Raw genomic sequence first — 230,686 nt, 5'->3', positions numbered from 1 at the left:
TAATGCCCTGCATGGGCTGAGCCTACTCACTGGAGACCGCAAAATTGCGAAGCTTGACGAACTGAAAGCCCGGTACTCCGGCACACAAACCGGGAATTTATTGAAGCGATTATTTGGCTTAAGCACTCGCAAATGACGCGACGATCCACCCATGTAGCTCCCCAGGCTGTAGGAATACGTGGAATCATGAGGTGAAATAGAACCAGCGTTGACTGAAAAACGGCCCTCAGATCATCAATGCGGAAACAGACGTATTAGAGAGCGCCTGGGTTGCAAAGCGATTACCGGTTCTGAAAAGGTTGGTAGCCCAGAAACTTATAAGAAGTTGTAATGTTGACGACGTATTAGCAAGCATTCAACCACCAATGTCTTTATTCGACCTGTATAAACACTCAGTACGCACTATACAAACGCGCTAGGTAGAACACAAAAAAACCCTTGATTATGCTGGGCAATTAATCCATCAGCGTCAGAACTTTGCACTCCGACCGGCGCGGGGTTTTACAGACGTATACTGCAATTGCCAAGCAATTTAATTTCAGGAATGCTCCTTGATTTTCCTGACCACTGTGTAAAAATCTCAGCATCAGTCTCGATATGCAAATGAAAAGGCGAAAAATGGACTATTACGTGCACTACATGAGTATTGATATCACTGTCGATGACAGCCTCCTTGATCATCCCGACAATCTTTGCGGAGTCTCAAGGGCAACGGTAGATACCAAAAAAAACCCACTTTACTGGCATTGCAAAAATATCAGAGAAATTGAGCAAGCTTATGAACGTCATCACAACTTCCCGACAAATGATGACGCGGTGCTGTGGCCGAAACATAAGATTAAGGTGCTCAAGGTCGAGCCCGCATAGGCCTGCTAGGCGCCAGGGCGATGTGTTACGTAGCTATTCGAACTTGGATAGGTGCGACACCAATGACGACACTTATACAGCGCATGATGCCGACTTTATGCTGGATAATTATAAACAGGCATTTATGAAATTCATCATCAGCTTCGTCACTTTTGATACTACCGTCGGCGATACTTTATTGGGTAATAGCTCCACACTGAACTGGGTTAGACATAAAGTTGTCAGCACACTTGAGCCCGGATATACCGCTTGTGAATCAATCCGAGATGTCGAGGCTGCGTTTGAGGGTGAGCACAATTATGCAAACAGCAACGACTATGTGACGCGACCACAGCGCAAAGTAAAAGTGCTCAAAGTCGATGAGCTTCCAGTATAATCGTAAGGAGTTTTTACGAATCTGGAATGCACTCATTCGTGAAAGACGCCAAGTAACTCTACTCGAGAAGTATTAAGTAAAAATGTCTTCCTCTTCGCCAATTTCAAATTCGCCCATCGCACCAAGATAGATATTTCGACAAGGCGTCCTAGTAACAAGGCCATGTTCTAGGAGCAGCTTTTGGATCTCATACATAAAACTGGATATCTCCCATGGCTCCATATCTGATGCCCTAACCGTTTCGATGAAAGCAACGAGGTCAAAATCTCGGGTGGCTACAAAAGGGCCGGCTCTGTTGTAGCCTTCAAATACTCCAGAGGCTATGCAAATCACTTCTCCTTTTTTGATAATCATGCTGGCCCTACCCTCACCTTGAAATGGACGCTAAGCACAAGGCCATACTCCTAATTATGGCCCCTGTGCATATCACTGCAGTGTGTGCGGAGAAAGGTGGTGCTGCCCCTTAAATAGTCGCAGGAAATCTCGGAGGCTCGAACGTCCAGTCTCGCGCTGGAAGGTAGCAAGTACATACCGGGAATTTTCTGTAGTCAAAACCCAGAAGCGCCCTTCTCGCTCAGCTTTTACAACATCAGAAGTACGGATGAGGTGCCCATCTTCAAAACGTCCGTACTCGTCTTGTCGCTTGTGGCCAAAGACAACTCCGACGCCGGCGCGCGCGTTGATAAACGCCCCGGTGAGGTAGGCAGTTACCGGCCTAGGAAAGCCCTGAGCTTCGGCTTTGAAAACCCGGCGCAGGTCAAAATCAGTGTGGCGCTTGCTGTGAAATTCGAGCTCAATTGAGGTCGTCATACGTAGTCCCTTTTACTGTCTAATCGGGCCAAATCAGGATTCCACCACGCTATCAAAGCTCCTGATACCGTGGCGGATTCTTGTTAGTGGGCTGCAACACCTAGCATGCTCCATTGAAAAACTAGACTGAGGTTTACCAGGGAAGACTCGTCGAAATTTTCAATGTGGGAAGTGTTATAGGTAGCACCACCCTCAACAGTGATTATGCTTACGAAGCATTCGTGAGCATCTTGGCCCACAGTTGCGCTGATAAGCTTTTCCATTTTCCAGCTGGGCGAACCGTTCATATATGGCGGTGTGTTTACCTGAACATCCCTCACGACCATCTCCGGGCCTTGCGCTATGAGTTTCCGCTGGAGTCGGCCCTCATCACCGATCATCTCGACACTTTGCCACCACCGGCCTTCCTCAAACCTCTCGAGAGCGACATGAAACCAGTGGGTCGCTAAAAGGCGCGTCACTGCATGCCACTGTGTGACGCCCTCACCGAAGAGACCGGGGATACCAAGGATGTCATCGTCGTCTGTTTTGAACATTAATTTTCCTGCCCATCAGCCCTCGCTTTGAACAACGCGATGGCCTTACTAAAAGAAAGAGAAGATCGTCTTGAGGCTCGCGGTTTGCTCATGACCTGGGCCCATCAGGACGTACACAGAATTTTTCGTTTCAAACATCACGCTGTCGTCGAATGAGGTGCACATACTCGAGCGAACCCAATCACCAGGTTGGAAGCGGCCTCTGGAGTCCTCGATGAATTTGTGGGCAAACAGGAAAAGCGGGAGGTGGCCGGCAGCGTCGATCTTGGCGAGCTCGTCAGGGGTGACGTCGGCTCGGAAGATCGTCCACTGTTCAACCAGGCAATAGGGCTTATGCGGGAAATGCCTGGCTGCAAATCCAATAGCTTCTACTCTCGAGGACGTGCTGCCCTCTAACGCTAGGCTGTTCCCTTGAAGGAGCTCGCTATCGGCCGGACACACCATGAGTCGCCCCTCCTGTTTAGTAATGCATGAATTGACGGCTGGGCAGTCGAGCCGCCGCTAAAAGCCAAACCAAAATCAACACTCGAATAATTATATATATTTGAGTGTTTACTGGCAAACACGGCATACCGTCTCCTTTTGATGAGGCGATAGAATGTCATTGCGTCGCCCGTACGGGGCCGTGCTGCAACTGCTACGCAAATCCAAGGACTTGCACCAGCAAGCTATCTCTGGAGAGGTTGCGCAGCCATATGTCAGCTTGCTAGAAGCGTCAAAAGCTAACGCTACAGTGGACGTAACTAAGGCACTGGCGGACGCTTTAGGCGTAAATCCTGCAACGTTCTTTGGACTTGTGATTGCTGCCAGCCAACAGGAAACCCCGCGAAACGTGATGCTCGCAGCCATTGCTGAAATGGAAGAGTTGGGACTTGCGGACGCAGTCTTGCCAGCGAAACCGGACAAACTTGAGCCCCCGAGAGTGATTGAGGGCAGGCAGAGGATGCAGCAGGTTCAGGAATTAAAGGCTCAGGGCTATAGCCGTGCTGCGGTTGCGCGGGAGCTCGGTTGCACGTGGACAACTGTCAATCGCCTCTGGGGAGAGAAGCCTGACAACTGACGGTCTTTGATTCCTCAGACAATCACCACGTGGCCAGCGATCTGCACACGCGGGACAAACGCGCATAGCATCGCAGATCTAAAGCGACATTGTGACGGCATGGGTTAGGTGAAGCCGCTCATCAGTGGTCAAATGGCGCATTGAATAGTATAGGCAACTACTCAGCGACCCACTCACTCAGTCACTCACAGACGAGTAGTTGAATTTTGGGGGCCATAACGGTCGGCTGCATCCAGTCCCAAAGCTGCCACACCAACCAATGCCCGACGGGCGTCGCCACTCAGGACCCTTTGCGCCAGAGCGCACTGGTGGTCGAGGACAAAGCCGCCCGGGTCTACAACTTCCACCGCAACACCCTGCTGACACTGGCCGAAATGCTCGCCTCGGCGGGTCTCGAACACCCCTCGCAATTAACCCCCGAGCACCTGGTACGACGCATCAGCGACACGCAGATCCGTTTATTTTCCCAGACTCACACCTCCTCAAACCGGGCGAACTGCTTGATGACCGCTGCACCAGCGAATTCTATTTGCGCATGTGGCACAGCGCCCGTGCCGATAAATTCGAACGCAATGGCTCTATCGAGACCGTTGGCGACAGGACGGTCATCGAGACCCGCGAAGCCGCTAATGCGTGAGTATTACCGTTAGCGACCAGGAAAATCAGCGCAATTGAACGATCCACCGATACCGCCAGTCAACATTCATCGACTACTCATACGGATCCCTGACGCTCAATTGCAGTGAATTCTGTCCGGCGTCGCGCACGTCGGACAGCCGCTTTCCGAGCTCACTGATTCGAACGACCTCTTTTTTAACTACCCGGCACCCCCGAGGGAACCATCATGAAATTCCAAGTTGTAGATCGCTCTACCCATGGCACCACGATGTATTCGGTCGATACCGAGTGCGGAAAGAACATCGATTCATACTCGACCATTGAGGAGGCTCAGGTCCGTGCAGAATGGCTGGAATCCGAATATGAGCGGATCAGCGAGGCCCTCTGACCGCGCTCTTAGTAGATGATCCCGTGAGTGAAACTGGCTTCAGCGGCCCCCAGCAGCAGGCGTATCACGTACAGCTGGTTGGCGCTCTGCATCAACCTCTTGCCGCAACGGCGGTTAAAAAAACCAGCGTATGGGGAAAGCAGGGGAATAATGAACGGTCGTCAATGCGGCTTACCGATGGTGGGCGGCCCCATCAGCTGCCGTACACTTTCGCGGCTGGCACCGCCCGGGCCATCAATTGCTCTACCGCCTGACCCACCTCGCCCACCGCCCAGCGCCCGTGCCTGTCCAGTTCCGGACCTTTACGCCAGCCGTCGGCAATCGACAACTTGCCGCCCTCGACTTCGAACATCTGCCCGTTGACCGCACTGGACGCTTGCGAGCCGAGCCAGACCACCAACGGCGCAACGTTTTCCGGCGCGAAGTAGTCGAAGCCCGCTTCGGGTTTTTTCATGGTATCGGCGAACACCTGTTCGGTCATGCCGGTGCGCGCGGCCGGGGCCAGGGCGTTGACGGTAATGCCATAGCGACCGAGTTCGGCCGCCTGCACCAGTGTCAACGCAGCGATACCGGCCTTGGCCGCAGCATAGTTGGATTGCCCGATGGAACCCTGCAAGCCGGCCCCGGAACTGGTGTTGATGATCCGTGCACTCAGCTGCGCACCACCCTTGGCCTGTTCGCGCCAGTAGCGCGCGGCGTGGCTGGCGATACAGAAATGGCCTTTGAGGTGCACGGCCACTACCGCATCCCAGTCGGCCTCTGTGAGGCTGGCAAACATACGGTCACGGCAGATGCCGGCGTTGTTGACCACCACGTCCAGGCCGCCGAAGGTTTCGATGGCCTGACGCACGATCAAGGCCGCATCGTCGTAGCGGGTGATGTCGTTGCTGTTCGCCACGGCGCTTGCACCCTGCCCGAGAATTTCGCCGACCACCGCCAGTGCCGCTTCACGATTGATATCATTGACCACCACTTTCGCCCCATCGGCAGCGAAAGCATGCGCGTAGGCGCGGCCCAAGCCACCGCCAGCGCCGGTGATGATTACGACGCGGTTTTCACAGATTTTCATGGTGCTATCCTTCAAATTCATAACCAGTCGAATAATCCCCTGTGGGAGCGAGCCTGCTCGCGAAAGCGGTGGGTCAGTCATCATCATTGTTGAATTTGATGCCCCTTCGCGAGCAGGCTCGCTCCCACAGGATCAGTGTGCATCTTTGAATCTGCTCAGCTTACAAGCGCTCGATAATCGTCACGTTGGCCTGGCCACCGCCTTCACACATGGTCTGCAACCCGTAACGTCCCCCGCTGCGCTCCAGTTCATGCAATAGCGTGCACATCAACCGGGTGCCGGTGGCGCCCAATGGATGGCCGAGGGCAATTGCGCCGCCGTTGACGTTGGTCTGTTCGTGGGGATAACCGGTCTCTTTGAGCCAGGCCATCGCGACCGAGGCGAAGGCTTCATTGATCTCCACCCGGTCAATGTCCTCAAGCTTCATCCCGGCTCGCTTGAGCGCATAAACGGTGGCCGGGATGGGTGCGGTGAGCATCCAGATCGGGTCTTCGGCGCGCACGCTGAGGTGGTGGATACGCGCGCGCGGTGTCAGCCCGTAGCGTTTGAGTGCCGCTTCAGAAACGATCAGCATCGCGCTGGCCGCGTCGCAGGTCTGGCTGGACACTGCCGCGGTCACCCGGTCGCAGCCAAACAGCACGTCCAGCTCGGCCATTTTTGCCAGGCTGGTCTGGCGCGGCGTTTCGTCGTGCACGACCCCGGCCAGCGGCACGATTTCCCGGTTGAACCGCCCTTGCTCGATGGCCCGCAATGCCCGCTGATGGGACTCCAGTGAATAGGCTTCCAGTTGTTCGCGGGACAGCCCCCACGTCTCGGCAATCATCTGCGCCGAACGGAATTGAGTCGGCGGTTGTGCGCCATAGCGCCGGACCCAACCTTCGGAGCCGCTGAACGGATCACTGAAGCCCAGCGGTTCGCCAGCGATCATGGCTGAGGAAATAGGAATTCGGGTCATGGTTTGCACGCCGCCGGCGACGACCACATCCTGGGTGCCGCTCATCACCGCTTGAGCGGCAAAGTGCACCGCTTGCTGGGACGAACCGCACTGGCGATCGATGGTGGTGCCGGGTACCGCCTCCGACAGGCCGGCGGCCAGCCAACTGGTCCGGGCAATGTCCCCGGCCAGAGGACCGATGGTGTCGACACAGCCGAAGATCACGTCGTCGTAATCGTCATCGGGAATGTCGTTGCGCTCGACCAGCGCACGCAAGACGTGGGCGCCCAGATCGGCTGCGTGAATCTGGCTCAAACCACCCTTGCGCCGCCCGGTGGGCGTGCGAAGGGCGTCGACGATATAGGCTTCAGGCATGGTGTACCTCGGAGTAAGTTGAAGTCGGGCACAGTCGCCGTCAGAAAGTTTTGCCGGCACCCAGTGCTGGATTGCCGTCGAACAGCGCTGTGCGGATCCGCCCCTTGTGAAGGCCACGATCACCCCAGACTTTGTCCAGCGCCCAGGCGCGCTTCATGAACAAATGCAGGTCGACTTCCCAGGTGTAACCCATGGCGCCATGGGCCTGAATGGTGTTTTTTGCGGCAAGCATCGCCGCTTCCGCCGTCGCCAGTTTGGCGTGGGACACCAGCACGTCTTGCCCCGGTTGCTGCTCGGCCACTGCGTAGGCAGCGCGATACAGCGGCCCTTTGGCGAACTCGATCTGCACCGCGACGTTGGCCATCAAATGCTTGACCGCCTGGAACGAACCCACCGGTTTGCCGAACTGTTTGCGCTCAAACGTGTAATCCACCGCGAGGTCGACCATGCGCTTGGCCAGCCCCAACATTTGCGCGGCACTGCCCAAGGCGCCACGATTGAACGCGGCGGCCCACAAGCGCCGGCCCTGTTCGCCAGCGGCCACGCAGGTGGCGGGCGTTGGCATCCAGTCGACCTGAAACAGCTGACGACTGGGATCGACCGACACATTGCGGGTCAGGCGTACTGCACCAGGTTCAACCGCATGCACCTCATCGCCATGAGCCAGCAACAGCAAATCGGCGACGTGAGCATCACAGACCAGCGGGTTACCCGGTTCGGCAATCGCCAACCGTGCGCGGCCTTCCGCGACGCGCGCCAGCCAGTGCTGTTTGAGCACCGCGTGGCTTTCACCAAGGGCGGCGAGCAACGGCACGCCGATCAGCATCGTCTCCACCAGCGGCTCGGGCATACCGGCATAACCACACTCCTGAGCGAGCAGAATGAAGTCCAGCTCATTCATGCCCATCCCGTCTTGCTCTTCGGGAACCGTCAGCGCGGTCAGGCCCAACTCCACCAATTGGGCCCAGAGCTGATCACTGCGCCCGCTATCGCTGAGCCACAGTTCACGAATGCGCTCCGGGGTGACCTCGTTGATCAGAAAACTTCTGACGTTGTCCTGGAACAGCAATTGGTCGCGGCTGAAACTAAAGTCCATGGTCTATTCCTCAGGCTCGCGGCATGCCGAGCATGCGTTCGGCAATGATGTTGCGCTGGATCTCGTTGGTGCCGGCGTAGATCGGCCCGGCCTGGGCAAACAGAAAACCTTCCAGCCAGTGGCCGACGTCGCCCGCAGCAGGGGCTTCGGGCAGCAGCTCGCCACGCAGACCGAGAATGCTCATGGCGGTGTCGTGCATGCGTTGATCGAGTTCCGACCAGAAGATTTTGTTGGTCGAAGACTCTGGCCCGATCTTGCCGCCCTGCACCAGTTGCGAGGCGGTCATGTAGGTGCTCAGGGTGTAAGCCTCGGCGTCCAGCCAGGCGCGCATCACCGACTCGCAAATGGCCGGGTCACGGTCAGCCTGCTCACGGTTGGCCTGGTACAGCTGCACCAGTCGCCGCGCGGTTTCCTGAAAACGTGCGGGTGAACGCAGCAGCAAACCGCGTTCGAACCCGGCGGTGGACATCGCCACATGCCAACCCATGCCCTCGCCGCCCAGCGCGTTTTCCACCGGAACCTTGACGTCATCGAAGAAAATCTCGGCGAACCCGGGCAAGCCATTGAGCTGAGGAATCGGCCGTACCGTGATCCCCGGACTGTCGAGCGGAAGCAGAATAAACGTCAGGCCCTGATGGCGCTGCGAGTGAGGGTCGGTGCGGAAGATACCGAACACCCAGTCGGCCCACACGGCGCGAGTCGACCAGGTTTTCTGGCCGTTGATCACATAGTGGTCACCGACCCGTTCGGCGCGCGAGCGGATCGCCGCCATGTCGGAGCCGGCGCCTGGCTCGGACCAGGCCTGCGCCCAGATATCTTCACCGGTGGCCATACGCGGCAGAAAGCGCGCTTTTTGTTCCTCGCTGCCATATTCCATCAGCGTCGGGCCGAGCAGGAAGATGCCGTTCTGGTTAACCCGTGCGGGCGCGCCAGAGCGGTAGTATTCCTCCTCGAAGATCAACCACTCGATCAAGTCGCAACCGCGCCCGCCGAGATCGATCGGCCAGGTGACCATGCCCCAGCGACCGTCGTTAAGCCGGTTTTCCCAGGCACGATGCTCGGCAAAGCCTTGCTCGGTGTCGAACGATTGCAGCGGTTTATCGGGTACATTGGCCGCCAGCCAGGTCCGCGCCTCGGCGCGAAAAGCCTGTTGGGCCGGAGTATAGGTCAGGTCCATGAGAGTGCCTTCAGCCGTTGAAGTGGGCATCGCGCTTCTCGACGAACGAGTCGCGTGCTTCTTGTGAGTCCAGTGAGCGATAGGCCTCGAGCGTGAAGCCCTGCTCCCAGCGATATTTGTCTTCCAGATTGCCGTCTTCGATACCGCTCAGCGCTTCCTTGGCGAGGCTGATCATGGCCGAACTCTTGGCGGCGATGGTGCGAGCGATCTGCAACGCAGCCTCACGCAAGTCCTCGCGCTTGACCACACGCTCCACCGCGCCCAGGCGCCAGGCCTCGGCGGCGTCGATCATCTCGCCGGTGAAGTACATGTGACGGACCTTCTGCACCGGGAACAGCCGCTGCAAATGCGCGCCTCCGCCCATGGCACCGCGGTCCACTTCCGGCACGCCGAAGGTGGCGCACTCGGACGCCACCAGAATGTCGGCAGCGCCGCAAATGCCAATGCCGCCACCGAGCACAAAGCCGTGCACGGCGACGATTACCGGTTTCGAGTTGCGGTGGATCGCCTTGAAGCTGTCGTAGTTGCCTTTGTTCACCGCCCCGATCAAATTGCCGTCGGCGGCCAGTTCCTTGATGTCGACCCCGGCACAGAAGCCGCGCCCTTCGGCCCGAATCACGATCACCCGCACGCTGGCGTCCCGACCGAGGCCTTCGATCTCGCTGGCGATATCGGCCCAGCCCTGACAATTGAAGGCATTGACCGGCGGCTGGTTGAACACCAGTTCGGCAATGCCGTTATCGATGCTGACGCTAAATGGTTTCATGCCTTTCCCCTTCACGACACACGGCGGCACAGCTCGCCCAGACGCGCTTCGGCGTCGCGGACGATCTGCTCAATCAATTGGGCGCAACTGGGCAAGCTGTCGATGGACGCGGCGATCTGGCCGGCGGGCAGTACACCTTCAGCGGGTAACCCATCGACCATGGCTTTCTGAATCACCATCGGCGCGTTGGCGGCCATGATGCTTTGCGCGGCCGTCAGCTCACCGCTGCCGCGCATTTTCAGTGCGCTGACGAGCAGCTGGGTCAGGCTCATGCCACTATGGCGGCGGTAGGCCAGGCCACTCTGAAATGCCAGCAACAAACGCTTGAGGCCGCCGCTGGCTTCCAGCTGGTTGAGCAATTCGTTGCGGATCATCCGTTGCGGCATGCCGTCGATGGCGCGGCTGATGACGATCGCTGCCGGGTCCTTGACCGCCAGGTACCGCGCCAGCGTCGCCTGTGGCACCGGGCTGTCGGCGCACATCAAAAAGCGCGTGCCCATGGCGATGCCCTCGGCACCGTAGGCCAGCGCCGAGACCAGGCCTTTTCCGTCCTTGAAACCACCCGCCGCGACAACCGGTACCGAGACCGCGTTGACCACTTGATCGAGCAGCAACGACGTGGGTATCGACCCGGTGTGCCCACCGCCCTCGCCGCCCTGTACGGTCACCGCATCGGCGCCCATTTCCACGGCTTTCTGCGCGTGCTTCAGGGCACCGACTGTGGGAATGCACACCACGCCGGCGTCTTTCAGACGGCTGATCATCTGCTTGCCGGGCGAACGGCTGTAACTGACCGCCCGGACCTTGTGGCGCAGCACCAGTTCGACGATCTCTGCGGCGTTGGCCTGGTACATATGAAAATTGACCCCGAACGGCTGATCGGTCAGACGTCTGGTTTCGAGGATTGCCGCCTCCATCCGTTGCGGTTCGATGGTCGCTCCGGCGAGAAAACCGAAACCGCCGGCATTGCCCGTGGCCGCCACCAGTTTCGGGTCGGCGACCCAGCCCATGGCGGTCTGGATGATCGGGTAGCGGCAACCGAGCAATTCGGTCAGACGAGTATTCCACGAGATCGCCATGCTCACGCCTCACCCGAATTGCGTTGCGAACTGGCCATGGCCTTGGCGTCATACCCGCCGAGTCGGTCACCCGACACCAGCTCATTGTGGGCATGGGCGAAGTGATGCAAACCGAACACCATGTCCATGGTCGCGCGCTTGCCCATCAGGTCTTCGGCGTTGTTGACCGCCTGCTTGCTCAGTTGCAGACCAAGGCGCGGCATCTGCGCGATGCGTCCGGCGATGTCGAGGGTTTGCTGTTCCAGTTCATCGCGGGCCACTACCCGGTTGAGCATGCCCATCTGGTAGGCGCGCGCCGCCGGCATGCGCTCGCCGAGGAACAGAAACTCCTTGGCAATGCGCGCGTTCAGCTCATGCACATGGGCGAAATACTCGACCCCGGGAATGCCCATGCGCACCACCGGATCCGCGAAGTAAGAATCCTCACTGGCGACGATCAGGTCACAGACCCAGGCCAGCATCAGCCCACCCGCTATGCACGCCCCCTGGACCATGGCGATGGTCGGCTTGGGCATTTCGCGCCAGCGGCGGCACATGCCCAGATAGACTTCCTGCTCTCGGGCGTAGAGAAACTCGCCGCCCGGCTTGTTCACATGGTCGTACCACAGGCTGGCGCGGTCGAAGGTCTGATCGACGTCGCGACCCGGCGTGCCGATGTCATGCCCGGCGGAAAAATGCTTGCCGGCGCCGCGCAGCACGATGACTTTCACCTCATCGTCATCGCAGGCCTGGCGAAACGCCGCGTCCAGCGCGTAGGTCATCTGCGAGTTCTGCGCGTTGTGGTACTCGGGGCGATTCATGGTGACCAGGGCCACCGCGCCGCGCACCTCGTAAAGCACCACGTCGGCCTCGTTCTTGTCGTTATGTTCAGCCATCACTTTTCTCCGAAACGGGGGCGCTCAGCGTTGGCCTGGCGGGTTGTCTTTGAGCTGGCTGGCACGCAGGTTGTGCGGGTCCAGGCGCTCGATCAGCTGCAATTGCTCGACGGTCGGGGCAGCCGTGGTCGGGCAGTCTTGCGGTACATGCAGGGCAAATCCGGTGTTGTCCTGAACCTCGGCCACTGTCACGCCGGGGTGCAGCGAGCGAATGCGCATTTGTCGGTGCGGGCCCTGGAAATCCAGCACGCAGAGGTCGGTGATGATCAGGCGGATATCGATCTCCTCCAGCGACCAGCCCCGCGCCAGACGCGCCGGGTTGTAACCGACCGAGGCGACCATATCGACCTCGCCTTCGACGAACACCCGACGGTTGTGGCTGGGTACGCAAAAAGAGTTGGCGTGGCTGATCGAGTTGCCAGGAAAACCGCGCACACCGAGCATCTGCGCTTTGGGCTTGGCGTAGTCACCAATGCAGGAAATGTTGGCCTGGCCGAAGCGGTCAATCTGGGTCGGGCCCACCAGCGCATGGCGCTTGCCGCCCCAGACGTTATCGAAAATCCGCGAAAAACCCATCCAGCTATCGCGCTTGGGCTGGTAGTCGTTGCGCGCGCCCAGCGGCACCGGTTCGGCGACCATGTAGGCTTCGGAGTCGGTCATCAGCAGCTGCGGATTGCTGCTGAGCATGGCCAGTGAAGCGGCGAGGCGCGGGATCACACCGATGCCGCTGGCCAGGACCTCACCATCGTCGCGCCAGGCTTCGGAAGCGGCGCAGATCATCAATTCGGCGAGGCTGTAAGTGGTAGTGCTCATCGCAAGGCTCCCTTAAAAAATCGGCAACGGCAGTTGGCGGATCGCAGCCAGGCCGCCGACCTTGTCCAGGTACTGTTCGTGGGTGCAGTCGACGTAGTCGCGGACATAGTCCTGCCAGCCATCGACGGCTTGGGCCGAAGCGTTGTAAGCCTTGAAATGCGCGACATCGAAACCGTACAGCGGCGCGCAGGAAGACGGATGCGCGCCGCCCGGCACGTGGGCCACGGCGGCGGTCAGGTTGCGTTCCCAGAACACTTGATGCGCGTGCCCGGCGTCGGCGTGGAAATACTCGCTGTCCACCAGCTCATCGCAGGTCACGTAGCTGTGAGTCGCGGCACGTACGAACAAGTCGTCCATGTAGTGATCGGGGCCGCTGATCTGGCACACGCCGCGCACATCGGCACGGTCGACGTGAATCAACGCAGCATCGAGCTTGAGCGCCGGCATGGCGACCCAGTCCTTGCCGTCGGCATAAGGCGAGGTGATCAATTTGATCTGCCGGTTGTAGCGCAATACATCGGTGCCGAGGCCCACCGCCGTCGGAATAAACGGCACGTTCATCGCCGCTGCGCGCAGGCCGAGCAGGAGCATGCCTTCGTCGATCTCCATCACCTCCAGCGCCGCCTCTTGGCGTGCCTTGCGGAAGTACGGTTCCAGTGGAATGAAATCCAGGGACACGAAGGCGAACACCAGTTTTTTAATCTTGCCAGCGGCGCAGAGCATTCCGACATCGGCGCCACCGTAGGCGACCACGGTGAGATCTTTGAGGTCCGAGCGCAGAATCTCCCGCACCAAAGCCATGGGCTTGCGTCGCGGGCCCCAGCCACCGATGCCGATGGTCATGCCGTCACGCAGTTGGCCGACCATTTCGGCCGTGGTCATTTGCTTGTCCATCGTCATGTTCCTCATGGGCGACCGACACTGAAGTCGTGGCCCCAGTGGCTGACCACGGTGCTTTCGAACGGTGTGTGGCGATTCCAGTCGACCACCAGGCCATCACAGCCGTATTCCAGATCAAACCCGGACGGCGTCTTGATGTAGAACGAGATCATCTGGTCGTTGGTGTGCTGGCCGAGGGTGGCCGAGAGTTTCACGCCATTGGCGTGCACCCGGTCCAGGGCTCGACCAACTTCGTCCAGCGCGCCGACCTCGACCATCATGTGTACGCAGCCGTGGGGCATCGGGCACTCGAAAATCGCCAGCGAGTGGTGCCGGCCGTTGTTGCAGTGCAGAAAGTGAATGCGTTTTTGCGGCTCGGCAGGGTCCGCAGTGAAGCGGACTTTCATCAGATCGGACAGGCCAAAACCAAGGACCTGCTCGTAGAAATCCCGGCAACGCTCGAAGCTCGGCGCAGGCAGGACCACGTGGCCCATGCCCAATTCGTTGGTGACGAAATCCTTGACCCCGACCGGCGAGACGAAACGGGCGAAATCCTGCAACGGGCCCCAGAACAGTTCGTGACGATTGCCATCCGGGTCGCTGAAGTACACCAGTTCCTGGACTTTACGCAGCTCGGCTTCAGCCGCTGTACCGCGGGTGACTTGCACATCGGCCTGCTGCAGATCGCTGATCGCCTGTTCGAGTGCGGCTTTGCCCGCCACTTCCCAGCCGCAGGCGCCGAAACCGTTCTCGGCGCTTTTCTGCACCAGAATGCGGTAATGGCGCTCGTCCATTTTCAAGTACAGGCGCTCATCGTCAGCGCTGCCGGCAACCATCATGCCCAGCACCTGGCTTGCGTAGTGACGCCATTGCGCCAGGTCACTGGATAACAGGGTGACGTAACCCAGACCACGTATATCCATGGATGCACTCCTCGTTTTACTCAGGTCGAGCCACCCCCGGCGGTGGCCGGGGGAGACTTTATGTAGGGCTATTCAAACGGGTTCGGGGAGGGGCAACATCGTCCAATGGGACTAGCGGAAAAAACTGTGGGAGCGAGCTTGCTCGCGATGGGGCCATAACAGTCAACATTGAAGTTGATGCAGAAGCGCTATCGCGAGCAAGCTCGCTCCCACAGGGGGGATGGGGATTTAGATGCCTAAGTGGCGTGTCTCAAGCCTCGCGGAAATGTGGAATCACTTTTTCGCCAATGTTGCGCAAGGTCTCCAGCTGCGCCCACTGCGGCACCGTGCCCATCTGGCAGATGAACAGGATTTCGTCGGCGCCGGCATCGATCAACCGCTGTACGTAGTCGATGCAATCCTCGACGGTGCCGTAGGCGTGGTTGGGATTCATCATCGCCATGGTCGGGTCGGAAAAATCAACGCTGACTTCTTCGGACGCGAAGCGCGACTTGATCACGCTCTGGCCATTACCATCGACGAAGGTGTCGTCTTTCCACTTCTCCGGGTCCGGGCGCTCGCCACCGCCGTACCAGTAACCCAACGATTCCATGAAATAACGCTGGCCACGAATGCCGATGCGGCGTGCCTCTTCGTTGTCATCCAGAACGATGGCAGGGCACAGCGCGGCGATGTGACGGTTAGGACGGAAGCCCACCTGTTTCTTCTCGTCGCGGTTGTCCCAGGCCTCGTGGTAAACCTCGACCTTCTTGGCGATTTCTTCCGGGCCACCGAAGCCCAGCACCAGGGCGCCCATGCCGCGACCGCCGGCATTTTTCAGCGATTCGGTGTTGGTGCAGGCCAGGTACATCGGCGGGTGCGGGTCCTGATAAGGCTTGGGATGGATCGGTCGTTTGGGGATCTGCACAAAGTCGCCGTTATGCTCGATTTCGTCTTGCACGAACATTTTCGGAATCAGGTACATCATCTCGTCGATCTGCGGCTGCAACGTGGCCAGGTCGTAGCCAAAGGTGCCGGCCTCTTGCTGGGTGCCGCCCTTGCCGACACCGAAGTGCACCCGGCCCTTGGACAGCAAATCGAGGGTGGCAATGCGTTCCGCGACTTTCACCGGGTGGTTCATCGCGGGTGGCAGGCAGACCACACCGTGGCCAATGCCGATGCGTTCGGTTTTACCGGCGACAAAAGCCAGCATGGTTTCCGGTGCGGACATGTGCGAGTAGTTGCTCAGCGCCGTGTGCTCCACGCACCAGAAGGTGTCGAAGCCGAGCTTGTCGGCCAGCACCGCCTGCTCGACGGTGTCTTCGAAAATCTTGCGGTCGCCTTCGCGGCTGGAGTCCACCGTCTGGGCTTCGTAAATCAGTGAAAACTTCATGGATTGATCCTTGTGTTTATCTGGATGCGCAGTCGGCGCCTGAGACCTGCGCCTTGCCCCATGCTCGGGCATCAAAGGGGCGCTCGAATCACGCAAACGGACTAGCTGAGTCAGAGGAAAAAGTCGTTGCTGTCCGAGCCCATGCTGACGCCACCAAGATTCCAGGCGTACTTGGCCGGGTTGTTGGCAACGTGGGCGCGACCGGTGTGAATGTCGCGGAATGCCCGGTTGATCGCGTGGCTGCGGAAGATGGTCGAGGCGCCGCTGTTGAACATCAGGTCGGCAACGGCTTTGGCGCACTTGTCGGCCACCAGCGCAGAGTCGTAACGCATCTTCACCCGCTCCGGCATGCTCAACGGTTCCGCGCTTTGCGCCCGTTGCAGCATCAGGGCGAAGTTGCGAAACAGCACGGTCTTGCACTCGTCGACACAGACCATGGCGTTGGCCAGTGCAGACTGCGCGGCCGGGTCCTGGACCATCTTGCGACCGTCATTGACCCCGACCCGCGCGCGGTTGTGCTCGACAAATTGATCGACCGCACCTTGCAGGGCACCAATGGCCGAGGACGACACCGCGCGCACAAATATCTGCCCGAATGGCAGGCGGAACAACGGCGCGGTGTTTACCGCATTGCCCGGACTGTCCTGCATGAAACCGTCGAAGGCCCGGTGAGTGCGGTACTCCGGCACGAAAGCGTTCTCCACCAGAATGTCGTGGGAACCGGTGGCCTCCAAGCCCATGACATTCCAGTTGTCGAGAATCTGATAGTCGCTGCGCGGTAGCAGGAAGGTCCGGTAATCCGGCGCTCCACCGGCTTCTTCCGGTGGCACCAGCGCACCGAGGAACACCCAGTCGCAATGCTTGCTCCCCGAAGAAAAGCCCCAGCGTCCGCTCAGCTTGAAACCACCCTCGACCCGCTCGACCTTGCCCACCGGCATATAGGAAGAAGAGATCAACACGCTGGAGTCAGCGCCCCAGACATCCTGCGCGGCGCGGTCATCGAACAGCGCCAATTGCCAGTTGTGGATCGCTACCACGCCCAATACCCACGCCGAGGACATGCAGCCCTCGGCGAGGATCATCTGCACGTCGAAGAAATCCTTGGGTTCGAGTTCGTAGCCTTCCCAGCGCGATGGTTGGAGGATGCGAAAGAAGCCGGCGTCGTGGAAATTCTTCAGCGTTGCTTCAGGCAGCTGGCCGGCTTGCGCGGCGTTCAGGGCGCGTTCACGCAGGATCGGCACCATTTCGCGGGCACGTTGGCTCAGACGCTGGCGAATCAGGTCTTGGTTGAGCATTTTTATTGTTCTCCTCTGTTCACCCCATCCGCCGGGGCGCGCGTGCAGCGGGGTGGATGCGGCACCGGTGGTGCTCGCCTCCACTGCGGCATTCAAGCAATGCGCGCGGCGGGGGACATCCCTCAAACGGACCATGTGCCTGAAGTACGCGGGTGATCGATCCCACGCTCCGCGTGGGAATGCAGCCCGTGACGCTCCGCGTCACAGTGATTGCTGCGCGTCCATGGAGGCGTTACCACGCAGAGCGTGGGAACGATCATCCTTGCCCAACTAGTCCCCTCGGACGATGTTCCAGCGGGGCGTCAGAGCAAGAATCCACCGCACTCCATGCACAACAAAAGGGCCAGTGCGATGAACAACGTCAATCTCAAAGCCGACATGCTCCAGGCCATGCGCCGCCTGGCCAAGTCAGTCACCATAATCACCACCAGCAACGGCTCCGAGCGTTTCGCCATGGCCGCCACGGCAGTCGATTCCCTCAGCACCGAACCCCCTTCGCTACTCATCTGCATCAACAAAACCGCCTCCCCCCACGCAGCGTTGGCCACAGGTGCAGATTTCTGCGTCAACATCCTCGGCGTCGAACAACAAGACCTGGCACATCTGTGCAGCGGCGCAATCAAAGGCGAGGCACGATTCGACCGAGGCAACTGGCTGACCAGCGCCGGCGGCATTCCCTATCTGGGTGACGCCCAGTCGGCAATCCTCTGCCGCCAGGACGGCCACTTCAGCTACGGCACCCACACCGTCTTCATCGGGCGCATCCTGCAGATTCACACCAGCGACTCGATCACCCCGCTGGTCTACCTCGACGGCAGCTACACCACCACCGCAAAACCCTCAACCACCTTCGCTGTCGCCGGCTGAGGCCCGAACATGGAAGGCCAACAAGGGTTGACGGCGTTGAGAGTGAGCAGCGCCGACCAGCTGAACTGGGATGATCGCTGCGACTTGCTGGTGGTCGGTTTTGGCGGCGCCGGCGCCTGTGCCGCCATCGAAGCAGCCAGTCGCGGATTGACGGTACTGGCGCTGGACCGCTTTGAAGGAGGCGGCGCCACCGCGCTCAGTGGCGGAGTGGTGTATGCCGGCGGCGGCACGCCGTATCAGCGTCAGGCAGGCTACGAGGATACTGACGAGGCCATGTTCAATTACCTTCGCCGGGAAGTCGGTGAAGCCGTCAGCAGCCAAACGCTAAAAGACTTCTGCGCCGGCAGTTGCGAGCAACTGGCCTGGCTTGAGCGTCAGGGTGTAGCGTTCGAATCCCGCGTGCCGCCGCATAAAACCTCGTACCCCAGCGACCAGTACTACCTCTATTACTCCGGCAACGAAGCCGTCCCGGCCTATGCCGCCAGCGCCAAACCTGCTCCTCGCGGTCACCGCACCAAAGGTCCCGGCATGTCTGGCGCCAGCCTTTTCGCCGCGCTCAAGGCCAGCGCCTTGCGTCACGGTGCACAGCTGCGCAGCCAGTGCGAAGTCAGGCGCCTGGTGCTCGATGCCAGTGATCACGTGCTCGGAGTCGAAGCCTGGCACCTGCCGCCCGGTAGTCCCGCAGCCCGTCAACATGCCCGCCTTTCGCGCTGGGCCAGCGCTATTCATATGTACGCCCCGGCATTGGCCGACCGATTGCGCGCTCGCTTGCGACGCATCGAACAAACCAGTGCCGAACGCCAGCTGATCCGCGCCGAACAGGGTGTGTTGCTCAGCAGCGGTGGTTTTATCTTCAATCGCGGGCTGGTCCGCCAGCATGCGCCGCAATATCTGGCCGGTTTGCCACTGGGCACCACCGGTTGCAACGGCAGCGGCATCGCCCTGGGCCAGAGCGCCGGCGGCAGCGTGGCGCGGATGGACAAGATCAGCGCCTGGCGTTTTATCAATCCACCGCTGGCCTGGGCCCGAGGGCTGATCGTCAATGCTCTGGGTCAGCGTTACACCAACGAAGAAATCTACGGTGCGACCCTCGGCCACGCGATGGTCGAAGAGCAAAACGGCCGCGCCATTCTGATTCTCAATCGGGCGTTGGTACGCGAAGCATTACGTCAGGTCGGCCCGGGCAAAGTCTGGCAATTCCAGCGCCTGCCGGTGCTGCTCAATTTACTGTTCAATGCCCGGCGCAGCAACAGCCTCGCAGATCTGGCAAAGCGTTGCGGGTTGCCTGCCGAGGCCCTGCAACAGAGCGTGGAAACCTACAGTCGCGCAGCGCGGGGTGAAGTCGCTGATGCCTTTGGCAAGTCGCAGGCCATGCTCGCCAACATGGGCCAAGGACCTTGGTACGCCCTCGACCTGTCCTTCGCCAGCCGCCTGTTCCCCTGCCCGGTCATCACCCTCGGCGGGCTGAAGGTCTGCGAGCGCAGCGGCCAGGTGCTGGACCACGCCGGTCAGCCAATCCGCGGTCTGTACAGCGCCGGCCGCAATGCCGTCGGGGTCGCCTCAAACCTGTATGTCTCCGGCCTGTCGCTGGCCGACTGCATCTATTCCGGTCGCCGTGCCGCTGCCCATGTGGCCGACCAGGTCGTACTAAAAACCCCACGCTCAGGAGAACAACAATGCAACGTGTAGAAGGCAAAGTCTGCATCATTACCGGCGCCGCCAGCGGCATCGGTCGCGAAGACGCCCTGCTGCTGGCCCGCGAAGGCGCCAAGGTCGTATTGACCGATCTCAACGAAGAAGCCGGCCGTCAGGTCGCCGCCGAAATCGGCAGCAACGCGTTGTTCATTCGTCACGACATCGCCAGTGAAAGTGACTGGCAACAAGTGATCAAAACCACCCTGGAACACTTCGGCCGTCTCGACGTGCTGGTGAACAACGCAGCGATCCTGGCCTTGGGCAGCATCGAAGACACCACCCTGGAACTATGGCAGAGGGTGCAGAAGATCAATGGCGACGGTTACTTCCTGGGCTGCAAGTATGCGATCCAGGCCATGAAAGAAACCGGCGGTGGCTCGATCATCAACATGTCGTCGGTGGCGGCCCTCGGTGCCATGCCGATGTTCTGTGCCTACTCGGCTTCCAAAGGCGCAGTAGCGGCGATGACCCGCTCCATCGCCCTGCATTGCAAACAGCAGGGCTACCGCATCCGCTGCAACAGCGTGCACCCGGACGGCGTCAACACGCCGATGACCCAGGCGTTGACCGGCGGCCAGCCGATCCCCCAGGAAGCACTCGATCAAGACCCGATGAACCGCATGTGCGCGCCTCGGGACATTGCCAACGTAGTGCTGTTCCTCGCCACCGACGAATCGCGTTTCGTCAACGGCGCCGAGGTCCGCGTCGACAACGCCCAATTGATCAGCGCGCTCTGAGACCGAGGTGAACATGGGCACGCAACAGCAGAACCTGACACCGGCCGAACCGACGACGGCAAGCGTTTCATTGCAAGTGTGCGCGGTGATCGACGAGACCTTTGATGCGCGCTCGCTGGTGCTGGATATACCGCCAACCTTGCGTGAGCGCTTTCGCTACAAACCGGGCCAGTTCCTGACTTTTCGCGTGCCCTGCGCCGGCAAGCTGTTGACCCGCTGCTATTCCATGGCCAGCTCGCCGCACGCGGATGCACTGCCCAAGGTCACGGTCAAACGGGTCGAGGGCGGCCGGGTGTCGAACTGGATGAACGAGGTGCAGGTCGGTGACTGGCTGGAGGTGCTGCCGCCAGCCGGACATTTCGTCCTGGACGCGCATCAGCCGGATATCGATGCGAGACCCTTAGTTTTGTTCGGTGGTGGTTCGGGAATCACCCCGGTGTTTTCCATTCTCAAATCGGTGCTGCACAGCAGTCAGCGGCCGATCAAATTGATCTACGCCAACCGCGATGAAGCTTCAGTGATTTTCAAGGATGAGCTGCATCAGTTGATCAAGGCGCATCCTGATCAACTGCACGTGGTTCACGTACTGGACTCGGTGCAGGGTTACCTCACCGATGCCCAAGTGCGGCACCTGCTGCGCGGTTCGGCTGGTGGTGATTACTTCATCTGCGGGCCGGGACCGTTCATGGACACCGTGGAGCGTACGCTGCTGCAATTGGGCGAACCCGCCGAGCGCATCCACGTCGAACGCTTTGTCTCACCACCCGACCCCGACGAACTGCTGGCCGAAGCAACCCTGGCCCAGGCTGCGGCGCTCGACTCGCCGTGCGAGGCATTGATCGTCGAACTTGACGGCCAGCACCACGAGATTGCCTGCCGCCCCGGTGACACCTTGCTGCAAAGCTGCAAGGCGGCCGGCCTGGACGTGCCCTCCTCCTGCGAAGAAGGGTTTTGCGGGGCTTGCATGTGCGTGGTGCAGGAAGGTGAAACGCAACTGGCGCGCAACGATGTGCTGAGCGCCAAGGAGTTGGCCGAGGGCTGGACGCTGGCGTGCCAGAGCCGCCCGACCGGGGCAAGGGTACGCCTGAAATTCCCTGATTGATGCTCATTGTGGGAGCGAGGCTGCTCGCGAGGAGGCCGGCACATTCAGCATGGAAGTTGACTGACACACCGCATTCGCGAGCAGGCTCGCTCCCACAGTTGAACTGTGGAGGCATTGTCGCCTTAGTCTCATTGGACGATCACTCGGGCCGGGTCTGCAGTTAGACTCGGCCACAGCATTAGCCCACAACAATAAAAGAGGTGCAGTTATGGCTCGTTTGCAGAACAAGGTCGCGGTGGTAACCGGCGGCGCTTCGGGTATCGGCCTGGCCTGTGTGCGCCGCTTCGCCGCTGAAGGCGCGCAAGTGGTGGGGCTGGACATCGGCACCGCACCGGAAGATTTCCCTGGCCTGTTCATGACCCTCGATGTGCGCGATGAAGCACAGGTCCAGCAAGTCATGCAAGAAGTCATCGGCCACTTCGGGCGCATCGACGTGCTGGTCAACGCGGCCGGCGTCGCCGACCAGGGCAGCGTGACCCAGACCACCACCGCCAACTGGCAACGGGTGATGGACATCAACCTGACGGGCAGCATGCTCACCAGCAAATACGCGCTCGAATCGATGGTGTCGCAACGCAGCGGCTCGATCATCAATGTCGGCTCGATCTTCGGCCTGCAAGGCTGCGACGGCAACGTGGCCTATAACGTCTCCAAGGGGGGTATCAACCAGCTGACGCGCTCGATGGCTATCGACTACGGCTACGCCAATATCCGCGTCAACGGCTTGTGCCCCGGCCTGATCGAAACGCCGATGACCAGCATGGTCCGCGAGCAGGAAGCCTTTCATGCGTTCTTCGCCTCGCAACATATGCTCAATCGCTCCGGGCAACCGGAAGAAGTGGCCAACGTCGCGCTGTTCCTGGCCTCGGACGAAGCGTCCTTTGTCAGCGGCCAAATGATCGCCGTGGACGGTGGTTTCTCCGCCGGCCGCCGCTTCGCCCCGCCCGCCGCGTAAACCTGCATCACGCCGGGCGCCCTGCCCGGCCCATCCCCTTTTCGCACTTGTCCTCTAGCCGAGGAGGCCCCATGCCGCCTGTCGCAAACGCACTGACCATCGCCCAACTGTTCGCCAACGCTGCCCAAGCCTACGGCGACCGCCCGGCCATCGAGGATGACGGGCGCTCGATCAGCTACCGAGAACTCGACCAGCTGCGCCGCCAAGCCGCCCGCGCACTGCTGGCGCTGGACGTGCAGTTCGGGGATCGGGTGGCAATCTGGGCTCCAAATGTGTGGGAATGGATCGTCGCCGCTGGCGCGTTGCAAAGCGTCGGTGCCGCGCTGGTGCCGCTCAACACCCGCATGAAGGGCAGCGAAGCTGGTTTTATCCTGCGCCAAAGCGGGGCCTGCGTGCTGTTTGCCATCGGTGAATTTCTTGGTGCCGATTACCCGCGCATGCTGGCGTCTGAAGAACTGCCGGCGCTACGCCAGATCGTCACCTTGCGCGGCACCGGCTCGCTGGGTTGGGAAGATTTTCTCGACCTGGCAATTGAGGTGCCGCGACTGGTCCTGCGCACCCGCGAACAGTCCGTTGGCCCTCAAGCGCTGTCCGACCTGTTGTTCACCTCGGGCACTACCGGCAAGCCCAAAGGAGTGATGACCAGCCACGGACAAAACCTGCGAATCGTGCGTGACTGGAGCGATATCGTCGGTTTGCGCGAAGGTGATCGCTACTTGATCGTCAATCCATTCTTCCATTCCTTCGGCTACAAGGCCGGGTGGCTGGCGGCGCTGATGCGTGGTTGCACGATCCTGCCGCAGCAGGTGTTCGATGTGCAGGCGGTACTCGAATGCGTCCAGCGCGAGCGCATCACCGTGCTGCCGGGGCCGCCGACGTTGTATCAGTCGTTGCTGGCCCATCCGCAGCACCACGATTTCGATTTGACCTCGTTGCGGGTCGCGGTGACTGGTGCGGCGGCGATTCCGGTGGAGATGATCCACCGCATGCGCGACGAACTGGGTTTTGCCACCATCGTCACCGCCTATGGCCTCACCGAAGTCTGCGGCTTTGCGACGATCTGCCGGTCCGACGACAGCGCGGAACTGGTCGCCAACACCAGCGGTCGGGCGATGCCAGGTGTGGAAGTCCGCTGTGTCGGCAACACCGGTTACAGTCATCCAGCCAATGTCCCCGGTGAAATCCAGATCCGCGGCTATAACCTGATGCAGGGCTATTTCAATGATCCACAGGCCAGCCAGGAGATTGTTGACGCCGACGGTTGGCTGAATACCGGGGACATCGGCGTGCTGGATGAACAGGGCTATTTGCGCATCACCGATCGCCTCAAGGACATGTTCATCACCGGGGGCTTCAATGTGTACCCGGCGGAAATCGAGCAATGCTTGCTGACCTATCCGGGCGTGGCCCAGGCCGCGGTCATTGGCATCCCCGACGAACGCCTGGGTGAAGTCGCCATGGCTTTCTTGCTGCCGGCTCCAGGCATCGAGATCGAGCACGCCCGACTCCTCGCCTGGTGCCGCGAGCAGATGGCCAACTACAAAGTCCCGCGCCGGGTGCGAGTGCTTGAGAGTATGCCGCTCAACGCAGCGGGCAAAGTGACCAAGAATGTGTTACGCGAGTGGGCATTGCAGCCAGTCAATTAAACGCAATCCCTGTGGGAGCGAGCTTGCTCGCGATAGCGGTCTGACATTCAAAATAGATGTTGAATGTAATGGCCTGATCGCGAGCAAGCTCGCTCCCACAGGGTTTTGTGTTTGACCTGCCGAATGTGGACTAGATCACCCGTGCCGGATGCTGCTGGCGCGGGTCGCCGAGCATGGCGCGGTGGGAAGGTGGCTGGCGGCCGCCGGCTTCGCTGATGCCGTAACCGGCGGCTATTTCGGCGGTGATTAATGTCTGCCCGGAGAACGTCATCAACTGCTGGTCATTGAGCAATGCGTGAATCACCTGGCCGTTGAATTGCGGGGTTTCGGCATCCGCCAGAAATGCCTTGTATTGCTCACCGTGCTGCTCGCCGGCAATCCGGGTACGCTCGGTCAGTTGCGGGCCGAGCCAAAGCGATAACGCCGCCACACCCTGCCCCTCGAAATCGATCGCCATATCGGCCGCGAACTTATCGATTCCCGCCTTTTGCGCGCCGTACGCCGGCCCATGCATGTAACACCCGGCACCGAATGACGAGGTGAAACAGATCAACCCTCGACCGCTGCGCAGCAACAACGGCGCAGCAAAGTAGCTGGCGGTATATGCCGAACGCAGGCCGACGTCGAGGATGCGCATCAGGTCCAGCGGTTTCTCCCAGAAAGGTCCCGGTTCGATCAATTGGTCATGGATAAACGCGGCATTGTTCACCAGCAGATCCAGGTGCCCACATTCGTTTTCGACCCGAGCGAACAGGGCCTTAACCTGATCATCCTCGGCATGATCACAAACCACCGCGATACCGCGCCCACCCGCAGCAGTTATCGCCGCAGCCGTGTTCTCCAGCGAGCCGCGCAACGCATGACCGTATAAGTTCGATCCTCCCTGCTCCGGGGCGCGTCCGGTGACAAACACGGTCATGCCCGCAGCGCCAAGCGCCAGGGCAATCCCCTGACCGACCCCGCGACTGGCGCCCGTCACGACAGCTACCTGCTCGCGTTGGTTGTTCATTCGACGCTCCCGATCACGCTTTTGGCCGAGCTGGTCTGGCTCTGGCACTTAATGTGATTGGCCGCCAGGTAACCGAAGGTCATTGCCGGGCCGATGGTCGAACCGGCACCCGGATAGGTGCGGCCCATCATCGATGCAGCGCTGTTGCCAATGGCATACAGGCCGTTGATGGGTTGCCCGTCCTCATGCAACACGCGAGCGTGAATATCCGTCAGCAAACCTCCTTTGGTACCGATGTCCCCGGCGTCGATGCGCACGGCGTAAAACGGACCTTTTAGCAACGGCGCCAGGCAAGGATTGGGCTGCACATTCGGATCGCCGTAGTAGCGATCAAACAGCGATTCACCTTTATGGAAATCTTCGTCGACACCCTGCACGGCCATGCCGTTGAAACGTTGCACGGTGCGGATCAGTCCAGCCCCATCGATGCCGATTTTTTCTGCCAGCTCCTCCAAACTCATCGCCTTGTGAAAGTACTCGCGCAAGTGCACGGGCAACTGCCAATCGCGCTGGGCATAACCCGGCAACAACGCGCCGCAGGGGTACTTGCGACGGAACTCGGCGTCGAACACCATCCAGCACGGCACGCTCGTTGCGCCTTCGCGATTGTTGGCGTACATCGCGTAAACGATGTCGGTATAGGGTGCCGCTTCGTTGACGAAACGCTCGCCGGCAGAATCGACCAGCACGCAGCCCGGCAAGGTCCGTTCGACAAACAGTGCGCGCTGCTTTTCTTCTCCCTGGACATGGGTGGTCGGCGCCCACCAACTGTGATCCATCAACGCGGTGCGCGCGCCAATCGCCTGACCGGCGCGGATGCCGTCGCCGGTATTGTGTGGCGGTGTGGCACTCCAGCCGGCCAGCGTCGGCTGCGGCAGATACTGCGTACGCATTGCCTGATTACGCTCGAAACCACCGGCGGCAATGATCACGCCGTAGCGCGCCTTGACGTTGAGTAACTGCCCATCGCGACAGACGCGAGCACCGCCCACCCGATCGCCAACGATCATCAGTTCTTCCAGCGCACAGTTCAGCCACAGAGACTTGCCGCGGTCCTGCAACGAACAGCGCAAGGCGCCGATCAAGGCATTACCCAAGGTCAGGAAGCGGTCGCGGCGCGACAACCGCCGCCCTTCGCGATCACGCCAATATCGCCACATCACCCGCAGGGTCAGCCGCAACCAGCCGGGCCCCCGGCACAGCAAAACCTGCGCCTCTTTCATGGTCATCGCCATGCGTCCCATCATCAGTGTTCCGGGGGATGGCGCACGCATGCGCAGAAATTCCTCACCCAGTTCGGCGGCGTCAAACGGTTGCGGGTCCATGGATCGATAACCCGGTTTTCCGCCTTCGACTTCCGGGTAGTAATCGGCATAGCGAGGCTGCGCCTCGAAACGCACGCGGGTCTGTTGTTCAAGGTATTCGACCATCTCGCGACCGTGTTCGACATAGGCTTCGATTCGCCCGTCATCGATCTCGCCATGGGTCACCGCACGGATATAGGCGATCGCTTCTTCCGCTGAATCACTGCCGCCCAGGGCTTTGATCCGGTGGTTGTCCGGTATCCAGATGCCGCCGCCGGACACCGCCGAGGTGCCGCCGTATTCGCCGCTCTTCTCGATCAACAAGGCATTGAGCCCCAGATCGTGGGCGCGCAATGCAGCGGTCATGCCCCCTGCACCGGAGCCAATCACCAGTACATCGCAGCACTCATCCCATTTGATCTCGGCAGTTTTCATGCGATCACCCTTGCTCAGCGCCCATCAGGCAGAAACCGCCGCCAGATCTTCGTCCGGTGCAGTCGGTCTCGGGATTGTTCGCCGCGTGCCCTGAACGGTCATCGTCCGATGGGACTAAGACGATGGCCGCCTCGACCCTGTGCAAATCGCTTAGTCCGCTTGGACGATGTTACGCCCCAACGCTGACTCCATAGTCGCCCACAGCACCAATCACCCCCCTGAAATGCAGGTCGGGCAGGTCTGACCTGGGCATGAGGACGACATGATAAAAACAATAATCGCCCCACAATCGCTGCACCCTCGCGTACAGCTGGCCATGCTCTTGCTGGCTGGTGGACTGGGCAGTCAAGCCAGCGCCATGAGTTTCCAGCCGAACGAGGATTTGAGCGTCGACTGGGATACCACACTGACTTACAGCCTGGCCTGGCGGACCGACTCTCGCGATCACAAGCTGACGGCCAATGCCAACGGCAACGATGGCGACAACGCGTTCGACAAAGGCAGCCTGATCAACAACCGCAGCGGTTTTCTCACCGAGGCCAACATCAAATGGCGTGAGGACTACGGCGTGTTCCTCCGTGGGACGGGCTTCTACGACAACGTTTACGATCAGGGCAACGACAACGACACAGGCACCTCGAACTGCTTCGCCGGCGGTCATTGCAACCGTCCTGACCGGTTTTCCCAGGACACCATCGACCAACACCGCAATGAACTGCGCATGCTCGATTACTACGCGTATGGCACCTGGGACATCGGCGGCCACAACTTCAACGCGCGGCTCGGCAATCAGGTGGTGAGCTGGGGTGAAAGCCTGTTCTACCCCGGCATTTCCGCCGCCCAGAGCCCGGTGGATGCGACCAAGTCGACCACTCCGGGGGTTGAGGTCAAGGAGATCCTGCTGCCCGTCGGCCAATTGTTTACCCAGTTCAGCCTGACCGACAGCCTCGATCTGCAGGCCTACTACCAATACAAATGGGAAAAGACCCAGTTGTTCGGCGTCGGGAGTTACTTTTCCACCACCGACTTCATCGACGAGGGTGGCTTCAACGACGCCAGCGGTTTCCTGACACGCCTGGGTGACGACAAACCGAGCGACAGCGGCCAATACGGTGTGGCCCTGACCTATGCGGCAGAGTCGCTGAACAACACCGAGTTCGGCCTCTACTACTCGCGCTACCACGACAAGACCCCGTCGCTGGATTTCCAGACCGACCTGGGGCACTACCGAGTGCGCTACTTCGACAACATCGATCTTTACGGCGCGAGTTTCTCCACGGTGCTGGGCAGCGTGAGCTGGGCCGGTGAAGTCAGCTACCGCGACGGTCAGCCAGTGATGGTCGACAACGGTTTCTCAAGCCCGGTGCGCGGCAAAACCCTGCAGGCGCAGACGTCGATGATCTACGTGCTCGGCCCGACATCATGGGCCGACAACACCACCCTGACCGGTGAGCTGGTCTACAACACCGTGCTCAGCAACGACAAGTCGGAACCTGTGACATTGGCCCCCGGATTCTCGCTGCCGGGCACCGACAGTCTGGTCTATGACCGCGACGCCTTCGGTTACACGGTTCAGGCGAACTTCGATTACAACAACGTATTCAGCGGCTGGGACATGTCGGTGCCCGTCACCTACAGCACCGCCGCCCAGCATGACAGCGCATTGGTGGGCTCGATCAACTCAGGCCAGGGCGACGACCGCGCGAGCATCGGCAGCTCGTGGCGCTATCTGGGCAACTTCACCGTCGAGGCCCGTTACAACGCCTACCTGGGCAACGCCAACAACGCCCCGTTGGCCGACCGCGACAACGTCGCCCTCAACTTCAAATACCGGTTCTGAATCCCCTGATGGAGGAGCACAGCATGTCTAGATTTACCCACACATTGTTGGGCACGGCATTGGCCGTCAGCCTGCTCGGTAGTGGCCTGGTTCAGGCCAAAATCAGCAATGAAGAAGCCGCACGCCTGGGTCAGGACCTGACCCCGATGGGTGCCGAGAAAGCGGGCAACGCCGACGGCAGCATCCCGGCCTGGACCGGAAAATGGCGCGGCTTGCCGCCACAGCTCAAATACGCTGGCCCCGGCACGCCGTACCCGGACCCGTACGCGGCAGAAAAGCCGCTGTTCGTGATCAATGCGCAGAACATGGACAAGTACGCCGACAACCTCACCGATGGCCAAAAAGCGTTGCTTAAACGCTACCCCGCGACTTTCAACATTCCGGTGTACCCGAGCCATCGCGACTTCCGTTTCGATCAGCGCCTGGAAGACCTCGTCAAGAAAAACGCGGTCAGTGCCGAACTGGCCAACGACAACAACGACACGCAAAACGCCTGGGGCGCCTCGCCGTTCCCGATTCCAAAGAACGGTAGCGAATTGATGTTCAACCATACGCTGGCCGGACGCGCCAATACCGAAGAGGCCAACTACGGTCAGGCGGTGGTCTATTCCAACAAGGAACGTGTGCTCGAAGAGGTCAATTACAAGATCTTCTCGATCTGGTCCAGCCCGGATAAAACCCTGGAGAGCGCCAACGGCATTCTTACCAACTTCCTGATCACCACCCTGGAGCCGGTGCGCAAGAAAGGCGAGATTGTCGTCGGTCACGAGTTCATCAACCCGACCGCCTCCCCTCGCCAGGCCTGGCAGTACAGCCCGGGGCAACGTCGGGTACGTCGTGCGCCAACCGTAGGCTATGACTCACCGAGCGGCGCCGGCGGTTTTCGGGTGTATGACGAAGACCGTTTGTTCAACGGTGCACCGGATCGCTACAACTGGACCATCGTCGGCAAGAAAGAAATCTACATCCCGTACCACAACTACAAGATCGACGACCCGAGCGTGACCACTGACCAGATTCTGGCCACCACCGGCCACATCGATCCGCAGTACATGCGCTATGAAAAGCACCGTGTCTGGGTCTTGCAGGCCACCCTCAAGGAAGGCGCCCGACATGTTTACGCCAAGCGTGTGTTGTACCTGGACGAGGATTCCTGGGCCGCAACCCTGGCCGACAACTACGACAGCCGCGGCGAGCTTTGGCGCACCAACATGCAAACTTCGATCTACGCTTACGAACTGCAGCGCTACCACGCTCGCCTCGGGATCTACCATGACCTGATCGCCGGTTCCTATCTGGTTGACCGTATGTTGATCGATCAAAAGCCCGCCAAGCTCAACGCCACCGCCTTCACTGAAGACGAATTCACCCCCGGCAACCTGCGCAAACTCGGCACTCGCTAAGCCCTCTGCGCCCTGACCGATTTACTCGGTCGGGGCGTTGTGCTTTTTTGAACTCGCTCATTTCACGGAAAACTCCCCATGAATAAATTGCTCACTGGCGTCATCGCCATGGCCAGCGTCAGCCTGTCAATGCAGGCCAATGCCCTGAACATCCTGTTGACCAACGACGACGGTTGTCGGGCGCCCGGCATCGATGCGATGTACCGGGCGCTGACAGCCGCCGGGCATCAGGTGACACTCGTTGGTCCGTTGAACGACAGCAGTGGCATCAGCGCGGCCAGCGTGGTCGTGCCCGGACAGGCGTTGGCAGTGACCGAGTTGGCGCCAGGCAAATTTTGCGTCGGCCCACCCGAGGGCTACACCCCGCCCCCGGGCAAGACTTCCGCCATCGGCACCCCGGTGGACGCGGTCAATGTTGGCCTGGACGTGCTGCTCAAAGACAATCCGCCAGACCTGGTGGTGTCGGGCAGTAATTTTGGTGAGAACGTCGGCCCGCTGACGCAAATGTCCGGCACCTTGAATGCAGCGATCCGCGCGATGTTCAAGGGCATTCCGGCGGTGGCGGTGTCGACGGCCATCGACATGGACCTGATCATCCGCGACCAGCAGGCCGGCTACCGCAAAACCCTCGGCGCCATGGATGACACTGCCCGGTTTGCGGTGAAGGTTATCAAGCAGGCGAGTCTCGCGGGTGCTCAAGCCAAACAGGCCTGCGGAAAAAGCAACCTCGGCTGCGAATTGAATGTCCTCGGTTTGCCGGGTGTCAGCGGGTTGAATATCAATTACCCGGCGCTGGCGGCCAGTGACGTCAAAGGCGTGAGTTTTGCCCCGATCGGCAATTGGGACCGGGTGAACTTCACCTCCCAGCGCGGCGCCGACGGCGTGGTTCACGTCAACCTGGTGGCCCCGCCGACACCAACGCCCGCCCAGCAACAGGCCGATGCGTATCAGTTGTGGCAGGGGCACGCGGTGATTACGGTGATCGACGGCAACATGAGTGCACCGGGTGCGGTGCAGGATCAGGCGAAGGAAATGTTGCGGGGAATAAAACCTTAATCCAACGCAGAACCTGTGGGAGCGAGCTTGCTCGCGATGACGGCGCCACTTTCAACATCAATGTTGACTGACAGTCTGCAATCGTCAGAACGCCGCCCGGAGCAAGCTCACTCCCACAGGTTATGTGTTCGCTTCAGATAGCGCCCTGCGCAGGTCTGCCGCGGCATCGGACAAGGCTTGCGCAGCTCGCTCGACAAACGGCGCCATGCTGATAAATCCGTGAATCATGCCCTCGCAGCGCTGCACGCGCACCGGCACGCCGGCTTCCCGCAGACGCAAGGCAAACGCCTCGCCCTCATCCCGCAAAGGATCAAACCCGGCGCTGATCAGGGTGGTCGGCGGCAAGTCAACCAACCGGTCGGCGCGCAACGGCGAGGCCAAGGGGTCATCCCCCTGATCGGCATCCTGCAGGTACTGCTGCCAAAACCAGTACATCATCGCACCGGTGAGGAAATAGCCCTCGGCAAAATCCTCATAAGACTTGCTGTCGCAGCGTGCATCGGTGACCGGGTAAAACAGGCACTGGTAACTGATTTTCGGCCCCTGGCGTTGTGCGGCGAGGCGACTGACAGCGAGCGCCAGATTGCCCCCTGCACTGTCCCCGGCCAGCGCCAGGCGACCGCCATCAACGCCAAGTTCGGCAGCGTGCTCGACCAGCCAGCACGTGGCCGCATAACAATCGAGTGGTGCCGCCGGGAAATGGTTTTCCGGCGCCAGTCGGTAGGCGACCGACACCACCACCGCCTCCGTCAGACTGGCGATTGAACGGCAGAGGTTGTCATGGGTGTCGAGGTTGCCCATGACAAAACCGCCTCCGTGGAAGAACACCAGCAGCGGCAGGTTGTCCTGCTCCAGTGGCCGATACAGCCGCGCATCCAGCTCGCCCGCCGCGCCCGCGACCCGCAGGTGACGCACTTCGATCATCGGGTCGCCGGGGATGGCGGGCAGCAGGTTGTCGGAAAACTGCCGATATTGCTTGGCATCGAGCTGGCTGAAGTCGGGCTCCGGCAGGTCGCGAAACTGCTGGAGCACGGCGGCGATCTGCTTATCGAGCGGCATCGGCATTTCCCTCTACATCGGTCATTTGAAACTGCGGATTGGTTTCTTCCAGGATGCTTTGCACCCTTCGTTCCAGCGCCGGTTTGAAACCTTTGTGAGGGAAGACCCAGAAGCGTTTTTCGGCGATGGCGGCGAACACCTGCTCCGCCAGCTCGCTCGGCGTCATGCCTTGGCGGATGCTGCTATCGAGCAATTGACTGAATGACGAGCCCGCCGTGTCCACCACTTGATTCGACGCCATGATTTCACTGGCCACCGGCCCTGGGCACACCACCGAGACCGATACCGGCACCCCGAGCATGCTCAATTCGTAGTGCAGGGTTTCCGAGAGTGCGACCACTGCCTGCTTGGTCACGTTGTAAGGCGCCATCAACGGGCTGCTGAGCAAGCCCGCGAGGGACGCCGTGTTGATCACATGGGCCGCCCGCCCCTGACGCAAAAACAGCGGCACGAAACTGCGAATGCCATTGATCACACCGCTGAGGTTAACGTTGAGCATCCGCTGCCATTGCTGCGCAGTGATTTCCCAGCTGTAGCCGGTCTGCATCACTCCGGCGTTGTTGAACAGCAGATCAACCCCGCCAAAGCGCTCGAGGGCGATATCGCGCAAGCGCTCGACGTGCGCCAGATCGCCAACATCCGTGACGCAAGCAATCGCCTGCGCACCGCCCGTCTGCAGTTCATCGCACAGCGCTTGCAGCCCCGGCCCATCGAGATCGGCCAGCACCAGGCGCATCCCCAGCGTTGCCGCATGCTCGGCCAACCCCCGGCCAATACCACTGGCGGCCCCGGTAATCACCGCGACCGGCCCTTGTTCATTGTTCATCGCCAACTCCTGCACTGGGTCCAATGGCGTCAGTAGAGCGGGCGGGCGTAAACCGGCCATCGTCCATTCAGACGATGCCCGCTTCTACAGGGGCGGCAGAATCCGTAACAGGCGCCAAACCCGTGAACCCTGGGAGAATAATAAGATGAGTACCTTGCACCGCATCGAAGCCAAACTGCTGGAAGACCGCTACGCCCGTGGCTGGCATTGTCTTGGTCTGGCCGCCCAATACCGCGACGGCAAAGCCCATCGCCTGGAGGTGTTCGGCACCCGGCTGGTGGCCTTTCAAGGCGATGACGGCGAGTTGCATATCCTGGACGGTTATTGCCCGCACATGGGCGCCGACCTCAGTACCGGTTGCGTTGAAGGCAACTCGATTCGCTGCCCGTTCCACGCCTGGCGCTGGGGTGCCGATGGTGTCTGCGACGACATTCCCTATGCCAAACGCATTCCGCCACGGGCCCGGCTCAAGAGCTGGCCACTCATGGAAGAAAACCAGTTGCTGTTCGTCTGGAATGATCCGGAAGGCAACCCGCCGCTCCCTGAGCAACGCATCCCGCGCATTGACGCTTGCTTCAGTGACGAGTGGGCCGCGTGGGAAGTCGCCGAATTGCAGATCGGCACCAACTGCCGCGAACTGATCGACAACGTCGCCGACATGGCGCACTTCGGCACGGTACATGGCGCCCCCGTCGAGGAATTCAGCAACGTCTTCGAAGGTCACCTGGCCACCCAGATCATGAGCGCCCGCAGTGAGCGCTTGTCCGGCGACAGCGCGTTGAGCACCGTGGCCACCTACTTCGGCCCGGCCTACCAGATCACCGAAATGAACGGCGCGATGAACGGCCAGCCGATCCATTCGATCCTGCTCAACTGCCATGTGCCGATCGACCTCGACAGCTTCACCCTGCGCTATGGCGTGCTAGTGAAAAAAATTCCGGGGCTGAGCGAAGAGCAGAATCAGGCGATGGCCAAGGCCTATGTGCAGCAAGCACAGGAAGCCTTCTACGAAGACGTGACGATCTGGCACAGCAAGACCCGCGTCGACAACCCGCTGCTGTGTGACGGCGATGGCCCGGTTTATCAGTTGCGCCGCTGGTACGAGCAGTTCTACACCGACCTCGCGGCGCTCTCGGCCGATGTGCTGGAGCAAAAACGGTTCGTCGTGCGCGCCACCGAACGGGCCTGAACACCGCGGCCTTTGCGCTTTCTGAGCCTGACTGGCAGCCGCCCGTCAGGCCTTGTGCCCGGGCGTTGCAAGGAGTCGATATCGGCGCTTATTCTCGGCCACCGCCAACGCTAATAATAAAAACGGTTTTCCCTATGCAACAGAGCCTCAGCCTCGATACGTTCAGCGATCTACTCGGCAACCTCTATCAGGGGCCGCTGGAGACCATTCCCTGGGCGACCTTTCTCAACCAGCTCAATGTGCACCTGGAAAGCAAGTACGTGACCTTCATCCTGCGTCCGCCCAGCGCGCACGTGGATGGCTTGATGGTCAACACCACCGGCACGTCGACCGAGGCGACCGCGTCGTATAACAAGCACTTTTTCACCCTCGACCCGTTTGTCGACCTGCCCAACCGCCAGGTGGTGACCCTTGCCGAGTTCGTGTCCAACGACGATTGGCAGCACTCGGAGTTCTACAAGAATTTCCTCGAACCGGTGGATGTGTTCCACATTCTCGGTGCCGACATCAACACCTGCGACGGCGCCCAGTGCCGTATCCGTATCAGTCGCGGACGCGATGACAAGGCCTTCGGCAATGAAGAGAAAGCTTTGCTGACGCACTTCATTCCGCACCTGGAACGCTCGATCAAGATCCACATGCAGCTCAATCGCATCGAAGCCGAACGCAACCTCTACGCCGGTGCGGTGAATCAAATGGCGGTCGGCACGATCATCCTCGACGAAGCCGGCAAAGTGCTGCAGACCAACCAGGTCGCCGATCGGCTGATCCAGGAAAAGGACGGCATCAAACTGGTCAACGACGCCCTGCAAGTCGGTACGGCACGTGACACTCAAGAGTTTCGGCGGCTGGTGAAGCAATCACTGCTCTCGCAGAAAAGCAGTAACCCGTCGGTGGTCGAAGCCCTGCGCGTGCAACGGCCGTCCGGGCGTGCGGACCTGGGGATCATTGTGCGCTCAGTGCCGTTGTCGGACTGGAGTGAAGGCAAACAATGCCCCACCGTGGTGATTTTCATCAGTGACCCGGAGCAACAATCCACCGCACCACAGGAGATCGTCCGCGCGCTGTTCGACTTCACCCCGGCCGAAACTCAACTGGCCATGTTGTTGGCCAACGGCTTGACCCTCGACGAAGCCTCCGAAGAACTGGGCATCAGCCGCAACACCTCGCGAGCACACCTGCGATCGACCTTCTCCAAGACCGGCGTGACCCGCCAGACCATGCTCGTGCGACTGATCCTGCGCAGCGTGGCAACGCTGGGCTAGCACTCACTTTCCGCCCTCGTCCGCTCGGACGATGGCGGCCACCCCGACACGGCGCACAGTGGCTCCATCCCAACAAGGGGCCTGACCATGCGCAACTGTCCAACCATCCTCAAGACTGAACTGCTGGCTGAAAGCGGCCATTTTCAGATCGAAGCCTTACACCTGCAATTCAGCAACGGCCAGCAGCGGGTTTACGAGCGTCTGCGCGGCACCGGTTATCGCTCGGTGATGCTGGTGGCGATGCCCGATCCGCTGCATGTGTTGCTGGTCCGTGAATATGCGGTCGGTGTCGAAAAAACCGTGCTAGGCCTACCCAAGGGCGGCGCGGAGCCTGATGAAGACTATCTGCAAGCGGCGCAACGCGAACTCTGCGAAGAAGTCGGGATGCGCGCTGCACGCCTCAGCGAACTGGGCGAACTGACCCTGGCACCGGGTCACCTGTGCCATCGCTACCGGGTGGTGTTGGCCGAACAGTTGAGTCCCTGCCAACTGGTCGGCGACGAGCCCGAACCGCTGGAATGCCTGCGCGTACCGCTGGCGCAGATCCCCGACCTGGTGGCCCGCGGCGAACTCAACGAAGCACGGGCCATTGCTGCACTGTTCATGGCCATGGGCGCATTGGCCCGACGTAGCTGACACGCAAAACCTGTGGGAGCGAGCTTGCTCGCGATGAGGCCAGTTCATTCAACATTGATGTCGCCTGACACACCGCCATCGCGAGCAAGCTCGCTCCCACAAGGGATCGAAGTCGTACGCAAATACCCGGGCTGCCCCTCCCACAAGGGGACTGTGTAGTCCATTCGGACGAAGCCACATCCCGCCGACCGCAATAACGTGCCTCTACAACAATAAAATCCGTGTCGAGGCTCGCCATGCGAAAAGCCACCTGTGCCCTGTTCATCATCTTCTGCGCCGGCAGCAGTGCCAGCCTGTGCCAACTGTTCAAGAATGAAGCCTACCGCCCCACCACCGCCTACTTCAGCTGCTCAAACACCGCCATCAGTTGCTATCCCCCACTGGTGCGTAATCTTCTTCCATAAAAAAACCACCGGGCCTGCAAGCATGGCCGGTGGCTTTTTTGTGCTGTCGCCGGATCAGGTGGGCAAAACACCCCGCGAACGTGACAGGGTCAGCGCCAGGTCTTCGATCATGTCTTCCTGACCGCCGACGGTGCCGCGTCGACCCAATTCCACCAGCAGTTCACGTGCGGCAACGCCGTACTTTTGCTCGGCACGTTTGGCGAACAACAGGAACGAACTGTAGACCCCGGCGTAACCCAGGGTCAGCGCATCGCGATCGAGGCGGATCGGCTGATCCATCATTGGCACCACCAGGTCCTCGGCAACGTCCATGATCCGGTACAAGTCGATGCCACTGTTGACGCCCATCCGCTCAAGCACCGCGACAAACACTTCGAGCGGCGTATTGCCCGCCCCTGCGCCCAGCCCCGCCACCGAACCGTCGATACGTGTGGCGCCCGCCTCGATCGCGGCAAGGGAATTGGCAATCGCCATGCCCATGTTGTGGTGACCGTGAAAACCTACTTCGGTCCCGGCACTCAGCCCTGCGCGCAATGCAGCGATTTTCTCAGTGACTTCATCAGGCAGCATGTAGCCAGCCGAGTCAGTGCAGTAAATGCAGTTGGCCCCATAACTCTCCATCAACCGCGCCTGCTCCAGCAGTTTTTCCGCGCTGACCCTGTGCGCCATCATCAGAAAGCCGACGGTATCCAGGCCCATCTTCGCTGACATGCCGATGTGCTGGCCGGAGACGTCCGCCTCGGTGCAGTGGGTGGCCACACGAATGGTCGACACCCCGTGTTCATGGGCCATTCTCAAATGATCGAGGGTGCCGATACCTGGCAACAACAGCGCCGAGACCTTGGCCTGTTTCATACGCGGGATCACTGCTGCGAAGTATTCCTCGTCGCTGTGGGCGGGCAAACCGTAGTTCAGCGACGCACCGCCCAGGCCATCGCCGTGGGTGATTTCGATCAGCGGCACGCCGGCCGTATCGAGACCGGTCGCCACCGAGATCATCTGTTCCAGGCTGATTTGATGCTGTTTGGCATGCATGCCGTCGCGCAGGCTCATGTCGTGCAGACGGACGCTCTTACCTTGCAAATTCATGGCAATTCTCCACTCAACGGACGGGCAGTTGCAGGGTGCCCTTGTGGGCTTCTTCGGCGAACATCTCGGCGGTACGCAACCCCGCAGCGGTCATGATGTCGAGGTTGCCGGCGGACTTGGGCAGGAAGTCGCCGAGGCCTTCGACTTCGATGAAAATCGACACCTTGTGCCCATCGAACACCGGGCCATTGATCAGCTTGTAGCCGGGAACATAGCGCTGCACTTCCTTGACCATCTGCAACACCGAGGTGCGAATGGCGTCCTGATTCGGTTCGTCATCCGTCAGGCAGTGGATGGTGTCGCGCATCATCAGCGGTGGCTCGGCCGGGTTGATGACGATGATTGCCTTGCCGCGTAGGGCGCCGCCGATCTTCTCCACCGCACCGGCCGTGGTGCGGGTGAATTCGTCGATGTTCTGGCGAGTGCCCGGGCCGACCGAACCGGAGGACACAGTGGCGACGATCTCGCCGTAACTCACCGACTGGACCCGCGACACGGCCGCGACCATCGGAATGGTCGCCTGGCCACCGCAAGTCACCATGTTGACGTTCATCGCCAACGTCGCCGCATGCTCCTTGAGATTGACCGGCGGCACGCAGAACGGGCCGATGGCCGCTGGCGTGAGATCAATCATGATCACCCCCAGCTCGTTGAGCTTGCGGCTGTTTTGCGCGTGTACATAAGCCGAGGTGGCATCGAAGGCGATGCGAATATCATCGTCGAGCACATGGGGCAGCAGCCCGTCGACGCCCTCGGCCGTGGTTTTCACGCCCAATTCACGGGCGCGTTTAAGGCCCTCGGATTGGGGGTCGACGCCGACCATCCAGACCGGCTCGATCCATTGCGATCGATACATTTTCATCAGCAGGTCAGTGCCGATATTGCCCGGGCCGATAATGGCCGCTCTGAGTTTCTTGCTCATCCGGTTAAACCCCACAGGTCAGGCGCAAAAGGACACCCGGGCACTGCCCAGGCCATCGATGGTCAATTCAAAACGGTCACCCGCACGCGCAGGTTCCAGCGGCACCAAAGAGCCTGAGAGAATGATTTCTCCGGCCTTGAACGGAATACCGAAGGCGCCCAGGGTGTTGGCCAGCCAGGCCACGGCCGTCAGCGGATTGCCCTGCACCGCCGAGCCCAAACCTTCGCTGAGAGGCTCGCCATTCTTGAACACACGCATGCGCAAGTTGGGCAAATCCAGCGTCCGTGGGTCGACCTGAACATCGCCCAGCACGAACACACCGCAAGAGGCGTTGTCGGCGACGGTGTCTTGTATGCGTATGCGCCAGTCATGAATCCTTGAGTCGACAATTTCGAAGCACGGCATCACGTATTCGGTCGCTTCCAGCACGTCGGCTTCGGTAACACCGGGGCCGATCAGATCGTGCTTGAGCTTGAAGGCAATCTCGCCCTCGGCGCGGGGCTGGATCAGCTTGTTCGCGGCGAGGGAGATTTGCGCGTCATTGGCGAACGACATCTGCCGGGTGATGAAGCCGAAATCCGGCTGATGTACGTTGAGCATTTGCTGGACCGCCGCCGACGTTACACCGATTTTCTTGCCGACAATCCGGTCACCGGCGGCCACCCGGCGTTCGATGCTGTAGAGCGAAATATGGTAAGCATCCTCGATGCTGATCGCCGGCCAGCGCTCGGTCAGCGGCGCCAGTGTGGTGCCACTCAGTAGCGCCTGATAAAGCTCTTCGCCGTATTGATGACGCAGTTGTTCACTCATGAGCGAGCCTCCTCGAAGAACGCCAGGCACTCGCGGTTGAACTGCTCACGGTGCTCGACCATGACCCAATGCCCGCATTCGCTGAGCAGTACAAAGCGAATGTTCCGGCAGTGCTGCATCATCGTTTGCGCACCAGACACCGGGCAGAATTTGTCGTTCATGCCCCAGAACCCGAGGATCGGACACTGCAACTCGCCGAGGCGCGCGGTCATGTTTGGCACTTGCATGGTCGACAACACGCAGACCGGTTGCTGGCGCACCACTGCAACCCGCTCATTGACCGTTTCGTCGCTGATCAAGGATTCATCGAACAGTTGCAGCGCCAGCAGCCGGCGCATTCCGCCCGCATCGTGCAGTTCACCTTTGGCGAAAGCCGCACCCATTTTCTGGATGCCCTCCATCTGCAAGTAATACTGTTCTTTTTCCATCAGGCCGCCGGGCGCCATCAGCACCAGCCGGCTGACCCGCTGCGGCTGGTCGAGGGCCAGTTTGATCGCGATCGCACCGCCTAGGGAATTGCCGACCAGCACGCATCGCTCGATATCCAGGGCATCGAGCAAATCGCTCAAGGCGGCGATAAAGTAGTCCAGGGTGTAGAGGGTGTCTGGCTTATCTGAAGCGCCATAACCCGGCAGGTCGGGGACGATGACTCGGTAGCCGGCCTTGGCAAACACCGGGTAGTTCTGCTTGAAGTTGCTGTGGCCGCCAGCACCCGGCCCGCTGCCATGGATAAAAATCACCGGCTCGCCGCTGCCGATGTCCTGCCCGCCGATGTCCAGATAGTGCAGCTGCAAACCCTGCGGCAGCGTAACGAAGTGCCCTTGCGCTGATGCGCTCATAAGGTGTCCTCCCGGCCTGTTGTTGTCGCCGGATTATTCCGAGCGCCCGGGCAAACAACATCGTCCGACAGGACTACGTCGCCCTAGTCTTTTCGGACGTAGGCCGGCTTAGGCTGTGGACCTAGCATCGCAGCATTCCCGAGCGACAGAACGAGGTATCCCATGCTTGATCCGATGGACTTTCGCGGCAAAGTGGTACTGGTCACCGGCGGTGGCAAGGGTGTCGGTCGCGGCATCAGTCAGCGTTTTCTCGACTGTGGTGCCGAGGTGGTGATCTGCGGTCGCGAAGCACCGCAAACGTTGCCTGCCAGTGCTGAACGCGAGGTGCTGTTTCTGCCCTGCGACCTGCGGGATGTCGAGCAGTCCGGGCGGTTGATCGACAGTATTGTCGAGCGCTTCGGCCGCCTCGATGTGCTGGTCAATAACGCCGGCGGCTCACCGAATGCCGACGCGGCCGTTGCCTCACCGCGTTTTAGCGAAGCGATCATTCGCCTTAACCTGTTGGCGCCGCTGAATCTCTGTCAGCAGGCCAATCAGGTGATGCAGATGCAGGCCGACGGCGGTGCAATCATCAACATTTGCAGCGTCAGCGCGACCCGTCCCTCGCCCGGTACTGCCGCTTATGGCGCGGCCAAGGCCGGGCTGCTGAACCTGACCGGTTCGCTGGCCGTGGAATGGGCACCCAAGGTACGGGTCAACGCCGTGACGGCCGGGCTGATTCTCACCGAGCAGGCGGCCATGCATTATGGCGATCAGGCGGGCATTGCCCGGGTGGCGGCGACCATCCCGCTGCAACGCCTGGCGGCTCCGGAAGACATCGGCGATACCTGTCTGTACCTGGCATCAACGCTGGCACGTTATGTCAGCGGCGCGGATGTCACCGTGCACGGCGGTGGCGAGCGCCCAGCCTTTCTTGACGCGGCACACTCCCATTGAACAAGAGGAATTCCAACATGCCCGCGATTGCCAGCCACAGCGTCCTGCTTGACCTTACCCCGGCCGCTGCCTGGGCCAAACTGCGCGACTTGAGCCTCGCCCCGCATTACGTGCCGGGCTTGACCGGTTGCCAGTTTCATCCCGGTGCACATGAAGGGCTTGGCGCCAGTCGCCGGGTGTTTCGCAAAGGCGGCCAGTGGCTGGATGAGAGTGTGGTGCAATGGCAGGAAGGCGCAGGTTTTGTCCTGATCCTGCACCGTGCCAGTGGCGGCGCGCCCTTCCCGTTTCGCGAGGCCTGTTTCAGCTATGCCTTGCAGGCTGAGGGTGACGCGACACGCATCACCACCCAAATGAGCTACAGCCTGCGCGGTGGCAGGCTGGTGGAAATGTTGTTGGCCAAGGCATTCAAAAACGTCGTGCGACAGATTGCCGAGAACCTCAAGGCTTTCTACGAAACCGGACAGACGCAGAATCGTGACCTGGTCACACCGCACCTCGCGGCGTCAGATTGACCTCGCTCCAATAGGCTTTCATCGAGCGGATCTTGCCGTCCGCATCGAACTCCATCACGTCGATCACATGAAGCGAACACGGTTGCCCCGCCCAGTCCATATCAACCCGAAATGGCATAGCCCCGCAACCGTTCGACGTCGCACGAACCGGGCCGGTCAAGGTCGCAGAGACTTTGCTCGCGCCCAGACCTTCACGGTAGAAGCGTTCGATGGCGACAAGGCCCTGAATCGGCGGTTGGCCGACGGGGTCTTCGACCATCGCGTCCTGACCATACAGCGCAATGATTGCGTCGATATCACCGGCATCCACCCATTCCACATAACGCGCCATGGTCGCTTGAATCTGTTGTGCACTGACCATTCAGACCACCTCGAACAGTGCGGCGGCACCCATGCCACCGCCGATGCACATACTCACCACCACGTAACGCAAACCGCGCCGCTGCCCCTCGACCAACGCGTGACCGACCATCCGCGCACCGGACATGCCGAAAGGATGGCCCATGGAAATCGCACCTCCGTTGACGTTCATGCGTTCAGGGGGAATGCCCAGGGTGTCGCGGCAATACAGCACCTGACAGGCGAACGCCTCGTTCAACTCCCAAAGGCCAATGTGGTCCACGGTCAGGCCATGGCGCTTGAGCAGTTTCGGGATGGCGTAGACCGGGCCGATGCCCATCTCGTCGGAGTTGCAGCCAGCGACCGCCATGCCGCGATAAATCCCCAGCGGCTCCAGGCCACGCTTCTCGGCCAGTTTGGCACTCATCAACACCGAGGCCGAAGCACCGTCGGACAGTTGCGAGGCGTTGCCGGCCGTGATGAAGCGGCCCTTTTCACTCCATTGACCGCCCGGCCACACCGGTTCCAGCGCATTCAGGCTTTCGCGGGTGGTGTCGACGCGGTTGCATTCGTCGCGCAGCAAAGTGACGGCCTCAAAGCGGGTTTCGCCACTGGTCTTGTCGAAGATCGCCTTGCGGCTGGTCAGCGGCGCGAGTTCACGGTCGAACAATCCATTATTCTGGGCCAGCGCGGTACGCACCTGGCTCTGGTAGCTGTATTCGTCCTGTTCCTCGCGGGAAATGCCGTAGCGTGCGCAGACAATCTCGGCGGTTTCGATCATCGGAATGTAGGCGTGCGGATCCAGTTCGATCACCGCGCCGGACTGATTGCGGTACAGGTTCTTGTGCTTGTTCTGCACCAGGGAAATCGACTCCAGGCCACCGGCCACGGCAATGTCGATTTCGTCGCACATGATGCCTTTGGCGGCCATGGCAATGCTCATAAGGCCCGATGAGCATTGGCGCTCGACGGCCATCCCGGCGACGGAGGTCGGCAAACCCGCGGCAATCGCGCAGAGACGACCGAGGTTATAGGACTGAGTGCCCTGCTGCGCCGCCGCGCCGATGATCACATCGTCCACTTCGCCCGGCTCAATGCCTGCGCGACGCACGGCTTCGCGCACCACATGCCCGCCGAGTTGCGGGGCGTCGGTGTCATTGAATGCACCGCGAAAGGCTTTGCCGATCGGGGTACGCGCGGTCGAAACGATGACGGCTTCTTTCATGCTGGATTCCTCGAATGTTCTGCTAAAGGGTTCATGCGGGGTAGTAACGGCTGATGGTGTCGACCACACAGCCGGGGCGCTCCTCGCCGTCGATTTCGACGCTGACGCGAATGGTCGCCTGAACGCCGCCCTTGACCTCCTCCACCGCCATCAACTGCGCACTGCCGCGCACCCGCGAGCCAACACGCACCACCGTGGGAAAGCGCACCCGCTCGCAGCCATAATTGATACCCATGGCAATGCCGCGCACCTCGACGATCTGCGGTAAAAAGAGATTGACCAACGCCAGGCTCAGATAGCCATGGGCGACACAGGCGCCGAAGGGACCGCTGGCTGCCTTGACGGGATCGACGTGAATCCACTGGTGATCACCGGTCGCCTCGGCGAACCGGTCGATGCGATCCTGCGCAAGAACCAGCCAGTCGCTGACGCCCAGGACCTCCCCCACGGCATCGTGCAAGGCGAGGGGCGTGTCGAAAATACGTGGCATGTTCAAGCCCTCTGACTGGAAACCGACAATACTTCGCCGGTCATGTAGGAGCTGTAGTCGCTGGCCAGAAACATCATCACGTTGGCCACTTCCCAGACCTCGGCGGCACGCCCAAACGCTTCGTTGGCGGCGAGCTGATCAAGCACCGCCTGAGGGGCGGACTTACGCAGGAAATCGTGCAACGCAATGCTCGGGCTCACCGCGTTGATGCGGATCCCGTGGTCGGCGGCCTCGACCGCAGCGCAACGGGTCAACGCCATGACCCCGGCCTTGGCGGCGGCGTAGTGCGACTGCTCTTTCTGCGCCCGCCAGCCCAGCACCGAAGCGTTGTTGACGATGACCCCGGCACGCCGCTCGATCATCTTCGGCAACATGGCGCGGGTCATGCGCATGGTGCCGGTGAGCGTCACATCGAGGACCCGGTTCCACTCCTCGTCCGTCATGTCTACCAGCAGCCGTGAACCACCAAGACCGGCGTTGTTGATCAGCACATCGACACCCTGCAGATCGCGCTCGGCGCAGGCAATCAGCTGTTGAACCTGAGCTTCGTCAGCGACATTGCAGACCTGACCGAAGACCTGTCGCAGACCGGTCGTTTCGCGGATTTTCAACACCGCGTCGCTCAGCCGGCCTTCATGGATATCGCTGATCATCAAGGCGCGGCAACCCTCCTCGGCGGCACGCACCGCGGCGGAAAAACCGATTCCGGCCCCGGCCGCGGCGGTGATCAGCACCGACTTGTCACGCAACAGGCCGTGACCTGCAACATAGTGAGGAACAGACATGGAAAACTCCTTGGTCAGGTAGGCAGGCGCGGTTCTTTGGGCATTCCCAGGGCGCGCTCGGCGATGATGTTGCGCTGGATCTCGTTGCTACCGCCGTAGAGGGTGTCGGCGCGACTGAACAGGTACAGCGATTGCAAACGGGTGAGTTGGTAAGGCGCGGCCTCCAGCACTTCGGCCTCGGCACCGAGGACGTCCATCGCCAGCTTGCCGAGGCTGGCGTGCCAGGTCGACCAGAACAGTTTGTAGATGGTCGCTTCCTTGCGCAGCGAACCGCCCTGCGTCCCGGACAGCATGCGCAGCGAGTTGTAGCGCATGATCCGCAGCCCGCTCCAGGCCTCGGCCAGCCGCTGGCGCAGGATCGGGTCGCGCGCCGCGCCATTGGCCCGGGCGATGGCGATGATGTCGTTCAGTTCATTGTGAAATTGCATCTGCTGGCCGAGGGTCGACACCCCGCGCTCGAAACCGAGCAACGCCATGGCGATCTTCCAGCCCTCACCCGGCGCGCCGAGGATATTGGCGGAGTCGGTGCAGGCATCATCGAAGAACACTTCGTTGAACTCGCAGGTGCCTGTGAGCTGCTCGATCGGCCGCACGGTAATCTCCGTCTGGGCCATGGGCACCAGCAAGAAGGACAAGCCGCGATGGCCAACGCTGCCCGGTTCAGTGCGGGCGATCACAAAACACCAGTCCGACTCATGGGCCAGGGAGGTCCAGACTTTTTGTCCGTTGATCACCCAAGTGCCGCGGGCCTCATCAAGCACCGCGCGGGTCTTGACGTTGGCCAGGTCGGACCCGGCCCCCGGCTCGGAATAGCCCTGGCACCAGAAGGACGTGCCGTTGACGATACCCGGCAGAAAGCGCTGTTGCTGCTCGGCAGTGCCGAACGCGGCAATGGTCGGTCCGGCCAGCCCTTCGCCGATATGCCCCATGCGTCCCGGGCCGCCAGCGCGGGCGTACTCTTCGTGAAAAATCACTTGCTGGCTGATCGACAGACCACGCCCACCGTGCTCCGGCGCCCAGCCCACACACGTCCAGCCGCCCTCGGCGAGTTTGCGTTCCCAGGCTTTGCGTTCCTCGGGAAACATATGTTCGTCACCCGGGCCGCCGCGAAAACGCAGGGGTTCGAATTCACCGCACAGGTTCGCGCTCAACCAGTCGGCCGCTTCCTGACGGAAGCATTCGTCCTGTTCGCTGAAACTGATTTTCATGGTTGCTCCCCAAGAATCGCCACGGCAATGCGCTCTCGATGCCAGGCAGGTGCGCCGAGAAAGCTTTCGCTGGCGCGGGCGCGTTTGAAGTAGAGGTGCGGGTCGTATTCCCAGGTGAAACCAACGCCGCCGTGCAACTGGATCGACTCGGACGCGCAGTGGAAATAGGTTTCAGAGCACTGCGCCTTGGCCACCGCCGCTGCCAGCGGCAGCTCGGCGGCCACCTGGGGGTCGCCTTCGGGATCGAGGGCTTCCTGGGCCACGCAGGCCGCGTAATAACTGGCCGAACGTGCGCATTCGACCTGCAACATCATGTCGGCGGCACGGTGTTTGAGTGCCTGGAAACTGGCGATGGGTCGACCGAACTGCTGGCGTTCCTGCATATAGGCAACGCTCAGGTCGAGCACCTGCTGCGCACCACCGGTCTGTTCGGCAGCCAGACCGATGCAAGCCAGTTGCAGCACCCGCTCCAGGTGCGGCCAGCCCGCACCGAACTCACCGAGCAGGCAGTCAGCGTTGAGGTGCAGACCCTTGAGCTGGACCCGTGCCTGACGGCGGGTCTGGTCCATGGTCGGCAACATCTGACGCTCGATCCCTGCCCGGTCCGCGTCCACGGCGAACAGGCTGATACCCGCCTCGCCGGTCGATCCGGGAACCCGTGCGGCGATGATCAAGAGGTCAGCGCTGTGCCCGTCGAGCACATGATTGAGGGTTCCATCAAGCACAAATCCCTCGCCCTCGGGCACCACCGTGGCCTGAACATCCTTGGCCGCCCAGCCGTTGGCGCTGCTGAAGGCCAGCGTAGCGGTAAGGCTGCCGTCGGCGATCAACCGCAGCCAGCGTTGTTTTTGTTGTTCGTTGGCGGACAGCAACAGTGCTGGCGTGGCCATGCAGGCGGTGGCGAAGAACGGCGAACACAGCAAGCGCCGGCCCATCTGCTCCAGCAAAATCGTCAGTTCGACAAAGCCCAGTCCCAGGCCGCCGTACGCTTCTGGAATATGAATCGCCGGCCAGTACATTTCCCGGCACAGGCGCTGCCAGAGCGCCTCGTCAAAACCTCGCTCGCTGACCATCGCCGCTCGCACGGCGGCAGAATTCGAGACATCGGCGAGAAAGCCCTCGGCCGATGCGCGGATCATTTCCTGTTCGTCGCTGAATGCAAACTCCATCGCGGCGCCTTCTGCTCGTCTGGCGGGGCACGCATGAAGCGACACCCCTCTGGCCTACGAGTCTGGTGCCAGCGGCACGCGACAGAATCGTCAGCCTTGCCTAGTCCGAATGGGCGATGCCGAGGCCAATCCGCCGAGCAAGAGCCTGCTCAAGCTTGGCTATTCGGGGTTGTACCTGCTCGGCGTCGAAGTGGCCCCACGGGAGGCCATGCTGGCCATGACGCCCCTCGCGATCGGCATCCTTGCGCTCATTGTGCTTCGCATCAAGAAAGTTAAAGGGCATTAATTCCACAAATCGCAAAGTGTTTGTCGATGCTCTACTGATTTGATCATGCGTTTTGGCTGCGTGCTCACGCCAGGAGCGATTTGTCCTGACGCCAGACGTGAGCTAGCACTTCATCGGCTTTTCGCTGTAGGTCGCGGCGGCTATTTACCACATCGGTTCTCCTGGCCGACGGTACGAGCTGATCATCGTCCGAATCGACATTCAGCAATAGCGCCGAAAGGCTTGCATGCATTGTCAGGACGGCGGCGACCACATCGCATTGCAATAATGGCTTCACACAGGGTAAGCCCCTCTGCGCAAGTTCGATGCCCTGCAGGCAGCATCTTGCAGCAGCGAGTGCACCTAAGGTGATTTCCAGTGTTCGCTGCTGACTGTGACCTTGAGCGTCACCCTGTGGCTCTTCGATAAAAGCACTGAACGTTCGAACATCGTTGTCGGCGTGGGCCTTCATGACGGCCATCAGTTGCTCCACCTCATGGATGGTCTTTTTCCGCTCGTCCTCCAGATTGCAGGCAACAGATTTACGGAGCGCCATAAGCAGAAGCGCCAGCCCGAAGCTGGCACAGACGCATGACGTGGCACCACAGCTTGGTACCGAAGTATCGGCAGCAATATTGTCTCGAAAAGACTCGAGGCTTGATGACCATATGCTCATCCGCGGTACATCCTTCAAGGCAGCTATGACTGATTGGGGAGTCGCTCTTCATCGGAAAAGCCGTGATGCGGTTCTTGTCGTTTGGTCATGGCTGATCTCCTTCAAGCAAGATAGTTACCTTCATTTGAGGCGGCACCATGAGCCTTTGTCCCGTTGACACGACCAACGGGAATTACCCGCCGCTTCAGTGAAAATGCCCAGTCAGCAGGTCGGGGCGTATCATCGTTCTGTGCGTGTCCCTTCAACCGAAGTCACCCGACACCAAACTTACGTAGAGCCAAACTCACCTCACCGGTGTCCAAAGGCGTGCCAGAGTAAGAAATCACGTTTTTTTCAGCGCTTCGCGAGTTGGCGGCTTTTCAGATCAACTGCCGGAATGAAGGATCGACCATGGACCTCATATTTCTCGGTACTTCAGCAGGAGTTCCTACCCGAAATCGAAATGTGAGTGGCACCGCGCTCATCGAATCCTCAGGCAAGGGCTGGTATCTGGTGGATTGCGGTGAAGCCACCCAGCATCAACTGCTACGCACCCCCTTGTCGGTAAAAAACCTTCGCGGGTGCTTCATAACCCATGTACACGGTGATCATTGCTTCGGCTTGCCCGGCCTGCTGGCCACTGCCGGCATGTCGGGTCGCCTGGAACCGCTCGACATAGTCTTGCCCGCTGCGCTACATGACTGGGTGCGCCTCAGCCTGGCCGTCAGCAGGACCTGCCTGCCCTTCGAGCTGCGTTTGCATGCGACCGAAACCTTGAATGGCTGGCGAAATGGCAACGTTGAGGTCAACACCGTGGCCCTGTCTCATCGTGTTCCCAGTCATGGCTATATATTTGCCGAATCAGATCCTGACCCGCGACTGGATGTGCAACGCCTGGAGGCCGAGGGCATTCCTCGCGGTCCGCTCTGGGGCGAGTTGGCGCATGGCCGTGAGGTCGAGCATGCCGGACGTATCCTTCGAGCGGAGCACTACTTACGCCCTGCGCGACCCGGTCAACGCATCATCATCTGTGGCGATAACGACACCCCCGAACTGCTGGCCAAGGTGGCTCCTGGGGCGGATGTGCTGGTGCACGAGGTAACCTTCTGCCAGTCATTGATCGATCGCACTCACGAGAGTTATGGACACAGCAGTGCCGCCGCCGTGGCGCGTTTTGCCGAGTCGGCAGGTATTCCAAATCTGGTGCTTAGCCACTTCAGTGCACGCTATCAATCCAATCCCGGGCAAAGCCCGTTCATTGGGGATATTCGTGAGGAAGCGTCGGCCTGTTTCACCGGCCAGTTGATCCTGGCGCAGGATCTGCGGCGCTACCATCTTGATCGGGAGGGTCGTCTGCAAGTGGTCATTGGGGCGGAGTAAGTGCTGAGCGCCCTACTGCTTACCCCCTGAAAGCTACAAGACCTTGCGCCGTTGCCTACGGTTACGCAAGAATCCGCCGGCTTGTGCGCCTGGTCCTCCCCCCGATAACTTGATTCGTGTCATTACCCATCAGTGATCGGATTTAGCAGCCCGCGTTAATTCGGCTGACCGTTGGGACTCAACACGCAGGACAAGACCTGAGGCGCGGTGTTTCATGGCCAAGGATAGGCTGACGGCATACACCGATGAGGTGAAGTCTGAAAGACTGTGAGAAAAAATGTTCCACATCACGTTAGATCGCTTCCTTTCCCTAGTAAAATTTTCCGATTTAAAAAGGAGTTTCGCTCGTGAGCGAAGAACAATCCGAAAAACCCACTTACTTTGGGAAAGCGTTAGCAGGGGAGTTTGAGCCAGCTTATCCTGTCAAAGACGCGTTCAACGACCTTGAAGGACGGGGACCGGACAGAGTTTAGAAAACCGTCGCCGGTGCTTCATAACGCATGTACACGGTGATCATTGCTTCGGCTTGCCCGGCCTGACCCGCGCCTGGATGTGCAACGTGCATGATCGGGGGGGTATTGCGAAGCGAGAGCCAGAAATGGCCCTCGCTGTTTTTGCAGTCAGATTCAGCGCTTGAGTTTGCGCTTGTTGCGGTACTGGTCGATGACCACCGCGACCACGATGATCAAACCTTTGATGATGTCCTGGATGTAGGCATCGACCCCGACGAAAGTGAATCCGCTGGCCATCACCCCAAGGATCAGTGCACCGATGACCGTGCCGGTGATGCGCCCTACTCCGCCCGCCAAACTGGTACCACCGATGACCGCTGCGGCAATCGCATCCAGTTCATAGGACATGCCCATCCCGGCCTGGCCGGTGGCGGCACGGGCCGAAGCCACCACGCCCGCGAGCCCCGCCAGTAACCCGGCGATGCTGTAGACGATGACCAGATGGCGTTTGACGTTGATACCGGACGTACGCGCCGCCTGCATGTTGCCGCCGATGGCGTAGGTGTATTTACCGTACTTGGTGTAGCGCAGCGCGATATGGAAGATCACCGCCACCACCAGAAAAATGATCACCGGCATCGCGCCGTGACCGATGGCCGTGTAGGAGTCCGATAGCATGCTCACCGGCTGGCCTTCGGTGTAGTAACGCGCCAGACCACGGGCCGAGACCATCATGCCCAAGGTGGCAATGAACGGTGGAATCCCGGTAAGGGCAATGATGCTGCCGTTGACTGCCCCCGCCAGCAGCCCGACGCCGAGCCCGACAATCACTGGAATCCACACCGGCAAGTCAGTCAGGGACGGGAACACCGCACGGGAGAAGTCCGAGGTCTGAGCCAGGCTGGCGGCAATCATCGCCGACAACGCCAGCACTGAGCCTGATGAGAGGTCAATGCCAGTGGTGATGATCACCTGGGTCACGCCAATCGCCAGCAGGCCGATGATCGACACTTGCAGGATCATCAACACCAGGCGTTGGGAGTTCATCAGGAAGCTCTGGTCACGCACGATCCAGCCGAACACTTCGAACACCAGGCCGATGCCGATCAGCACCAGGAAGATACTCAGTTCGGTCGGAAAGCGCCGGCGACTCTTGACCGGTACCGTGGCTGGCTTGTTTTCCAGTATCGCGTTCATAACCCATCACCCTTCTATCGCGTCGTCGACGCTGGCCGAGCCAGCGCCGGCATCCATTAGTGAACCGCGGACATGCCCGAGGCCAATTGCATCACCCGTTCCTGGGTCGCTTCGCTGCGGTCGAGGGTGCCCATCAGGTCGCCCTCGTGCATGACCAGCACCCGGTCACTCATGCCCAATACTTCCGGCAGCTCCGAGGAAATCATGATCACCGCCATGCCTTCGCTGGCGAGGTAGGAAATGAGCCGGTAGATCTCGGCCTTGGCACCGACATCGATGCCGCGGGTCGGCTCGTCGAGAATCAGGATTCGCGGATTGGTCATCAGCCAGCGGGCCAGCAAGGCCTTCTGCTGATTACCGCCGGACAGCGTGTCGATGCACTGTTCCAGCGACGGGGTTTTCACCCGCAGCTTCTTGCACATGTCTTCGCACAAGGCGCGCAGGGCTTTTTGCTGGATGAAACCGTGGCCGGCGTAGTGCGGCAGCACCGCCATTTCCATGTTCTCCAGCACCGACAGGCACGGGAACAGGCCGCTGAGCTTGCGATCCTCGGTCAACAGGGCGAAGCCCTTCTCGATCGCCATGTGCGGATCGGTAATGCGCACCACCTCGCCATCAAGACGAATCTCGCCACCGTCGCTCGGCGTGATGCCGAAGATCGCCTCGGCCACATTGGTCCGCCCCGAGCCCATCAACCCGGCGATGCCGAGAATCTCCCCGGCATGCAGGTCGAAGGACACGTCCTTGAAAATGCCCTCGAGCTTGAGGTCGCGCACCGACAGCAGCAGATCGCCGATCGGCGTCTCACGCACCGGGAACAACTGGCTCAGTTCGCGCCCGACCATCATCGAAATCAGGCTGTCGCCGTCCATGCTGTCGGCCCGCTGCAGGCCGATGTAGGCGCCGTCACGGAACACCGCCACTTCATCGGCGATGCTGAACACTTCGTTCATCTTGTGGGTGATGTAGATGATGCCTTTGCCCTGGCGCTTGAGGTCGGCAATGATCGAAAACAGGTGGGCGACTTCCTTGTCGGTAATGGCCGAGGTCGGTTCGTCCATGATCAGGATGTCCGAGTCGTAGGACACCGCCTTGGCAATCTCGACCATCTGCCGTTCGGCGATGCTCAGGTTGCCGACCTGTTCTTCCGGATCGAGGTTGATCCGCAGGCGTTCCAGCAGTTTCGCCGTGCAGCGGTGCATCTCGCGGTGGTCGATCATGTGCAGACCATTGAGCTGCTCACGACCGATCCAGATGTTCTCGGCGATGCTCATGTGCGGCATCAGGTTGAGTTCCTGGTGGATCATCGCGATCCCGGCCTGGAGCGCCGCCAGGGGCGTTTCGAACACCACCGGCTTGCCCCGCAGGCGCAGTTCGCCGGCGTCCGGCTGGTAGATGCCGGCGATGATTTTCATCAGGGTGGATTTGCCTGCACCGTTTTCACCCATCAGGGCCAGCACGGAACCGGGGCGTACCCGAAGCTGTACGTCGGACAAGGCCACCACACCGGGGAAACCCTTGCTGATGTTGACGATCTCCAACAGGTACGGCTCATCGACAGGTGTTGCGGTTGGCTGGACACCCACCATCGGGGGGCTCGAAGCAGTCGCTGAAGCGAACATGATCAGGTACTCCATCAGCAAGGTCGCGGTTGCCACCTTGCGTGCTTATTGTTGTTATTGAACGGACGGGCTATTTGAACTGATCGACGTTTTGCGGCGTGATCAAGCGATAGGGAATCCACACGGCTTGTTCAACCGGTTCGTTCCTGGCCATTTTCACTGCGGTGTCGATCGAACCGTCTGCCTGGCCTTTGGCGTCCTGGAACACCGAGACAGCCAGAGAGCCCTTCTTCACTGCATTCAAACCGTCAGGCGTCCCATCGACACCGGCGATCAGTACGCTGCCCTTGTCCACACCGGCCTGTTGCAGAGCCATGGCGGCACCGATGGCCATCTCGTCGTTGTTGGAGACAATCGCGTCGAACTTGCGGCCCTGGGTCAGCCAGTCGTTGACCAGGGTCATGCCCTTGTCCCTCAACCAGATGCCGGTTTGCTCTTGCTCGATCTTGATGTCCGGGTACTTGGCCAACACCTCTTTGACACCCTTGGTACGGTTGGTGGTGGAGTTGTTCGCCAGGTCGCCCAGCAGGATCACGATGTCACCCTTGCCACCCATCTTGTCGGCCAGGTATTGCATCTGCATTTCGCCGGCCTCCTGGTCGTTGGAGGCGACCGTCACCACGCCTTTGGGCAGGTTCAGGTCATCGGGGCGGCGGTTGACGTAGACCAGCGGGATGCCGGCCTTGACCGCGGCCTGGGTGATTTTTCTGGTGGCGGCGGTATCCACCGGGTTGACCACGATGGCATCGACCTTCTGGCTGATGAAGCTTTCCACCTGACTCAGCTGCTTGACCACGTCGCTGCGCGCGTCTTCGAACTGCAACTTGACGCCATCGGGATAGGATTTGGCTTTTGTGTCCATGGATTCGCGCAGATAGGTCAGCCAGGTGTCATCGAACTGCGACATGCTGACGCCGATCTTCATGTCAGCGAGTGCAGCGCCGCTGGCGAACATCAGAGACAAGGCGAGTGAGGCGAAACGGATCTTGGTCTTCATGAAAAGTCTTTCTCCACATTCTTGTTGGTTTTATGGATAAGGCGTGACGATTTCAGTGAGCGGGCAAGCGGACAATCGGCGCTCCGGGAATGCAGCAGACCAGGGCGCCTTTACGTTCGATGCAGAGCAAGCGGGAAAAGGAATGAAACGAGAGGCGAGACAGGTCGCGAAGGAGGTGTTGCGGGAAACGTAATGCGTGCACAGCAGAGGTGAAGGTTTTCATCGACGGTACCTGGCTTTGTTTCTTGTTTTTGGTTCGTCCGGCCCTCGTTCAAGGTTTGCTTGAGCGTGATCGGCCGTTGATAGTCGGCAACCTGGAAAAGACTTTATTGGAATATTATTTCTATATTAACTCATTTTAGAATTTTATTCTGATTTTATTCCATGACTCTCAAACGGGCTCAGCGCCACCACTTGATGCCGCTCGAAGCTGAGCCGCGCAGCGTCTAGCACGCGGGTGGTCGCGAGTGCATCACGGGGTTCGACCGGCAGAGGGCCACCGCTCTGCAAAGCGGTTTGCAGCTGCAAATAGAACTGGGTCCAGCAACCACGCTCGGATGGCACCCGCTCACGCACCTCGCCCTGCTCGAACCAGCCCCAGCGCCGGTGCTCTTCAACGCCCCAGCGCTCGCCTTCGGATTTCGGCGTGCGCCCGGCGAGGGTCAACGCCTCCTGCCCGTCCAGACCGTCGACGCTGTAGCAGCCCTGAGTGCCGGTCACGCGAAAGCGCGGGCCGGGAGAGTTTTGCAGGCAACTACCGCCCAAATGCGAGATCACGCCGTTGGCATGGGTCAGGGACATAAAGAAGCCGTTGTCGAAAGACTGGCCTTTTTCGAGGTAATCCAGCTCGGCGTAAACCCGGATGACGGGGCCGAACAGCAGCAGCGCCTGATCCACCAGATGGCTGCCCAGATCGCGCAGGAAACCACCGCCACTGCCGTTGTCCACCGACTGTGGCGAATAGCGCTCGATCCGCGATTCGAAACGAGTGACCTGGCCCAGCGCACCGGACTCGATGAGTTTGCGCACGGTAAGAAAGTCCGAGTCCCAGCGCCGGTTCTGGTAGACGCTCAGTTGCACGCCCTGACGCTCAGCCATGGTGATCAGGGTTTGCGCCTGTTGCGCGTCAGCGGCGAACGGCTTGTCGCTGACCACCGCCACGCCGTGTTCGATGCCATCGAGCACCAACGCCGGACGGCCCTTGAGCGGCGTCGACACCACCAGCACATCGATCCCGGCTTCCACCAGTTGACCAATGCTGTCGAAGGCCGGCACGCCGGGGTGTTCTGCCGCCAGCAACTGGCGCTGCTCCGTTGAACGGGTAACCACACCGACGAAAGTTGCATCCGGCAAACTGCTGATCAGTGGAGCATGGAAAAACCGGCCGCCATGGCCGTATCCGACAAGTCCGATGCGCATGAGATTCTCCTTATAGAACGCGGATCCTGTGGGAGCGAGCCTGCTCGCGAAAACGGCGTGTCGGGCGACATCCATATTGACTGTGCTGCCGCCTTCGCGAGCAGGCTCGCTCCCACAGGGTGTGGTGCGGGAATTAGCGACAGAGTTCGCTTTTGACGCGCTCGAGCATCATCCGGTTGGACTCGTCTGGCCGGTCCTCCCAGGCGAACACCGAGACGGTAGCGATGCCATCGAACTTGACCTCGCGTAAGGTGCCGAAGAACGCGTCCCAATCGACCTCGCCCTGGCCGATGTCCAGATGCTGGTGCACGGTGGCGGTGACGCCCGGCGGGTTGACGATGTAGCGCAAGCCCGATGAGGCCTTGTGGTTGTAGGTGTCGGCGATGATCAGGTGCGTCAGTTTCGACCCGGCGTACTTGAGCATCGAGGCGATATCACCGACGCCATCGTCATAGAAAAATGTGTGCGGCGCAGCGTAGAGGTAGTTGATCCAGTCACGGTCCAGACCGCGAATGATGTCCACCGATTCGTTGTTGCGCTCGCAGAAATCATAAGGGTGTGCCTGAATATCAAGCTTGATGCCTTCGCGTTCGAACTCCGGAATCAGCTCATCCATGGAGCGCATGAATTGGTTCTCGCACACCAGCGGGTTGTCCGACTGACCGGTGAACTCGGTGTTAACCAGTTCGCAGTCCATCTCTACGGCAATCTGGATCGCGCGCTTCCAGTTGCGCACTGCGGCCACGCGCAAACCTTCGTCGGCAGCGGCCCAGTGGTACATCGGTAATAGAGAAGAGAGTTTGACCCCGGTGTCGCTCAGGGCTTTGCGAAATTCCTTGATCCGCGCCTTGTCGACCCGTGGGGCTTTGTAGAACGGCAGGAAATCTTCCCGGGGCGACAGCTCGATGTGTTCGTAGCCAAGTTCGGCGACCTTGTCGACCATCTTGCCCAGGGACAGGTTGCGGTACATGTAGGGGTCTAGTGCGATGCGCATGATTGTTCTCTCCAAACCAAGGCCTGAGCCTTGCCCTCTTGTGGGAGCGAGCCTGCTCGCGATGACGGCTGTACATCCAACATCTATGTGACTGTCTGATCGCATTCGCGAGCAGGCCCGCTCCCACAGGGGGGGTTGTGGTTAGCCGTAGAAGTGTGGGCGTTCTGGCAGGCCGACTTTTACGATCTGGCCGCTGTTCTGGGCTTCGATGCACGCATCTGCTGCTACTGCCGCCGCGAAGCCATCCCACGCCGATGGGCCGCCTACTTGACCCGCACGCACGCCATCAATGAACGCCTGCAATTCGACGTCATACGCGGCGATGAACCGGTCCTTCCAGTCCATCAGAATCGCATTGGACAGCTTCGCGCCACTGCGCAACTGCACCTGGGACGGTTCCGGCAGTCTGGCGATGCCGGTCTCCCCCACCACTTCGCATTGGATGTCGTAGCCGTACTGGCAGTTGACGAACACTTCCACATCGATGCGCGTGCCCTTGGCGGTTTCCAGCAATACGATCTGCGGGTCTTTCAAATGCGCGAGAGCCTTGCTGCTCTTGCGCGGGAACACCACCTGCACCGACACGTAGTCGTCGTCGAGCAACCAGCGCAACACGTCCAGCTCATGGATCAGGGTGTCGGTGATCGCCATGTCGGTCTTGTAGTTCTCGCCCACGGTCGGGTTGCGGTGGGCGCAATGCAGCATCAACGGCTCGCCGATCTGGCCGCTGTCGATCACTGATTTCAGCGCCCGATACCCCTCGTCGTACGGACGCATGAAACCGACCTGTACCAGCCGCTTGCCGTGAGCCACTTCAGCCTCGACGATCTTGTGGCAGCCAACGGCGGTGACCGCCAGCGGTTTCTCGCAGAACACCGGCTTACCGGCGGCGATCGCTGCCAGCACGAACTCTTCGTGGCTCGGCCCCCAGGAGGTAACGAGGATCGCCTCGACTTCCGGTGCATTGATCAAGGCATGGCCGTCGGGATAGACCTCGGCGGTCAGCTTCAAATCGGAAACGACCTTGGCCGCTTGCTGCAAATTGATGTCGGTGACCGCCACGACCTGGCTGTTGAGCAAGGTCTGGCTGCAACGACGGATATGGTCCTGGCCGATGGCCCCGGTGCCGATGACGCCAATCTTTAAAGACATGAAAACTCTCCTGTGAAGACTTGTTGTTGGTTTCAGGGGCAATCAGTATTGACGGGCCTTGGCCAGTCGTTCGTTCAGGGTCTTGGCCACCGCATCGGTACGGGCACTGGTGGAAACCTGCGCCACACCGACCCGCCACCACGACAGGTATTTGTGAATCATTGTCTTGGGCAAAACCTTGATATCGATCAGCGTCGAAACCGTCTGCAGGCGCGCATTCGCCAGTGCAGCTTTCAGCGCTTCAACGGTGTTCACTTTGTAAGTCTTGCAGCCATAGGCCGCCGCGCTCATGGCGAAATCCACCGGCACAAAGCCGCCATCGAGCTTGCCGGTTTGCGGGTTGCGGAAGCGGAACTCGGTGCCGAAGCTGTCCATGCCGTGTTCCATCTGCAGGTTGTTGATGCAGCCAAAGGTCATGTTGTCCAGGAGCACCACGTTGATCTTGCGTCGCTCCTGAATCGAGGTCGCCAACTCTGAGTGCAGCATCATGTAGGAGCCGTCGCCCACCAGCGCATAGATCTCACGATCCGGCTCGGCGAGTTTCACGCCCAATGCAGCGTTGACCTCGTAACCCATGCAGGAATAGCCGTACTCGACGTGGTAGGTGTTCACGCCCTTGCTGCGCCAGCTGCGCTGCAAGTCGCCGGGCAGGCTGCCGGCGGCGGCGACGATCACCGCGTTGTCGGCCAGGGTTTCATTGAGCACGCCGAGCACGCGGCTCTGGGTCAGGCAGGAGCCGGTCAATTCGATGAATTCACGCAGTACCGCCGGGTCCAGGTGGTCGTTGATTTCCGGGACGAAATCCTTGGCCTGGTATTCCACTTGATAGATGCGATCGATTTCCTCATCCAGTTGCGCCTTGGCCTGACGGGGTTGATCGCCCCAGCTCGAGCGATAATCACCCAGCGCTTCGGCCAGCGCCGACAAACCGGTTCTGGCGTCCGCCAGCAATTGCACGCCGTCGAGTTTCAGCGCATCACACGGGCTGATATTGAGGTTGAGAAATTGCACCTGCGGATGCTGGAACAAGGACTTCGATGCGGTGGTGAAGTCGCTGTAACGGGTGCCAATGCCAATGATCAGATCAGCGTCCCTGGCCAGCAGGTTCGCCGCCAGGCAACCGGTTTCACCGATGCCACCGACGTTCAGCGGATGACTGGACACCACCGCGCTCTTGCCAGCCTGGGTTTCGGCGAAGGGAATGTCGAAGCGCTCGGCAAACGCCTGCAATGCGGCGTTCGCACCGGAATAACGAACCCCGCCACCGCAGATGATCAGCGGTTTGCGCTTGCCTTTGAATAACGCCAGTGCATCGCCGAGCATGGCTTCGGTGGCTGGACGACGCTCGATGCGGTGCACACGTTTTTGCAGGAAATAATCGGGATAGTCGTAGGCCTCGGCCTGCACGTCTTGCGGCAATGCCAAGGTCACGGCGCCGGTTTGCGCAGGGTCGGTGAGCACACGCATCGCGTGGATCGCCGCCGTCATCAACTGCTCGGGACGGTTGATGCGATCCCAGTATTTACTGACCGCCTTGAATGCATCGTTGGTGCTGATACTCAGATCGTGGAACTGCTCGATCTGTTGCAGCACCGGGTCCGGCTGGCGGCAAGCGTAGACATCACCAGGCAGCAGCAACAATGGAATGCGGTTAGCGGTGGCCGTAGCGGCAGCTGTCAGCATGTTCGCCGCGCCAGGCCCCACCGACGAAGTGCAAGCGTAGATCTTGCGTCGCAGGTGCTGCTTGGCGAACCCGATGGCGGCATGGGCCATGCCTTGCTCGTTGCGGCCCTGATGAACGACCAGGTCGCCGCTGTCCTGCTCCAGAGCCTGGCCCAGGCCCAGCACGTTGCCGTGGCCGAAGATGGTAAAGATCCCGGCGACGAATTTACTCTGGACCCCATCGACCTCGATGTACTGGTTATCGAGGAATTTCACCAGGGCCTGGGCCATGGTCAGTCTTGTTGTGGTCATAACCGATCCTTCAATACACGAAGAAACCCTTGTGGGAGCGAGCTTGCTCGCGATGGTGGTGTGTCAGGCGACATTATTGTTGAAGGTACCGCCGTCATCGCGAGCAAGCTCGCTCCCACGGTTGATCTGCGCTGGCCTCAGGGCAGGGATTTTTTCAGGTGATCCATGCTGGCACCGATCGCCTGCTGGATATCCGCCAGGCCATGGACGCTGTCGGCAAACGGTTCGAACGACAGGTAACCGCTGTAACCGCTACTCAGCAACGTGTCGATCTGCGCCGCATTGCCGAGAATGTCGCCTTCGCCCACCAGCACCCTATGCCCGTCGCGAATGGTCGCCAGTGGTGCTGCGGCATCCTCGACCCCAGAGATGTGCACCAGCCCGGTCAGCTCAGGGAAGAACTCCTGCTCGCCGGCCAGGTGATGGTGAAAGGTGTCGTGAACCAGCCGGAACACATCCAGACCGCCGATGGCCTTGATCGCCTCCACCGCCGTGCGTTTACGGCGCAGCGAGCACTCTTCGAAACCCAGCGGTTCGATGAACCCGAGAATCCCGTGATCGCGCAGGATCGGCGCCAGCTGGCTCAACGCCGTGCGCAGGCCTGAAGCGCGCTCGGCTTCGGTACGCGGGTCGGCACGGTCGTTCAACGGGCACATCACCAGCCCTTGGGCACCGCAGTCCCGGGCATAGGCAGCGAGCTTCAAGGCCTGCTCCCGACGCTCGTCGTTCCACACATCAAACGGATACAGCGCGTTGATCGACAGTACGATGATGCCTTTGGCCCCGCACAATTCACGCACGCGTTCAGGCGCGGTACCGTCTTCGATCTCGACACCCTTCAGGTCATTGCGGATCTCGATGGCGTCGGCCTTGAGGGTTACCGCCAACTCGATGAACGCGGGCAGTGACAAACGTGGGGCGACCATACGGTTCAGGGCGAAACGCAGGGGTTTGCTCATTATTGTTGTTCTCCGCAGGAGTAAATTAGTTGGCCGTCGGCATGCTGAATTCAGGGCCCTTGGCGATACTGTCAGGCCAGCGTTGCATAACGCTTTTGTAGCGACTGTAGAAACGGATACCTTCTTCGCCGTAGGCATGGTGGTCGCCGAACAGCGAGCGTTTCCAGCCACCGAACGAATGCCAGGCCATCGGTACAGGAATCGGCACGTTGATGCCGACCATGCCAACCTTGATGGTGCGGGCGAAGGCTCGGGCGATCCCGCCATCGCTGGTGAAACACGACACACCGTTGCCGAACTCATGGGCGTTGATCAACGCAACGGCGCTGGCGAAGTCAGGGACACGGACGATGCCCAGCACCGGGCCGAAAATTTCCTGCTGATAGATGCTCATCTCCGTCGTGACGTTATCGAACAGCGTCGCGCCGACAAAGAAACCATTCCCGGCCCCCGGCACCTTGAAGTTGCGACCGTCGACAATCAGCTGTGCGCCCTGCGCCACGCCTTCGCCGATAAAGCCTTCAACCTTTGCCTTGTGCTCCGCGGTGACCAACGGCCCCATGTCGGTGTCGCCCTGCAGGCCGTTACCGACCTTGAGCTGATCAATGCGCGGCAGCAGTTTGGCAATCAACTGATCGCCGACATCGCCGACCGCCACGGCAATCGAGATCGCCATGCAGCGCTCACCAGCCGAGCCGTACGCCGCCCCAATCAAGGCATCAGCGGCTTGATCCAGATCCGCATCGGGCATGACGATCATGTGGTTTTTCGCCCCGCCCAGAGCCTGAACGCGCTTGCCGCGCGAGGTGGCCTGCTGGTGGATGTACTCGGCAATCGGCGTCGAACCGACAAAGGAAATCGCTTCGATGTCCGGGTGTTGCAGCAGCGCATCGACCGCAGCCTTGTCACCCTGCACCACGTTGAACACACCATCCGGCACCCCGGCTTCGGTGAGCAGACGGGCCATCAGCAAACTGGCGGACGGATCGCGTTCGGACGGCTTGAGGATGAAGCAGTTACCGGTAACCAGCGCCAGCGGGATCATCCACAGCGGCACCATCACCGGGAAGTTGAACGGTGTAACCCCGGCACAAACACCCAGCGGCTGACGCAGGTTCCAGTTGTCGATGCCGCCGCCGATGTTGTCGCTGAATTCGGTTTTCAACAGGTTCGGCGCACCGCAGGCGTATTCGACGATTTCGATGCCGCGCGTCACTTCGCCCTTGGCGTCAGAGAAAACCTTGCCGTGTTCGCGGCTGATGATTTCTGCCAGTTCATCGTGATGGCGGTCGAGCAATTCCTTGAACTTGAACATCACCCGCGAACGGCGCAGGGACGATTGCTCGGACCAGGCTGGAAAGGCCTTGAGGGCCGATGCGACAGCCTCGTCCACGGTGTTCTCGCTGGCCAGCCCGACCCGCGCCTGCACGCTGCCGGTGGCCGGGTTGAAGACATTGCTGAACCGCTCACTGCCGGTGTCTTGCACCTGACCGTCGATGTAATGGCCGATTACCGGGGCGTCGCTCATCGTTATTGTTCTCCGTGCAGATAGTGGAATTCGGACGTTGGGATTCAGAGATCCAGCAGCCAGCTGTGCTGCGGATCGTTATGGAACTGCCAGACGCGTTTCGGACCGGCCATCACGTTCAGGTAATACGACTCGTAGCCGTACGGCACACTGACCGGGTGATACCCCTTGGGCACGACCACCAGGTCGCTGTTTTCCACGGCCATGGCCTGATCGATGCTGCGATCGTCGGTGTACACCCGCTGGAACACGAAACCCTGGGGCGGGTTGATCTGGTGGTAATAGGTTTCTTCGAGAAAGCTCTGGTGCGGCAAGTCGTCGGTGTCGTGCTTGTGCGGCGGGTAGCTCGACGAATGTCCCGAAGGCGTACGCACTTCCACCACCAGCAGGGAATGGGCCGGCTCGGTGTCCGGCAGGATGTCGCAGACGTAGCGGGTGTTGGCGCCCTTGCCGCGTACGCTGCGCTTCATGCTGTCGGGTTTGATCAGCCGTGGGCGGAGGCCGTTGCTCGTTGAACCGGGCGCGGCGCACACGGCAATTTGCACGTCGCTGAGCGCGACCACTTGCGCCTGACTGCCAGGTGGCAAGTACGCAGCGAAGGGGGATTTGTCTTCGAACACCGACTGGCGATCGCCGATGCTGTCCCAGTCGAACGCGCCCTGCCCCGGCGCTTCACCCTTGATGCTGACCCGGCCGCTGAGCAGCACCAGGCACAGTTCCTTATCAACGGCCGACACCGGCAGCGTTTCGCCCAGGCTCAAGCGGTAAGCGGCGAAGCCGACGTATTCCAGCTCACCTTGACCGAGCTCGACCATGGTCCGGCCACGGGCATTGCTTTTGACCAGCAGGCTCATCACTTAGTCCTCTCGTCGAGCAGCGTGCGCAAGGTGTCGTAGCCTTTTTTCGCGTAGACATAACTTGGCGCCACCGCCGGGTCCTGCTCGGCTTCAACCACCAGCCAGCCGTGGTAATCGGCGGCCAGCAGCACGTCGAGCAATGAGCCGAAGTCGATATCACCATCGCCGGGCACGGTGAAGGTGCCGTTGATGATGCAGTCCGGGAAGCTCCACAGATTATTGCGCGCCAGCTGCACCACCGGTTTGCGCACGTCCTTGAAATGCACGTGGCAGATGCGTTCGATGTGTTTGCGCAACACCTGCAAGGGTTCGCCGCCGCCCATGTAGCAATGGCCCGAATCGAACAGCAGGCCGACTTCGCTGCCGGTCAACGCCATCAGTTTGTCGATGTCCGCTGGGGATTCGACGTAGGCGCCCATGTGGTGGTGATAGGCCAGACGCACGCCCTGGGACAGGGTGAATCGCGCCAGCTCGGTGAGCTTGTCGGCGTATTCCTGCCAGGCCTGTTCGGTGTGGAAGCGCGGGCGTTCGACCAGCGGGATGCGCTGGCCTTGAATGGAGTCCGCGACCTCGCCGTAGACCAGCACCTTGGCGCCGTTCTTCGCAAGCAGCTCGACATGGCTGCCAATGGCGTCGATTTCCTCGGCCACCGAGCGGCGGGCCAGGCGACTGGAGTACCAGCCGGACACCAGCGCCAGGTCATAGGGGCGCAGCACGTCGCCAACGCCTTTAGCGTCCTTGGGGAATTTGCCGTTGAGTTCAAAACCTTCGTAACCGATTTCCTTTCCTTCGCTCAAGGCGGTGCTCAATGGCGTCTCGCCGCCGAGGGATGGCAGGTCGTCGTTGCTCCAGGAGATCGGGTTGATGCCAATTCGGATAGCGGGCATGGCTGCACCTATTATTGTTTTACACAAATCAGTAAGAACGACACAAAACCCTTGTGTGAGCGAGCCTGCTCGCGATGAGGGCAGCACATTCAACATAGAGGTAACTGTCAGACCGCTATCGCGAGCAAGCTCGCTCCCACAGGTTTAGTGTTCACACATTGAAAATGTTCAGCTCCGGGACGTGCGCCAGGCATCGATCAATTCGACAAAGGTGCCCTGCACCTGCTGAATCAGCGCCTCATCGTCGATTTCCCCGGCCAACCACGCACGACTCGGCTCCTGGAAAATCGTCCGCCCCACGGCGAACCCGCGACAGGTCTGGCTCTGGCTGGCCTGTTGAAAGCCTTCGGCCAATGCTGATGCCGGAGCGTTCAAGCCCAGCAGCACCACGCCTCGGCAGTACGGATCTCGCTCCTGAATCAGTTCGTCGAGTTGCTGCCACTCCTCGGCGCTTTGCGCTTCGATCTTCCACCACGCCGGGTAGATGCCCAGGTTGTAGAGGCGTTTGAGGGCGCGATACAGCACGTCCGGGTGGGCCGAGGGGTGATCCTTGGGCGGGATGATTTCCAGCAGCAGTTCATGACCGCTGACCTGGGACGCCTCATACAAACCCTTGATCTGCGCTTCCTGTTCCAGGCGCAGCATCGGCTCGTCGTCGGGATGAAATTGCACCAGGCACTTGATGATCTGTTCCTGTGGCCAGGCAATCAGGTTGCTGCCGATGGAGCGACCGTGTTCGAACGCCAACGGCCGCGAGCCTTGCACCTCCACAGGACGCGCCACCCACCAACCGCGACCGGTGGCGGCGTTCAGCGAATCCTGACCGAAACGCTGATCGGCCAGCAGCCCGACATCGGCCTCGATGCCTTGCCCGCGCAGATCGGCTTCGACCCGCTCCACGGCCTGGATAAAGAGTTGCTTGAGTTCGCAGATCGCGTTCAGGTCGCGACCGCCCTTGTGCGCCAGTTCCACCAGTTGCCAGCGATGGTCGAAGGCAAAAATGAACAGTTGCTTCCACTGTTTGCGCGGCACGCTGACCTGATGCAGGCGTTGCAGCGTTACGTCCTGATCCGGCCGTGTAATCGGCACCGGGCTGTTGAACAGGTAATCGAGTTCGGCGCGGGTCGGCATCGCCGGGGCGCAGGCATGGCGCGAGACCACCAGACCACCACAGGCATTGGCCAACTGGCAGCAGCGCTCGTCGCTGGCGTCCTCCAGCCAACCACTGAGGAAACCCGACATGAAGGCATCGCCGGCCCCAAGCACGTTAAGCACTTCCACACGCACGCCGGGATATATCGAGCCGTCTTCGAGACGGGCCGGGATCTCTCCATGAATCACCGTGCAACCCTGCGGGCCGAGCTTGACCACCAGGGTCGCCGCGCTCAGCCGCCGGACATTGCGCAGCGCGACGAGCAAATCCTCGGCGCCGCCGGCAATCAAGAATTCTTCTTCAGTGCCAACGATCAGGTCGAAACGCGAAAGGATTTTCTGCACATGCTGGCTGACGTTCTGGTCGGCGACGAAACGGGTTTCACCGTCCGCCTTGCCGGCCAGGCCCCAAAGCACCGGGCGGTAATCGATGTCCAGCACCCGTTTGACGTCGTGCTTCTGGGCATAGTCCAGGGCCTGGATACTCGCCTTGTACACGCCATCGGTGGAGAAATGGGTGCCGGTGATCAGCAAGGCTTTACTGGAAGCGATAAAGGCTTCGCTGATGTCTTCGGCCCGCAGCGCCATGTCGGCGCAGTTTTCGCGGTAGAAAACCAAGGGAAAGGTTTCGCGGTCCTTGAGGCCCAGCAGCACCATGGCGGTCAGGCGCTCCGGATCGACCTTGATGCCACTGACATCGCAGCCTTCACGGGTCAGGGATTCAACGAGGAAGCGCCCCATATGGTCGTCCCCTACCCGGCTCAGCATCGCCGACTTGAGCCCCAACCGCGCGGTGCCGAAGGCGATGTTGGCGGACGAGCCGCCGAGGTATTTGGCAAAGCTGCTTACATCCTCCAGCCGCGCTCCGACTTGCTGCGCATAGAGGTCGACGCCTAGGCGCCCCAGGCAAATCAGATCCAATTGACGCCCACTGGCAAAACGAGTCTGGCCCATGCTGGCTCCTGTTATTTTTATCAGCCTGCGTTCGGGGCGATGACCGCGCCGAACACTCTTGGTGGAGGCAGACTAAAACGACCGGGACCGAACAATCAATAATTATTCTAAATATTTTTACGTAGAATATTTTTTCCAATAAACTCTGGTACAGGCGCTCCAGCGGCAGTGCATCGTTTCAGCAAGCCCCTGTCGACGGCAAGCTCAAGATTTTATCCGGGCCTACCCTGTAGACTGCGCACAGCCAACCTATTGTCAGGGGATGACCTGATAAGTCATCCCTATAAGAACAAGCCAGAAGGATTCCCTATGTCCCGCACCGATCAGCCGGCCACGACCGAGAGCACGCCCGAGAGCGATCTCGCCAGCCCCCCGATCAATGCCGAGCGTCTGCTGCAGCTGATCACCAACGAATACGAAAGCCTGCCGCGCCAGCTCAAACGCATCGCCAGTTACATGAGCCAGCAGAGCGACCGGATCATGGTCGACCGCATCAGCGACATCGCTCGCGAGTGCGAAGTGCACCCGTCGGCCATCGTGCGGTTCTCCCAGCGCTTCGGCTTCAGCGGTTTCAGCGAAATGCAGGCGCTGTTCCGCGAGGCCTACACGCACAAGACCACGCCGGTACAGAACTACCAGCAGCGCATTCGCAGCATGATCGCCAACAAGTCGCAGAAGGCCAGCGGCGGCGACCTGGCGCGCGAATGCATCAACGCCACCCTGTCGGGCATCGAACGCCTGGGGCTGGAGCTCGACGACCAGGCCTTCGACAAGGCCGTGGACCTGGTGGTGAATGCCGACAATATCTACGTGGTCGGCGTGCGCCGTTCGTTCGCGGTGGCCGATTACCTGGTCTACAACCTGCAACACACCAACAAGCGCATTCACCTCGTCTCCGGGCTCGGCGGCAGCTACCGCGAGCAGATGCGCAGCGTGCGCGCCAATGACCTGGTGATCGCCATCAGCTTCACGCCGTACGGCAAGGAAACCCAGCACTGCCTGCGCATCGCCCAACATCATCAGGCGAAAACCCTGATCATCACCGATAGCAATCTCTCGCCCCTGGCCAAGCGCGCCAACACCGTGCTGCTGGTCAACGAAGGCAGTTCGTTTGCGTTCCGTTCATTGAGTGCGACCCTGTGCCTGTGCCAGGCGCTGTTTATCGCCGTGGCCTATCGACTGGAGTTGAAGGTCGATGAGATTCACGAGCAGGTCGGCTTCGAAGACTGACCAACACACTGGCGTTACGACTGCGCGCGCAGCGACTCAGTGGTCCGTTGTAATATTTATTCCGTTGTTTGATGAAAAGGAATATTTATTCTATAACGAGATCTCTGAAACAAAATCCAAAGGATCCTGTCATGCGCGAACTCGGAATCGGACTTATCGGCACAGGCTTCATGGGCCGTGCCCATGCCCTGGCCTTTCGCAACGTCAGTGCGGCATTCGAACTGCCCTTCACGCTTCGCCTCGCCGCCCTGGCCGACGCCGATCTCGTCCGTGCCCAAGCATGTGCCACCGCCTGGGGCTTTGAGCAGGCCTATGGCGACTGGCAGCAATTGGTCGACGACCCCAAGGTCAACCTGATCGCCATCACCACACCCAACCACCTGCACTATCCGATGGCCATGGCCGCCATTGCCGCTGGCAAGCCGGTGTACTGCGAAAAACCGCTGGCGGTGAACCTTGAACAGGCCAATGCCATGCACCTGGCGGCCAAGGATGCCGGCGTGGTCACCCGTGTCGACTACAACTACCAGCACAACCCGATCATCGGTCTGGCGCGGGAGTTGATTCAGAGCGGCAGACTCGGTGAGATCATCAGCTTTCAAGGCGAATTCAGCGAAGACTTCATGGCCGATCCAGCGTCCCCCTGGTCGTGGCGCTGTGAGGCCGAACATGCCGGTGGAGCGCTGGCGGATCTGGGCAGCCACTTGCTGGGCATGGCGCGCTATCTGCTCGGCAATGTCGAAGCGGTATGCGCCGATTCCCAGACCGTGCACCGCCAGCGCCCGGCCACCGCCGGTAACCAGGAACAACGCACAATCGCCGTCGATGACCAAGTCCATGCATTGTTGCGCTTTGCCAGCGGCGCGCGTGGCACCTTCAGCAGCAGTTGGCTCAAGCACGGCTACAAGAATCATCTGAGTTTCGAGATCAGTGGCACCCAAGGGACACTGTCATTCGATCAGGAGCGTTTGAATGAGTTACGCCTGTGCCGTGTCGGCCAGGACGGTTTCCAGCGTTTACTGGCCGGGCCGAACCTGCCCGGATATGCAGCGTTCAGTCCAGCGCCGGGGCACCAGCTGGGCTACAACGAGTTGAAGACGCTGGAAGTGCATGAGTTGATCATGGCCTTGGCCGGCCAAGGGCAAGTTGGCACTGATTTCGAACAAGCCCTGGAAGTGGAGCGGCTGGCGACGGCTATTCGATTGGCGGCATGGGAACAGCGCTGGGTCAATATCAGCGAGGTCTGATCGCGGGTGGTGTTGCATTACCCGGTCCTATCGCCTCGTCCTCAACGCATTTGCTTAAATCAGGTTGAACCTTTACGACCTGGCGCAGCCCCTAAGCTATGGAGCATTGCCACGCATTCTGAGGAATAGAAACGCTCGATCACAGGAGGAACGACCATGATTGACGAATCGAAAATCCGGCAAAGAGCTTATGAGTTGTGGGAAAGGGATGCTCGGCCTGATGGCGCTCAAGAACATTATTGGCGGCTCGCTCAAGAACAGCTTGAGAAAGAAGGGCAGCCGTCTGCGGCGAACACACTTGAACCCGCCTCTGGCGAATGGGAAAGCGGCTCAGATGAACCCACGCAGCAGGCTGAAGGCGGCGAAAAAGCTAATGAGGATGAGTGGCCAGCAAAAGGCGAAGCCGCCCGCTACTCAGGAGCGTAGTTCGTGCGCTGATGATTACTAAGCTCTTCGTTCAGGCGAAGGGATGAGGAGCTTTTGACTTTTCTCAGCCTTTAGACTTTTTGCACGTCGTGGACGTCAACGAAAGAAAGGTGACGGCTCCCTGGCAGGTTGTGCCTGGAAGAGGGGCACAGATTAATTTCCGAGCGAGTGCAGAAATAGGCGAGCTGTCGTGTTCGCTCGCAAATTAAACATCCGTGCAAGGCGCATGTTTAAGCGTCCTACTGCTTACCTCCTGAAAGCTACAAGACCTTGCGTCGTTGCCTACAGGTACGCCAGAATCCGCCGGCTTGTGCGCCCCGGAGCCGCTCGGTAACTTGATTCCCGTCACTGCTCATCAGTGATCGGGTTTAGCAGCCCGCGATAACTCGGATGTGCGTGCATCTGTCATGCAGGTATTTCATTGCCTGTACTTGATGGTAGCTGTACGTAGGGCGCCCTCGGGCGCGCCGGATTTCTGAGTTTCCCGGTCGACTAACCTGCGTACAGCTGCCTCCCTTTTGTTTAGTCGCTAAAGGGTTGGCACTCAATCAGGAAAACTCAGCATATGAAGAAACCTTCCCCCAATCCGCCTAAAAAAAGGGGACAAAAAAAGGACAAAAAAAGGGGACTGATCTGGGACTGATCTATTTTAGGCAAAAAGCGATAAATAGATCTGTCAACTTTTCCAGCTCTGCAATCCTTCAGTTAGTGTTCAGGGCTTAGTCGTCTCTACGATCACGATCACGATCATGCCGCTGATTATAATCACGGCGATCGTATCGATCATTCCCATGATCATCATGACCCCGTTCGTAGCCACGATCCCGGTGGCCCCGATCATGCCTATCTCCACCATCACGGTGATGCCCGCAGCCGACAAGCAGGATAGAGCCTGATACAGCTAAGAAAATCATTACTGCGCGCTTCATTTAAAAGTCCTGATGGAAAAGTCAGTGCTATGACCACGAAGTAACTCAATGATTCATTGGCGAAATACACCAAACCAAATCCAATCCTGAACTAATAACGCAGTCTTCCCCGCCTTTCTGGGCCTCAAATACGATTGGCAGGTCGGCCCCGGCATCCTGCGTACCGACTTGCGTCACTTCGAAAACCCTATGTTCAGGTCAATTTCGCGAGGCACCACTTAAATTTTCAATCAATGACGGGGTCACCACTGCGCGATATCCATCAGCATTTGGGTGCAATCCATCCGCAACATACTGCTTAAACAGGTCGGGATTTGATTTCAAGACCGCCTCCCACCTTGGATAATTGTCGATCAGACGAAGTCCCCTGGCTTTTGCGACATCCCGATACATCTGGAAGTAATCCCTTAACTTCGGTCTCTGCACTCCAGCGCCTCCAATCACTGGATTCGTAACCATTAGAATGATCTCCGTCGATGACTTGGCAGCCTTTATCCGGTCAATCATTAGCTCAAGGTTTTCCCGCGCTTGTTCGACAGTGGTGTTGTTGGGAAGGAAAGCGTCGTTGATCGCGAATTCGATAAACACCGTATCCGGGCTTTTGGAGATAACTCGACTTTCGAGATTTTCAACACCCCATCCCGACCACATCGAACCCTTGCCACTATTTATAACCGTGGCACGTCCAGGGTAACGCTGATTCAGATCATCCCCAAGCTGCTGCACCCAGGCGCCAAAGGCCGTCAAGCTCGTACCATAAGCTACGACGGTCTGCGCCTTGCCAGCATCAAGGTTTGAATAGAGATCGCTTTTCTGACCAGCAAAGCTGGCCGCGCTTAACGAAAGTAACATTCCAGCTAACAGAGCCTTGGCCCACAAACCATTCATTCAACTGTCCCGATCTTTTCACAGGTGGCAAGGATGAACCTGTGAGCTTGAGGCGTCCAACAGATTTAGGCGGGTGGCATTGGTTCTCACCCCGTAAGGTGCGGGCGAGGATGTCTCGGTCATTGTCCGGAAAGGATAGGCAGAAAATTGCAGGACATGCGAACGCATGGCCAAAAACTACCAGCGGGACCACGAAGAAATCGTCGGGTCCGAGGCAATTCCGGACCTGAATATCAGCGAAATCACCAGGTAGTTTTGCGCCAGTTTTGCGCGGGTTTTGCGCAAGCCTGAAACGAAAAAGGGGATCAAGCCACTAAGTGCTTGATCCCCTTACGAAATATGGTCGGGACGGAGTGATTCGAACACTTGACCCCTAGCACCCATCTCCTTTTTCATACTTCTTGGAAGATCCCAAAATTTTACTCTGGATTTTTCCAAGCTAGTATTTACTTGAGCTCCAGCGGTGTTCTGCTCTACGAGAGTCCAGTAACGCCCATCAAGAGCCGATGTTTTTGTGGGGGTAAAAGTAGGGGGAGTCCATTTCATGACCAAAATTACCATCAATGAACTTGAGTCGCTAACCGCCAATGATGCCGGCCGCATCTCAGGGAGGACGGCGATGGCACCTGCAAGTGAATACCCCTGACCTTGAAGCAAGAAAATCAGCTGAACAGAGATTGCCGTCATGATCACTGCGCCCAATGCAAAAATCGTCGTGAGGAGCCAGTAAACCCGTCGATCAATCGACAGACTTTCATCGTACAACGCGTCATCTTTTCTGAGTGAAACCGAGCCTCTCGGTAGCACCCACATATAAAGCGGTGCCACAGTCAGCACTAACAACGCTCCATAGGCCAAACACGTTGAGCGCCAACCAATGTACTCGATGACTAACGCAACCGCCGGCCAGGAAAGCGTTGTCGCAAACCCTGAGATCAATGTAATTCCTGTAATCGCACCGCCCGCTTGCTCCCCGTAAAGTGAACCTAAACAGGCGAATAGTGCTTCATACAATCCAAGCGCCATGCCACTACCGATGACTGACCAAGCCAATAAAAAAAACGCCAATGACGTGGCAATGGCCATCAGAAACAATCCAATGGCGAGGGGTCACGGTTTCAAAAGCTGAGTGCAATACAGTGCCTGCAAGTGGCGCAGAAGCTCGGCATTGCCAACCCGTGATCGACGTGAGCATTGAGCCCGACCATAGCGTCTATGGTGAGGGAATATTCAACAGATACACAAACTTATCCAGCGATTCCTGACGCCTCGGTAGAATTACCATCGGCTGCATATTTGTAATTCGCGCCTATTGATACCCAAGATGTCACCGCTGTGGTCTTCATTAGCACCACCGGTGCGGGCGAGGTGTCTGCTTCTATGATGGAGGCAGAATGGGCAGCTTGAAGCTCGGATGCTCGCCGGTCAGGGTATCGAGGAGAGCGACGATCTTACTAATTTCATCGGTGCTCAACATGCGCCCCAATTGCAGCCTGGACATCACGTTCACGGCATCCTCCAGTTTCCCGTAAGCACCATGGTCGAAATAGGGATACGCCAGCTCTCCGTTGCGCAGGATCGACACTTTGAACTTCATCCGAGCGGGCGGAGGGAATGTCGTTGAAAGCTCGGCAGCTCGCTGACCTGTTGCTGGATTTCGGCCACCAACTCAGCGTCGCTCACAGGTCTGCTTCGCCGTGTCTTGGGCGATACCGATTGATTGATTCGAACCGTTAATTGCGAGCGCGCCACACCGACCGGTTTACGCCAGGGTCTACGAAACAGCAGAAACAGAACACGAAACCAGAGATTCATAGGGATACCGATGGTGAGAAAACTATGTAGGCAAACGTGGTGCCTGCTTGGAATTGGGAGCGGAAATCGGGTGCAATTTCTCATCGAACTCATCAAGTGAGACGAATGAAAGCCCTTGCAGTGTGTCCAGCGAACGCAGGTGCTGTCGATACATCGCCAACTGAGTGACACGTGCTTTCTGGGAAATGTACGGTACGTGATAGGCAACAAAGGTCGGAAGCACAGTCATCCCGGTATAGGCCAACGTTCCACGCAGGATAGGCCGGAGCATGTCGTTGAGTTCACCGTGCACGCCGCCGCTCACCAACATGTGTGGTTGACCGCCGACAGTAATGGCGAGCATGGCCTTCTTGCCAGCCAGGCCGCCCTGATCGTAAAAGCGCTTTCCGCCATAGCAGACGCCAGAAACCAATACCCGGTCTATCCAGCCTTTCATGATCGCCGGCATCGAGAACCAGTAGATTGGGAAGTTGAAGATCACCAGATCGGCCTCCAGCAACTTGTCCAGCTCCCTCTGGATGTCCGGTGCCAGTGTGCGTTGCGAGCAATTGTGACGCTGCTCCAGGGCATACGTCAGGTACTCGGAATTGACGCGGCTGCCAAAGTCAGCCGCGCTGGCGACCGGATTCCAGCTCATGGCATACAGGTCAGACACTTCGACAGAGTGCCCTTGCCCCCGCAGTTCTTCGACCGCCAGATCTTTCATGGCCGCATTGAACGATTGTGGCTCGTTGTGCGCGTGGATAATGAGGATGTGCATTGGACAGCTCTCCATTGGGTTGGCCATCCAATCAGCCGGTGATGTCTTTACCGAAGATTGCGCGTGCGATGACTAGCTTTTGAATCTCATTGGTTCCCTCATAGATTTCGGCGATCTTGCAATCGCGATAGATCTCTTCGACACGGTAGTGCGAACCATCCGCCGCGAGCTCGCGCATAAAGCCGTAGCCACCAAAGATCTGTACCGCGTCGCGGGCGAATTCACCGGCAAGGTTGGTGCCGTACCATTTGGCCATCGCGGCCTCGGGCTCCGGAAAAGCGAGCCCTTCGTCCATGCGCAACGCCGCCTTGAGATACAGGTTGCGGGCGTTCTCGATTTCAGTGGCGCGCTCGGCCATCTTGAACTGCCAGTGTTGGAACTGCGCGATGGCTTTGCCAAACGCCCGGCGCGTCTTGAGCCGCGCGATACTGTGATCAAACAATGCCTGAGCCATGCCGGTCCCGCTGGCGGCAATCCCGATGCGTCCGAATGTCAGCGTTTGCAAGGCTATCTTGAGACCTTCACCCGGCTGGCCAACGACGTTCGTCATGGGCACTTTGACGTTGTCGAAGTAGATGTCCGCCGTCAGTTGGCCATGGTTGCCCATTTTCTTGTCGGGTTCGCCAACACGTACACCTGGCCAATTCAACTCGACCACCAGCTCAGTCATGCGCGCGCCATCGACACAGAGCAATACGACGAAGTCGGCAACTGGTGCGTTGGAAATGAAGCGCTTGCGGCCGTTGACGATGTAGCCATCCTCTGTGCGCGTAGCGTGTGTGCCCATGGCTTCAACGCTCAAGTCGGTACTGGCATCCGGCTCGGTAGTCGCGAAACTCCCGATCTTGTCGCCGTTGAGCAAAGGCCTGAGATAGCGTTGCTTGATCGAGTCCGACCCGTGGTTCAGCGCATTACCCGCGAGAATGCAGTGCACGTCCACGATGGCGGCCACCGAGTTCGAATGGTAAGCCAGCTCCTCGATCATCACCGCAGTGGCTGCGGTGGGGTATTTGAGCCCTCGCCCACCCACATCGGCGGTAAAGGGAATGCCAAATAAACCGGCCTTGGCCATTTTGGCGAACAAGTCACGCGGGAACGCTGCAACGGACTCCTCTGTGTGGCCAATGGCGTAGGCCACAGGGGCGACATGTTCGTCGGCGAAGCGACGAATCTCCTGGCGGATAGCCAGGATTTCCTGCGGGGTATCCAGGTCGTGATACAGGCGATCCTGGTGACGCGCAACAGTCGCATTGACCGAAGTATTGGCAAGATGGGTCATGGTTATCTCTTCTGTAGCCTGGGGAAGCAACGTGGTGTGAACGGTATGAAAACTGATGGAATGACGTAATAGGCAAAAACGACTGTAAATATGCGAATATCGCCATCCATGCCAAAAAAGGTTCCGCCATGACCACCGTTGCGATTCTGGGTTTTGACGACTCCTATGCCTCCGTTGTGGGAGGTTTTGCTGACATGCTTCAGGTTGCCAACGCGCACATGTCAAAACAGGGGATGCCACCGTCAGGTCTGTTTGAATGGCATTTCATATCGCAGAACGGGTTGCCTGTGCGCGCGAGCAATGGCCTCGAGCTTGGCATGCGGGCGCTGCCGAAGAACCAGCATTATGATTTGGTCTTTATTCCCAGCCTGCATTATCGCGGCTGGCAGCATTTCCAGGGCTTCCTGGAAAAACAGGGAGCTGTGCGTGACTGGCTGGTTAGCCAATGGCGAAATGGTGCATGGCTCTGTGCCAATTGCACGGGTACCTTCCTGCTTGCCGAGACGGGTTTGCTTGATAACAAAGTGGCGACCACCACTTGGTGGCTGGAAGAGCATTTCCGCAGCAGATTCCCGAAGGTTGATCTGCAAATGCGTCCTGCGGTGACTGAATCTGAACGTCTGGTATGCGGTGGCGCTCATGCCACATTTTTGTTGCAAGCGGTTCACGTGCTTAACAAATTCGCGGGAGAGGCCATCGCCAGGCAATGCGCCCGCAGCATGCTGATCGATTTGACCCAAACGACGCAGACACCTTTCCAGCCGCTTATCGCCGACAAGACCCACAATGATCCCTTGATTCAACGCGCGCAAAAGTGGCTTCAGGAGCATTTGGTCGAACAGGTGCGCATGACTGACCTGGCGCAGAAGTTGGCCGTCAGCGAACGTACATTGATACGCCGCTTCAATAAGGTGCTTGAGCAGTCACCGCTCACTTATCTGCAGAACCTGCGCATTGATACGGCGCGGGCGTTGCTGGAGGCCGGCGACCTGAGCACCGAGCGAATCGCTCACTATGTCGGTTACAGTGATATCAGCTCGTTTGCACGCCTGTTCCGTGAGCGCGTAGGGTTCACGCCGGGCGCTTATCGAGCCAGGTTTCAGTTACCCATGGAGGACTGACCAAGCACTGTCGCCAGCAGATAGCCTGACCCATTCGCTGCAAACCGCTACCCTCGCCTACCGTGCTGGCGAGGACGAAGAGTGCACGGGAGGTTTTCAGCAAGATTGCAAGGGATGGCTTGCCAAAAATGCGGCGACTCTCTCAATGACCTCGTCCGGCCGGGAATCAGCAAAAAAATGTCCGCCCACTATCGCAGAAGCCTCCATCATCGTGCAGCGATCCACCCAAGTGGCGGGTAAATCATAGTGCTTGGCCATCGCACCTGAGGCGCCATAGAGGATCAGCGCGGGCGCGGTGATGCGTCGTCCGGAATCGGACATGTCGTCTGCCAGATCCACAGTGAGTGCGGTGTACCGCTGATCTTTCGCATGAGTGAACTGCTTGGCGCATTGCAAGATACTGAGGGACGCTTGCCCGCGGACTTCAACTATATGTCTTTCCGTTTCATCGTAGGTCCGCCCGCTCGTTATGAAACTGCAGGCTCAGGCTGGGCCATCGATCCCGTTTTTTCTGGAGGCGGATCCACTATCAACGTGGCTACGCATTTCATAGATCTCTTCAGATTATTGACCGGCAAGGAGGTGCCGGTAACCTGCTCGCCCCTGCGATGCCCTTATCGCGAAATAGCCGGGAGGCCTCCTCAAGGATTTTCTCGCGCCGCTCTGCCGTCTGGCTTGAGGGATATCTCATCGGTGGACCTCGATATTTAGGCTTGACGAATAGCATGATGATCATCATGCTTCACCAAAAATATTACAATCATCATACGCCGTTGCGAGAGCCCGGGCCGACGCCCACCTGACGGCCCATTCCACGGTTACCGTTTCCATAAGCGCCAAGGGATGTAAATCCATGACGACAACTTTTGTGAATGCCCCAGCCCAGGCCATCCAGCCATTGACGGGGAAAATCGTGGCGATGTTGGCTGGCCTGGCTGCTATCGGCATGCTCTCCACAAACATCATCCTCCCAGCGTTCCCCCTCATCGGTGAAGACCTGGGGGTGGACGCTCGCGCGCTTGGCCTGACGCTGTCCAGCTTCTTCATCACCTTCGCACTGGGCCAGTTGGTGGTCGGGCCACTGGCTGACCGCTATGGGCGCAAGAAGCTGGTGCTGGGCGGGCTCGCGATCTTCGTGGTGGGCACCGTCATCGGAGGCCTCGCCACCACCCTCGATACGCTGATTGCAGGGCGCGTCATCCAGGCATTGGGCGTGTGCGCAGCCTCAGTGCTGTCGCGCGCAATTGCACGGGATCTGTTTGAAGGAGAGGCGCTCGCTCGCGCCTTGTCACTGACCATGATCGCCACCGCTGCTGCGCCAGGTTTTTCGCCACTGGCGGGTAGCCTGCTGTCCGTCACACTCGGATGGCGTGCGATTTTTATCCTGGTGGGATTGGCCGCCGTTGCGCTCGCCTTCTTCTACGTGCGCGGCCTGGGAGAAACTCATCCCGCCGACCGTCGCGCGCCGCATTCAGTCAAGAGCGTGGTGCTCGCCTATCAGCGGTTGACGCTAGATAAGCGCTTCATCCTGCCGGCCCTTTCAATGAGCCTGCTGATGAGCGGACTGTTCGCGTCGTTCGCCGCCGCCCCCGCTATCCTGATGAAAGGGATCGGCCTGACGTCGTTGCAGACCGGCCTGTACTTCGCCTGCACGGTATTCGTTGTGTTTGCAGCCGGCATGGCGGCCCCGCGCCTGGCGCACCGTTACGGCCCAAGACTCATTACCACGCTGGGCATTGCCTGTGCCATGACGGGCGGAGGGCTGCTCCTCGCCGGTCCGGCCGATCCGAGCCTTGGGTGGTATGCCCTATCAATGGTCACATTTCTTTGGGGCATGGGCCTGGCCAATCCGCTGGGCACGGCCATCGCCATGGGACCTTTCGGTAAAGAAGCCGGGATGGCTTCCGCCCTGCTGGGCTTTGTTTCCATGGGAGCGGCTGCACTGACGACCTGGCTGGTCTCGGTGCTGACGTTTGCACCGGTCACGACACTGGGCGGTGTCCAGATGACAGCCTGCCTGATCGCGCTGGGGCTGTTCCTTCTACGGGGCAGTCTCGCCAAATAAGCGCGCCAAGGCGCTGAGGCGTCGCTTCCCAATGACACCCACGTACGATTGGCTCACTGCCTGACGCCCAGTCCCGCGTATTTACGCAAAATGCGGCTATCGACTTGCCGATATCGGCTTTTTCACCCCAGCCCCCCTCCCTACAGTATGTACGACTTCAACGGCGAGCAGCGCTCGCCCCGTTCAGGAACCGTGCATGCCCAGCCTGTCTTTGCGTATCGAAAGGATCGACCTGCTCACGCCTCACATTCGTCGCCTGATCCTGGTCGCTGACGCCGGCCACACCCTGCCCGGTTTCACCCCGGGTGCTCATATCGAAGTGCAGATACCAGGCAGCAAACCCATGTGGCGTGCTTACTCGCTGGTCAGCCTGCCTGAACACCCTCACTACGAGATCGCGGTGCAGCTGGAAGACCAGAGCAGCGGTGGTTCGCGCTGGATGCACGAGGTGCAAGTCGGTCAGCAACTGATGGTACGCGCGCCCAACAACCATTTTCCATTGGTGGCAAATGCCTGTGACTACCTGCTGATCGCGGGAGGAATAGGCATCACCCCAATGCTTGGCATGGCCCGCTCGCTCGCGGCCAGTCAGCAGCCGTTCACTTTGCACTATGCCGGTCGCGACGCAGACCGCATGGCGTATCTGGACGAGGTCCAGGCGCTCGGCACCGCCCGATGCTGGATCAGCGGCGGCGACCCGGCGCGGCGCCTGCCCCTGAACAGCCTGCTGGACTCGCCCATCAGCGGACGTCAGCTTTATGTGTGCGGCCCCAAGTCATTGATCAGCAACGTGCTGCAAACGGCTCGCGCACTGGGCTGGGACGACAGCCAACTGCACAGCGAATTGTTCATCGGCAGGCTCGGCACCGAGACCGAAGCCGGTTTTGAAGTGGAGCTGCGCAGCAGTGGAATAACGCTTCAGGTGGCCGCGGGCAAAAGCGTGCTGGACGCAATGATAGAAGCCGACCTGGACCCGATGTTCGATTGCCGGCGGGGTGACTGTGGAGTGTGCGTGGCCCAAGTGCTCGAAGGCGCCGCTGACCACCGCGACATTTGTCTGTCGGAGCGCGAACGGGCCGACGGCAGCTTCTGCACCTGTGTATCCCGCGCCTCCAGCGCTCGCCTGGTGCTCGATTTGTAAGTGCGTTGTTGTACCACGCACCTCTTTATGGCTGGTTAAAAGGAGACATCATGATTCCCTCGAACGAACAGATCGCGGCACTGATCCGCGACGACAGCGTGCACAAAAGCGTCTACACCGACCCTCAACTGTTTGATCTGGAAATGCAGCGAATCTATGGTCAGGCATGGATCTACGTCGGCCATGAAAGCCAGGTCAAAAACGTCGGTGACTACCACACCACACGCATCGGCGATCAGGACGTGATTCTGGTTCGCGGTGCCGATAAAAACGTCAATGTGCTCTACAACCGTTGCCCGCACAAAGGCGCCAAGCTGGTGGCCGAAGGCGACGGCAACGTCGGCAAGTTCTTCCGCTGCCCTTACCACGCCTGGACCTTCAAACTGGACGGCCAGCACCTTTCGGCACCGTTGAAGAACGGCTTCGAAGGCACCTGCTTCAACCCCCGGCACCCGGACTTTTCAATGGTGAGCCTGGCGCGGGTCGACAGCTATCGGGGCTTCGTGTTCGCCAGTCAGATCGATCATGGTCCAGACCTGAAAAGCTTTCTCGGCGGCGTGATCACTTCCATCGACAACCTCTGCGATCGCTCGCCAGTGGGTGAAGTCGAAGTGGCCGGCGGTATTTTTCGGGTCATGCAGCGTTCCAACTGGAAAGTCTTCTACGAAAACCTCCACGACACCATGCACGCTCGCGTCACGCATGAGTCCTCGGTGGACGCGGCCCGCAGCGAGGCCGAATCCTTGGGAGAAATGCCGTTCGAACTGCTGATCATGGACGGCAACGGCGAGCCTTACGATTTCTGGGAGAAGCTCGAACTGCGCGCCTACAACAATGGACATGGTTACATGGAAGCGATCTTCGACCCGGCGGCGGCCGAGCGCGACGAAGTGTCCAAGGCCCACTTCGAATGCCTGAGCGATGCCTATGGCGAAGAACGCGCCCGAGACATCATGGGGATGAATCGCCACAACACCGTGATCTACGGCAGCGGCTCGCCCCACACCGTGTTCATGCAGTTCCGGGTGATCCGGCCGATGGCCGTCGACCGCACCCTGGTGGAAATCCAGACGTTCCGCTGCAAAGGCGCTCCGGATGCCGTATTTGACCGGGCGCTGACGTATGCCAACGTCATCAACTCGCCCTCCTCCAACGTCATGCCCGACGACGTCGAAGTCTATGCCCGCTGTCAGGAGGGCAACATGACCCGTGGCGGTGAATGGATCAGCATGCATCGTTATGTCGGCACCGACCGCTTGCTGCTCGATGGCGCGGTCTCGACCAATGGCACCAGCGAGCTGCCAATGCGTAACCAGTTCGCCGCCTGGAAGCACTACATGACCGCCACCCTGATCGCCAAGGAGAGCACCCATGCTGCTTGATCGCACCTTCGACGTCTCGACTCACGCCCTGATCCCGGCCCAGGTACCCAACGAAACCTTGCGCGAGATCGAGCAGTTCCTCTATCGCGAAGCACGCCTGCTGGATGAGCGCCGCTTCTGGGAGTGGGACCAACTGTTTACCGATGCGGGCATGTACTGGGTGCCGCACCTGCATGGGCAGGCCGACCCTTTCGAGCACATTTCGCTGTTCTGGGAAAACCGCATGCTGCGCGAAGTGCGCATCCGCCGGGTAGAGAACATACGTAACTGGTCGCAACAACCACCGACCCGCACGGCTCATCTGGTGGGCAATGTGATGGTCGAAGGACTCGACAGCCAAGGGCTGCTGGTGGTGAGCGCGACGTTCCAGGTCAGCGAATGGCGTCTTGAACAACGCCAGTTGGCCGGGCGCTACACCTACAAGCTGGCCAGTCAGGACAGCGGCGGCTGGAAAATCCAGCTCAAGCGGGTTGACCTGATCAACTGCAACGATGTGTTCGCCAACCTTGAGGTCTTTGTCTGATGGGGCGCCCGACCGTATTGGCCCTGCATTATCAGAATGACGTCTTGCATCCTGACGGCCGCATCCGGGTCGGGCTCGCAGCCGATGATCCGGCACGTGACGCCGTGCTGGACGCCGCCATCAGACTGCAGCAAGGTGCCCGCGCACGGGGCTGGCCGATCATTCATGTGCGCGTGGCGTATCGCCCGGACTATGCCGACCTGGTACAGAACGCGCCGATCCTGCGTGCCGTCGCGGCCAGCGGTGCCGTCCAGGAAGGCACTTGGGGCGCGCAGTTCCATGACGCGTTGCAACCGCTGGAAGGCCCGGACGAGTTCGTCGTCACTCATACCCGCATCAACGCGTTTTACGGCACACCGCTGGACACCCTGTTGCGCCAGCTTGAAACGCGACAGTTGCTGATCGCCGGCGTCGCCACCCACTCGGTGGTGGAAAGCACGGTACGACATGCTGTCGATTGCGGCTTCGAGGTCACGGTGCTGGCCGACGCCTGCGCCGCCGCCCGCCCCGCGACTCATCTGGCGGCGCTGGACAGCATTCGGTTGATCGCCACTGTCACGGATGTCGCAAGCACCCTGGAGTCAATGCCATGAAGTCCATTCCCACTGCCAACCTGCAAGGTCAGGTGGCAATCGTCACGGGCAGCACCCAAGGCCTGGGCACCGATATTGCTCGTCAACTACTACAGGCCGGCGCCAGCGTCATGCTGGTCGGCCGCAACCGCGACATGGGGGCGGCACTGGCCAGCGAGTTGGGTGAACGCTGTCGCTTTGTCGCCTGCAATGTCGAGCTGGACGAGGATATCGATGACTGTATCGACACCACGCTGGCCGCCTTCGGCCGTCTCGACATTCTGGTCAACAACGCCTGTGTCTACGACGATCAGGGGCTTCAGTCAGACCGCGAGCAATGGTTGAACACCCTCAACATCAACCTGGTGTCGGCGGCCATTTTCGTACAGAAAGCCACGCCGCACATGAGTGAAGGCGGCACCGTGATCAACATCGGCAGCACCGGCGGCAAGTTCGGCGCAGCCGGGCGAGCCCTGTACCCGGCGTCCAAGGCCGGTTTGCTGCAGCTGACCCGAAACCTCGCGGTGAGCCTGGCACCGGCTTCGATCCGGGTCATCAGCGTCTCGCCGGCCTGGACCTGGTCGCCGTCGGTGGCGAACCTGAGCGGCGGCGACCTTGCCGTGGCCGACCGCGTGGGTGCCACCTTTCACCCGCTTGGGCGCGTCGGGCGCGGCGAGGAGATCGGCCACGTGGTCGCCTTCCTGTGCAGCCATGGTGCGTCCTGGATTACCGGGGTAGACATTCCGGTGGACGGCGGTTTCTCGATCCTCGGCCCCGATCAGGGACTCTCGCCACGCGCGTGGTTCGAGCGCTTGCGTGACCCGGCCTGAATCGCTTCGCCTATTGAGCACCGCCAACAAAACCTGATGAAAAGTCGATAACGAGGTAACACCATGGGCAAGATGATCACCGTAAAAGCCAGCGACGGCAGCGGCAGTTTCGCCGGTTACCTGGCGCTACCCGCCAGCGGCAAAGGTCCCGGCGTGGTAATAGGCCAGGAAATCTTCGGCATCAACGCCAACATGCGCGAAGTAGCCGATTTTTACGCCGAGGAAGGGTATGTCGCCTTGGTGCCGGACCTGTTCTGGCGTCTGGAACCGGGCGTAGATCTAGGGTACACCGAGGCCGACTTCGCCCGAGCAATCGAGCTGTTCCAGCGCATGGACGTGGACAAGGCCGTCGATGACATCGACGCCAGTTTCAAGGCGCTTCGCAATTTGCCCGAAGTCGAGGCCGTCGGTTTCGGCTATGTGGGTTTCTGCATGGGCGGCAAGCTGGCCTACCTGACGGCGACGAGAACCGACGCGTCCTGCTGCGTGGGCTACTACGGCATGGGTATTGAACAGCGGCTAGACGAAGCCGACAACATCAAAGGTCACCTGGTGCTGCACTTCGCCGAACAGGATGGCTACTGCGATGCCAGTGCCCGCCTGCAGATCAGTCAGCGCCTGGGCGGCCGCAACAACGTCGAGATTTACACCTACCCCGACGTCGACCATGCCTTCGCCCGCAACGGTGGCATGCACTACAACAAGCCGGCCGCGCTGATGGCCCATCAACGCAGCATCGCAGCGCTCAAGCAGGCAATCGGCCCGAACTACAACCTGTCCGAGCTGTGGGAAAAGCACATCGAATTCGAGTTTGCCGTTCGCGATGTCCCGGCGACCATGGCGACCATGGTTGCCGAACCTTACGTCAACCACATTCCGACCATGACTGGTGGCGTGGGCTACCGCGAATTGAGCCGTTTCTACCAGAACCATTTTGTCCATGCCAATCCGCCGGACATGAAGCTGGTGCCCATCTCACGCACTGTCGGGGCCTCGCAGATCGTCGACGAGTTCGTGATGTGTTTCACCCATACCAGTGAAATCGACTGGATGCTGCCCAACGTCGCGCCGACCGGTCAATACGTCGAAATACCGATGCTCGGGGTCATCAAGTTCCGGGGCGACAAGCTGTGTCACGAACATATTTATTGGGACCAGGCCAGCGTTCTGGTGCAGATCGGCCTGCTCGACCCCACCGGGTTGCCCGTGGCCGGTATCGAAACGGCGAAGAAACTGCTCGACGAACAACGGCCGTCCAATACGCTGATGGGCAAATGGGCGGACAGCGCCGAACAGTAATCGAACACTGCACCCTGTAGGAACTAGCTTGCTCCTGCAGGGTGCAGCGTTTGATTATCTGATGGCAGCCGTCTGATGCGGCAGTTCGCCAAAGCGTTCACGGTAATAACGGGCGAAACGACCGAGATGACCAAAGCCATGCTCCAGAGCGACTTCGGTAATGCTCACGTCGCAACGACCGAGCAAACGATCGCGCACCGCTTCAAGCCGCAGGTTGCGCAACCGCTCCATAGGTGTTTGTCCGTAACAGCGCTGGCACAGGGTGTTGAGGCTGCGCTCGCTCATGCCCGCCGCGGCTGCCAGTTCTCCTAGGGAAAGTGCGTCACCCAGGCGACTGCGCATCAAGTCTTCGATCTTATGCAACTGTCGCAAGGCCTGACGCTGTGCTGGCGACTCAACGACCGCTATCGGTGACCCGTCGACTTTCGGTGGGTGGGTCAGCAGGAACAGCGGCAGGCTTTCTTCCAGATGTCGCAACCAGTGAGCATGCACCGGCTCACCCTCGCTGGCCCCCAGCTGCTCAAGCAAATCATCGACCAGACGCAACCAGCCACGCGCCTGACCGGTGTCGAGCCGGTAGGCGGGTGGCAAGCTAAAATCGGCTGCCAGCCCTCCTTCGTCCACCAGCCGTTCCTGCATCAGCCTCAACAAGGAGCGCGGCACCTTGAGCAGCAATTGTTCGCAGCCACGGTGCCAGACCAGTCGGGCCTGGCGATTGGGCGCGAGCACCGCCACTTGCCCCTCCTCCAGCTCCAGCGCCAGCCCGTCGCACTCGATACTGGCCCGCCCGCGCAATGGCATCTGCATCAATACGAAATCGGTAAAAGGCCGTGGCCGTACCTCAACCTCGGCACCGTAACGCAGGACAAACAATTGGCAACGCCCCACTTCAGCGCGGAAAAACGCTGTGTCGACATTACCAGTGCGCCAGCTCAAGTCGTGTTCGACCAACTCACGCGCGAGCAGCCGATGACTTTCCTGCCGCGAGCGGCTGGTGAAGACTGGTGTCTGGCACAGCCTCGACAGATCAAGCCCCGCACCAGCGCCAGGCATAGGGTGAACCGATAGCGCAGCCATGGCTCAAAGCGACCGGTTTCGGCGAGCTTCGTTACGTTGCAGGGTGGTACTCGGCGTTTCATCGAACAGCTTGCGATACTCGCTGGAGAACCGTCCCAGGTGGGTAAAACCCCACCCCATGGCGATCACCGAGATGTTGCGCGCCGAATTGTCCTCGAGGATTTCCTGGCGTACGGCACCCAGCCGGTGCTTCTTCAGATACGCCATCGGCGACATGCCAAAGTATTTCTTGAAACCTTCGAACAGCTTGAACCGCGACACACCGGAAATCGCTTCGATGTCTTCCAGGTGCAGCGCTTCGCGGGCATTTTCGTGGATGTACTGCTTGGCTCGAATCAGGTAGTGCGGCAGTTTGACGCCGAGCACATTGCGCAACTCATCGGAGTAGTTGTTCGGCTGGGCGAGGATCAAGCCCTTGATCAGCGAGCTCTCGATGTCGCGAGTGAAAAACGTCTGGTCATACAACTCGCGGCTGCGCTCCAGCTCGCCGATAAAGTAGCGAGCCATGCGCCACCAGGACGCGGAGGAACCGTTGACGGCGTCCATCACCGGCTCGAAACGCAAGGGGGTTTCCAATGGCCGCTGCAGCATGTCTTCAAGGGACTTGCGCATGGCCGCACGGGTGATGACGACCTGGATCTTGCGGCAATCGCCGTTGATCGACAGCTCCTGGTTTTCGTGGGGCGACACGATGACTGCGCTGTCGCGATCGGACGTCACCTGACAGCCCTGCTTGCTTAAGTGTTGTTCGCCGACGAGGGGCAGACTGAGGCTGTAGCTGTTCAGGTGTTCGGCGTCTTCGATGCCGACCGTGACGTCGGTGCCATACTCGATCACCCCCAGTGTCGTGGACATGGATTTGAGCACATTGCCGCTGTGATGGAACTGAATGCGGTTGGGGTAGCTGGTCTTGAGCAGATGCGGCCCACAGATTCCGGCCATCCACTGCCGGGCACCATTGAGGTCATAACGCTCGATACGAATGTCACGAACATGTACATCAGGACTTGTACTCATCACGGGGCACCCACGGCTGTTTTATGAACGCGCTCTAACGGCACGCCTCTGTTGGAAAGAGCAATCTTCATGCCGCGTGCCTCCCTCCGGGGGCCGGCCGAAATATGCGGATAACATTCACCGAATAATCGGATAGGGACAGTGCATCGCCAGAGCCGTCCATCCCCGTGATCGACTTTCTCACGCCGTAAACGCAGGTATGGCGCTGCAAAAAAGAGCAGACACCCACCGGTCGGCACAATAGGCATGCATTGAACACCAGGCGTGGTTGGGTATTACCTGCCCAGATGAGCAGGCAGGTGTTACCCCCTGGAATTGTTGAAGCGCAGGAGACCGAAATCTCGTTCGGATGGTGCTGGTCGCTTACCAGAATTTCCAGGTGTAGGTGGTGATAAGACGGTTTTCGTCGAAGTCATTACCATGGCGGAACTTGACGTTGATGTTGCGCAGTTCGACGCCAAGGTTCTTCAGCGGACCGTCCTGAACCACATAGGACAGATAGATATTGCGCTCCGATTCGCTGTTGTCGCTGAGGGCGCCGCGATCGATGTCCGTGCCGCGCATGTAACGCGTCATCAGCTTCAAGCCAGGCATACCCACGCCAGCGAAATCGAAGTCATAACGCGCCTGCCAGGATTTTTCGTTGGGTTTGACGAAGGCGATGGCGGACCAGTTCACGAGGTAGGGCTGCGGCGCGTAACCGTTAAGGGTCGGGAACGTGCTGTCGCCGAGCATCCGTTGATAACCCAGGCCAAAGGAGTGGGCACCTTTGCGCAGGGTAGTCATGGCGCCGTAGGAGCGGTTATCAATGCGACCGTACAGGGCGTCGCCATCTTCCTTGTTGTTGAAATAGCGCAAATCGGTTTTCAGAGCGTACCCGCTGCCCAGGTCGGCCAGGTAGGTTGCGCCCAGGTAATGCTGACGGTAAATGTCTTCCAACTGCCCGTAGAAATAGGTCCCGGTCAGCGCCGGCGTAAAGGCGTAACTGGCGCCGCCAAAGTTCAAACCGTCGCTGCGGCGCTGCACGTCAGGCCCGTTGAACAAGTACATTTTTTCGCTGTTGGAGGATTCACGACCGCTGATTTCGGTAAAGCGCCCGCCTGTCAGCGTCAGCTTATCCACCTCTTTGGACTCGATCAGGGTGCCGTGATACGTGGTGACCAGTTGCCGCGAATCGTCGGTGTAGGCCACCGGCAGCGTTGGCCGATGCTCACCGTATTTCAACTCGGTCTTGGAGTAGCGCACCTTCGCGGTGTAACCACCACGGCCGTAATCGGTCGCTTGTTCTTGCTTACTGACGCTATAGGGAATGATGCTGTCAGGCCCCCTGCCACCACCGCCGTCGAGCCGGTAGGCGTACTGCATCGAAGCATCCAGGCCAAACTGCAGCGGCCCCTCGGTGTAGCCCGAGATGAAGCGCAGGTCGAAGCCCTGGGTCCAGCTGCCGACGCGGGAGTTCTTCGGGTTTTCACCCTTGAAGTCGCGATCGATATAAAAGTTGCGCAAGCCCAGCCCCAGGTGGCTGTCTTCAACGAAGTCCGCCTGGGCCATCATCGGTGTAATCATTCCGGCCAGGCTGGCCGTCTGCACGCAACGGGTAAACCAACTCGCTTGAAACATAACTTATCCCCTCTTATTTAATGTGCGAACACATCAAGTAGCGGTGCGACCAAAGTGATCGCTCCAATAGCTGGCAGTTGTTTCTTTATTAAAATATTCAGCATGAGTCGTTATGATTGATGCCGATCCGGCGAGACAGCCGATACGCATCGAGAATGATTAGGCAGCATTGGCGCCAGAGTCTCTATCCTGTTAATTCAAGACTCATATCCGTTTACTTCGAATTATCAATCTCCGCTCGTTCGCCGTGCCGCTTCCAGCCAGTTATGTCTGGGGTCAAGGCACACTGGCCAATTTTATGGACTGTGTTTGCCGACAAAGCGGATAGACCCCGACGCGGGCAACTTATTTAATGCAGACACGAACAACTTATTGAACGCACGAATTATCCCGATGCAACGAGGTATCGATTAATGAGCAGTGCCAAAAGCGTCGAACAGTGGAAAAGTTTTATTGAAGGCTGCCTGGACTTCCGGCCAGCGGAAGGCATCTTCCGAATTGCCCGGGATATGTTTACCGAGCCGGATTTGTTTGATCTGGAAATGGAACTGATCTTCGAGAAAAACTGGATCTACGCCTGCCACGAAAGCGAAATCGCCAACAAGCATGATTTCATGACCATGCGCGCCGGGCGCCAGCCAATGATCATCACCCGCGATGGCGAAGGCCAACTCAATGCACTGATCAACGCCTGCCAGCACCGGGGCACAACCCTGACCCGCGTCGGCAAGGGCAACCAGTCGACCTTCACCTGCCCATTCCATGCATGGTGCTACAAAAGCGATGGCCGCCTGGTCAAGGTCAAGGCACCCGGGGAGTACCCGGAAGGTTTCGACAAAGCCACCCGCGGCCTGAAAAAAGCCCGCATCGAAAGTTACAAAGGGTTTGTGTTTGTCAGCCTCAATGTCGAAGGCACTGACTCGCTGCAAGACTTCCTCGGCGACGCCAAAGTGTTCTTCGACATGATGGTCGCCCAGTCGCCCACCGGTGAACTGGAAGTGCTGCCGGGCAAGTCCGCCTACACCTACGACGGCAACTGGAAACTGCAGAACGAAAACGGTCTGGACGGTTATCACGTCAGCACCGTGCACTACAACTACGTGGCCACCGTGCAGCATCGCCAGCAGGTCAATACCGAGAAAGGCCTGGCCGGGGCTGACACCCTGGACTACAGCAAGCTCGGCGCTGGCGACAAGGAAACCGACGACGGCTGGTTTGCCTTCCACAACGGCCACAGTGTGCTGTTCAGCGATATGCCCAACCCGGCGGTACGCCCCGGTTACAGCACGATCATGCCGCGCCTGCTCGAAGAGTACGGTCAGGGCAGGGCTGAATGGATGATGCATCGGCTGCGCAACCTGAACATCTACCCGAGCATGTTCTTCCTCGACCAGATCAGCTCGCAGCTGCGCATTATTCGTCCGATCGCCTGGAACAAGACCGAGATCAACAGCTTCTGCCTGGGTGTGGTCGGCGAGTCGGATGCCGATCGGGAAAACCGCATTCGTCAGTTCGAAGACTTCTTCAACGTGTCCGGCATGGGCACCCCCGACGACCTGGTGGAATTCCGCGAAGCCCAGCGCGGTTTCCAGGCGCGCCTGGAGCGCTGGAGCGACATTTCCCGCGGCGTGGGCAAGTGGGTCGAGGGGGCGACGCCCAATAGCGAAACCATCGGCATCTCACCGGCGCTGACTGGCACCGAGTTCACCCATGAAGGCCTCTACGTCAATCAACATGGCAACTGGCAGCGCTTCATGCTCGAAGGTCTGGCGCGCAAAGCCGCCGAAGAGCAACCGTTGAAACTGCATGAGGTGTGAACATGAATTCGCAACTGCAATACCGCATAGAGCAATTCTTCTACCGCAACGCTGAAGCCTGCGACGCTCAGGACTGGGATACGTATTTGTCGATGTTCAGCGACGACAGCGAGTTCCACCTGCCCCAATGGGACTCGGAACATGTCTACACCGCCGACCCGAAAAAAGGCATGTCGCTGATTTATTACCCCAACCGTGGCGGCCTTGAAGACCGGGTGTTCCGCATTCGCACCGGCAAAGCCGCATCGACCATTCCGATGCCGCGCACCCTGCACCTGATCAGCAATGTGCGGATTGCGCCACTGGACAACGATGAGCTGGAGGTGCGGGTCAACTGGCACACCCTCTACTACCGCCTGCAAACCGCCGAGCAGTTCTTCGGTCGCGCCACCTACCGCCTGCGGCCCGATGGCGAGAGCTGGAAAATCAGCCGTAAGCACGTGGTGCTACTCAACGACACGATCAATTCGGTGCTCGATTTTTATCACCTCTGACTGGCGGAAATCTGGATCATGAGTCACAAGGTCGCGTTCAGTTTTGCCGATGGCAAAACCTTGTTCTTCCCGGTACAGAACAATGAAATCCTGCTTGATGCGGCGCTGCGCAACGGCATCAATATCCCGCTCGATTGCCGGGAAGGTGTGTGCGGGACATGTCAGGGGCGCTGCGAGTCGGGCCAGTACAGTCAGGACTATGTCGACGATGAAGCGCTGTCGGCCGACGACCTGCGCCAGCGCAAAATGCTGACCTGCCAGACCCGCGTCCAATCCGATGCTGCGTTCTACTTCGACTTCGCCTCCAGCCTGTGCAATGCGCCGGGCCCGGAGCGGCTCAAGGGCATCGTGCGGGCCGTCGAGCAGGTATCGCCGAACACCGCGATCCTGCATCTGGACGCCGGTGCCGATGGCCAGCAACTGGACTTTTTGCCCGGCCAGTACGCGCGGCTGCAAGTGCCAGGCACAGACGGCCAGCGCTCCTACTCATTCGCCAACCGCCCCAATGGCAGCAACCAGTTGCAGTTCCTGATCCGGCTGCTGCCCGACGGGCTGATGAGCAATTACATCCGCGAGCGCAGCCTGATCGGCGACGAGATCATGCTCGAAGCACCCCTCGGCGCCTTTTACCTGCGCCACGTCGACAAGCCGTTAGTGTTTGTCGCCGGCGGCACCGGGCTTTCGGCGTTCCTGGGCATGCTCGATCAACTCGCGGAGCGTGGTGGGTGCGGGCATCCGGTGCATCTGTACTACGGCGTGCGCAACGCCGCCGACCTTTGCGAAACCGCGCGCATCGCGGCCTACGCAGAGCGGATTCCCGGTTTTCGCTTCACCCCGGTCATCAGCGATCCGGCCCCGGACTGGAGCGGCAGACGCGGTTACATCACCGAGCATTTCGACCTTGCCGAGTTTCGTGATCAGGACCTGGACATGTACCTCTGCGGCCCGCCGCCGATGGTCGAGTCGATCAAGCAATGGCTGGCCGTCCAGGCTCTGGATCAGACCCGCTTGTACTACGAGAAATTCACCGAAAGCAACACCTGACACTGGAACCCACAGCCAAAACAAATTTCCAGGCACCCGGACATTTTTTACTGCCCTCAACTAACAACTACGTCACGCGCGATGCGGACTTCATTAAAGGCGGCACTATGAAAAAACTACTCGTGGGTACACTGCTGGCGGCCAGCTGCGTGACCAGTCTGCTGGCCCAGGCACAGGACCCGGTGCGCATCGGTTTTATCACCACCCTCTCGACCCCCGCCGGTTACCTGGGCGAAGACTCCCGCGATGGATTCCAACTGGCCATCGATCAGGAAAACGGCAAGCTCGGCGGTGTGCCAGTGAGCCTGCTGGTCGAGGACGACGGGCTGCAACCGGCGCGCGCCAAACAAATCATCGACCGCATGAGCCTGGACGGCATTTCGCTGTACACCGGCGTGATTTTTTCCAATGTGCTGGCGGCAGTGGTCAACACGGCAACCAAGGACGGCTTCTACATCAGCAACAACACCGGCCCTTCGAGCCTGGCCGGCAAGCAGTGCAAGCCCAACTACTTCGTGGCCTCGTACCAGAACGACACGATCCATGAAATGGCCGGTGTCGCGGCCAATGAGCTGGGCTACAAAAAGATGGTCATCCTGGCCCCCAACTACCAGGGCGGACGCGATGCGCTGGAAGGCTTCAAGCGCACGTACAAAGGTGAGGTCACCGAGATCTACACCAAGCTCAACCAGCTGGATTTCTCGGTCGAACTGGCTCGGGTGCGTTCGCTGGCGCCGGATGCGATTTTCGAGTTCCACCCCGGCGGTGCAGGCATCAACTTCGCCAAGCAATACGGCAGCTCGGGCCTGAGTAAAACCATCCCGATGGTAGTGCCCGTATTCTCCATGGACGAACGCATGCTCGCCGCCACCGGCGATGTGGCCAAAGGCATGAACATCGTGACCTTGTGGAACCCTGGATCTAAAAACCCGGCCAACCAGGCGTTCGTCAAAGCGTTCAGCGAAAAATACAACCGTGTGCCAACGGTGTATGCCGCTCAGACCTACGACACGGCGCGGCTCATCGGCGCTGCACTCAAGAGCGTGGACGGCAACACCAAAGACCCCGCGGCTCTTCGCCAGGCGCTGCGCGACGTCAAGTTCGACTCGATCCGTGGCGATTTCGCCTTCGGCAAAAACCAGCATGCCGTCATCGACTGGTACTTGCTGCGCGTAGAAGCCGACGCCAACGGCAAGCTGGTCCAGGTGCCGGTGCAGACCATCGCCAAGTCGCAAGTGGACAGCTTCGCCGCCGAATGCGCCCTGTGATCCACCCGGCCTGTGGCGAGGGAGCTTGCTCCCGCTGGGCCGGGCTGGCGCTCCAGCGCGAAGCGGCCCCGCTCTTCAGCTTTAAAGAAAGGACTGCTGCGCAGTCCAGCGGGAGCAAGCTCCCTCGCCACAGGGACTTTTCGTAGGATTCCCCAGCATGCTGTTACTTGAACAAATTCTGAATGGCTTGCAATACAGCGCCTTGCTGTTTTTGCTCGCCTCCGGCCTGACGCTGATCTTCGGCATCATGGGCGTCATCAATCTGGCCCATGGTGCCTTCTACATGGTCGGGGCGTTCTGCGCCGCCTACACCGCTTCGCTCAGCGGCTCGTTCTGGCTCGCCGGGCTGGCGGCGGTGATTGGCTCTGCACTGTACGGGCTGCTGATTGAAACCAGCATCATGCGCCGTCTCTACACCCGCGATCACCTCGACCAGGTGCTGGCCACCCTGGCCGTGGTGTTTTTTACCAACGAGTTGATCACCGTGCTGTTCGGCCGCAGCCCGCCGGCCATGCCGACACCCGAGTGGTACGGCACCTTCGTCGAAGTCCTGCCGGGGTTGATGTACCCGGTCAGCCGCCTGCTGTTCATCGCAGCCGGAGCATTGGTGGCGATTGCCATGTGGCTGCTGATCAACCATACCCGCCTGGGGATGCTGATACGTGCCGGGGCCGACGATCACGAGATGGTCGGTGCATTGGGCGTGAACATCGCCCGCCTCTACACCCTCGTGTTCGTCTTCGGCTGTGTGCTCTGCGGACTCGCCGGTTTCATGGCCGCCCCGCTGCTGTCGGTGGAAATCGGCATGGGCGAAAAGGTCCTGATCACCACGTTTGTCGTAATCGTCGTCGGCGGTGTCGGCTCGGTGCGCGGCGCGCTCGCCGGTGCCTTGCTGATCGGCATGGTCGACGGCCTCGGGCGAGCGTACATCCCGCAATTGCTCGACCAACTGTTGCCCGCCGAAGTCAGCGGCACCTTGAGTGGCGGGTTGATTTCCGCCAGTGCCTACATCGTCATGGCCGTCGTCCTGCTGGTCCGTCCACGCGGCCTGTTGCCCGCCCGCGCCTGAGGAAAACTACATGTCTCGTCGAGTCCTTATCGATCTGCTCTGCCTGGCGACATTCGCCCTCCTGCCGCTGCTTGCGTCGTGGTTGCACGAACCCTTTCTGGTCAGCCTGTTCACGCGTCTGGCGATCTACGGCATGGCCGCCGCCAGCCTGGACCTGTTGATCGGCTATGGTGCGATGATCAGTTTTGGTCATGCAGCGTTCTTTGGCCTGGGTGGCTACGTAGTCGGCGTCATCGGCTTTCACACCTCCCAGGCCATGCCGTTGTGGGGCTGGGAAGGCTCAAGCAGTGCGCTGATCGTCTGGCCGCTGTCGCTGCTGGTCTGCGCGCTGTTTGCACTGGTGGTCGGCTATCTGTCACTGCGCACCAGCGGCGTGCAGTTCATCATGATTACCCTGGCGTTCGGCCAGATGCTGTATTTCGTCCTCAGTTCGCTGTCGCTGTATGGCGGCGACGACGGCATCCTGCTCAACGAACGCAATACGCTGCCGGGCCTTGATCTGGAAAATCCGGTGCAGTTTTACTACCTGTGCCTGGGGTTATTGGTGGCGTGGCTGCTGTTCTGCCGGCGGCTGGTCAACTCGCGCTTCGGCTATGTACTGCGGGGCCTGAAGCAAAGCGAACGGCGCAGCATCAGCCTGGGCTTGCACCCGTTGCGCTATCGTCTGAGCGCCTTCGTCATCGCCGGGGTTGGCGGCGGCCTGGCCGGTATCTTGTGGGCCAATTACGCAATGTTCGTCAGCCCGGACATGGGCGCTTGGCACAAGTCCGGTGAGTTGATGGCGATGGTCATTCTTGGCGGCGTCGGCACCCTGCTCGGGCCGGTACTCGGCGCTGCGGTGTACCTGGGACTGGAGCAGGTGTTGAGCCTGTGGACCGAGCACTGGCTGCTGATCTTCGGCCCGCTGCTGCTGGTGGTGGTGCTGTTCGGCAAAAAAGGTTTGTACGGCCTGCTACTCAGCCCGTGGCCCCGCTGGCGCAAGCCCCCGGTGCCAAACGCTCCACCCGCCATTGCCAACAGCGAGGTGCGCTCATGATCCCGCAACTGTCGATCCAGGATCTGGAAAAAACCTTTGGCGCGGTCAAGGCCACCAACGGCGCAAGCTTCAATATTGCCCCGGGGGAACTGCACGCCATCATCGGCCCCAACGGCGCCGGCAAGTCGACACTGATTTCGCAGATCGCCGGGGAGATCCGCCCGGACAAGGGGCGGATCTTCCTCAACGGCCAGGACATTACCGACGTGCCCGCCCATCAACGCCCTCGCCTCGGCCTGGCGCGCGCTTTCCAGGTCAGTCAGCTGTATCCGGAGTTCACCCTGCTGGAAAACGTCGCCATCGCGATCGCTGCCCGGGAAGGCCAGACCTTCGGCATGTGGAAACCCCTGGGTAGTGACAGTCGCCTGCTGGGCCCGGCGGCGGACTATCTGCATCGTGTCGGCCTCGCGGCACGGGGCCAGGCGCTGGTCAGCGAGTTGTCCCACGGTGAACGACGGCAACTGGAAATTGCCCTGGCCCTGGCTCAGGAAGCCTCAGTGCTGTTGCTCGACGAACCGATGGCAGGCATGGGAGCCGAGGAATCGGCACGCATGACTCAATTGTTGCTCGAACTCAAGGGCCGCTACGCGATCCTGCTGGTGGAACACGACATGGACGCCGTGTTCGCCCTGGCGGACCGCATTACCGTATTGGTCTACGGCCAGACCATCCTGACCGGCAGCGTCGAGCAGATTCGCAACGACCCGCAAGTCCGTGCCGCCTACCTGGGAGAAGAACATGCTTGAAGTCAGTGGATTGCAGGCCGGCTATGGCCTGAGCCAAGTGCTGTTCGACATGCACTTGAAGATCGAACAGGGCCAGGTCGTGTCGCTGATCGGGCGCAATGGCATGGGCAAGACCACCACGGTCAAGTCGATCATGGGTCTGCTCAAGCCCACCGCTGGCAGCGTCTTGATTCACGGTCGGGAAATGCGCGGCGCCCCACCCTACCGCATCGCCCAGGCCGGCCTGGGACTGGTGCCCGAAGGCCGGCGCGGTTTTGGCAGCCTGAGCGTGCGGGAAAACCTGCTGGCCACCGCGACCCGGGGCAAGTGGGACCTGGCGCGGATCTACCAGTTGTTTCCACGGTTGCAGGAACGCCAGGATCAGTTGTCGAAAACCCTCTCCGGTGGCGAACAGCAGATGATGGTGGTCGCCCGCGCCCTGCTGACCAACCCGCAGTTGTTGATTCTCGACGAGGCGACCGAAGGCCTGGCGCCGATCATTCGCGAAACCATCTGGAGTTGCCTGGCGAGCTTGAAAGCCGAAGGCGAGACGATTCTGGTCATCGACAAGAACCTCAAGGAAATGGCGCGGGTGGTCGACTGCCATCACATCATCGAAAAGGGCCGACAGGTTTGGCACGGTACGCCGGTGCAGTTGGCCGAAACACCGGAACTGTCACAACGTTACTTGGGCGTATGAATCACAGGGTTGGAAGTTCCCCCTTTTGGGGGAACGCGTTGGATCGCGGATGGAGCAGCAGTCTCATTGCAGTGGCGAAAAGCTCGCCGGCAGGTAGATCGTCGAGTGCATGTCGCGCAGTTGCGGGCCTGAATTTTCCGGCGGCCAGACGCCGTCCTGTATGGCACGGGTGCCCACCCGCACGGTGAACGTGATCAATTCGTACAGCTTCATGACAACCTCGATTCAGGACCAGACAAATGCGTGGATGACCTGCATCCACCACGAAAAAAACCGACGCAGCAATAACGGCGCGCCGGTTGTGCTACCAGGTCGTGAAGCTGTCGCGATCACACGTCAGCTCCGCGGTCAGGACGTTGCCACGCCACCGTTGAACACCGGCGACAACCCCATCACCTCAAGCTTGCGGGTGAACTCACCCAGCCTCTGCAGTTTGTAGGCCTCCAGGTCAACGTCCTGGTAATCATAAAAACCCTGACCTTCACGCAGCCCGTTCCGCCCTTGCGCCATGTTCTCGGCAATGACATTGGGTGGCAGGAAACGCGGATCGATGGCTTCAGCCAGGTAATGGGAGGCATAGAACAGAATGTCGCCGCCGCCCCAGTCGATAAACTCAAGCATCCCCAGCACGGAGAAACGCAGACCGAAACCGACGCGAATCGCGGTGTCGATGTCCTCGGCGCTGGCCACCCCCTCCTCGACCATTCGCGCCGCTTCATTCATCGCCAGTGCCTGGATTCTCGGCACGATGTAACCGGCAGCCGGGGAGCATTGCACGGGCACTTTGCCAATTCGCTTGAGCAATGCCATCAGGCGTTGCACCACCTGCGGGCAGGTGTCCTCGCTGCGGCTGACTTCGACCAGCGGCATCAGGAACGCCGGGTTCAGCCAATGGGCATTGACGAAGCGTTGCGGGTGCGTAACCAGTGCCGCCAACTGCGTCACCAGAAAGGTCGACGTCGTCGATGCAATCACTGTTTCATCGCCACATGCCGCACTCAGCCAAGCGAACGTCAGGGCCTTGAGCTCAAGCACTTCAGGCACTGCTTCGAACACGACGGCGGCACTGTGCAAATCGTCGCCACTGCCCTCGCGATCGCTCAAGCGTAAATGGCTCATCGCCTGTTCGACTTGTGCTGGATCGAGTGTTCCCAGGCGTGCTAGCGTCGCCAGTTCGCCGCGCAAGTGACCCTCGATCTGGCGGAAGTAGCGGTCCTGCGCCACGGGCTCGCGTTGCTTGATATCGATCAGGGTCACCGGCAGTCCGGCGAACATGAACGCCAAGGCAATGCCCTCGCCCATGCGCCCCGCGCCGACGATACAGATGCGTTGCGGATCAGCGCTCATGCCTGCAATCCCTGGTTCAGGCACTGCGCCATTTCGCTACGACTCAGTTGATCCAGCCCGAGGTTTTTTAGGGTTCGACCCTCGGCGTACAGGTCTATGCCACTGACCACCGTGGCCAGGCTCAACAGGCCCTGGGCGACCGGCGTCGGCACGCCGGCCCAGCGCGCGACCGACACCAGAAACGACAAGCCCAGTCGTGTGTCTTCAAGCATGTAGCGGTGCTTTTGCAAGTCGATATCTTCACGCCAATCGCCGCTGTCGGTCAGTTTGCCGTGAGCGCCGCGACCGTACATCCACTCATCGCCGTCGGTGGCGTAATGATCAGCCAGCGGGAAATGCGGTGCGCCATAGCCCAGTACTTCACGAACGGCGATACGCTCGGCGTCGAGGGCATTGGTCACGCGACGAATTGAAGGCACAGTGCCCTCGTTGTGAATGTCCCAGGTCTCGAAATGCTCAAGTGGGCCAGCGTTCATCAGGATCAACGGCGGATGAATGATCGGCCCGGCGTTCATCAGCGCTCCGCTGAGTGCATCCTCGATCGGTTCGATGCTGGGGTAAGCCTCGCGCAATACGGCGAACGCCGACTCGCTCAAACGACTCGGAAAAACCCCGGTTGGCAGACGGGTCGCGTAGCCGCTGATCACCACCTGGTTATCGCCATGCTTGCGCGCCAAATAGGGCAAGGTGCCGGTCTCCGCAAACGCCACCTCACTGTGATTCCCCACCTTCGCCATTGCCTGGGCGAACACCATGCTGCCGAACGTCCCCGGCGGCAGGAACACCACTTGCCCGTCGCGCAAAAAGGGAGCCAGTTCGTTGGCAAGGGCTTGGTGGGAGGTCGACGGCAAGGCAATGACCAACAACTGAGCATCGGCCACGGCCTGTGCCAGATCGGCCGTCAAGGTCAAGGCATCCCCGACCTGCCCCAGACTCAAGCGTCGTTCGCCACGAAAGTCGCGCACGAGCAGATGGCCGAGGCCTTGCAGTTTTTCCAGCGCGGCACTGTCTCGGCGCCACAACCGCACCGAATGGCCTTTCTCCGCCAACTCTATCGCTGCCGCGTAGCAACCGTGACCACCGCCGATAACACTGATATTCATGAAAGCACTCCTGTAGAAGAGCCTCGATCCTAGCAACGGCCCCGGCGAGCCACTGCCCGAAACACGCAAGCGTCATTCCGATTCTGCAACGCAATAAACTGGTCGTGCATGGCCGCGAGACGAGTCAACGCACTTTCATGCTCAGGTGCGGCGACGCTGGAATACGTTGTCGCCGTCAAGGTGGTTGAGGTGGGTGCAGCCCATCAGGTTCATGGTTCGCGCCAGTTCTTCCGTCAATACGTCCAGCGCCCGGCCAGCACCGTCTTCACCCGCCACCGCCACGCCGTAAAGGGTGGAGCGCCCTAGCAGCACGGCATCGGCCCCAAGCGCGAGCGCTTTGACGATGTCGCTGCCACGCCGGATCCCGCCATCCAGTAGCAGGCTGAGTTTGCCTTTCGCCTGGGGCGCGATGGTCGCCAGTGCATCGAGGCTGCCGAGGGCACCGTCCAGTTGGCGGCCGCCGTGATTGGACACAACCACACCGTCGAGCCCGAGGACGACGGCTCGCTCCACATCGGTCGGATGCAACACGCCCTTGAGCAACAGCCGCTCGCCCCATTGATCACGCAAACGCGCCAGCATGTCCCAGTCGAGCAAGGTGTCCATCTGCTTGCCGATAAACGCCATTGATCCCAAGGGATTGCGCTCGCTCGGCGGCAAGTAAGGTTCAAGATTGCCCATGCCAGGCAGCCCCGATGGCCACATCACTTGCTTGAGCCAACGCGGGTGACGGACCACGTCAAACTTGTTGCGCCATGTCAGCTGTCGCGGCCTGGCAAAACTGCGTCGGTCCCACTCGCGATTGCCCAGCACCATTGCATCACAGGTCAACACCAGGGTCCGGCAACCGACAGCGGCGGCGCGCTGCAACAGGCTTTTTTGCACCGCCGGATCGCGCATGGCGTACAGCTGGAACCACAGGTCGACGCCAGGCGCCGCCGCAACAAGGTCTTCAAGAGAAGTGTTGGACGCGGTGCTCAGGCTGAACGGCAAACCACGTGCCGTTGCAGCCCTGGCCAAGTGAATGTCGGCATCGCGGTGCAACAGACCGTTGTAGCCCGTCGGCCCGATCAGCATGGACATTGGCAGCACCTTGCCGAACAACGCGCGAGACGTGTCGGGCGCATGGCAGGGCACCATGGCTCTGGCGTGCAGGCCATAGGCACTGAACGCGTCGAAATTATCCTTGAGCGTCAGCTCGGCTTCGGCGCCACCGCTGAGGTATTCCCAGACGAAGTAAGGCACGCGTCGCCGGGCCATGTCGGCCAGTTCGGCAATGCTGTGTACACGATTCAAGTCGGAACCGGTATAGAAGCGACGCATAGGTCATCCTCGTAGGGCGGATAAAACCGCTGCGAAAAAAAGCCCGGAAGGAGCGATCCGGGCGAAGGAAAACCAGTGTTGAAAACCTTTGCCCGATGCGCGGGCAAACCCGGAAGCCGCGAACAGTTCCCGGGGGATTTCAGAACTTCCAGGTGTAGGTGGTGATCAGGCGGTTCTCCTGATAGTCCGCACCCGACGCACTGCCATTGCCATAGCGCGTCTTGACGTCAATGCGGCGCCATTCGAAACCCACATCTTTGAGCGGACCGCTTTGCACCACATAGCCGAGCATGATGTTGCGTTCGCTTTCGACGTTTTGGTCGAGGGCATTGTTGCCCCGATCGATGCCGGTACCGCGCATGTAACGCGTCATCAATTTCAACCCCGGTAAACCGATGCCCGCGAAGTTGTAGTCATAACGCAGTTGCCAGGAGCTTTCGTTCGGCTTGACGAACGCCACTGTCGACCAGTTCACCAGGTAAGGCTGAGGTGCATAGCCGTTGAGCGTCGGGAATGTCGACTCGCCAAGCATGCGCTGATAGCCGACACCGAAAGCATGGGCACCCTTCTTCAGGGTCGTCATGATCCCGTAGGACTTATTGTCGATGTCGCCGTATAACGCCTTGCCGTCCTCGCTGTTATTGAAGTAACGGAGGTCGGTCTTCAAGCCGTAACCGGCCCCCAGATCATGGTTATAAGTCAAACCGAGATAGTGTTGTTTGTAGATATCTTCCAACTGGCCGAAGAAGTAAGTACCGGACAAGTTCGGTGTAAACGCATACGTGGCACCCCCAAAGTTCAAACCGTCACTGCGACGTTTAACGTTGGGCCCATTGAACAAGTACATCTTCTCGGTATTGGAAGACTCCCGGGAACTGATTTCGGTAAAACGGCCACCGGTCAGGGTCAGTTTGTCCACTTCTTTCGATTCAAGCTGCACACCGTGATAGGTGGTGATGAGCTGCCGCGAGTCGTCGATGTAAGCCACCGGCAACGTCGGGCGAAGTTCACCTATCTTGAGTTCGGTTTTGTTGTAACGAACCTTCCCGGTCAGCGCCGCACGGCCATAGTCCCGGACTTGTTCGCCCTTGCTGGTGTCGTACGGAATGATGCTGTCCGGACCACGGCCACCGCCGCCATCCAGGCGATAGGCGTACTGCGCCGAGAGGTCCAGGCCAAACTGCAGCGTGCCTTCGGTGTAACCCGAGATCGCACGAAAATCGAAGCCTTGGGTCCAACTGCCGATCCGCGATTGTGGCGCGTCATGCTGTTTGAAATCGCGGTCGATATAGAAGTTGCGCATTCCCAGACTGACTTGACTGTCGTCTACGAAGTCAGCCTGCGCAACCACAGGTGTGAAGATCCCCATCACGGCCGTAATGGTGACGCCACGGCTTACCCAGCTCTTCTGGAACATCAAGCTTTCCTTCTTTTTTACATGCACGAAGGCACGACTAGTGGAAGCAGATCAATTCAGCAAAAGTGCAACTTTGGCAGTCAATCCGCAGTATTGTTTTTATAACCACTTACTGCAAAAAAGTCGTAACGCAGCCGTTCGCCAGAACAGCGAAAACCGCTTTATAGTTATTTTAAATACTCAACGATTATGGAAAGTCTTATCGTTATCCTTGGGATAAACCCCTATCAGGAAGTTGCTTTAGAGGCATCTCCCAAGCGGTGGTAGGCGCGATTGAAATACACCAAACCCTCCTGGCTTTCGCCATTTCGAATCCCCAGGACTTCACAATAGAAAATCGTGTGCGACCCGACTTCATGAGCCTGGGCGATTCGGCAGTCGAAACTGACCAGTGACTCATCGAGCAGCGGCGCACCGCTTTCCAGCGTGCTCCAGGATGCGCAGGAAAAACGCTGTTCGGTATCGAGGTCGCGGTTGGAGAACGCCCCCGATACCTCCTGGTGCCCAGGGGTCAGCACGTTCACGCTCAGCACACCGTTGCTCTTGAAATGTACGTTGGAAAACGACGAGCGATTCATGCACACCAACAGCGTCGGTGGCTGGTCGGTCACGCTGCACACCGCCGAAGCGGTAAAGCCGAAACGCCCCGCGGGACCATCGGTGGTGATGACCGAAACCGCGCCACCAAGCATTGCCATTGAGTTACGAAATCCAGTTGTATCGACCATGGTCTTACCCTCCGGTCTATCAGATATCCAGCACCAGTTTCTTGGACTTGGCCCGGGAACAGCACACCAGAATCTGGTCATTGGCAGATTTTTCGTCATCCGTGAGATAGACGTCGCGATGATCCGGTTCGCCTTCGATGACGTCGCACAAGCACGTGCCGCAAACACCTTGCTCACACGACACTTCAATCTTGATGCCCACGGCAGTCAGCGCATCGACGATGCTCTGGCCTTCGGCAACCTGTACGGTCTTGCCGCTGCGCTGAGCGACCACTTCGAAACCGGCGCCCGAAGCGTCGACTTCGACCTGGAAGTATTCGCGGTGCACATGATCGTCGGCGTACCCCGCTTCCAGGGCCTGGGCAATGACCCAATCCATGAAACCGGCCGGTCCACAGACATACACGTGTACGCCGGCTTGTGGAGTGCCCAGCACTTTTGGCAGGTCGAGTTTCTGTTCGGCGGCTTCGTCGTCAAAGTGGGTGTTCAACCGCGACGCAAACGCAGCGTTACCCAGCTCCTCGAGAAAGGCGCTGCGGCTACGCGAACGACCGCAATAATGCAGTTCGAAATCGCTGTCGCAAGCATTCAGCGCGTAGGCCATGGCCACCATCGGGGTGATGCCGATACCGCCGCCGATCAGGATCGAACGCCTGGCATCGCTGGCCAGCGGAAAGTGATTGCGCGGAAGGCTGATCTCGATTTCACGTCCTTCCTGCAGCAGTTCATGCACCGCCACCGAACCGCCACGCGAGGCGGGGTCCTTGAGTACGCCCAAGCGATAGGCGCCAGCGTCGGCCGGATCACCGCACAGCGAATACTGGCGAACCAGACCGGTCTTGAGGTGGATATCAACATGCGCGCCCGCCTCGAAGGCGGGCAAAGGCTGTCCCGTCGGATCACTCAGATCCAGTACGACAACACCTTCGCCCTGTTCTTCGCGCTTGCGCACGACGACTTTCAATAATTGATCGCTCATACAGGACCATCCCGATTTCGTTGTAAGGGGGCGCATCTGGGCACCCCCGACTGCTTTTTCAAACCGTGTAACCGTGGCCTCAGCGCATGAAGATCCCGCCGTTCACATCCCAGGTTGCCCCGGTGGTGAAGTAGGCGTCTTCGCTAGCCAGTTGCACGATCAGCTTGCCAATGAACGCGGCGTTACCCAATTGCTTGACTGGGATCGCCTCTATCAGTTTTTCCAGGCGCTCGGGCGGCACGGCGGCGCGCACCGCTGGCGACTCGATAGGGCCCGGTGCGATGGCATTGACCGTGACACCGGACGCTGCCAGCTCCTTGGCAAAGATCTTGGTCAAGGTAATGATGGCGCCCTTGGACGCGGCGTAATGCGCGCCGGTCGCGGTGCCGCCGTTCTGCCCGGCCAGGGAGGCCATGTTGATGATCCGCCCGTAACCCCGGGCCGCCAGATAGCTGCCGAACACCTGGCAGCCGACAAAAGTGCCGCGCTGATTGACGCTCACAACACGGTCGAACTCTTCCGGGCTGATCTGCATCACCGGTGTGGTCATGGTCATTGCGGCGTTGTTCACCACCACCTGCAATTCACCCCAGTGCGCCACGACGGCCGCCAGCGCATCTTCGAAATCGGCCTTGCTCGATACATCGAGCTTGAGCGCCAGGACCCGTTCGCCCGTGGCATCGAGTTCAGTGGCGGTGGCCTGTGCCGATTCCAGCGAACGGTCGCTGATCACGACCCGATAGCCGGCATTCAGCAGCTGCTCGGCAATGCTTTTGCCCAGCCCCTGGGCCGCGCCGGTGACCAATGCAACCTGTGTCATGGCAACGTCCTCAGAGGATGTAGCCGATACCGGCGAGGGTATCGGTGGAGTTGATCAGCTGGATCAGCTTGCGCTGAATCTTGAAACTTTCACCGCTGCGCACCAGTTCAAACGTGACATCGGCGGTGTACTGCTTGAGCACATCCTTGCGGAACTCGCGCAGGTTCTGCGCACAGCGCACGGTGACAATTCCGTTTTCATCCGACAGCACGCGAAAGCGCGATTGACTGCGCACGGTGCGCGCCCGCGGGGTGGTCGAGATCGATTCGCCGCTGGTCAAACGGGTGACACGCAACTGACGCATGTGGTGGTCGTCGTAGGCGTAGTTCAGGGTGTTCTCGAAGTCGGTTTCCAGTGGATCGATCGGGATGATGTACGTCGCATTCTCGGTCCACAGATCGAGCCATTCGACGAAATCGCCGTGGTCGAGCATGTCCGCTTCCTGCCAGATGAAAGCGCTGACTTGGTTGAGCAATTGCAGGTTGTTCATGGTGTTCTCCGTCACTCAGGCCGACATCATCTTTTTCCACTGCTGGTAACCAGCGCGCATGCCGGTCTCGGCGCTCACATCGCTCACCAGCCCGTCTTCGGATTCCTTTTCACCCGGCAAGCCGCGGTTGAGCATGATCCACAGATCGGTGCCGGCACTGGCGCCGCGCTGTACGCGCTCCCAGGCTTCGGAATCGTCCGGAGTACCAAAACCCATCGGACCCTGGAAGTGCTCATGCAGGCGCAGACGATAACGGTTGGCCACGGCCGGGCCACCGTCCATGGTGATGACGGCGTGATGGATTTCGGTTTCGTTCACCGCGATCGGTTGCAGCACCCGGAAGAACGCCATGGAACAGGCGATGTTCGGGAACAGGTTGAGGTTGAAGCCCGAACCGCCGACCGCACGCACGATGCGACGGACCGATGCTTCGTCCTGCCCTTCGGCGCGCAACTGCGCGGCCAGGTCCTCGAAACGCTCGGGAATCGGCAATTCAAGGTTAGCTTCCAGGTCGACCAGGTCCGGGATCATCACCATCACGCTGTGGCCGTTGCCGAGGTCTTCGACATAGCCCGGCCCTTCGACGAAGTCGAACAGCTCCAGAGTCTGCTCATCCACGGACGACAGGAACGACTTGTGCACCAGCGGGAAGTGATAGGCGTCGGTGGTGTTTTCCAGCTGGATCTTCCAGTTACCGGGGAAGCGGAAGCGATGCTCGCCCCCCACTTTGACCGGGTAGCCGGCGCCCTGCTTCATGAACAGGTCGATCCACTTTTTGGCCGGGCCGAGGAAATCGGCGAGGGGCTCGATGTCATCCTTGAAGGTGGCGAAGATCATGCCGTTGTATTGCTCGACACGCAGGCTGACCAAAGGCAGTTCGCCCTTGTCCAGGCAATCGGCGTAGCTTTCCGGGTGCGGCACACCGCGCAGGCTGCCATCCAGGGCGTAGCTCCAGCCGTGATAAGGGCAGACAAAACTGTTGGTCTTGCCCTTCTTGTGTTCGCACACCGTTGCGCCACGATGGCGGCAGCGGTTGAGCAACACATGCACGTCTTTCTTGCGGTCGCGCACGACGATCACCGGCTGCTTGCCGATATAGGTGCTCTTGTAGCTGCCGGACTCCGGGATCTCGCTGGCGTGAGCAACCCAGATCCAGGTGCTGTAGAAAATCTTGTCCAGCTCCTGATCGAAGATCTTGCCGTCGGTGTACAGCGACGTGTGAACGCGATCATGCAAGACCAGGTCGGAAGGACAGGTGTCGAGCGTTATGGTGTTTATCAGGTTACTCACGATCACTCCTCGTCGGCATTGTTCGCCGACTCTAAGAATTCTGGGTGTTACTTTCAGGACTGGCCGGACTTGCCGGGTACGGGCAGGTGCGCGGCGCTGTTCCAGGTGTCTACCGGTCGGCTGAACAGGTTCTCGGTCTGAAAATGCGCCATGTGCCACTGCCCTTGTTCCTGGGCGAACCGCACGGTCAGGCGGGCGCTATTGAGGTGCGAGGCACCCGAGGCAAAGGTCGAGGCCTGCAACATCACCCAACTGGCATCTGCGTTCTCACCGCTGACCCGGATCAGTTCCGAGGTCAGGAAGTGCACGTTCAGCGAAAAGTGCGCCGGTTCGACCATGTAGGTGGCGAACATCGCCTTGATCGCCTCACGCCCTTGGTAACCGCCGAAGCTGTTCTGGTACTTGGCACCCTTGCCTTCCCAGACCGCCTGCTCGGTAAACAACCCGGCCAGTTCCTCAAGCGGGGAACCCACGCCCAGTTCGTCGCACAAAAACATGTAGCGATTCATGCAGGCGCGGATCGCGTTCTCGCTTTCCAGCTGCTCGAGCCGCTGTTCCAGTGCGCGCAAATGCTCTTGTGATGACATGGCGACTTCTCTCGACTCAGCGCTGGATGATCAGTTCGCGACCGGTACGGGCCTCGACCTTGCAATACTTCCAGAGCTTGTAAGGGCCATTGCCGACATCCGTGGTGCGAAACAGATTGCAAGCGGCGTGGACAGTTTCGATGTCGGGTACATCGGCCAGCAGGTAAGTCGTCCAGGGCCAGCCGGCGGACGGGCCGACCATGCTCTGATCGTCGTCCATGTTGCCCAGCACGGTGACGCCTGGCAGGTCGGCGATGCCGTTCCACATGGCGCCGAACGCGGCCCAGACTTCCAGCGCTTCAGGACGCGGAGCATCGAAAAAGTTTTGGTTGATGCCGATGCAGAACAGAACTCGCAGGGCTTTTTTATCGGTCATGGGGTTCACCAATCAGTAGGAAAAAATTACAGGTAGCCAGGCAGCGGCTTATTGCCGAAGAAGATCGCGCCGGCGTTCTGGTAGGTCATATCGCCCATGAAGGCGTGCTGGGTAATGACTTGGGTGTCGTTGACGAAACGCGACAGAGGACTGGTGCGGTACACCCCGCTCATGCCCGAGAGCATTTGCGCAGTGCGCGCGACATCGGCCGCGACGCGGGTGGCGTGGGTCGAGGACAAGCGCAGCATATTGGTCTGCTCGACGCTCACCGGGTCGCCGGCCAAAACGCTGGTCCAGGCATCGTCGATGGATTGGTAGAACCACGAACGTGCAGCACGCAGCGACGCTTCAGCCTTGGCCATCTCGACCTGGGCCAGCGGCCGGTCAGACAACGACGGAGCACCGGTCACGGAGATTCGGCCGCTGGCCATGCCGCTCAACTCATCGAGTGCCGCGCGAGCAACGCCCAGACCGACCACCGACAACACCTGCGTGGCGAACGACAGTGACGGATAGCGGAAGAACGGCTCGTCAAGATTCGATGGGCCGCCGCGTACGAAGGTCCACTCCTCCGGCACCACCACGCCTTCGACGACCACATCATGGCTGCCGGTGCCGACCAGGCCGACGACGTTCCAGGTTTCCTCGATTCTGACCTTTTCCCGAGGCATCACCGCCAGTCGTGGCAGGCCGAGCATCTCACCGTTTTTTGGGCTGATACCCACGCCGATGAGCGATGCGCCCATGCAACCGCTGGAAAACTTCCAGCGCCCGTTGACCTCCAGACCACCTTCAACAAAGGCCGCAGGCTGCGGAGGGAAGATCCCACCGGCGAACACCACGTCAGGCGAGTCGGCATAGATTTTCTTGATGGTTTCCAGTGGCAGCGCCGCCAGGTAGACCGGGCTCATGCCAAAGCTGGCGACCCAACCGGCGGAGCCATCGGCGATCGAGATATCTTCCACCATCTGGCAAAACTCGGCCGGCGAACGCTCGTCACCACCAAAACGCTTGGGCACCAAAGCCCGATAGACACCGAGCTTGCGGAACTGCTCGATAACGTCCTGCGAGATGAATTTCTGTTGGTCGAATTCTTCGCTGCGGGCACGCGCACGAATCTCGACCAGCAGTTTCTGGAACGCTTCATTCGCCGTGATCGGTACGCAGCGCTGGTGATTCAGCTCGCTTGGCGCAGTCATGGGTTTCTCCATAGTAAGCATGACGATTACTCTTCCAGGCGCCGGACCAGTTGGCGGGCGACTGCACACAGCAGTTCGTCCGCGCCATGGGCGGCAATGAGTTGAAGGCCGACCGGGAGTCCCGAAGCGCTTTCCAGGGGAATGCTCAGAGCCGGATGACCGGAAAGATTGAACGCGCGTACCAGGGAGGTCATGCCCAGGGCGGCGCGAGTGTCGGCCGCATCGGCGACCAGCAAGGGGAAGTCGGGCATGGTCGGCATGGCCAGAATCGGGGTGATGGCCAGGGCTGCGTCCACTTCTGCGATAAACGCGCGACGGATGATTTCAGCCTCTTCAACGGACTCGGCCGAGGTCAGGCTGGCGGCGCGCAGACGGTCGGCGACATCGCTGCCAACCCGACCGGTTTGCAGAAGATGACCACACGCGGCCCAGGTTTCGGCGTTGATGATCACCATGCCGGCGCCATACGCGGCGGCCATGCCGGGCAGCGTCTGCTCAAGCAATTTGAAGCGCGAACGGGCCAGCGCCTGGCTCACCACAGCGTGGACCTGTTCATTGGCCTCTACCGCGACAACGCCGATAGCCAGGTGCTCAGGCACCGAGATGGCGGTGAACGTGGGGTCAATGACGCGCATCGCTTCAATCAAGCGATCCATATCCAGAGCCAGGGGGCCGACACAATCGAGGGTGCTGCGCGCAGGCATTACACCCTGACGGCTGACTCGGCCGAAAGTTGGCTTGAGACCGAATACACCACAGCATGCCGCTGGAATCCGTACCGAACCGCCGGTATCAGTGCCCAACGCGAAATCGCAAAGGCCTGCTGCTACCGCAGCGGCCGAACCGCTGGAAGAACCACCTGGTATATAGCCCGGATAGCGCGGATTGGACGCCGTGCCGGTCCATGCGTTGAGGCCGGTGGTGCCGAACGCCAGTTCATGCAGGCTGGTTTTACCGGTGATCCGGCAGCCCGCATCCAGGACAGACTGAACCACGTGTGCATGTTCGCCAGCTGCCGGCGCATCGGCCAGCGCGCTGCTTGAAGCGCGGGTCGGATAGCCGGCGATATCGATGGTGTCTTTCACCATGACCGAAAGGCCATTTCCTCCCAGGGCTAAATCCTCAACAACGATCGACATGCTCTTTACCTGCTCGTTATGTGTCACCAGAACGGATGACCTCGGCATGAGGGCCGGGGAAAACGCTTAAATCTAAAATCGTAATATTTACGTGAAATGTCAATTGAATATTACCAAATAAAAGAGTGTGTATTTTCGGTGCAGATTTTCCTTTTTCGCACCAACGACGTGCAGTTTGGTAACACTGCTGAAAAAACGTAAAACCCTGAAAATTTGATATTTTTACCTTATATATCAGTGTCTTACTCACAATTAATCAATAGAAATAAACGAAACATCTAGAAAAATGTTGAGCGATGGTCTCTCTGGAAAGACAAACATAAAAAATAAATAAGCCAAAAAACGGCAGTCAAAAACAGGGTAACAAATCACTATTTTTTGAGTTTTTTTATCAGCTATTTTTGGTCGTTTGAAGGCTTCCTTGATCCAGATCAAAGCCTTGTTTGATATGGCGTGCTGCAGGTTTTTCCCGCCCTTCACACGCCCCTCTGCCAGTCCTTCGGATCACCTTGGTCGGCCCGCCTCGAAGCGTGCGCATCAGGCATCGCAGTAACGGCTTTCTGCCATGCACCAAAAAATTTCTGGCATGCAATCTGCTTTTGCCCTCTTCGCCTTCGACCGATCGCTCATGGTCGAGCGGCACCCTGATGACTCGGTAACCGAGCATGGGTGTCGCCGCAGTTCGATAACTAAAACAGGGCCGTACCTTGGGCCGAACTCGCACCACGTCGTGGTCGAGGCGGCTGGCCATTAGCCTTTTGCAGCGTTGCAACTCTTCGGAGAAAGTCATGCTTTTCAGAAAAGCCGTGTCCACGTTGTTGTTGAGTGCCGCCTGCGCCGCCGCTGCGCAGGCGGATGTGAAAGTCGGTGTCATTACCTCCTCCACCGGACCGATCGCGCTGGTCGGGATACCCCAGAAAAACACCATACCGTTGCTGCCGTCCCAGGCCGGCGACCAGGTGGTGAAGTACGTTTCTCTGGATGATGCGAGCGACCCAACCGCTACGGTGAAGGCGCTGAAGAAGCTGATCGACGAAGAAAATGTCGATGCCATCATCGGCCCGAGCGGTTCGCCCAACGCCATGGGCGTGATCCAGTTCGTCGCCGAGGCAGGCGTGCCATTGCTGGCACCGGTCGGCACCGCCGCCGTGGTGTTGCCGATGACCGAGCAGAAGAAATGGGTATTCAAGACCACGCAGAACGATGACCTGATCGCCAAGGCGCTGTTCGAACACATGGCCAAAAAAGGCGTGAAGACCCTCGGTTTCATCGGCACCGGCGACCCTTATGGCGAGAACTGGGCCAAGGTCATGGCCGGCCTGGCGGCGCAGCAGAACATCAAGGTCGTGGCCAACGAGCGCTTCCAACGCCAGGACACCTCGGTCACCGGGCAGAGCCTGAAAATTCTTGCCACCCGCCCCGATGCAGTGCTGGTCGCAGCGCCGGGCAGCTCGGCGGTGATGCCGCAGACCACCCTGTTCGATCAGGGCTATCGCGGCCAGGTCTACCAGACCCACGGCGCGGCGCTGCAAGACTTCCTCAAGCTGGGCGGCAAGAAGGTCGAGGGCACCATTCTGGCGGCCAGCCTGATGCTGGTACTGGATGAAATCCCGGACAGCCATCCTTCAAAGAAAATTGCCAGCGACTACACCACGGCCTACGAAAAGCTCAACGGCAGCAAGCCGGCGACCTTCGGCGGGAACACCTTCGATGCCGGTCTGCTGCTACAGCAGGCGATCCCGATTGCAGCCAAAAAAGCCGCACCGGGCACTCCCGAATTTCGTGCAGCCCTGCGTGATGCGCTTGAGCAGAGTTCCGAACTGGCCGGTACCCAAGGCGTTTACAACATGACGCCACAGGACCACAGCGGCTTCGACGAGCGCGGTCGCGAATTGATCGTGGTGAAGAGCGGCAACTGGATGTTGTTGCACGACAACTGATCGAAACCCGGGCGCACAGCCCGCTGCGCGCCCTGCCCGATTGCCGGCGAGCCAACCCGCGCCGGCACGCGGGCCTGATATTCAATCTGTAGAAAAGAGCTCTCATTATGAATTTCCAGATAGCCATGCTGCTGGGCCAGGACGGTATGACCAACGGCGCGATCTATGCGCTGCTGGCCTTGTCGATCCTCCTGGTGTTCACCGTGACCCGGATCCTGTTGATTCCCCAGGGCGAATTCGTGACCTACGGCGCCTTGACCATGGCCACGTTGCAGAGCGGTCACCCGACTGCTCTGGTCTGGCTGCTGCTCGGCCTGACGCTGATCGACTGCGCACTCGATGTCTGGGGCGCGGCACGTTCAAGCCAGGCCTTTCGGTTCCCCGTGCGCATACTCTTCAAGCTTGGGTATGCCGGCCTGCTGGCGGTGTTGATCAACACCTTGCCATTGGCCGAATTGCCGATGGCGGTCCAGGCCTTGCTGACGCTGGCGTTAGTGGTTCCGCTGGGGCCGCAGATCTACCGCCTGGTGTTCCAGCCGATCGCCTCGGCCAGCTCACTGGTCTTGCTGATTGTGTCGATCGCCGTGCACGTCAGCATGGTCGGTATCGCCCTGTTGCTGTTCGGTCCCGAAGGCGCACGCACCCGACCGTTCTCCGAAGCCGGCCTGGAGCTGGGCCCGGTCACCTTCAACAGCCAGACGCTCTGGGTGCTGGCCGTGTCCCTGGGGCTGATCGTCGGACTGTACCTGTTCTTCGAGCGCACGCTGTATGGCAAAGCCCTGCGTGCCACCGCGGTTAACCGCATGGGTGCCAGGCTGATGGGGATCTCGCCGACCCTCGCGGGCAAGTCGACCTTCCTGCTCGCGGCGCTGATCGGCACGCTGTCGGGGATCCTGATCGCACCGATCACCACGCTGTATTTCGACTCGGGTTTTGTAATCAGCCTCAAAGGCTTTGTCGGCGCGATCATCGGCGGACTGGTGAGCTATCCGGTCGCCGCACTCGGCGCCCTGGCGGTGGGCCTGATCGAAGCATTCTCGATGTTCTGGGCCAGTACCTACAAAGAAATCATCGTGTTCACGCTGATTATTCCGTTCCTGCTTTGGCGTTCGCTCACCAGTCGTCATGTGGAGGAAGAAGAATGAATTCGCGCTATCTGTTGCTTGCACTGTTGCTGGTGGTGGGCGTTGCGCCGCTGCTGTTGCCGCCGTACTACGTCACCCTGCTCAATTACATCGGCATGTACGCCATGGTCGTCTTGGGGCTGGTGCTGCTCACGGGTGTCGGCGGCATGACCAGTTTCGGTCAAGCCGCGTTCGTCGGGCTGGGCGCCTACACCTCTGCCTACCTGACCACCACCGAGCAATTGCCGGCCTGGCTGGCCTGGGCCGGGACGTCACCGTGGCTAACGCTGCTGGTGGGCGTGGTGCTCACCGCCTCAGTGGCACTGATTCTCGGCGCCTTGACGCTCAAGTTGTCGGGGCATTACCTGCCGCTGGGAACGATTGCCTGGGGCCTTTCGCTGTACTACCTGTTCGGTACCCTGGAATCCCTGGGTGGCCATACCGGCGTCGGCGGCTTGCCATCGATTTCCTTGTTCGGCCTGAAGCTGGATAAGGGCGAAAACATCTTCTACCTGATCTGGGCCCTGCTGTTACTGGCGATCGTCATCACGCAGAACCTCCTGAATTCTCGCGAAGGCCGCGCCATTCGCGCACTCAAGGGCGGCCAGGTAATGGCCGAGTCGATGGGGGTCAACACCTTCCGCTCGAAGATGGTGATCTTCGTCATCTCAGCGGTGTTCGCAGCCATTTCCGGCTGGCTTTATGCGCACACCCAACGCTTCGTCAACCCGACACCTTTCGGCCTGAACATGGGCATTGATTACCTGTTCATGGCCCTGATCGGCGGGGTCGGCAGCGTGTGGGGCGCCCTGCTCGGCGCGGGCATCCTGACCCTGCTCAAGCAATGGTTGCAGGACTGGTTGCCGCACCTGCTGGGTAACACCGGCAACTACGAAATCATCGTATTCGGCATCTTGATCGTGGTGCTTATGCAGCGTGCACCGGGTGGTCTGTGGCCCTTGCTGACGCGTCTGATACCGGCCCGGTTCAGGGTCCGCGCCAAGGTCCGGAATGTCGACGCCAAGGCTGCACCCCTGCCCCGCCGGCAACTGCCCAAACATGGCGAACTGATCCTTGAAGCGCGGAATGTGACCAAGCGCTTCGGCGGACTGGTGGCCAACAACGACATGAGCCTGGAAATCCGTTCGGGTGAAATCCTCGCGCTGATCGGCCCCAACGGTGCCGGCAAAAGCACCATGTTCAACCAGCTCTCCGGCGTCGATACCCCGAGCAGCGGCGATGTACTGTTCATGGGTCAAAAGATTAACGGCCTGAACTCGCGGCAAGTGGCGCGAATGGGCATGAGCCGCACCTTTCAACACGTGAAACTGCTGGGCAACATGAGCGTGTTGGAGAACGTCGCCATAGGCGCGCATTTGCGTGGCCAGCAAGGCGTGCTGTCGGCGGCTCTGCACCTGGATCGTCGCGAGGAAGCCGAACTGCTCGGCGAAGCCAGGCGTCAGCTGGAGCGCGTAGGCCTGGGCGATTACTTGTATGAAGAGGCCGGGAGCCTGGCACTCGGCCAACAGCGGATTCTGGAAATCGCCCGCGCCTTGTGCGCCGATCCGTGCCTGCTGCTGCTCGACGAACCCGCCGCCGGCCTGCGCCTGAAAGAAAAGGAAGCCCTTGGCATCCTGCTCAGCCGCCTACGCAGCGAAGGCATGGCGATTCTGCTGGTCGAGCACGACATGGACTTCGTCATGGGCCTGGTCGATCGCGTGGTGGTCATGGAGTTCGGTCAGCGGATCGCCCAGGGCCTGCCCGAAGACGTACAGAAGGATCCGGCCGTGCTGGAAGCCTATCTGGGAGGAGTTGAATGATGAACATGCAAGTGGAACCGCACCTCGCACCGCGCAACCAGGTCGACGACGCCGTGCTGGAGATCAAAGGCCTGAGCGTGGCTTACGGCAAGGTCGAAGCGCTGAGCGACGCCAGCCTGACCGTCGGCAAGGGTCAGATCGTGACAGTGATCGGCCCCAACGGCGCCGGCAAGACCACCCTGCTTTCGGCCATCATGGGCGTGCTTGGCTCCCGGGGTCAGGTGCATTTCGACGGCAGCCTGGAAACCTTGCCGGAAGTGGAAGTGATGGTCTCGCGAGGCCTGGGCCTGGTGCCGGAAAAACGCGAATTGTTCACCAGCATGAGCGTGGCCGACAACTTGCTGCTCGGCGCTTTTCAACGCCACCGCCGGGGCGACCGTCGCTACAGCGAAACGCTTGGCGAAATCTACGAACTGTTCCCGCGCCTGTGGGAACGCCGCGAGCAATTGGCGGCGACGTTGTCCGGCGGTGAACGCCAGATGCTCGCCGTGGGCCGGGCGCTGATGGCCAAACCCAAGCTGCTGATGCTCGACGAGCCAAGCCTGGGACTGGCGCCGCTGATTACCCGGGAGATCTTCCGCATCATCACCGCGCTGCGTGAGCAAGGGGTATCGATTCTGCTGGTCGAGCAGAACGCGCGTGCCGCCCTGCGGGTGGCCGATTACGCCTATGTGCTGGAAACCGGTCAGATCGCCATGCAGGGCCCGGCGCAGCAACTGGCTGATGACCCCCGCGTGATCGAAGCCTATCTCGGCCTTGCCAGCAAGCATCAGGAAATGCTCGCCAACTGACCGCCGCCCTGCCCCGGCGCCCGAAACGGCGCCGGGTCCGGCCTTCTCAGGCCTTTCTGAACATCCGGAGTCACGATGAACGCTTCCCCCTTGCGCATCGGCATCGCCGGTGCCGGTGCCATCGGCTGCACCCTGGCGGCCCGTCTTGCGGGTAACGGCCATACGGTCAACGTACTGGCCCGAGGTGAAACCCTGACCGCCATCCGCCGTGACGGCATCCACTTGTCCGATCTGGACGGTCATCATCATGTGCGAGTCGAGGCCAGCGACGACGCTGCCAGCCTTGGCGAGCAAGACCTGATATTCCTCTGCACCAAGGCACAAGCCCTGGCCAGCCTGCTGCCGCAACTGCAACCGATGATCGGCGCCGAAACGGTGGTGATCCCGGTGATCAACGGTGTGCCGTGGTGGTACTTCCACGGTGAAGGCGGACGCTACGACGGGCAACGGGTGAACGCGGTTGATCCGCAGTCGACGCTCAACCAGGCCCTGGACCTGCGCCACGTGATCGGCTGCGTGGTGTTCATCACCGCGCACTGCCCCGCCAATGCGGTGGCTGAATCGAACACCCCGCACCTGATGATTTTTGGTGAGCCCGACAACTGCCTCAGCCCCCGCTTGGAGCGCGTGCGCGCACTGATCGAAAGTGTCGGCATCGAAGCACGAGCCACCGACCGCATCCGCGACAATCTGTGGACCAAGATCATCGCCAACCTCACCTCCAACCCCCTCTCGGTGATTACCGGCGCGACGCTCGATCAGCTTTACAGCCTGCCGGAGCTACGCGACCTGGTCAGCAGTTGCCTGCACGAAGCCTTGCTGACGGCCGCCGCGTACGGCGCGCGCGTGAGCATCGATCCACGGACCTTTCTCGAACTCGGCGCCGGCATGGGCGCCGTGCGCACCTCGATGCTCCAGGACTATGAGAAAGGCCGCCCGCTGGAGTTGGCCGCCATCGGCGATGCAGTGCTGGAGTTGGCCGATGGCATGGAGATCCCGATGCCCGTTACTCGACACCTCATTGCCCTGGCACGCTTTCGCGGCGAACAGGCCCGTCACTGAATCACTACGACAAGGACTCCGACATGGACCACACTCCAATGGCAAAACCGCACGCTTACAGCGACGAAGAATGGGCACTGCGCGTGCAACTTGCGCACTGCTACCACCTGGTGGATTTCTTCGGCTGGACCGAGACGATCTTCAACCATATTTCCGCACGCCTTCCCGGCCCGGCGCACCATTATCTGGTCAACCCGTTCGGCCTCAATTACACCGAAGTGACGCCGCAGAACCTGCTCAAGGTCGACCTGCACGGCAAGAAGCTCGAGGACTCGCCCTACGACGGCAACCCCGCCGGTTTCGCCCTGCACAGCGCGGTGCACGGTGCCCGTTCGGACATTCAGTGCCTGATCCATACGCACACCACGCCGATTTCGGCCATCGTCATGAAGAAGGCCGGTTTTACCCATAACGATTTTTACGGCGCGCAACTCTACGGACGGATCGGCTACCACACCTTTGAAGGCATCACGCTGTTCGATGACGAAAAAACGCGGATGATCGACAGCCTTGGCGACAAGCACATCCTGGTGCTGCGCAACCACGGCATTGCCGTCGGCGAAAGCAGCATTGCCAAGGCATTCTTCCTGCTGTGGACGGTGCAGCGCGCCGCCGAAATCCAGTGCCAGGCCGGCGCTCTGGGCGGTGAGGATAACCCGCTGCCTGAAGCAATCAGCCAGAAGTGCGCCGAACTCACGGCCATGCTCATTCGGGACAGCGGCTTCGCCGTTAAATTTTTCGACGCCATGGTGCGCAAAATGCGCGCCGAACGCGGTCAGTGCTGGTAATCGCGGGGAGCGTTCAGTGGCCAAGTCAAAGGAATACACGCCGCCGGTCATCGTAGCGGCGCAGCCAGAAATACCGATCTCGCGCCTGGATACTCGCGGCCATCTGATGGCCTGCAACGAGGCGTATGTGGCACTTAGCGGTTACGCCCGAGAGGAGCTGCTTAACCAGCCGCACGAAATGATCAATCACCCGCTCATGCCCAAGCGCGTCATTGATCGTATGTGGGAGACCTTGCGTAGCGGCGTGCCGTGGACGGCGCCCATGATGGGTCGCGATAAACAGGGCACGACGTTCTGGTGCAATTTCTATGTGGTGCCACTGCTGGAAGATGGTCAGCTGAATGCGCTGGGTACGGCGTATCACCCGATGGACGCCACCCAAAGCCGGCGAGCGGAGAAACTCTATCGACGCTTGAATGACGGCCACGGCCCGCTGAGTTTTACCCGGCGCTTGCAGGAACACGCCAGCAGCCAGGGCATCAGCTGGCTGCTGGGACTTGTGGTCACAGGCGCCATGGTCATCGGACAGATCAACCTGGCACCCGGCCTGCTGGTGCTCGGCGGAGTATTCGCCGCGAGCTGGCAATGGCGAGCCAGACAGCGTGCGGACGTCCGCCGGATCATGGCCCGGCACGATCAGGTCTACAGCGACCCGTTACTGGCCCCGCTCCAGGAAGGCAGCACCAGCGTCGCCAGCCGTTTTGACATGGCCCTCAACAGCCAGAACACGCGGATGCGCACCGTCATGGCACGTATCCGGATCAATGGCGAGACCGTGCGTCAACGCGCGCAAGAATCATCGACACTGGTGCAGACCCAGTCCGGGCACCTGCAACGGCAACTTGAAGAAGCCGAGCAGTCCGCCGCGGCCGTTCATCAAATGAGTGCCACGATCCAGGAACTGTCGCACAACCTGCAACATGCGGCCGAGGCTACACAAGCCGTCGACCGACTGGCTCGCGATGGTGACCGGATGTCCGGTCAAAGCCAGCGTTCGATGACCGGCCTGTGCACCTCGGTGAAGGAAATCGGCCAAGCCGTCAGCCGCCTCGCGGAATCGATCGAATCAATCAGCGGCGTCGCGCATGTGATTCGCAGCATCGCCGAACAGACCAATTTGCTGGCGCTGAACGCGGCCATCGAAGCGGCCCGCGCCGGCGAGAGCGGACGCGGTTTCGCAGTGGTCGCCGACGAGGTACGCAGCCTCGCGACGCGCACCCGCGAATCCACTGAACAAATCCAGCGCTCGATCGAGCAGTTGCGTGACGGCAGCGCCCTGGCCCTCGCCACCGCGCAACGCGGCGAATCGGCCGCGCGGGAATCACGCGAAGACGTATCGCAGGTCCAAACCGCATTGCAGCGTATCTGCGAGGAAGTCGGGCAGATTTCCGGCATGAGTTTGCAAATGGCCTCGGCCATCGAACAGCAAGGTCAAGTCGCGCAAGAGATCAATGGGCAGATTTCCCAGATCGTGAACCTGGCGCAAACCAGCAGCGATCAGTCCCGGCGCAGTACCCAGATCGGCGAGGAGCTGCATCAACTGGCCAACTCCCAACTCGACCTGGCCCAGCGTTTTCTACAGGGCTGAGCGATTCATCCTCATGCATCAGGCCTGACGTCGCAGGGTCTCGGAAGGCAGGCAGCCGTACTGCTTGCGGTACTGCATGGCGAAATGACCGAAGCTGGCGACCCCGTGACGCAACAGGATATCCGTCACGCTGTCGGCCGGTCCGGCCTGCTGCAGGGCTACGTGAACCAAGGCCAGCCGACGAGTGCGGACATAGTCGCTGGGGGTTTGCTGGAGAAAGCGCGCGAAGCCATTTTGCAAGGTGCGGATCGACACGTCGCAGAACTGCGCCAGGCTCGCCAGCGCAATCGGTTCGCCCAGGTGCTGCTCGATGTAGTCACGGGCCTTCTTGACGTGGTGAGGCATTGGTTGGCGCTGATTTTGCAGCAGATCGACCGAATAATTGTGCGGCAACTGGGTCAGCAGCACCGACAGCAGATAGTCCGACAGGCTCCCGCCCATGGTCGAGGTCAGCAACGTCTGGCTGGCATCGCCATAGAGCTGGCAGATGTAATCCAGGGTGGTCCGTACCATCGCCATGCCCTGATGCTCGGCGTCGACCTGAATGTCGAACACCAACGGATGACGCAAACGCCGGTTGAGCAAGACTTGCAGCTGACGCTCAAGGGCTTGGCGATCGATGCGCAAAATCAGGTTGCGGCAGTCCTTGTCGATACGGATAAAACTTCGCTGGGAAGGCGAAGAAATGGTCAGCCCGCCCTTGCGCAAAATCGCGTTCTGTTTGCCCAGGCTGACCATGCCGCTGCCTTCCAGGGTGACCCGAATCAGGTAGTAGTCACTGATATCGCCGGCGTCGATTTCCACCGGTGCACCGTAGTGCAGATCGAACAACGCCGAGCTGCCGAAAAACACGCCGTACAGCTGCGATTGAAGGGCGCCGCCCTGCTGCATTTTCATCTGGTGGGGCCACAGGTAATGACTGACCCGATCCTTGACCTCGCCAAACCCGCCGGAACTCAGAAGGCAATGATGACGGAGCGAAGAGTGTTGATCGAACATGCTGAAGCACCTCCAGAAAATGACACCGTTGCCCGCAGGCACATCGACAATTTAGTGGAAATGGAAAGCAATTTTCACGCCACGCAAACGCTTTCTGCGCGCCCGGAACAGCCTCTGCGCCTGGTGCATAGAGTCAAGGCAAACAAGGGCTTAAAAAGGTCCTGCAGCACACACATGCCAAGCCATTGGCAACCTGGAACCGCACTACAAAACCAATAAACGCACCAGGGCAAGGCGCTCGGGTAACGACGGCGTCACCAATACACCCAACTGCGAACCGCTGCCGCCGACTGACTGATTGCCAACCCTGAAGGGGCCAAACAGCATGACCAGCAAAACACCGACCGAGGTCACCCGTAAAAGCTATGCCTACGAATGGTATGTCGTTGCCGTTTGCATGCTGGCCTATATTTTTTCGTTCATCGATCGTCAAATCCTGGCGTTGATGATCGAACCGATCAAACACGACATGCAGTTATCCGACACCCAGTTCAGCCTGCTGCACGGCCTGGCTTTCTCCCTGTTCTATGCCTTCATGGGCATGCCAATCGCGCTGCTGGCGGACAAATTTTCCCGACCGAAAATCATCGCCATCGGCGTCGCGTTCTGGAGCCTGGCGACGGCCCTGTGCGGGGTGAGCAAAAACTTCCTGCAGATGTTTATGGCGCGCATCGGTGTCGGGATTGGTGAAGCGGCGCTGTCGCCGGCCACCTACTCGATGCTCAGCGACATGTTCCCCAGGGAAAAACTCGGGCGCGCCGTGGCGATCTACTCGATCGGCTCGTTCATTGGCGGCGGCGTGGCCTTTCTGATTGGCGGCTACGTCATCGACTTGCTGAAGAACCTCGACAGTGTCGCCGTACCGCTACTGGGCGAAATGCGGCCATGGCAGGTGACGTTTTTTCTGGTGGGACTGCCGGGCATTCTCGTTGCCCTGCTGATTGCCCTGACCATTCGCGACCCGGCTCGCAAGGGTTTGAAACTGGACGCCGAAGGCAAGGTCCGTGCGCCCAGCATGAAACAGGCGTTCAAGTTCCTGGCAGTGCACCGAAAGACCTTTTTCTGCCACTACCTGGGGTTTTCGTTCTACGCGATGACGCTGTTCTGCATGCTTAGCTGGACCCCGGCCTTCTATATGCGCAAATTCGGTCTCGCCCCCAGCGATACCGGCTATATGCTCGGGATCGTGGTGCTACTGGCCAATACCACTGGCGTGTTTTGTGGCGGTTGGCTGATCGACTGGCTGGCAAAAAAAGGGTACAGCGATGCGCCGATACGCGCGGGAGTCATCGGGGCAATCGGCATGGCCGTGCCCGCCATCGCGTTCACCCAGGTCAGCGAACTGTGGATGTCCGTGGCGTTGCTGGCACCGGCGATGTTCTTCGCTTCGTTCCCAATGCCGGCATCAACCGCAGCCATGCAGATCCTGCCACCCAATCAGATGCGAGCGCAGATCAGCGCGCTGTTCCTGCTGATTTCCAATCTGATCGGCCTGGGTCTTGGTACCACACTAGTCGCGCTGCTCACCGACCGGCTATTCCACAATCCGGCCATGGTCGGCTCGTCGATTTCCCTGCTCAATGCCTTCGCAGTCGCACTCACCCTGCTCTTGCTGATCAAGGGTTGCCGACACTTCCATGAGAGCCTAAAACACGAAGGCCTGGCCTGACGTCCTTACCTGAGGCACGCTACGGCGTGTCTGCTGGTTTTTTACCGCGGGCGGCGCGACAATGACGCCCGCTATCAAACCCGCTCACCTGAAAGACTACCCCAACCTTTATGACCACCCCGAAAAAGCGCCTGAGCCGATACAACCCCGCCAGCGAAGACTTCAAGAAGGAAGAGTTTCCCTTCTACTGGCTGGCTCGCCTGCACGGCCGCTACTCCATGGCCATGGAGAAAGCGCTGAAAAAAATCGATATGGACATACCGCGCTGGCGGATTCTGTTCATCCTCAAGGAAAATGGCGAGTCGAGCATTTCGGAAATCTCCATCCACGCCATCGCGAAGCTCTCGACCATCACTAAAATTGTCTATCGCATGAAAGCCGACGGCTTGGTAGAGACCAACACCAGCGCCAGCGACGGGCGCGTGACTCAGGTCTCACTCACCGATGTCGGCCGCCATACCATCGAAGAAATTCAGCACGGCACCAGCGATATCTTCCGCACCAGTTTCAAAGGCCTGACCGAGGCCCAGATCACCAAACTGAACGGAACACTGGAAAAAATATTCAATAACCTGCCGGAAGACTGACCCGCGACGACCCACGCGGTGGGCATTGGCGATAGCTTGCATGCCTTGAATAGCGGCCGTGTACAGCAGAAATCCGATAGCTGATCCCTTTATAGGCGTACGAAAGCGTCGATCCAGCTCACTTATCAAACCGGACCAAAGCCCTGCCCGGAACAAACACCGACCTTGGTATCAGCTGAGGCGTCCACCCAGAGCCAGTCGTTTTGTGGGAGTAAAAACGATTTAAAATAAAAAGGGGTCGCGAGATAAAATCTCGCAACCCCTTGAATTATATGGTCGGGACGGAGTGATTCGAACACTCTACCCCTAGCACCCCATCTTCTTTTTCATACTTCTTGAAAGCTTCCAAAATTTTACTCTGGATTTTTCTAAGCTAGTAGTTACTTGAGCTCCAGCGGTGTTCTGCTCTACGAGAGTCCAGTAACGTCCATCAAGAGCCGACGTTTTTGTGGGGGTAAAAGTAGGGGGAGTCCATCTTATGGCCAAAATCACCATCAAGGAACTCGAGTCACTGACCGCCAACGATGCCGGCCGAATTCTCCGGGAGGATGGCAATCTGGCCGGTCGAATATCAGTGCGTAAGGACGGTGTGTCGGTCAGCTTTTTCTATCGGTATCGGTGGGGCGAGCAGAACAAAGAGTACGCCTGCGGGTCCTGGCCGCGCAAATCCCTGACAGACATCCGCAAGGCACGCAACCAGGCCCGTGCGCTCATCGATGAGCAGATCCACCCCAACGAGCAAAAGAAAACCGCCAAGGCACAGGCGCATGCCGCGACGAACGCAAAAGCCGAACAGGAAAAGTCGACGAAGGTGCAAAAACTGACCGTCCAGGATCTGGCCAAGGTGTGGCTGTTGGATGGCGTCGCGCGTAAAGACGGCAATGCCGAGCTGCAGCGCCGTTTTAACAAGGACCTTTATCCGGCACTCGGCAAGACGTCAGTCAGTAGTGTGTCCGAACACGATGTTCGGGCGCTGATCCGCACCGTGCTCAACCGCGGCGCTCACCGGCAAGCCATCAGCTTCTTCGCCGACCTCACCCAGATGTTTGGCTGGGCCAGAAAGCGCCAGCCCTGGCGGGCCTTATTGGTCGAGGGCGACCCGACGGAACTGGTCGACATCTCCCCCCTGATCCCGGCCGACTACGAGGCCGAAAGAAGCCGGATCCTTTCGCCGGCGGAGCTATTGGAATTGCACAACCGCTTCCAGCAAATGACCGCCGATTACAACGCCCTCCCCGCCGGCCAAAAATACGACGGCATTCGGCCGTTGAAAAAAGAAACTCAACTCGCGCTTTGGATCAGCCTGGGCACCTTGTGCCGGATTGGCGAGTTGCTGCAGGCCGAATGGAAAAATGTCGATCTGGACCGGCAAACGTGGTTCCTCCCCAGTGAAAACGTCAAAGGCTCCCGGGGCAAGAAACAGGACCACCATGTCTTCCTCTCCCCCTTCGCCCTGCATCTCTTTCAGGAACTCAAGACCCTGACGGGAGACTCCCAGTGGTGCTTTCCGAACAAGCAGGATGATGGGCATGTGGACGTAAAGGTGGTGAGTAAACAGGTCGGCGATCGCCAGGCCCGGTTCAAAAACCGCAAGGCCCTCTCAAGACGGCGTCACGACGACACCCTGGTCCTTGCCGACGGCCAAAACGGCGACTGGACGCCGCATGACCTGCGCCGCACGGGCGCGACCATGATGCAAGCCTTAGGCGTCAGCCTGGACGTCATCGATCGTTTCCAAAATCATGTGCTGGCCGGCTCCCGGGTAAGACGCCATTACCTGCATCACGATTATGCCGAAGAGAAAAAGCGTGCTTGGAATCTGTTGGGCGATCGACTCAGTACCGTGTTGTCCTCAACCTACGAGCACCCACCGACCGAGTCGATGCTGTCTTTTCCAGCGTTCGCGACTACAGAGACGCGGCCACTTTCATAGGGCTGTTGCACCCAGAGCACTCTGGAATTTACACCCGCGACAATCCGTGTTGTGACCTAAAACTCATTGAAACCGAGCTATTTGGAGTGGAAAAAGGCGCCTACACCGGAGCTCAACAATCTCGCATGGGCCGCTTCGAGCGGGCACATGGCGGCACGCTGTTACTCTATGAAATCGTCGAGCTGACGTCACGGGCTCAAGCCAATTTACTGCGCGTTTTGCAGGAGGGGGAACTTGAACGGGTGGGCGATAGCCAGACCCGCAGTGTCGATGTGCGCGTCATCGGTGCTGCAAGGTGCTATGGAGCGCACTGGGCAAAATGTCTCAGAAGCTGCGCGTCTGCTGGGTATGACCCGGCCTGCACTAGCCTACAGGCTGAAGAAGTTGCCTGATGACCCGGATCTCCGAGGCCCGCATCAGTTAAGTCACTACCGGCTCCTTGATCGGAGGCAACTGCGTGAGACGCTTGCCAAACATGGCGCTACAAACTGGCGCCCAGACACAATGCCCGATGGAGTGCATCAGGCATTGTGGTGGAACAGGTGCATACCTGTTTCAGGACTAGACAAATGTCTTTATTGAGGACCGTTCAGTAGAACCCATTGCTGGTTTTGCACGCTGACAAGCGCACGGGCGCGTTCATCGTGCCCGAAGTGGTCAGTTGGGCTTAAGTTGTAAACTCCATGGGTGCCGGCAACGTTGTCGGTTTTTTCAAGCTGATCACGCAAGCTTTGACGGAACTCGGGGCTTCCGGGCTGGGCGGCTTGCAGTGCACCCGGAACTGCGGCTTCCACCAGGCGCATGGCGTCATACAAATAGGCGCCAAAAGGAGAAAGGCTATTGGGACCAAACTGTGCTTCATAGCTTTGGGCGTATTGGCTCGCGATAGCCTTGGAGGGATGATTGGCCGGTAGCTTGTCCCACACCACTACCGGACCGACGGGCAGGATGGCCCCATCAAGGGCTTTGCCCCCGATCCGCAGAAAGGCGCTATTGGCAGCGCCATGCGTGTGGTAAATCGCGCCCTTATAGCCGAGCCTGCGCAGTTCGGTATGGGGTAGCGCAGCGGGAGCTCCGGCAGCGCCGACCAGCACTGCGTCAGGTCGTGTGCCGATAACTTTCAACGCCTGGCCACTGACAGAGGAATCGGTGCGGTTAAAGCGCTCATCGCGCACCAGTGTGATGCCGGCTGCGGGAGCCAGTTCGCCGAGGGCCTTGAACCAGTCCTCGCCCCAGACGTCGTTGAAACCGATATAGCCCAGTGTTTTTACGCCGTTGTGCTGCATGTGTTCGATGAGCGCCTTGGCCATGAGGGTATTGGTTTGAGCGATAGTGAAGATCCAATGATTTTCGTTGTTTTGCGGGACGTAAGGAGCAAGGGCGATCTGCGCCGTATTGCTTTCCTTGGCGACTTGGGCGACCGCAGAGGAAGTTGGCACCGTGGTGGAGCCGATCAACAGGTCAACAGCTTTTTCACTCACCAGTTTGCGTGCGTTCTTGGTGGCCGCGGTACTGTCGCTACCGTCGTCTAGGACGATGTAATTAACGGCTTGCCCAGCGATCTGTTTGGGCAGTAGTTGCACGGTGTTACGTTCTGGAATGCCCAGAGAGGCACCGGGTCCGGTTGTCGAAAGGATGATGCCGATAGAGATGTCGGCATGAGCTGTTGTTGTCGTCAATGCAGCTAAAAACAAGGCGATATGGCGTTTCATGGAAGCTCCAGGTGGTTTTGTTGTTGTTCTATGTGCAGGAGAACTTTGATCAGCAGGTTTTTGCTTTCTCAGGCATCTACTGCCTCAGTTTTCGGGGGGCCGAATGTAGTGGGTTTACGGCCCAGGTAGGTCTCAATGACTTTTGGATTCTGCGCCAGGTCTTCAGCTCGACCTTCCAGAACCAATTCGCCTAGCTCCATGACATAGCCGTAGTCGGAAATCTTGAGCGCGGCCCTTGCGTTTTGCTCCACCAAGAGAATCGAGACGCCGCTGCGTCGCAGGTTCTCGATAATCGAGAACGTCTCATTAATCACCCTGGGAGCAAGGCCCAGGCTGGGTTCGTCGAGCATCAGCAATCGGGGTTTGCCCATCAATGCGCGCCCGATGGCAAGCATCTGCCGCTCGCCGCCAGAGAGCGTGCAGGCGGCCTGTTGGCGACGTTCATGCAGTCGCGGAAACAAACCGAACACTTCATCGAGGCCCTGGTCGTGATCCCGTAGACCGCGACGATGCCGGCTGAATGCGCCCAGTCGCAGGTTGTCTTCCACGCTCATCGGGCCGAACAGTTCGCGGCTTTCCGGCACCAGCGCCATGCCCATGCCAACGCGTTGCGCAACGCCCTTATGGGCCAACAGCGGTTGGCCCAAGTAGCGCACTTCGCCGGTAGCGGGCAGCAAGCCCATGAGGGCTGCCATCAAGGTGGTTTTACCCGCTCCATTCGGGCCGATCAGGCTGACGATCTGGCCTTCCTCGACATGCAGGTCGAGCTTGCGCACGGCTTCGACCTTGCCATGACTGACCGACAGATTACGTACTTGCAGTAGATGGCTCATTCCACCCCTCCGAGATAAGCGGCCAGCACCGCCGGGTTGTCCTGTATTTCATCGGGGGTCCCGGCAGCAAGGCGCTGGCCGAACTCCATCACAACGACGTGGTCAGCCAGGCGCATGACGAAGTCCATGTCATGCTCCACCAACAGCACGCCCAGGCCTTCGCTGCGCAATTGCTCGAGCAGACCGGCCAACGCTTGTTTTTCCCCATATCGCAGACCCGCCGCGGGTTCGTCGAGGAGCAACAGCAAGGGATCGCTGCACAGGGCACGAGCGATCTCGACAATGCGCTGCTGTCCCAGAGCGAGGCTGCCAGCAGGGGCATGAATGAATTGACCCAATCCGACGCGTTCGATTTGTCGCGCAGCTTCGGCCAGGATCCGTTTTTCCTCCTCGCGCTCTGTGTGCAGCAGTGAACGCAGCAGCCCTGCGCTTGCCCGGCTATGGGCGCCCAGCGCGACATTTTCCAGAACACTCATTTCCGGTAGCAGGCGCACGTGTTGGAAGGTGCGGCTCACGCCCAGCCTGGCGATTTTGCGTGGCGGGAGGCCGTCGATGCGCTGGCCCAGAAACAGGATTTTGCCGGCAGTGGGAGGTAACACTCCGGACAACAGGTTGAACAAGGTGGACTTGCCCGCGCCGTTCGGGCCGATCAGCGCTGTGATTTCGCCTGATTTGACCGATAGGCTCATATCATTATTTGCGACAAGCCCGCCGAAACGCTTCACCAGGCCTTCGGCTATCAGCAGCGGGGAGCCATTCGTGGGTGGCTGGCGCCGCGGCAATGCAGTTGCATCGGCGAGAGGCAGGATGGAAGCGCGAAGTGTCGGCAGGCGATTGCGCAAAAGTGGCATCAAACCTCCTCGGGCATACTGCAGTACAAGAATCACCAGCAGACCAAAGAAAATCATTTCGAAGTTGTCGGCATGCCCGAACAACATCGGCAATACGTCTTGCAGCACCTGCTTGATCAAAGTCACAAGCGCCGCGCCAACCAGCGCTCCCCATAGGCTCGCAGTGCCACCCAGAACGATCATGAACAGGTATTCGATACCCATGTTCACCGAAAAAGGTGTGGGATTGACCACTCGTTGCATGTGCGCATAGAGCCAGCCGGATAGCGAAGCAAGCAGGGCTGCCAACACGAATGCGATCAATTTGCTGCGTGCCGTGTCCACCCCCATCGCCTCGGCCATGCCGCCAGCTTCCTTGAGACTGCGGATGGCGCGCCCCTGACGACTGTGCAAAAGATTGTCGAGCAGCCAGATGCAGGCGATCAGCAAGACTCCGATCAGAAGGCTGAAATCCGCTGCGCTGTCGATCCGCCAGCCAAACAAAGCGATGGTTGGCAGGTCTTGAATGCCGCCAAAACCTCCCAGCCCCGGCAAATTGCCAAACAGGTAATAGATCGCCAACCCCCAAGCCAGGGTGCCAATGGGCAAGTAGTGACCCGCCAGGCGCAAGGTCAGCAGGCCGAGTACCAAGGCAACAACAAGGGTCATACTCAAGCCGGCCAGAAGCCCTAGCCAGGGTGATAACCCCAGTGTGGTACTGAGTACTGCGGTGGCATAAGCCCCGATGCCGACGAAGGCTGCCTGGCCGAACGACGTCAGGCCGCAGACCCCCGTCAATAACACCAGGCCCAACGCAACCAGGCTGTACAAGCCGATATAGTTAAACAGGCTGACGTAAAAGGACGGCAATATCTGAGGGGCGATACAGGCCGCCAAGAGCAGAAGAAACAGCGGTATGAGACGACGGGCCATTAGTGTTGCTCCTCAATGTTGGGGTGTTTCAGCGAGAGCCAGAGCAACACGGGTATGACCAGTGTAAAAACGATGACCTCCTTGTAAGCCGATGCCCCGAAGGTCGCGAAACTTTCTAGCAGGCCTACCAGGAAGGCACCTGCGGCGGCCAATGGATAGCTGATCAGACCGCCAATGATTGCGGCAACGAAGCCCTTGAGGCTGATGAGGAAACCGGAGTCGTAATACAAGGTTGTCAGTGGGCCGATGAGGATTCCGGAAATTGCCCCAATTAAGGCTGCCAGCGCAAAAGCGCTTTTGCCGGCGAGTTGAGTGGGAATGCCCACCAGTTGCGCGCCAGTGCGATTGAATGCAGTGGCTCGCAGGGCTTTGCCATACAAACTGTGGCCAAAGAAAACGTAAAGCAGGCCGATCAACAGCAACGCACAACCAACCACCAGCAGACTTTGCAGGCTGATCGAGAGTTCACCGAGCATCAGACCGGCATCACTGTAGGCCTCAGTTCGTACACCTTCAGCACCGAACATCCACAGGGCGGCCCCGATCAGCACGATGTGCACCGCGACCGAAATGATCAGCAGCACTAATACCGAACTTTGGGCAACGCGCTGATAGACCAGCCGGTATAGCAGTGGTCCCAACGGTGTAACGATCGCCAGTGCAACAATGATTTTTATCAGTCCTGGAAGGCTTTGCAGCTCAAAAGTGCTGAGTATTACAAGCAATGCAAGTGGCAGTGCCAGGTAGCTGAGCGCGATTCGTGGCAATTGCCATGGCTGTCGGTGTTTCAATGCGATTGCACTGTCGAGCAGGCATGCCGCGATTGAGCAACCGATCAACAACCACAACGTGCCAGGCAAAAGGCCGGACTGGAGCGTGGCTAGTGTCAGGGCGCTGAAGGTCACGAACTCGCCCTGGAACACCAGGATCGTGCGAGTAACCGAAAACACCAGAACCAGTGCCAGAGCCACCAATGCATAAATGGCGCCTGTGGTCAGCCCGTCCTGGGTAAGAAATGCCAGTATTGAAAAGTCCATGAGTGATCCTCAGTGGAATGCGAGCAGGACGGATGTGGCTTCGGAGTGCGGAGCGCTGTAGGTGCAATAACCGGAAGGACGGCTAGGGAGAGGCGCCGCGGCCATTCGATTTCGATGTGTGGGAACGTCGTATACACACTGCTGCATGATCAGTAATCCAATGTTGTTGTTCTTGTTGTGGTGGTTGGGAGCGGCCAGGCGCTTGATGGCGCCCGTTCGGCCAGTCGCTGCCTGGACTACCAGAGCGCCAAGGTGTAGTCGATGTTCACCCGTGTCTCGTTGTCATCGCGGAAGGAAGCCGCCGGGGCGAAATCGTTGCGATACCAGGCATGACGCAGACGTACGCTGACCCCTTTGAAAGTGCCCGACTGCACGACATAGGACAGTTCGACATCTTTTTCGCTTTCACTGAGGCCATCGCCACCCAAAGCCGTCGGCAGTTGGATATTGCTGCCTTCCAGGTAGCGCACCATGCCTTTGAGGCCCGGCACTGCGACGCCCGCAAAATCGTAGTCGTAGCGCACTTGCCAACTGCGCTCCTTGGGGTTGAGGAACTCGGAACTGAGCGACCCTTCGGACACTACCAGGGGTTCGGTCCCGGTCAGATAAGGCATGGCGGTAGCGCCGTTGAGCTGCATATACCCGGCCCCCAGGCTGTGGGCGCCCACCGAATAAGTGAACATCATCCCCAGATTGCGGTTGTCGACATGCCCAGCCTTGGCCGCGCCGTCTTCCCCTGTGATGAAATAGCGCACATCCGTCTTCAGCTTCCCGGGACCGATAGGCTGTATCTGCTCGAAGCCGAAGTAGTCCTTGCGATACATTTCGTCCAGCACAGCGTGGTAGTACTTCAGGGTCAGGCTATCGGACCATTTGTAATCACCGCCCAGAAAGACGAACCGGTCCGATTCTGCGGTGGGGTTGAAACGACCGTTGGGCGATGCGACGGTCATTTTTTGGTAACTGGTGGAATCGCGCAGATTAATGCGGTCCAACCAGCCTGCATTCAACGTCAGGTTGTCCAGATCCTGCGAGCGCAAATAGGCACCACGAAAGGTCTGCGGCAACAAACGCGTGGGGCTGGCGAAGGCGATTGGCAGGAACGTACTGATGGTCCCAGCTTGCAGTTCCGTCTTCGAGATTTTCATTTTGCCAGTCAGGCCAAGCTCCGAGTAATCGTCGCGAGGTTCTCGGCTGGGCACGTCGTATGGCAGCAAACCTGTGCCCGTACGATCCGACGATGAATCGAGCTTGACGCCCAATAGCCCCACGGCATCCATACCGAAACCCACAGGTCCCTGGGTGAACCCCGAACTGTATTTGAGAATGAAGCCTTGGGCCCACTCGCGGGCTGCCGATTGCGCGGACGTGCCTTTGTAGTCGCGGTCGAAGTAGTAATTGCGCATCGTCAGACTGGCTTTACTGTCTTCGACGAAACCGACTGCCCTTACATGCCCAGCAAGAACGGAGAGAACAAAACAAACAGCGATACTCGAGGGAACGCGAACTTGAGCTTTCATGGTTTTCTCTATTTTTATTAGTATTGAACGGGTCCTTACTGCTGGCGTGTACCTGCCCCCGAACCTGTTGAGCGACCACGCAGGCGTGCCCAATAAAGTTCGGGTGTTGCTCGTTCTAATCCGTTAGTTAACGTTGTTGCGGTTATACGAATGCATCAGCGTAGAAATTGGTTTCCAGCAACTCTCGCTGCCCGATAAAGTCTCGACGGGCGCAATCCACGACGATCGGTGCCCCACAGGCATACACTTCAAAACGCTTCAACGAAGCAAAGTCGGACAGGACCTGCTGGTGTACAAATCCGCAAGCGCCTTGCCACTGGCAGGCATCATTCGGCTCCGAGAGCACAGGGATGTAGTTCAACCAGGGTAATTCGGCCTGCCACTCGAGCAACTGCTCGTGATGGTAGAGATCCTTGCGCTGCCGGCCACCCCAATAGAGATAAACCGGGCGTGTGTTATTACCCTGTTCACGCAGTTGCTCCAGCAACGCCTTGATCGGCGCAAAACCGGTACCACTGGCGAGAAAGATCATCGGTTGATCGTTCTCACGCAGATAGAAAGAACCATAAGGGCCTTCCAGACGAAGCATTTCGCGCGGTTTCAATGCATTGAATACATGCCCGCTAAAACTGCCCCCTGGCATATGACGGATATGCCATTCAAGTTGATTGTCCACTGTCGAACGTGTCGCCATCGAATAACTACGACGGGTGCCGTCCTTGAGCAATACTTGCGCATATTGGCCGGGGTAATAATTGAACGTGACCGTCGGCGGCAACATTAGTCGCACGATGATGACATCGTCGGCGACCTTTTCGATGCTGGCCACGCGGGCGGCCGTCTGCTGAATCGAAATGCCGCGCAGTTCGGTTACTTCCGGAGCATCGATGACCAGGTCCGAGGTCGCCTTGGCACAGCAGAACAAGGCGAGTCCGGCAGCACGTTCCTCTTCGCTCAGAACCTCCAGCGGACTGTTGGCATGATCGACGCTGCCGCTCACCACCCTGCCCTTGCAACTGCCACACGTCCCTTCACGGCAACTGTGCTTTAGCATCAGCCCGTCCGCCAACGCACCATCCAGGATGGTCTTGCTCGCATCCAAATCGAATTGTTGCCCAGCTGGTTGAATATCTACGTGATAGGTCATGGCATTTGCTCATTCACTGTGTGATGAAAGATTAACGGCGCTGGGCCGTCAGCAGGTCGAGCGCGACGTCGACGATCATGTCTTCCTGGCCGCCGACCATCCGGCGCCTGCCCAGTTCGACGAGGATGTCGAGGGTCTTGAGGCCGTACTTGGCCGCAGCGATTTCGGCGTGGCGCAGGAAGCTTGAGTAGACCCCGGCATAACCCAGCGCCAGTGTTTCGCGATCGACGCGTACTGGACGGTCCTGAAGGGGACGGACGATGTCATCGGCGGCATCCATCAGCGTGTAAAGGTCGGTGCCGTGGTTCCAGCCCAGGCGTTCGGCGGCGGCGATGAACACTTCCAGCGGCGCGTTACCGGCCCCGGCGCCCATGCCGGCGAGGCTGGCGTCGATGCGATCACAACCTTCCTCGACGGCAGTGATGGAGTTGGCCACCCCCAGGCTCAGGTTGTGATGAGCGTGCATGCCGGTTTCGGTCTCCGGCTTGAGCACGGCCTTGAACGCACGGAAACGCTCGCGAATGTCCTGCATGTTCATCGCGCCGCCGGAGTCGGCCATGTACACGCAGGTCGCGCCGTAGCTTTCCATCAGCTTGGCTTGCGCGGCCAGCTGCTCGGCCGGGATCATGTGGCTCATCATCAGGAAGCCGACGGTGTCCATGCCCAGCTCACGGGCGTACTCGATGTGCTGTTTCGACACGTCCGCTTCGGTGCAGTGAGTGGCGATGCGCACCACTCGCGCTCCGGCGTTGTAGGCGGCTTTGAGGTCATGCACCGTTCCGATGCCAGGCAACAACAGCGTTGTGATTTTGGCGTGGCTGATGACATCGGCCGCCGCTTCGATCCACTCCAGGTCGGTGTGCGCGGCGAAGCCGTAGTTGAAGCTCGACCCTTGCAGACCGTCACCGTGGGCGACTTCGATCGAATCAACCTTGGCCTTGTCCAGGGCGCGGGCAATGTCCTGCACGTTCTGCAGCGAATACTGGTGACGCACCGCGTGGCTGCCATCGCGCAAGGTCACGTCGGAGATGTAGAGTTTCTTGCCGGGATTAATAGTCATGTCGGTCTCCTCAGGCGGTGAGCATCGACTGCGCCATGCGCTCGGCGGTGGCCAAGGCAGCGGAGGTCATGATGTCAAGGTTGCCGGCATACGCTGGCAGGTAATGGGCGGCGCCTTCGACTTCGAGGAACACCGAAGTCTTCAGCCCGGAGAATGTGCCCAGACCGGGAATGTGCAGCGGAGCGTCTTCAGGGATGACGTCGAATTGCACTTTTTGCTTGAGGCGATAACCCGGCACATAGGCCTGCACGGCGGCAGCCATCTCGACGATGGACGCCTCGACCAGCGCCTGATCAGCCGCTTCGGATAACACAAACACCGTGTCACGCATCATCAGCGGCGGCTCGGCCGGGTTCATCACGATGATCGCCTTGCCCTTGGCCGCGCCACCGATCACTTCGATGGCTTTGGAGGTGGTTTCGGTGAACTCGTCGATGTTGGCGCGAGTGCCGGGGCCGGCAGATTTGCTGGCAATCGAGGCGACGATTTCCGCGTAGTGCACCTTCGCCACGCGCGACACGGCCGCAACCATCGGGATCGTCGCCTGACCGCCGCAAGTCACCATGTTGACGTTGAGCTGAGCGAGGTTCTGCTCCAGATTGACCACCGGCACGCAGTACGGGCCGATGGCGGCAGGCGTCAGGTCAATCAGGCGGATGCAGGGTTTGATCGAGCGCAGGAACGCGTCGTTCTTCACATGGGCACCGGCCGAAGTGGCATCGAAGACGAAGTCGATGTCCTTGAACACGTCCAGGCGGGTCAGGCCTTCAACGCCTTCGTGGGTCACCGCCACGCCCATGCGCTGGGCACGGGCCAGACCATCGGAGGCCGGGTCGATGCCGACCATGACCGCCATTTCCAGGTGTTTGGCATTACGCAGAACCTTGATCATCAGGTCGGTGCCGATGTTGCCGGAACCGATGATGGCGACTTTCATTTTTCTGGAACTCATTTTCTTTCTCCATAAGCTTCGTCGAGAAGGATCACGGCCGGGTCCAACGTCTCGGCATACAGACGCTTGACCGCATCAGCACGCAGGCCAAGTGCAGCGCGTTGGTTGATGTAACCTTTGTCAGTAATCTCCCCATCATCGAGGCTCGGCGGTGAGTCGAGGATGACCATGCGCACGGCATGCTGCGAGGACGCAGGAAACTGCTGGGCCAGTGTTTGCAAGCCCGCACTCAGGGCCCTGCGAACGGCAGGTTCCAGAGCCAGTTGCTCAGCGGTCATGCGCTTGCCGGGGGCTCCGGCCAAGGCGCGCAACGCCGGCGTCGGATAGATCAATGCGCCGATCACGTCTCGATCGTGACCGCAAATGACAGAGTCAGAAGCGTAAGGCGCCAAGGCACTCACCAGCCGTGGGCGCAACGTGCCGACGGAAACCCACGTGCCAGTGGTCAACTTGAAGTCTTCAGTGACCCGACCATCAAACACGATGCCTTTCTCCGGGCGCTCGGGATCGAGCAGTCGACCGGCATCGCCAATCTGATAGAAGCCCTGTTCATCGAACGCCTCAAGGCTGCCTTTCGGGTCATTGAGATACTGCTGAAACACTGAGGGTCCGCGCACACGCATTTCCAGCTTGTCGCCGCTGGGCACGAACTTGATCTCTACGCCCGGTACTGGCAGGCCGATGTTGCCTGGCTTGTCCAAACGGTAATGAACATTGGTGAGCACTGGAGAAGTCTCGGTCGCACCCCATTCGCTGGTAAAGAACAGGGGCTTGTCCCGCACCTTTTCCGCACAGGCCATCAACCGGTCCCACGTGTTCTGTGGCAAAGCCGCAGCGGCATAGAACAGCATGTCCAGGCGACCGAAAAGCGCTTGCGCCAACTCCTCGTCGCGCTCCAGATAAGGCAGTAGCGCTTCATAGCCACGAGGGACGTTGAAGAACACCGTTGGCTGGACGGATTTGATATTTTCCACCGTGCGCTCGATTCGCCCGGTCACCGGTAATCCATCATCGATATAGAGCGTGCCGCCGTTGCGCAGCACCATGTTGAAGTTGTGGTTCGCGGCGAAGGTATGACTCCACGGCAGCCAATCCACCACGACCATTTCACTGCCTTCGAGGAAGCGCCAGCATTGGGCGATCGATTGCTGGTTGGCGCACAGCATGCGATGAGTATTGATCACTACCTTGGGCGTGCCAGTGGAGCCGGAAGTCAACATATAGCGGGCGGGGACATCACCATTTAGGCGCAGAAAGGTCTCCATGACCTGCGCACTTTCGACCCGGTACAGCAAGGGCAGCGGCAGCGCGCCAGGAACGGCCTGGGCGTTGCGCGCAACAACGACGGGACAGTCCGGTTGAATCAATTCGATGGTGCGGCGATAAGTGTCGCCATCGTTGATGAAGATCAACGCCGGTTGCAGCTGCGCCACGATAGACTTGAGCTTGCTGCAACCGCTCTGCGTATTACGCGAATAAGCGACCGAAACAGTGGCCACCGCAATCCCGACATGCATGGCCGCCAGCGTAATCAATGCCTGGTCGATGTCGTTCTCTGACAACACCAGCACTGGTCGGCCGGGCACCGTGTCGAGTTCCAGTAAACCTTGGGCCAGGGCGCCGACGCGTTGGCGAACCTCGCTGTAGTTCAAGGTGAACCAGACGCCATTGCGACGCTCGGCCAAATAAGGGCGCAGTGGAGCCTCGCGCGCCCATTGCTCCAGCCACTCGCCGATACAACGGGCATAGGGTTGCAGTTGTTCAGCGGATCGCAGTATGAAACTACCCGCCTCACCTGGCTCGACAGTCACGTGAGCAGGTGCCAACTTGGCAGGATCGTCGAAAAAGTCGTACACGGCACGCCCTCACGAGATCAACAGACAGGTCTGCTGTCTCATCATCATTATTTTTGTTGTTACGGTGCCGGTTTATCAACCCGGCACCCTTTCGCATGACGCCAAACGATCAGCGACCTTCACTTCATACGAATCGGCAGCTCACTTCACCCAGCCGGGTCAGTTTCAAGCGCAGGCTGTCACCGGTGGTCACGGGCACCATGGGACCCAAGGCTCCGGATAACAGCACGTCGCCTGCGCGCAGTGGCCGGCCAAATTCGGCCATGGTCCGCGCCAGCCACAGGCAGGCGTCCAGCGGGTTGCCGAGGCAGGCTGCGCCCACACCGATCGACGCCTGAGCACCATTTTTTTCCAGCAGCATGCCTTCCAGCGCAAGGTCCAGATTGGCCAGGCGCACGGGACTCTTGCCCAGGACGTAGAGGCCCGAGGAAGCATTGTCGGCCACCGTATCGACCAGGGTGATTTTCCAGTTCTCAATCGCCGAATCGACAATTTCCAGCGCCGGCACCAGGTACTCCACCGCGCTCATCAGCTCGCCCAGTGTTGTGTCCGGATTGGGCAAGTCACGCCCCAACACGAAAGCGATTTCACCTTCGGCCTTGGGCTGAATCAGGCGAGAGCTGTCAATGGCCTCACCATCGCCGTATTCCATATCGGCAAACAACATGCCGAAGTCTGGCTGATCGACGCCCAACTGCTCTTGCACGGCCAGCGAGGTCAAACCGATTTTACGCCCGCTGAGACGGCGACCGGCGGCCAGCGCGACCTGGGTATTGAGTTCCTGTACGGCATAAGCGTCAGCCAGAGTGGAAATCTGGAAGCGCTCGGAGATACGACCGCACGGGGTTCGTGTCTTGCGCGCTTGCGCCAGAACCGAGGCGGCAGCCTGGATGGAATCGTGGCTCACGGAATAACTCCTCAACAGATGGTGGTGAACGCTCAATGCGAGCGTTGCTGACTTGCCAGGTAACCCTGATGCAGCTCATCGACCAACTCGGCGACGCTGTAGCTGCGCTTGATCTGCCCTACTCCCTGACCAGCCGACCACACGTGTTTCCAGGCCTTGTTGCCAGAGGCAATGTCACCGGAAAAATCGATGGCGGTACGGTTGTCGGCGGCTGGGTCGATACCGGCCTTTTCCAGCGAGGGTTTCATCCAGGTGGCGAGTACGCCACTGACCGCTTTGGTTGTAGCCACGTCATCCATGGAGCAGTCCACCAGCATGTCCCGGTAGGCGTTTTCGGCCAGGCTCTCGTGGGCCGCGACCAAACGGGTGCCCACCAGGGCGAAATCGCAACCCAGGATTTGCGCCGCATGGATGTCGCGCCCATTCGAAACAGCACCGGCCAGACCGAGCGGCCCGTCCCAAAATTCGCGGACTTCTGCGACGAAGGCAAAGGGGTTATAGCTGCCGGTATGGCCGCCGGCACCGTTACAGACCAATACCAGACCATCGACACCCGCATCGACCGCCTTGCGTGCCAAGGCCGGAGTGATGACGTCAGCGATCACTACGCCGCCATAACCATGGACAATGTCCAGCACACGCTTGGGGCTACCCAAGGCCGTGGAAACGATCGGCGGCTGGTAGTGTTTAACCAGACCCAACTCGGATTCGAACCGATCGTAGGTGCTGTGCACGATCATGTTCAGCATCCAGGGTGCCCAGACCTGGCCTTGTGTTTTGGCGGCCGCACGCTCGACAACAATCTGAGCCAGCCACTGGTCCAGTTGCTCTACGGTACGCGCATTGGGTGCTGGCATGCTGCCGACAATACCCGCCTGACAGCAGGCATTGAGCAGCTGCGGCCCGGAAACCAGGAACATCGGAGCGGCCAGGATCGGCATCGGTAAACCAGTGAACAGTTCCAGCAACTTCTGTTGGGGTGCACTCAAGGAACGGCTGTAGACGCTCATCGGTCATTTCTCTTGTTATGGGGTACACGTGCAGGTCTGGCTTCAGACCTTTCTGTGACTGGCTGCGCCCGGGCTGCGGACTTCCCAGCCTCCGTCGCTGTGGATGATGTTGGCGGTGGTCAACCCGGAGTTTTCACGGGAGGCCAACAGCACATAGTGGCCCGTGTGATCCTCGGGTTCTGCGATTCGCTGAAGCGGCACCGCCTGCGCAGCGCCTTGCTCGAAACCCGGGATCTGGTTGAGCGGAACACTTCGCGCATTGAGCCCATCGAGACTCTTCATAGGCGTATTGGTCGCCCCTGGCGCTACGCCATTCACGCGGATATCCGGTGCCAGTTCGTAGGCCAGCTGACGGATCATGCCGACCAGCGCATGTTTGGCGGTCACATATAGAATGCCTCCACCGCCAGCGTAGAAAGCACTGTTGGAGAGGGTGAAGATCATGCTGCCGCGACTGGCGCGCAAGGCATCAGTACTGCAACGTGCGCCCAGCATGTAGCCCTGAACATTGATGGCGAACAAGCGCTGAAATGCACTTTCAAAATCTTCAGGGGCGATGCGGTCCAGGCGAGTGAAGTAATCAAACACCGCCGCATTGCCGACAAACGTGTCGAGCTTGCCGAACGCATTCAGTGTGGCCGCCACCGCGCGTTGATTGTCTTCATATTTCGAGACATCGCCCTGCACCGTGATGATGGCGTCGCCCAGTTCGCTGCGCAGTGCGCTCAGCTGTTCGTCGTCACGCGCCATGACGCACACCCGTGCGCCTTCGTTCACATAGCGCCGAACGATGGCGCTACCGATGCCGCCGGTACCGCCAGTGACCAATGCTGCTTGTCCTTCGAGCCAACCCATGTGCGTGCCCTCAGAGGAAAGTGTTGATGTTCTTGCACAACAACATCGCGTTTGGAATCAGGATTTTGCGCTTCAATAACTTCAGCCCGTCGGCCTCGCGGCGCAGCACATCCTCACGGCGTCCGACCAGTTGATGGGACTCGTCCAGACCTCGGCTGCGGATGTTCATGAAGCACGAGAACGCAATGAACTCGCCTTCCTGTTCACCGGCAAACACCTCGATATTGCTGATCAGGTGAACGTTGCGCGTCGGTGGGTTTTCAGCCCAGGCCGACGGCTGCTTGAACCGCGCCACCCGACGCTGCAGATCACGCATGCCGTCGTCGAAGAAGGCCATGTGTTCCAGCCTGTAGGGGCCCGACTTGTCTTCGCGTCGGCGGTTCTCGATACCGGGCATCCAATAGTGGATGGTCTCGCTGAGCGACTGCAGCCACTCATCCCAGCACTCGTTGTCGAGCAGGCGGGCCTCACGCAACAAGAAGGCCTCGACGGCGCGTGTGTCTTCTAATGCAACGGGTTGTTCCATTGGCAAAGCATTCATCTTCGGTCCCCTCAACGCATCTTGCCGTTTCGATCTGGTACGTCCGCCCAGGTGGGCGATTGCAACAGGTCTTTCCAGCGCTGGTAGAACGCACGGGAGTTGCATTCGTTGAGTTGCCCTTTGAACACATTGCCGGGCAGTTCGCTGTTTTCGATGCGTGTGTCCATGCCAAGGCCGACGTACAGATCCTGATAGCGCGTGACCATGCCGCGGCTGGTCTTGGTGCAGTATTCCCAGTTCTCGCCATCGTCCATTTCGAACACGCCGGTTGGGGAGAAGGTCATCATCGCGCCACGGCGCCATTTGTCCTTGATGTCCTGCGGCGCATTTTTGTTGACGATGACCCAGGTAAACAGCTCGATCTTGTGTGGCCCGCGTGGTTGCCAGATGCGAACCGTGTTCTGCCCCGGCAAAAAGGAGAAGTTGGGGAACACGGTGAACGATGAAATCGAACCGATCAGCTTGGAGCGGAACTCGCCCAGACGCTCCGCCACTTTCGGGCGCAATACGTGCAGGTATTTGTTGATGTCTTTCTCACCCAGGGTGGCGGCGTTGCCCACCACATCGGTGGCGAACTCGTAGCCGTGGCCATTCCAGTTCACCGAATAGGACTCGGGAAGGTCGCCGACATTGGCCACCGGCCCACCCAGCATCGCCTTGGCAGCTGAATCGTGAGTCCAGCCTCCGTGGAGAATATCGCCGACGAAATTTTCCGCCGCGACTTTCCAGTTGCATTCGATGGTGGAACGGATACAGCCACCGAGAAACTCACTGCCGCCCTCGTCCATGTCGAGCATCACATCCAGGTACCAGGTCATCGGCCCCAGGTACTCTTCTAATGTCGGTGCATCGTCGGCAAAGGTGGCAAACACCAGACCCTTGTAAGTCGCAACACGCGCTTCGCGCAGGCCATGTTTGGACTTGTCGAAATTACTTTCCTCATAGCACTTGGATTCATGCATACCCAGCAACCGGCCGCCATCGGCGCCGAATGACCAGCCGTGGTAGTTGCAGATAAAGCCCCGTGCATTGCCCGCCTCGGCGAAACAGATCTTGTTGCCACGGTGTGGGCAGGCATTGAGGAACACCTTCAGCGATGCGTCCTTCTGACGTACCACCAGGACCTCGTCCTCGCCCATGCTGGTGGCGAGATAGTCACCAGACTTCGGCAATTGCGATTCATGGGCCACGAACAGCCAGCAACGCGCGAAAATCTTCTCGAGTTCCTGTTCGTAGATGGCCTGGTCCCAGAACACCTTGCCGGACAAGCGGCCTTCCTCCATGTCGCACACCCGATCAAGGTTCGGCAGGCTGGGTGTAGGCTCAATGGTTCTGAGTGGTATGTGTTTGCAGTTATCCATTGCTCTAGACTCACAAGGAATACGGTGGGAAAGACAGGCCTTGGTACTGGGCGTCAGGCGTCGGCCAAGGCGGCATCGCTGGCATGTTCGATATCGGCATAGACCTCTTTGTCAGTGACGATGATCCGATACGTGCGAAGGTGCTTTTCACAGGGAAAAGTCACTGCCTTGCCCGTTGGAATGTGAAACTGCCCCCAATGCACCGGACAGGTGATCAGGTCGTCTTCCAGATCGCCTTCTGCCAGGGAGGCCGTGGCGTGTGTGCACATGTCCGAGGTGGCATAGAACGTGCCGCCCAGGTTGTACACGCAGATAGCTTCGGCAGCGCCATGGCTGACTTTTTTCAACTCGCCCGGCGACAGTTCATCGCGCTGGCACAGCAATACACGGCTCATGACCATTCCTCCGCGGAAAACAACTGCAAGAAACCCAACCCGGTGACCCAGGCAGGTACGGCTTCATAGGCGATGACTTCACCGACCGGATTGGCGACGGCAGCCATGGCACAGGCGAAATTGCGGATTTCCATGGCGCCATTGCCGGCTCGACGCAAAATCTCTTCATCGGAATAGGCGCACAGCGCTTGCAGATCGCCGTTGACGCCATGGGCGAGAATCTCCCGGTCGAAGTCCTCGGCAACCCGGCCCATTTCCGCTGTCCCTACCCAGTGACTGATTCCGCCGCTACCGATAATGACGACGCGCTCGTCAGCATCGAACGACTCCACCGCAGCACGGATCTGGCGACCCAGGTCGGCAGCTCGCTTAAGCGAAATGTAAGGATCCACGCCACAGGCCAGGTACACAGGAATAGTCGGCAACTCTCGACCGAGAAGTTTCTCTGCCGGCTTGACCGTCAGTTGATGTGGAATCGAGAACGAGTGATCCACAGTGAAGCTGCGTGCCACCGTCCAGTCGATGCCCTGCCCCTCGCCATGCGAGACGATATGCCCGGCCAGTTTTTCCTGGTTGCGTACCACTCCTCGCTCCAGCCCCGGCAAGCGATCCAGTGGACCATCGACATCACCGGTACCGATGACATAACGCGGCAGGCACTGGGTGCCGAACAGGATGTAATGATCGCAGCCCACGATGATCACCGAGGTCGGTGCCAACTGCGCCAGGCGCTGAGCACATTGCTCGTATGCACCCCAGACAGCATCACCCTGGGCCGGCGACGGCGCGTTGGGGGCGACGAACATGACCGGATCATGGGGCATCCAGAAACCGCCTACTATCTTGCCCATCGGATCACCCCTTGAGTGCGGCGGAGAAAGCCGCGCGTTGTTCGTCGGTTGCACCCAGGCGCTGCTTGTACAGCGACATGCTTCGCTGAGGTGCCAACTCCTGCCAGAAGCCCATGGTCAGCATCGGATTGACCCCGACCGCTTGCAGAGCGGCGACATCGAAGCCCACGACCATTTCAACTTCTTCTTCACTCAATGCGAAACGCCCGAGAAAGCCTTTGGGGTCTTCGCGAAAACGCTCTTTGGAGGCGCGATCAACTGAGAGTTGCCACAGCGCTCGCTCCAGGAGATTTCGGCTCATATCGATCACTCGCTCAGGAAGTCGCGAACCAGCGCCACGAAGCGGCGCGGTTGCTCGCTCTGCACCCAGTGGCCGCAACGGCCAAACAGATGCAAATCGGCATTCGGTACGCTATTGGCGATCAGCATTCCGCAGGATGGCGGCACCACGCGATCTTCACGGCCATGCACAACCAGAGTCGGCGCGATGATCTTGGCCAATGCCGCGGCAGGGAAACCCTTGACCAGCGTTTCGCCCTCGGCGGCTGGCTTGGGAATGAGCTTGCGCAAGGCTTCCTGGGAACCGGCGCGGGCACTGGCTTCGTAACGCGCCTTGACCAGCTCGGGTGTGATCAAGGCCTCGTCGTATGGGAACAGCGCCATCAGCCGCTGCATGTTTTCCAGGGATGGTTCGTACTCCCATGCACCGCGTAGCCCCGGCGTCTGCACAAATTCACCGGCAGGCGTTCCCAACAGGACCAGCTTGTCGACCCGCTCCGGGGCGAACACCGCCAGGCCAATGGCGACCGCGCCGCCAAAGGAATTGCCGACGAAAGAGGCCTTGGCAATATCCAGCGCATCCATGATGCCGACCAGGTGGTTGACCCACAATTTGATGTCGTACTTGGCCTCTTCCTGGAACTCGGTGAAACCGAAACCGGCAATGTCCGGCACGATGACCCGCCATTTGTCAGAGAAGGCCGACATGCTCCGGGACCAGTTGGTCCAGCCCGAAACGCCAGGACCGGAGCCATGGAGCAGAAACAGAGCATCGCCCTGACCTGCTTCGTGATAGTTGGTCTTGTGTCCTGCTGCCAGCAGGGTTTTTCCAATGCCGTCCATAAGGCCTCCGGTTGTTTTTATTTATGAAGATACAGATGTGTATCTGTATGCTAGAGAGGAAACCCGGACACGTCAACACGCAAAATACAGACATGTATGTCAGTACTGGGCGCAGAATCAGGTGCTAGAGCGGAAAAATGGTTTTCCTGATAGGATACACGTCTGTATCTTTATGATGGACGGTCAGCCGGATACAAAAAAGAGCTGTTCAATACACCTGTGAATTGCGGCTGCCTGGGCAGCCGCCAGGCGTTAGAATGTTTTTCCTTGCCCGAGGCGCCTTACCCGCCCCCGGCACTCATCCAGTTGGTTGGACAAGGCCCTAGCACAATGTCAACACGCACCAGTCTCACTCGAGAAGATTGGATTCATGCCGCACAGCATGTCCTGGTTACCAGCGGCGTAGACGCCGTTCGGGTCGACACTTTAGCCAAGGAGTTGAAGATCACCCGTGGCAGCTTCTATTACCACTTCAAAAGCCGTGGTGAATTACTCGAAGGCATTCTCGGCAACTGGCGGTCCCGTGCGACCGAGGATGTAATTCTTCAACTGCGTACCGCGCATACTTCACCGCTGCAGCAATTGCAACGCCTGTTGGAGCTGCCATCCCACGGCCAGACGGCTCGCGACGCCGCCGCCATTGAATTGGGGATTCGCGCCTGGGCACGCCGGGACGACAAAGCCCGACAAGCCATCGACGAAGTCGACCGCTATCGCCTGAACTATATCGAGGGCCTGTTGATACAAGCTGGCGTGACGCAGAGCGAAGCCTGTGATCGCGCTTATCTGATCTATGCCTATCAAATTAGCTTGTCATTGCTGTACTGCGACGACACTGTGCAGGATCGCAAGGATCGCAGCGCTCGCATGGCAAACATTCTGATTCCTGAATTACTACCTGCGTGACATGGACAGCGGTGGCCCCACACACATTCAGGCACTCATAGGCGCTCCCCCCTAAAACCCAGGGAAGAATGAACCCTGCAAATACCTCTCGCGCGCCGGGCAGAACAGACGTTGCGGCCGGACCACCAAGTCAGCACCGGCAAACATGTGATGAGGAATTATCGACAGGCAGGCAAGGCCCCGGATAGGCGCTGGTGGCGAACGGGCTTTTCAGCAAAACCGCAAAACAGAACCCTGTGAGTTGACTGTCAGACGCAGGCGACATCAACCCAATTGAACCTGGATCTGTTTCACTACGCCCTGCATCGCGGGCAGATAACGGCGCGCAGCTTCCTCAATGGGCATCGCCTTGGCGATGTAGACCAGATTCAGGCAGCCCATCACCCGTTCCTCGTGCATGACCGGGATCGCAATGGCGGCGATCTTGCGCTCCTGGCCCCAGTGTGAATTGTTTTCGCCATACCCCTTGGCCAAGGTGTGTTCCACCAGTCGCTCGACAAAACGACGGTCGGCGGCCAGCGGTGATTGTTCATCTTCGCGGCCGATCATCAATTCGATCAGCTCTTCCCGCTCGGCGGGTGGGCAGAACGCAAAGTATGCACGTCCGGTCGCGGTCATCAGCAACGGCAGGCGCCGGCCAACCATGGATCGGTGAAACGACAGGCGGCTGAAGCGATGGGTGGTCTCGCGAATGACCATGGCATCGCCGTCCAGCGTGCACAGGTCGGTGGGCCAGATGACTTCCTGCAACAACTCGCCGAGCAAGGGGGCGGCGATGGAGGAAATCCATTGCTCATCGCGAAATCCTTCACTGAGTTCGCGAACTTTCAACGTCAATCGATAGCTGTCATCCGACTCGCTACGCCGTACATAACCTTCAGCCTGCAAGGTCTCCAACAGCCTGCGCACGGTGGTGCGGTGCAGCCCGCTCTGCTCCGCCAGTTGCGCGGTGCTGGCGCCGCCGTCGAAGCGGTTCAAGCCGTTGATCAGTGCCAGACCTCGCATCAGACCACGCACGGCTTTGTATTCGGTCTCGCTCATGGCTGGATCCTTTGTTGTTGTAAATCAATCATGTGCACTCAGTGCACACTAACAAGGGTTGTCGTTGTCGACCAGCCTTGTGATTTCCATACTGCGCCCAACAAGAAATCCAAAAGCGCTGTACGGAGATGACCATGAGTTCTGCACCCACTCCTTCCACATTGGACCTGACCACCGACGTCGCCATCGTTGGTGCCGGTCCTGTCGGCTTGATGATCGCCAATTACCTGGGCCAATGTGGTGTGAACGTCACCTTGGTGGAAAAGCTCGACAGCCTGATCGACTACCCCCGCGCCATCGGTCTGGACGACGAAAGCCTGCGTACTTTCCAGGCCGTCGGTCTGGCCGACAACGTGCTCCCGCACACCACTCCCTGGCACGCCATGCGTTTCCTGACCCCAAGGGGTCGCTGCTTTGCCGATATACAGCCCAAGACCGATGAATTCGGCTGGTCGCGCCGCAACGCCTTCATCCAGCCCTTGGCCGACCGCGTACTGTTCGAAGGCCTGCAGCGTTTTGACAACGTCAAGGTGCTGTTCGGCCGTGAGCTCGAAGGCTTCGAACACAGTGACAGCGGCGTAGTGCTGAACCTCAAGGATCACAACGGTCGCGGCGAGCGCCTTCAGGCCCGTTATCTGATTGGTTGCGACGGTGGCAACAGTCTGGTGCGACGCAGTCTGAACATCAGTTTCGAGGGTAAGACCGCGCCTAATCAGTGGATCGTTGTCGACATCGCCAACGACCCGCTGAGCACGCCCCATGTTTACCTGTGCTGCGACCCGGTGCGCCCTTACGTTTCAGCCGCCCTGCCCCATGCTGTTCGCCGTTTCGAATTCATGGTCATGCCTGGCGAGACCGAAGCCGAACTGAGCAAACCCGAGAACATGCGCAAGCTGCTGGCCAAGGTGCTGCCAAATCCGGATCGCATCGAATTGATCCGCAGCCGCGTCTATACCCACAACGCTCGCCTGGCCGGGCGGTTCCGTGAGGGCCGGGTGCTGCTGGCCGGCGATGCCGCGCACATCATGCCGGTATGGCAGGGACAGGGTTACAACAGCGGCATGCGCGACGCCTCCAACTTGGCCTGGAAACTGTCACTGGTGATCAAAGGCCTGGCCGCCGACAGCCTGCTCGACAGCTATGAACAGGAACGCCGTGACCACGCCAAGGCGATGATCGACCTTTCGGTGCTGGCCGGCCACGTGCTGGCACCGCCAAAACGCTGGCAAGGCACCTTGCGTGATGGTGTGTCGTGGCTGCTCAACTATGTGCCGCCCGTCAAACGCTACTTCGTGGAAATGCGCTTCAAGCCGATGCCGCAATACACCGAGGGCGCCTTGATCGTACCCGGCGAAAAAGGCTCACCCGTGGGCAAGATGTTCATTCAGCCCCGGGTACTGACCGAAGCTGGCGAAACCGTGTTGCTGGATGAGGTGATCGGCGAGAACTTCGCGATTATCGCCTGGGGCTGCGACCCGACCTGGGGCCTGACGCCTGCACAGATCGATCAATGGCAAGCACTGGGCACGCGTTTTATCCAGGTACTACCGGACGTCCAACTCAAAGCCGCCAGTGACGTCAGCCAAGGGGTGATCCGCATCGGTGACAGCACCGGCCGCCTCAAGGAATGGTTCGCCCGCGGCTCGGCCTCGATTGCCCTGGTGCGTCCGGATCGCTTCCTTGCCGGCCTGGCCATACCGCAAACCGTCGGCCAGGCCTGTGATGAATTGGCCCTGGCAATCAAGGCCCTGCCGCAACCCGAAGTGGCGATCCCCGCCAGCAAGGTGGCCTGACATGAGCGCTTATCTGCATTGCCTATCCCATACGCCGTTGGTGGGCTACGTCGATCCGACGCCCGACGTGCTGGCCGAGGTCGATGGCATGATCGCTGATGCCCGTGAGCGCATCGCCCGCTTCGAGCCGGAGCTGATCGTGCTCTTCGGCCCCGACCACTACAACGGCTTTTTCTACGACGTGATGCCGGCCTTCTGCATCGGCATGGCCGCCCACGCCATCGGTGATTTCGACACCGCCGCCGGCCCCTTGGATGTGCCCAAAGCGCTGGCCGAATCCTGCGCCCAGGCGGTCCTGGATGCCGGTGTCGACGCTGCCGTTTCCTATCGCATGCAGGTCGACCACGCGTTCGCCCAACCGCTGGAGCTGTTGCTGGGCGGTTTAAGGGAATGCCCGGTGATTCCGGTGTTCATCAATTCGGTCGCCGTGCCGTTGCCCGGCTTCAAGCGTGCTCGCCTGCTCGGTGAAGCGATCGGCCAGTGGGCGCAGTCGCTGAACAAGCGCGTGCTGTTCCTGGCTTCCGGGGGACTGTCCCATCAACCTCCGGTGCCGGAACTGGCCAAGGTCGATGCGCGTTTGGCCGATCGACTGATGGGCAGCGGTCGCCAATTGCCGGCTGATGAGCGACAGGCGCGCCAGGAGCGCGTGATCCAGGCCGCCCGGGATTTCGTTGAAGACCAACGCAGTCTGCATCCGCTCAATCCCGCGTGGGATCAGCAATTTCTCGACACCCTGGAACAGGGTCGCCTGAGCGACCTCGATGCCCTGGGCAATGACGAACTGTCGTCACTGGCCGGCAAGTCCACTCACGAAGTGAAAACCTGGGTCGCCGCCTTCGCGGCCCTTTGCGCCTTTGGCCCTTATCAGACCGAAGGGCGCTACTACCGTCCGATTCCCGAATGGATCGCAGGCTTCGCCGCCCTTGGCGCCCAGCCGCTGAACAACAACCACTGAATCCGAGGAACACTGCCATGACTGCCACTGCGCCAGCTTTCACCGAAGCCTCTACCAGCCGTTTTGTCGACATCAGCGAAGGCGAGTTGAAGCTGCGACTGCATTACAACGACGTGGGTCAGGGAGCCGAAACCGTGGTCATGCTCCACGGTTCCGGACCCGGTGCCAGCGGTTGGGCCAATTTCCATCGCAACATCGAACCGTTGGTTACCGCCGGTTACCGCGTGATCCTGATGGATTGCCCGGGCTGGAGCAAAAGTGACCCGATTGTTTGCGACAGCTCGCGCTCAGACCTCAACGCCCGTGCCCTCAAGGGGCTGGTTGATGCACTGGATCTGGACCGTGTGCACATCATCGGCAACTCCATGGGCGGCCACAGCACCGTAGCCTTCGCCCTCGCCTACCCTGAGCGCATCGGCAAACTGATACTGATGGGCGGCGGCACCGGCGGCCCAAGCGCCTTCGTGCCGCAACCTACCGAAGGCATCAAGCTGATCGGCGCGCTGTACCGCGAACCGACCATTGAAAACCTGAAGAAGATGATGAACGTCTTCGTCTTCGACGCCAGCAGTCTGACCGAAGAGTTATTCCAGACCCGCCTGGACAACATCCTGGCGCGCCGCGATCACCTGGAAAATTTCGTCAAGAGCAGCACCCTCAATCCCAAGCAATTCCCGGACTTCAGCCACCGCCTGCACGAAATCACCGCCCAGACGCTGCTCGTCTGGGGCCGCGAAGATCGCTTCGTGCCCATGGACACCGGCCTGCGCCTGCTGGCCGGCCTGCCCCAGGCACAACTGCACGTGTTCAATCGCTGCGGCCACTGGGCCCAGTGGGAACACGCCGAGACCTTCAACCGCATGGTCCTGGACTTCCTGACCCACTGATCACCGAGGCTGACATGAACCCTATTCAAGACACCCTGGAACAGCTCGCCGCCGACCTGCGTCAGGCCGAAGCCCGCCACGAAGCCATTGCGCCCCTGCGCGAGCAGATCGGCGAAGACAACGCCGAGGCCGCTTACACCATCCAGCGGCTCAACGTCGCCCACGGCGTGGCCAGCGGCCGACGTGTAGTCGGGCGCAAGATCGGCCTGACCAATCCCAAGGTCCAGGCGCAACTGGGCGTCGATCGGCCGGACTTCGGCACCCTGTTCGCCGACATGTGCTACGGCGATAACGAAACCGTGCCGGTGGGCCGCGTGCTGCAACCGAAGATCGAAGCTGAAATTGCGCTGATTCTGGAGCGTGATCTACCGCGTGCCAACACCACGTTTGCCGACGTGATGGCGGCTACCGGCTGGGTCGTCCCGGCATTGGAAATCGTCGGCAGCCGCGTCCAGGGCTGGAACATCCGCTTCGTCGATACCGTCGCCGATAACGCCTCCAGTGGCTGCTTTGTATTGGGTGGCCCGGCGCGGCGTCTCGACGGCCTGGACCTGCGCCAGGCCAGCATGCGCATGACCCGCAATGGTGAGGAAGTGTCCAGCGGCAGTGGCGCCGAATGCCTCGGCCATCCACTCAATGCCGCCGTGTGGTTGGCGCAAACCATGGCGCGCCTGGGCGATCCGCTGCGGGCCGGCGACATCATTCTGACCGGGGCACTTGGGCCGATGGCGGCGGTGGCGGCGGGTGATCGGTTCGAGGCCGAGATCGAAGGCATCGGTCGTGTCGGTGTTCAGTTCAGCGCCGAGTGATCGGCGACGTGCGTGCAAATGAGGCAACAACAATGAACAAACTCAAAGTCGCCATCATCGGCTCCGGCAACATCGGCACCGACCTGATGATCAAGATCCTGCGTAACGCCGAACACCTGGAAATGGCGGTCATGGTCGGCATCGACCCGGCTTCCGACGGTCTGGCGCGTGCCCAGCGCATGGGCGTGGCGGTGACCCACGAAGGCGTTGAAGGCCTGACCCGCCTGGACGTGTTCAAGGACATCGACTTCGTCTTCGATGCCACTTCGGCCGGTGCCCATGTGAAGAACGACGCGTTCCTGCGCTCGATCAAACCCTGCATCCGCCTGATTGACCTGACGCCTGCCGCCATCGGCCCGTACTGCGTGCCGGTGGTCAATCTGGAGCAGAACCTCGCTCAGCTCAACGTCAACATGGTGACTTGCGGCGGTCAGGCGACGATCCCGATGGTTGCGGCCGTGTCGCGCGTGGCGAAGGTGCACTACGCGGAAATCGTCGCCTCGATTGCCAGCAAATCTGCCGGCCCCGGCACTCGCGCCAACATCGACGAGTTCACCGAAACCACCTCCAAAGCCATCGAAGTGATCGGTGGCGCGGCCAAGGGCAAGGCGATCATCGTGATGAACCCGGCCGAGCCGCCGCTGATGATGCGTGACACGGTGTTTGTGTTATCCGAAGCGGCTGATCAGGCGCTGGTCGAGGCGTCCATCGTCGAGATGGCTGCCGCCGTGCAGGCCTATGTGCCGGGTTATCGCCTCAAGCAAAAAGTGCAATTCGACGTCATCCCTGAAGACGCTCCGCTGCACATTCCCGGCCTGGGCACATTCTCCGGGCTGAAGACTTCGGTGTTCCTCGAAGTCGAAGGCGCCGCCCATTACCTGCCAGCGTATGCCGGCAACCTTGACATCATGACCTCCGCTGCCTTGGCCACCGCCGAGCGCATGGCGCAGTCGATGCTCACCGCCTGAGGAGACCGACATGACTATTAATCCCGGCAAGAAACTCTACATCTCCGACGTGACCTTGCGCGATGGCAGCCACGCGGTGCGTCACCAGTATTCGCTGCAGAACGTGCAGGACATTGCCCGCGCCCTGGACAAGGCCAAGGTTGATTCGATCGAAGTCGCCCACGGTGACGGTCTGCAAGGGTCGAGCTTCAACTACGGCTTCGCCGCTCACACCGACCTGGAGTGGATCGAAGCGGCCGCCGACGTCATCAGCCACGCTAAAATCACCACCCTGTTGTTGCCAGGTATCGGGACGGTGCACGACCTGAAAACCGCGTACAACGCCGGAGCGCGAGTGGTGCGCATCGCCACTCACTGCACCGAAGCGGACGTGTCGAAACAGCACATCGAGTACGCCCGTGAGCTGGGCATGGACACCGTCGGCTTCCTGATGATGAGCCACATGATCCCGGCCGAGCAGCTGGCCGCGCAAGCCAAGCTGATGGAAAGCTACGGCGCGACCTGCGTGTACATGGCCGACTCCGGCGGCGCGATGAACATGCAGGACATTCGCGAGCGTTTCCGTGCGTTCAAGGCCGTGCTCAAGCCGGAGACCGAAACCGGCATGCACGCTCATCACAACCTGAGCCTGGGGGTGGCCAACTCCATCACTGCCGTCGAGGAAGGTTGTGATCGCATCGACGCCAGCCTCGCCGGCATGGGCGCCGGGGCCGGTAACGCGCCGCTGGAAGTGTTCATCGCCGCCGCCGAGCGCCTGGGCTGGAACCACGGTACCGACCTTTACACGCTGATGGATGCCGCCGATGACATCGTCCGTCCCCTTCAGGACCGTCCAGTACGCGTCGATCGCGAAACACTGGCGCTGGGTTATGCCGGGGTCTACTCAAGCTTCCTGCGCCACGCCGAAATCGCTGCGGCCAAGTACGGCCTCAAGACCCTCGACATCCTCGTCGAACTGGGCAGGCGCCGGATGGTCGGCGGCCAGGAAGACATGATCGTCGACGTCGCGCTCGACCTGCTCAAACGCTGACTGAGCACCACACCGGCTGACCGCCCACGCAGCGGTCCGTCGGCCCTGTTTTGCCCATACAACAATAAAACGGGTACTGCCCATGACAACGCTCAACCTGACAACACCGCTACACATGACGCGGACCATCGGTCTGTGTTTCCTCGTGGCCCTGATGGAAGGCCTTGACCTACAGGCTTCCGGGATCGCTGCCCAAGGCATGGCGGCCGCGTTCGAACTGGATAAATTGCACATGAGCTGGGTGTTCAGTGCCGGAATTTTCGGCCTGCTGCCCGGTGCATTCGTGGGCGGCTGGCTGGCCGATCGCATCGGTCGCAAGCGCGTGTTGATGGCGTCGGTGGCGCTGTTCGGAGTGTTTTCTCTGGTCACCGCCCAGGCCTGGGACTTCAATAGCCTGCTCGTCGCCCGGTGCCTGACTGGCGTTGGTTTGGGGGCCGCCCTGCCAAACCTGATTGCCTTGACCAGTGAAGTGGCCGGCCCGCGCCTGCGTGGCAGTGCGGTGAGCCTGATGTACTGCGGCGTGCCGTTAGGCGCGGCGCTGGCGGCGACGATGGGTATTGCCGGCTCTTCGGGCGACTGGCAGGCAGTGTTCTACGTCGGCGGCCTGGTGCCTCTGCTGATCGTGCCTCTGCTGGGGCTTTATCTACCGGAATCGGCGCAATTTCGCAGCGTCCAGAACGTCGCTCCCATCGGCGTGGTCCGAGGCCTCTTCCGCGAAGGCGCGGCCCTGCCGACTGCGCTGATCTGGGTCAGCTATTTCTTTACCCTCATGGTGGTTTACATCCTGATCAACTGGCTCCCAAGCTTGCTGATCGGTCAGGGTTTCAGTGGCCGCCAGGCCAATTGGGTCATGCTCGCGCTTCAGATTGGCGCGGCAGTCGGTACCTTGATGCTGGGCTGGGTGATGGACCGCTTGCCGGCTTGGGCACTGTCCGCACTGATCTATGTCGGTATTCTCGCTTCGCTGACCGCTCTGGGTATGGCCAGCCAGCTGGAAAGCATGCTGGCGGCCGGTTTCGTCGCCGGCTTTTTCGCCACCGGCGGGCAATGCGTGCTCTATGCCTTGGCACCGCATTTCTATCGCCCGTCTGTGCGCGCCACGGGCGTGGGCACCGCGGTGGCTATCGGCAGACTCGGCGCAATGAGCGGCCCGCTGGTGGCCGGCAAGATGCTCGCTTTGGGCACCGGCACCGCAGGGGTGATGCTCGCCTCGGCACCGGGAATCGTCATCGCCGCAGTGGCGATGTTTTACCTGTCGGTTCGGCGCAACGGCGCTCGGTCTGACTGACAACTCCCGCGTAACACCCCGTGCCGGAAACGGTGCGGGTTCACCTCCAACAACAATAAAAGTGAACACCGGCATGCTCAAGATTTCTCTTCGGGCGTTCAGCGCCTGCACCTGCGTTTTATCCCTTGGCCAGGCGTGTGCCAGCAGTTTTGTCGAAGACAGCCACGCCGATCTGACGATGCGCAACTTTTACTTCGATCGTAACTACGTGAACGCCACCCCCCAGGCCGCCGCCCGCGAGTGGGCCCAGGGTTTCATTCTCAACGTGCGTTCAGGTTATACGGAAGGGCCAGTGGGGTTCGGCCTCGACGCCCAAGGCTTGCTGGGGGTGCGCATGGATTCTTCACGCGCTCGCACCGGCACCGGCCTGCTGCCGTACAGCGCCACTACCCGCGAGCCGGCCGATGAATATTCGGAGCTAGGTCTGACGGCCAAGGTCAGGGCATCGAAAAGCGAGCTGCAATTGGGCACCATCAGCACGTTTCTGCCGATCGCTTTCGCCAGCCCTACCCGCCTGCTGCCACAGACCTTTCGCGGCGCGTACCTCAAGTCCCAGGAAATCGACAACCTGACCCTCCACGCTGGCTGGCTGGATCGCATCAACCTGCGCGACTCCACCGATTACCAGAAAATGTCGGTCGGTTCACCTAACGGACGCTTCAATGGCGCCGCCGAGTCGGACCGTTTTTCTTTCGTCGGCGGCGACTATGCCTGGTCGCCGCAACTGACGCTGAAGTACTACCACGCAGAACTCGCTGACCTGTACCGCAAGGACTTCTACGGCTTTGTCGACAATCGCCCGATGGGCCCCGGCAGCCTGAAAAGCGATTTCCGCCTGTTCGTCACCGACGAGGATGGCGCGGCAAAAGCCGGCGCGGTGGACAACCGCAATGCGGCACTGATGCTGACGTATGCCCTGGGCGCCCACAAATTCGGTGCCGGCTACATGCAACTGACAGGCAAGACAGCCATGCCATACCTGTTCGGCACCGAACCGTTAGTGATCACCGAAGGCACTCTGAGCTCTGAGTTTCTCAACCCCAAAGAGCGCAGTTGGCAGGTACGGTATGACTACAATTTTGCAGGCCTAGGCGTGCCGGGACTGAATGGCATGCTGCGCTACGTAAGTGGCGACAATATCGAACTGGCCAAGCTGGGAGGCTCCAACCTGACAGAGAGCGAAAAGGATATCGAGGTGTCCTATGTGCTGCAGAGCGGCCAACTGAAAGGCTTGGCGCTACGGTTGCGCAACGCCTGGTACCGCAACGACTTCAGCGCCCAGGCCAGCCATCGGGATGACAATGAGCTGCGGGTGAACGTCGATTACACGTGGAATTTATGGTGAGTTCTCATACAAAGCAATGGAAGTCCGTAGGGGTAAAACCGACCAAAAATAAAAAGGGGTCGCGAGATAAAATCCCGCAACCCCTTGAATTATATGGTCGGGACGGAGTGATTCGAACACTCGACCCCTAGCACCCCATCTTCTTTTTCATACTTCTTGAAAGCTTCCAAAATTTTACTCTGGATTTTTCTAAGCTAGTATTTAATTGAGCTCCAGCGGTGTTCTGCTCTACGAGAGTCCAGTAACGTCCATCAAGAGCCGACGTTTTTGTGGGGGGAAAAGTAGGGGGAATCCATTTCATGGCCAAAATCACCATCAAAGAACTCGAGTCGCTCACCGCCAATGATGCCGGCCGAATCCTCAGGGAGGATGGCAATCTCGCCGGTCGAATCTCAGTCCGTAAGGACGGCGTGTCAGTCAGTTTTTTCTATCGGTATCGGTGGGGCGAGCAGAACAAAGAGTACTCCTGCGGGTCCTGGCCGCGCAAATCCCTGACGGACATCCGTAAGGCACGCAACCAGGCCCGAGCGCTCATCGATGAGCAGATCAATCCCAACGAGCAAAAGAAAACTGCCAAGGCACAGGCGCACGCCGCTACTAACGTAGAGGCCGAACAGGAAAAGACCCGCAAGGTCCACGCACTGACCGTCCGAGAGCTGGCCAAGGCCTGGCTGTTGGATGGCGTAGCGCGCAAAGACGGCAATGCCGAACTGCAGCGCCGTTTTAACAAGGACCTTTACCCGGCACTCGGCAAAACATCGGTGAGCAGCGTTTCCGAACACGATATTCGGGCGTTGATCCGGGCTGTCGTCAGCCGCGGCGCTCACCGACAAGCCATCAGTTTCTTCGCCGACCTCAGCCAGATGTTCGGCTGGGCCCGAAAACGCCAGCCTTGGCGGGCCTTACTGGTCGAGGGCGATCCAACGGAGCTAGTCGACATCTCCCCTTTGATCCCTGTCGACTACGAGGCAGAAAGAAGCCGGATCCTTTCACCGGCGGAGCTGTTGGAATTGCACAACCGCTTCCAGCAAATGACTGCCGATTACAATGCCCTCCCCGCTGGTCAAAAGTACGAGGGCATTCGTCCATTAAAGAAGGAGACTCAACTCGCGCTCTGGATCAGCCTGGGCACCTTGTGCCGGATTGGCGAGTTGCTGCAGGCCGAATGGAAAAATGTCGATCTGGACCAGCAAACGTGGTTCCTTCCCAGTGAAAACGTCAAAGGCACCCGGGGCAAGAAACAAGACCACCATGTCTTCCTCTCCGCCTTCGCCTTGCATTTCTTTCAGGAACTCAAGACCCTGACGGGAGATTCCCAGTGGTGCTTTCCGAATAAGCAGGATGATGGGCATGTGGACGTGAAAGTGGTGAGCAAACAGGTCGGCGATCGCCAGGCTCGCTTCAAAAACCGCAAAGCCCTCTCACGACGGCGTCATGAGGATACCCTGGTGCTTGCCGATGGCCAGAACGGCGGTTGGACGCCGCATGACCTGCGCCGCACGGGAGCAACCATGATGCAGGCCTTGGGGGTCAGCCTGGACGTCATCGATCGCTGTCAGAACCATGTGCTGGCCGGCTCTCGGGTGAGACGCCACTACCTGCATCACGACTATGCCGAAGAGAAGAAACGCGCCTGGAATCTGCTGGGCGATCGACTCAGTGCTGTGTTGTCCTCAACCTATGAGCACCCACCGACCGAGTCGATGATGTCGTTTCCAGCCTACGTCGCCCCTGGATCACTGCCGACTCCATAGGTCAGATTCTGCACTATGGAGTCCCTCTTGGATCCGTAGCTTTCGCCGAGCGCTTACTTCAGCTCGATTTCTGCCAGTCATGACCGGCAGAAATCGCACTACACTCCACCAGCAGCAAACCATTTGTACGCGCCGCTCGCAACGCGGTTCGAACGGGTTGCTTGCCATGACTGACGCGCTACTCGCATGCGGCGCGAGCCTTCCTCAACGGCAGGAATTCCAAGGTGATTCGAATGCACAATTCTCTCTCATGAGCCATGTCGCTATCGGACTAATCGCCTTTGTCGCTATCTTCGGCGCCGCTCTTATTGGCATCTTTGCTGCGCGGGCGCTACCCGAGCATCACCTCAGCAATGAGTCGCGCAATGCCATCTCCGTTTCAGCGGCGATTGTGGGCACGCTTTCGGCCTTGGTAATCGGCCTGATGATCTCGACGGCAAACAGTTCGTTCTCGACACGATCGAGTGAAGTATCTAGGATCGCCGTCGACATCGTCCGCATGAACCGAGTGTTGCAGCGTTACGGTCCAGAGGCGGAGGATGCTCGCGTTAAGCTGCGCAACTACGCGAATGCGAAGATGCAGGAGTTGTTCCCGGCCGCGGGAGAACCATCACAGTCAACCGAAGCGACTGTCGAGATGATGGAGGCGACACAAGAATCGATTCTATTGCTTGTTCCGACTGATCCGAGACAGCGCTGGCTGCGCTCGCAGGCACTCACACTTTCGGACGATGTTTTACAGGCGCGCTGGCTGCTGGCGGAACAGCGTGCCAGTAATATTCCGATGCCGTTCCTGATCCTGCTGATCTTTTGGCTGAGCCTGGTTTTCGCCAGCTTCGGCTTGTTCGCACCTCTTAATGCCACGACTATCGCCGTTTTCTGCCTCTGTTCGGTTGCGGTTTCGGGAGGTATCACAATGATTCTGGAGCTGGACTCGCCCTTCTCCGGCCTCGTCCATGTCTCCGGAGAGCCGATGCGCCAAGCGCTGGCCGAGATCATCCGTTGATCAAGTCGAGGACGGTGTCGGTCAGCACATAAAATTCGCCTGGCAGAAGACCTTATTATCCCCGGATCTGGAGACCCTCGAATATCTCCTTTTAGCGGTGTTGCATCGACCGGTTGAATCCATAGCCAAAAGCGGTCCTTCAGAAACCCCAGCCGGCACTGGCGCGAGCCCCTCGTTGCTACAAACCCTCCACAGGCACCAACGTCCGTAGTTCCGGTATTGAGTCAGAAATCCGGATGTAAATTTCCCCGCGCTCTCCTCCCCCCTCGCCAATGGGGGGGTTTAAACAATCAAACCACGTCATTTTCCTACCCCAGAAGACAGATGCATCTCAACGCCATCATCTGTCGGCGGGGTATGACAATGATCAAATTGCACAACACCTTAGAGCTACCGGATGTTGGCCTGACCGGCTTCGAAACGCCGCTCAGCGAAGTAGAGCGTGCCGTTCAACATTCCGTGCACCAGTTTGCCAAAAACGTGCTCCGGCCCATCGGCCAGGAACTCGACAAAATGAGCGCCGATGACGTCTGCGCGCCTGGCTCACCGTTCTGGACGGTTTACCAGGAAGCCGCCAAATTGGGGCTCGATCCTGATTTCTTTTCGCAGTTCGAACCCGATGTCGCCATTCGCCTCGAGTCGCTGATTGGCGAGGAAATGGGCTGGGGAAATGCCGGCCTGGGCGTCTCTTTGGGCGCCGCGAGCTTTCCCTTGCAAATGGCCATGGCCGTCGGCAATCAGGAACTGGTGGAGCTGTGCACCGGCAAGATCGGCTGCTGGATGATCACCCATCCGGACAAGGGCAGCGACATCATGGTCTACGACATGAAGCGCGAGTGGCCCAGGGATCAGGACGGCAACAAGGGCAATCTCAGTGCCAAGGTCAGCAAGGACAACATCGTCCTCAATGGCCAGTGTTCGGCCTGGGTGTCCAACGGTGCCGTCGCTCAGGTCGGATTGGCTTACGTCGCCGCCGATTACGGCGATGGTTACTTCGATGCCGACGGTCGTCCCCATGGCCTTGCGGTGATTATCCCGCTCGACCTGCCGGGTGTTTCCCGTGGGAAACCACTGGACAAGATCGGCCAGCGCTCACTGCCCCAGGGCGAGATTTATTTCGACAACGTGACGGTGCCCCGCCGCTTTGCCGTCGCTCTGAAAGATGAGTACTACGGCAATCAATCGTCGGCGTGGTCCTACGCCGGCACGCATATGTCGCAGGTGTTCACCGGTGTTGCCCGTTCGGCCTTCGAACTGGCGCTGCAGTATTGCCATGAGCGCAAACAAGGTGGCCAGTTGCTGATCGACCATCAGCTAACCCGCTATCGCCTGGGCGACATGATGCGCCACGTCGAACTGGCACGCGGCGTGGCGCGGCGTTCGCTGGCCTATGCCCGCCTTTCCCCGCATACCCATCCCTACGCCACCGCCTCGGCCAAAGTGACCGTCACCGACGAATGCATGAAGGTCGTCAGCGAAGCCCTGCAATTGTTCGGCGGCGCGGGCACTTCCCGTGAGTACCCGATTGAAAAGCTGTTCCGCGACGCGCGTTCGGCGCTGATCGAGGATGGCGAGAACTACATCATCACAATGCGCGTCGGCTTGCTGTGCCAGCAGCTTTACGCCAAAGGCTGGTCACAGCACTGACCGCCGCACACCTCTACCCCGCAACACTTCAACAATAAGAGATCAGATGAAATGGCTAAATACCCTGTAGTTGTTTACGGCGCCAGCGGCTACACCGGCATGCTGACAATGGACTGGTTGATCGACCAGAACATCCCGTTCACCGCGGTGGCCCGCGATGCCCGCCGCACTCAGGAAATGATGGCGCAACGGGTGGTTCGCCTTGAGTCGGCCACCTACGAAATCATCGAAGCGGAACACACCGTTGAAGCGCTGACCCACGCGTTCAAAGGTGCCAAAGTCGTTTGCAACACCGTCGGCCCCTTCGTCAAATTTGGCCTGACGACGGTTGAAGCTGCACTCAAGGCGGGTTGCCATCACCTCGATACAACCGGCGAACAAGAGTACATGCGCAACGTGCGTGAGCAGTTCGGAGAGCTGTATGCCCAGGCTGGCCTGGTGGTTTCACCGTCGCTGTCCTACATGTACACCTACGCTGAAATCGCCGCCGAACTGGCCCTGGAACACCCGGGCATCGACGCGCTGGAAACCTCGACCCTGTGCCGTGGCCCGCGTGGCGGCGCCGCCGGTGTCACCGTTGGCTCCACCGCTTCGATTTTCGAACTGCTGCGCTCCGAACAATGCTACCTGTGGGAGAAGAAGCTCGTACCGCATCCTGTGGGCACCTCCTTCAATATCGCTTCGCCTGACTTCTTGACCCCGGTCTTCGCCCTGCCATGGGGCGGTACATCGCTGCCGGTGTATTTCGAGAATGATCCACGGGTGCGTTCTTGCGTTTCCTGCGTCGGCTTCTACGACAACAACGTCATGCAGATGGTGCATTCCATTGGCCAGAAGTGGGAGTCGGAATACAAGTTCCTGTCACCTGAGCAGCAAGACGCGGTGATCCAACAAATGGTCCAGTCGACCACACCGACGATGCCACCACGCGAGCGCACCACCATCGTGCGCATGGTCGATACCGCCATCGGCCGCGGCCAGCTCTCCGCCGTGCGAGCCACCGTGCATGGCACCACCGCTTACATCGCTACCGGCGCCTTGCAGGTTGCCGCAGCCATCAAGCTGATCGACGGCGAAACCAACAAAGTCGGATTTGCTTCCGGCTCTAAAGCCTTTGGCCATCGCTACCTGCTGGGCTTCCTCGAAGAACGTGGCCTGGCTCGCGCCACCGTTACCCAGCTCTGATCCGGGCACAGGAACTCACATGGCTATTATCGATTTTTACGACCGCGGCTGGCGCATTGATCCGTCTGCCATTGCCTACATCCAGGGCGAGCGGTCCTTTACCTTTAATGAAATCGGCGAACTGTCCTGCCGCATCGCCAACGCGCTGCTGGCAATGAACCTGCCGAAGGAAACCAAAGGCGCGATCTGGGCTGGCAATGACGTCACGGCCTGGGCCTGCACCCTCGGACTGTGGCGCGCGAACATGACCTGGATTCCGGTCAACGCGCGGAACGCAGTTCAGGAAAACGCCGACATCCTCGACGCATTCGATTGTGACGTGATTTTTTACCAGCATGACTTCGCGGCGGTGATGGCTGACATTCGCCCCACCCTACCGAAGATCAAGCACTGGATCTGCATCGATGCCACCGACGGCGATACACCGTCGCTGGACACCTGGACCGCAGGCCAGCCCTCGACGCGTCCGGAAGTCGCCTATGACATGGACGACGTGGTCATGCTCTCGCCCACCGGCGGCACCACCGGCAAGCCGAAGGGGGTGATGAATACGCACCGTAGTGCGCAAACGTTTATTGCGCACTTCATGCTCGCCTGTGCTTATCGCGATGGGTTTAAGCCAGTGAACATGGCCGCCGCGCCGATGACCCATACCGCCGGTCTGCTGGCGGTTCCTTGCACGGCGCAAGGCGGCACGGTCGTTGTTCTCCCAAAGCCTGATCCGGCGCTGATGCTGGCTTCGATTGCGCAACACAAAGTCAGCGAATTCTTTTTGCCGCCGACAGTGATTTACAAACTGCTGGAAATCCCCGGCATCGAAATCGTCGACTTCTCCTCGGTCAAATACCTGCTGTACGGCGCAGCACCGATGTCCGTCGAGAAGCTGAAAAAAGCCATCGAAGTCTTCGGTCCGATCATGGCCGGTGGTTACGGTCAAACCGAGGCCCCGGGAAGCATCGCCAACCTGCGCCCGGACGAACATTTGGTTAACGGTGAACTGGCCATTGACAGCCGTCTGTCCTCGGTTGGCCGCCCTAACCCGCTGATCCGTGTCGAAGTGATGAACGATGCCGGGCAGATTCTGGCCCAGGGCGAAACCGGTGAAATCTGCGTGCAGGGCGACCTGATCATGAAGGGCTATTACAAGCAGCCAGAAGTGACCGCGCAAACCATCATCGGTGGCTGGCTGCACACCGGCGACATCGGCCATATCGACACCGAAGGCTACCTGCACCTGACTGACCGCAAGAAAGACATGATCATCACCGGTGGTTTCAACGTCTATCCGAGCGAAGTCGAGCAAGTGTTGTGGAGCCATCCGGCGGTGCAGGACTGCGCCGTGATTGGTGTCCCCGACGAGAAATGGGGTGAAGCGGTCAAGGCTGTGGTTGAGCTCAATCCGGGTCATACCGCCACGTCACAAGAACTCATCGACCTGTGCAAAGCCCGCCTGGGCGGTGTCATGGCGCCCAAGTCCGTGGACTCATCGACAGTCTGCCTCGCAGCCCGGTGGGCAAGGTCCTGAAGAAAGATCTGCGTGCGCGTTACTGGGATGGCGCGCAACGCCAGATCTGATTCACCGACCTTCCCTAACCATCAAAGAATGGCGCCGCAGACATGCGGCGCCATTCAGGAGAGTTGCATGAGCACCATCTACATTGCCGGCATCGCGATGACGGTTTTCGGGCGTCATCTGGAACGCAGCCTCGACGATCTGGCACGTGAAGCGCTGGAAGGCGCGCTGAAAGACGCCAACTGCAGCCGCCAAGAGCTGGGCATCGCCTTTTATGCCGGGTTGACCAACGGCCCGTTGCAAGGCCAGATTTCCATTCCAGGCCAGGTCGTGTTCAGCAAGATCGGCATCGAGGGCATAGCGGTCTACAACGTGGAAAACGCCTGCGCCTCTGGCAGCTCGGCGTTTAACCTCGCCGTGCAAAGCCTCAAGGCCGGTACGACTGACGTCGCCCTGGCGCTGGGCGCCGAGAAAATGAACATCCCCGACAAGCTGAAGGCCTTCCAGATTTTCGACGGCGGATGGGACGTGTCTCGCGTCGAAGAGAACTACCAGACGCTAGTGAACATGGGTGAAGGCGTCGAGATACCCGAAGGTTCGGAGTCGGACAAACCCTATAGCAAGTTCATGGCGATCTACGCCGCCATGTGCCGGTATCACATGAAAACCTACGGCACCACGCAACGGCAGATCGCCGCAGTCTCGGCCAAGAACCACACCCATTCAGTGCACAACACGTTTTCGCAGTTTCGTAAGCCCTTCACGGTCGAAGAAATCCTCGCGGCACCGCCCATCACCTACCCGATCACCTTGCCGATGTGCGCACCGCTTTCCGATGGTGCCGCCGCCGCGATCCTCTGCACCGAGGAAGGGCTTAAGCGTATCGGCGCCGATCGCAGTCGTTGCATCAAGGTGTCCGCCAGCGTGATTCGCAGCTTCAGCCATCGTCGGCTGGATCAACCAGAGCTGAACATCGCGCGGCTGGCAGCCGATCACGCTTACGACATCGCGGGCATTGGGCCTGAGGATATCGATGTCGCCGAAGTGCATGACGCGTCGGCCATGGGCGAAATCATCCAAGTCGAAAATCTGCGACTGGTCGAACTCGGCATGGGCGGACCGGCCGCCGAACGCGGCGACTTCACGCTCGGCGGACGAATCCCGGTCAACACCTCTGGCGGTCTCGAATCCAAAGGACATCCAATCAGCGCTACGGGCATCGGCCAGCTCTACGAGCTGGTCACGCAACTGCGCCGTGAAGCCGGTAAACGCCAAGTAGAAGGCGCGCGCCATGGCATTCAGGAAAACGGTGGCGGACTGCAAGGCATCGAAGAAGCCGCCGTCGCCATTCACATTCTCAGTAAGTAACCCCCCCTGCCCTTGCGGCGCGCAATGGCGGGCGAAACATCAAAACAAGAAGGATAAAAGACATGTTTCAAAACAAAGTAGTCGTTATCACCGGCGCGGGTTCCGGTATAGGCCGGGAGCTGGCGATTCAATTTGCGGAAGCCGGTGCGCGCCTGGCCCTTTCCGACATCAATAGCGTCGGTCTCGACGAAACCCTGAGACGGCTTCCCGCCAACAGCAAAGCCAGAAGTTACCTGCTGGATGTGGCGTCGTGGGAGGCGTTTCAAATCCATGCCGATGAGGTCAAACGGGATTTCGGCACTGCGCATTACGTCATCAACAATGCGGGCGCCACCGTCGTCGGCACGGTGGCCAACACGTCCATCGAAGAGTTCGAGTGGCAGCTCGGCATCAATCTGTGGGGCGTGTTGTATGGCACCAAGGCGTTCCTGCCGATGATGCTGGAACAGCGCGAAGGTTGCGTCGTCAACATTTCCAGCATTTTCGGCCTGCTGGGGTATCCGATGCAGAGCGCCTACAACATGTCGAAGTTTGCCATTCGTGGACTCACCGAATGCCTGTGGTCGGAACTGGACAACAGCGGCGTACGTGCGGTGTGTGTTCATCCCGGCGGCATCAAGACCAACATAGAAAAGGCCAGTCGCCGTTGCAAGGCAGCCGGCGTAGAAGAGACCAAATTCGCCGCCCAGGCCGCCAGTATGCTGCTGACCCCCGCGGACGAGTGCGCAGCCGACATCATCAAAGGCCTGCGCAAGGGTTCCAAACGCATCATGACCGGGAACAAATCGAGCACCGTGTTCTGGTTGAGCCGGCTGCTGCCTAACAGCTATCCGAAACTGCTCAAACTGCTGGGTTGAGGGAAACGCACATGCAAACCGCTTACACCAACGGGCTGTTCAAGTCCGCCGCTTGTTTCAACGTACTCGCCGGCCTGCCTTTTCTGGTAGCCATGGCACCTGTTGCCAATCTGATGGGGTTGGAGGTTACCCCGACGTCCGCGTTGTTCATTCAGATAACCATGGCCCTGGTGGTCATCTTTGGCTGGGCCTACTGGATGATCAGTTGCGACCCGGTGCGATTTCGTCCCTACATCGTGCTCGGCATTGGCCTGAAAATCATGGTCGTAGCGATCATTTGGGGCCATTGGCTGGCTGGCAGCATTCCCTGGCCGCTGCCGGTTTTGGCATCGGGTGACATCGTCTATGCGTTGTTGTTCTGGCGTTACTTGAGTGGCACCCGGTTTGCCGCGGTTCAACGCTACTAACGGATACCCCTCGGCAAGAGGGGGGTGCTGATCGCCGAGGCCATACAGGATACCTCCACAAACACCGTGTTCAACCTTCACTCTAACAAGAGAACAACAAGCATGTTTTATGAAAACATCGACACCGCTGCCATCGACGCCGAGGACCTGCCGTGGGTCCCATTCGCGCCTTACAGCGATGAAGTCTTCATCAAATACCTCAAGTGCGACCCGATTCGCGGTGAGACCATCACCCTGCTCAAGGCCCCGGCGGGCACAGTGCTGCCCAAGCATCATCACTCCGGCACAGTGATCGTCTACACCATCAAGGGTGGCTGGAAATACCTGGAACATGACTGGGTCTCGAAAGAAGGCGGCGTGGTCTTTGAAACCGCAGGCTCCAGCCATACGCCTGTCGCACTGCCTGAGTACGGCGATGAAATCATCACCTTGAACATTACCGTGGGTGATCTGCTGTATTTCGACGAAAACGACAACATCGTCGCCATCGAGAACTGGAAATCCAGCGTGGATCGTTACCTGGCGTTCTGCAAAGCCAACGATATCGCGCCCAAAGACATCACCAGTTTCGCGGTCTGACCCACCCTCCAATCTCTCAGCCGTCCGGTACCTCGACCGGGCGGCTGTGCCGTTTGTAATAAATAGAAAACGGAGACACCCATGTCCCAGAAGCTGCAACCCGCCGGACGTTTCACCCTGAAACTCTGCGCACTGTTGGCCAGCTCGGTCGCCTCTGCACAAGACTCACTGCCCTTCCCGCCTACGCCTTCGGCCAGTGACGCCAAACCGACGCTGCAAGAATCCAAGCACCAGAAACGCCAGCAGCAATCCCACCTGCCCGCCGATGCACCGAACGTGCTGGTCATCATGCTTGACGACGCCGGCTTCGCGCAGTCCGACACCGTCGGCGGTGCGATCCATACACCGACCCTGAGCCGAGTCGCTGACAGCGGCGTGCGCTACAACGCCTTTCATACCGCAGCGATCAGCTCCGCCACCCGCGCGGCGCTGCTGACCGGGCGCAATCACCATCGCGTCGGCAACGGCGTGATCGCCGAGCTGGCCACCGATTGGGACGGCTACACCGGCGAAATTCCAAAAAGCTCGGCGACCATGGCAGAAGTACTCAAGCAGTACGGCTACAGCACCGCCGCGTTCGGCAAATGGCACAACACGCCGCCGATGGACACTACCGCCGCCGGCCCTTTCGATACTTGGCCGACAGCCTATGGTTTCGAACATTTTTATGGCTTCCTGGCGGGCGAAACCTCCCAGTACGAGCCGCGCCTGTACCGCGACACCACGCCGATCGAACCGGCGCGCGATCCGAAATATCACCTCAGCGAGGACCTGGCCAATCAGGCTGTGAACTGGCTGCAGGATCAGAAGACTTACGCCCCGGACAAACCGTTTTTCCTCTACTGGACACCCGGTGCCGTGCACGGCCCGCACCAGGTCAACGCGCAGTGGGCAGACAAATACAAAGGCAAGTTCGACGGTGGTTGGGATGCCTATCGCGAGCAGACGTTCGCTCGCCAGAAAGCCCTGGGCTTTATCCCGCAGGGCGCCGTCCTGACCCCGCGCCCGGTGGAACTGCCAGCCTGGGACAGCTTGTCGGCTGAGCAAAAACAATATCAGGCACGCTTGATGGAGGTGTATGCCGGCTTCCTGGAACACGCCGACACCCAGGCCGGCAAGATCCTTGACGAACTGGAGCGCCAAGGCAAACGCGACAACACGCTGATCTTTTATGTCCTGAGCGACAACGGTGCGTCTGCAGAAGGTATGGAAGGCACGATCAACGAGTTGCTGGCGCAGAACGGTATTCCAGTACCTAAAGACCAGCAGCTTAAAGTACTCAACGAGATGTATGGCGGCCTGTCTGCGCTCGGTGGTCCCAAGCTTGAAAACATGTACAACTCCGCGTGGGCCTGGGCAGGCTCGGGCCCGTTTGTAGGCACCAAGCTGGTTGCCGGCTACTTCGGCGGTACGCGCACGCCAATGGCCGTTTCCTGGCCGAAGCAGATCAAGGCAGACGCCAAGGTTCGCGGGCAATTCCACCATGTCAACGACATCGTCCCGACTGTATATGACGTGCTGTCGATCACTCCGCCCAAGGAGGTCAACGGTATCGCTCAGGACCCGATTGACGGCGTCAGCCTGCGTTATACCTTTAATGACGCCCAGGTGAAGTCGAAAAAGACGGTGCAGTACTTCGAAGTATTGGGCAGTCGTGGCATCTACAAGGACGGCTGGATGGCCTCGGTGTTCGGTCCGCGCAAACCTTGGGTACAAGGCTTCGCACAGTTCGTGGGCTGGAATCCGGCGAATGATCAATGGTCGCTTTTCAACCTGCAAAACGATTATTCCCAGGCTCATGATCTGGCCGCCAGCAACCCGGAAAAACTCGCTGAATTGAAGGCAGAGTTCGACGTCCAGGCCAAGGCCAACCACGTCTACCCGATTGGTGCCGGTCTGTACCCGTTCCTTAATCCGGCAGCGCGAATTGGCACCAACCAGCACGAGTGGCACTTCAGTGATCGTACTCAGCGCTTCCCCGAGTTCGCCGCGCCCAACCTGCGCAGCCAGAACAGCAAGGTTGTTGTAGACGCAGAGGTGCCGGCAAACGCCAGCGGCGTGTTGTATGCCTTGGGCGGTATTGGCGGAGGGGTCAGTCTGTATATGGATGACGGTTTCCTGGTGTACGAGTACAACGACCTGGCCATTGCGCGAGTCAAGTTGAAATCGGCCGATCGAGTACCAGGAGGCAAAGTCAGCATCGAAGTATTGACTACTATGTCGTCAGCCAAACTCGGTGCACCGGCCAACTTGAGCTTGTTGCTCGACGGGAAGGAAGTCGCCAAAGGCGTGACGCCGTTTACTCCGTCCCTGACGTTCACCGCGAGTGAGACGTTCGACGTGGCCGAAGACCTGGGTTCGCCTGTAACCCTGGACTACTTCGATCGTGCGCCTTTTGCTTTTACTGGCAAGGTCAACGATGTTCACGTGACTTACATGCCTTGAATTTCAACACCGCCCGGTTAAACCGGGCGGTGCCGTTTTTCTTAATCCGATTACGTCTAAGGCTTAGTGCTTATCGTGATTAGCCTTGGTGGCAAGTTCCGGGGCAGCAGCAATACTCCATTTCGCATCAAAGACTTTCGATTAAAAAACGTGGGGCAATAAGTCATGAGCTTAATCGTCTCTGAAACAAAACAATCCCGATTTTCTTTAATCAAGCGATGCCTTCGCGAGCCGTTACTGCATTTTCTGATCGCCGGTTTTGCACTCTTCGTGCTGTACGGTGGTTTGCACCGTTCAACCGTCAATCAGGATCCGCAACGGATAGAAATAACCCCAGACGATATTCAACGCATCGAAATATCCTGGCTGGCGCGATGGCAGCGTCCCCCTTCCGATCAGCAGCTTCAAGGGATGCTCGACGAGTACGTGAAAGAAGAAATCCTTTATCGCGAAGCGCTGAAACTTGGTCTGGATAAAGACGACACCATCATTCGCCGCCGACTGGCGCAAAAAATGGACTTCCTCGCAGAAGATGTCGCGTCACTTCGCGAACCTGCCCCCAGCGTACTGGAAGCCTGGTACAGCCAGCATCAGCAACAATATGCCCCACCGCCACTGGCGACTTTCCATCATCTGTTCTTCGCTTTGGACAAACGCGGTCCGGAGGCGCAAGCACAGGCTCAAGCAGCCCTGGCCACTTTGACAGATAAAAACAGCGGCGAAGGCGATGCCTTCATGTTTAAAAACGCCTATGCGGAGCAATCGCAAGATCAAGTGGCGAGAGACTTCGGTTCAAAGTTCGCCATTGCCTTGTTTAAACAAACACCGGGTAGTTGGGTGGGGCCTGTGGAATCGGGCTTTGGCTGGCATCTGGTGTGGATTGATGCCCTGACCAATCCAGCGGCACCGCCCTTTGAAACCGTGGCCCAGCAAGTCAAATCCGATTGGCTTTCCGAACAACGCAGCGAGTCGAAACGTTCGAATTTCGAGGCGCTGAAGGCGCGTTATGAAGTGGTGGTGATGATGCCGGCTTCCGCCAGCGCGATTGCGGCCACTGAAACGGAGCAGCCGTAATGGGACGCACAGTCTGGCTTCTGTTGTGTCTGTTGTTCATGGGACAAGCAGCCTTCGCCCATGAATCTCGCCCTGCTTACATGGAAATCAACGAAACGGCCGCCGGCCGCTATGACGTTCTCTGGCGCACGCCGGTGCTTTCCGGGATGCGTCTGCCCATCGCGCTCAGGTTTCCGGAGAGCGTGCGAACGGTCGTTGAGCCCGTGGAAAGCGAACTTAACGACTCACTGATCGAACGCAGGGTAATTGATGCCGGCCCCGCAGGACTGGTCGGGCAACGCATCGAGTTTATCGGCCTGCAAGCGAGCATCACCGATGTGCTGGTGCGCGTCTCGCGCCTGGACGGAACCTTATCGACCACGCTCGTGCAGCCCGCCCAACCCTGGATAGAGATCGCCGTCACGCCAGGTGCGTTCTCGGTGGCCGGGGCATTTCTGGTCCATGGCATCGAGCACATATTGGGCGGCTTCGACCACCTGATGTTTGTTTTTGGCCTCCTGCTGCTGGTGCGCAACGGCTGGATGCTGGTGAAGACCATCACCGCGTTCACCCTCGCCCACTCCATCACCCTGGCGCTCGCCGCGCTGGGCGCCGTGCGGCTTCCCGGTCCTCCCGTCGAGGCGACGATTGCGCTGAGCATTCTGTTGCTGGCGGTGGAAATCGCCCGCAAGAATCGCGGCGAAGTCAGTTTCACCGCCCAATGGCCGTGGGTCGTGGCCTTCTGTTTTGGCTTGCTGCACGGCTTTGGTTTTGCCGGTGCGCTGGCGGAAATCGGCTTGCCACAGCGCGACCTTCCGTTGGCGCTGTTCACCTTTAATGTCGGCGTCGAAATCGGCCAGCTGATGTTCGTTGGTCTGGTGCTGAGCATCCGGGAAGTGCTGCTGCGTTGTCGACTGCCACGGCTTGCGTTGCTGTATGCCCAGCCGATTGCGTCCTACGGGCTGGGTACGCTGGCCGCCTTCTGGTTTTTCGAGCGTGTCTCTAGTTTTTGGTCCTGAGCTGCACCGTCCTGTCACTGCTGTGTTCCGGAGTTGTGGAATATGAAAACCAACTATCACCTCAGCGCATCGTCCTTGTTCAGCTACGCAGCGCTCACCCTGGCCGTCAGCACGCTGGCCATGGCGGACAGCAATCCGGATCGTGAGGTCTACTTCGGCCAGACCCACTCGCACACGTCGTGGTCGATTGATGCGTACCTGATCGGCAATCACCTGGTTGGGCCGGAGGAAGCTTACAAATACTCGTTGGGCATGCCGGTCATGCACCCAATGGGGTTTGAAGTGCAAATGCGGGGGCGACCGCTGGATTTCCATGGCGTGACCGATCACTCGGAATACGTGGGCGTGATTGCCCTGGCGAATGATCCAAAATCGGACTTCAGCAAACAGCCCATTGCCAAAAAACTGATTGCCAAAACCCCGGAGGATTTCAATCGGATCTTCAAGTGGATTGCTGGCAGTATCAGCGGCAAGCCGATCGAGGAGCTGGTCGACCCCAAGATTGCCGGCAACATCTGGCAGCAGAACATCGCCATCGCCGACAAGTACTACAAGCCCGGCAAGTTCACCACCTTCGTCGCGTATGAATGGACCTCGGCCCCCAACAACCAAAACATGCACCGTAACGTCTTCTTCCGTGACTCGAAAAAGGTCCCCGCCCTGCCGTTCACCGCGCTTGACTCGAACAAGCCCGAGGATCTCTGGGGCTGGATGGACGATCAGCGCAAGTCGGGCAATGAGGTGCTGGCGATCTCCCACAATGCCAACCTCAGCAACGGCCTGATGTTTCCGGTCGACGTTGATGACCGTGGTCGCCCGATCGACGCGGCCTGGGCCGAAACGCGGATGCGTAACGAGTCCCTCACCGAAATCCACCAGGTCAAGGGCACCTCGGAAACCCACCCAGAACTGTCGCCGACGGACGAGTTTGCCAACTACGAAATCATGAGTTTCCTGATTGGCCTGGATAACAGCACCTCAAAACTCAACGGCAGTTACATCCGGCAAGCCTGGCAAAACGGCATGGCCTTGCAGGAAGCCAAAGGCTTCAACCCCTACAAGATGGGCGTGGTGGGCGCCAGCGACTCGCACAACGGGGTGATTCCGTATGCGCAAAACAACAACTTCGGCTCCCATGGCTTTACCGACAACACCCCGCAGGCGCGTCTTTCCGGCAAAAAGAACTCGGGCATGGCCGCGTTGCAAACCAGCACATCGGGACTGGCCGGCGTCTGGGCTGAAGAAAACACCCGTGAGTCGATCTTCGATGCGATGAAACGCAAAGAAGTCTATGGCACCAGCGGCGTGCGGATTCCGGTGCGTTTGTTTGGTGGCTGGGGTTTCGACAGCAGTTTGTGGAATGAAAAAGACTGGGTGCACGCCGCCTACGCCAAGGGCGTTCCCATGGGCGGCGACTTGCCGGCAAAACCGGGCAAGGAGGCGCCGACCTTCGTGGTGTGGGCCGTCAAGGATGCCGATGATGGCAACCTCGACCGGATCCAGATCATCAAGGGCTGGACCAAAAACGGCCAGACCTTCGAGAAAATCTACGACGTCGCCTGGTCCGGTGAACGCACGCCGGACCCGGCCACAGGAAAAGTCCCACCGGTGGGTTCCACGGTCGATATTTCCAAGGCCACTTACACCAACACTATCGGCGCCACGGAGCTGAAAAAAGTCTGGGTCGACCCGGACTTCGATCCGGCGCAACACGCGTTCTATTACGCACGCGTGCTACAGATCCCGACGCCACGCTGGAGCACTTACGACGCCGCCAAGCTGCAAGTGCCGCCGCCAGCCGATGTCTCGGCCACCGTCCAGGAGCGCGCCTGGACCTCACCGATCTGGTATTCGCCGAACGCCGAGGACAGCAAGTTGATGGCCCGGGGCAAAACCATTGATCAGCTGAGAACCGAAGGTGCCAAGGCACTGACCAACGAACAGCTGCAAGCCTACGTGGAGGGTAAAACCATCAAGGTGCACAACACGGTCACCGGCCAGACCTTCGAAATTGTCTACGGCACCGACGGCCAGCGCTCGGTGAGCAGTGTCGACGGCAAACCGCCTGCGGATGGCGAATACCTGAACATGCTGCATGGCGGCCAATTTGGCGTACCGGCCAAATACGAGATCAAGGACGGGCATCTGGTCACCACCCTTGGCGGTTCGCCCTTCGAGGCCACGGTCTTTGAGCAGAACGGCAAATACGTGGCAGCTCGCAGCAGTGAGTTCGGCTACGTGAATTACGAGGTCGAAGAGGTCAAATAAACCTCGGACCGCCCCCCAATCATGGGGGGCGGCCAACACTCGTTCTGCCCCTAGCCTTCGGCATTGGAACCGCAGCGATTCGCCAAGCGGTCCGAACGCAGCCTGCCGACCATGCCTACCCACAAAACCCCGCCCCAGGGCCTGCATCTCATGGCCAAGCCTGTCGGGCCGATCTGCAACCTCGATTGCAGTTACTGCTTCTATCTGGAAAAAGAACAGCTTTACCCGCCCCGGGAACGCTTCAGTATGACGGACGACGTGCTGCGCCTGTACGTGCAGCGCTATATCGAGGCCCAGTCCACACCGGAAGTCGAATTCACCTGGCAAGGAGGCGAACCGACGCTTCTCGGCCTGGATTTTTTCCAGCGGGCAATGGTGTATCAACGCCAGTTCGCGGGGGACAAGGTTATTCGCAATACGTTGCAGACCAATGGCACGTTACTCAACGATGACTGGTGTGCGTTCCTTGCCCGTGAAGGTTTCATGGTCGGGATCAGCCTCGACGGCCCGCGCTTCGTCCACGACCTGTATCGCCCTGACAAGCGCGGGCGCTCCAGTTTCGACGAGGTGATGCGCGGTCTTGGGCTGCTCAGGCAGCACGGCGTCAATTTCAATGTGCTGGTTACGGTGGCGCGCGATGTTGCCCACTACCCCTTGGAAATCTATCGTTACCTCAAGGCTGAAGGGGTTCGGCACATTCAGTTCAACCCGGTGGTGGAACGCCAGCCGAGCGCCCCGCAAGTCAGTCAGGGCCTGCACTTCGCGGTTCCGCCGGAATTGCGTTTGCACGCAGTTCCCGAGCCAGCAGTCGTAACCGAACACACCGTTGGCGCAGAAGCGTACGGCGACTTTCTGATCAAGGTTTTTGACGAGTGGGTGCGCCAGGATGTCGGCGAAGTCCACGTCATGAACTTCGAATGGGCCTTGGCCTCATGGTGCCAGCTGCCGGCGTCGGTGTGCCTGTTCAGCCCGCGCTGCGGCAAGGCGGCGATCGTGGAGCACGACGGCAATGTCTACTCCTGCGATCACTACATGTACCCCGAGTATCTGCTGGGCAACCTGAAGACCGATGACCCTGCCGTGCTGCTCGCCTCCCCTGCGCAACAAGCCTTTGGTGCGGCCAAGGAAGAAACACTGCCGATGTATTGCCAGCAGTGCGATTACCGCTTCGCCTGCCATGGCGAGTGCCCGAAAAACCGCTTCATGGACGCGCCCAATGGCGAGCCGGGCCTCAATTACCTGTGCCCGAGCTACAAGAAATACTTCCGCCACCTGACGCCGTACATGAACGCCATGGCCCAACTGGTGAGCCACAAGCAACCGGCGGCGTTGATCATGCAGGCCTTTGACGGCCCGCTGATCGTACCTTTGGATAAGTAGCCGTTCAGTCCGGAAAACGATAGTCGCGAAACTGTTCGCGCAGTTTCATTTTCTGCAACTTGCCGGTGGCGGTATGTGGCAGCGCCTCGACGAAGGCGACATCGTCCGGCAACCACCACTTCGCCACGCGGCTTTGCAGAACGTTCAGCAGATCGTCTTTGCTCGCTGTCTTGCCGGGTTTGAGCACCACCACCAACAACGGGCGTTCCTGCCATTTGGGATGAGGGATGCCAATCACCGCCGCTTCGGCAACGGCAGGATGGCTGACAGCGGCGTTTTCCAGGTCGATCGAGGAAATCCACTCGCCGCCTGACTTGATCACGTCCTTAGCGCGGTCGGTGATCTGCATGTAGCCGTCGGCATCGATGGTGGCGATATCGCCGGTATCCAGCCAGCCGTCGCCATCGAGAATCTGCCCACCCTCACCGCCGTAATACTGGCTAGCGATCCACGGCCCCTTGACCAGCAGAAGACCGGAAGCCTTGCCATCGCGTGGCAGTTCGGTGCCCTCCTCGTCGACAATCTTCATCGACACACCGAACAGCGCCCGCCCTTGTTTGGCCTGCAAGTCGAGTACATCGTCGAGGGTCGCATTGCAGTGTTTCGGCAAGGGATTGCAGACGGTGCCCAGCGGCGACATCTCGGTCATGCCCCAGGCGTGCAGCACCCGGGCGTTGAAGACCGTCTCAAACGTCTCGACCTGACTACGCGGCGCTGCGGCACCACCGATCACCACCCGGTTCAGGCACAGCGCTGTCGCCGGTTGCAGACCCTGCGCTTCGACGTGCTGTTGCAGCATCATCCACACCGTCGGCACGCCCAGCGCCAAAGTGACTTGCTCATCGCGCATCAGCGTGTAGAGGCTCTCGCCGTCCAGCGCGGCACCCGGCAGCACCAGTTTGGCGCCACACATCGCGGCGGCATACGGCATGCCCCAGGCGTTGACGTGGAACATCGGCACGACCAACAGTGCCGAATCCGCCGAAGACAAAGCAAAGCCGTCCGAAGTACACAGCGCCAACGAATGCAGGATCGAGGAACGGTGCGAATACAGCACACCCTTCGGATTACCCGTAGTGCCCGAGGTGTAGCACATCGATGACGCCGTGCGCTCATCGAACTCAGGCCAGATGAAGTCACTGCGGTGCTCTGCGAGAAGGTCTTCGTAGCAAATCATATCCGGCATATTGATCGCCGGCATTTGCTCACGGTCACACAGGACGATGAAACCCTTGACCGTTTTCAAGTGCGGTGCGATTTGCTCGACCAACGCCGCGAACGACAGGTCGAACAGCAGATACTGGTCCTCGGCGTGGTTAGCGATGAATTCGATCTGCTCGGCAAACAACCGTGGGTTGATCGTATGCAGCACCGCGCCCATGCCCGACACGCCGAAGTACAGCTCCATGTGGCGGTAACCGTTCCAGGCGAGCGTGCCAATGCGGTCGCCGGGCTGTACGCCCAGTGCAACCAGCGCATTGGCCACTTGCTTGGCACGGCGGCCAATATCTGCGTAGGTGCAGTGATGTATCGAGCCATCTGCGGTGCGCGAGGCGATGTCAGTGTGTGGGTGCGACTTCAGCGCATGCTCGAGAACGTTGGAAATCAACAACGGTTGATCTTGCATCAAGCCCAGCATGGTTCGTGTTCCTTTTATTTTTGTTTGGGGTCGGTGTTTCAAATCACAGGTAGCCGATCTTCCGGGCATCGCTGAGGATCACCCGGCGCATCAGGCCAATGGACAGACGCTTGACGTGGAAAATCAGCTTGGCGAATGGCCCGACCAGCACAAGGTCCTGGCCCTTCTGCACGGCGCAGACCATCGCTTCGGCGACTAGCTCCGGCTCGCAGCCCTTGGCCTTGTAGTACGCCTGCAGCCGTTCGAGCTGCCCTTCGCTGACGGAAGGTGAAATGTTGCTGCGTGCCTGGGTGATGGCGGTATTGATGATGCCGGGGCAGACCGTGGTGATGCTGACATTGGAATCCGCCAGCTCCATCTTCAGCACTTCGCTGAAACCGAACACCGCATGTTTGGAGGCGGCATAGGCGCCCATCGTCGGCGAGGGATAGATGCCCGCCACCGAGGCCACGTTCAGCACATGGCGCACGCCACCCGCCTTGATCATCTGCGGGATGAAGTGATAGCAGCCATGCACCACGCCCATCAGGTTGATGTCCATCACCCGCCGCCAGTGGGCCAGGTCACTCTGGAGAAACTGGCCCAGAAAACCGATGCCGGCATTGTTGATCAGCACATCGATCGGGCTCAGCTTCATGTACGGATGCTCGGCAAACGCCTCCATCTCGTCGTTATTCGACACATCGAGCGGATGGATCATGCAAATGCCGCCCACGGCTACGATGTCGACCTGCAGTTGTTTCAGCGCCTGCGGATTAACGTCCGTGGCGATGATGTGCGCACCGCGCCGGGAGAAGGCAAACGCCGCCGCGCGACCGATGCCCGAGGCGGCACCGGTGATCATGACTTTCTTGTTTTTGAGTTCTGGGATGGCCATTGGGGGTTTCCATCAGGAGTAAAAGTTCTGATTACTTGTTTACTTGATTACTTCCAGCGGTGGCGCAGTCCAGGTTCCCGACAATGCCTGGGCTTGCGGCCAATACAGCCGCATGTACATGGCAAAGGGACCTTTGGGCGCCGGCAACCAGTTGGCTTCCTTGTCCTGGCCTGGGGATTCGTGTTGGATGAGCAATGTCACGCCGCCGTCCGCATCGCGTTTGAGCTGCGGCAGCATCGGTGAGTTGATCAGGTAACGATTCAGAGAATTGTCTGTCAGCCAGCTCCCCGGCAGTTCGTACATCGTCAGCGACCAGAACGCATTGACGGGGGGTAGTTGATCAGGGGCAAAGCGCAGGCTGTAGCGCTTGCTGCCATCAAGTTTTTGCTTCTCGGCATCGACGCGATAAAACGGATACATCGCCTCTTGACTGGACGCGCCATAGATACCAATTGTTCCGAGCATGCGGTTCAGGTAGTTGTTCTTAAGGGCTACGCGCGAGCCGAGAAGATCGCCCGATGTCAGCGTTCCCTCATTGAGCTGCTTGACCCCTCCCGCAAATTCAACCCAGGCATCGGCAATGCCTTGCTCGAAAGCCGTCTTGAGCTCAGGGCTGAGTCTGGCGGGATCGAAGTCTTTGCCGGCGCCGATACCGATTTTGGCAAAGCGCGCCATCAGTTCGTTTTCGGAAGGAACGGTCCGGCAAAACTGCAGCAGAAAATTCAGCGTACTGAACAGTTGCAGAGAGTTCTTTTGTTCCTCACGGCTGAGGGGTTTGACGAAATCGATGGCAGGCGCGGGTTTTACAGGGGCGCTGCCCATGAACGCCGAAAGTGTTTGCACGGTGTAGCCGGCCTGAACCTTCTTCACATTCTCGATATCGCCCGGGTTGAATAATTGCGTGCGATAGATAGCAACGATCAGGTCTGTTTCAGCACGGAAGACTTTTTTAATGCCTTTGGGCGCATCACCTTTCCAGTTCGGTCCGACGACAAGGAAGCTACCGCCCTCGTTGCCGGTGCTGCGGCTGCCGATATAGTCGGAATTGAAGGTATAGAGATCGGTGAGCTGGACACTGAAGTAACGGTTTTTCTCGACGGTGGGCATCGTGAGGACAACCGGTTCAGCACGCAGATCCAGAGGTAGCCATGAATAAGGTGTATCGGAGTTGGGCGTCTGGATAGCCTTGTCGGCGGAGGTATAGACCCGAGGCGTGTTGTGAATCCGGTTCCAGGGGCCTTTGTACTCGGGGTTCTGCTGGTCCACGAAATAGCCATATTGAATGCGGTAGCTGTCCACCATCGGATAACCGTAGATGTAGGCTTCCTTGGCGATGGCGCGTGCCTCTTCAGGACTCACATCCGCCTGCGCCTGGACGGCCGGAAGACCAACCAGCAGTGCGGCTGCGCACGCTAAAGCTTTCAACTGAATAATGTTCATCGAATTGTTCCCCGACATCGGAATGACAACGTCAGCCCGGCAACGCATTGCCGGGCTTTTTTTGCGCCGTTTTAGCGCGCGCGTTTAAGCAGGAAGTGCGACAGCGCAGGGATCAACACCAACGCCCCGATCATGTTCCAGATGAACATGAAGGTGAGCAGGATGCCCATGTCCGCCTGGAACTTGATCGGCGACCAGGCCCAGGTAATGACACCTGCCGCCAAGGTGATCCCCACCAGCGCCACGACCTTGCCGGTGAACGCGACGGAGTTTTTGTAGGCTTCGGTCAAGGACAGGCCCGCACGTTGTTGCGCCAACTGGACGCTCAGCAGGTACAGCGCGTAATCGACACCAATCCCGACGCCCAAGGCGATTACCGGCAACGTGGCGACTTTGACGCCCATGCCCAGCCAGACCATCAATGCTTCACAGAGAATCGACGTCAGCATCAACGGCACCACCGCCACTACCACGGCGCGCCAGCTGCGGAAGGTGATGAAACACAGCACGATCACTGCGCCATACACGTAGAACAGCATGGTGCGGTTGGCGTCGCGCACGACGATATTGGTCGCGGCTTCGATCCCGGCACTGCCGGCGGCGAGCATGAACTGGCGATCGTCGTTGCTGTGTTCCCGGGCGAACTGATCGGCCACTTTCACCACGTGATCAAGGGTTTCGGCCTTGTGGTCCGAGAGATAGGCGATCACCGGCATCATCGAGCAATCGCTGTCGAACAGTTCCGGGTTGTTCACCGAGGCCTGTTGCGCGCCGTAGTTGAGCACGTTCTGATTGCGCGCGATGGTCAGCATCTTTGGGTTGCCTTCATAGGAACCCGCTGTGATCTGGCGCACGGCATTGACCAGCGACACGGTTGTTTGCACGCCCGGTTGTTGCTGCAACAGCCAACCGAGGCGATCGGCCTCCAACAGTGTTTCGTACTTTAGGCAGCCTTCGCTGGCGGTCTTGACCATCACCGCGAACTGATCGCTGGACAGCGAGTAGTTGGCGGTAATGTAGGCGTTGTCGCGGTTGTAGCGGGAATCGGCGCGCAGCTCCGGCGCGCCTGGATCGAGATCGCCGATCTTCAAGTGCGTGCTGACCACGAAGCCACCCACCGCCATCAACCCCGCAACCACTACCGCTACCGTCGCCCAGCGACGTTCGGTAAAACGGTCCAGCAGGTTCCACAGACTGCCCAGCCCATTGCCTTTGAGCTCCTTGTTTTCCTGACGCAAACTGCGCGCCGCCGCTTTCGGGCTGACGCCCCAATAGGACAGCAACACCGGCAGCAACACCAGGTTGGTGAAGATCAGTACCGCCACGCCGATGCTCGCGGTGACGGCCAAGTCCTGGATCACCGGGATGTCGATCAGCATCAGTACCGCAAAACCCACGGCATCGGCCAGCAACGCGGTCAACCCGGCGAGGAACAAACGGCGGAAGGTGTAGCGCGCGGCGATCAGTTGGTGTGTGCCACGCCCGACGTCCTGCATGATCCCGTTCATCTTCTGGGCACCGTGGGACACGCCGATGGCGAACACCAGAAACGGCACCAGAATCGAAAACGGATCGAGCGCGTAGCCGAACAAAGTGATCAAACCCAGTTGCCAGACAACGGCGATCACCGAGCACAGGATCACCAGCGCCGTGCTGCGCACGCAACGGGTGAACAAGTAGATGATGGCGGTGGCGATCAGCGCGGCCGCGCCGAAGTACAGCATGATCAGCAGCAGGCCATCGATCAGGTCGCCCACCAGTTTGGCGAAAACGATCACTCGGATCTTGATCGGGCCCTTGCCCTCTTCACCGGCCTTGTGTACCGCGCTGCCGTCCGCAAATTCGAACTTGTCGCGCAGCTGTTCTTCCAGCGTGCGTGAAAAACGGTGGTAGTCGATGGCGGCGCTGGTAATTGGATCTTTCTCCAACAGCGGCACCACAATCATGGTCGATTTGAAGTTGTTGCCGACCAGATTGCCGATGATCCCGGAGCGGGCAATGTTCAAGCGCAATTGCTCGACACCACTCGCCGAGCCGTCGTAGGAGTCCGGCATCACAGGGCCACCACGGAAGCCCTCCTCTGTGACTTCGGTCCAGCGCACGGCCGGCGTCCACAATGACTTCATCCACGCCCGGTCCACACCCGGCGTCAGGAATAAGGCGTCGTTGACCTGCTTGAGCACGTCCAGGTATTTCGGGTCATAGATGTCGCCGTCGGTGTTTTCCACCACCACCCGAACCGTGTTGCCCAGCCCGCGCAAGGACTGGCGATTCTCGAGGTAGTTTTTGATGTAGGGCTGACTCTGCGGAATCATCTTTTCGAAGCTGGCATTGAGCGTCAGTCGAGTGGCCGCGAAATAGCTCAGCAATACCGTCACGATCAGGCAGGTCAGCACCACCAGCAGGCGGTTATTGAAAATCAGGCGTTCAAGGACATTGCCGGAGCGTGCATCGAAGCCCTTGAGCTCTCGGATCACCGGCATCGTATCGAGGTTGTAATTACCCATGACGTGGCTCGTCTCTTTTTATTATGTGAAGTGGGCTCATTCGAGAGGCAACTGGCGCAAGCCCTGTGCGTCCGCGACCACCACGGAACCTGAGCCGATGGCCTGCGCCGCAGCAGCAGGCCCCAAGCGTTCTTGTGGTTTTAGAGTGAAGCTTGCACCGTCATCGGTGCTGACCAGGACGTGGCCGGCCTGGCTGACCAGAATGATGTGGCCGTCAGCAGTGACCGTACTCGCGGTGATGCTTGAGGACAGGCCCAGTTCAACCTTGTCCCAGTTCGCGCCGTGATCAACGCTGCGATAAACATTGCCGCGCAGGCCATAAACGAGCATGGCGCGCGGCGTGCCGGTGATGCCGAAATAGCTGCCGCCGTAGGGGGTAGGAACGTTGACGAAGCGTTGGGATGCCGGGTCCAGTTTCAGCACCAGGCCTTGCTCGCCGACGATGAACAGGTCATCACCGATGGCGCGCATTCCATAGAGATTCAGCGCGCCCGGGTTGTCGGTCCGCTCCATCAAGGGCACCCAGGTCTGGCCGCCATCGTCAGTACGGAAAATCAGGTTGAACGCGCCGACCACATAGCCGGTTTTCTCATTCGCGAACCACACGTCCAGGAAGGGTTTATCCGCCCCTTCATCGATCATTCGTTGAGCATCAGCCAATAAAGCGTCATCCGGTGCCGCTTGCTGCTGATAGTGGTTCAGCATGATCTGCCCGACCTGACGACCGTCGAGCTGGCGCTTCCAGGTTTCACCATTGTTGTCGCTGTGCAACACAACACCGTCGTGCCCGACTGCCCAGCCCTGCGTCGGGCTCGGGAACTGCACGGCCACCAGATCCGAACTCACTGGCGCTTCTGCCTGGCGCCAGCGGACGCCGCTATCATCGGAATAAAAAATATGCCCTCGCTGGCCCACGGCGATCAGGCGTTTACCCGCACTGGCCAACCAGGTGAACATGCCGTGAATGGCTTTTTCACTCTGGATCGCCGGACTCGACAGCACATCGACGAAGTCCGCAGCGACCACGGATCGGGTAAATGGCACGGCCACTGCCACGCTCAGCGCAGCGAGCGTTATCCATCTAAATGCATTCATGAGGTTTACTCGACAAAAAAAGCCGCCGGGCAGCGAGGAGTCCACTGCCGGCGACAAAAAAACACCTGCGTTTATGGCTTAGCGAATACCCGTGCCAGCCAATGACTCAGGTGCCCACTGCGCTTTCGAAAGCGGGTCGATGTACTTGATGCCGCCGTACGGGCCATAGATGCCGGTAATGTTGTAGCTGCCGGAGACAAAGTCATAAATCATGTGGTTGTCGGAGTTCGGCGCCTGCACGTCATAGCTGTAGGCCAGGTGCGCAAAAGAGCCGCGATACAGCTTGCCGCTGGCGTCGTATTCATCCGAGGCCAGGGCAATCCAGCTGTCTTCGTCGAGGTAGAAAGTGCGCTTGCTGTAGATGTGGCGTTTGCCCGGTTTCAGCGTGGCCTCGACCACCCACACACGGTGCAGCTCCCAGCGCATCAAGTCCGGGTTGACGTGATGCGGTGTGGTGATATCCGCCGCTTCCTTGTGATAGTTCAGCTTGTAGGTGTTGTAAGGAATGATCATTTCCTTCTTGCCGACCAGCTTGAAGTCGTAGCGATCCATTGCGCCGTTGTACACCCACGCATCGTCATAAGTGGAGGCGCCGGCCGAGCCAGGGTTCGGCGTGTCGTAGGCAATGTCCGGCGCGAGTTTGATCCGACGCTGGCCCGGCAGGTATTGCCAGCCACGACGCTCCATCTTCAGCGGGTTGACGGCATCCTGCACCAGGATGGCTTCACCGGCGCGGCGGGCCGGGTCCTGGTAATAGAGTTTGGTCTTGAAGAACAGGTCGCTCTCTTTCGCCGGTTCCGTACGCTTCGGATCGTAGAGCGGGTATTCCAGATAAGCGTTACCGGACGTGGCCAGGATCGCCCGGCCGGAGCCGTCAACGTTCCAGGAATCGTATTTGAAGTTGGTGGCGTACCCCTGATAGCGCAGCAGGTGGTTCCACATGGCCTCATAGCCATCTTTCGGGATCGGGAACGGCACGCCTGGCAGCGCGTTTTCCAGGGCTACACCACCTTCGAGTGTCTTGGTGCCAACGGCGTTTTTCGCGGTGTTATCCAGCAACCGTTGCGGCAAGGCAACGCTGCGATGGGTCGGGAACACATCGACCCGGAACGTCGGGTAACGCTTGAGCAATTCCTGCGTGGTCGCAGTCAGTTTGTCGGTGAATTGACCAGCGTTTTTGCCGTCGATCACGGCACGTGGCTTGTCGGCCTCGAAAGGGTCGGGACGGAACGAACTGCCCGCCTGAAAACCGGCCGGTGCCGTGGTGAGACCGCCGGTGTAGGCCGGAATGGTGTTGTCGGCGTTACCGGCCTTTTCAGCGCCGACGCCGGTCAGGCTGCTGCCGAGTTTGGCCGCTTCGTCCGGGGAAACGGCGGCGTGTGCCGCGCCAGAAATGGCAACGGTCAAGGCAGTGAACAACAGTGTGTTGACGAATTTCATGGAGTGACTCCTGCTATCAAGCAAAGACTTCGATCAAATGGTCGTTTTGAACGTCAAAGTGACCATGCCCCGATCCTTGAGCTGAGGCTGAGTACCGCTAAAGGCAGTGGTTTGCCCCGGTACGCAGTTGTACTGCCCGTTGGCACCAGGTGCGGCGCCCGCGCCTTGTGCACCCGCGCCACCGGCGGAATCGCAGGTGTCGAACGGGCCAAAGTTGTCGACGTATTTCAGGTCAAACCGGTACTGGTTGTGCACGTCCATGCCGACGCCCACCGAGTAACTGCCGGAGTCCTCGTTACCCCCCAGCTGAATAGCCGAGTTGCCGTTGAGGCCAACGTTGTAGGTCATCGGCAGGAACATATCGATGCCGGGGAACACCTGATACCAGGTCGGCGTGAAGTTGACGCCCAGGACGTAGTTGTCCTTGGTGACCTTGTCGACACCGCGATACCAGTCTTCGCCCTTGAACAGTTGTTTGTTCTCGGTGACGTCCAGCCAGCGGCTGTAGGCGAGTTCGACCAGCAAGTTCGAGCTGTCCCAGACCGGCGTGTCGCCAAAGGTGGTCAAGCCGTTGAGTACGGCGTGAACGGTGTTGCCGCGGGCCACGCCGTTGTCGCCGTCGAAATTGCTGATGAAGCCTGGCAGACCCGCAGCACCCGCCGCCGGATTGACCGTTGCCGGCACGCTGGCCAGCGGCATGTTGTGGCGATAGTTCAGGTCGAAACCCACGCTGACGCCTTCGAAGCTTTTCGACAGGCTGATGCCGTAGATATCGATGTCATCGACATAGAACTGGTTGTAGCTGCCGGCATTGCCGGAGATCAGTTGCGCCGGGCCTACCGCGACAGGCTGCAACGCCAGGTTGGGCAGAATATCGGACGTCTTGCGGTAGTAGAGACCCAGCGTGCCCTGCAGCCATTCTGGGCTCCACTTGGCCATCAGGCCGAAGTCACCTTGTTTGTCTGGCTTGAAGGTGTGGCCGTTGTTAAGCCGCAGAAACTGATTGGCGCCCAATGGGCCGGGCGTACCGAAACGGGGATTCTGCCCGCCGATCAATGACAGGTTATGCCCGCCATTTTGAATGCCGTCGTTGAACCCCAGGTAAGTGCCCGACTCCGGCAACCGTGCCGCGTCCCAATCCAGGAAGTACTGCGCGGCGAGGGTCAGTTCCGGGTTGAGTGTGAAGCTGGTGGACAACTGATTGCGCGGAATGAACAGCTCTTTGGCTTCTGTTCCCGGCACTGCTAGAGCCTTGGACAAATCCAGACCCGACTGGCCGTAACTGTTGCCATGAGCAAAGGCGAGAATGCTTTCGCCCCAATAAACAGTGTGCTTGCCGGCCTTGCCGCTGAGCAGCGATTCCTCGCCGACTTCCGTACTACCGAACACGAAGGCGTCGAGAATTTCCGAAGAAGGCCCGTTGTAATAGCGATCGGCGTAACCACTCTGGTGACGGGAATCCGGCTGGCCGCTGTTGAGCTGATTGGTCGAAGCGTTGTCGCTGCCGATGTCGTCGTAGGCGTGGTCGTACCAGGAGTTGGCGCTGACACGGAAACCGAGTTTCTCTTTGTAAACCACGTCCAGTTCGGACAGCACGTCCAGTCGCTGGGAAACCGCACTGCCGGAGGAAAAGTTGCGATCCCCGTCATTGTTGTTCCAGGAATTGGCCAACTTGCTGTTGGGCGACTCCACGCGCTGGGCGTAGTTGAACTTCAGCGTGTTGTCGAAACGAACCGTAAAATCTTCATTTCCCGTGTTGATCTCGACGGCGTGTACAGGCGCAATGCCAAGGCCGGTGAGAATGGCTGAAGTCAACAACCCCTTGCGGAAGTTTGCATGGCAGATCTTATTATTTTTGTTCATCTAACGTGCCACCTGCTCTTTGGTCATGGGTTAAATCACTGCGCACTGAGCCTCCTCTCACGTGCGCTGCAAAAGGGTGACCGACACGGCACGCCCCAGGGCTGTGCTGTGCTGGAGTGCCGTACGGGCTCCTGGAATCTGCCGGCCGTCAGCCATGTCGCGCAGTTGCCAGACCAGCTCGACCAGTTGCGCCAGTCCGGTGGCCCCCGGGGCGTGACCACGTCCCAGCAAGCCACCCGACGGGTTCACCGCATTCATCTGTCCTTTCAAGCGGTGACCGAGTTGCACGAAGCGGTCGATCTCATCCTCTCGGCAAAAGCCCAGGGCGGCGCTGTTGACCATAAAGTCACCCACGCTTTGGTCGTGCAGCTCAACCACATCGATGTCTTCTGCGCCCAGCCCGGCCAGTTGATAGGCCTGCTGCACCACTCGCCGCGTGGTCGCCCGTCCCAGCACATCCAGCACGCAGCCGAATTCCTGTTCCGACGTACTGTCGCTACCCCTGGCGCTCGCCAGTACGGTGACGTCCGACCTGGCGCCGAAGCGCAACGCAAAGGCCGGGGTGCAGATCAACACCGCTGCCGCACCGCAAGCGGGTGGGCACAGGTAAGGCGGTAGCCAGCCGTCGCGACTCGGCACGCGGTTCAACACGGCGTAGGGGTTGAGGCCGGCCTGGGTCCGCGCTCGCTCCAGCACCTGATCGAAGCTGCTTTCAGCAATGCCCATGCGCGTCAATAACCAGCTGGTTTGGGCCGCGAACAGCAACGCCGGTTGCTGCCGACGCTCGATAAACGCGATGGCGCTTTCACCCTGCCCGACCTTGGCCGACTCATCGCGAGCAAGCTCTTTCAAGCCGAAAAACTCACGATTGGAAATACGCACTGGCATGCACTCGACGCCCACCACCAACACGCATTCGGCTTGACCACACAGCACGCTGTTGCGAGCCAGCTGAAATGCGCTGCTGGCAGCCGCACAGCCATCAGCGAGACTGAAAACCGGCACACCGGAGTAGCCGATCTGCGACAACATCTGCTCGGCGATACCAGAGTCACCGTGTACGCAGGAGGTAAACACCTGGTCAACCAAGTCATAGTCGATTCGTGCATCGGCCAACGCTGCACGAATGGCCTGCCCCGCCAATGCTGCATGGCTATCACAGCCACCCAGCGGCAGAAACGGCGCCATGCCTACACCGGCCACCAGCACTCTTTCAGACATAATTCCTGCTCCCCACCCGCCGATGCGCATTAGCGCTCTTGTTGGGGCCAGACTATGGCGGAGCCGAATAGCACAACCCCCCATTGACAGGGGGGGCGGCAGAAAATCGGATTGGGGGGAAGTGAAGGCTGACCCGAACGGATCGCCCTGGATCGTGGATGGACATCAGCCCGCCGTTTCGAGAATCCCCAGCATGTACGCACGGGCGACGACATGCTGTCTGGTACCGGCCTGGAACTTGCCAAACAGATTCTTCAGGTGCCACTTCACGGTTTCTTCACCGACATTCAGGGCCAAGGCGATTTGTTTGTTGGACAGATTGCGCGCCAGCAACTGCAGCACCTCGCGTTCCTTGGGTGTCAGCAAGCGACTAGGTGAAACACTCGATAGTGTGGACTCCGCTGCCGAAACAGGTGTGGGCACCGGTCCTGCTGTGGCAGGCTGGACAGTTTTACGCTGCAGCGCCTGTACCCATTTGGTCAGGTCTGGATGGGTGTCCTGCATCACGCGCTGCATACCATTTTCTTGCGCGAGACTGACCGCTTCGAGCAAGAAGTCCTCTCCCTCTTCGGACGTCGCCCTGAGCGCCAATGCCTTGAGCAGTTTGATCTGCACAATTTCCCGGCCGCGGCGCAAGCGCTCTGCGGTGTCACTCACCTTGTCCAGCACTGCGAGCATGGCCACCCAATCCCGCTTGGCCAGCAAGACATAAGCGTTCGCTACTCCCGCCAGCAAGGCCAGCTCCGTACCGAGCAACCCGGACTCTTCGCGGGCATCGATGGGCGTAACAGCGTCCAGCCGTCGCCGCAACGCCTGACAGGTATCGCTGCGCCCCTGCAAGGCATGCAGACGAATCTGCTCGCCCAGTGACGCCATGCAGAACCTGGGAATGCCACGCTCTTCTCCGAGGGCAAACAACGCTTCAAGAAGGTCCTGCCCGCGATGTCCCTGCCCCAGCAGCGAGGCCAAACGGGATGCGGTGATATAACCCAGCACAATCGCATCCGGCGAAGCGAGACGCTCCACCATGTCCATCCGGTTCGCCAAAACTGTACTCGCCTCCTGAGTCTCCCCCCGTTCGAGCATTACCGTCGCCAGAGCAGTGGCCATCATTACGGCAATCGGGCTGCGTCGGCCAATGTCACGCTCAGCCCGCAAAAGACTGCCGCGCAAGGCCGTTTCCGACGACAGCATTCGCCCTTCCCAAAGGTAAGTCAGGCCGACCACCCACTCGCCGAAACCGCGAATGGCATCCAGGCCGGAACTCCACTCGTACAGGGGGGCGCGTTGAAAGATCCGCCGGGCTTTTTCCGGTTGTCCTTGAGACAGGGCCAGTCGGGCAATCTGATTCGCCACAATGGCTTGCACTTTGATCGGGAACGAAGGCAACCGATCAACCCAAGGTGAGATGAGTGCCAAAGACTCATCCGGTCGATCGGCAAAATAAGCCGCTGCGGTTTCAATGGCGGCAGCCTCGCATCGGGTGGCCTCGTCGGCGGAAGGATGTTGTTCGATGGCGGTAATCAGTCGTGCGGCTTCAGCCTGACGCTCGCCCATCGCCAACGCCCATGCGGCTGCCAGGCAGATGCGCGGATGCGACAGCACAACCTCGGATTCAAGCTCTTCAATCCATTCCAGCACTCGACTGAATTGGCCACGCAACATCACTTCATACAAGCATTTTTCAATCATTGCGTAAGCGGGGTTGGGCAGCCCTGCCAACAGATACTGACGCGCTGCCTGCTCCAGGAATTCGTGGTGTTGCAGCCAGTCCGCGGCACGTTCGTGAACACCCTGACGCTGTTCCGGGGGCAGTTGTGCAAAACGGCCCAGAAGGAACTCCCGGGCTAACGGATGAATGCGCACCCAGTCGCTGTCGACACTCTCGACGAAAATAGGTGTCGAGACGCACAGTTCCTGGAGCAACTCTTCTGCGCGCGGATTACCTGTGAGCGCGACGCATAAAGAAGGATGAACCATCTCAAGCAAGGCAACCCCAGTCAGGAACCCGACCTGTTCTTCCGAGAGTTGGGCCATCAGACTATCGACGAAATAACGCTGGATATCGCCAGTGCATTTCGACAACTCTTCGATGGCCGCACCTGGATTCGGGCTCTTTTCCATTGCCGAAATGGCCAGCTGCAAACCCAGGGGCCAACCCTCGGTCACCTCATGCAGGCGTACACAGAGATCAGCGTCGATCTTTGCGCCGAAGCGCGCCGTGAGTATCGCAACCGCTTCTTCAACGCCAAATCGCAAGGCTGTCCTGGTGATTGTCGCGTACCGCCCCCGTGCTGTGAGGTCAGCCACTTGCAGATTCAAACGCCCGCGCGAGGCCATGATGACCCGCAGGTTGGCTGGCGCGTTATGCAACAGGTAGGTCAGGGAATGGCGGACAGTCACCTCGGGCAAGGCGTCCGCTTCATCCAGGATCAACACGGTCTCGCTGCCCAGATCGGCAACTTCCGCCAACCATTGTGTCAAGCCTTCGAACTCGTCACGACCAGGCCCCGGAACACGCTCGAAGGCACGAGCAAAGGACGGCCGGCCACTACCAATCGCCATGGCTGTGCCCAGCCCTTGGACAAACCGGGTGCTGTCGTCATGCGCATCCAGGGTCAACCAGGCCACCACGGCGCCATGGGACAGGCATTCCCGGCGCCACTGGGTCAGCAGAAACGTCTTGCCAAAGCCTGCCGGTGCGTGAACGGCGATCACCAACTTGTCAGTCAGCTCCGGGGTATCGAAGGCCAACCGGCTACGGATCCGCGCCGACTTCTGGCTGCGTGGCGGCGTGGTTTTGAGGATCAATTGTGGTTCTATGTGATCCATTTCTTCAGGCCTTAATACAGAACAGTGGGCTCGGCCGTAGACCGTGATTGCTCAAGCAACGCTGAAAAATTTGCAGCGATACCTATTATTTTGGAAACAGGAGCGTGTACGCCACCCGAAATCCCCAGCCATGGGCGCCATCTTCAGGGCTGTCTGCCCAATAGCGTGGCCCGATCTGGAGGCTCATGGGTTGCTTGCCGACCTTGAACAACTGCGTCACGAACAGATTGATCGGCACATTCCATTGCTTGAACTCCCAGTCATAAGTGGATTCGGTATTAATGCCAAAACTGGTGTAAGTCTTCGTGGTGTACACCAGAAACGGTTGCAGGTAAGTCTGGTTCACTTTTTCTTTGTCATCGGGCGGGCTGTTGTCCAGCGACCAGATGTGGTTGGCGAGAATACCCGTGGTCCAGCCGTGTTCCTGCTTCAACGCTACCGCCGTCGGCCCCAGTCCCCATTGCTCGCTGCTGAGCAACTTGTCGCTGCCGGTGGGCAACAGCAATGCCGGCCCTACCCCCCAGATCCAGCCACCCTCGGTTGGCTTTTTCGGCGAGAAGAAAAAGCTTTGCGACGTGTCGCCTACGCCGCTTTTATCGGCGCCACCGCCCGGCACCAGCCCGTGCTGGTCGATGATCGGCAGAATCGTGCGGGAAATCAGGTTCCAGTCCTCGTTCAGGCTGAACGGTAAGACCGGCTGAATATTGGTCACGCTCTGAATCCCTTCTCCGCTGGGCCCCATTTTCTGGTTCCAGTTGTACTGGATCGGCAAGCTGTACAGCGCCGCGACCGGGTTCAGTGCCTGCTTGGCCAGCTCGGCCTGGCTGTCCGCGAAGCTGTTCACGGAAACGCCCAAAGCGATGAGTGAAACCAGAGGCAGCTCAATGCGCTTGTTCATGTCGAACTCCCGATCGATGTGGCGGATCGGCTGAACCTGATCCGCCACATCGTCTGTTGCGTCAGCCGCGAAGCGCAATTGAATTGCGCTGACACTGGCTTGGTCCGCCGGCCTTCAAGTGCTTCGGATTTCGGCCAATAAAGTTCCGCTCTTACCTACCTGAGCAGCGTTTGCAGATCGTTGGTCATCGCCTTGATAGCTGCCTTGAAATCATTGGCCGTGATTTTCTGACTGGTGTTTTGCAGGTTTTCCCCAAAGACCTTGCGTACAGCTTTGGCGACCGGTTGCCCGGTGCCGGCATCAACCAGATCAGCCTCGATATACAACTCGGTGTTTTGATCACGATGCCCGGTCGCGGCCTGGGTCGCCCCCACTACTGCGGCGACGGGCACCACTTCGTACCACTTCATGCCTTCGTTTGAAGCCGTCACGCCGGTGATGGCCGCATGCAGGATCAGCGCGCGTTCACCCTTGCGAACGTCCCTTGCGCTCGGAACGACCCGGTAATTTTGCGCCAATGCCTGCCTGGCGCTTTCAGTGGTGTAAGCCTGCAACTCCTGTAAGGTTTTCATATCCACACGTTCATTCGGCTTCGGTCCCGGATACAGCTCCAGGCGCTCGAACACCACCGTCGAGTAGGCCGAAGGCTGGAACCCCGGTGCAAGCCAACGCATCACCGTCGCCCCGCTCGGCGACTTGGTTTCCTGCAAGCCGTCATAGCTTTTGAGGAATCCAGAGTACTGTTCTTTTTCGGTCACCTTTGAAACGCAGCCTGCCAACAACAGGCTGCTGAGTGCGACACCAACGATCCATTTATGGGAACGGTTCATATAACAGTACTCCTTGGGGTTAAGGTGCTACGTCGCAAGACTCTGTTCAGTAGCGCCAAGTCATGTTGGCCGTCAGGGCTTGAATCCAGGCGTTGTCGAACTCGCCTGAAGTGCGATTGCCGGACAGGGATTTGGTCTGGTCGATGGACATGTCGCCCATCCACACAGTGACCCAACTGAAGTTCAGGTCGGTCTCTTTATTCAGCGAATATGTGAGGCCAGCGGCGAAGCGCCAGGAAGCGCCCATGGGCACGGTCAGCGTGCGATTGCCATCGGACACGGCCGAGGTGTCATAGGCGACACCGAAGTCCCAGAGTAAATCGGGGTTCATCTGGTATTGCGCGCCCAGGGCCAGTTGATAGGTGTCCTTGTAATGCGCATCTATCGTGGTCGCCCGCGTACCGCCGGCGTTGGTGTCCACGTCGATGCCTATGTCGCCGAATTTCGACCAGTCCTGCCAATTGACCGAGGCCAGCAACGCCCATTGCGGGTCCAGTTGCTGATACAGGCTGAGGGTGGCGGTCTGCGGTACTTTCAGATCGATTTCGGTATTGGTTCCATTGAGTCGACTTACCAGCGGACCACTGCTCTTCACATCCAGGCGATCTTCGAAATCCAGATCGACCTGACTGGTGTAGGCCAGACCAATACGTGTTCCCGGCTGCGGCGCATAGATCACGCCGACGTTGGCACCGTAACCCCAGTCGCTATCCTTGTATTTGTATTGACCATCCGCACGATCCGTCAAACCAAGGGGCGACTGGTCAATCGCAGCCTCTGACTTCAGCATGCCGTACATGGCTTTCACGCCGACACCGACGGACCATTGCTCATTGAAGCGATAAGCCACGCTGGGCACCAACGACAAGCCGGCGATGCTCGCGTTCTGCACGAAATAACGTCCGGACCAGTCGTTGTCGTAGTTTTCCGCGAGACCAAAATCGCCATAGGAACCGAATCCGACGGACCACTGGTCATCCAGCTGATGGCTGATGAAAAAACTGGCGCCAGGTATTGGATCAAGCACGTTGCCGCTGCCGGAGCCTGGTGTATTGGTATCACCGTCGCGTTCGAACGATAGATTGCCGAACAGGACCTGGGCGCCGGCGGTGATTTGAGTGCCACTAAGATAGCTCAGACCTGCGGGATTGCTGGCAATGGTCGAAGGGCCTTGCGCCCTCGCCGCCGCGCCGGCATTGGCCAGCCCGGTATTGTCCGTGGCGGTTTCATACAGCATCAGCCCGCCAGCAACACCTCGCCCACTCACCAGGAGTGTCAAAAATCCAACAAGTGAAATAGAAAGCGCACTTTTATTCGACTGCATGACGTCCCTCTCTAATGATGTTCAATCACTATCGATCAGGTAACAGCGCAACCGGTGCTTATGGCGAAGTGAAGTATTGCTGATGATTCGACATTTTCCATTTGCGCCCTGTCATAACTGCAAGTAAGCCGTCAATCGTGGTTTTACCGGACAGATGGTTGCATTAGAGGGGGTTGAAGCGCTTCGCACCCCCCCACTCACGGGGGGGTATGTTTAGGTGCCATTGCGCTGGAGCAATGGCAAATGTGCACCTATGCTTGGTTTGCTGGAAAAACTGATCAAGCAGACTGTGCTGCTCCGACTATGGTGCGCAACATTTGTAAAAGGTCATCCGAGCGAATCAATGTCAGTACCCCTCAGTGATGACGAGAGCGCAAGGAGATTGATTGACCGCGCCCTGAGAAATGTCACTGCGCCATTAGTTCCTAAGTTTGGGTAGTCAATGCATTTGGCATCCATCAGGGAGAACTTCATGACGCAAATTCTCAAACCAATCACCGTTCTGGCAGCTTTTGCCGCGCTGGCGATACCTGTGATAAACGCGGCGCAGGCGGCCACCGAAATTCCCCCGGGAATCACTACACCCGATCGCATCGAGACTCGTTTCGGTACGTTGGAGTTCAAGGACGGCGCACCGAGCGTAAAAACCACACAGGACGTCTACGACACCCTGGCTTTCACTCGCGGCATAGATGCGTTCATGAACAGTTTTTCAGGCGCATCGGCCTATGCGATTCGCGAGGGCTTCCACAGCATTGGGGCAGACGACAACACGGTGATCATCTTCTCCGAGTTGATGGACTCCCAATCGCTGTTTCTCACCGCCAACGCCGACACTATCTATACACTCGCGGTCCTCGATCTGACAAAGGGGCCGCTGGTGGTTGAAGTGCCACCAAAGTCGCTCGGCACGCTAAATGACATGTGGTTCGGCTGGATCATCGACATTGGCGCACCTGGTCCTGATCGGGGTGAAGGCGGCAAATACCTGATCGTACCGCCGGACTACGAGGGTCCGCTTCCGGACAGTGGCTTCTTCGTAGGCCGATCGAAAACCAACCATGTGCTGTACGCCGTTCGTGCCTTTATGGAGCACAACGATCCCAAGCCTGCTGTCGACCTGATCAAAGACAAGCTGAAAATTTATCCCTACACACCAGGCGGCTACGGCACCAGCATTGCCACGGCACTGGCGGGCCAAATCAGGCTGGAGCCGAATCCGCCGATACCGCCGACAAAATTCGTGGAAGGCAGCGGCAAATCTTTCAACACTATTCCTCCTAATGACTTCGCCTATTACGAGACGCTGGACAAGCTTGTGCAGCTGGAACCCGCCACCTCGTTCAACCCGGAACTCCTGGGCCAACTGGCGGCCATTGGCATCGTCAAGGGCAAGCCCTTTGCTCCGGACGAGCGGATGAAAAAGATCCTCACCGACGCAGCGGCCGTGGGCAATGCGGCGGGACGATCACTGAACTTTCGTGCTGCCGATTATCCCGGCTGGGCTTACTACCCGAATTCGATGTGGGCCAACATGCTATGGCAGGGCGGTTTCGACTTCGAGACACCGCCGCCAATGATCACCAAGGAAGGCTTGTTCAAGGCATTACCACCGACAGGCGCCCGAACGCTTGATTCGCGCACAGCCTTCTATTACGGCTACACCATGGATTCGCCGGGCATGATCATGCGAGTGCCGAACGTGGGCTCGCAGTACCTCATGGGCTTCTCGGATGCGCAAAAGAATCCCTTTGATGGCGGCAAGACCTACCAGGTGACCCTGCCACCGAAGATTCCAGCGGCCAAGTTCTGGTCGTTCACCGTCTACGACAACCAGACGCGCTCCATGCTCCAGACACCGCAGCGCTACCCGCGCGCCGGCAGCCAGACCTACCCTTCACCGGCGGCCGTCGAGAACGCGGATGGCTCCACGACGATCTATTTCGGACCGTCCAAACCCGCTGACGCCAAAGCCGGAAACTGGATTCAGACCACGCCTGACAAGGGCTGGTTCACGATCCTGCGCCTGTACAGCCCGCTTGAATCGTTTTTCACTAAAACGTGGCGGCCGAGCGAGATCGAACAGGTTCGGTGAAGGGGCCACCGATCTCTGTCAGGCTCGAATGCAGTCGGCGCTGTTCACCAGCGCCGACTTCTGCGGATGGCTCAGTCGGCAAGCACCAGTGGTGGTACTTGCCACTTATTCATCTTGTCCTGCGGGCCATAGATGCGCAGCGCCAAGTAGGTCGGACCGTCGGGCGCAGGCAGCCAGTTGCTTTCCTTGTCCTTGCCCGGTGAGTGCTTCTGGATGTGGAGTGTCAGCGAGCCGTCGGCATTCTTCTGCATATTCGGCAGCATCGGCGAGTTGACCAGATAGCGCTGGATTGGGTTGGCAACCAGCAGTTGCGTGGCGCCGTCGTACATGGTCACCGACCAGAAGGCGTTCGCCGGTGGCAACTGACCTGCGGCAAACGTCAAACTGTACTTGTGTTTGCTACCGTCCAGCGTCTCACCGGTGGGCAAGGTACGGGTCAGTGCATAGCGCGCCTCGGAGGCATCCAGGGCGTAAATGCCTGCTTTCGCCACGACGGCGCGGGCCTGCCAATCGCCGTTATAGCGCTGACGATCGCCGCCCCCTCGTTAATGAGGATCCAACCGTTGATGGGCTGGCCGTGGTGAACAATACCCTGGGTGATGCGCAGATCGCCGGCGGCGGCCCCGGCAGCGAGTTCCTTGCCGTAGAGGGCGGCAATACGCTTGAAATGATCCATCTCGCCAGTGCCAATACCGATGCTCGCCAGTTTTTCACGGATGGCTTTTTCTTCAGGTGCAGAGGGCGCAAAGCGCAATGCGATGTCCAGATAGGTGAAGAAGTTTTTCTTGATGGAATCCTTGTCTGCGGGAGGGAAGTCAAGGGGCTGAGCAGCCGGTGGTGCCGGTTGCTTCAACCAGGTCGACAGGGGCTGCACCTTGTAGCCGGCTTGTATGGCTTTGACATTCTCGATGTCTTGCGGTGAAAACAGTTGCGTGCGGTAGCCGGCCAGCGAGAATTGCGTCGTCGAGCGAAACAGCTTCTTGATGCCCTTGGGCGTCTCGCCTTGCCAGTCGGGGCCGACCACCAGATAGTCGCCCGGTTCGCCAGCGGTGGCGATACTGCCGATCAGCCCGTAGTTGTAGGTATTGCCGTCACACAACATCACTGAGTAATAGCGCCCCTTTTCCACCGACGGCACGCTCAGCACCATCGGTTCGGCGCGCAGGCCCAGCGAAGCGAAGGAATAGGGAGTATCGCTGTTGGCCGTGACCACGGCCTTGTCTTCCGGTGTGAATACGCGGGGGATGTTGTGCAATTGATTGAATGGCGCTTTGTACTGCGGCGAACCTTTGTCTACGGCATAGGAATACATCACGTCATAATTCATCACGATGGGCAGACCGTAGATATAGGCTTCTTCGGCGATGCTCTGGATGCGTGCGGCTTCGCTGGCGTCATGTTTCAGGGGAGGCGTTTGCGCAGTGGCCAGATTGGCCAATAACAAGACGGTGGCAGCAAGCGCACTGCGCAGCATGGTAGGACAAAGAATCATTGTGTCTCCTCAGGAGATATTGGAAGTCGGCGCGATTTTTCCGCGTCGAGTGTCGAGACTTTTCTCTGCTCAACATCGGCCAAACTTGAACAGATTGACCGTTTTGAGAATCGGTGCCCCCCCGTTGACGAGGGGGAAGAACTCTAAGGGGGACATCGAAGGGAGTGAGACTCTAATAAGGCATGTAAGCCTTAATGCTTGTGAGCGGAAACATTGGGGGTGACTGGCAGTGCACCCGCGATACACAAGCTGGTTGGTAGTGCCGGAGCAGTGACGCCTGCTCGATACCTGCGCGTTTTTGCTGACCTCTCGCTCGAACGGATTCACTACATTCACATTGCCAAAAACCTAACTGGCGAAGCCATCGAGATCGCCACAGCGTTGGGTGAATCTGCGCAGCGCTTAAATACGCGGGTCAACAACCGGCTGGACATGGCACGCCTCGAATCCGGCAAAGTGGTCCTGAATCGGCAGTGGCAACCTATCGAAGATCTCGTGGGCAGGGCCCTGCGCAAGGTCCAGCCGATTCTGGGTAGGCGGTTGGTTCAGGTCGCTCTTGACGATGATTTACACACGGTATTGAGCGAACTCGTCCTCATCAACCTGATCGAGAACGCCGTTAAGTACACATGACCCAAACCAAAGAAGTGAGGCATACGAGGCGTTAAAGCACTGTCAATTTTGTCGGCCAGTATCGTTCTGAGTCACAAAAACCAATTGTAAAAAAACCGAGATTTTTTTTGCGGCCTTACCCATGAGGACACTGCGAATGAGGTTTCAATTCACGCGAGCGCAGTGAGGATTCTACCCAAAGCCAGTGATTTGGTAGGGGGAAAAACGACCAAAAATAAAAAAGGGTCGCGAGATTAAATCTCGCAACCCTTTGAATTATATGGTCGGGACGGAGTGATTCGAACACTCGACCCCTAGCACCCCATCTCCTTTTTCATACTTCTTGAAAGCTTCCAAAATTTTACTCTGGATTTTTCTAAGCTAGTATTTACTTGAGCTCCAGCGATGTTCTGCTCTACGAAAGTCCAGTAACGTCCATAAAGAGCCGACGTTTTTGTGGGGGTAAAAGTAGGGGGAACCCATTTTATGTCCAAAATCACCATCAAAGAACTCGAGTCGCTGACCGCCAACGATGCCGGCCGAATCCTTCGGGAGGATGGCAATCTCGCCGGTCGAATTTCCGTGCGTAAGGACGGCGTATCGGTCAGCTTTTTCTATCGCTATCGCTGGGGCGACCAGAACAAAGAGTACGCCTGCGGGTCCTGGCCGCGCAAATCTCTGACGGACATTCGCAAGGCTCGAAATCAGGCTCGCGCGCTTATTGATGAGCAAATCAATCCCAACGAGCACAAGAAAACCGCCAAGGCACAGGCATACGCCGCTGCTAACGTAGAGGCTGAACAAGTAAAAACGACGAAGGTGAAAACGCTGACCGTCCAGGATCTGGCCAAGGCCTGGCTGTTGGATGGCGTGGCGCGCAAAGACGGCAATGCCGAGTTGCAACGACGCTTTAACAAGGACCTTTTACCCGCACTTGGCAAGACAGCGGTGAACAATGTTTCAGAACACGATGTTCGGGCGCTGATCCGGGCCGTGGTCAACCGCGGCGCTTACCGGCAAGCCATCAGCTTCTTCGCCGACCTCACCCAGATGTTTAGCTGGGCTAGAAAGCGCCAACCTTGGCGGGCCTTATTGATCGAGGGTGATCCGACGGAACTGGTCGACATCTCCCCTCTCATCCCAGCCGACTACGAGGCCGAAAGAAGCCGCATCCTTTCACCGGCTGAGCTGTTGGAACTGCATAACCGCTTCCAGCAAATGACCGCCGATTACAACGCCCTCCCCGCCGGGCAAAAATACGACGGCATACGGCCGCTAAAGAAAGAAACCCAACTCGCACTCTGGATCAGCCTGGGCACGCTGTGCCGGATTGGCGAGTTGCTCCAGGCCGAATGGAAAAATGTCGATCTGGACCGGCAGACTTGGTTCCTCCCCAGTGAAAACGTTAAAGGCGCCCGGGGCAAGAAACAGGACCACCATGTCTTCCTCTCCCCCTTCGCCCTGCATTTCTTTCAGGAACTCAAGAGCCTGACGGGACATTCCCAGTGGTGCTTCTCCAACAAGCAGGATGATGGGCATGTGGACGTGAAAGTGGTGAGCAAGCAGGTCGGTGACCGTCAGGCCCGGTTCAAAAACCGCAAGGCTCTCTCCAGACGGCGTCATGATGACACGCTGGTGCTTGCCGACGGCCAGAACGGCGACTGGACGCCGCATGACCTGCGCCGCACGGGCGCGACCATGATGCAGGCTTTGGGGGTCAGCCTGGACGTCATCGACCGCTGCCAAAACCATGTGCTGGCCGGCTCGCGGGTGCGGCGCCATTACCTGCATCACGACTATGCCGAAGAGAAGAAGAGCGCCTGGAACCTGTTGGGCGATCGACTCAGTGCCGTACTGTCCTCAACCTACGAGCACCCAACGACCGAGTCGATGATGTTTTTCCAGCCTACCCCCCTCTGGATCACTGCCGACCCCATAGGTCAGATTTAAAGTTTTGTAGACATCGCTGAGCGCTTACGTGAGGTCGATTTCGGCCTGTCGTGCCCGGCAGAAATCAGCCAACAGCGGTCACTCACAAATGATAAATGTCGGTCATTTAGTTTTATCTACGTAACCTGTGGCACACCAGGCTTCGCAACAAAACTTGATCGAGAGAACGGCACCGCTATCCCAGTAGTGCGTGTTCGAGCACCGAGTCGGTCGTGGTCTGATAGTGACTGGACAGCAATTCGCAAGCCTTGTCGATATCTTTGGCCAGCGCAGCATCCATCAACTGACGGTGTTCGTTGGGCACATCACGTGCGCTGCTGTCGGCATAGTGCATCGACAGAAAACGATAGCGCGCTGTCTGGTCTCGCAGTGACGAGCACAGCCGCAGTAATGTCGGTGAATTGCAGCTGGAAATCAGCGCCTGGTGGAATACTTCGTGAGCTTTTTCCCACTCGGGTTTTAGCAGTCGCTCCGGGCCTTCGACGATGGTCAGGCGATCCAGTCGGTGGTGAGCGGCAAGAACACGACTCTCCCACTCCACATCACCCTGACGAATCGAATCGGCAAGCGCCTTGCATTCAATGTGCAATCGCGCGGCGGTGATGTCGGCGATTTCTGCTGCAGAGATACGGCCGACACTGAAACCTTTCTGATCGGCGGCAGATACAAAGCCACTGCTGGCCAGGCGCGACAAGGCTTCACGCAGCGGAATCACACCGACATCGTAGGCTTCGGACAACTCTTTGAGACGCAGGCGAATGCCCGGAGCCAATTGGCCATTGATGATGTCCTGGCGAATCCGTTCTTCCAGTTGCGAAGCCATGGTGCGCTTTTCGGTGGGTTCGGCCGATTGCCAGTTGATCAAAGGGGAATTCAAGGTCGACTCCGTTTTTCGCTTGTCTGCACGAATCATACACAGAATGAATAATTTCTCACATTATCTTAAATATATATTTTTCTATTGACGGTATATTTTTTTGCCTCTAGCTTTGTCAACACGCAGTCGGTACTGCCCTTCACCACCGGCTCCCCATCAAATCAATAAGAGAAACATGTCATGCGCTACGTCCGCTTCCTCAATCAAGGTCAACCTGTTCTGGGTGTCGTCACTGCTGACGGCGTACGCGTACTAGGGACAGAAACGCTTGAGTCATTGTTGGCGCGAGGTGTCGATCTGACCACTCATGCCCAAGGTGCCAATGGTGCTATCGTCGAAATCGCCGAAGACGCTTACCTGCCATTGATGGAGCGTCCGACCAAAATCGTTTGCGTCGGCCTGAACTACGCCGATCACACCAAAGAGTCTCCTTACGCTCAACCAACCTACCCCACCCTGTTTCCTCGCTGGAACTCCAGCCTGACAGCCCATAACAAACCGCTGATTCGTCCGCGCATCTCCGACACCCTCGACTACGAAGGTGAAATGGCTGTGGTTCTGAAAAGCGGCGGCCGTCACATCCGCAAGGAAGACGCACTCGAACACGTCGCCGGTTATGCGCTGTTCAACGAAGGCTCGGTACGCGATTACCAGTTCATCTCGCCGCAGTGGACCGTCGGCAAAAATTTCGATGACACAGGTGCATTCGGGCCGGTGCTCGTGACTGCCGATGAGTTGCCAGCGGGTGGCAAAGGCTTGTTGCTTGAGACACGCGTCAACGGCAAGGTTGTACAATCGGCCAACACCAAAGACATGCTATTCGACGTCGCCACCATCATCTCTACGTTGAGTGAAGCGGTCACGCTCGAAGCAGGCGACGTGATTGTCAGCGGCACCCCGGCTGGCGTTGGTTTTGGCATGAATCCCAAGGTTTATCTGAAAGCAGGCGATGTGGTCGAAGTATCGATCGAGGGCATCGGCAAACTGGTCAACCCGGTTGTCGACGAAGTCTGATAACAGACACAGCTTCGAACTCGGCGCAGGGCCGACCTCGCCCCTGCGCCCCACTACAAGAATAATTAAAATGGAGGCAATCATGAGCGTGTCCCATGGTGTGCATTCAATCGATCATTACGCGCTGAACGTCCCGTCTCTGGACGAAGCCTGCCAGTTCTTCGAAAGCTTCGGCCTCGACGTTCTCCGTGAACAGAACCAGCTTCTCTTACGAGCAACTGACGGCCATGTCTGGGCAAAAATTTTCCCTGCGGCCTCCAAGTCCCTCGCCTATCTGAGTTTCAACTGCTACGAGCAGGATTACGCTGCGTTACGCCAGCAGATCGAAACCGCTGGCGGGCTGTTCGAAGATCGTCCCGAAGCAGGAATGTGGTTTCGCGACCCGGACGGCAACCTGTTGCATGTGAAGGTCGGCGAAAAAACCATGCCCGATCAAAAGTCCGACCACCACAACAGCATCACCCCGTCCAACAGCCGCGGCGCGACGACCCGCGACGCCATGGCGCAGGTCCGCCCTCGCCGCTTGTCCCATGTCCTGTTGTTTACCCCCGATGTGCTTGGCGCGCTGCACTTTTACCAACAGGCCCTGGGCTTGAAGCTCTCCGACAAGTCGATGGACATTATCGCCTTCAGTCATGCCGCGCACGGTTGCGACCATCATCTGGTGGCGTTCGCCAAGAGTAGCGCCAAGGGTTGGCACCACGCTGCGTGGGAAGTCGACAGCATTGATGAAGTCGGCGCGGGCGCCTCGCAAATGGCCGCGGCGGGACATGTGAAAGGTTGGGGCACGGGTCGTCATTGCCTGGGTTCTAACTACTTTCATTACGTGCAGGATCCGTGGGGTTCGTTCTGCGAGTACTCGGCAGACATGGACTACATCTCCGAAGGCAGCGAATGGCCTGCCGGCGATTATCCCCCGGAAAACTCACTGTACCTCTGGGGCCCGGACGTGCCGGACAACTTCATTTTCAACACTGAAGCGGATACCCCGGCACCTGCCTGAGTCGCCTGCCGCTTATTGTTTAAAAAAACTGGAATTCCTGTATTGCGCGAGCCTCCCTGGTTCGCGCAACAGGCCCGGCCATGTTCGGAAATCATTGCGAAGTACACGAGGCACAGATCATGAACCAGCACACTACAGTCGATGTCGCCATTGCCGGTTACGGCCCCGTGGGCCAGACCCTGGCCATTCTATTGGGCCAAATTGGTTATTCAGTCGCCGTCTTCGAACGCTGGCCAGCGCTTTACCCGCTCCCGCGGGCAGTATTTTACGATCACGAGATTCGCCGTATTTTCCTTTCCATGGGCCTTGGCGAAGAACTGGCGAAAATCTCTCAGCCGTCGGCACGCTACCAGTGGTTCAACGCTGACTGGAAAGTCTTGGTAGAGATCGATTGGTCGGCTGAATCCATCAGTGACGGGCCATTCGGTTACCTGTTCAATCAGCCATCGCTGGAAGCCGCACTAGACCGCAAAGCCAAGAGCATCAGCAACGTGCAGGTCCATCAGGGCTGGGAAGCAACTGCACTGAAACAAGACACCCAAGGCTGCGATATGGTTCTCAATCGGGTCATTCGCGAAGACGGCAAGTTTTCACTGGGTGAAGAGCAGCAAAGTGTCCGGGCTCGTTATGTGATCGGTGCCGACGGCGCCAACAGCTTCGTGCGCCAGTCGCTGGGCATTGAATGGCAGGACCTGGGCTTTCAGGAAGACTGGCTGGTGGTCGACTTGCAACCCAAGCCCGGTGTGCAACTGGATGTGCCGGACATCGGCCAATGGTGCAACCCCGAACGACCGACCACCATGGTCCCTGGCGGCCCCGGTTATCGCCGCTGGGAGTTCATGCGCCTGCCCCATGAAACCATCGAGGACTTGCAAGACACCGACAAGGTCTGGTCGCTGCTGTCGCGCTGGGTGACGCCGGACACCGCTGACCTGGTGCGCCACGCGGTCTATCAGTTCCGTTCACGCATTGCTTCGAACTGGCACAGCGGTCGGGTCATGCTGGCCGGCGACGCGGCCCACGTGATGCCACCGTTCATGGGCCAAGGCATGTGCTCGGGGATCCGGGATGCATGGAACCTGTCCTGGCGTCTCGATTTGCTGCTGCGCGGTTTGGCTGAAGACAGCCTGTTGGACAGCTACACACTGGAGCGCAAACCGCAGATCCGCGCCGTGATCGAAGCGTCCATGGCGATGGGTAAAGTCGTTTGCGTATCGGACCCGGTGAAGGCCGCCGAGCGCGATGCAGCCTATTTGAGCGGCAACGTCGCACCACTGCCGCCGTTCCCGGGTTTAACCGATGGTCTACTGCAGAAGGATGGCCAATTGCGCGGCATTCTTGGGGCTCACGGCTCGATCGAAATCGGTGGCAAGGTCAGCCGGTATGACGAAGTTATTGGACGCGGTTTCCACCTGCTTGTCCGAGGTGACCAGGATCCTCTGGCATCGCTCACGCCTGAGCAGCAGAGCTTCATCCATGACTACGATCTGAAAGTCGTTCGACTCGCGCAAACGGCTGACAGCAGCAAAGGCATCTATCGCGACGTCTCCGGCAAATACCTGCGCTTCATGGCCGAGGCCGGACTCAAAGCCCTTATCGTGCGCCCCGACTACTACTGCTATGGCGGCGTTGCAGAACTGTCCGCGTTACCCAAATTGCTCAACTCCCTGCGCGAGCAATTGCAACAAAGCAGCCAACCCCACGTTGTTAATGGTGGAAAGGCCCGCCACGCCTGAGACGATTTCCCGGTGGCATGGACGCCCCTCTCTCTAAAACTCTGACAAAAAAACAAGAGACAGATAATGATCAACATCAAGGTGAAAACGCTTGGTGCGGTTCTGGCCGCCTTCGCAACGCTCAATACACACGCAGCCGAATCCCCTGAAACGGGTGAAGGCACCCTGTTTCGTAGCCTGTTTGGAGACACGCTGGAAAAGGATTACGGGATTCAGGTCTCAGGCCTTTTTGACGCCGCTTACTCTCGCAATAATCGCTCGACACACGATGAGCGCCAGGACGGTTTGAGCAATCTCCCGGTGGTTGGTTTCGCCGACGAGGGGCTTGAATGGGGTAGCTTGCATCTTTTCGTCGACAAGCAACTGAAGGGCACCATGGTGCCACGTATCACGCCGTTGCCAGGTCCTGCGCCGAGCGACGCCTCCTTCGGTTTTACCTTCGAAGTGAACTACGGGCGCAATGCCCAGTTCGCCCGTACCACGGGTTGGGACATGCACTGGGACGTTAATTCGCCTGGTGACGACAACCTCGCCAAGGCCCAGCGCGACAAGCAGAAATTCCTTGCCATTCCCAACATCGCCGCCACTGCCTACCTGCCTTACGGCCCTGGAATCACCGCCATGGCCGGGGTTTTCGGCCCGGCCATGGGCTATGAAATCCCGCCCAACATTCGCGCTGCTCGTAACCCGCTTGCCAGCAAGAGCTACGCCTTCGTCAGCGAGCCGGGAACCGTAGGTGGCGTGCTGCTCGGCACTCGACTGTACAACGGCGAATCGTCGCTTCTCGGCGCCGAACTGGGGGTAGTCCAGGGCTGGAACAACCTGCGCGACAACAACGATCAGAAGTCGATGATGGGGGCCTTGCGTTGGCGTACCGCAGACATGCAGACCTGGATCGACTACGAGTTCATCCTCGGCGATGAACAGAACGACAGCTTCAGCGATGTACAGGCTCCAACGTCGCGCCTGGTGTCGCCACAAGGTCAGTTCAAACAACAACACTCGCTCAACGGCTGGCATCGTTTCGACTCAAACTGGTCGATGGGCGCCGAGCTGGTTTATGGCCGTCAGAACGGTGACGGCAAGGCCACAACCGTCGACATTATCAACGGTCCTGGTTTCGATGGCGCCCATTGGTGGGGTGCCAACGCGGTGCTCACCTACCAGCAACGCCCGGACCTCTCCTACTCGGTGCGCGCCGAACATTTTGCCGATCCCGACGGGTTCATCCTGCTACCGGTTTCGACCGCTCGCGGCAGTTTTAATGCCCTTACTGCGGGCCTGCGCTATGACCTGAACAAGTACGTCTCGTTGCGCCCTGAAGTGCGTTACGACGTGTTCGATGGCAATGCCGACGATCACCCGTTTGGCGCGGGTCGCAACAACACGCAGATGACCGGCCTGGTTGAAGCGCTGCTCTATTTCTAAGCCCTTGGCGGCCGGGCTTGCATACGGCCGCTAACCCTCAACTTCATCCGAGTAACAACCATGAACAACAATAAGCATGCGTGGGATGTGCGTTACGAGTTCAAAGCGGTAGCTCTGCTGGCCTTGGGTTTCGGCCTCGTGGGCCTGGACCGGTTCATCATCCTGCCTCTGTTCCCGGTGATGATGAAAGACCTGGGCCTCAATTATCAGGATCTGGGCAACGTGACAGCGATACTGGGCTTGGCCTGGGGCATTTCTTCGATCTTCATGGGGCGGCTGTCCGATCGCATCGGTCGACGCAAAGTGCTGATTCCGGCCGTACTGGTATTTTCGCTGCTCGCAGGCCTTTCCGGTTTGGCGACCGGCATAGGCGGGTTGATGCTGATCCGCGCGATCATGGGCATTTCCGAAGGCGCTTTCACCCCAACAGCCCTGGCGGCCACGGCAGAGTCATCGCATCCTCGCCGGCGCGGGATGAACATCGGCATTCAGCAGGCGTTTTTCCCGATCCTCGGCTTGGGTCTCGCACCCATTCTCGCCACACAGCTGTTGCTCGTCGTGCCTTCGTGGCGCTGGGTGTTCGTGATCGTTTCGCTGCCGGGTTTCCTGCTGGCATTGGCGATGTACCGTTACTTGCGGGAAACGCGCGCAGCCACTGCGAAAAAAGCCGAAGCCAGTGCCGCAGTGGATCACCCGAGCTGGCTGGATGCACTGCGCTATCGCAACGTGCTGCTCAACATCGTCGGTATGTTCTGCATGCTGACCTGCCTGTTCGTGATCAGCGTGATGATGCCTAACTACTTGATGGACTATTTGCACCTGGAAGTACAGCAGATGGGCTTCGTCATGTCGGCCATCGGCCTGGGTGGTTTTCTCGGGCAATTGATCATGCCTGCCGTGTCAGACCGCATCGGCCGTAAACCGGTGGTGCTCATATCGTTCGTCGCCACCGGCGCATTTCTTTGGTTGCTGATGGGCACTGGTGCCGAGCCGGTCAAGTTGTTCGCGCTACTGTTTCTGACGATTTTCTTCAACTTCAGCATGATCTGCATGACGGTCGGGCCACTCACCAGTGAATCGGTGCCGGCCGCGCTGACGTCTACCGCTACCGGGTTGGTAGTGGGCATTGGTGAGATTTTTGGCGGCGGTGTCGCGCCGGCTATCGCGGGTTATATCGCACAGCATCACGGGATCGAAAACACGATGTATCTGGCACTCGGCGCGGTGGTGGTCGGGTTGCTGGTCGCGACCTGTTTACGTGAAACCGCACCCGCCAGAGTGGCCGAGCCTGGGGTCGAAGGCATCGACAGCGTTTAACAAAATTCACTCTCCACCCGGGGAGCGACAGGAGGTCGGAATGGGATTGTTTGTTCGCAAGAACAGCTCTCCCGCGCCACGCACACGATGAGCGTGCCAGCGCCAGGCGCCACGATCGCCCGGCGCTGATTTATCCCTTGAGCGTTTCATCGAAGTAAGGCGCCGGCCACAAGCCGGCGCCATCTCATCTGATGTTCGCCAAGACAGCGGCAAAAAAACAAAGCGTCCATCAATGCGCACGCTGCGATCCCCTTCTTTGAGGACAAATCCGTTGTTTTTCAGAAAAATGAAGTTGGCACCACGCTCAATTTTCGGCTTTGGCTTGATTGGCTTGGTCGTCCTGCTGCTGGGCCTGTTCTCATTGAGTATGGTCAAGCAAATGAGCGTGCAGTCCGAAGCCATCAGAGAGGTCTGGGTCCCCGGACTCAACAGACTTGCAGAGCTGAACAAAACCGAAGATCGAGCCGGAATAATGACCTTTCGGATGGTCGTTCTACGGGACCCGGCAGCCTTGGTTGCCAATAAAACTGCACTGATGCAAGTAATCGAAAGCGTTCGACAGCAGCAAGATGATTTTGCCACGCACCTGCACGAAAAGTCGGAGCAGGAAATCTTCGAACGCTACCTTCAAGCCTACAAGGCTTTCAGTCATGAGCGACTCGAAGTCATCCGGCTCGCAGCAGGTGGGCAAACGGCATCGGCTATTGAGATACTGAACGGCCCCATCGATAAATTTGCCATGGAACTGGGCGTCAGCTCGGGGCAGCTGCTGGATTTTTATCTGAAGCATTATCACCAGGCAGCTGAAAACGAACAGCAGACACGTGATCGTGTCGTGACGGGGGTCATTGCGGCAATGGCGCTGGCCGCCCTGCTGACGGTACTGCTGGCAACGCTATACACCAGAAGTATTAACCAGCCACTGCTCAATGCTCTTAAGGTAGCGGAGAACATTGCGCGAGGTGATTTGACCTCTTCGATCGACGATACGGGGAAAGATGAGCCGGCCTTATTACTTCAGGCATTGAAGGCCATGCAGGGCAATCTTCACAACACCGTCCTGCGTATAACGGACTCTTCCACCCTGCTGGCTTCATCCTCGCAGCAGTTTCATTCAGTGATAGCAACCGCCACGAGCGGGCTCCAGGAACAGAACAGGGAAATCGAGCAAGCCGCCACAGCCGTGAATGAAATGACCGCTGCAGTCGATGAAGTGGCGAAAAATGCATCGGCAACGGCACAGGCTTCACGAACCACGGATGTCGCGGCACAAACCGGGAAAGCTCGCGTCGTCGAAACACTTGAGTCGCTCTCACTATTAGCAGAGCGCATTTCCATTACCGCAGATCGCGTAGAAGCACTTGCAAGCAGCGTGTCCGGCATTAACCGGGTGTTAGAGGTGATACGGTCGATCGCTGAGCAAACCAACCTTCTGGCGCTTAACGCGGCGATTGAAGCCGCCCGGGCTGGCGAAGCCGGTCGTGGTTTTGCCGTCGTCGCCGAGGAAGTGCGGGCATTAGCTTTTCGCACGCAGCAATCTACGGGTGAGATTGAACAGATGGTCAGCGAGCTAAGCAGCGTGGCGGCGCACACATTGTCGTCCATGCAACTGAGCACGGATCGTGTCCACTCAACCTTAGGCATTGCTCAAGAGGCGGATTCGGCGTTGCAACAGGTAACCATTGCAGTCGAGTCAATCAGTCAAATGAACATCGTCATCGCCACCGCGTCCGAGCAGCAAGCCCAAGTCTCTCGGGAAATTGACCGGAGCTTGATCAGCATTCGTGATCTGTCGGTGCAAACCTCGGCGGGCGCGGTACAGATTCATTCGACCAGCGAAGAACTGTCGCTCCTGGCCACGGGTCTGCGCGGACACATCAACAGGTTTCGCCTCTAGCTCGGGCGTTCAGCATTCTTTGCGCGAGGTTTTATACATGATCGAATTCCACCAAGTCACCGCGTACCAACAACAGACACGGGTGCTCAATCGGTTGTCGTTGAAGATTGAACCGCACGAGCGCGTGGCAATCCTGGGCCCCAACGGCGCGGGTAAAAGCACCCTGCTTAAACTGATAACCCGGGAGCTGTATCCCGTTGCGCAGGAAGGCAGCTACCTGAAGCTTTTTGACAGCGAAACGATTCATCTTTGGCAGTTGCGGGACAGGATCGGTTTTGTTTCGCACGACCTGCAAGAGAACTACACGCCCTATACCACGGCATTAGAGGTTGTCGTTTCCGGTTTTTTCGGTGCCATTGGCAGTCATGAACACCTTCAACCGACGAATATCCAGGTCGATCAGGCGCGGGCAATGATGACCAGACTCGGAATTGCGCAGGAAGAGGCCTGCATGTTTCAGCGCCTTTCCACGGGCCAGAGGCGGCGTCTCCTGCTGGCCCGAGCACTTGTTCATCATCCCGAGGCGTTGATTTTCGATGAGCCCTCCAATGGCCTGGACATGGGCGCCAGCGTGGCCATGCTGACGCTGTTGCGCAGCTTTTGCAGTAAGGACCGGTCATTGATCATCACCACTCACCACGTTGACGAGATCATTCCCGAAATTGACCGCGTGGTGCTAATCAACCGAGGACAAATTATTGCTGACGGCCCAAAACCCGACATTCTGACGAGTGAAACCTTGTCAGAGCTGTATCAGACCCCGCTACACATCAGCGAGAAAAATGGCTGGTACCGCTGCTGGCACGACTAAGAGAAGCTTGCCAGTCAGGACTGTCTTGGAGTCGCAGCGGCCATTCCTCCCTGGCGTGCCACCTTCAGGAACGCGTGCACCGTACCCGCCGTTTCATTCACACGGCTGATGAGCAACAGGTCGGCTTGGGGTTCGACGTCATCGAAGGTTCGATAGATCAGGCCGGGAATCATCACTTGTGTCAACGGCTCGGGCACCAGCGCTACGCCCATTCCAGCGGCCACCAATGCCAGCACACTCAAGGTGCTGGTGGTGCGCTGAACCTTGGGCTCACGCCCCAGTGCTTTGCGAAGCGCGGCAAGCATGTGTTCATCCGCACCGTGGGCGGCATAGACGATCAACGACTCGGCACCCAGCATCGGCACGCGCAAGGGCTGTTGATTGGCCAACGGATGGTCCTCGGGCATTGCAACGACCAAGGGCCACGTGCCAATTCGCTCAAACAGGAGTGCGGTGTCCAGAGCCTGTCCGCCATGACTGGGGGCATACCCCAAATCCAGCTGGCCGTTCTGAATAGCTTCGACCTGCAGGTGCGGCGCCAACTCGCGCAGGACGACCTCCGCGTCCGGGAACGCCTTACGAAAGGCGCGAACGTCGGCCATTAACCTACCACTGAACACGGCGTTGCCGGCGAAGCCAATCCGTACGGTGCCCATTTCGCCGCGCAGAGACCGCTGCACCACTTGTTGGGCGTGCGCCGCCTGATCGAGGGTGCGTTGTGCTTCGGCACGCAGCAGGGCACCCGCCTCCGTGAGCTCTACGCGACGGCTGGTACGCAAGAACAGAGGCCCGCCGAGTTCTTCCTCCAGGGAACGGATTTGCATGCTCAGGGCGGACTGAACGATGTGCAGACGCTGGGCGGCCCGACCAAAATGGCCTTCCTCGGCAACAGCCAGAAAATAACGTAAATGCCGCAGATCCATTGCCGTAAGCCTCATCAGATTTAATGATTGATCGTTCATATCAATCTATTTGAAGTTATCTGTCCAGAGGACGATGCTGAATCCGACACTCCGTTACCTGCCAAGGACACCTCATGCAGACTTACCTCGAAGACCGGTTTCAAATCACTGACCTGATCACCGGCTGGATTCATCGTGACTTGGGCCAATGGGATGAGTTGGCCAACCTCGCTCATCCTGACGGGACCATTGAAATCACCTGGTTTGAAGGGCCGTTCGCCGAGTTTGTCGAAGGCTCCAAGCGCATGGGCAACTCCGACCTGCGCACCAAACACTTGATCGGCACCCCGGTGGTGACCTTCAACGGCAATAAAGCCATTGTCGAAACCAACGCGGTAATCGTGGCCGAAAACGTCAAGCTGGGTCTGGGGTGCAGCGTGCACAACCGTTTTTATGACCTGGCCGAAAAACGCGAAGGCCTGTGGAAGCTGGTCAAACGCCAAAGCATCTATGACATGGGTAGCTTCACTTTCCCACAAGGCCTGGTCGAGATTGATCGTGACCTCGTAGCGCGTTATCCGCGTGAATACGCGCCACTGGCCTATCTGTTGGATAAGAGCGGTTTTCCACTCAATCGTCTGTTTGCCACTCGCGGCAGTGAGCTTGAACAAGGCATACGGGCCGAAGCTCGCGCATGGCTCGCTGACTGACAAGCCGCGATTACCAACCTTTTAACCGAGAGCTTATCCGCACCCTCCACTCGTTCCGATATTGCAAACCAAACACCGCTATTACCGAAAATAATTACAACAGAGGTATTTGCTTGTGAACAATCAACTCGACATCTGCGCGATCGTCGAAAGAAGCCGGTTGGGCGCCTTTCAGCTGCTTGTGCTCGTTCAATGCTTCCTGTGCATGGTCGTCGATGGCTTCGATATTCAAGCCATGGCCTATGCAGCCCCCAGCCTCATTGCCGATTGGGGTATTCCCAAAGCCAACCTGGGTCCGGTGTTCAGCATCAGCATGCTCGGTATGTTGATCGGGTCGCTCGCGCTGGGCTCGGTGGCCGACCGCGTGGGGCGGCGGCCAGTACTTGTAGCCGCCTCGCTGGTGATGGCGGTCTTGATGTTTTTCACCGCCCACGCGACGACGGTGGATGGCCTGATGACGCTGCGGTTTTTCACCGGGATCGCCATGGGTGCCATCGTGCCGAACGTTGCTACCCTGGTGACGGAATTTGCACCGAGGCACAACCGCGTCATGCTGTTGACGCTGGTGTCTTCGGGCATGGTGGTCGGCGGCCTGGTCGGCGGCGCTATTGCAGCCGCGCTGATTCCACAGTACGGCTGGCAAGCGGTGTTCTACCTGGGCGCCATCGCACCGTTGTGCGTGGGTGTGCTGATGTTTTTTGCCCTGCCCGAATCGCTTCAATGGAGCGTACTGCGTGCACGCCAGCTCGACCGTGTCAGGGCCATCCTGAAACGCATTGAGCCTGGCCTGCAGATCGATCCGCAGACTGTCCTGGTCATCGGTGAACCGCGCAAGAAAGGCCTGTCGTTCTCTCTATTGTTCGCCGAAGGTCGGCTGCCGGGCACGCTGCTGCTGTGGCTGATCAACTTTATGAACATGCTCTGCGTGTACTTCCTCGCCTCATGGACGCCGGTACTGATGAGCGGCGCAGGCCACACCCCTTCACAAGCGGTGCTTGCGGGCACATCCATGTGGCTGGGTGGCCTGGCGGGCGGCTGGCTGCTGGGCTGGTTTGTCGACCGCCGCGGCTTCGGCACCGTGCTGGTGCCCACGTTTATCGTGTCTGCCATTGCCATTCTTTTGTTCAGCCATTTCTACGCTTCGATCAATCTCGCTTACCTGACTATCGCTGTCGCAGGCTTTGGCATCCTCGGCGGCCAGGCGGCATTGAACGCCATGACCGCGACTTTTTATCCGACCGCCTTGCGCGCCACCGGTACTGGCTGGACGCTGGGTGTCGGTCGCCTGGGCGGCATCTGTGGACCGTTCATTGGCGCCACATTGCTGCACCTGCAGTGGTCCACGAGTGATCTGCTGGTGGCCGCCGCCATTCCCGCCGCCATCGCGGCGCTTGGCATCTTCAGCTTCTGGCGCCTGAACCGAGCCGTGGGAATACCCGCTACCAACTGACGGCCGCCGCGAGTGGCCAGCGAATGGCCGCTTCCCCAACAAAAATAAGAGAAACCCCATGAAGAACATCAACGTCAAATCGTTTGGTGCGGTTTTGCTCGCGCTCGCAACAAGCCATTGCCTGGCCGGGCAGCGTGCAGACGTCGGCGAAGGCACCGTGTTTCGCAGCATTGTCGGCGACTCTCTGGAACGCGATTACGGCATTACAGTGTCCGGCCTGCTGGACGCCGGTTACTCACGCAATAACAACTCATCCCGCGACGACCGCAAGTCAGGGCAAACCAACACACCGATCGCTGGCTTTTCGGACGAAGGATTTGAACTGGCCACCCTTCACCTGTTTGCCGATAAAGCGTTGAAGGCCAACTTCGTTCCCCGTGTCACGCCATTGCCGGGCCCGGCGCCGACCGAGGCCTCTTTCGGATTTACCCTTGAAGCCGCCTATGGTCGTAATGCCCAGCAGGCGCGCACGTATGGTTGGGATATGCATTGGGGCATCAACTCGCCCGGCGATAACGATGCGGACAAGGCCCGGCGCGACAAGCAGAATTTTCTGGCTGTACCCAACATTGCCGCCACCGCTTACTTGCCCTATGCAGGTGGGTTCACCGCGATCGCCGGTATCTTTGGCTCAGGGTTGGGTTACGAGATACCACCTAACATCCGTGCCGCACGCAACCCGTTTGCCAGCCGCTCCTATGCCTTCATGACCGAGTCCGGCGCCGTATCCGGCTTCCTGCTGGGCAAACGCTTGATCAACAACTCCAGCATGCTGTTCGGTGCGGAACTGGGGGTGATTCAGGGTCAGGGCAACTTGCGCGACAACAACGACAGCAAGGCGCTGCTCGGTGCGTTGCGCTGGCGCACGCCGGACATGAACACCTGGATCGATTATGAGTTTCTGGTCGGCGACTCACAGAACGACAGTCGCAGCGATATCCAGACGCCGCGCGGTCGACTGATTTCAACCGATGGCCAGTTCAAGCAACAGCACTCGCTCAATGGCTGGCATCGGTTCAATGAGCAATGGTCGATGGGTGGGGAAATGGTCTACGGCCACCAGGACGGAGACGGTAAGGCTTCCACCGTCGACATCGTCACGGGACCCGGTTTTGATGGCGCGCATTGGTGGGGTGCCAACGTCGTGCTGACCTACCAGCAACGCAAGGACTTGTCGTTCTCAGTACGCGCCGAGCATTTCGACGACCCGGACGGCTACGTCCTGTTCCCCTCTTCCACCGCTCCCGGCGCGTTTAATGCACTGACGACGGGGGCCCGTTACGACTTCAACAAATACCTGACCCTGCGGCCGGAGTTGAGATACGACTGGTTCAATGGCCGCGACGATGCCCTTCCGTTTGGTCAAGGCGATGCCCGCAACCAGTTGACCGCTACCGTGGAAGCGCTGGTGTACTTCTGAGAGGCGCAAAAAACCATCGCTCGGTGAGTTCACTACAGAGCGATGGCGTTGAAGCCGTACTAAAAATAATAGAGCGCCTCGACCATGGTGCTCAGTTGCGTGCGATCACGACCGTTGCCATATGGACGGTCATGATCTCGGCCATCGAACCAGTCGTAACGAAATTCCGGGCGCAGCGACAGGTTCTTGTTGACGTCATAACGAAACCCCGTGGTGACCGCATTGAAGTCACCTCGGGCAGTCGTTGTCGGGAAGAGGACAAAACCCTCTGGATCACTGAAGTGGTCGCCCCGCAGAGACCAGGACAGCTGCGGTTGAATCTGATAGGTCACCACCGCGTTGGCGCCCCACCAGGAAGCGCCATCGAAACCCGGACCATTGACGACATCGACCGTCGAGGCTTTTCCATCCCCATTCTGCCGGCCGTAAACAACTTCGGCGCCCATCGACCGTTGCTGGTCGAATTTGTGCCAGCCATTCAGCGAGTGTTGCTGCTTGAATTGCCCCGACGGCGAAACGATTCGCGAGGGTGGTGCCTGCACGTCACTGAAGTCGTCATTCTGTTCATTGCCGACAATGAATTCGTAATCGATCCAGGTGTTCATATCCGGCGTGCGCCAGCGCACCGCTCCCATCAGCGACTTGTCGTCGTTATTGTCACGAAGACTATTCCAACCCTGCACCACACCCAATTCGACCCCCAAAATACCCGAGCCACCGTTGTAGACACGGCTACTGGCGAGCACCCCGGCGACTGTGCCGGGCTCGCTGACAAAAGCGTAGGTTTTGCTGGCGAAAGGGTTTCTCGCGAAACGAACATTGGGCGGGATTTCATAGCCCATCGCCGGGCCAAATACGCCGGCCATGAAACTGACACCAGGGCCATAAGGTACATACATCTCTACGGCTGAATTGGGAATCGAGAGGAAATAGTCTTTGTCACGCTGGGCTTTGGAATTGACCTGCTCGTTCATGTCCAACGCCATATCTCAGCCGTAGGTCCTGGCGAATTGCGAGTTACGACCATAGTTGAGTTCGGCGGTAAAACCGAAAGAAAAATCTCCTGGCGTTGGGCCTGGCAGCGGAGTGATGCGCGGGATGAAGTTGCCCTTGAGTTGTTTATCCACGAAAAGGTGAAGGCTACCCAATTCCAACCCTTCATCCGACATGCCAGTGATGGGCAAATTGCTCAGTCCGTCCTCTCGTTCTTTATGGTTCGAACGGTTATTGCGCGAGTAGGCGATGTCCAGCAGGTTCGATACGGTGATGCCGTAATCGCGCTTTAGGCTGTGGCCGAACACACTACGAAACAACGTGCCTTCACCGGTCTTTTCAGTTTCATCGGCATAGCAGTTCACCATCGCGAGGGCGGCCAGAACCGCGCTAAGCGCTTTCACTTTAACGTTTTTCATTTTCTGTCTCTTGTTGTTATTGTCAGAAACCCACCTCTAGGGGTGGGCCGTAAGTGGGGGTTAGAGGTTGGTGGCCTGGAAACTGATCTGGCGCCACGTGTTACCACGGCGCAGCCAGACTTGCGTGGTGATCACATCCATTTCACGACGCTCTGCGGTGGCGCGAAATTCGATGCTCTGCACCAAACGCCCGGTGGCAACCGCGATGTCGCTGTGGACCTGAACGTGAAAATCCTGCTGCCGTTCCACCCGCAAGAATCGGATGGCCGTCTCGACCAGTCGCAAGTAAGCCGGTTTGTCGTCGACCTGACCGGTGGCATGGATATGCACCAACTGATCATCAACGAGCTCTTCCAAAGCGCCGATATCGCCGTCCACCAATGCACGACAGCGAGCATTTTCCAAATCGATTATGGCGTTGGCGATGGCTTGATCATTCATGGGTGTTTCTCCCGAAAGGAAATACCAAGGGCCGCTTCCTGCACATGCGGCCCTCGCTGTGCATCACTCAAATTTCGCTGCGCACCACGTTTTCGATGGCGCTGAGCCCGTCGATCTCGACACGTACCCGATCGCCTTTGCGTAGCCAGCGCGCAGGTTTGAAACCCGCGCCGACGCCCCCCGGCGTACCGGAGAAAATCACATCGCCAGGTTCCAGGGTCATGACTTTGGAAAGGTGCTCGATTTGCTGGTAGCAATCGAAAATCAGTTGGCTGGTATTTGATTCCTGCCGCTTTTCATCATTCACAAAGCATCTGATGCCCAGTTGATGGGGATCGCCAATCTCATCAGCCGTGACGATCCACGGGCCAAATGGCGCGTGGGTATCGAACGACTTGCCCAAGGTGAATTGCGAAGTGCGCAGTTGCCAGTCACGGACACTGACGTCGTTGCCGACGCAGTAACCGAAGATCGCCGTCCGCGCAGTCTCCGGGGTGAGATGGCGACAGCGCTGCCCGACGATGAAGACCATTTCAGCTTCGTAGTCGAGGGTCTCGGACACTTTCGGCAAATCGACAGGCGCGAATGGACCATTGGCCGCCGTGCTCATCATCGCGAACCACAACTGGTCCGCCGGCCTGTCCATGCCCGACTCCTCGACATGGTCGGCATAATTGAGACCGATGCCGAGGATCTTGCCCGGGCGCGGCACCGGTGCCAGTAGCGTGACCTGATCAAGTGCAATGCCCCTCGCACCGCTGCTCCCGGCCAACTGTTGCAGAGGCTCGCGCCAATCGGCCCACGCGCTGATCAATTCGATCATGCTGGCGGGTGCCGCGTTGAAATGATCACTGATGCGAATGACCTTCTCACCGACAACCAAACCAACGGCAGGGCTGCCATCCTGGATCTGGAACGTACACAGTTTCATGCTGTTTACCTGTATTGAGGGCCGAGGTTTACGCCAGTGGCGGCAGTGCCCAATGCGCACAGTTGTTCATCGCTGGCGCCTGCACGCCACATCGCGACCAGTTCATCGGCATCGAATTCGGTGCCAATCGGGTTAGCGGCGAAGGTCTCGGAATGAAAGAAGGCAGCGGCATCGGCGGCATCAGCGAAGTTGTCGACCTGCAACTCGATGTCGTTGCCTTCCGGGTCGCGGTAGTAAACCGACGTGGTGGGGCCATGGTTGATGGTCCAGACCGGCATGATGTCGAGCCCCTTGAGGCGTTCATAAGTCGCCAACACTTCACCAATGTTCTGATAGCTGTAGGCAATGTGATGAACACCGACCATGTTGTCGGTTTTTTCCGGCAGATCCGGCATGTTGAAAAATGCCAGGCGATGGTGCTCATCGTCATAGGTGATAAAGGTCAGAATGTCGTCCTCGAACACCAGGTCGGCCTGGAATATTTTCCGGTACCAATCGACCATGGATTTGCGATCGGCGCAGCGGTACACCAGGTGAGCCATCTTGAACGGCGCGATGCGTAGGGCGCCGGTATCGAGGCCGGTTGATTGCAGTGCAGTCATGTTCGTTCTCCTTGTTTTTGTTGTGACGAGTCAGATCGAGACACGGCGGAAGTCCGCCAACAGTGTTGCCAGGTAAGCGAGGAATCGGCCGGCTTCAGCGCCGTCCACCGCGCGGTGATCCCATGACAGCGACAACGGCAGTTGCAGGCGTGGCTGGAACGTCGAGCCGTCCCACGTGGGTTGCATCGAGGCTTTGCCGACGCCGAGGATCGCCACTTCCGGAGCATTGATGATCGGGGTGAAATGCCCTCCTCCGATTCCTCCCAGCGACGACACCGTGAAGCAGCCTCCACGCATTTGCTCTCCAGAAAGTTTGCCGTCTCGGGCCAATTGCGAGAGTTCGGCCATTTCAGCGGCGAGCGCAGCGATCCCCTTGCGATCCACATCGCGAATCACCGGGACCACAAGACCGTTGGGTGTGTCTGCAGCGAAGCCGATATGGAAGTACTGCTTCTGTACGATTTCATCGCCTTCCAGGCTGACGTTGAACTGCGGAAACCGCTGCAACGCCGCCACGCACGCCTTGATCAGGAACGCCAGCAGGGTGATCTTGGCCTGCCCCGTCTTCGCCTCCTGATTGAGCTGCACACGCAGCGATTCGAGATCGCTAATATCGGTCTGGCTGTGATTGGTGACGTGCGGAATGCTCACCCAGTTGCGATGCAGGTTGGCCGCCGATAGACGCTTGATGCGAGAAACCTGACGACGCTCGATCGGCCCGAATTTGGCGAAGTCGACTTCTGGCCACGGCAGCACATTGAGGCCCGTGCCCCCGCTAGCCGCCGGCGCGGGATTGGCCCGCTGCGCCTTGACGAACGCCTTGACGTCGTCACGCTGAATCCGACCTCTGGGATCGCTGGCCTTGACGTCATTCAGATCGACACCCAGTTCACGTGCAAGCTTGCGCACGGCGGGACCGGCCAGCACGAGCGATGCGGCACGCGGTTTTTGCGCATCAGGTGCCGCCTCCTGCATCGACGCTGGCGTGGTTACCTCCGGCAGCGCTGCAAGAACCGGCGCAGGTGCCGCCGCTACCTCCGGCTGGGCAATGACGTTGTCCGCGAACTCAACGTGCGCAATCACAGTGCCTTTGGAAACGCAGTCACCGGGTTTGATCAGCACCTCACGAATCGTGCAGTCGCGGGTGCTGGGCACATCCATCACCGCCTTGTCGGATTCGAGGGTGATCAGCGCCTGCTCGACCGAGACCTTGTCACCGGGTTTGATCAGTACATCGATCACCGGCAGGTTCTGAAAGTCACCAATATCGGGAACCATGAGTTGTTGCATAAGTTAGTCTCCTTGTTCTCGATTCAGCGGTTCCACGGGGCGTCGAGGGCGACGTCAATGCCGTAGCGCTCACGGGCTTGTGCCGCTTTTTGCGGATCAATGGCAGCCAATGCGGCGACAGCGATGTGCTGGCTATCCATCTCGAAGAAACGGCGCAGGGCCGGGCGGGTGTCACTGCGGCCGAAGCCATCCGTGCCCAGGGCGATGTAGGGCGCATGAATGTAGGGGGCGATCAGTTGCGCATAGCCGCGTACGTAATCGGTGGCGGCCACAACCGGCAAGTCGCCGGACAGGCATTGCTGCACGTAACTTTGCGACTGCAGTTCGGCGCCAAACAGTGCGCTGCGCTCCACTTCACGGGCTTCGCGTGCCAGCTCGGAGAAGCTGGTGACGCTCCAGATTTCGCTGTTTACGCCCCAATCCTCGGCGAGCAATTCAGCGGCAGCGATCACCTCGCGCAGGATCGAACCCGAGCCGAGCAGTCGCACTGCGGGGGCAACGCCCTCGTCGCCGCGGCCACCGAAACGGCGCATGCCTTTGATCACCGCGTCGTACTCAATTTCAGTGAGTGGCGCCTGGGTGTAATTCTCGTTGGTGACCGTCAGGTAGTAGAACTCGTCATGCTGCTCTTCGAGCATGCGTCGGCTGCCATGATCGATGATCACCGCGACCTCACTGGCGAACGCCGGATCGTAGGCGCGGCAATTCGGTACCGTGGAAGCGATCAGTTGGCTGGTGCCGTCCTGGTGCTGCAATCCTTCACCAGACAGCGTGGTGCGGCCGGCCGTGGCGCCGATCAGGAAACCGCGGGCACGCTGATCGGCGGCAGCCCAGATCAAGTCGCCGATGCGCTGAAAGCCAAACATCGAGTAGTAGATGTAGAACGGCAACATGGTGATGCCGTTGACGCTGTAGGACGTGGCTGCCGCCACCCAGGAGGAAATGGCACCGGCTTCGGTGATGCCCTCTTCCAACAGCTGACCGTCCCTGGACTCTTTGTAGTAGAGCATCGCCCCGGCATCTTCCGGTTCGTAGAGCTGCCCGACGGGTGAGTAGATTCCGATCTGCCGGAACAAGTTCGCCATGCCAAAGGTGCGAGCCTCGTCGGCGACAATGGGCACGATGCGCGGGCCCAATTGCTTGTCCTTCAGCAGGTTGGTGAACAACCGGACGACTGCTGTCGTCGTCGACGTTTCACGCTCGTCCGGGGTCAGCGCAAATTGCGCATAACTGGCCAGCGCCGGCACCGACAGCGCATCAGCCTGAGTCTTGCGACGCGGCATGTAACCACCCAGCTCGGTGCGCCGGGCATGCAGGTAGCGCATTTCTGCACTGTCTTCAGCGGGTTTGTAGAAGCGCATTTCTTCCAGCGCTTCGTCATCCATCGGAAGCGCAAAGCGGTCGCGGAATGCCTTAAGCGCTTCAACGTCAAGCTTCTTCTGCATGTGCGACGTGTTACGCGACTCGCCAGCCAGTCCCATGCCGTAACCTTTTTTGGTCTTGGCGAGGATCACCGTTGGCTGACCGTTGTGCTGTTTGGCGGCTGCAAACGCGGCGTAAAGCTTGCGAAAATCGTGACCGCCACGGCGCAGCCCGTCGATTTCCTGCGGCGTCATGTGCGACACCAACGCCTGCAACTCTGGATCGAGGTCGAAGAAATGCTCGAGGTTGTAAGCGCCGTCATTGGCACCCAGGGTCTGGTACTGGCCATCAACGGTGTGGGCGAAGCGGCGTAGCAAAACGTTGTTGCGATCACGCGCAAACAACGCATCCCAATCCGAGCCCCAGACCACCTTGATCACGTTCCAGCCGGCGCCACTGAACAGCGACTCCAGCTCCTTGATAATCTGACCGTTGCCGCGCACAGGCCCGTCCAGGCGTTGCAGGTTGCAGTTGATGATAAACGTCAGATTGTCGAGGTTTTCTCGCGCCGCGAGGGAGAGCGCAGCAATGGATTCCGGCTCGTCCATCTCGCCATCGCCGAATACCCCCCAGACATGTCGCTTCGAGGTGTCAGCGATACCGCGATGCTCCAGGTAGCGCAGAAAGCGCGCCTGATAGATCGAGCTGATTGGGCCGATGCCCATCGAACCGGTCGGAAATTGCCAGAAGTCCGGCATCAACCAAGGGTGTGGGTAGGAGCACAAACCGCCTCCATCCACTTCCTGGCGATATTTCGCCAGTTGCGCCTCATCAAGGTGCCCTTCGAGAAATGCGCGCGCATAAACGCCAGGCGCCGAGTGCGGTTGGAAGTAGACCAGGTCGCCCTTCGATTCGGCATTGTCGGCGCGAAAAAAATGGTTGAAACCGACTTCGAAAATCTCCGCGGCCGATGCATAGCTGGCGATGTGACCGCCTAATTCGCCATACGCCTTGTTGGCCCGGGCCACCATGGCCAAAGCATTCCAGCGGATGATCGAGGTGATGCGCTCTTCCATCGCCAGATCGCCGGGATAGGCCGTCTGCTTGTCCAGAGAGATACTGTTTTGATACTGCGAATAGGGGTGAGCGGAACGCCGCACACCCAAGTGGCTGGCATGTTCAGCGAGACGTTGCAGAAGGAAATCCACACGTTCGGAACCTGCATGGAGGGCGATGCTTTCCAACGCGTCGAGCCACTCGAGGGTTTCCTGCTTATCGATGTCGTTGTCTGTTTGCACAGGCAATTCTCGGATGCTAGCGGTCATGGCAAATCACTCGGTTTACATTTAATCGGCATGAACTGCCCCTGGGCATTCCTCGCGGAATACCCCATCGGGCTGTTTCAGGCGCCTATTTATTGCTACGGACGGACGTCACCAGACGTCGACGCAACCACTCCATTCGGCACTGGGCGCGCGGGCGTGCATCTGGTGGTAGCGGCCGCTGTAGAAAAGCAGCGGCTTGCGTTGTGCGCCGACGCGCACATGTTCGATCTCGCCGATGTAGAGCAGGTGGTCACCGGCCGGGTGCACGTCGACCGTACGGGCAACGAGGTGCACGAGACTGCCGTCCAGCAATGGCGTGTCCCCGTGGTAGGAGAAGGGCAACACAGCGCCCTCCTCCGGCCGTCCACCGAAATGACCGCTCAGCCAACGCTGGCTTTCGGCAAGAAAATTGACCCCGAACCGCACGCCCTCACCCACAAACTGGTTGAAGCTCGAGGCATTGCGGATTGAAATCAGGATCAGCGGCGGTTCCAGCGAGACCGACATAAAGGCATTGGCGGTCATGCCGGCTGGCTGGCCGTCGGCGACGAAGGTCACCACGGTCACGCCGGTGGCGAACTGGCCCATGACCGAGCGCAGAAGTTTGGCGTCCATAGGAGAATCCTCGGGTTCGTGGCGGCGTTCAGATCAACGGCGTGACAGTGTTTTCCACACCGAGTAGCGCCTTGCCATATAGCTCGTTACCGACCGCGGGCAGCGCCACGGCATGGCGCGCTGCGGTGTTTGAATCACGCCACCAGCGTTGCATCGGACTGGCTTCGGAAAAGCTCCCGGCACCATGCGCGGACAACAGGATGTTGATTGCATCGGTGATCAGGGTGTTGATCAGGCCAACGTCAGCGCGGATTCGCGCACGGGTCAACGTATCCAGCTTGATGCCCTGGCGTGAGGCTGCGTCCATCTCATCGGTGGCGCGGAAGGCACGCAGGTGAGCGGTGTCAATCTTCAGGGCGGCTTCTGCGATCTGAGTCTGGAACACCACCGAATCAGTTTGTTTTTCGAAAGAGGTGTAAGCCACGGCCCGGCGCGGCGCATTGTCGATCACATACTTCAACGCCGCGCGACCCAGGCCGAGTTGCGGGCCGTTGAGAATCAACGAAGCAAAGGGAACAAACAGGCCACGGTAAGCGGTTTCATCCTTGAATTCAGTGGCGTATTCACCTTCGATCGCACCCGCCATGTTCAGCAAACGATGATTGGGTACGAACACTTCATCGGCAACGATGCAGTTGCTGCCTGAAGCGCGCATGCCGACGGTGAACCAGGTGTCTTCAATGCTGTAATCGGCTTTAGGCATCAGCGCCAGGTACTGCGCGACGACTGTGCCATTGGTATCGCGCTCCTCGGCACCGACAACAGCCCAATCAGCATGAAGGCTGCCCGACGACGAGTACCACTTACCCGAGACAATCAGGCCACCGTCTACCCGGCGAGTTGTCGGCGACGCGTTGAACACCCCGGCGACGCGTGCGTCCGGATTAGCGCCGAAGACTTCGTTTTGCGCTTGTTCCGAAAACAGACTGGTGAACCAGGCACACACGTTGGTCAATGCAACGACCCACGCGCTCCCGCCACACGCTTCGCCCAGCGCCGCGGACACCTCGAGGTGCGAACGTAGCGTGCCTTCGTAGCCGCCATAACGTTTGGGCACCATCAACCGGAACAGCCCTGCTTCACGAATGGCCTCAATGTTTTCTTCAGAGGTGCGGCGGTCTTTTTCCGACGCTACGGTGTTCTTGCGCAGTAGCGGCTGCAGCGCCTCGGCGCGCTTAACCAGCTCTGACAGCGTCGGTGCCGACGCAAATGCAGTGAGTGTATCAACGTTCTGAAAAATCGCTTCTGTGCTCATACCAACCTCGAATGTCATAATGAACTAAAATGTCATTTGCAAATTCCGGGTGAGCGAATACCCCGGCAAGCATTGATTGCTCGGCCGTGTGCGGGCGATCACCCGATCTGGTTACATTGTCAGAATCTTGCTGTCAGCAAAGATTTGCCGAAGGTCGATGGCTTTTGAAAACCGTGACGTGCCAATTCGAACGAGCACAGGGCGACGTGGGATGAGGTCGGGCGGCAGGATGTGATGGGTTGAACATTTTCGTCTCCTATTATTTTTATGACGATATTGTCATTACGACAATTGAGTTAAATGTAGGACAAGAATTTACCCCGCGCAAGGTTTTTTAGACATATTTGTCATTCTGAAAGTTAAGCTATAAATTGTCACTCTGACGTCGTGTCATTGTTTGAGGCCTTACAGTGCAAATACCAGAAATCGATAAAGCCGTTTCCGATCACCGCCCAAGAGTCGCCAAGAAAAAGCGCGAAGTCATGCGCAGTAAATTGCTCGACGCAGCGATGCGTGTTTTTGCGGCACCGGGCGGCTCGCCTCCGGTCATCGATGATGTGATTCGGGAAGCAAACGTATCGCGAGGCACCTTTTACAACTATTTCGATTCGCTGGATCAAGTGCTCGTGGCCATCGGCCAGGAGCTCAATAACCAGATGACCACCGATATCCTGCCGGTCTATGACGTCCTGACCGAACCCTGGCAGCGCGCCGCTGTAGCCTCCAGGCTGTTCCTGATGCGTGCCCTCCTTGATTCGAAATGGGCCGGTTTTGTCACACGCGCTGACGCATGGCAGCACAACACGCTAGTCGCGGAATACATGGCCAAGGATCTCGAGAATGGCAAAGCCGCCGGTGACTTCAGGTTTAACCGGCTCGACGCTACGACAGACTTTCTTATGGGTGCTTCAGCCCATGGCATTCAAGCCATTCAACAAGGCGTGGACCGTCCCAATCAATACATGGATGCATGCGTGCGGCTAACGCTGACAAGCCTGGGTTGCAGCACTGAAATGTGCGAAGCCGGCGTGGCATTTTCCGTGTCTTATCTGAAATCGTGGATGAAAGGAGAACTGACGGCGAGCAAGCCTGACTGGGCGCTCAATATGAACGCTGAAGCCGCGCGGCAATTTATTGCCTATTCGCCTGAAACCGAATCCTGAATTCTTCTGTCCTGCTCACCCTTACACCCGGTCTGTTTAGGAATTGCTTATGAAAGCTGCCGTAGTCCACGATTTCAACGCGCCCCCGCGTTACGACGATTTCACCACTCCGATAGCGGAGGCCGGCGAAACGCTCGTTCAGGTTCGAGCCGCTGCACTTAGCCAGTTGGTCAAAGCCCAGGCGTCTGGCCGTCATTACAGCAGCGGCAAGATACTGCCCTTGGTTCCCGGTGTGGACGGCGTTGGAATCCTGCCCGACGGCCGTCGGGTCTACTTCGCCTTTCCACGAAAGCTGTTCGGTTCGATGGCTGAGACAAGTGTTGTGCAACTGGAGAACTGCGTGGACATTCCCGATGATGTAGATGACGTCACGGCGGCGGCAATTGGTAACCCCGGGATGTCGTCATGGACTGCCCTTCTCGACCGGGCAAAATTTGTTCCCGGCGAAAACGTATTGATCAATGGCGCAACTGGCGTTTCCGGCCGGTTGGCGATTCAAATCGCGAAACATCTTGGTGCTGCAACAGTCATTGTCACCGGTCGCAACGCTCAAAGTGTCCAGGGATTGGGGGAGCTGGGAGCCGACCTGGTGATCCCTCTCGATGCACCGGCAGATGAGTTAAAAGACACCTTCCGCGAAGCAATGCATACGCACAAAGTCAGCGTGGTACTCGACTACCTGTGGGGACCTTCTGCCGAATGCTTGCTGAATGCGGCTGCCGGGCAAGGTCATCATTCAGGTGAGCCACGGATTCGATTTGTGCAGATTGGTTCTATGACCGGCAACAACATTAATCTGCCAGGCTCACTGTTGCGTAGTTCCGGCCTTGAGCTGATGGGCAGCGGCCTGGGCAGCGTTTCCAACGCAGGCCTGGTCCAGGCGGTGGGTGGGGTTTTACGGGCAATCGGCAGCGCCGGCTTGTCGATTGCCTCCGAAGCGGTAGCGTTGGAGGATGTGAAAAGCGCCTGGCAGCATGAGGGCTCATCGCGGCTGGTGTTTGCCCTATAACGATAGCAGCCACTTACCTCGCACAAGGTTTTACGGTCCTGGAGTTCTCGCGTTCAGCGCCTCATGTGTTTTCGGTGGCTGCCGATTCATAACCCCTCCTGCCATGATCGCTGCGCTGCCCCCATGGCTTTCAGGTTTCGATTTAAGAGGGGGTATCGCCGCAAGATCATTCAGGCGACACGATCACCATAGCCAAGCGGTAGAAAAATCAAAGCGCACTAGTCTGGGGGCTCGCTGGGTCACCCGCAGCCGATGCCACTCGCGCCTGCAGGTAGACCTTGGAAAACGCCACCGCCCCCTGCGCCTGCGCGTTAGCCACACCGAAACCGCGCAGCACCATCAAAATTACCGCGTCGATGTAGACCTCCGGGTCGTCCACTTTGCGCTGGGTCATACTACGAACCCCTTCCAGCGTCGCGCCGATCAGAGCATCGACGCCTGCCTGCATTGAGGGTAGGTCAAGCAAGTGGGCGCGCCGCCCCGCCTCCAGGTCGGCGAATACGTACTCCAGCAGGATCGACTCGTGCTGCACTAACTCGGCCCTCAGGAAAAACGCCGCCCAGCGACGGTCGGTATGCGCACGAAGCAGAAAAAGCCGCATCGCCGTGCTGATGCGCTCCAACGGATGAGTCAGCACGTCATACACGGGCAGGATGTGCAGGGTCATGCCGTCGGTGGCTTCCTGGCCTATGGCAGCCAATGCCTCCTCCAGTGAAGCAAAGTGTTTGTAGAACGCTCCTCGGGAAATCTGCGCCACCCGGGCCACATCCTCGATGCTGACCGAAACCTTTGCAGGGTCGGCCAGCAAGTCCATGGTCGCCGAGAGTATTCGGGCGCGCATCGCATCACGTTTGCGCCGAGCGGTCACGGTTCGGTGATCCTGCGGTGCATCCATGTCTTCTCTCACTGTGGCCGGATTTTCCATTTGCGTTATGCCTTTTTGCATCAAATCGCCCACTCACCTAGATGAATATATATCTTGACCGTTAAAATATATTTTAACTAGTATCGAATTCGTCACCGTGACGAATTTGTCACTATTATGTCACATGCTCATCCAAATAATCCCAATAACAGGAAAAGCCATGAATGCCGTCCTCCACAATGCGATTGTCGATGCCCACGTTGATAACAACAATCTTATTGCCCGCGCCAGCGGTTTGGTCGAGACCTTGCGCTCGCGTACCCGTGAAGTCGATGAACTGGCCCGTCTGCCCGAAAACACAGTGGCCGACCTCGACGCCATCGGCGCCTTCGACCTGATGATTCCACGCCAGCATGGCGGCCTGCAAACAAGCGTCAGGACCTACATGGAAGTGGTCAGCGAAATCGGCCGTGGAGATGCCTCGGCCGGCTGGGCCTGTGCGCTGATCAATATTTGTAACTGGATGCTAGCAACCCTATACCCCAAGGCGGTCAGCGACCCCATCTTCGCCAGCGGCGGCAAGGTGCGCAGCAGCGGCGTGCTGTCGCCACGCAAGCCAAGGTCAAGCGCCAGGCAGGCGGTATCCTCATCGAAGAAGGCCTGTGGGGATTCAATAGCGGTGTGTACCACGCACAGTGGGACATGCTGGGGATTCCGATCGTCAATGATGCTGGCGAAACCGTAGACCAAGGACTGGCGCTCATCCCGATTCAGGACATTACCCTGCTGCACGATTGGGACACCATGGCACTTCGGGGTAGCGGCAGTACCTCGGTGTCGGTAAAAAATCTGTTTGTACCCGATGAGCGCATCGCCTCGGTGTCCAAAGCCATCGCCGGCGAGTACGCCTCCACACACTTGCAAGGTGAAGCACTTTATCGTGGCGCGTTCATCCCGCTGCTAGCAATCATCCTGGTTTTCCCGGCATTGGGCATCGCCAAGGCAGCAATGGAAACCTTTCTCACTAAACTACCAGGCCGCGGCATCCAGTACACCTGGTACAACCAACAGGATGAGGCAGCAGTGACCCACCTGCAGGTAGGTGAAGCCTCGGCCAAGCTTGATGCTGCACGTTTGATCGTGGAGCGCTGCGTGGACGAAATAGACGCCTGTGCCGCTGGCGGCTCGGCGATGGACCGGCAAACGCGCGCGCGCATCCGCCGCGACACCGGTTATGCCAGCCAGCTGATCTGGGAAGGCGTCGACCTGCTGGCCACCGCCAGCGGCGGTTCCCTGGCTGGCACCTCCAACCCATTCAACCGCCTGTGGCGCGACGCGAGAGTGGCCAATCTGCACGGTGTGGTGTGTACCTCCACCAATCTGGAACTGTTTGGGCGAATCCTGTGTGGCAAAGAGGCCAATACACCCCTGGTGTAAAAGCACGACTCAGGCGGCGGCCACGCGCACTGGCCGCTCGGCAAACGAATGGAGAAAAACAATGAATAATGCACACAATGACGCTGCGAAATTTCGCCGCGTGATGGGCCGCTTTGCCACGGGTGTAACGGTAGTGACCTACGAACGGGAAAACCAACCGGCAGGTATGACGGCCAATGCGTTCCTGTCGGTGTCACTGGAGCCGCAACTGATCCTGGTGTCGATCAAGAACGAGTCACGCTTTTGCAACCACATCAAGCAAGGCGACTGTTACGGCGTGAACTTTTTGACCGAACAACAGGAGCACCTTAGCGGCCACTTCGCCGGGCGTGCCGTGGAGGGACTGGACGTGGCCATGAACAAGGTTCAGGGCGTGCCAATCATCGAGGGCAGCCTGGCCCACATTGGTGCTCGGGTGGTCCAGATCCATGCGGCCGGCGACCACCAACTGTACATCGCTGAGGTGGTCGAGCTTGTCGAAGCAGAACAGGCGCGACCGCTACTGTTCTTCTCCGGCCAATACGGCAAGTTGAACGCAGCTTGAGGCCGGGAGGGTCGACGGCGAGACGGCATCATTGCTCCCGCGCCAACGCCAGGGTACGCCTTCACCGCACCCTGCGTCTCAACGGTTCGGCTGAGCGTGTTCAGCTCGGTATGCAACGGTAGATCAAGCGTCTTGTAGACTAACTGGTGTTGCGGGGCAACTTCCTGCACCACCGATTTGGCGTCCGGGCGGGAAGGATTGATGGAAGACCCGCAGGTCATCCATCAACTGGCCGTTCAATACGGCATTGGGGGTTGGGGAGCAACGGAACAGAAAGTGCACTTAAGCCCAGAGTCTGCCCCGCTACCCCTTGTGGGGTCTGGATAGCGGCGTTTTTCTCGGTAGTTGTCGCGCCAACCGTACAACTATACCGCTCTTTTCTCGACCCGCTGCTCGCAAGACTCGATAAGACGTTGCCTCCGACGCCAAATAACGCGCTTCATCAGATAGATGTAGAACGATCTGACTCGGCGGCAGATGGACGCCATCCGCCTGCTGTCGTTGCGCTATCGCGGCTTCCAGTCTCGCAATGAATGGAACGTGAAGATTGATCGCCTATCGTCAGGCTACAAAGCTTTTGTCACGATGCGAACGCCCGTGAAGAACCCAGGCGTTGAAGGCCCGCCGCTAGCCTCTAAGAAGCTTAGAGTACGATTTTTTCCGAATTCTGCAGGGTCCCCGAATAAAAGTAATCTATAAAAAATAACCAACAAAAAATCCAACCCTCACCTCTCATACTTTCAAAGAGTTTAACAACATGAAAATAGAATCAGCCATACTGAAAATCGCATGCTGCCTGTCACTCTTACTCTCGTTGAATGCTCAAGCAGAGGTTGACTATGGACATATGTATTCAGCCATGCTGCCCAACGAACAAACAATGAATGATTTACCTTATGCAATTCCCTGTGCACAGACCACCAATCAATACGGTGCAAAATTCTACCGCTGCACTTGGTTTGTTCTCCCCAGAAATATCACCCAATGGAACGCCCAACAGCAACGTAACGTGACCTTTAGCAATCACATCAGCGGCAAGTGTACGCGCGGCACCTGTCGTGCATCCAATGGTTCTGGGGTCTATGGCATGTACGGCCAAGACCTCAACTTCAGCCTGTCACTTTACTATTACATTTATGAAAGTGAAGATGGTTATCCGATTGCTTACCGTATGGATGGCGGGCCAAACAAAAATGGCAAAGGAGTTACCTACGCCCAAGCGCGCTCAACACTTCAAGAGTTTTTACTTGATCATGGCATCAGCGATACGAACACAAAAGATGCTATTAGCGCGTACAACTTAGACGCCACTGCAGCGAGCAGTCAATCAACCGATGACGCGCCACAGATCGAAAACAACCCTCTGACAAAACCCACAAAAACCATCGCCGTCAAAGAAGCCTGGTGCAACCCACTCGCAGACGATGAATGCACCATCAATGGAAAGAAAGTTCCAAAAGCAGAGCTGAAGCAATACTTACCAGAAATTTATGCGTTGGAAGTCTTAAATGCAGGCGGGTATTGTGAGCATCCGATTTGCTATGACAAAAATGACAATCCAGTTGGCATTCACTAAAATAAAGGCACGGAATACTTCCGTGCCTTTATTTTTTACTTTAACTGGCGATACAGTACACATCTAAAAAATCTACCACCTATCAACCAACTCTAGAAGCTCAATTTGATACCGGTAACGTGCAGCAACATGCTCCAGCAGGATTGAACCTATAGAAATACCGAGCAAGAACGCACCAACACCCAACAGTACGGTATTACCTAAGTTATCTACTCGAAAGCCTGTTGCTAGCGTTCGGGAAATCCACTCAAAGCCGCCAAACTCATCAGCAAATGAATACGCGGTTGCCAAAAACCCTATGGCTGCGGTCTTCTCTCCAAAAAAACGCCCTGTATGTGCACTGATACGTCTGACTGTTCGCTCCAGTCAAAAACGAGCGTCTTTCAAAGCTGCAGGCTCGTAATTAGCCAGACGATCAGCCAAGCATTGCTCACGAATATCTGCACATAGTCCATCAAAAGCCAGTTTCTTCCATCGAAAAGCCAGGAGATACCAAGCCAGCATCTGCGCAATCAAGTTGGTCAAGGCCGGGCAAATTTGTTCGTTTTTTTGCCGTGTCATAGAAGAAGGCATCGTTATTGAAATGCCCGGCAGCCTTGGCTCCAGAGGTCATCGGCTTGGGCACATAGCGGTGATACCCGCATCGTGACAAGCCAGGATTTGTTCGCTTTTGAAGTAACCTCAGTCCGCCACCACCGACAACGTTTCTGACGCTATCGCATCGCGGGCCAGCTTGGCCATTGAACTGAGTTGATCGCGGCCGGAACCGACGTTGGTCACCTCATGTGCATCGATCAAATTGTGCTAAGTATTGACTACTGTCTGCACGTTGTAGCCGACGATTCCTGTGCCGCGCGTCATCATGGAATGGGCGTCTGGATCGGTCAGTGAGATCTGTTTATCTGGCGACTCATTGAGCTGGAGTTCGATCGATTGAAGCTTTTTCATTTGAGTTTCGAGCTGGACGATTTTCTCTTCTGGCCGCACGGCGCTAGGCCTGGCCGCGACCAGTCGTAGTTACAACGGCAAATCAGCACGCGTTATCTTCTCCAGGAGAATCTCCAACTGCATCAATTCCTCTGTCGTCAGGCACTCCGTGAACTCATTCATTGCAGCGGCCTCCATCGTCGCAAACATGGCTCTCAACGCTTCGCCCTTGCTGGTAAACACCAAGCGAACCTGGCGTCTGTCCTGACCGTCCTGGCTACGAGTGATCAAGCCTTTGCGCTCAAGACGATCCAGCATTCGAGTCATCGAGGCGCTGTGGATGGACAGGTGTCGGCATAACGCTACTGCGGTGTCATCTCCTTGACAAATAATCTTCAGCACTTTGAGTTGCGCAGCGGTTATGCCGAGAGGCATCAGATGACGATCCAGCAGCCGATTTTTCAGCGCAGCTGTCTGCCCGAGCAGTATCCCGAGGTGGACTGTTTTGAAACTGGCGGCAGAAAAGTTGGCCATGTGTTCCCCGTTCAATGCACAGGCAGGTCGTCGTGGAGCTACCGTCGCACTGAATCAATCAGCTCTCTGGCACCAGAATCTTTTGAATGGCAGGACCGATAATCCTCACCAGTTCTTCTGGTTCTGCCGCGACCAGAATAGGCACGCCAATAACTCGTCGGCTCACCACCATACCAACGAGCAGGGATGCCGCGAGGCCCGCCCGCAGATTGCCGTCGGAGTCAGAGTGTTCGTGCGTGGCTGTGCGCAAACGCGACTGGAGGAAGGCGCGTAACTGATCACGGGCCTGATCATTGACAAACGCTCCTCGAAGCGTAGCCATCAGCGGTTCCGATTCCTCGGGTATGCCCTCCCACGCTGTAAGAAACGCGCGCACGACCCGTTCGCCCAAGTGTTCATCCGGTCCTTCGTAGAGCGCATCGAAACGCTCAAGCGCGGACGCCGGGATCGCCATCACGGCGGCGAAGAGTTCGTCCTTGGAGCGGAAAAACTGCATCACCTGAGCCACATCAACCCCCGCGTCAGCCGCGACCAGCCGGATGGTCGTGCCGGCGAAACCATCGCAGGCAAAACGCGCGCGCGCGGCCTCAAGCACCAAATGCCGCGAGCTATTGGGCCCAGGCCGACGCCCACGGCGCGCCGTGGAAGCGGTTTCTTTTTTCATGGTCATGTCCAAATCATTCCGAAACATCGTTCATATCAACGGGTGTTGAATTATTTTCTCGACCGCCGTACCTTACTGGAATCGCTCCCATAATCAAGAACAATAAGGAATCCAGCATGAGCCTGTCTCCTGAACCTGCTCTGAGCCCTGTTTTCACAGGTGTGTTCGCCGGCCCGATCGCGGGACTGAAATACCAGACACCTACTCTATCCGGCTTCACTACGGACGATGGCGAATTCCTGTACCGCGCCGACGAGGTCATTACCTTTCTGGTCGGCGGTATCGTTCTGGGCGCCATAGGGGCAGCGCCACGCTTGAACCTTGCACAACTCGCCAATCGGGTTGACGGCAAAATCGACAAGCTGCTGGACCCGTCGGTCACCAACCTCGCTCGGTTCGTCCACACTTTGGATCAGCAAGGCAACATCGAGTCCGGTGTCAAAATTGCACCTCAGGTGCATGAATTGATAGGTTCAGCTCCGATCAATTTCAGCCCGCCAGTGATGCCCATGGGTCAAGGCGCCGCGGTCGACTTTGCCAATGATCCCACCCTCCTCCTGATCCTGGAAACGCTCAACGCCGCGCCTGGTGTGTTCACCGCCAAAACACCGCGCACACTATGCGATGCCGCCACCAGCCGTAATGAGTTACGCCGCAACATTCGCGGCATCATCAAGATGACGGATGTGCGCATCCCGTTGCACGATGGCTCATACGTCTGCGCTGACGTCTTCCGTCCGGCGGATCCGGGCCAATACCCGATCGTGATGAGCAAGGGTTTTTACGGCAAAAGCTTTTACCACGACTGCATTTGCAACGAGGCCGACGTCATCCGCAAGGAAGAGATGGAGGATCGTTATTTCTCTGGCAATCCGGATGGTGCGCAGTACGAAAACCACGAGACCGTCGACACGTCGGTCTGGGTGCCAGAGGGCTACGTGTGCATCCGCGTGGATGCGCGCGGCGTTTGCAAAAGCCCAGGCCTGCAAGCACCCTTCAGCGTTCAGGAAGCCGAAGATTATTACGACGCCATCGAGTGGGCAGGCACTCAGCCTTGGTCGAATGGCAACGTCGGTTTGTGGGGCATGTCTTACCTGGCCATGGCCCAACACAGTGTGGCCAGCTTGCAGCCTTCGCACCTCAAGGCCATGATCGCGCAAGGGACCGATGCCGACATTTACAACGAAGCCCTGTATGGCGGCGGCATATTCGGCTCCGGTTTCTGGAACTGGTGGTGGAAGATCTGGTCCGGCAACAACCATTGTGGCGAGCGCCCGGAAACCGACTGGATGGCCCGAGTTCTGGCTACTCCGTTCAACGACATCAACGCCTATGGCCCGCGCGGCAGCATCTTCATGCGCCCGGACATGAGCAAGGCCACCGCACCGGTGTGGATCGTCGGCCCTCAGGTAGGCGCCATCATTCACCAACTGGGCAGCAGCGAAACCTACATCCGTTCCACCGCCGCCAAGGCCAGGAAGTTTGATTTCGCCGATGCCTGGTTCCCGGACTCCTACAGCACGAAATCGATTGCCGAACACATGCGGTACTTCGACTATTGGCTCAAGGGAATCGACAACGGTGTGATGGACGAAGCACCGGTGCGAGTGCAGGTTCGAACCGGCAACGGTGCCCACTTTGTCTTGCATGAAAATGAATGGCCGATCGCGCGAACCCAATACCGCCGCTGGTACCTCGATGCCCGACCTTCAGACTGGCAAAACGATAGTCGTCGCCTCAAGACGCGACGCATCACCGACACTGTGCCCGTGGCGCAAGCGAGTGCCGAATATGACGCCCACCTTGATCTTGGCACTCCAACACTTGCGCCCGGGGGCTCCAATGACGGCACTCCGCGCTGGTCAACTGGCGTCTCTTTTGTCAGCGAGCCAATGAGCGAAGACATGGTGCTCGCTGGGTACATGAAGGTCGGCCTGTGGGTGGAATCGAGCAGCGCGGACATGGATGCATTCGTGTCGCTGCGGGTTCTGGATGAGCAAGACCGGGAGATTCGCTACGAATCCGTGGTGCTTCCGGTGGATCCGGTGCACATCCATCCGGTGGGACATGGCTTGTTGAAAGTGTCTCGCCGTCGCCTTGACGTCGAACGCTCAACCGAATATTGGCCGGTGCATACCCACTTGGAGAAGGACTGCGCGCCATTGCAGCCTGGAGCAATCGTGCCGGTCGAAATCGGACTCAACCCCAGCACCGCGATGATCCGCAAGGGTTACCGCCTGCTGGTCGATATCCAGCCCTATGCGCCGGCGGGCGTACCGGTTCGTGCCTACGACAAGAGCTATCACGTGGATGCCGTAAACCGGATTCATACCGGGCCGGAATACCCGAGCTATCTGCAACTGCCGATCGTCCCCTAGTCAGGCCTCAACAACGAGGGTGTCCACCCGACGCGTGAGGTGGACACCATGATCGAAGCCGGCAATCAGCACCAGTGATGCCGATCAATCAGCGCCAATTGAGCCTGTCGTGGTCGGCAGAAGCGTGTGTTGAATAGCCGGCGCGATGAATGAAACCAGTGTCTCCCGATCTGCGGCGGCGAGAACCGGCACACCTATAATTTGTCGCCCGGTGATCACACCGACAAGCATCGATAGTGCTAACCCCGCGCGCAGCCGAGCATCCGGGCCAAGCGTTTCAATACCGCCCTTGGCTAACCTGGATTCGATGTAATCGCGTAAATGACCACGCGCCTGTTCATTCACCATCGCATTCCTGAGCATCGCCATCAGCGGCTCCGACTCTTCCGGCTCCCCCTCCCAGGCTTGGAGAAATGCGCGAACGACGCGCTCTCCGAGGTGCTCATCTGCCCCCTCGAAAACCTCACCTAACTTCTCCAGCGCCGATTCCGGAATATCCATCACCGCCGCAAAGAGCTCGTCTTTCGAGCGGAAAAACTGCATCACCATTGACACGTCGACTCCGGCATCGGCTGCGACGCGCCTCATCGTTGTCGCCGCAAAACCATCGCTGGCGAAACGAGCACGTGCAGCATCTAGTACCGTATGCCGACTGCTTCCCGAGCCTGCCGGCCGCCCAGGTTTGCGTGTTCGGGCTACAGCTAACGTTGGTTCTTCTTTAATGGTCATGGCGTCGATTCAGGCTCTTCGCAACATCGTGAAAAAAGGATAATTGACAGGCAGGAACAGTAATCGCAAAACATACCAAGCCCTGAACTTTGCCGTCGTCATGTAAACCATTGATTTTACCGCTCTCTAGCGAAGACTGCATTCGAGTCTGACGCCACCACTCTGCGTCTTGACGTTACTTTATAGCCGCCCGGTGCGCACCCACGCAGGGTCGTGTCCGGCCCTGCGTCTTGCTCAAAAAACGATGCAGCTGGCAGGAGGCAAAGTGATTATGTTTAGGTTTTATTCTTTACTCAACACTTGTTGAGTTAAAAATCCAAACGACCTACACTCAGACCTCTTGCATTTGCCCGCTCAAGATCTGCACTACAAGAGGACCTCTCCATGAGTGATACCCCGCAGACGTTTATTTCCGCCCACCCGCTGCCGGCTGACCGAACCGGCTTGCTAACTGCCTTCAATCCCGGCGTCCGCACGCTGAAGGCAGGCTTCCAAATCGCCCCGCCGTTCAAAGCGCTTCCAGTCGATATCGTGTTCGAGAAAGA

At 59.0% G+C, this 230,686-nt stretch carries 211 protein-coding genes and 8 pseudogenes (2 of these 219 only partly in view); 102 read left to right on the top strand and 117 right to left on the bottom strand.

All coding sequences use genetic code 11. The features are described from left to right. The 3 genes from ACA041_RS11055 to ACA041_RS11045 form a co-directional block, all read left to right on the top strand. A protein-coding gene (locus ACA041_RS11055) for a hypothetical protein (protein ID WP_497441129.1) crosses the window boundary here: on the top strand, positions 1-136 show its final stretch. It extends 176 nt beyond the left edge of the window; 136 of the gene's 312 nt are visible here — the last part of the coding sequence; its start codon lies off the left edge, out of view; its stop codon occupies positions 134-136. Positions 137-639: 503 nt separating this feature from the next. Continuing rightward, on the top strand, positions 640-867 hold the full coding sequence (locus ACA041_RS11050; protein ID WP_497441128.1) for a hypothetical protein: 228 nt from the start codon (positions 640-642) through the stop codon (positions 865-867). Positions 868-964: 97 nt separating this feature from the next. Further along, entirely contained in the window at positions 965-1,243 is a 279-nt protein-coding gene (locus tag ACA041_RS11045) for a hypothetical protein (RefSeq protein ID WP_497441127.1), read from the top strand. Between the two features lie 72 nt (positions 1,244-1,315). Here the strand turns inward: ACA041_RS11045 and ACA041_RS11040 are convergent, their stop codons facing one another. The 4 genes from ACA041_RS11040 to ACA041_RS11025 form a co-directional block, all read right to left on the bottom strand. Beyond that, on the bottom strand, positions 1,316-1,597 hold the full coding sequence (locus ACA041_RS11040) for a hypothetical protein (RefSeq protein WP_497441126.1): 282 nt from the start codon (positions 1,595-1,597) through the stop codon (positions 1,316-1,318). A gap of 72 nt (positions 1,598-1,669) precedes the next feature. Next, positions 1,670-2,053: a hypothetical protein gene (locus ACA041_RS11035; RefSeq protein ID WP_497441125.1), complete on the bottom strand. Its 384-nt coding sequence runs from the start codon at positions 2,051-2,053 to the stop codon at positions 1,670-1,672. Positions 2,054-2,136: 83 nt separating this feature from the next. Beyond that, positions 2,137-2,589, bottom strand: coding sequence for a hypothetical protein (locus tag ACA041_RS11030; RefSeq protein WP_497441124.1), 453 nt, complete (start codon positions 2,587-2,589; stop codon positions 2,137-2,139). A gap of 48 nt (positions 2,590-2,637) precedes the next feature. After that, positions 2,638-3,033, bottom strand: coding sequence for a DUF6957 family protein (locus ACA041_RS11025; protein ID WP_497441123.1), 396 nt, complete (start codon positions 3,031-3,033; stop codon positions 2,638-2,640). A 154-nt stretch (positions 3,034-3,187) separates the two neighbouring features. Here ACA041_RS11025 and ACA041_RS11020 point away from each other — a divergent pair, with 154 nt between their 5' ends. The 3 genes and pseudogenes from ACA041_RS11020 (at position 3,188) to ACA041_RS11010 (ending at position 4,655) form a co-directional block, all read left to right on the top strand. Continuing rightward, positions 3,188-3,649, top strand: a complete 462-nt coding sequence (locus ACA041_RS11020; RefSeq protein ID WP_497441122.1) for a transcriptional regulator — start codon at positions 3,188-3,190, stop codon at positions 3,647-3,649. Between the two features lie 221 nt (positions 3,650-3,870). Continuing rightward, positions 3,871-4,286, top strand: a pseudogene (locus tag ACA041_RS11015) (glutamate synthase-related protein); the annotation flags it as partial. A 207-nt stretch (positions 4,287-4,493) separates the two neighbouring features. Continuing rightward, a complete protein-coding gene (locus tag ACA041_RS11010) occupies positions 4,494-4,655 on the top strand; it encodes a hypothetical protein (protein ID WP_497441121.1) in 162 nt (53 codons plus the stop codon). A gap of 193 nt (positions 4,656-4,848) precedes the next feature. Here the strand turns inward: ACA041_RS11010 and ACA041_RS11005 are convergent, their stop codons facing one another. The 12 genes from ACA041_RS11005 to ACA041_RS10950 form a co-directional block, all read right to left on the bottom strand. After that, the gene (locus ACA041_RS11005) at positions 4,849-5,724 is read right to left on the bottom strand and encodes an SDR family oxidoreductase (protein WP_497441120.1); all 876 of its coding nucleotides are present in this window, start codon (positions 5,722-5,724) and stop codon (positions 4,849-4,851) included. Positions 5,725-5,884: 160 nt separating this feature from the next. Next, positions 5,885-7,033, bottom strand: a complete 1,149-nt coding sequence (locus tag ACA041_RS11000) for an acetyl-CoA C-acetyltransferase (RefSeq protein WP_497441119.1) — start codon at positions 7,031-7,033, stop codon at positions 5,885-5,887. Positions 7,034-7,073: 40 nt separating this feature from the next. Continuing rightward, positions 7,074-8,129: an acyl-CoA dehydrogenase family protein gene (locus ACA041_RS10995; protein ID WP_497441118.1), complete on the bottom strand. Its 1,056-nt coding sequence runs from the start codon at positions 8,127-8,129 to the stop codon at positions 7,074-7,076. A 10-nt stretch (positions 8,130-8,139) separates the two neighbouring features. Then, positions 8,140-9,306, bottom strand: coding sequence for an acyl-CoA dehydrogenase family protein (locus ACA041_RS10990; RefSeq protein WP_497442048.1), 1,167 nt, complete (start codon positions 9,304-9,306; stop codon positions 8,140-8,142). A 10-nt stretch (positions 9,307-9,316) separates the two neighbouring features. Beyond that, a complete protein-coding gene (locus ACA041_RS10985; RefSeq protein ID WP_497441117.1) occupies positions 9,317-10,072 on the bottom strand; it encodes an enoyl-CoA hydratase family protein in 756 nt (251 codons plus the stop codon). A gap of 11 nt (positions 10,073-10,083) precedes the next feature. Further along, positions 10,084-11,151, bottom strand: coding sequence for an NAD(P)H-dependent flavin oxidoreductase (locus ACA041_RS10980; protein ID WP_497441116.1), 1,068 nt, complete (start codon positions 11,149-11,151; stop codon positions 10,084-10,086). 2 nt (positions 11,152-11,153) lie between these two features. Beyond that, a complete protein-coding gene (locus ACA041_RS10975) occupies positions 11,154-12,026 on the bottom strand; it encodes an enoyl-CoA hydratase (RefSeq protein ID WP_497441115.1) in 873 nt (290 codons plus the stop codon). A 24-nt stretch (positions 12,027-12,050) separates the two neighbouring features. After that, positions 12,051-12,839, bottom strand: a complete 789-nt coding sequence (locus tag ACA041_RS10970) for a CoA-transferase subunit beta (protein ID WP_497441114.1) — start codon at positions 12,837-12,839, stop codon at positions 12,051-12,053. 12 nt (positions 12,840-12,851) lie between these two features. Beyond that, the gene (locus ACA041_RS10965) at positions 12,852-13,733 is read right to left on the bottom strand and encodes a CoA transferase subunit A (protein ID WP_497441113.1); all 882 of its coding nucleotides are present in this window, start codon (positions 13,731-13,733) and stop codon (positions 12,852-12,854) included. Between the two features lie 11 nt (positions 13,734-13,744). Then, positions 13,745-14,641 carry a VOC family protein gene (locus ACA041_RS10960; RefSeq protein WP_497441112.1) on the bottom strand — a complete coding sequence of 299 codons (897 nt, stop codon included), beginning with the start codon at positions 14,639-14,641 and terminating at the stop codon, positions 13,745-13,747. A gap of 250 nt (positions 14,642-14,891) precedes the next feature. Further along, on the bottom strand, positions 14,892-16,013 hold the full coding sequence (locus tag ACA041_RS10955) for an LLM class flavin-dependent oxidoreductase (RefSeq protein WP_497441111.1): 1,122 nt from the start codon (positions 16,011-16,013) through the stop codon (positions 14,892-14,894). A gap of 110 nt (positions 16,014-16,123) precedes the next feature. Next, positions 16,124-17,308 (bottom strand): acyl-CoA dehydrogenase family protein, encoded by a 1,185-nt coding sequence (locus ACA041_RS10950; protein ID WP_497441110.1) that lies wholly within the window; start codon positions 17,306-17,308, stop codon positions 16,124-16,126. A 351-nt stretch (positions 17,309-17,659) separates the two neighbouring features. Between ACA041_RS10950 and ACA041_RS10945 the strand changes: the two genes are divergently transcribed. From ACA041_RS10945 to ACA041_RS10920, 6 genes are all read left to right on the top strand, one after another. Beyond that, positions 17,660-18,175, top strand: coding sequence for a flavin reductase family protein (locus ACA041_RS10945; RefSeq protein ID WP_497441109.1), 516 nt, complete (start codon positions 17,660-17,662; stop codon positions 18,173-18,175). Positions 18,176-18,184: 9 nt separating this feature from the next. Then, positions 18,185-19,864 (top strand): FAD-binding protein, encoded by a 1,680-nt coding sequence (locus ACA041_RS10940; protein WP_497441108.1) that lies wholly within the window; start codon positions 18,185-18,187, stop codon positions 19,862-19,864. Continuing rightward, the gene (locus ACA041_RS10935) at positions 19,852-20,607 is read left to right on the top strand and encodes a glucose 1-dehydrogenase (protein ID WP_497441107.1); all 756 of its coding nucleotides are present in this window, start codon (positions 19,852-19,854) and stop codon (positions 20,605-20,607) included. Before ACA041_RS10940 ends, ACA041_RS10935 begins: the two co-directional genes overlap by 13 nt. A gap of 13 nt (positions 20,608-20,620) precedes the next feature. Continuing rightward, positions 20,621-21,709, top strand: coding sequence for a 2Fe-2S iron-sulfur cluster-binding protein (locus ACA041_RS10930; RefSeq protein ID WP_497441106.1), 1,089 nt, complete (start codon positions 20,621-20,623; stop codon positions 21,707-21,709). Between the two features lie 208 nt (positions 21,710-21,917). Continuing rightward, positions 21,918-22,664, top strand: coding sequence for an SDR family NAD(P)-dependent oxidoreductase (locus tag ACA041_RS10925; RefSeq protein ID WP_497441105.1), 747 nt, complete (start codon positions 21,918-21,920; stop codon positions 22,662-22,664). Between the two features lie 71 nt (positions 22,665-22,735). Then, positions 22,736-24,310, top strand: a complete 1,575-nt coding sequence (locus ACA041_RS10920) for a FadD3 family acyl-CoA ligase (RefSeq protein ID WP_497441104.1) — start codon at positions 22,736-22,738, stop codon at positions 24,308-24,310. 130 nt (positions 24,311-24,440) lie between these two features. On the opposite strand, the gene ACA041_RS10915 is transcribed toward ACA041_RS10920, so the two are convergent. Both ACA041_RS10915 and ACA041_RS10910 read right to left on the bottom strand, forming a co-directional pair. Continuing rightward, positions 24,441-25,319 carry an SDR family NAD(P)-dependent oxidoreductase gene (locus tag ACA041_RS10915; protein WP_497441103.1) on the bottom strand — a complete coding sequence of 293 codons (879 nt, stop codon included), beginning with the start codon at positions 25,317-25,319 and terminating at the stop codon, positions 24,441-24,443. Beyond that, complete coding sequence (locus tag ACA041_RS10910; RefSeq protein WP_497441102.1) at positions 25,316-27,058, bottom strand: FAD-binding protein; 1,743 nt, start codon at positions 27,056-27,058, stop codon at positions 25,316-25,318. Before ACA041_RS10910 ends, ACA041_RS10915 begins: the two co-directional genes overlap by 4 nt. Positions 27,059-27,320: 262 nt before the next feature. On the opposite strand from ACA041_RS10910, the gene ACA041_RS10905 reads away from it, so the two are divergent. The 3 genes from ACA041_RS10905 (at position 27,321) to surE (ending at position 31,357) form a co-directional block, all read left to right on the top strand. Next, positions 27,321-28,898 (top strand): DUF1302 domain-containing protein, encoded by a 1,578-nt coding sequence (locus tag ACA041_RS10905; RefSeq protein ID WP_497441101.1) that lies wholly within the window; start codon positions 27,321-27,323, stop codon positions 28,896-28,898. Positions 28,899-28,921: 23 nt separating this feature from the next. Then, positions 28,922-30,301, top strand: a complete 1,380-nt coding sequence (locus tag ACA041_RS10900; RefSeq protein WP_497441100.1) for a DUF1329 domain-containing protein — start codon at positions 28,922-28,924, stop codon at positions 30,299-30,301. Positions 30,302-30,379: 78 nt separating this feature from the next. Beyond that, positions 30,380-31,357, top strand: coding sequence for a 5'/3'-nucleotidase SurE (gene surE / locus ACA041_RS10895; protein WP_497441099.1), 978 nt, complete (start codon positions 30,380-30,382; stop codon positions 31,355-31,357). Between the two features lie 120 nt (positions 31,358-31,477). On the opposite strand, the gene lipP1 is transcribed toward surE, so the two are convergent. Next, positions 31,478-32,416, bottom strand: a complete 939-nt coding sequence (gene lipP1, locus ACA041_RS10890) for a LipP1 family hormone-sensitive lipase (RefSeq protein ID WP_497441098.1) — start codon at positions 32,414-32,416, stop codon at positions 31,478-31,480. After that, a complete protein-coding gene (locus ACA041_RS10885; RefSeq protein WP_497441097.1) occupies positions 32,403-33,242 on the bottom strand; it encodes an SDR family NAD(P)-dependent oxidoreductase in 840 nt (279 codons plus the stop codon). The genes lipP1 and ACA041_RS10885 overlap by 14 nt, the downstream gene beginning before the upstream one ends. A gap of 145 nt (positions 33,243-33,387) precedes the next feature. Between ACA041_RS10885 and ACA041_RS10880 the strand changes: the two genes are divergently transcribed. The 4 genes from ACA041_RS10880 (at position 33,388) to ACA041_RS10865 (ending at position 36,736) form a co-directional block, all read left to right on the top strand. After that, positions 33,388-34,431 carry a 3-ketosteroid-9-alpha-monooxygenase, oxygenase component gene (locus ACA041_RS10880; protein WP_497441096.1) on the top strand — a complete coding sequence of 348 codons (1,044 nt, stop codon included), beginning with the start codon at positions 33,388-33,390 and terminating at the stop codon, positions 34,429-34,431. Positions 34,432-34,565: 134 nt separating this feature from the next. Continuing rightward, the gene (locus tag ACA041_RS10875) at positions 34,566-35,696 is read left to right on the top strand and encodes a helix-turn-helix transcriptional regulator (RefSeq protein WP_497441095.1); all 1,131 of its coding nucleotides are present in this window, start codon (positions 34,566-34,568) and stop codon (positions 35,694-35,696) included. Positions 35,697-35,783: 87 nt separating this feature from the next. Then, positions 35,784-36,332: an ADP compounds hydrolase NudE gene (nudE, locus tag ACA041_RS10870; RefSeq protein ID WP_497441094.1), complete on the top strand. Its 549-nt coding sequence runs from the start codon at positions 35,784-35,786 to the stop codon at positions 36,330-36,332. Positions 36,333-36,568: 236 nt separating this feature from the next. Continuing rightward, on the top strand, positions 36,569-36,736 hold the full coding sequence (locus tag ACA041_RS10865) for a hypothetical protein (RefSeq protein WP_497441093.1): 168 nt from the start codon (positions 36,569-36,571) through the stop codon (positions 36,734-36,736). A 54-nt stretch (positions 36,737-36,790) separates the two neighbouring features. On the opposite strand, the gene dmpG (ACA041_RS10860) is transcribed toward ACA041_RS10865, so the two are convergent. From dmpG (ACA041_RS10860) to ACA041_RS10845, 4 genes are read right to left on the bottom strand one after another with little or no spacing between them, the layout of a single operon-like run. Continuing rightward, positions 36,791-37,825 carry a 4-hydroxy-2-oxovalerate aldolase gene (gene dmpG, locus ACA041_RS10860; protein WP_497441092.1) on the bottom strand — a complete coding sequence of 345 codons (1,035 nt, stop codon included), beginning with the start codon at positions 37,823-37,825 and terminating at the stop codon, positions 36,791-36,793. A 13-nt stretch (positions 37,826-37,838) separates the two neighbouring features. Continuing rightward, positions 37,839-38,747, bottom strand: coding sequence for an acetaldehyde dehydrogenase (acetylating) (locus ACA041_RS10855; RefSeq protein ID WP_497441091.1), 909 nt, complete (start codon positions 38,745-38,747; stop codon positions 37,839-37,841). Between the two features lie 18 nt (positions 38,748-38,765). Next, on the bottom strand, positions 38,766-39,557 hold the full coding sequence (locus tag ACA041_RS10850; RefSeq protein WP_497441090.1) for a fumarylacetoacetate hydrolase family protein: 792 nt from the start codon (positions 39,555-39,557) through the stop codon (positions 38,766-38,768). Next, positions 39,554-40,396, bottom strand: a complete 843-nt coding sequence (locus ACA041_RS10845) for an alpha/beta fold hydrolase (RefSeq protein ID WP_497441089.1) — start codon at positions 40,394-40,396, stop codon at positions 39,554-39,556. Before ACA041_RS10845 ends, ACA041_RS10850 begins: the two co-directional genes overlap by 4 nt. Positions 40,397-40,558: 162 nt before the next feature. Here ACA041_RS10845 and ACA041_RS10840 point away from each other — a divergent pair, with 162 nt between their 5' ends. Together ACA041_RS10840 and ACA041_RS10835 are read left to right on the top strand one after the other, a co-directional pair. After that, complete coding sequence (locus tag ACA041_RS10840; RefSeq protein WP_497441088.1) at positions 40,559-41,332, top strand: SDR family oxidoreductase; 774 nt, start codon at positions 40,559-40,561, stop codon at positions 41,330-41,332. A gap of 17 nt (positions 41,333-41,349) precedes the next feature. Beyond that, a complete protein-coding gene (locus ACA041_RS10835) occupies positions 41,350-41,844 on the top strand; it encodes an SRPBCC family protein (RefSeq protein WP_497441087.1) in 495 nt (164 codons plus the stop codon). On the opposite strand, the gene ACA041_RS10830 is transcribed toward ACA041_RS10835, so the two are convergent. From ACA041_RS10830 to ACA041_RS10805, 6 genes are read right to left on the bottom strand one after another with little or no spacing between them, the layout of a single operon-like run. After that, positions 41,816-42,205: a steroid Delta-isomerase gene (locus ACA041_RS10830; RefSeq protein WP_497441086.1), complete on the bottom strand. Its 390-nt coding sequence runs from the start codon at positions 42,203-42,205 to the stop codon at positions 41,816-41,818. The two genes, ACA041_RS10835 and ACA041_RS10830, sit on opposite strands and share 29 nt — an antisense overlap. Continuing rightward, positions 42,206-43,408 (bottom strand): acetyl-CoA C-acyltransferase, encoded by a 1,203-nt coding sequence (locus ACA041_RS10825; RefSeq protein WP_497441085.1) that lies wholly within the window; start codon positions 43,406-43,408, stop codon positions 42,206-42,208. A 31-nt stretch (positions 43,409-43,439) separates the two neighbouring features. Then, entirely contained in the window at positions 43,440-43,898 is a 459-nt protein-coding gene (locus ACA041_RS10820) for a MaoC family dehydratase (RefSeq protein WP_497441084.1), read from the bottom strand. A gap of 2 nt (positions 43,899-43,900) precedes the next feature. Then, positions 43,901-44,683, bottom strand: a complete 783-nt coding sequence (locus tag ACA041_RS10815) for an SDR family oxidoreductase (protein WP_497441083.1) — start codon at positions 44,681-44,683, stop codon at positions 43,901-43,903. 14 nt (positions 44,684-44,697) lie between these two features. Continuing rightward, on the bottom strand, positions 44,698-45,891 hold the full coding sequence (locus tag ACA041_RS10810; RefSeq protein ID WP_497441082.1) for an acyl-CoA dehydrogenase family protein: 1,194 nt from the start codon (positions 45,889-45,891) through the stop codon (positions 44,698-44,700). Then, positions 45,888-47,060: an acyl-CoA dehydrogenase family protein gene (locus tag ACA041_RS10805; protein WP_497441081.1), complete on the bottom strand. Its 1,173-nt coding sequence runs from the start codon at positions 47,058-47,060 to the stop codon at positions 45,888-45,890. Before ACA041_RS10805 ends, ACA041_RS10810 begins: the two co-directional genes overlap by 4 nt. A 109-nt stretch (positions 47,061-47,169) precedes the next feature. On the opposite strand from ACA041_RS10805, the gene ACA041_RS10800 reads away from it, so the two are divergent. Further along, on the top strand, positions 47,170-47,346 hold the full coding sequence (locus ACA041_RS10800; protein ID WP_497441080.1) for a hypothetical protein: 177 nt from the start codon (positions 47,170-47,172) through the stop codon (positions 47,344-47,346). A gap of 64 nt (positions 47,347-47,410) precedes the next feature. On the opposite strand, the gene ACA041_RS10795 is transcribed toward ACA041_RS10800, so the two are convergent. After that, complete coding sequence (locus ACA041_RS10795; protein WP_497441079.1) at positions 47,411-48,001, bottom strand: cyclodeaminase/cyclohydrolase family protein; 591 nt, start codon at positions 47,999-48,001, stop codon at positions 47,411-47,413. A gap of 390 nt (positions 48,002-48,391) precedes the next feature. On the opposite strand from ACA041_RS10795, the gene ACA041_RS10790 reads away from it, so the two are divergent. Continuing rightward, a complete protein-coding gene (locus tag ACA041_RS10790; protein WP_497441078.1) occupies positions 48,392-49,360 on the top strand; it encodes an MBL fold metallo-hydrolase in 969 nt (322 codons plus the stop codon). 493 nt (positions 49,361-49,853) lie between these two features. Beyond that, complete coding sequence (locus ACA041_RS10785) at positions 49,854-49,997, top strand: hypothetical protein (RefSeq protein ID WP_497442047.1); 144 nt, start codon at positions 49,854-49,856, stop codon at positions 49,995-49,997. Here the strand turns inward: ACA041_RS10785 and ACA041_RS10780 are convergent. The 12 genes from ACA041_RS10780 to ACA041_RS10725 all read right to left on the bottom strand — a co-directional run bounded on the left by ACA041_RS10780 (position 49,987) and on the right by ACA041_RS10725 (position 65,504). Continuing rightward, the gene (locus tag ACA041_RS10780) at positions 49,987-51,009 is read right to left on the bottom strand and encodes an ABC transporter permease (RefSeq protein WP_497441077.1); all 1,023 of its coding nucleotides are present in this window, start codon (positions 51,007-51,009) and stop codon (positions 49,987-49,989) included. The genes ACA041_RS10785 and ACA041_RS10780 overlap by 11 nt on opposite strands. A gap of 56 nt (positions 51,010-51,065) precedes the next feature. Continuing rightward, positions 51,066-52,631 (bottom strand): sugar ABC transporter ATP-binding protein, encoded by a 1,566-nt coding sequence (locus tag ACA041_RS10775; protein ID WP_497441076.1) that lies wholly within the window; start codon positions 52,629-52,631, stop codon positions 51,066-51,068. A 70-nt stretch (positions 52,632-52,701) separates the two neighbouring features. After that, positions 52,702-53,628 carry a sugar ABC transporter substrate-binding protein gene (locus ACA041_RS10770; protein WP_497441075.1) on the bottom strand — a complete coding sequence of 309 codons (927 nt, stop codon included), beginning with the start codon at positions 53,626-53,628 and terminating at the stop codon, positions 52,702-52,704. 366 nt (positions 53,629-53,994) lie between these two features. Then, positions 53,995-55,047 carry a Gfo/Idh/MocA family protein gene (locus ACA041_RS10765; protein ID WP_497441074.1) on the bottom strand — a complete coding sequence of 351 codons (1,053 nt, stop codon included), beginning with the start codon at positions 55,045-55,047 and terminating at the stop codon, positions 53,995-53,997. 133 nt (positions 55,048-55,180) lie between these two features. Continuing rightward, a complete protein-coding gene (locus tag ACA041_RS10760; RefSeq protein WP_497441073.1) occupies positions 55,181-56,041 on the bottom strand; it encodes a sugar phosphate isomerase/epimerase family protein in 861 nt (286 codons plus the stop codon). A gap of 141 nt (positions 56,042-56,182) precedes the next feature. Beyond that, positions 56,183-57,193, bottom strand: coding sequence for a bifunctional inositol 2-dehydrogenase/D-chiro-inositol 1-dehydrogenase (gene iolG, locus ACA041_RS10755; RefSeq protein WP_497441072.1), 1,011 nt, complete (start codon positions 57,191-57,193; stop codon positions 56,183-56,185). A 42-nt stretch (positions 57,194-57,235) separates the two neighbouring features. Continuing rightward, a complete protein-coding gene (iolD, locus tag ACA041_RS10750; RefSeq protein ID WP_497441071.1) occupies positions 57,236-59,167 on the bottom strand; it encodes a 3D-(3,5/4)-trihydroxycyclohexane-1,2-dione acylhydrolase (decyclizing) in 1,932 nt (643 codons plus the stop codon). Between the two features lie 137 nt (positions 59,168-59,304). Further along, positions 59,305-60,126: a TIM barrel protein gene (locus tag ACA041_RS10745; RefSeq protein WP_497441070.1), complete on the bottom strand. Its 822-nt coding sequence runs from the start codon at positions 60,124-60,126 to the stop codon at positions 59,305-59,307. A gap of 25 nt (positions 60,127-60,151) precedes the next feature. Continuing rightward, positions 60,152-61,654, bottom strand: coding sequence for a CoA-acylating methylmalonate-semialdehyde dehydrogenase (locus tag ACA041_RS10740; protein WP_497441069.1), 1,503 nt, complete (start codon positions 61,652-61,654; stop codon positions 60,152-60,154). Positions 61,655-61,698: 44 nt separating this feature from the next. After that, complete coding sequence (iolB, locus tag ACA041_RS10735) at positions 61,699-62,508, bottom strand: 5-deoxy-glucuronate isomerase (protein ID WP_497441068.1); 810 nt, start codon at positions 62,506-62,508, stop codon at positions 61,699-61,701. Continuing rightward, complete coding sequence (gene iolE / locus ACA041_RS10730) at positions 62,508-63,398, bottom strand: myo-inosose-2 dehydratase (RefSeq protein WP_497441067.1); 891 nt, start codon at positions 63,396-63,398, stop codon at positions 62,508-62,510. Before iolE ends, iolB begins: the two co-directional genes overlap by 1 nt. A 168-nt stretch (positions 63,399-63,566) precedes the next feature. Further along, on the bottom strand, positions 63,567-65,504 hold the full coding sequence (locus ACA041_RS10725) for a bifunctional 5-dehydro-2-deoxygluconokinase/5-dehydro-2-deoxyphosphogluconate aldolase (protein WP_497441066.1): 1,938 nt from the start codon (positions 65,502-65,504) through the stop codon (positions 63,567-63,569). 309 nt (positions 65,505-65,813) lie between these two features. On the opposite strand from ACA041_RS10725, the gene ACA041_RS10720 reads away from it, so the two are divergent. The 4 genes from ACA041_RS10720 to ACA041_RS10705 all read left to right on the top strand — a co-directional run bounded on the left by ACA041_RS10720 (position 65,814) and on the right by ACA041_RS10705 (position 69,303). Continuing rightward, the gene (locus tag ACA041_RS10720) at positions 65,814-66,734 is read left to right on the top strand and encodes a MurR/RpiR family transcriptional regulator (RefSeq protein WP_497441065.1); all 921 of its coding nucleotides are present in this window, start codon (positions 65,814-65,816) and stop codon (positions 66,732-66,734) included. A 131-nt stretch (positions 66,735-66,865) separates the two neighbouring features. Next, positions 66,866-67,981 carry a Gfo/Idh/MocA family protein gene (locus tag ACA041_RS10715; protein ID WP_497441064.1) on the top strand — a complete coding sequence of 372 codons (1,116 nt, stop codon included), beginning with the start codon at positions 66,866-66,868 and terminating at the stop codon, positions 67,979-67,981. A 156-nt stretch (positions 67,982-68,137) separates the two neighbouring features. Continuing rightward, complete coding sequence (locus tag ACA041_RS10710; protein WP_497441063.1) at positions 68,138-68,407, top strand: DUF2934 domain-containing protein; 270 nt, start codon at positions 68,138-68,140, stop codon at positions 68,405-68,407. Between the two features lie 749 nt (positions 68,408-69,156). Further along, positions 69,157-69,303 carry a hypothetical protein gene (locus tag ACA041_RS10705; RefSeq protein WP_497441062.1) on the top strand — a complete coding sequence of 49 codons (147 nt, stop codon included), beginning with the start codon at positions 69,157-69,159 and terminating at the stop codon, positions 69,301-69,303. A gap of 231 nt (positions 69,304-69,534) precedes the next feature. On the opposite strand, the gene ACA041_RS10700 is transcribed toward ACA041_RS10705, so the two are convergent. Then, positions 69,535-70,224: an SGNH/GDSL hydrolase family protein gene (locus ACA041_RS10700; protein WP_497441061.1), complete on the bottom strand. Its 690-nt coding sequence runs from the start codon at positions 70,222-70,224 to the stop codon at positions 69,535-69,537. A gap of 125 nt (positions 70,225-70,349) precedes the next feature. Here ACA041_RS10700 and ACA041_RS10695 point away from each other — a divergent pair. Beyond that, a pseudogene (locus ACA041_RS10695) lies at positions 70,350-70,477 on the top strand (integrase); the annotation flags it as partial. A 332-nt stretch (positions 70,478-70,809) separates the two neighbouring features. Here the strand turns inward: ACA041_RS10695 and ACA041_RS10690 are convergent. The 4 genes and pseudogenes from ACA041_RS10690 to ACA041_RS10675 form a co-directional block, all read right to left on the bottom strand. Then, positions 70,810-71,331, bottom strand: a pseudogene (locus ACA041_RS10690) (MFS transporter); the annotation flags it as partial. A gap of 271 nt (positions 71,332-71,602) precedes the next feature. Beyond that, on the bottom strand, positions 71,603-71,809 hold the full coding sequence (locus ACA041_RS10685; protein WP_497441060.1) for a hypothetical protein: 207 nt from the start codon (positions 71,807-71,809) through the stop codon (positions 71,603-71,605). Positions 71,810-72,061: 252 nt separating this feature from the next. Then, positions 72,062-72,799 carry an NAD(P)H-dependent oxidoreductase gene (locus ACA041_RS10680; RefSeq protein WP_497441059.1) on the bottom strand — a complete coding sequence of 246 codons (738 nt, stop codon included), beginning with the start codon at positions 72,797-72,799 and terminating at the stop codon, positions 72,062-72,064. Positions 72,800-72,830: 31 nt separating this feature from the next. Then, on the bottom strand, positions 72,831-74,078 hold the full coding sequence (locus ACA041_RS10675) for an acyl-CoA dehydrogenase family protein (protein ID WP_497441058.1): 1,248 nt from the start codon (positions 74,076-74,078) through the stop codon (positions 72,831-72,833). Between the two features lie 128 nt (positions 74,079-74,206). On the opposite strand from ACA041_RS10675, the gene ACA041_RS10670 reads away from it, so the two are divergent. Further along, entirely contained in the window at positions 74,207-75,199 is a 993-nt protein-coding gene (locus tag ACA041_RS10670; protein ID WP_497441057.1) for a GlxA family transcriptional regulator, read from the top strand. 96 nt (positions 75,200-75,295) lie between these two features. On the opposite strand, the gene ACA041_RS10665 is transcribed toward ACA041_RS10670, so the two are convergent. Continuing rightward, positions 75,296-75,520, bottom strand: coding sequence for a hypothetical protein (locus ACA041_RS10665; protein WP_497441056.1), 225 nt, complete (start codon positions 75,518-75,520; stop codon positions 75,296-75,298). Between the two features lie 532 nt (positions 75,521-76,052). Here ACA041_RS10665 and ACA041_RS10660 point away from each other — a divergent pair. The 7 genes from ACA041_RS10660 to ACA041_RS10630 all read left to right on the top strand — a co-directional run bounded on the left by ACA041_RS10660 (position 76,053) and on the right by ACA041_RS10630 (position 83,011). Beyond that, on the top strand, positions 76,053-77,264 hold the full coding sequence (locus tag ACA041_RS10660) for a multidrug effflux MFS transporter (RefSeq protein ID WP_497441055.1): 1,212 nt from the start codon (positions 76,053-76,055) through the stop codon (positions 77,262-77,264). Between the two features lie 196 nt (positions 77,265-77,460). Next, complete coding sequence (locus ACA041_RS10655) at positions 77,461-78,405, top strand: PDR/VanB family oxidoreductase (RefSeq protein ID WP_497441054.1); 945 nt, start codon at positions 77,461-77,463, stop codon at positions 78,403-78,405. A gap of 50 nt (positions 78,406-78,455) precedes the next feature. Beyond that, on the top strand, positions 78,456-79,787 hold the full coding sequence (locus ACA041_RS10650) for an aromatic ring-hydroxylating dioxygenase subunit alpha (RefSeq protein WP_497441053.1): 1,332 nt from the start codon (positions 78,456-78,458) through the stop codon (positions 79,785-79,787). Then, positions 79,777-80,310 carry an aromatic-ring-hydroxylating dioxygenase subunit beta gene (locus ACA041_RS10645; RefSeq protein WP_129444793.1) on the top strand — a complete coding sequence of 178 codons (534 nt, stop codon included), beginning with the start codon at positions 79,777-79,779 and terminating at the stop codon, positions 80,308-80,310. The genes ACA041_RS10650 and ACA041_RS10645 overlap by 11 nt, the downstream gene beginning before the upstream one ends. Continuing rightward, positions 80,310-80,903 (top strand): cysteine hydrolase family protein, encoded by a 594-nt coding sequence (locus ACA041_RS10640; protein ID WP_497441052.1) that lies wholly within the window; start codon positions 80,310-80,312, stop codon positions 80,901-80,903. Before ACA041_RS10645 ends, ACA041_RS10640 begins: the two co-directional genes overlap by 1 nt. Continuing rightward, on the top strand, positions 80,900-81,712 hold the full coding sequence (locus tag ACA041_RS10635) for an SDR family oxidoreductase (RefSeq protein ID WP_497441051.1): 813 nt from the start codon (positions 80,900-80,902) through the stop codon (positions 81,710-81,712). The genes ACA041_RS10640 and ACA041_RS10635 overlap by 4 nt, the downstream gene beginning before the upstream one ends. 63 nt (positions 81,713-81,775) lie before the next feature. Next, positions 81,776-83,011: a dienelactone hydrolase family protein gene (locus tag ACA041_RS10630; protein WP_497441050.1), complete on the top strand. Its 1,236-nt coding sequence runs from the start codon at positions 81,776-81,778 to the stop codon at positions 83,009-83,011. Between the two features lie 54 nt (positions 83,012-83,065). Here the strand turns inward: ACA041_RS10630 and ACA041_RS10625 are convergent, their stop codons facing one another. The 3 genes from ACA041_RS10625 to ACA041_RS10615 form a co-directional block, all read right to left on the bottom strand. Beyond that, positions 83,066-84,064, bottom strand: a complete 999-nt coding sequence (locus tag ACA041_RS10625) for an AraC family transcriptional regulator (protein ID WP_497441049.1) — start codon at positions 84,062-84,064, stop codon at positions 83,066-83,068. Positions 84,065-84,091: 27 nt separating this feature from the next. Next, positions 84,092-85,105 carry an AraC family transcriptional regulator gene (locus ACA041_RS10620; RefSeq protein WP_497441048.1) on the bottom strand — a complete coding sequence of 338 codons (1,014 nt, stop codon included), beginning with the start codon at positions 85,103-85,105 and terminating at the stop codon, positions 84,092-84,094. 363 nt (positions 85,106-85,468) lie between these two features. Then, positions 85,469-86,725, bottom strand: coding sequence for an OprD family porin (locus ACA041_RS10615; RefSeq protein ID WP_497441047.1), 1,257 nt, complete (start codon positions 86,723-86,725; stop codon positions 85,469-85,471). A 413-nt stretch (positions 86,726-87,138) separates the two neighbouring features. Between ACA041_RS10615 and antA the strand changes: the two genes are divergently transcribed. The 8 genes from antA (at position 87,139) to ACA041_RS10575 (ending at position 94,878) form a co-directional block, all read left to right on the top strand. Continuing rightward, positions 87,139-88,542, top strand: coding sequence for an anthranilate 1,2-dioxygenase large subunit (gene antA / locus ACA041_RS10610; RefSeq protein ID WP_497441046.1), 1,404 nt, complete (start codon positions 87,139-87,141; stop codon positions 88,540-88,542). Between the two features lie 2 nt (positions 88,543-88,544). Continuing rightward, complete coding sequence (antB, locus tag ACA041_RS10605; protein WP_497441045.1) at positions 88,545-89,036, top strand: anthranilate 1,2-dioxygenase small subunit; 492 nt, start codon at positions 88,545-88,547, stop codon at positions 89,034-89,036. Between the two features lie 18 nt (positions 89,037-89,054). Beyond that, on the top strand, positions 89,055-90,080 hold the full coding sequence (gene antC, locus ACA041_RS10600) for an anthranilate 1,2-dioxygenase electron transfer component AntC (protein WP_497441044.1): 1,026 nt from the start codon (positions 89,055-89,057) through the stop codon (positions 90,078-90,080). 107 nt (positions 90,081-90,187) lie between these two features. Then, positions 90,188-91,348, top strand: coding sequence for an ABC transporter substrate-binding protein (locus tag ACA041_RS10595; protein ID WP_497441043.1), 1,161 nt, complete (start codon positions 90,188-90,190; stop codon positions 91,346-91,348). A 157-nt stretch (positions 91,349-91,505) separates the two neighbouring features. Next, on the top strand, positions 91,506-92,417 hold the full coding sequence (locus tag ACA041_RS10590; RefSeq protein WP_129444802.1) for a branched-chain amino acid ABC transporter permease: 912 nt from the start codon (positions 91,506-91,508) through the stop codon (positions 92,415-92,417). A 10-nt stretch (positions 92,418-92,427) separates the two neighbouring features. Continuing rightward, positions 92,428-93,453, top strand: coding sequence for a branched-chain amino acid ABC transporter permease (locus tag ACA041_RS10585; protein ID WP_497441042.1), 1,026 nt, complete (start codon positions 92,428-92,430; stop codon positions 93,451-93,453). Continuing rightward, positions 93,450-94,199, top strand: coding sequence for an ABC transporter ATP-binding protein (locus tag ACA041_RS10580; RefSeq protein WP_084317849.1), 750 nt, complete (start codon positions 93,450-93,452; stop codon positions 94,197-94,199). The genes ACA041_RS10585 and ACA041_RS10580 overlap by 4 nt, the downstream gene beginning before the upstream one ends. Further along, the gene (locus tag ACA041_RS10575) at positions 94,192-94,878 is read left to right on the top strand and encodes an ABC transporter ATP-binding protein (RefSeq protein ID WP_429385373.1); all 687 of its coding nucleotides are present in this window, start codon (positions 94,192-94,194) and stop codon (positions 94,876-94,878) included. Before ACA041_RS10580 ends, ACA041_RS10575 begins: the two co-directional genes overlap by 8 nt. A 63-nt stretch (positions 94,879-94,941) precedes the next feature. Here ACA041_RS10575 and ACA041_RS10570 read toward each other — a convergent pair. The 15 genes and pseudogenes from ACA041_RS10570 to ACA041_RS10500 all read right to left on the bottom strand — a co-directional run. Then, a pseudogene (locus ACA041_RS10570) lies at positions 94,942-95,055 on the bottom strand (NIPSNAP family protein); the annotation flags it as partial. A gap of 171 nt (positions 95,056-95,226) precedes the next feature. Then, positions 95,227-96,225 (bottom strand): 3-hydroxybutyryl-CoA dehydrogenase, encoded by a 999-nt coding sequence (locus ACA041_RS10565; RefSeq protein WP_497441041.1) that lies wholly within the window; start codon positions 96,223-96,225, stop codon positions 95,227-95,229. Next, positions 96,222-97,328 carry an NAD/NADP octopine/nopaline dehydrogenase family protein gene (locus ACA041_RS10560; protein ID WP_497441040.1) on the bottom strand — a complete coding sequence of 369 codons (1,107 nt, stop codon included), beginning with the start codon at positions 97,326-97,328 and terminating at the stop codon, positions 96,222-96,224. The genes ACA041_RS10565 and ACA041_RS10560 overlap by 4 nt, the downstream gene beginning before the upstream one ends. Before the next feature lie 141 nt (positions 97,329-97,469). Next, positions 97,470-98,651 (bottom strand): alpha-hydroxy acid oxidase, encoded by a 1,182-nt coding sequence (locus ACA041_RS10555; RefSeq protein WP_497441039.1) that lies wholly within the window; start codon positions 98,649-98,651, stop codon positions 97,470-97,472. A 139-nt stretch (positions 98,652-98,790) separates the two neighbouring features. Then, complete coding sequence (locus ACA041_RS10550) at positions 98,791-100,068, bottom strand: OprD family porin (protein WP_497441038.1); 1,278 nt, start codon at positions 100,066-100,068, stop codon at positions 98,791-98,793. A 227-nt stretch (positions 100,069-100,295) separates the two neighbouring features. After that, on the bottom strand, positions 100,296-100,796 hold the full coding sequence (locus ACA041_RS10545; RefSeq protein WP_497441037.1) for a flavin reductase: 501 nt from the start codon (positions 100,794-100,796) through the stop codon (positions 100,296-100,298). Between the two features lie 19 nt (positions 100,797-100,815). Next, positions 100,816-101,775: a PDR/VanB family oxidoreductase gene (locus ACA041_RS10540; protein ID WP_497441036.1), complete on the bottom strand. Its 960-nt coding sequence runs from the start codon at positions 101,773-101,775 to the stop codon at positions 100,816-100,818. A gap of 79 nt (positions 101,776-101,854) precedes the next feature. Then, positions 101,855-102,595, bottom strand: a complete 741-nt coding sequence (locus tag ACA041_RS10535) for an SDR family NAD(P)-dependent oxidoreductase (RefSeq protein WP_150639518.1) — start codon at positions 102,593-102,595, stop codon at positions 101,855-101,857. Between the two features lie 10 nt (positions 102,596-102,605). Continuing rightward, entirely contained in the window at positions 102,606-103,085 is a 480-nt protein-coding gene (locus ACA041_RS10530; protein WP_497441035.1) for an aromatic-ring-hydroxylating dioxygenase subunit beta, read from the bottom strand. A 15-nt stretch (positions 103,086-103,100) separates the two neighbouring features. Then, a complete protein-coding gene (locus ACA041_RS10525) occupies positions 103,101-104,375 on the bottom strand; it encodes an aromatic ring-hydroxylating oxygenase subunit alpha (protein WP_497441034.1) in 1,275 nt (424 codons plus the stop codon). A 53-nt stretch (positions 104,376-104,428) separates the two neighbouring features. Beyond that, entirely contained in the window at positions 104,429-104,962 is a 534-nt protein-coding gene (locus ACA041_RS10520) for a nuclear transport factor 2 family protein (RefSeq protein WP_497441033.1), read from the bottom strand. Positions 104,963-104,978: 16 nt separating this feature from the next. Beyond that, positions 104,979-105,338, bottom strand: coding sequence for an IacB protein (locus ACA041_RS10515; protein ID WP_084317862.1), 360 nt, complete (start codon positions 105,336-105,338; stop codon positions 104,979-104,981). Between the two features lie 26 nt (positions 105,339-105,364). Beyond that, a complete protein-coding gene (locus ACA041_RS10510; RefSeq protein ID WP_497441032.1) occupies positions 105,365-106,537 on the bottom strand; it encodes an acyl-CoA dehydrogenase family protein in 1,173 nt (390 codons plus the stop codon). Positions 106,538-106,563: 26 nt separating this feature from the next. Continuing rightward, positions 106,564-107,676 carry an amidase gene (locus ACA041_RS10505; protein ID WP_497441031.1) on the bottom strand — a complete coding sequence of 371 codons (1,113 nt, stop codon included), beginning with the start codon at positions 107,674-107,676 and terminating at the stop codon, positions 106,564-106,566. A gap of 391 nt (positions 107,677-108,067) precedes the next feature. Beyond that, entirely contained in the window at positions 108,068-108,466 is a 399-nt protein-coding gene (locus ACA041_RS10500) for a hypothetical protein (RefSeq protein ID WP_497441030.1), read from the bottom strand. On the opposite strand from ACA041_RS10500, the gene ACA041_RS10495 reads away from it, so the two are divergent. The 7 genes from ACA041_RS10495 (at position 108,465) to ACA041_RS10465 (ending at position 116,789) form a co-directional block, all read left to right on the top strand. Continuing rightward, positions 108,465-109,616, top strand: coding sequence for an ABC transporter substrate-binding protein (locus ACA041_RS10495; RefSeq protein ID WP_497441029.1), 1,152 nt, complete (start codon positions 108,465-108,467; stop codon positions 109,614-109,616). The two genes, ACA041_RS10500 and ACA041_RS10495, sit on opposite strands and share 2 nt — an antisense overlap. A gap of 107 nt (positions 109,617-109,723) precedes the next feature. Further along, positions 109,724-110,761, top strand: a complete 1,038-nt coding sequence (locus ACA041_RS10490; RefSeq protein ID WP_497441028.1) for a branched-chain amino acid ABC transporter permease — start codon at positions 109,724-109,726, stop codon at positions 110,759-110,761. After that, the gene (locus tag ACA041_RS10485) at positions 110,758-112,560 is read left to right on the top strand and encodes a branched-chain amino acid ABC transporter ATP-binding protein/permease (RefSeq protein WP_497441027.1); all 1,803 of its coding nucleotides are present in this window, start codon (positions 110,758-110,760) and stop codon (positions 112,558-112,560) included. The genes ACA041_RS10490 and ACA041_RS10485 overlap by 4 nt, the downstream gene beginning before the upstream one ends. Further along, positions 112,557-113,351: an ABC transporter ATP-binding protein gene (locus ACA041_RS10480; RefSeq protein WP_178082315.1), complete on the top strand. Its 795-nt coding sequence runs from the start codon at positions 112,557-112,559 to the stop codon at positions 113,349-113,351. The genes ACA041_RS10485 and ACA041_RS10480 overlap by 4 nt, the downstream gene beginning before the upstream one ends. 75 nt (positions 113,352-113,426) lie before the next feature. Continuing rightward, positions 113,427-114,413, top strand: coding sequence for a ketopantoate reductase family protein (locus ACA041_RS10475; RefSeq protein WP_497441026.1), 987 nt, complete (start codon positions 113,427-113,429; stop codon positions 114,411-114,413). Positions 114,414-114,436: 23 nt separating this feature from the next. Then, on the top strand, positions 114,437-115,201 hold the full coding sequence (locus ACA041_RS10470; protein WP_497441025.1) for a class II aldolase/adducin family protein: 765 nt from the start codon (positions 114,437-114,439) through the stop codon (positions 115,199-115,201). A 16-nt stretch (positions 115,202-115,217) separates the two neighbouring features. Next, on the top strand, positions 115,218-116,789 hold the full coding sequence (locus tag ACA041_RS10465; protein WP_497441024.1) for a methyl-accepting chemotaxis protein: 1,572 nt from the start codon (positions 115,218-115,220) through the stop codon (positions 116,787-116,789). A gap of 18 nt (positions 116,790-116,807) precedes the next feature. Here the strand turns inward: ACA041_RS10465 and ACA041_RS10460 are convergent, their stop codons facing one another. Then, positions 116,808-117,788, bottom strand: a complete 981-nt coding sequence (locus tag ACA041_RS10460; protein WP_497441023.1) for a cupin domain-containing protein — start codon at positions 117,786-117,788, stop codon at positions 116,808-116,810. Here ACA041_RS10460 and ACA041_RS10455 point away from each other — a divergent pair. The 6 genes and pseudogenes from ACA041_RS10455 to ACA041_RS10430 all read left to right on the top strand — a co-directional run. After that, positions 117,774-118,007, top strand: coding sequence for a hypothetical protein (locus tag ACA041_RS10455; RefSeq protein WP_497441022.1), 234 nt, complete (start codon positions 117,774-117,776; stop codon positions 118,005-118,007). The genes ACA041_RS10460 and ACA041_RS10455 overlap by 15 nt on opposite strands. A gap of 106 nt (positions 118,008-118,113) precedes the next feature. After that, complete coding sequence (locus ACA041_RS10450; RefSeq protein ID WP_497441021.1) at positions 118,114-119,457, top strand: spinster family MFS transporter; 1,344 nt, start codon at positions 118,114-118,116, stop codon at positions 119,455-119,457. 110 nt (positions 119,458-119,567) lie between these two features. Then, positions 119,568-120,044: a MarR family winged helix-turn-helix transcriptional regulator gene (locus ACA041_RS10445; protein ID WP_084317873.1), complete on the top strand. Its 477-nt coding sequence runs from the start codon at positions 119,568-119,570 to the stop codon at positions 120,042-120,044. A gap of 478 nt (positions 120,045-120,522) precedes the next feature. Further along, positions 120,523-121,977: a tyrosine-type recombinase/integrase gene (locus tag ACA041_RS10440; protein ID WP_497441020.1), complete on the top strand. Its 1,455-nt coding sequence runs from the start codon at positions 120,523-120,525 to the stop codon at positions 121,975-121,977. 62 nt (positions 121,978-122,039) lie between these two features. Next, a pseudogene (locus ACA041_RS10435) lies at positions 122,040-122,267 on the top strand (sigma 54-interacting transcriptional regulator); the annotation flags it as partial. Continuing rightward, positions 122,248-122,316, top strand: a pseudogene (locus tag ACA041_RS10430) (hypothetical protein); the annotation flags it as partial. The pseudogenes ACA041_RS10435 and ACA041_RS10430, both read left to right, overlap by 20 nt. A gap of 236 nt (positions 122,317-122,552) precedes the next feature. Here the strand turns inward: ACA041_RS10430 and ACA041_RS10425 are convergent. From ACA041_RS10425 to ACA041_RS10340, 18 genes are all read right to left on the bottom strand, one after another. Further along, entirely contained in the window at positions 122,553-123,689 is a 1,137-nt protein-coding gene (locus tag ACA041_RS10425; protein ID WP_497441019.1) for an ABC transporter substrate-binding protein, read from the bottom strand. A gap of 68 nt (positions 123,690-123,757) precedes the next feature. Continuing rightward, positions 123,758-124,522, bottom strand: coding sequence for an ABC transporter ATP-binding protein (locus tag ACA041_RS10420; RefSeq protein ID WP_497441018.1), 765 nt, complete (start codon positions 124,520-124,522; stop codon positions 123,758-123,760). After that, on the bottom strand, positions 124,519-126,285 hold the full coding sequence (locus ACA041_RS10415) for a branched-chain amino acid ABC transporter ATP-binding protein/permease (protein ID WP_497441017.1): 1,767 nt from the start codon (positions 126,283-126,285) through the stop codon (positions 124,519-124,521). Before ACA041_RS10415 ends, ACA041_RS10420 begins: the two co-directional genes overlap by 4 nt. Beyond that, positions 126,285-127,322 (bottom strand): branched-chain amino acid ABC transporter permease, encoded by a 1,038-nt coding sequence (locus tag ACA041_RS10410; protein ID WP_497441016.1) that lies wholly within the window; start codon positions 127,320-127,322, stop codon positions 126,285-126,287. The genes ACA041_RS10415 and ACA041_RS10410 overlap by 1 nt, the downstream gene beginning before the upstream one ends. Positions 127,323-127,558: 236 nt before the next feature. Continuing rightward, positions 127,559-128,842 (bottom strand): OprD family porin, encoded by a 1,284-nt coding sequence (locus ACA041_RS10405; RefSeq protein WP_497441015.1) that lies wholly within the window; start codon positions 128,840-128,842, stop codon positions 127,559-127,561. A 142-nt stretch (positions 128,843-128,984) separates the two neighbouring features. Continuing rightward, positions 128,985-129,989: a CDP-6-deoxy-delta-3,4-glucoseen reductase gene (locus ACA041_RS10400; RefSeq protein ID WP_497441014.1), complete on the bottom strand. Its 1,005-nt coding sequence runs from the start codon at positions 129,987-129,989 to the stop codon at positions 128,985-128,987. A gap of 31 nt (positions 129,990-130,020) precedes the next feature. Then, complete coding sequence (gene dmpG / locus ACA041_RS10395; RefSeq protein ID WP_497441013.1) at positions 130,021-131,049, bottom strand: 4-hydroxy-2-oxovalerate aldolase; 1,029 nt, start codon at positions 131,047-131,049, stop codon at positions 130,021-130,023. A gap of 10 nt (positions 131,050-131,059) precedes the next feature. Next, a complete protein-coding gene (locus ACA041_RS10390; RefSeq protein ID WP_497441012.1) occupies positions 131,060-132,001 on the bottom strand; it encodes an acetaldehyde dehydrogenase (acetylating) in 942 nt (313 codons plus the stop codon). Next, positions 131,998-133,857: a feruloyl-CoA synthase gene (locus ACA041_RS10385; protein WP_497441011.1), complete on the bottom strand. Its 1,860-nt coding sequence runs from the start codon at positions 133,855-133,857 to the stop codon at positions 131,998-132,000. The genes ACA041_RS10390 and ACA041_RS10385 overlap by 4 nt, the downstream gene beginning before the upstream one ends. A gap of 124 nt (positions 133,858-133,981) precedes the next feature. Then, on the bottom strand, positions 133,982-134,764 hold the full coding sequence (locus ACA041_RS10380; protein ID WP_497441010.1) for a 2-keto-4-pentenoate hydratase: 783 nt from the start codon (positions 134,762-134,764) through the stop codon (positions 133,982-133,984). A 32-nt stretch (positions 134,765-134,796) separates the two neighbouring features. Beyond that, positions 134,797-135,774, bottom strand: a complete 978-nt coding sequence (locus ACA041_RS10375) for an NAD(P)H-dependent flavin oxidoreductase (RefSeq protein ID WP_497284652.1) — start codon at positions 135,772-135,774, stop codon at positions 134,797-134,799. A gap of 42 nt (positions 135,775-135,816) precedes the next feature. Further along, positions 135,817-136,629, bottom strand: a complete 813-nt coding sequence (hcaB, locus tag ACA041_RS10370; protein ID WP_497441009.1) for a 3-(cis-5,6-dihydroxycyclohexa-1,3-dien-1-yl)propanoate dehydrogenase — start codon at positions 136,627-136,629, stop codon at positions 135,817-135,819. A 10-nt stretch (positions 136,630-136,639) separates the two neighbouring features. Continuing rightward, positions 136,640-137,170 (bottom strand): 3-phenylpropionate/cinnamic acid dioxygenase subunit beta, encoded by a 531-nt coding sequence (locus tag ACA041_RS10365; protein WP_320334192.1) that lies wholly within the window; start codon positions 137,168-137,170, stop codon positions 136,640-136,642. 11 nt (positions 137,171-137,181) lie between these two features. Next, positions 137,182-138,531 carry an aromatic ring-hydroxylating oxygenase subunit alpha gene (locus ACA041_RS10360; RefSeq protein ID WP_497441008.1) on the bottom strand — a complete coding sequence of 450 codons (1,350 nt, stop codon included), beginning with the start codon at positions 138,529-138,531 and terminating at the stop codon, positions 137,182-137,184. A gap of 53 nt (positions 138,532-138,584) precedes the next feature. Further along, entirely contained in the window at positions 138,585-138,926 is a 342-nt protein-coding gene (locus tag ACA041_RS10355; protein ID WP_320334190.1) for a non-heme iron oxygenase ferredoxin subunit, read from the bottom strand. Next, a complete protein-coding gene (locus tag ACA041_RS10350; protein ID WP_497441007.1) occupies positions 138,923-139,777 on the bottom strand; it encodes a DODA-type extradiol aromatic ring-opening family dioxygenase in 855 nt (284 codons plus the stop codon). The genes ACA041_RS10355 and ACA041_RS10350 overlap by 4 nt, the downstream gene beginning before the upstream one ends. A gap of 4 nt (positions 139,778-139,781) precedes the next feature. Next, positions 139,782-140,078 (bottom strand): extradiol ring-cleavage dioxygenase, encoded by a 297-nt coding sequence (locus tag ACA041_RS10345; RefSeq protein WP_128607770.1) that lies wholly within the window; start codon positions 140,076-140,078, stop codon positions 139,782-139,784. Positions 140,079-140,083: 5 nt separating this feature from the next. After that, positions 140,084-140,899, bottom strand: a complete 816-nt coding sequence (locus ACA041_RS10340) for an alpha/beta fold hydrolase (protein WP_497441006.1) — start codon at positions 140,897-140,899, stop codon at positions 140,084-140,086. Positions 140,900-141,229: 330 nt separating this feature from the next. On the opposite strand from ACA041_RS10340, the gene ACA041_RS10335 reads away from it, so the two are divergent. Beyond that, positions 141,230-141,805: a TetR/AcrR family transcriptional regulator gene (locus ACA041_RS10335; RefSeq protein WP_320334187.1), complete on the top strand. Its 576-nt coding sequence runs from the start codon at positions 141,230-141,232 to the stop codon at positions 141,803-141,805. Positions 141,806-142,069: 264 nt separating this feature from the next. Here the strand turns inward: ACA041_RS10335 and ACA041_RS10330 are convergent, their stop codons facing one another. After that, positions 142,070-142,846, bottom strand: a complete 777-nt coding sequence (locus ACA041_RS10330; protein WP_320334186.1) for a DNA-binding transcriptional regulator — start codon at positions 142,844-142,846, stop codon at positions 142,070-142,072. Positions 142,847-142,980: 134 nt separating this feature from the next. Between ACA041_RS10330 and ACA041_RS10325 the strand changes: the two genes are divergently transcribed. From ACA041_RS10325 to ACA041_RS10220, 22 genes are all read left to right on the top strand, one after another. Next, positions 142,981-144,639, top strand: coding sequence for a bifunctional 3-(3-hydroxy-phenyl)propionate/3-hydroxycinnamic acid hydroxylase (locus ACA041_RS10325; protein WP_497441005.1), 1,659 nt, complete (start codon positions 142,981-142,983; stop codon positions 144,637-144,639). Position 144,640: 1 nt separating this feature from the next. Next, positions 144,641-145,594 carry a 3-carboxyethylcatechol 2,3-dioxygenase gene (gene mhpB / locus ACA041_RS10320; protein ID WP_497441004.1) on the top strand — a complete coding sequence of 318 codons (954 nt, stop codon included), beginning with the start codon at positions 144,641-144,643 and terminating at the stop codon, positions 145,592-145,594. 17 nt (positions 145,595-145,611) lie between these two features. Next, positions 145,612-146,481: an alpha/beta fold hydrolase gene (locus ACA041_RS10315; RefSeq protein WP_497284642.1), complete on the top strand. Its 870-nt coding sequence runs from the start codon at positions 145,612-145,614 to the stop codon at positions 146,479-146,481. Between the two features lie 14 nt (positions 146,482-146,495). Then, complete coding sequence (mhpD, locus tag ACA041_RS10310) at positions 146,496-147,290, top strand: 2-keto-4-pentenoate hydratase (protein WP_497441003.1); 795 nt, start codon at positions 146,496-146,498, stop codon at positions 147,288-147,290. A gap of 32 nt (positions 147,291-147,322) precedes the next feature. Continuing rightward, positions 147,323-148,258 (top strand): acetaldehyde dehydrogenase (acetylating), encoded by a 936-nt coding sequence (locus tag ACA041_RS10305; protein WP_497441002.1) that lies wholly within the window; start codon positions 147,323-147,325, stop codon positions 148,256-148,258. Between the two features lie 10 nt (positions 148,259-148,268). Next, positions 148,269-149,288 (top strand): 4-hydroxy-2-oxovalerate aldolase, encoded by a 1,020-nt coding sequence (gene dmpG, locus ACA041_RS10300; RefSeq protein WP_497441001.1) that lies wholly within the window; start codon positions 148,269-148,271, stop codon positions 149,286-149,288. Positions 149,289-149,370: 82 nt separating this feature from the next. After that, complete coding sequence (gene mhpT, locus ACA041_RS10295; protein ID WP_497441000.1) at positions 149,371-150,576, top strand: 3-(3-hydroxy-phenyl)propionate transporter MhpT; 1,206 nt, start codon at positions 149,371-149,373, stop codon at positions 150,574-150,576. A 73-nt stretch (positions 150,577-150,649) separates the two neighbouring features. Then, complete coding sequence (locus tag ACA041_RS10290; protein ID WP_497440999.1) at positions 150,650-151,921, top strand: OprD family porin; 1,272 nt, start codon at positions 150,650-150,652, stop codon at positions 151,919-151,921. Positions 151,922-152,220: 299 nt separating this feature from the next. Continuing rightward, a complete protein-coding gene (locus tag ACA041_RS10285) occupies positions 152,221-153,675 on the top strand; it encodes a tyrosine-type recombinase/integrase (RefSeq protein WP_497440998.1) in 1,455 nt (484 codons plus the stop codon). Between the two features lie 166 nt (positions 153,676-153,841). Next, positions 153,842-154,681 carry a bestrophin-like domain gene (locus ACA041_RS10280; protein WP_497440997.1) on the top strand — a complete coding sequence of 280 codons (840 nt, stop codon included), beginning with the start codon at positions 153,842-153,844 and terminating at the stop codon, positions 154,679-154,681. 363 nt (positions 154,682-155,044) lie between these two features. After that, positions 155,045-156,328, top strand: a complete 1,284-nt coding sequence (locus tag ACA041_RS10275) for an acyl-CoA dehydrogenase family protein (protein WP_497440996.1) — start codon at positions 155,045-155,047, stop codon at positions 156,326-156,328. A gap of 51 nt (positions 156,329-156,379) precedes the next feature. Further along, positions 156,380-157,513 carry a saccharopine dehydrogenase family protein gene (locus ACA041_RS10270; protein WP_497440995.1) on the top strand — a complete coding sequence of 378 codons (1,134 nt, stop codon included), beginning with the start codon at positions 156,380-156,382 and terminating at the stop codon, positions 157,511-157,513. 19 nt (positions 157,514-157,532) lie between these two features. Further along, entirely contained in the window at positions 157,533-159,038 is a 1,506-nt protein-coding gene (locus tag ACA041_RS10265; protein ID WP_497440994.1) for an AMP-binding protein, read from the top strand. Between the two features lie 117 nt (positions 159,039-159,155). Next, a complete protein-coding gene (locus ACA041_RS10260; protein ID WP_497440993.1) occupies positions 159,156-160,394 on the top strand; it encodes a thiolase family protein in 1,239 nt (412 codons plus the stop codon). A 62-nt stretch (positions 160,395-160,456) separates the two neighbouring features. Next, entirely contained in the window at positions 160,457-161,251 is a 795-nt protein-coding gene (locus ACA041_RS10255) for an SDR family NAD(P)-dependent oxidoreductase (RefSeq protein ID WP_497440992.1), read from the top strand. 11 nt (positions 161,252-161,262) lie between these two features. Then, a complete protein-coding gene (locus ACA041_RS10250) occupies positions 161,263-161,658 on the top strand; it encodes a hypothetical protein (protein WP_497440991.1) in 396 nt (131 codons plus the stop codon). Between the two features lie 102 nt (positions 161,659-161,760). Further along, complete coding sequence (locus tag ACA041_RS10245; RefSeq protein WP_497440990.1) at positions 161,761-162,237, top strand: 2,4'-dihydroxyacetophenone dioxygenase family protein; 477 nt, start codon at positions 161,761-161,763, stop codon at positions 162,235-162,237. An 81-nt stretch (positions 162,238-162,318) separates the two neighbouring features. Continuing rightward, complete coding sequence (locus tag ACA041_RS10240) at positions 162,319-164,682, top strand: arylsulfatase (protein ID WP_497440989.1); 2,364 nt, start codon at positions 162,319-162,321, stop codon at positions 164,680-164,682. Between the two features lie 165 nt (positions 164,683-164,847). Then, positions 164,848-165,756: a peptidyl-prolyl cis-trans isomerase gene (locus ACA041_RS10235; RefSeq protein WP_497440988.1), complete on the top strand. Its 909-nt coding sequence runs from the start codon at positions 164,848-164,850 to the stop codon at positions 165,754-165,756. Further along, complete coding sequence (locus ACA041_RS10230; RefSeq protein ID WP_497440987.1) at positions 165,756-166,754, top strand: HupE/UreJ family protein; 999 nt, start codon at positions 165,756-165,758, stop codon at positions 166,752-166,754. Before ACA041_RS10235 ends, ACA041_RS10230 begins: the two co-directional genes overlap by 1 nt. Before the next feature lie 42 nt (positions 166,755-166,796). After that, positions 166,797-169,022 (top strand): DUF3604 domain-containing protein, encoded by a 2,226-nt coding sequence (locus tag ACA041_RS10225; protein WP_497440986.1) that lies wholly within the window; start codon positions 166,797-166,799, stop codon positions 169,020-169,022. A gap of 111 nt (positions 169,023-169,133) precedes the next feature. Further along, positions 169,134-170,402, top strand: a complete 1,269-nt coding sequence (locus tag ACA041_RS10220; RefSeq protein WP_497440985.1) for an anaerobic sulfatase maturase — start codon at positions 169,134-169,136, stop codon at positions 170,400-170,402. Between the two features lie 4 nt (positions 170,403-170,406). On the opposite strand, the gene ACA041_RS10215 is transcribed toward ACA041_RS10220, so the two are convergent. The 12 genes from ACA041_RS10215 to ACA041_RS10160 all read right to left on the bottom strand — a co-directional run bounded on the left by ACA041_RS10215 (position 170,407) and on the right by ACA041_RS10160 (position 188,368). Further along, positions 170,407-172,041, bottom strand: a complete 1,635-nt coding sequence (locus ACA041_RS10215; RefSeq protein WP_497440984.1) for a 3-(methylthio)propionyl-CoA ligase — start codon at positions 172,039-172,041, stop codon at positions 170,407-170,409. 43 nt (positions 172,042-172,084) lie between these two features. Next, positions 172,085-172,918 carry an SDR family NAD(P)-dependent oxidoreductase gene (locus ACA041_RS10210; protein ID WP_497440983.1) on the bottom strand — a complete coding sequence of 278 codons (834 nt, stop codon included), beginning with the start codon at positions 172,916-172,918 and terminating at the stop codon, positions 172,085-172,087. Positions 172,919-172,957: 39 nt separating this feature from the next. Continuing rightward, complete coding sequence (locus tag ACA041_RS10205) at positions 172,958-174,358, bottom strand: DUF1254 domain-containing protein (RefSeq protein WP_497440982.1); 1,401 nt, start codon at positions 174,356-174,358, stop codon at positions 172,958-172,960. A 71-nt stretch (positions 174,359-174,429) separates the two neighbouring features. Then, positions 174,430-176,865 carry an efflux RND transporter permease subunit gene (locus tag ACA041_RS10200; protein ID WP_497440981.1) on the bottom strand — a complete coding sequence of 812 codons (2,436 nt, stop codon included), beginning with the start codon at positions 176,863-176,865 and terminating at the stop codon, positions 174,430-174,432. Between the two features lie 36 nt (positions 176,866-176,901). After that, complete coding sequence (locus ACA041_RS10195; protein ID WP_497440980.1) at positions 176,902-177,960, bottom strand: WD40/YVTN/BNR-like repeat-containing protein; 1,059 nt, start codon at positions 177,958-177,960, stop codon at positions 176,902-176,904. Positions 177,961-178,038: 78 nt separating this feature from the next. Further along, positions 178,039-179,400, bottom strand: coding sequence for a DUF1329 domain-containing protein (locus ACA041_RS10190; RefSeq protein WP_497440979.1), 1,362 nt, complete (start codon positions 179,398-179,400; stop codon positions 178,039-178,041). A 33-nt stretch (positions 179,401-179,433) separates the two neighbouring features. Continuing rightward, entirely contained in the window at positions 179,434-181,263 is a 1,830-nt protein-coding gene (locus ACA041_RS10185; protein ID WP_497440978.1) for a DUF1302 domain-containing protein, read from the bottom strand. Between the two features lie 57 nt (positions 181,264-181,320). Beyond that, complete coding sequence (locus ACA041_RS10180; RefSeq protein WP_497440977.1) at positions 181,321-182,484, bottom strand: thiolase C-terminal domain-containing protein; 1,164 nt, start codon at positions 182,482-182,484, stop codon at positions 181,321-181,323. Between the two features lie 165 nt (positions 182,485-182,649). Next, the gene (locus ACA041_RS10175) at positions 182,650-185,316 is read right to left on the bottom strand and encodes a helix-turn-helix transcriptional regulator (protein ID WP_497440976.1); all 2,667 of its coding nucleotides are present in this window, start codon (positions 185,314-185,316) and stop codon (positions 182,650-182,652) included. Positions 185,317-185,401: 85 nt separating this feature from the next. Beyond that, positions 185,402-186,214: a transporter gene (locus ACA041_RS10170; protein ID WP_497440975.1), complete on the bottom strand. Its 813-nt coding sequence runs from the start codon at positions 186,212-186,214 to the stop codon at positions 185,402-185,404. Between the two features lie 155 nt (positions 186,215-186,369). Continuing rightward, entirely contained in the window at positions 186,370-187,044 is a 675-nt protein-coding gene (locus ACA041_RS10165; RefSeq protein ID WP_497440974.1) for a DUF3313 domain-containing protein, read from the bottom strand. A 46-nt stretch (positions 187,045-187,090) separates the two neighbouring features. Then, positions 187,091-188,368, bottom strand: coding sequence for an OmpP1/FadL family transporter (locus ACA041_RS10160; RefSeq protein WP_497440973.1), 1,278 nt, complete (start codon positions 188,366-188,368; stop codon positions 187,091-187,093). A 472-nt stretch (positions 188,369-188,840) separates the two neighbouring features. Here ACA041_RS10160 and ACA041_RS10155 point away from each other — a divergent pair, with 472 nt between their 5' ends. After that, entirely contained in the window at positions 188,841-190,463 is a 1,623-nt protein-coding gene (locus ACA041_RS10155) for a DUF1254 domain-containing protein (RefSeq protein WP_497440972.1), read from the top strand. Between the two features lie 71 nt (positions 190,464-190,534). On the opposite strand, the gene ACA041_RS10150 is transcribed toward ACA041_RS10155, so the two are convergent. Then, positions 190,535-190,954, bottom strand: coding sequence for a DUF1214 domain-containing protein (locus ACA041_RS10150; protein ID WP_497440971.1), 420 nt, complete (start codon positions 190,952-190,954; stop codon positions 190,535-190,537). Then, entirely contained in the window at positions 190,900-191,955 is a 1,056-nt protein-coding gene (locus ACA041_RS10145; RefSeq protein ID WP_497440970.1) for a DUF1254 domain-containing protein, read from the bottom strand. The genes ACA041_RS10150 and ACA041_RS10145 overlap by 55 nt, the downstream gene beginning before the upstream one ends. Before the next feature lie 219 nt (positions 191,956-192,174). Between ACA041_RS10145 and ACA041_RS10140 the strand changes: the two genes are divergently transcribed. After that, entirely contained in the window at positions 192,175-192,588 is a 414-nt protein-coding gene (locus ACA041_RS10140; protein ID WP_497440969.1) for a hypothetical protein, read from the top strand. 465 nt (positions 192,589-193,053) lie between these two features. Then, a complete protein-coding gene (locus ACA041_RS10135; protein WP_497440968.1) occupies positions 193,054-194,517 on the top strand; it encodes a tyrosine-type recombinase/integrase in 1,464 nt (487 codons plus the stop codon). 175 nt (positions 194,518-194,692) lie between these two features. Here the strand turns inward: ACA041_RS10135 and ACA041_RS10130 are convergent, their stop codons facing one another. After that, positions 194,693-195,394 carry a GntR family transcriptional regulator gene (locus tag ACA041_RS10130; protein WP_497440967.1) on the bottom strand — a complete coding sequence of 234 codons (702 nt, stop codon included), beginning with the start codon at positions 195,392-195,394 and terminating at the stop codon, positions 194,693-194,695. A 180-nt stretch (positions 195,395-195,574) separates the two neighbouring features. On the opposite strand from ACA041_RS10130, the gene ACA041_RS10125 reads away from it, so the two are divergent. The 7 genes from ACA041_RS10125 to ACA041_RS10095 all read left to right on the top strand — a co-directional run bounded on the left by ACA041_RS10125 (position 195,575) and on the right by ACA041_RS10095 (position 204,600). After that, entirely contained in the window at positions 195,575-196,408 is an 834-nt protein-coding gene (locus ACA041_RS10125) for a fumarylacetoacetate hydrolase family protein (protein WP_497440966.1), read from the top strand. Positions 196,409-196,490: 82 nt separating this feature from the next. Beyond that, entirely contained in the window at positions 196,491-197,411 is a 921-nt protein-coding gene (locus ACA041_RS10120; RefSeq protein ID WP_322268898.1) for a VOC family protein, read from the top strand. Between the two features lie 119 nt (positions 197,412-197,530). Continuing rightward, a complete protein-coding gene (gene mhpA, locus ACA041_RS10115) occupies positions 197,531-199,147 on the top strand; it encodes a bifunctional 3-(3-hydroxy-phenyl)propionate/3-hydroxycinnamic acid hydroxylase MhpA (protein ID WP_497440965.1) in 1,617 nt (538 codons plus the stop codon). 66 nt (positions 199,148-199,213) lie between these two features. Further along, positions 199,214-200,575, top strand: a complete 1,362-nt coding sequence (locus ACA041_RS10110; protein WP_497440964.1) for an outer membrane beta-barrel protein — start codon at positions 199,214-199,216, stop codon at positions 200,573-200,575. 60 nt (positions 200,576-200,635) lie between these two features. Beyond that, positions 200,636-201,892 (top strand): MFS transporter, encoded by a 1,257-nt coding sequence (locus ACA041_RS10105; RefSeq protein ID WP_497440963.1) that lies wholly within the window; start codon positions 200,636-200,638, stop codon positions 201,890-201,892. Positions 201,893-202,124: 232 nt separating this feature from the next. Next, entirely contained in the window at positions 202,125-203,789 is a 1,665-nt protein-coding gene (locus ACA041_RS10100; protein ID WP_497440962.1) for a methyl-accepting chemotaxis protein, read from the top strand. Between the two features lie 37 nt (positions 203,790-203,826). Then, complete coding sequence (locus tag ACA041_RS10095) at positions 203,827-204,600, top strand: ABC transporter ATP-binding protein (protein ID WP_497440961.1); 774 nt, start codon at positions 203,827-203,829, stop codon at positions 204,598-204,600. A 14-nt stretch (positions 204,601-204,614) separates the two neighbouring features. Here the strand turns inward: ACA041_RS10095 and ACA041_RS10090 are convergent, their stop codons facing one another. Further along, positions 204,615-205,523, bottom strand: coding sequence for a LysR substrate-binding domain-containing protein (locus ACA041_RS10090; protein ID WP_348124490.1), 909 nt, complete (start codon positions 205,521-205,523; stop codon positions 204,615-204,617). Positions 205,524-205,636: 113 nt separating this feature from the next. Between ACA041_RS10090 and ACA041_RS10085 the strand changes: the two genes are divergently transcribed. From ACA041_RS10085 to ACA041_RS10075, 3 genes are all read left to right on the top strand, one after another. Further along, positions 205,637-206,212 (top strand): nuclear transport factor 2 family protein, encoded by a 576-nt coding sequence (locus ACA041_RS10085; protein WP_497440960.1) that lies wholly within the window; start codon positions 205,637-205,639, stop codon positions 206,210-206,212. A 115-nt stretch (positions 206,213-206,327) separates the two neighbouring features. Further along, the gene (locus ACA041_RS10080; protein ID WP_497440959.1) at positions 206,328-207,662 is read left to right on the top strand and encodes an MFS transporter; all 1,335 of its coding nucleotides are present in this window, start codon (positions 206,328-206,330) and stop codon (positions 207,660-207,662) included. 58 nt (positions 207,663-207,720) lie between these two features. Beyond that, a complete protein-coding gene (locus ACA041_RS10075) occupies positions 207,721-209,082 on the top strand; it encodes an outer membrane beta-barrel protein (RefSeq protein ID WP_497440958.1) in 1,362 nt (453 codons plus the stop codon). A 59-nt stretch (positions 209,083-209,141) separates the two neighbouring features. On the opposite strand, the pseudogene ACA041_RS10070 reads toward ACA041_RS10075, so the two are convergent. From ACA041_RS10070 to ACA041_RS10035, 8 genes and pseudogenes are all read right to left on the bottom strand, one after another. Beyond that, positions 209,142-210,494, bottom strand: a pseudogene (locus ACA041_RS10070) (outer membrane beta-barrel protein). Positions 210,495-210,554: 60 nt separating this feature from the next. After that, positions 210,555-210,935, bottom strand: coding sequence for a nuclear transport factor 2 family protein (locus ACA041_RS10065; protein WP_497440957.1), 381 nt, complete (start codon positions 210,933-210,935; stop codon positions 210,555-210,557). Between the two features lie 67 nt (positions 210,936-211,002). Continuing rightward, a complete protein-coding gene (locus ACA041_RS10060; protein ID WP_497440956.1) occupies positions 211,003-211,866 on the bottom strand; it encodes a fumarylacetoacetate hydrolase family protein in 864 nt (287 codons plus the stop codon). Positions 211,867-211,871: 5 nt separating this feature from the next. After that, complete coding sequence (locus tag ACA041_RS10055; protein WP_497440955.1) at positions 211,872-212,468, bottom strand: VOC family protein; 597 nt, start codon at positions 212,466-212,468, stop codon at positions 211,872-211,874. Positions 212,469-212,498: 30 nt separating this feature from the next. Further along, complete coding sequence (locus tag ACA041_RS10050) at positions 212,499-213,758, bottom strand: 2-oxo acid dehydrogenase subunit E2 (protein ID WP_497440954.1); 1,260 nt, start codon at positions 213,756-213,758, stop codon at positions 212,499-212,501. Between the two features lie 23 nt (positions 213,759-213,781). Beyond that, positions 213,782-216,445, bottom strand: coding sequence for an alpha-ketoglutarate dehydrogenase (mdeB, locus tag ACA041_RS10045; protein WP_497440953.1), 2,664 nt, complete (start codon positions 216,443-216,445; stop codon positions 213,782-213,784). A 108-nt stretch (positions 216,446-216,553) separates the two neighbouring features. Continuing rightward, positions 216,554-217,060, bottom strand: coding sequence for a flavin reductase family protein (locus tag ACA041_RS10040; protein ID WP_497440952.1), 507 nt, complete (start codon positions 217,058-217,060; stop codon positions 216,554-216,556). Positions 217,061-217,088: 28 nt separating this feature from the next. Beyond that, a complete protein-coding gene (locus ACA041_RS10035) occupies positions 217,089-218,315 on the bottom strand; it encodes an acyl-CoA dehydrogenase family protein (RefSeq protein WP_497440951.1) in 1,227 nt (408 codons plus the stop codon). A 410-nt stretch (positions 218,316-218,725) separates the two neighbouring features. Here ACA041_RS10035 and ACA041_RS10030 point away from each other — a divergent pair, with 410 nt between their 5' ends. Next, on the top strand, positions 218,726-219,478 hold the full coding sequence (locus ACA041_RS10030; protein WP_497440950.1) for a TetR/AcrR family transcriptional regulator: 753 nt from the start codon (positions 218,726-218,728) through the stop codon (positions 219,476-219,478). Positions 219,479-219,527: 49 nt separating this feature from the next. Continuing rightward, positions 219,528-220,487: a quinone oxidoreductase family protein gene (locus ACA041_RS10025; protein ID WP_497440949.1), complete on the top strand. Its 960-nt coding sequence runs from the start codon at positions 219,528-219,530 to the stop codon at positions 220,485-220,487. Positions 220,488-220,695: 208 nt separating this feature from the next. Here the strand turns inward: ACA041_RS10025 and ACA041_RS10020 are convergent, their stop codons facing one another. Next, positions 220,696-221,412 (bottom strand): TetR/AcrR family transcriptional regulator, encoded by a 717-nt coding sequence (locus tag ACA041_RS10020; protein ID WP_497440948.1) that lies wholly within the window; start codon positions 221,410-221,412, stop codon positions 220,696-220,698. Between the two features lie 160 nt (positions 221,413-221,572). Here ACA041_RS10020 and ACA041_RS10015 point away from each other — a divergent pair, with 160 nt between their 5' ends. The 4 genes from ACA041_RS10015 to ACA041_RS10000 all read left to right on the top strand — a co-directional run bounded on the left by ACA041_RS10015 (position 221,573) and on the right by ACA041_RS10000 (position 224,909). After that, entirely contained in the window at positions 221,573-222,097 is a 525-nt protein-coding gene (locus ACA041_RS10015; RefSeq protein WP_497440947.1) for an acyl-CoA dehydrogenase family protein, read from the top strand. Further along, entirely contained in the window at positions 222,034-222,789 is a 756-nt protein-coding gene (locus ACA041_RS10010; RefSeq protein WP_497440946.1) for an acyl-CoA dehydrogenase family protein, read from the top strand. Before ACA041_RS10015 ends, ACA041_RS10010 begins: the two co-directional genes overlap by 64 nt. A 61-nt stretch (positions 222,790-222,850) precedes the next feature. Next, positions 222,851-223,333: a flavin reductase family protein gene (locus tag ACA041_RS10005; RefSeq protein WP_497440945.1), complete on the top strand. Its 483-nt coding sequence runs from the start codon at positions 222,851-222,853 to the stop codon at positions 223,331-223,333. Positions 223,334-224,090: 757 nt separating this feature from the next. Continuing rightward, on the top strand, positions 224,091-224,909 hold the full coding sequence (locus tag ACA041_RS10000; RefSeq protein WP_497440944.1) for a hypothetical protein: 819 nt from the start codon (positions 224,091-224,093) through the stop codon (positions 224,907-224,909). A gap of 72 nt (positions 224,910-224,981) precedes the next feature. Here ACA041_RS10000 and ACA041_RS09995 read toward each other — a convergent pair whose 3' ends face one another. From ACA041_RS09995 to ACA041_RS09980, 4 genes and pseudogenes are all read right to left on the bottom strand, one after another. Beyond that, on the bottom strand, positions 224,982-225,275 hold the full coding sequence (locus ACA041_RS09995) for a YuaM family protein (protein WP_497442046.1): 294 nt from the start codon (positions 225,273-225,275) through the stop codon (positions 224,982-224,984). A gap of 144 nt (positions 225,276-225,419) precedes the next feature. Further along, positions 225,420-225,887: pseudogene (locus ACA041_RS09990) on the bottom strand (IS5/IS1182 family transposase); the annotation flags it as partial. Between the two features lie 39 nt (positions 225,888-225,926). Beyond that, the gene (locus ACA041_RS09985) at positions 225,927-226,370 is read right to left on the bottom strand and encodes a MarR family winged helix-turn-helix transcriptional regulator (RefSeq protein ID WP_497440943.1); all 444 of its coding nucleotides are present in this window, start codon (positions 226,368-226,370) and stop codon (positions 225,927-225,929) included. Between the two features lie 58 nt (positions 226,371-226,428). Continuing rightward, entirely contained in the window at positions 226,429-227,040 is a 612-nt protein-coding gene (locus tag ACA041_RS09980) for a TetR/AcrR family transcriptional regulator (protein ID WP_497440942.1), read from the bottom strand. 110 nt (positions 227,041-227,150) lie between these two features. Here ACA041_RS09980 and ACA041_RS09975 point away from each other — a divergent pair, with 110 nt between their 5' ends. Continuing rightward, the gene (locus ACA041_RS09975) at positions 227,151-229,412 is read left to right on the top strand and encodes a CocE/NonD family hydrolase (protein ID WP_497440941.1); all 2,262 of its coding nucleotides are present in this window, start codon (positions 227,151-227,153) and stop codon (positions 229,410-229,412) included. A gap of 84 nt (positions 229,413-229,496) precedes the next feature. Here the strand turns inward: ACA041_RS09975 and ACA041_RS09970 are convergent, their stop codons facing one another. Further along, positions 229,497-230,141, bottom strand: a complete 645-nt coding sequence (locus ACA041_RS09970) for a TetR/AcrR family transcriptional regulator (protein ID WP_497440940.1) — start codon at positions 230,139-230,141, stop codon at positions 229,497-229,499. 384 nt (positions 230,142-230,525) lie between these two features. Here ACA041_RS09970 and ACA041_RS09965 point away from each other — a divergent pair, with 384 nt between their 5' ends. After that, positions 230,526-230,686: the start of a CocE/NonD family hydrolase gene (locus ACA041_RS09965; RefSeq protein WP_497440939.1), read on the top strand. Its footprint extends 1,582 nt past the window's final position; the window shows 161 of its 1,743 coding nt (coding positions 1-161); the start codon lies at positions 230,526-230,528; the stop codon falls past the right edge of the window.

The organism is Pseudomonas sp. LBUM1676, assembly GCF_059695605.1.
The sequence above is the reverse complement of the archived record's forward strand: the minus strand, read 5'-3'. Positions and strand labels throughout refer to the sequence as shown.

Coding starts and splice junctions, on each gene's coding strand:
- ACA041_RS10160 (WP_497440973.1), bottom strand. CDS start 188,368: ATGCAGTCGAATAAAAGTGCGCTTTCTATTTCACTTGTTGGATTTTTG.
- ACA041_RS11040 (WP_497441126.1), bottom strand. CDS start 1,597: ATGATTATCAAAAAAGGAGAAGTGATTTGCATAGCCTCTGGAGTATTT.
- ACA041_RS10925 (WP_497441105.1), top strand. CDS start 21,918: ATGGCTCGTTTGCAGAACAAGGTCGCGGTGGTAACCGGCGGCGCTTCG.
- ACA041_RS10910 (WP_497441102.1), bottom strand. CDS start 27,058: ATGAAAACTGCCGAGATCAAATGGGATGAGTGCTGCGATGTACTGGTG.
- ACA041_RS10185 (WP_497440978.1), bottom strand. CDS start 181,263: ATGAACAAAAATAATAAGATCTGCCATGCAAACTTCCGCAAGGGGTTG.
- dmpG (WP_497441001.1), top strand. CDS start 148,269: ATGACTATTAATCCCGGCAAGAAACTCTACATCTCCGACGTGACCTTG.
- ACA041_RS10885 (WP_497441097.1), bottom strand. CDS start 33,242: ATGAACAATGAACAAGGGCCGGTCGCGGTGATTACCGGGGCCGCCAGT.
- ACA041_RS10120 (WP_322268898.1), top strand. CDS start 196,491: ATGAGCGTGTCCCATGGTGTGCATTCAATCGATCATTACGCGCTGAAC.
- ACA041_RS10165 (WP_497440974.1), bottom strand. CDS start 187,044: ATGAACCGTTCCCATAAATGGATCGTTGGTGTCGCACTCAGCAGCCTG.
- ACA041_RS10635 (WP_497441051.1), top strand. CDS start 80,900: ATGAAGTCCATTCCCACTGCCAACCTGCAAGGTCAGGTGGCAATCGTC.
- ACA041_RS10845 (WP_497441089.1), bottom strand. CDS start 40,396: ATGAGCGCATCAGCGCAAGGGCACTTCGTTACGCTGCCGCAGGGTTTG.
- ACA041_RS10770 (WP_497441075.1), bottom strand. CDS start 53,628: ATGAAGACCAAGATCCGTTTCGCCTCACTCGCCTTGTCTCTGATGTTC.
- ACA041_RS10000 (WP_497440944.1), top strand. CDS start 224,091: ATGAAAATAGAATCAGCCATACTGAAAATCGCATGCTGCCTGTCACTC.
- ACA041_RS10645 (WP_129444793.1), top strand. CDS start 79,777: ATGCTGCTTGATCGCACCTTCGACGTCTCGACTCACGCCCTGATCCCG.
- ACA041_RS10820 (WP_497441084.1), bottom strand. CDS start 43,898: ATGCCACGTATTTTCGACACGCCCCTCGCCTTGCACGATGCCGTGGGG.
- ACA041_RS10545 (WP_497441037.1), bottom strand. CDS start 100,796: ATGGTCGATACAACTGGATTTCGTAACTCAATGGCAATGCTTGGTGGC.
- ACA041_RS10340 (WP_497441006.1), bottom strand. CDS start 140,899: ATGGACGGCATTGGAAAAACCCTGCTGGCAGCAGGACACAAGACCAAC.
- ACA041_RS10025 (WP_497440949.1), top strand. CDS start 219,528: ATGAAAGCTGCCGTAGTCCACGATTTCAACGCGCCCCCGCGTTACGAC.
- iolB (WP_497441068.1), bottom strand. CDS start 62,508: ATGAGCCTGCTGGTCAAAAGCAATGCCCGTGGCCGGACCATGGTCGAG.
- lipP1 (WP_497441098.1), bottom strand. CDS start 32,416: ATGCCGCTCGATAAGCAGATCGCCGCCGTGCTCCAGCAGTTTCGCGAC.
- ACA041_RS10565 (WP_497441041.1), bottom strand. CDS start 96,225: ATGAGCGCTGATCCGCAACGCATCTGTATCGTCGGCGCGGGGCGCATG.
- ACA041_RS10345 (WP_128607770.1), bottom strand. CDS start 140,078: ATGAGCCGAAATCTCCTGGAGCGAGCGCTGTGGCAACTCTCAGTTGAT.
- ACA041_RS10920 (WP_497441104.1), top strand. CDS start 22,736: ATGCCGCCTGTCGCAAACGCACTGACCATCGCCCAACTGTTCGCCAAC.
- ACA041_RS10815 (WP_497441083.1), bottom strand. CDS start 44,683: ATGTCTGTTCCTCACTATGTTGCAGGTCACGGCCTGTTGCGTGACAAG.
- ACA041_RS10550 (WP_497441038.1), bottom strand. CDS start 100,068: ATGTTCCAGAAGAGCTGGGTAAGCCGTGGCGTCACCATTACGGCCGTG.
- ACA041_RS10615 (WP_497441047.1), bottom strand. CDS start 86,725: ATGTTTCAAGCGAGTTGGTTTACCCGTTGCGTGCAGACGGCCAGCCTG.
- ACA041_RS10855 (WP_497441091.1), bottom strand. CDS start 38,747: ATGAGCAAGAAACTCAGAGCGGCCATTATCGGCCCGGGCAATATCGGC.
- ACA041_RS10655 (WP_497441054.1), top strand. CDS start 77,461: ATGCCCAGCCTGTCTTTGCGTATCGAAAGGATCGACCTGCTCACGCCT.
- ACA041_RS10915 (WP_497441103.1), bottom strand. CDS start 25,319: ATGAACAACCAACGCGAGCAGGTAGCTGTCGTGACGGGCGCCAGTCGC.
- ACA041_RS10680 (WP_497441059.1), bottom strand. CDS start 72,799: ATGCACATCCTCATTATCCACGCGCACAACGAGCCACAATCGTTCAAT.
- ACA041_RS10960 (WP_497441112.1), bottom strand. CDS start 14,641: ATGGATATACGTGGTCTGGGTTACGTCACCCTGTTATCCAGTGACCTG.
- ACA041_RS09970 (WP_497440940.1), bottom strand. CDS start 230,141: ATGACCATTAAAGAAGAACCAACGTTAGCTGTAGCCCGAACACGCAAA.
- ACA041_RS10260 (WP_497440993.1), top strand. CDS start 159,156: ATGAGCACCATCTACATTGCCGGCATCGCGATGACGGTTTTCGGGCGT.
- ACA041_RS10205 (WP_497440982.1), bottom strand. CDS start 174,358: ATGAACATTATTCAGTTGAAAGCTTTAGCGTGCGCAGCCGCACTGCTG.
- ACA041_RS10880 (WP_497441096.1), top strand. CDS start 33,388: ATGAGTACCTTGCACCGCATCGAAGCCAAACTGCTGGAAGACCGCTAC.
- ACA041_RS10265 (WP_497440994.1), top strand. CDS start 157,533: ATGGCTATTATCGATTTTTACGACCGCGGCTGGCGCATTGATCCGTCT.
- ACA041_RS10250 (WP_497440991.1), top strand. CDS start 161,263: ATGCAAACCGCTTACACCAACGGGCTGTTCAAGTCCGCCGCTTGTTTC.
- ACA041_RS10290 (WP_497440999.1), top strand. CDS start 150,650: ATGCTCAAGATTTCTCTTCGGGCGTTCAGCGCCTGCACCTGCGTTTTA.
- mhpA (WP_497440965.1), top strand. CDS start 197,531: ATGAACCAGCACACTACAGTCGATGTCGCCATTGCCGGTTACGGCCCC.
- ACA041_RS10795 (WP_497441079.1), bottom strand. CDS start 48,001: ATGAGCATATGGTCATCAAGCCTCGAGTCTTTTCGAGACAATATTGCT.
- ACA041_RS10725 (WP_497441066.1), bottom strand. CDS start 65,504: ATGGGCCAGACTCGTTTTGCCAGTGGGCGTCAATTGGATCTGATTTGC.
- ACA041_RS10720 (WP_497441065.1), top strand. CDS start 65,814: ATGTCCCGCACCGATCAGCCGGCCACGACCGAGAGCACGCCCGAGAGC.
- iolE (WP_497441067.1), bottom strand. CDS start 63,398: ATGCCCGCTATCCGAATTGGCATCAACCCGATCTCCTGGAGCAACGAC.
- ACA041_RS10480 (WP_178082315.1), top strand. CDS start 112,557: ATGATGAACATGCAAGTGGAACCGCACCTCGCACCGCGCAACCAGGTC.
- ACA041_RS10780 (WP_497441077.1), bottom strand. CDS start 51,009: ATGAACGCGATACTGGAAAACAAGCCAGCCACGGTACCGGTCAAGAGT.
- ACA041_RS11050 (WP_497441128.1), top strand. CDS start 640: ATGAGTATTGATATCACTGTCGATGACAGCCTCCTTGATCATCCCGAC.
- ACA041_RS10775 (WP_497441076.1), bottom strand. CDS start 52,631: ATGTTCGCTTCAGCGACTGCTTCGAGCCCCCCGATGGTGGGTGTCCAG.
- ACA041_RS10510 (WP_497441032.1), bottom strand. CDS start 106,537: ATGACTGCGCCAAGCGAGCTGAATCACCAGCGCTGCGTACCGATCACG.
- ACA041_RS10365 (WP_320334192.1), bottom strand. CDS start 137,170: ATGAATGCTTTGCCAATGGAACAACCCGTTGCATTAGAAGACACACGC.
- ACA041_RS10585 (WP_497441042.1), top strand. CDS start 92,428: ATGTCTCGTCGAGTCCTTATCGATCTGCTCTGCCTGGCGACATTCGCC.
- ACA041_RS10865 (WP_497441093.1), top strand. CDS start 36,569: ATGCGAAAAGCCACCTGTGCCCTGTTCATCATCTTCTGCGCCGGCAGC.
- ACA041_RS10700 (WP_497441061.1), bottom strand. CDS start 70,224: ATGAATGGTTTGTGGGCCAAGGCTCTGTTAGCTGGAATGTTACTTTCG.
- ACA041_RS10945 (WP_497441109.1), top strand. CDS start 17,660: ATGAACAACGTCAATCTCAAAGCCGACATGCTCCAGGCCATGCGCCGC.
- ACA041_RS10760 (WP_497441073.1), bottom strand. CDS start 56,041: ATGCGCATCGCACTAGACCCCTACATGTACCGCAACCTGTCCCTGGGC.
- ACA041_RS10215 (WP_497440984.1), bottom strand. CDS start 172,041: ATGCTGGGCTTGATGCAAGATCAACCGTTGTTGATTTCCAACGTTCTC.
- ACA041_RS10195 (WP_497440980.1), bottom strand. CDS start 177,960: ATGAATGCATTTAGATGGATAACGCTCGCTGCGCTGAGCGTGGCAGTG.
- ACA041_RS10980 (WP_497441116.1), bottom strand. CDS start 11,151: ATGGCGATCTCGTGGAATACTCGTCTGACCGAATTGCTCGGTTGCCGC.
- antA (WP_497441046.1), top strand. CDS start 87,139: ATGAGCAGTGCCAAAAGCGTCGAACAGTGGAAAAGTTTTATTGAAGGC.
- ACA041_RS10225 (WP_497440986.1), top strand. CDS start 166,797: ATGAAAACCAACTATCACCTCAGCGCATCGTCCTTGTTCAGCTACGCA.
- nudE (WP_497441094.1), top strand. CDS start 35,784: ATGCGCAACTGTCCAACCATCCTCAAGACTGAACTGCTGGCTGAAAGC.
- dmpG (WP_497441092.1), bottom strand. CDS start 37,825: ATGAATTTGCAAGGTAAGAGCGTCCGTCTGCACGACATGAGCCTGCGC.
- ACA041_RS10970 (WP_497441114.1), bottom strand. CDS start 12,839: ATGAGCACTACCACTTACAGCCTCGCCGAATTGATGATCTGCGCCGCT.
- ACA041_RS10410 (WP_497441016.1), bottom strand. CDS start 127,322: ATGGACTTTTCAATACTGGCATTTCTTACCCAGGACGGGCTGACCACA.
- ACA041_RS10040 (WP_497440952.1), bottom strand. CDS start 217,060: ATGGACGCCAAACTTCTGCGCTCGGTCATGGGCCAGTTCGCCACCGGC.
- ACA041_RS10515 (WP_084317862.1), bottom strand. CDS start 105,338: ATGACCGATAAAAAAGCCCTGCGAGTTCTGTTCTGCATCGGCATCAAC.
- ACA041_RS10505 (WP_497441031.1), bottom strand. CDS start 107,676: ATGTCGATCGTTGTTGAGGATTTAGCCCTGGGAGGAAATGGCCTTTCG.
- mhpD (WP_497441003.1), top strand. CDS start 146,496: ATGAACCCTATTCAAGACACCCTGGAACAGCTCGCCGCCGACCTGCGT.
- ACA041_RS10965 (WP_497441113.1), bottom strand. CDS start 13,733: ATGGACAAGCAAATGACCACGGCCGAAATGGTCGGCCAACTGCGTGAC.
- ACA041_RS10270 (WP_497440995.1), top strand. CDS start 156,380: ATGGCTAAATACCCTGTAGTTGTTTACGGCGCCAGCGGCTACACCGGC.
- ACA041_RS10995 (WP_497441118.1), bottom strand. CDS start 8,129: ATGGACTTTAGTTTCAGCCGCGACCAATTGCTGTTCCAGGACAACGTC.
- ACA041_RS10800 (WP_497441080.1), top strand. CDS start 47,170: ATGGGCGATGCCGAGGCCAATCCGCCGAGCAAGAGCCTGCTCAAGCTT.
- ACA041_RS10830 (WP_497441086.1), bottom strand. CDS start 42,205: ATGGTCAGTGCACAACAGATTCAAGCGACCATGGCGCGTTATGTGGAA.
- ACA041_RS10090 (WP_348124490.1), bottom strand. CDS start 205,523: ATGGATCTGCGGCATTTACGTTATTTTCTGGCTGTTGCCGAGGAAGGC.
- ACA041_RS10840 (WP_497441088.1), top strand. CDS start 40,559: ATGCTTGATCCGATGGACTTTCGCGGCAAAGTGGTACTGGTCACCGGC.
- ACA041_RS10190 (WP_497440979.1), bottom strand. CDS start 179,400: ATGAAATTCGTCAACACACTGTTGTTCACTGCCTTGACCGTTGCCATT.
- ACA041_RS10100 (WP_497440962.1), top strand. CDS start 202,125: ATGCGCACGCTGCGATCCCCTTCTTTGAGGACAAATCCGTTGTTTTTC.
- ACA041_RS10415 (WP_497441017.1), bottom strand. CDS start 126,285: ATGGCCCGTCGTCTCATACCGCTGTTTCTTCTGCTCTTGGCGGCCTGT.
- ACA041_RS11035 (WP_497441125.1), bottom strand. CDS start 2,053: ATGACGACCTCAATTGAGCTCGAATTTCACAGCAAGCGCCACACTGAT.
- ACA041_RS10050 (WP_497440954.1), bottom strand. CDS start 213,758: ATGCAACAACTCATGGTTCCCGATATTGGTGACTTTCAGAACCTGCCG.
- ACA041_RS10835 (WP_497441087.1), top strand. CDS start 41,350: ATGCCCGCGATTGCCAGCCACAGCGTCCTGCTTGACCTTACCCCGGCC.
- ACA041_RS10275 (WP_497440996.1), top strand. CDS start 155,045: ATGATCAAATTGCACAACACCTTAGAGCTACCGGATGTTGGCCTGACC.
- ACA041_RS10520 (WP_497441033.1), bottom strand. CDS start 104,962: ATGTCATCACAAGAGCATTTGCGCGCACTGGAACAGCGGCTCGAGCAG.
- ACA041_RS10060 (WP_497440956.1), bottom strand. CDS start 211,866: ATGAAACTGTGTACGTTCCAGATCCAGGATGGCAGCCCTGCCGTTGGT.
- ACA041_RS10825 (WP_497441085.1), bottom strand. CDS start 43,408: ATGAAAGAAGCCGTCATCGTTTCGACCGCGCGTACCCCGATCGGCAAA.
- ACA041_RS10400 (WP_497441014.1), bottom strand. CDS start 129,989: ATGACCTATCACGTAGATATTCAACCAGCTGGGCAACAATTCGATTTG.
- ACA041_RS11005 (WP_497441120.1), bottom strand. CDS start 5,724: ATGAAAATCTGTGAAAACCGCGTCGTAATCATCACCGGCGCTGGCGGT.
- ACA041_RS10390 (WP_497441012.1), bottom strand. CDS start 132,001: ATGAGTTCCAGAAAAATGAAAGTCGCCATCATCGGTTCCGGCAACATC.
- ACA041_RS10335 (WP_320334187.1), top strand. CDS start 141,230: ATGTCAACACGCACCAGTCTCACTCGAGAAGATTGGATTCATGCCGCA.
- hcaB (WP_497441009.1), bottom strand. CDS start 136,629: ATGGGTTGGCTCGAAGGACAAGCAGCATTGGTCACTGGCGGTACCGGC.
- ACA041_RS10900 (WP_497441100.1), top strand. CDS start 28,922: ATGTCTAGATTTACCCACACATTGTTGGGCACGGCATTGGCCGTCAGC.
- ACA041_RS11030 (WP_497441124.1), bottom strand. CDS start 2,589: ATGTTCAAAACAGACGACGATGACATCCTTGGTATCCCCGGTCTCTTC.
- ACA041_RS10490 (WP_497441028.1), top strand. CDS start 109,724: ATGAATTTCCAGATAGCCATGCTGCTGGGCCAGGACGGTATGACCAAC.
- ACA041_RS10015 (WP_497440947.1), top strand. CDS start 221,573: ATGAATGCCGTCCTCCACAATGCGATTGTCGATGCCCACGTTGATAAC.
- ACA041_RS10175 (WP_497440976.1), bottom strand. CDS start 185,316: ATGGATCACATAGAACCACAATTGATCCTCAAAACCACGCCGCCACGC.
- ACA041_RS10640 (WP_497441052.1), top strand. CDS start 80,310: ATGGGGCGCCCGACCGTATTGGCCCTGCATTATCAGAATGACGTCTTG.
- ACA041_RS10495 (WP_497441029.1), top strand. CDS start 108,465: ATGCTTTTCAGAAAAGCCGTGTCCACGTTGTTGTTGAGTGCCGCCTGC.
- ACA041_RS10705 (WP_497441062.1), top strand. CDS start 69,157: ATGCCGCTGATTATAATCACGGCGATCGTATCGATCATTCCCATGATC.
- ACA041_RS10535 (WP_150639518.1), bottom strand. CDS start 102,595: ATGACACAGGTTGCATTGGTCACCGGCGCGGCCCAGGGGCTGGGCAAA.
- ACA041_RS10420 (WP_497441018.1), bottom strand. CDS start 124,522: ATGAGCCATCTACTGCAAGTACGTAATCTGTCGGTCAGTCATGGCAAG.
- ACA041_RS10485 (WP_497441027.1), top strand. CDS start 110,758: ATGAATTCGCGCTATCTGTTGCTTGCACTGTTGCTGGTGGTGGGCGTT.
- mhpB (WP_497441004.1), top strand. CDS start 144,641: ATGAGCGCTTATCTGCATTGCCTATCCCATACGCCGTTGGTGGGCTAC.
- ACA041_RS10065 (WP_497440957.1), bottom strand. CDS start 210,935: ATGAATGATCAAGCCATCGCCAACGCCATAATCGATTTGGAAAATGCT.
- ACA041_RS10745 (WP_497441070.1), bottom strand. CDS start 60,126: ATGAGCAAACCCCTGCGTTTCGCCCTGAACCGTATGGTCGCCCCACGT.
- ACA041_RS10710 (WP_497441063.1), top strand. CDS start 68,138: ATGATTGACGAATCGAAAATCCGGCAAAGAGCTTATGAGTTGTGGGAA.
- ACA041_RS10235 (WP_497440988.1), top strand. CDS start 164,848: ATGAGCTTAATCGTCTCTGAAACAAAACAATCCCGATTTTCTTTAATC.
- ACA041_RS10315 (WP_497284642.1), top strand. CDS start 145,612: ATGACTGCCACTGCGCCAGCTTTCACCGAAGCCTCTACCAGCCGTTTT.
- ACA041_RS10220 (WP_497440985.1), top strand. CDS start 169,134: ATGCCTACCCACAAAACCCCGCCCCAGGGCCTGCATCTCATGGCCAAG.
- iolD (WP_497441071.1), bottom strand. CDS start 59,167: ATGACCACAACAAGACTGACCATGGCCCAGGCCCTGGTGAAATTCCTC.
- ACA041_RS10810 (WP_497441082.1), bottom strand. CDS start 45,891: ATGAAAATCAGTTTCAGCGAACAGGACGAATGCTTCCGTCAGGAAGCG.
- ACA041_RS10255 (WP_497440992.1), top strand. CDS start 160,457: ATGTTTCAAAACAAAGTAGTCGTTATCACCGGCGCGGGTTCCGGTATA.
- ACA041_RS11020 (WP_497441122.1), top strand. CDS start 3,188: ATGTCATTGCGTCGCCCGTACGGGGCCGTGCTGCAACTGCTACGCAAA.
- ACA041_RS10675 (WP_497441058.1), bottom strand. CDS start 74,078: ATGACCCATCTTGCCAATACTTCGGTCAATGCGACTGTTGCGCGTCAC.
- ACA041_RS10145 (WP_497440970.1), bottom strand. CDS start 191,955: ATGATTCTTTGTCCTACCATGCTGCGCAGTGCGCTTGCTGCCACCGTC.
- ACA041_RS10475 (WP_497441026.1), top strand. CDS start 113,427: ATGAACGCTTCCCCCTTGCGCATCGGCATCGCCGGTGCCGGTGCCATC.
- ACA041_RS10460 (WP_497441023.1), bottom strand. CDS start 117,788: ATGTTCGATCAACACTCTTCGCTCCGTCATCATTGCCTTCTGAGTTCC.
- ACA041_RS10375 (WP_497284652.1), bottom strand. CDS start 135,774: ATGAGCGTCTACAGCCGTTCCTTGAGTGCACCCCAACAGAAGTTGCTG.
- ACA041_RS10405 (WP_497441015.1), bottom strand. CDS start 128,842: ATGAAAGCTCAAGTTCGCGTTCCCTCGAGTATCGCTGTTTGTTTTGTT.
- ACA041_RS10540 (WP_497441036.1), bottom strand. CDS start 101,775: ATGAGCGATCAATTATTGAAAGTCGTCGTGCGCAAGCGCGAAGAACAG.
- ACA041_RS10625 (WP_497441049.1), bottom strand. CDS start 84,064: ATGCCTGGCGCTGGTGCGGGGCTTGATCTGTCGAGGCTGTGCCAGACA.
- ACA041_RS10085 (WP_497440960.1), top strand. CDS start 205,637: ATGCAGACTTACCTCGAAGACCGGTTTCAAATCACTGACCTGATCACC.
- ACA041_RS10440 (WP_497441020.1), top strand. CDS start 120,523: ATGGCCAAAATCACCATCAAGGAACTCGAGTCACTGACCGCCAACGAT.
- ACA041_RS10620 (WP_497441048.1), bottom strand. CDS start 85,105: ATGAGTACAAGTCCTGATGTACATGTTCGTGACATTCGTATCGAGCGT.
- ACA041_RS10035 (WP_497440951.1), bottom strand. CDS start 218,315: ATGAGCACAGAAGCGATTTTTCAGAACGTTGATACACTCACTGCATTT.
- ACA041_RS10110 (WP_497440964.1), top strand. CDS start 199,214: ATGATCAACATCAAGGTGAAAACGCTTGGTGCGGTTCTGGCCGCCTTC.
- ACA041_RS10105 (WP_497440963.1), top strand. CDS start 200,636: ATGAACAACAATAAGCATGCGTGGGATGTGCGTTACGAGTTCAAAGCG.
- ACA041_RS10940 (WP_497441108.1), top strand. CDS start 18,185: ATGGAAGGCCAACAAGGGTTGACGGCGTTGAGAGTGAGCAGCGCCGAC.
- ACA041_RS10305 (WP_497441002.1), top strand. CDS start 147,323: ATGAACAAACTCAAAGTCGCCATCATCGGCTCCGGCAACATCGGCACC.
- ACA041_RS10280 (WP_497440997.1), top strand. CDS start 153,842: ATGACTGACGCGCTACTCGCATGCGGCGCGAGCCTTCCTCAACGGCAG.
- ACA041_RS10095 (WP_497440961.1), top strand. CDS start 203,827: ATGATCGAATTCCACCAAGTCACCGCGTACCAACAACAGACACGGGTG.
- ACA041_RS10135 (WP_497440968.1), top strand. CDS start 193,054: ATGTCCAAAATCACCATCAAAGAACTCGAGTCGCTGACCGCCAACGAT.
- ACA041_RS11010 (WP_497441121.1), top strand. CDS start 4,494: ATGAAATTCCAAGTTGTAGATCGCTCTACCCATGGCACCACGATGTAT.
- ACA041_RS10660 (WP_497441055.1), top strand. CDS start 76,053: ATGACGACAACTTTTGTGAATGCCCCAGCCCAGGCCATCCAGCCATTG.
- ACA041_RS10500 (WP_497441030.1), bottom strand. CDS start 108,466: ATGACTTTCTCCGAAGAGTTGCAACGCTGCAAAAGGCTAATGGCCAGC.
- ACA041_RS10580 (WP_084317849.1), top strand. CDS start 93,450: ATGATCCCGCAACTGTCGATCCAGGATCTGGAAAAAACCTTTGGCGCG.
- ACA041_RS10170 (WP_497440975.1), bottom strand. CDS start 186,214: ATGAACAAGCGCATTGAGCTGCCTCTGGTTTCACTCATCGCTTTGGGC.
- ACA041_RS10470 (WP_497441025.1), top strand. CDS start 114,437: ATGGACCACACTCCAATGGCAAAACCGCACGCTTACAGCGACGAAGAA.
- ACA041_RS10950 (WP_497441110.1), bottom strand. CDS start 17,308: ATGCTCAACCAAGACCTGATTCGCCAGCGTCTGAGCCAACGTGCCCGC.
- ACA041_RS10955 (WP_497441111.1), bottom strand. CDS start 16,013: ATGAAGTTTTCACTGATTTACGAAGCCCAGACGGTGGACTCCAGCCGC.
- ACA041_RS10790 (WP_497441078.1), top strand. CDS start 48,392: ATGGACCTCATATTTCTCGGTACTTCAGCAGGAGTTCCTACCCGAAAT.
- ACA041_RS10445 (WP_084317873.1), top strand. CDS start 119,568: ATGACCACCCCGAAAAAGCGCCTGAGCCGATACAACCCCGCCAGCGAA.
- mhpT (WP_497441000.1), top strand. CDS start 149,371: ATGACAACGCTCAACCTGACAACACCGCTACACATGACGCGGACCATC.
- ACA041_RS10905 (WP_497441101.1), top strand. CDS start 27,321: ATGATAAAAACAATAATCGCCCCACAATCGCTGCACCCTCGCGTACAG.
- ACA041_RS10020 (WP_497440948.1), bottom strand. CDS start 221,412: ATGGAAAATCCGGCCACAGTGAGAGAAGACATGGATGCACCGCAGGAT.
- ACA041_RS10055 (WP_497440955.1), bottom strand. CDS start 212,468: ATGACTGCACTGCAATCAACCGGCCTCGATACCGGCGCCCTACGCATC.
- ACA041_RS09975 (WP_497440941.1), top strand. CDS start 227,151: ATGAGCCTGTCTCCTGAACCTGCTCTGAGCCCTGTTTTCACAGGTGTG.
- ACA041_RS10245 (WP_497440990.1), top strand. CDS start 161,761: ATGTTTTATGAAAACATCGACACCGCTGCCATCGACGCCGAGGACCTG.
- ACA041_RS11045 (WP_497441127.1), top strand. CDS start 965: ATGCTGGATAATTATAAACAGGCATTTATGAAATTCATCATCAGCTTC.
- ACA041_RS11025 (WP_497441123.1), bottom strand. CDS start 3,033: ATGGTGTGTCCGGCCGATAGCGAGCTCCTTCAAGGGAACAGCCTAGCG.
- ACA041_RS10650 (WP_497441053.1), top strand. CDS start 78,456: ATGATTCCCTCGAACGAACAGATCGCGGCACTGATCCGCGACGACAGC.
- ACA041_RS10715 (WP_497441064.1), top strand. CDS start 66,866: ATGCGCGAACTCGGAATCGGACTTATCGGCACAGGCTTCATGGGCCGT.
- iolG (WP_497441072.1), bottom strand. CDS start 57,193: ATGTCTTTAAAGATTGGCGTCATCGGCACCGGGGCCATCGGCCAGGAC.
- ACA041_RS10425 (WP_497441019.1), bottom strand. CDS start 123,689: ATGAAACGCCATATCGCCTTGTTTTTAGCTGCATTGACGACAACAACA.
- ACA041_RS10670 (WP_497441057.1), top strand. CDS start 74,207: ATGACCACCGTTGCGATTCTGGGTTTTGACGACTCCTATGCCTCCGTT.
- ACA041_RS10560 (WP_497441040.1), bottom strand. CDS start 97,328: ATGAATATCAGTGTTATCGGCGGTGGTCACGGTTGCTACGCGGCAGCG.
- ACA041_RS10765 (WP_497441074.1), bottom strand. CDS start 55,047: ATGCGCATCGGACTTGTCGGATACGGCCATGGCGGCCGGTTTTTCCAT.
- ACA041_RS10230 (WP_497440987.1), top strand. CDS start 165,756: ATGGGACGCACAGTCTGGCTTCTGTTGTGTCTGTTGTTCATGGGACAA.
- ACA041_RS10975 (WP_497441115.1), bottom strand. CDS start 12,026: ATGGCTGAACATAACGACAAGAACGAGGCCGACGTGGTGCTTTACGAG.
- ACA041_RS10985 (WP_497441117.1), bottom strand. CDS start 10,072: ATGAAACCATTTAGCGTCAGCATCGATAACGGCATTGCCGAACTGGTG.
- ACA041_RS10850 (WP_497441090.1), bottom strand. CDS start 39,557: ATGAGTGAACAACTGCGTCATCAATACGGCGAAGAGCTTTATCAGGCG.
- ACA041_RS10595 (WP_497441043.1), top strand. CDS start 90,188: ATGAAAAAACTACTCGTGGGTACACTGCTGGCGGCCAGCTGCGTGACC.
- ACA041_RS10180 (WP_497440977.1), bottom strand. CDS start 182,484: ATGTCTGAAAGAGTGCTGGTGGCCGGTGTAGGCATGGCGCCGTTTCTG.
- ACA041_RS10210 (WP_497440983.1), bottom strand. CDS start 172,918: ATGGCCATCCCAGAACTCAAAAACAAGAAAGTCATGATCACCGGTGCC.
- ACA041_RS10630 (WP_497441050.1), top strand. CDS start 81,776: ATGGGCAAGATGATCACCGTAAAAGCCAGCGACGGCAGCGGCAGTTTC.
- ACA041_RS10075 (WP_497440958.1), top strand. CDS start 207,721: ATGAAGAACATCAACGTCAAATCGTTTGGTGCGGTTTTGCTCGCGCTC.
- mdeB (WP_497440953.1), bottom strand. CDS start 216,445: ATGACCGCTAGCATCCGAGAATTGCCTGTGCAAACAGACAACGACATC.
- ACA041_RS10125 (WP_497440966.1), top strand. CDS start 195,575: ATGCGCTACGTCCGCTTCCTCAATCAAGGTCAACCTGTTCTGGGTGTC.
- ACA041_RS10665 (WP_497441056.1), bottom strand. CDS start 75,520: ATGTCCGATTCCGGACGACGCATCACCGCGCCCGCGCTGATCCTCTAT.
- surE (WP_497441099.1), top strand. CDS start 30,380: ATGAATAAATTGCTCACTGGCGTCATCGCCATGGCCAGCGTCAGCCTG.
- antB (WP_497441045.1), top strand. CDS start 88,545: ATGAATTCGCAACTGCAATACCGCATAGAGCAATTCTTCTACCGCAAC.
- ACA041_RS10590 (WP_129444802.1), top strand. CDS start 91,506: ATGCTGTTACTTGAACAAATTCTGAATGGCTTGCAATACAGCGCCTTG.
- ACA041_RS10325 (WP_497441005.1), top strand. CDS start 142,981: ATGAGTTCTGCACCCACTCCTTCCACATTGGACCTGACCACCGACGTC.
- ACA041_RS10575 (WP_429385373.1), top strand. CDS start 94,192: ATGCTTGAAGTCAGTGGATTGCAGGCCGGCTATGGCCTGAGCCAAGTG.
- ACA041_RS10350 (WP_497441007.1), bottom strand. CDS start 139,777: ATGGGCAAGATAGTAGGCGGTTTCTGGATGCCCCATGATCCGGTCATG.
- ACA041_RS10450 (WP_497441021.1), top strand. CDS start 118,114: ATGACCAGCAAAACACCGACCGAGGTCACCCGTAAAAGCTATGCCTAC.
- ACA041_RS10740 (WP_497441069.1), bottom strand. CDS start 61,654: ATGAGCGACGCCCCGGTAATCGGCCATTACATCGACGGTCAGGTGCAA.
- ACA041_RS10240 (WP_497440989.1), top strand. CDS start 162,319: ATGTCCCAGAAGCTGCAACCCGCCGGACGTTTCACCCTGAAACTCTGC.
- ACA041_RS10555 (WP_497441039.1), bottom strand. CDS start 98,651: ATGCGTCGCTTCTATACCGGTTCCGACTTGAATCGTGTACACAGCATT.
- antC (WP_497441044.1), top strand. CDS start 89,055: ATGAGTCACAAGGTCGCGTTCAGTTTTGCCGATGGCAAAACCTTGTTC.
- ACA041_RS10990 (WP_497442048.1), bottom strand. CDS start 9,306: ATGGACCTGACCTATACTCCGGCCCAACAGGCTTTTCGCGCCGAGGCG.
- ACA041_RS09980 (WP_497440942.1), bottom strand. CDS start 227,040: ATGACCATGAAAAAAGAAACCGCTTCCACGGCGCGCCGTGGGCGTCGG.
- dmpG (WP_497441013.1), bottom strand. CDS start 131,049: ATGACTATTAATCCCGGCAAGAAACTCTACATCTCCGACGTGACCTTG.
- ACA041_RS10005 (WP_497440945.1), top strand. CDS start 222,851: ATGAATAATGCACACAATGACGCTGCGAAATTTCGCCGCGTGATGGGC.
- ACA041_RS10285 (WP_497440998.1), top strand. CDS start 152,221: ATGGCCAAAATCACCATCAAAGAACTCGAGTCGCTCACCGCCAATGAT.
- ACA041_RS10875 (WP_497441095.1), top strand. CDS start 34,566: ATGCAACAGAGCCTCAGCCTCGATACGTTCAGCGATCTACTCGGCAAC.
- ACA041_RS09985 (WP_497440943.1), bottom strand. CDS start 226,370: ATGGCCAACTTTTCTGCCGCCAGTTTCAAAACAGTCCACCTCGGGATA.
- ACA041_RS10355 (WP_320334190.1), bottom strand. CDS start 138,926: ATGAGCCGTGTATTGCTGTGCCAGCGCGATGAACTGTCGCCGGGCGAG.
- ACA041_RS10935 (WP_497441107.1), top strand. CDS start 19,852: ATGCAACGTGTAGAAGGCAAAGTCTGCATCATTACCGGCGCCGCCAGC.
- ACA041_RS10530 (WP_497441035.1), bottom strand. CDS start 103,085: ATGAACAACCTGCAATTGCTCAACCAAGTCAGCGCTTTCATCTGGCAG.
- ACA041_RS10200 (WP_497440981.1), bottom strand. CDS start 176,865: ATGGGTAATTACAACCTCGATACGATGCCGGTGATCCGAGAGCTCAAG.
- ACA041_RS10155 (WP_497440972.1), top strand. CDS start 188,841: ATGACGCAAATTCTCAAACCAATCACCGTTCTGGCAGCTTTTGCCGCG.
- ACA041_RS11000 (WP_497441119.1), bottom strand. CDS start 7,033: ATGCCTGAAGCCTATATCGTCGACGCCCTTCGCACGCCCACCGGGCGG.
- ACA041_RS10360 (WP_497441008.1), bottom strand. CDS start 138,531: ATGGATAACTGCAAACACATACCACTCAGAACCATTGAGCCTACACCC.
- ACA041_RS10930 (WP_497441106.1), top strand. CDS start 20,621: ATGGGCACGCAACAGCAGAACCTGACACCGGCCGAACCGACGACGGCA.
- ACA041_RS10805 (WP_497441081.1), bottom strand. CDS start 47,060: ATGGAGTTTGCATTCAGCGACGAACAGGAAATGATCCGCGCATCGGCC.
- ACA041_RS10330 (WP_320334186.1), bottom strand. CDS start 142,846: ATGAGCGAGACCGAATACAAAGCCGTGCGTGGTCTGATGCGAGGTCTG.